This window comes from Chryseobacterium sp. JK1, assembly GCF_050632815.1.
GTDB lineage: Bacteria > Bacteroidota > Bacteroidia > Flavobacteriales > Weeksellaceae > Chryseobacterium.
Map to the genome: position 1 here is coordinate 1,849,676 of NZ_JBODRU010000001.1, position 195,809 is coordinate 2,045,484.

A 195,809-nucleotide genomic window follows, 5' to 3' on the forward strand; every position below is an offset into this window, starting at 1 on the left:
AACCGGACTCGAACCGATGACCTTCGGGTTATGAGCCCGACGAGCTACCTACTGCTCCATCCCGCGATATTGGATTGCAAAGGTACGAATATTTTTTACAAATCCTAATTTTTCTTTTAAATAAAGGGCTTTTATGAAAACTATTTTATTATTTGTATCTTTGTTTTATGGCAAAAATATTGAAAATTTACCCGGACAATCCACAGGAAAATCTTGTGAATGAAGTCATTAAAACATTAAATAACGGCGGATTGATTATCTATCCTTCAGATACAATTTATGCCCTAGGCTGTAATATTTTTGATATAAAAGCCATGGAAAAACTTGCTCAACTTAAAAAAATGAAGCTAGAAAAGTCGAAATTCTCAATAATCTGTAATGATCTGAGCCATCTTTCCGACTTTACAAGACCTATTGATACTTCTGTTTTCAGATTTCTGAAAAGCCACCTTCCCGGTCCCTTCACCTTTATTCTTGAAGCCAACAAAAGTTTACCATTAGCTTATAAAGGGCACAAAACAATCGGTATCCGTGTTCCTGATCACCCGATTCCACAGCTTATTGTTGAAAAACTGGGCCATCCTATCGCCTCCACCTCCATCAGAGATGATGATGAGATCATCGAATATTCTACTGATCCTGAACTTATCGCTGAAAAATATGATCATTTAGTAGATATCGTCATTGATTCCGGGTATGGAGACAATGTTGCTTCTACGATTGTAGACCTTACTTCCGGAGAGCCTGAAGTTATCCGTCAGGGAAAAGGAATTATTTAGTTTTAAGTCTATAATGAAAAGGTAGAAGTTGACAATTTAGGGATGATAGATTATGATTATGGACATTAAGGGGAAATATTCTATAGGAATTTTACTCACGTTTGTGCTTTTGGCAGCAGCAATGCTTTACATTTTTCCGGTGATAGGCATGATTACCGGCATAAAAGAAATCTCTGCCATCAGTTTCTTCTGGAGCAGGATTGGAATATGGTGTATTTTACTTATTACCTTTCTATATAATTACTCTATAGAGAAAAACTCTTTCCTATTGAAAGAGGAGAAAAAATATTCCGCTACATTCTATATTAAAGCTATTGTTTCCTTATATCTGATCTGTAGTGTCGGAGGAGCATTTTTGAATCTGATCATCCAATTCTTTACTCATGAAAAAATAAGCAGCAAGCTTTTTCAGCTTTCTTTAATTTTTAAGAACAATTATTTTTTAATTATTTTTACAAGTTTTACGGCAGGTGCTGTGGAAGAATTTCTGATGCGTGGATATATACAGCCCAGGATTGAGAAGATATACAACAGTCCTGTATTTGGAATCCTTATTTCTTCCCTCTTATTCGGAATTCTTCACAGTACGTATGGAACCATAGGTCAGGTCGTTGTCCCTTTCTTCATTGGTCTCGTTTTTGCCGTTTTTTATAAAAAATATTCAAATATCAAAATTCTGATCATCTGTCATTTTCTGATTGATTTTATATCTCTTATGATCATGAATTCTATTGATAGTAAACATTTATCTGTATTTTTAACATTATGAAAATTATAACATCACCTGCCAAATTAATGAATGTAGAAAACACAACGGAACTGTTGAAATCTACGACTCCGAAATTCATTGAAGAGGCAGCATTTATACAAACTTATTTAAAAGAAAAATCGCCCAAATACCTTTCAGAATTAATGGAAATATCGGCTAAACTGGCTGATGAGAACTGGGAGAGAAACCAAAAATGGAAATCAAAACCTACGGCTAAAGAATCTGCACCTGCAATGTTTGCATTTACGGGTGAAGTATACAGAGGTTTGGATGCCAAAACACTGGACAAAGATGCCGTAGATTATCTGCAGAAAAATTACAGAATGCTTTCTGGATTATATGGACTTTTGAAACCTTCCGATAAAGTGATGCTTTACCGATTGGAAATGGGACGTCCTTTCGAATTCGATCAGTATAAAAATCTTTACGAGTTCTGGAGAGAAAAAATCACAGATCAGCTGAACACCGAAATGAAAAAAGGGGAAATCCTTCTTCATCTTGCCAGCAATGAATATGGAAAAGTAATCGACAGAAAAAAGCTGAACCATACTGTTGTTGATTTCGATTTCTACGAATTAAAAGACGGAAAACTGAAAACCATTGTAGTGTATACCAAACATGCCAGAGGACTTGTTGTAAGATTCTGCGCTGAAACCAATGCCAAAACATTGGAAGATGTAAAAGCTTTCAACTACGAAGGATACAGAATTGATGAAGAAAAATCTACCGATACAAAACTTGTTTTTACCCGATAAATGAATATTCCAGAAATCCAAAATATTGTATTTCCAAAGATTTTGAAACTTGTCTTTTCGATGGGTTTTGTAATCTCCTGTGCTCAGGAAAAAGAAGCATCAATTAATGGATTTCTGGACAATCATACTTTTAACAGTTCTTATAGCGATACACTGTACTTTAGGACCAACAACATTTTCGCAGTCACAAAATTAAAGAATCCCGAAAGAAAAACCGGCAATCTGGTCAATCGTGATGGGCTTTCTTATATTCAGGAGTCGTACACAGAATATCTTCCGGACGGCAGAAAACTGTATCAAAGACGTTATTACGACACCAATTCAATTGAAGAAAAGTTTCATTATAAAAATAATCTTCTTATTCTTAAAGAATCTGTAGAGAATAAAAAACTCTATCATTATAACTGGCTTTTCTACAACAAAGAAAATTATCTTCAGGAAGAAATCAATTATAAAATAGACGAAGGAAAACCTTTTATTTATGACGGCTATATACAGTATAATTACTCTTCAGAACCTAAAAAAACAACTGTTAAAATCATTGATTACGGTTATGATTCCTTAGCAAATCCTGAAGAAGAATATACTTTTGAATTTCCCTATCTTACTAAAAAAACTCCTTTATATCAGTCTAAAATCCATCGTTATCAATGGATAAGCAGAACCTATAAACCTATTGATATTAAAGATTACATTATTAAAGACCGGGATGTAACCTTCAGTTATGATAAAAATGGCTATCTGCTTTCAGAAATCTGGCTGGCCAATCATCAGTCCCTGGAAAATAAAACGGAATATTATTATTCAAACGACTATCATGAGCGTACTGAACAGGAATATCATATGCTTGGGAAAGAAAAATCTACAAAGACTCTCAGAAAATATGATGATCACAACAATCTTGTTTTTGAACAAAGCATAGAATATACAGGACATCCTCTATCCGCAGAGTTTTTTGAGTATATTTATGATAAACAGGGAAACTGGATTTCAAAAAAACAATATCGACAAAATACTGACAAAGGACCCAACAGCAAAAAGGAACTCGTTGATTACGAATATCGTGAAATTCAATATTACAACCCGAATTCTCAACCCAGAAGTTTCACTTTACCCGATTTCCCAAAAGATGCAGACAATATAAGAACCCAAATTCCTAAAGTATGTGCTGAAAAACAGAATACAATTGATGCCTTTCAGAATGCTGTAAAAACAGGAAACTTCGACACTGAGATTACGCTGAGAAAAGCGAAGACTCTTGAAGAGTTTACTCCCAAATTCTGGACTTTAAAAGATCAGGCAACAGGAAATCTGGATGACAGTCCTGAAGATGAAGCTGTTTGCGTTTACGAAACACCAATAGAAGATGATTTTGGTTTCACCCAGGTTCTGGCTATCTACAAAAAAGAAGGCGAAAATTGGGTATTATGGAACCAGTTCAGCAACACAATCCTTCCTAGCGAACATGGAGGAATGATGGGCAATCCTTATGAAGGAATCAGCATCAAAAACAAAACAATTGTTATTGATCATTTTGGAGGAAGCCGTCAAAAATGGCATTATACCCATCGATACAGATTTCAGAACAACAACTGGTACTTAATCGGTGCCTCTGTAGATTTTGGGTCACCATGTGATTATTTTCAGTCGCTGGACTATAATTTATCCACAGGAGATGCCATATTTGGCTATTCATCCGAAAATTGCAATAAAAGCCATCCGGTACAAACAAAAAACTGGAAAGAAAAAATCAACAAAAAAATTCCTTTGCCCAGAATGGATGAAGTCCAGGTTGGCGAAAGTAAAATTGAACTAAAAAGTAAAAAAACAGAAATGTTTTACTAAATACAATGACAATATCAGCACTTAGAAAAGAATTTTCCGCACAACTTTCAGACATCTACACAGAATCAGAAAGTACATTTATCTTTCAGATTTTTGTAGAGAACATTCTGGAATTAAATACTATTCAACAACGTCAGCTGGCTGATCAGGAAGTCTCTTCAGAGAATGAAAGCAAATTTCAGCAGATTATTTCAGCATTAAAAACAGGAAAACCTTATTTACAGATCTTGGGAGAAACAGAATTCTACGGAATGAAGTTCTTTGTGGACGAAAACGTACTGATTCCCCGTCCGGAAACAGAAGAACTGCTGGAAATGGCTATTCAAAAAATCCAACTTTTACCGCTTGGCAATTCAGTCCTAAAAATTTTAGATATTGGAACCGGAAGCGGAGTAATTCCTTTAGTCCTAAAAAAACACTTCCCCAATGCTGAAATTTCATCGATCGATTTTTCTGAAAAAGCATTAGAAACGGCTCGCAAAAATGCAGATTTTCATTCGCTTGATGTTAAATTCCTTCATGCAGACTATCTTCAGTTTGCCCTGGAAGAAAAATATGATGTTATTATTTCCAATCCACCTTACATAGGAATTGAAGAAGAAACGGAAATCGCTGATTCTGTTAAAGAATTTGAGCCTAAAATGGCCCTTTTCTCCCCTACTTCGGATGCTTTGATCTTTTACAGAAAAATTGCAGAAGATGCAAAAAAACATTTAAAAAATGATGGACTTTTGTTTCTGGAAATCAATCAAAAACTGGGGCCGGAAACCCTGGAACTGTACAATTATTTTTCTAACGCTCAATTATTAAAGGATTTATCTGAGAATGACAGGTTTATTTATGGGAAGAAATAAGTAATTTAGATTTCATAAACTTAACCCATGAGATCTTTTCTATTAAACATTGCTATTGGTATTTCAGTTATTTTACAGCTTATTTCCTGTGCAAAGGATCCCAAGGATATTATTAATCAATACCAACAGAAAAAGCCGGATGATTATTCGATTTTAACGATCGGTGATGGCGGCATCTACTCTACTCCCGAGGATCTTTTTAAGTTTGATCAGGCATTACGGAACTATACTCTCATCAATAGAAATAATACAGCTCTTATGTACACTACTGCGAAGTTATTGAACGGACGGCCCTCTAATTATGGATTCGCATGGTTCATTGAAAACAATGCTGAAGAAAAGTCTGTCATGCATACAGGAGGCCTTAACGGTTTCAAAGCACTGTTCTGGAGAGATCTGCAGCACAACAGCTGTATCATTGTACTAGCTGACAAATCAGGAGGATGCTTTTCCCTTGGAGAACTTTTTACATGATATCAAAAAATCAATTCAATAAAAAATGGTAATCAATTCACACGAACTCAACAATACAAAAATTGCAGAGATAATCTCAGAAGAAATGCTTATTCAATCGGTTCAGGATGGGTTGGATCTTATGGGAAATATATATTATCAGGGGTTTGACAAAGTAATTCTGTATGAAAAGAACATCGTACCGGAATTCTTTGATTTAAAAACAAAAATAGCGGGAGAAATTCTGCAAAAGTTTTCCAATTACCGCATTAGCCTGGCTATTGTAGGTGACTTTAGCAAATATGAAAGCAAAAGCTTGAAAGATTTTATTTTTGAAAGTAACAAAACGAAACACGTCAATTTTGTAGAAACGTTGGAACATGCATTACATAATTTTTCCTGATAGCGCTTTTCCAGGCTATTTTGAATAAAAGAAGAAAATTCGCAACACTTTTTGATTCCAGCATATCAACACGGCTCATTATGATTTTCGCTAAATCACCATAAAATATGAGTTAAAAATAACCTAAACAAGTTATAATTCGCATAAAATTTTAAACCAAAATATAGTAATTAAATTAATAACCGCCGATAATTTAAAATTAATCCTCTGAAAATGAGAAGGTAAATATTTTATTCGTATATTTGCAAAAAACACGAGAAAATATGAACTTAACTTATTTAATGGCTTTCACAGCCACTTAACTCAATTTACTTTTTCGACGATCCAGATGAAATAAGATGTACTCTATTAGGAGTATTCTTATGATATTCGTTGTTGGCTTTTGAAACAAAAAGTCTCATTACATCATTTTTTGAATAGAGCAATTCACTGTTTTCAGTGAACTGTTAAATATACTTGTTTCCTGTACGGAACTAAGACTACCGGAGATGCACTTCTTCTAAAAACAACATAACCATCAAAAAACATAAATACACAGATAAAAATTATAAGAACATTATGATTAAAAAATTATTTCTACCAATCGTTTTAGTAAGTTCGTTTTCATTTGCTCAGATAGGGATTAACACACCCACTCCTGATGCCAGCGCAGCTCTTGATATTTACAGTCAAAATAAAGGAATGCTGATCCCAAGACTTACCACCGCAAAAAGAGATGCTATTTCCAACCCGGCCAACTCTCTTCTGATCTATGATACTGATAAAAAGTGCTTAAGTCAGAATATTGGAACTCCAACTTCTCCGGATTGGTTATGCATTAGCAATAATGCGGTAAAAATGTTTTACATGCCGAGTGTATCTTTTGATACTTCTACCAGCGCAACGGGGAGAACTAAAGATTTATATACCTTGTATAAAACTCAATTCGGTTCTCCTAGAGCAAAAAGTACAAGTGCCCCGGCATCTATTCCTTTTTTCCCATCCAGCAGAGACCTTTACTATTATGTAACCGATGCTGATCCTAATGTATTCAGCAATATTACCATTTCTGATGACGGTGTAATGAGGTATGATGTAAAAGCAGCAGCTACAGACTGCTCTTTTATCAATATTGTTTTTGTTGTGAAATAATTGAGCTATGCTAAAAAACACTCAAATGATACGACATAAAAAGCTGTTGTTGATCAGTTCATTGCTCATTTTCTCACAAAATATCAAAGCACAGAACGAGCAGGGAACAGGATATCCGTACTTTGTTAATTTCACCCAGGGATTACAACCTCAGGAAGCTTATAAAGTAGCTACCAGCGGGGTTCAGAATGACGCAACCTTTACCACAGACGGACTGCGGCTGACCCGAAGTGTAAATAATATTTCAGGGGGAGTCATTCTGGCTGATAAAATATTCAAAAGTGATCAGGGGATCAAATTTGAATTTGAATTTGCTATTTATGGAGGAAATACCAACGGTGGAGATGGAATCTCTATATTCCTGGTAGACGGATCGATCCCTAAAGACCAGCTTAATCTTGGATACTTTGGTGGCGGATTAGGATACAGCTTTGTACGTGGAAGAGAGTCTACAGAAGGGCTTAGAGGAGCTTATCTGGGGATAGGTCTTGATGAGTTCGGAAATTTTAAAACAAGCTTTAACCAGGGTGAAAGGGTAAGAAACGGAATATTTGGAGTAGGGCTTGCCGATGGACGAAGCAATGTTTCGCTAAGAGGTAAACGAGGAAACCAATCTCTGTCTTCAGCTGAGCCTGCAGGATATAACGGTTATCCGTTACTTTATAGTATTGCGACCAATGCCTCTCCTTCCAGCAGCAACAGATCTGCTTATCTGAATCCTGCTACGGGAAAATATGTCGGTATTCAAAACACAACGCTGCAGCAATTCAGTATTGAAAGTGGCGGAACAACGATTCCTCTGAATGAAAATGACGCAAGATACCGTAAAGCCTATATTGTCTTGGTTCCCAATCCTGCCGGAGGGTATAATATAACTCTGGAAATACAACACGGAACGGTAAAAGAAAAAGTAATCGATAATTATTATTATCCAACTTCTCTGAAATATACGGAAACAACCATATCCAACAGTACCGTAAGAACATTGGATACTTCAGCACCTTCCACTTTCAGAATTGGCTTTGCAGCATCTACAGGAGCTGCTAAAAATATACATTTATTGAAAAACCTGGGGGTAACAAGGCCTTATGCTGCGGAAGTAACAGATGACCTGTTTGCAGGTTGTCCGGGGATAAAATCAACATTCTATCCTTTGCTTAACGATGCGGCTTATTCTTCAGCAATTGGTCAGAATCCGCCAACACTGTCCTATAACAACCTTGATTTTAATTCATTCCGTTTTTTGGATAATAATGGTGCTGTGATTCCAAATATCACAGGCGGTGTTTATACTAATAGCCAAGGGACATGGACCTATTCACTTGCTACCGGAGCTCTTTCTTTCAAGCCTGCAGGTGGATTCACCGGAGTGGCCCAAATACAGTATGATATTAAAGGTGGTGGGCGCAATGGTACAGAAGCTCCTTACAACAAGGAAGAATACAGATCTTTGCCAGCACTCGTACAGGTTAATATTTCAAGTGCAAATAACTGTAGCAAAGCCTGCGTTATTTCCAACAGAAATGTGACACAGAATATAACGAGATAATTACATAAAAAAACCAGCTTTTAAGAGCTGGTTTTTTTATGATCAATGGATCATCTTATTTTTAATAAAATACTGAACAGCATCTTCTATTGCTTTATCAACAGATTGATATTGAATACCTAACTCCTTTACTGATTTCTGATGAGAATAATAATTACAGATCTGCAATGCTTTCATATTGGAAGTACTCAGATTAGTCTTTATTTTTAATTTTCTCAAACCATCACCCATTAATCCTATAAAACTTAAAACCGTATTGGGAATAGCTATCATAATGGGATTTTGACAGGTAATCTGGTTTACTTTCTCAAAAAATTCTTTATAACTTAAGTTCTCATTGGCTAAAAGATATTTCTCACCGGTTTTACCTTGTTCAACAGCATTGAGAATCCCGTTCGCAGCATCTTCAACATGTACAAAGTTCTTCCCTCCTTTCGGATAGAAAACGATGTTTTTCTTCCATGCCCAAAAGATAATTTTTCCGGAACTTGGCTTGCTGTCATAGGCTCCGATCATAAAAGTTGGATTTACGATCACCACCTCTGTGCTTTTACGGTTCTTTAAAAGATAATCTTCTGCTGCAATTTTACTTTGAGCATAGAATGAATGGGTAAAAGGATAAAGTTGCGGAGCTTTTTCAGTTCCCCAGAATCCTGTATTTCCAAACCCCAGCGTATTGGCTGTACTTACAAACAAAAATCTTTTTACTTCCATCCGTTCTGCATGGGTGAACAGATTCACTACGATTTCATAGTTTACTTTTCTATATTCACTGTAACTGATTAGGTTTTGACGTGTTTCTGCTGCAATATGAATGATACAGTCTATATCGGTAAGAAATACTGACAGATCGGACGAAAGATCCGTTTCCAACAGTTTCAGATTTTCGTTTTCTTCGCCCAGCCAGCTGCTTTTCTTGCGCACCAGAGCAATAACAGAATAACCATTTTGTAATAATTTAAGGATAACATTAGTTCCCAGGAGACCCGTTGCTCCGGTTACGCAAACTTTTTTCATGATTCTATTTCTCTTTTTATCGCCTGGGTCATCAGTGGAAGCTTTATCCATACCGGTAGCAACTTCATGATCAGCCAGCTGATGGGATTCACCATAATTACGGAATCTTTTTTAAACAACTGATGAATGCTGTAAGATGCCACTTTATCCGGATTTAAAAGAGTCAGTTTTCCCCAAAAACCCTGTTTTTCAATTCTTTTGCAGACATCCGTATTGGTTTTCATAGCTCCGGGATTTACTACGCTTACAAAAACACTCGTTCCTTTCAGTTCTTCATGAAGCCCTCTGGAAAATGAGTAAATAAAACTTTTGGAAGCCGGATAAACCGTTTTGAATCCTATCGGAGAAAAAGCTGCCATACTGGAAACATTTAAAATATACGCTTCAGGTTGCTTTAATAGATTAGGAAGCAGCTGATGGGTAATAAGGGATGTTGCAGCCACATTTACCTGAAGAATAGTATTGATATAGTCTGCCGTAGCTTCTGTAAACTTTTTTGTACCGCCCAGTCCTGCATTATTGATCAGAATATGAATATCAAAAGAACGGTTAAGCCATTCTGTAAGCTTCATTACGTTTTCATTAACAGAAAGATCTGTTTCATAATAATGAACTTTTACCTCATAAAGCTCTTTCAAGTCTTGGGAAAATTCTTTGAGATTCTGATTTGGCAGACTTATCAGAATCACATTGATGTTCTTTTTTGCCAGATTTTCGGCAAACGCTTTCCCCAAACCCTGGCTTGCTCCTGTGACTACTGCATAAGATTTTTTGGTCTCCATAAGATTAAATTTATGGGTACAAATCTATAGGGAAAGGGATCGGAAAATGTTCCAGATTATCTGAGTGAACCAATTTTAAAGGGATCAAACAAAGTTTCACAAACAACTTAAAATCAATTACTTAAAACATAAAAAAGTAAAACTTTATAAACCGGAACTTATTTCCTGAACTCAGAAGGTGTTTTACCGGTTACTTTTTTAAAAGTAGTATTAAAAGAGGTTTTAGAATTGAATCCTGACTCGTAAGCAATTCCCAAAACAGATAGTTTACTGTGAGTTTCTTTCAGAAGTTTTTGGGCATACTCCACTCTGAATTCATTAACGTACTGGAAAAAGTTTTTTCCAAAACCTGTATTGATCACATAGGATAAATGATGGGTAGAAACAGCGAGCATTTCTGCAAGTTTGATAAGGTTCAATTCACTGTCTAGGTAAGGCTTTTGAGTATTCATAAGGTTTTCCAGTGATGTTTTAATCTTATAAAGTTCTTCATCGGAAATCAGTTTTTTCTTAATTTCTTCAGAATCGTTGTTATCATTAATGGAAATCAGTTCTTCCCTCTGTTTTTCTTCCAAAGGATAGATTTCTTTCTGTTTTAATGAATAATATCCTACGAAATAGATTACCAATAAAAAGACAGTATTGATGAAGAAATTCAAGGATTTAGGGTCATAAAACAGATTGTAAATCACATAAATGACATTCACAATTAAAAGTACAAGGATAATGTATTCCAGCCAGTTTAAATTAATTCCTTCTGTATTGGAGGAAAATTGCTGAATCTTCTTTTGATGTTTTCTAATCGTAATATACGACAAGCCTGTATAAAAAAGAGCCTGAATAAGTATCAGCATAATACTCAGATACTCAAAAGGATTTGAATATCCTAATGCGATGCCGCCCAAACACATCAGAAAAACTGCCGGAAAGAGCAGAAATTTAAAGTCTTTAATTCCAAACTTAAAAGAAGGATTGGTATAAAATAATACACTGAAGTAAAAGAAAACCGGTGTCAAATACTGAATAAACCGAACCAAAAACAGAGAATGGAATTCTATTGCAGAACCGGTAATAAAAAAGAAAATCTCATCCAGCCAGAAGGTTGACCAAAGAAATAAGAAAAGCCCAAACCAGAAGTTGGCTTTTCTGTTGACCTTTAGCGGATTGGTTAATTTAAGCAGAGAAAGCAAAACCAATGAACCATAGATAAGTATCACGATGAAACTGTTGAATGCTGATGTGTTCATTGGTTTTGTTATTTTAATTGATCTCTATTTCCTGATAATTTTGTTTACCTGTTTCGTATTATCATTAAATACTATCTCTACAAAGTACATTCCAGACTGATATTCGGCAATGCTGATTTGAGAGGTATCTTTTACTGATTTTAACATTTTCCCGGAAATATCAATCAGCCTGATCTCCTTTACTTTTACCTTAGAATCTACATGAACATAGTCTGATGTAGGATTAGGATAAATTTGAACATTGGCCTTTTTATTAACAATGGCTTCGCTTGCAGAAAGAAACTCTAAAGAATATTTATAAACTCTTCCGCCATTCCCTGTTAAATATAAATAATCACCACCCACTTCCATATTGAAGATCTTAAATCTGGAATCATTATCGTAAATCATATTCCAGTTAACACCTCCATCGGTTGTTTTAAAAACCCAGGTATCGGTGGCCATATATCCTATATTCTGATCAATAAATTTAATCTTCCCAAAGTGAAGGTTGGGTACCTGAGATTGGTTCCAGGTAGCTCCTCCGTCTAATGATCTGTAAAAATTTGTATTGTTTACCAGTGCAAAGATTTGATTTTCATTGATAATGTCGTAAATCATACTGGTAACAGGTACGTTAAGGCATACATTCCACGTCGCTCCTCCATCTAAAGTTTTATAAAGCTGACCCTGGTATTCGTATTTTAAACCATATCCCAAATTAGCATTGAAAAAATTCAGCTTACCGAATACCATGTCTGAAACTTTCTGCCAGGTCGTGGAACCATTTGTGGTTTTAAATAATCCTCCGTTAGAATTACTATATCCACCACTTACATATCCAACATTCTCAGAAGCGAAACTCACCGAGTGTAACGGATTATTCTGAATCACACTACTGGAAGACCAGGTTTGAGCTCCATCTTCTGTTTTCAATACCGATCCTTGCACAGTCCCGATAGAATATCCAACATTATCATTTATAAATGTAAACCCATTACTGAGGGAACCCTGATGAGGAGGAAACTGAACTTTCTGCCATGAGTTTCCGGCATCCGAGGTCTTAAAGAAACCTGCTTTGCTGGTTCTGAAATAGGCAGTATTAGGTGTTGTAAAATGAATTTCATTAATAAGATCGTAGGTAGGAGCATAATCCATCCAGGTTGCTCCTCCATTTTGAGTCTTTATCGTTCTTCCGTTATTACCCGTGCAAATCGCTGTTTGGGAGTCAAAGAAGTATAACCCGTTAAGGTCATAATCGCTATCACTGCCAAACATTAAAATAGCATTAATCTGCTGCCAGGAATCTCCACCATTGGTTGTTTTTGAGATGATTCCATTTTGCCCAACAGCAAATCCGTTATTTTCGTCTAAAAACTGCATACCATATGCTGCATAATGAAAACTGTTAAAAGATAAAGGTGTCCATGTCTGCCCACCATCCGTAGTTTTGAGCATATCTCCGGAACCTTTGCTTACAAATCCTACATTCTGCGACGGGAATACAAGAGAAGAATACTGAACATTGAAACTTGTAGCGGAAGCCGTAGTTACCCATGTATTTCCTCCGTCTACCGTTTTCTGAATTCTCCCATCAGAAGTGGTTGCAATTGCCGTATCTGCATTGGTAAAAACCGTGATAGCTGCTGACATTCCGTTCATTGTTGTGTTAACAGGAAATGTAAGCCCTTTGTCTGAAGATTTGAAAATTTTTGTCTGTCCCGAAATATAAACTACATCATCATTAATAAAATTGATAGAGTTCAAAGATGCTCCTCCAACGATGTTAACAGGAGTCCAGGTTGCTCCATAATCTTCGGAACGGAGGACTGCATTATCCCCTACAATAAACCCAACATTGTTTCTGAATTTAATGTCAACAGGAGCAAAATTAAGAGTTTGTTTGAGATTCCAGGTAACTCCTTTATCATTAGTAGATAGGAGTTCCTTGTTGTTGTTGATGATAAAACCTGAATTACTGTTAGAAAATGTAATTTTAATGGCTTTAGCATCTGCGGGTTTTGGTGTTAACCTTGTAAAATTATTTTGTGATAAAAAAAAATTACTGGCTAACACCAAAAGAAGGTTAATAGTTTTTTTCATGTATAGTTAATTGATTCTCTTTTTTATAAAGATCTGGTAGGCCAGATACAGTAATGGAAGAGACATAATTCCGAGGTAGGTCATATGAGTTACTGCCTGCTGTGGATGTATGGCAATGGAATACACCAATCCAAAGAAAGCACCTCCAAGATGGGCTGCATGCCCCAGGTTATCCCATTGTTTTGGATTCAGCATCATGTAAACGGAATATCCGAAATAAAGAGTACCAAACAACCAGCCGGGTAAGAAATTGACACTGATCTCATTAGGAGCCATTGCTATGGAGGCAAAAATGATTCCTGATACGGCACCTGATGCTCCAATGGCAGAATACCAAGGCTGTCTCTGATAAATTTTCAAACTGAATAGGTTACCCAGAAGCATCGCTCCAAAATAAATAATCAGGAAACCTATCTCACCAAAAAAGCTGACCACTACTCCCTGAAAAAAATACAGGGAAAGCATATTGAAAAACAAATGCATAAGATCTGCATGCAAAAAGGCAGAGCTGACAAGTCTTACATATTCTTTACGATTGGTAATGGCTCCTACATTGAATTTATATTTTTCAAATAATGCCGTATTATTAAAGCCCATGTAACTGAAAATACATGTAGCGGCTATAATAATCAAAACAATTGTATTCATCTTAATGTTTTTTTATGATTAAAAGAAACCGTTATTTATTCAGTTTCATGAGTACCACCTTCTTCAAATAAATCTCCGATAATTCCACCCTCTTCATCTGTATCTCCTGTAGATTCCGGTTCTTCATATACTTCTGGTTCTTCTTCTATCGGTTCCGGAATGGTAATATTAATAGCTTTTACTTTAAATTTTGTGAACTGGTTTCCGATGGCTTTTATTCCTTTTACCGCAATAAACTCATCGATATTTACAATTTCAGAATCACGTTCTTTGCCTTTATCTTTTGCAAAAATGATTTCCGCTGTAGCCTCATTTGCTACAATGACATTCTCTATGAATGATTTCGGATGTTCAGATGGCATGAAGGTCTGTACATTAACAGTATTTTCCAGCAGGAATCTCTTGATGAAGTAAATATCTTTCTCTCCATCATAATAAATACAGGTAATAGGCTGCTCAGGTCTCCATTTTTCCAACACCAGATATTCGTCATCAAAACGGTTTCCAAGATCAAAAGACACTAGCTTTACTTCCCCGTTTGTATTGATTGTCAGAATTCTGTCATCTCCTTTGAAACTTCCCAATAAGGTTCCTCTCACATCTGCATTCAGTCTTCTTACAGTATCATCAAACCAGATTTTTCTTGGAGCAAGCGTAGATACTCCTTCTTCTTTCATATCTACCTTTTTTACCGCATATTTGGTCACCAGATTTCCTTTCGAGTCACGTCCTTTGATCGCAAGATCAGAGAAATTGATCTCCATTTTGTTTTTTCTGATTCTTGGATTTGGTTTTAAAAGTACAGATACTGTTTCTGCCTCTCCATTAGGATTTGCCGAAAAGTAAAGGGTCTCTGAACCTTTTTTATCGGAAGCCAGCGGATAATCTGTATTTCTTGTTACCCCTGTTACGGAGAAACGCTTCATATAATAAGGTCCTTCTCTACCCTCACGGTAGATCATATTGTAGACGGTTCTTTTATCATTTTTCTTCCAGATGGCAACGTGAAGAATATCTTTACCAATAAAGGTTTTGGCTTCCACTTTTACCACTTTCATACTTCCGTCTTTTCTGAAAGTAATGATATCATCAATATCCGAACAATCGAACAGATATTGGTCTTTTTTAAGTGAAGTTCCGATGAAACCTTCTTCGAAATTGGCATAGAATTTTTCATTGGCAACGGCTACTTTTGTGGCATCAATGGTATCAAAAATCCTAAGTTCCGTTTTTCTCTGTCTGTCTTTACCATATTTTTTCTGGATATTCAGGTAATAATCAATAGCATACGCCACAAGATTGGCAAGGTTGTATTTTACCTGATCTATTTTACCTTCCAGAGAAGCAATGTTTTCTTTGAATTTATCTAAATCGAATCTTGAAATTCTCTTGATTCTGATCTCTGTTAATTTCAGAATATCTTCCTCCGTTACCGCTCTTAATAGATGTCCTGTATGAGGTTTCAATCCTGCATCAATGGTTTTCAGTACATCTTCCCAGGTTTTTACCTCTTCGATATCGTGGTAAATTCTGTTTTCAATAAAAATTCTTTCCAAAGAGGAGAAGTGCCAGCTTTCCTGCAACTCATGAAGTTCAATTTCAAGCTCTTTTTTAAGTAAAGAAACGGTATGATCTGTATTCATTTTCAGAATATCAGATACATTCATGAACATTGGTTTATCTCCCACAATAACGCATGCGTTCGGAGAAATCGTTACCTGACAGTCTGTGAAAGCATACAATGCATCAATCGTCTTATCAGGAGAAACATCGTTGTGAATATGAATCAGGATCTCTACCTTATCTGAGGTATTATCTTCTATCTTCTTGATTTTGATTTTCCCTTTCTCATTGGCTTTTAAGATCGAATCAATAAGATCTGTAGTCGTTTTGGAATAGGGAAGCTCAGAAATAACAAGAGTATGTTTATCGGTCTGGGTAATTCTGGCCCGAGCTCTTACTTTCCCTCCTCTATGACCGTCATTATATTCAGAAACATCGAGGTAGCCGGCTGTTAAGAAGTCCGGATACAATTCAAATTTCTTTCCTTTTAAATAAGATACAGAAGCGGTGATAAGCTCATTGAAGTTGTGAGGCATTATTTTTGTTGACAATCCTACACCAATTCCTTCTACTCCCTGAGCAAGAAGCAAAGGAAACTTTACGGGTAAATCAATAGGTTCATTGTTTCTTCCGTCATAAGATTTTGTCCATTCCGTAGTTTTTGGGTTGAAGACTACTTCCAGGGCAAAAGGCGTTAATCTGGCTTCAATATATCTTGCTGCAGCAGCAGAATCTCCTGTATAGATATTTCCCCAGTTTCCCTGAGTATCTATCAGCAATTCTTTTTGCCCGATCTGCACCATGGCATCTGTGATGGAAGCATCACCATGAGGGTGGTATTTCATCGTATTCCCTACGATATTGGCCACCTTATTGTAACGGCCATCTTCCAGTTCCCGCATGGAATGCATAATTCTTCGCTGAACGGGCTTCAGGCCATCAAACACTGAAGGAATAGCCCTATCTAAAATTACATAAGAAGCATAATCCAGAAACCAGTCTTTGTAAAGACCGGAAACTTTCTTCAAGCTTTCCCCCTCATGCGAATATTCGTCTGTCGTCATCTGTTTTTAATCTTTTTTCTCTTTATTAGCTTTTACTACTTTATTCAGAGAGAGTTTTAAATCGTTTATTTCTTTTCTGGTCAAATAAGAGATTTCATATTTCAGCATCGTAGAACCACTGTTCTTACTGGTTACTGTAATGTATAATCTTTTGATCAATACAATGTTGATAATATCATACTTGATCAGTTTATATTTGGGGAATTCGTCATGCAGTGGCTTGTCCAAAAAAGGAATAATATTCCTGTTTTTAAAATTCAGAGCTTCACCATCGCTGTCGTATTCAAAAATTTGCCGGCCCATAAAATAATAAATAGCCAGCATAAAAACGGGGACAGCAATCAGTAAATAACTTTCATCTCCCAATATTTTGAATCTATATTTATTAGCCATAAATATAATTATTCCAAACACTGTCAGCATAATAAGGAGGGTACTTATAGAGTTGTAAACTGATGCCTTGTTGCGGTTACTTAATCTCATTTTGTATTTGATTGTAATTTTTTAAATTTCTATTTCATCTAAAAAGTGTTTTATTTGTGTTGTTGTTTTTTGTGTTTACGATCTAATTTTTAATGCATCATTTGAGGTTTATCTAGCTTTCCCTTTCATCCAGAATTTTCTTCTTATCAATATCTGTATCATCTTCTACTACTAGATTTTCAAGGATAAAGACCTGTCTGTCCGGAGTATTTTTCCCCATATAGAACTCCAGAAGCTGTTCGATCGTCTGATCTTTTCCTACAACTACAGGTTCAAGGCGGATATCTTTTCCTATAAAGTGTTTAAATTCATCCGGAGAAATCTCTCCCAGTCCTTTGAATCGGGTAATTTCCGGGTTTTTACCAAGTTCATTCAGTGCTTTTACTCTTTCTGCTTCCGAATAACAATATCTGGTTTCCTTTTTATTTCTCACCCTAAATAATGGAGTCTGCAGGATATACAGGTGACCATTCTTAATCAAGTCCGGGAAGAACTGCAGGAAGAAGGTAATCATCAGCAATCGAATGTGCATTCCGTCCACATCGGCATCGGTAGCAATAATGACCTGATTGTATCTCAAATCTTCAAGGCTTTCTTCAATGTTTAGAGCGGCCTGAAGAAGGTTGAACTCTTCATTCTCGTAAACCACTTTTTTGGTAAGGCCATAGCAGTTCAAAGGTTTTCCTTTCAGAGAAAATACAGCCTGTGTTTCTACATCTCTTGACTTTGTGATAGATCCTGATGCAGAATCACCCTCGGTAATGAAAATCTGTGTATCACCTTTTCTTTCCGCTTTCTGATCGTTGTAATGCTGTCTGCAGTCACGAAGTTTTTTATTGTGGAGAGAAACTTTCTTAGCTCTTTCTCTTGCCAGTTTCTGGATTCCTGAAAGTTCTTTTCTCTCTCTTTCTGAGATCAATATTTTCCGCTGGATAGCCTCTGCAATTTCCGGATTCTTGTGAAAGAAGTTATCCAGTTTGCTTTTAAGAAAATCGATAATGAATGTTCTTACGGTAGGTCCATTGGGGCCTATATCATTAGATCCCAGCTTGGTTTTAGTTTGCGATTCAAAAATAGGTTCTTCAACGTTGATGGATATTGCGGCAATAATAGATTTCCTGATATCGGAAGCATCAAAGCTTTTATTAAAAAATTCGCGAACTGTTTTTACATAAGCTTCACGGAATGCATTAAGGTGAGTCCCCCCCTGCGTTGTATTCTGTCCATTAACGAATGAAAAATAAGTTTCCGTCTGCGATTTATCCGAGTGGGTAATAGCCACTTCAATATCGTTGTCTTTTAAATGAACAATCGGATAAAGAATATCGCTTTGTAGCTCTTCTTCAAGGAGATCTTTAAGACCATTTTCAGAAAAATAAGTTTCTCCATTGAAAAGAATTTTCAGTCCTGGGTTCAAATATGCATAATTGCGGAGCATTCTCTCGATATACTCTTTTCTGTATTTGAAGTGCAGGAATATTTCGCCATCGGGAATAAAGGAAATCTCTGTACCGTTTCTGTCGGAGGTCTCTTTTTCCTCAAAATTTTCGTTGATAAGTCCACGGGAAAATTCTGCAGCTTTCATTTTTCCATCACGGAAAGAACGCACTCTGAAATACTCAGAAAGGGCGTTTACCGCCTTGGTACCGACACCGTTCAAACCTACCGATTTTTTGAAGGCTTTACTGTCGTACTTACCTCCGGTATTCATTTTGGAAACGGCATCTACTACCTTCCCCAAAGGGATTCCACGGCCAAAGTCACGAATCGTAACCTTACCGTCGTCCAGTTTTATTTCAATTCTTTTCCCTGATCTCATCCTGAACTCGTCGATAGAGTTATCAAGGATTTCTTTAAGCAAAATATAAATACCGTCATCAGCAGACGACCCGTCACCAAGCTTCCCGATATACATACCGGGGCGCAGACGGATGTGTTCCTGCCAATCGAGGGTTCTGATATTATCTTCTGAGTAGGTTGGATTTATTTCTTGTGACATATATTTCAGCAAACATACAAAAGTACAAAAATGTATAAAATTATCCGAATTTTTTCCATCTGTTTTTTTATAAGAATTCTCTATAAATATTGCTATGGTTTTCTTCTGAATCATGCTAAACCATCGAAAATAATTCATTACATTCGATATTTACAAAATTGCTTTTATGATACAACTTCCTTTGTCTAAACTTTCTAATGTAGGAACCACTATTTTCAGTCAGATGACGCAGCTTGCCAACGAAAATGAAGCCATCAATCTTTCTCAGGGTTTTCCGGATTTTATGCCGGATCAGGAATTACTCAACCATGTAGATCATTTTATTAAAAAGGGATTCAACCAATATGCCCCATTAGGAGGAATGATTGGTCTCAAAGAGGAAATCGCCAGAAAAATTGAAAACAGTCATCAGGCAGTCTATCATCCGGACTCTGAAATTACAGTGACTGCAGGAGGAACTCAGGCTATTTTCACCGCTATTGCTTCGTTTATCAAGAAAGATGATGAGGTGGTTATTTTCGAACCGGCATATGATTGCTACGAACCTACTGTAGAGCTCTTTGGAGGGATTGTAAAACGGTTTGAAATGAAAGCTCCTGATTATACAATCGACTGGCATTCTGTAAAAGAACTGATCAGCGAAAAGACCCGAATGATTATTCTCAACAACCCCAACAATCCTTCAGGAAGAATTTTAAAAGATGAAGATCTTCAGGAGCTGATTAAATTGGTTAAAGGAACTTCTATCCTTATTTTAAGTGATGAAGTATATGAAAATATAGTTTTTGACGGCAAACAGCATATAAGCATCTGCAAATATCCTGAGCTAAAAGAAAGAAGTCTGCTGGTTGCTTCTTTTGGAAAACTATTTCATGTAACAGGCTGGAAGGTTGGTTACTGTGCTGCTCCCAGGAATTTAACGGATGAATTCAGAAAAGTTCACCAGTTCAATGTGTTCTGTGTCAATACTCCTATTCAGCTTGCTTTGGCAGAATATATGAAAAATGATGAGCATTATACTCACCTTAACGAATTCTTCCAGGAAAAAAGAGATTTTCTCAGAAACGGTCTTTCGGGGACTTCTTTCGAATTATTAGATTGTGAAGGAACGTATTTCCAGGCAGTAAAATATGATAAGATCTCAGACAAAAGTGACTTTGACTTCGCTACAGAATTAACGATAAATCATAAGGTGGCAAGTGTCCCTTTCTCGTCATTTTATAAAAATAAACTTAATGAAAATGTAATCAGGCTTTGTTTTGCTAAGAAACGGGAAACTCTGGAAAGAGCCATTGAAAACCTCTCTAAAATTTAAAAGTCTTTTTTTAAAAACAGTATTCTTCTTTTATTTTTTTCTCGATATAGTGATTTACACGAAATATTTTCTTATATTCGTAACGATAACTCACTAAAAACCAAAATAATGAATAAAGAAATTATATACAAAGGAAGAAAACTGAATAAAAAAGAACTCAATACCATCCAGGGAGGGCGCAGAATATGTATTCCACCAGGCACTACAGAATGTGCTTATTACGGTAAATTCTGCGGAGAACCGGAATGCCAGGTTCCACCTATCCTTAATTAATATTAGCTAAAACATACGGGCTGTATAAAACCTGATTATCAGCCTTCTATATTCATTTTCATAACTAATAAACGATAAAAACCAGCCTTTACAGACTGGTTTTTATTTTGGGGGACTAGGTTTTTAAACCCTTATTTATAAAAACATTCCACCGGATGCTTCAATTCTCTGTCCGTTGATCCATCTTGCATCTTCTGTACACAGGAATGCTACAACACCTCCGATATCGTCAGGAAGTCCTACTCTTCCTAATGCTGTAGAACCTGCAACCATCGCATTGATTTCTTCATTATCTCTTACTCTTCCCCCTCCAAAATCAGTTTCTATTGCTCCCGGCGCGACTACATTGGCTTTAATCTTTCTTGCTCCCAATTCTTTGGCCATATATTTGGTAAGCATTTCCACTCCGGCTTTAATAGATCCATAAATAGATGATCCCGGCGTTGCAAATCTTGCCAATCCTGAAGATATATTCACGATTCCTCCTCCGTCATTGATAAAAGGTAAAAACTTCTGAGTCAGGAAAAATACCCCTTTGAAGTGAATATCCACTACATCATCCAACTGCTCTTCTGTTACTTCTGTAATTGGCGAATATAAAGCGGTTCCAGCGTTATTGATCAGATAATCAATATTTGTGCTACCGGTATTTTCCTGCAGATGATGGGTTACTTCTTTTACAAAAGCATCAAAGCTTTTAAGATCTTTGGTATCCAGCTGATAAGCGACAGCTTTTTGTCCCAGGGCTTTTATTTCCTCAACCACAGCTTCCGCTTCCTGCTGGTTGCTTCTATAAGTAATAATAACGTCTAGTCCTTTCTTGGCAATTTTAAGTGCAGAGTTTTTACCTAATCCACGGCTACCTCCTGTCACTAATGCAATTTTCGTTTTTGTTTCCATTTGTTTGAATATTTTGATGATACAAAGTTGAGATATTATAAGAAGGAAGAATTTGCTCAGATCAATCCAAAATTTGCAAAATTCAAATCATGAGCGAAATTCTAAGGGAGTCAAAGAAGTTTTCTTTTTAAAGAAATTGGAAAAATGGGCAATTTCTTCAAATCCTAAAGCATAGGAAATCTCGGAGACATTCCATTGGGTCTGTTTCAGAAGAATTTTTGCTTCCTGGGTAATACGGTCTGTAATAATTTCTGTGGTTGTTTTACCTGTACTTTCTTTAAGCTTTTTATTTAAATAATTAACATGCACAGCCAGTCTGTCGGCATAATCTTTAGCAGTTTTCAGCTGCAGTCTCTGTTCTGAAGATTCTACGGGAAATTGTCTTTCCAACAGCTCTACAAATAGAGAAACAACCCTCATGGAGGCATCATTTGAGGTTGATATTTTAGATGCAGGCTGCAATTTTTGTCCGTAATGGATCAGCTCTAAAACATAATTTCTGATCAAATCATATTTGAAAATATAGTCTGAGGTGATTTCTTTTTTGATCTTTTTAAACAGATGCTCGATCTCATCAGCCAGATCATCATCAATTTCAAAGACAGGTACTGTTCCTGGCTGAAAAATAGGCAGACTTTCCAGGCTATTCTTGGATCTGTCTTTCATAAAAAAATCTTCCGTGAAAACACAGAAGCTCCCCGACTGGTTCGGATCTTCGGGAACCCAGTGATAAGGAACCTTTGGCGTGGCAAATAATAAAGCGTTCTGCTTTATCGAGATCACTTTATCCGCATACTCTGCTCTGTTTTTACCTTTAATAAAGCTTATTTTATAATATTTCCTCCTGTTATAAGGCATTTCGGAGGTAGATCTTACTCTTTCCAAAGTCTGTGCAATATCAAAAACATTGAAGTGCCCAATATCTTTATGAAGACCTTTCGGGAAAATACTTTCCAGGTCCTTGCCTAATTTGGCAGCCATTTCTCTGTAGAAATCTTCCAGTGAAGTTTGAGCTATCTTTTCCATAACAGATTATTTGTAAAATTCAAATATGCAAAGTTATAACTTTTGGAATAACGAAGATCTTTTTTCCCATTACGGAATTAGTTTTAATGGATCGTCATTCTTCAATTTCTTCTAAAGTGATTGAAAAGCTACAGATTTCTTGCCAATATTCCAAACTCTTTTTTAAAAGCAAAAGAAAAGTGAGACAGGTCTTCAAATCCTAAATCGATATAAATATCTGTTGGTTTTTGCTTTTTTTCTTCGATCAGAAAACGGGCTTCCTGCAGTCTCCTTTTTACCAGCCAGCGATTAGGCGTTTCATTAAAAATTTTCTTAAAATCTCTTTTGAAAGCGGATAAACTACGTCCGGTAAGAAAAGCAAAACGCTCCAGGCTGACATTGAATTTATAGTTTCTCTGCATAAATTCTTCCAGATCAAGACGCCCCGGGATTCCAAAATCAAACAGGATATCAGACAATTCGGGCTGCAGCTGTAAAAGAATAAGCAGAAGTTCTTCTCTTTTCACGTCGGAAAATGCATTGTTTACCATCCCAGTATCGGTGTAATAGGGCTCCAGCGAAAGGAGAAAGCTATTGATCAAAGGATCTTTTTTAAGCTGAAGGAACGCATCATTGGACTGATAGTTCTGAAAAGACACCTTATGTTTTTTATGAAATTCCTGTAAAAAGGGTTCGTCAAAAATGAAGATTACCTTTTCAAATTCATTATTATCCCTCTGTTTATTATACCGCGCCAGCCTGTTCTTTCGTACGATACAGCTGTCACCCGGTTTCAGGGTATAATGCTTATTTCCGTCATAGCCGTTCATCATGCCTTTTGCAAGAAACAAAAAGAAATGTTCAGTAATAAACTGCTCCGGCGAGATCGCAGGACCTACAAAACATGATTTTATTTCAGTTATTTTCATAAGACATTATTTTACATTTTTCCACCATCGCTTAAATATCTGTGCAGGATCATCCAAACGTACCATTTCTCCAATCATAGGAGTGGCAAGGCGATAAGGCTTCCCTTGTGAAAGTTGTGAAATCTTCTCCAGCGGTTCGTTCCACGGATGTCTTGCTAAGGTAAACTTAGAATGATGAACAGGAAGCATATTCTTCGCTTTTAATTCGGTAGTGGCCTGAGCCACTTCTTCAGGAAGTTCATGTACAGACTGCCAGGCTTTATTGTACTGTCCGCATTCCATAATAGCCCAGTCAATAGGGGAATATTTCTCAGCTATCTTTTTAAAACGGTCGCTATACCCTCCATCACCGCTGTAATATACATTCATAGAAGGCGACTGAATAAAGAAAGACAGCCATAGGGCCTGCGAACTTTTAAATCCTCTTCCGCCATCGTGATGGGTACTTTCTGTAAAGATGGAGAAACCAGGCTTCACTTCCTGTCGGTCTCCCCAGTCCTTTTCGAGAATCTGTTGTTTTGTATAGCCCCATTTTTCGTAATGTGCTCCTGCTCCAAGTCCACAGATCACATATTTTACTTTAGATTGCAGCGCTTTTACTGTTTCATAGTCCAGATGATCGTAATGATCATGAGAAAGCAGCATATAATCGATCTGAGGCATGTCTTCGGCAGTATAAATATCACTTCCTTTGTACGACTTTACACCCCATGGCAAAGGTGAAGCTTTGCTACTGAAGACCGGATCTACCAAGATTTTCACCCCATCCAGCTGCAGAAAGAACGAAGAATGCCCAAACCATACCATGACATTCTTGTCGGCAGGAATATTTTTAAGATTTGTTTTTACCGAAGGCAGACTGTCTAAAGGTTCAGTATGCGGATATTCTTCAGCCAAGGATCTGCATATTTCACCTATCATACTGTAACCTGGTGTAATGGTGGGTTTCTCTATCAGATTTCTGAATTTTCCATCTTTATAATGAGGTGACTTTTTAATCATTTCCAGTCGGTCTCCTTCCGGTAATGCTCCGAATTGAGGTTTTTTCATATAGAAATAAACAACGGAAAACCCAAACAGGATCAGGCACAGTAAGACGACCGCTGTCTTTTTTATGATCTTTAAGAACTTCTTCATAGGGCAGCCACTGTTTTTATGTCTTTGACTTCTAATATCGACTTATTGTATCCTTTAGCAACACAATTGATCATAGCCGAGCCAACTTCCTGCATTGTACAGATCCAGCCGGGAAATACGATATACCATAAAGGAGCTAAAGCATCAAATACTCTGTAAATAAAACGGACATTCTGTTGACCTTTTACGGGTCTCATAAAACCCGGACGAAAATTGTATACCGCTTTAAAAGGCAGCTTTATTAATGCATTTTCTGTTCTTCCTTTTACCCTTGCCCACATTACCTTTCCCTGTTCTGTACTGTCGGTTCTGTTTCCTGAAACATAAATAAATGTCATTGAGGAATTGATCCGAGACAATGCTTCGGCAAAAGGAACCACAAATTGATAAGTTTTCTTGGTAAAACTTTCTTCGGTTTCGCGGACGGAACTTACTCCTGCGCAAAAGAAGCAGGCATCATATCCTCTAAGTTCGTCCAAATAGTTCTTGATTTCTGAAAAATCTTTTACGATGAGTTCTTTCAGTTTATGATGTTTCCGGTTGAGCAGTTTTCTCCCGATCACCAGTATTTCTTTTACATCCGGATTTTGAAGACTGACGAGTAAAACGCCCTCTCCTACTAATCCGGTTGCTCCTGTGATGATTATTTTCACTTTAAATTTGGTTAAATTTGATTAAACTTTCCGCAGCCGCTACGATGGCCTCTTCTACACTTCGGGGCTGCCATCCTAAGAGACTTTTTGCCTTTTCACTGCTGGCTCTTTTGACAAGTCCTAAATGGGGAACAATCATATTGAGTTTCGGATTGAAAATCGCAAATAATCTTATCATCCAATTAGGAAGTTCTTTCGTAGGTGCTTTATGGGCTATACTTCCAAGCTTTTTTCTAAGAACCGCTGACACTTCCAGCATAGAAAGTGCTTCTCCCGCCACTGCAAGGAAACGCTGACCATTAGCTTCAGGCATCGTCATCGCCTTAAAGTGAAGATCGGCAACATCCCGTACATCTATAAATCCGGTAATCAGTTTGGGACATCCTTTCATCTCCCCATTCAGCATCTGCTTTACCACTTGTAAAGAGTGTGCATAATCTGCAGACAGAACGGGTCCCAATACGGCAGTTGGATTTACAACCGATAGCTCCATCCCGTTTCCTTCATTTTTTATAAAATCCCATGCTGCTTTTTCTGAGATCGTTTTGGAGCGCTGATAAGGAGCTACGGTATCATTAATGACCGTCCAGTCTTCTTCTGTATAAGGCGTATTTTTGAATGTTCCATAGCTTACGGCACCAAACGCAGAAGTCAGTACAACTCTTTTCACTCCTGCTTTTTGGGCTGCGCGCAACACAAAAAGTACTCCATTCTTAGCCGGAATCACAAAGTCATCCTCCGTTTTCGCATCGGTATGAGGCGTAGGGGAAGCCGTGTGTATAACATATTGACAGCCTTCAGCTGCTTTTTCCCAACTCGTTTCATTTTCCAGATCTGCTTCTGCGAAAGAAAGGTTTTCAAAAGACTGTATTCCGCCTTCTTTCAGCATTTGCTTTACCAGATCGGCCTTTTTAAGGGAACGGATTGCTGCTTTTACTTTAAATCCGTTATTAAGAAGGGTGATAATGCAATAGGATGCAATAAACCCTGAACCTCCTGTCACTAAAACTGTTTCTTTATTTTCCATTTGTTCCATATTTATAGAGCAAATTTCAGGAATATGCAGCAAATAAATTTTGTTGAAAAGTCCATTTTTATTGTGTTGAAAAGTCCAATACATTTATCGTATTCAAGTTAGTTTAATTCTCAATAACATTCATGTTTTCTTTAAAAAATTAATCATTTTTCTTTATTAAGTGATATATATTAATTTATTTTATTTATATTAGTAACGCTAATCAACTAAAAATCAATTACTATGAAAAATTCAAACCTAGCCCAGGGAAAAAAGCTCAACAAAAAACAGTTGAGAGTGATTACAGGAGGAAAAGAGATGTGTCTGCTTCCTGATCTTACGTGCAAGAAGTTTTCGATTGGCTGTGCCGAACCACAATGTCAGCCTATTATCGAGATTTACTAATATCTAATAAAAGATTATTCTCCCATCCACAGGAGTATTTTTATTTTTAAAAGACCGACAGCACTATCTATTGTAAAACTAACTCATTTAAGAACTTAAAATATGAAAAGACAAATTTCATAAATTGGTAAAAAGCTTAATAAAAAGGAGCTAAGAACAATTCAAGGAGGAATGTTAGACTGCATGCAACCCATACTTTGTACAGAGTTTCCATGTGAGACCTATCCTCCGGACGATGTCAGAAACTGTACTAAAATATCAATGGGCTGTGCGCAAAAAATCTGCAGACCACAACCATAATACTTTTACACAATAATCACCAATGCAAAAATTACATCATATGAAAAATCAGGACTTAAACCACGGAAAAAAATTGAATAAAAAACAATTAAGAGTCATTACAGGAGGAAAAGAAATGTGTTTACTACCAGACCTTACCTGTAAGAGATTTTCAATTGGCTGTGCTGAACCACAATGTCAGCCTACTATTGAACTTGAATAATATCACTACAAACCTTTTCCTGCCCTAGGAAAACATCTTTCTTATTTAAAACTTAAACTAATAACAAACTCATTTAAACAATTACCATGAAAAAACAAATGTCAGAGAACGCAAAAAAATTAAGTAAAAAAGAGCTGAGAACAATTGCCGGAGGTGTAAAACTTTGCAAGAGTGGCGGTGTATGCATACAACATGGCCCTGCATGCTATGAACCAGATTGTAAAGATGGCGAGGGAGGATCTGTAAGATGCACAGACATCGTTAATAACTGTGTGATGTACTCTATAGAATGTATAGAGCCAAAATGCAGATTCGATATAGGCATTCCTCCTTTTTAAGTATAAAAACAAAAAAGTTGCTCTCTGATTGTAGGGAGCAGTTTTTTATTACTGTAGATACAACTTAAACAACGGTTCCTCCAATATTTTCCAAGATCCATTTCCCTTTTATATACTTTGCTTTATAATCATTGGTAAAGCTGCTTCCAGATTCATAGATATAGACTGTATCCGGATCTTTATCGTCTTTCTGGATTTTCGAAAGACTTCCTATTGTGACATCTGTCATTCTCACATAATAGGGTTGCTTCTTTGTACTTTCAGGAATAAAAAGAACTCTATATTCGGGATTGACCTGATGGAAATAATCACAGTCGCTTTTATAGACAGAAAATGTATACCGTAATTTTTTCATCCTCTCTGCATTAAAATCCGGCAAAAGAAGTTCATACAGTTGTGTGAATTTATTTTTTTCAGATCTGAACATCGGATTCAAATCATCAAAATCATTAATTCCGTCTCCATCCGTATCTTTACTGTCAGGATTCAGACCAAAGCTTTTCTCAAAAATATCATTATATCCGTCCTGATCAGAATCTTTCATCAGGCTTTTTAAGTTTATTTTGAACAGTTTGCCATCTTCCATCGCAGAATAATCATCATATCCTGGAAGACCAGGCATCTTTACAATTTTGACCAGACTTCCTTCAAGCTGGAGAAAACCATCTTTTATCATCGGTAGCTCCTGCGTTCTATTAAAATAATAGTGACTGAAACTCAAACCAAGAAAGTAAGCGGAATGTTTATTATTTTCAATGGTAAGTAACCAAAATCCCAATTGATTCTGTCCCAGAGCATATAAAACGTTTCCTGTCTGTTGCTGAAAGTGAAAGAAAAACTGATCTGAAAACTTTTCCTGGAACAGTTTAAAGTCGGTTTCCCGCTTTTTATATTCTTTATCTAATTCTTCATAATTTCTGGTAGGATGAGAAGCAATGCTGTCCTGTCGAAAACTTCTGTATTTTTTCAAATCTGTGATATCCAGATAATCAGGTTTTTCGTTTAAAATTTGTTGTACTGTGTAAGGTTTAGATTCTTTATATCCTTCGAACTTTTGATCATTGCTATTGATAAAGCATCTTTGTTCAATGGTTTGAGAGCAGGAAAGAAACAGAACCGGAAGGATAAGATATAGCGTTTTCATGGTTAAATTTTGTGGGGATGAATGCAAAAAGCGCTCCCAAATTCATGGAAGCGCCTTTCTATTACAAACTAACTTTAATATTTCTTTTACACGTTGAATCTAAAGTGCATGATGTCACCATCCTGTACAATATATTCTTTACCTTCTACAGAAAGTTTTCCGGCTTCTTTAATTTTTACTTCAGAACCGTACGTAATGTAATCGTTGTATTTGATTACTTCTGCACGGATGAAACCTTTCTCAAAATCGGTGTGGATTACTCCAGCAGCTTGTGGTGCCGTCCATCCCTGTCCGATCGTCCATGCTCTTACTTCTTTTACTCCGGCAGTAAAGTACGTCTGAAGTTTTAAAAGGTCATATGCTTTTCTGATCAAACGGTTTACTCCAGGTTCTGTAAGACCTAGCTCATCCAGGAAGATTTCTCTTTCTTCGAAAGTCTCCAGTTCGTTGATATCTGCTTCAATCTGAGCGGCTAACACAACTACTTCTGCTCCTTCGTTCTGAGCCATTTCTTCAATTTTACCAATCCATTCGTTTCCGTTTTTGATAGAGTTTTCGTCTACATTACAAACGTAAAGTACCGGTTTGTTTGTCAAAAGCTGAACTTCTCCAATGATTGATTTTGCAAAATCATCTGTTGCAAATTCTCTCGCATTTTTACCATCCTCAAGGAATTTCTGTAAATTCTGAAGAGTTTCGTAAGTAAGGATATCTTCTTTCTTACCGGATTTGATGAATTTTTTAGCTTTTTCAACTGCTTTTCCTACGGTTTCAAGGTCTTTCAGCTGTAGCTCGATATCAATGATTTCTTTATCTCTTAACGGATCTACTGAACCTTCAACGTGAACAATATTTCCATTATCAAAACATCTTAAAACGTGGATGATAGCTTCACACTCACGAATGTTAGCTAAGAACTGATTCCCCAATCCTTCTCCTTTACTTGCCCCTTTTACAAGACCTGCAATATCAACGATTTCTACCACTGCCGGTAAAACTCTCTCCGGTTTTACGATTTTCTCCAGTTCAAAAAGTCTCTGATCTGGTACAGAAACCGTTCCAAGGTTAGGTTCAATAGTACAGAAAGGGTAGTTTGCTGACTGAGCTTTTGCGTTACTCAAGCAGTTAAAAAGAGTTGATTTACCTACATTCGGCAGGCCTACGATTCCACATTTCATATTGTAAAATTCAAAGTTTAAGGTTTAAAGGCAATTCAAGGTTTTTCTCATGATAAGCATTATATTCAGAACCTTGAATTACGAGTGTGCAAAGATAGTGTTTTTTAAGGGAGTTTCATAATAAAAAATCTGCCAGTACTCTGACAGATTTTTCAAACGGGTTGTGTTTTCCTGTTTTTATTTTAAGGATTGGTACCTGTGGCATTCTGAGCCAGAGGAACGTCGTTGGGTGCATCCTGTAATGTTTTATCAAGGGTGAATAAAGATTCATCTGTAGCTCTGTCCCCCCCTGCAATTTTCAGTTTATCGATCAGATTTTGTGCTAAAGTTTCTTCTTCGATCTGTTCCTGTACAAACCACTGCATGAAATTCCAGGTTGCCCAGTCTTTTTCTTCCATAGAAAGGTCTACGATCTTGTAGATGGCGGTGGTATTGTCCACTTCGTGTTTAAAAACGCCATCGAAACAGGCTGTAAGTGTTTTAGGATCAGCCGGAGGGGCCGGTATTGCATTTACTTTAGGCTTTCCACCTCTGTTAAGAATATATTCCATGAATTTAATCGAATGGTTTCTTTCTTCCTGAGAATGACGGTACAGAAAGTTGGCAATTCCCTGGTAGCCTTTATCATCAGCCCAAATTCCATAAGATAAAAAAACGTGTGATGCGTGAATTTCTTTGTTCATCTGATCGCTAAGTGCTTTTTCCATTTGCGCGGAAAGTCTTTTAGTATTCATAATGTTATATTTTGGTGATTATAATACTGTTCATGCAAAAATGGTTCCTATAGATTTATTTTTTGAAACAAAAATCATCAACCAATACTACAAAACACTGAAATACAATATTTTAAATTGATAATTTATAGTTATTCTAAAATAAAAAACCCGATTCACTTAAGAACCGGGTCGTTATTATTGATCAGCTAAAGACTATTTTATTTTCTTCGCGAAGTAATCACTTTCATTGCCTAGTCTGTCAATCGCTTTAATGGCTATGGCATTCAACTTTTTCCCGTCTTTGAACTTAGGAATATCTTTTGAAATGGTATCCAACGTTAAGATATCCGTCTGCCACACTCCGTCATACTGACTAAAAAGCACCCATTGGAAAACATTTGAAGCATTTTTGATGCTCCAGCTGGTTTGTGCAAAGCTTCCATTATCGGTCACAAATAAAGTGGGGGTTTGCATTGGCACTGTTTTGATCCATGGTGATTTTGGAATCAGGGCTTTTTCGCTGTAAGGGCCATTCTTCAACACAGGCAGCATATTAGGATTTTTGGTAAGCCCTGCAATGCTCCAGTGAATTTCCCCGGCATCGTTTTTAAGAATCTTTCTGGAGATCTCAATCTGATTTTTAATTTCTGTCGGACGGTCTGAAACTCTTATTTCTACCGTATTCAGTCCCGGCCACAGGTGACGGTTCATTGTATTTTCAGACTGCCACCAGCTTAGCAGACCTTCAAAACTCTGCCCTTTGGATTCGATAGGCCAGTACAGCTGTGGAGAAAAATAATCTACCCAACCTTTATTCAGCCATAGTTTGGCATCGGCATATAGCTCATCGTACTGTGATGATCCTACTACTCCTGCGGGATATCCCGGTTTCCAGATTCCAAACGGACTGATCCCGAATTTTACATTATTTTTTTCTGCATGAATTTCTTTATAAATACGTTCTACAAATTTATTCACGTTATCTCTTCTCCAATCGGCTCTTGATAATGTTCCGCCACTGCTTACATAAGCATTCCAGGTTGCATTATCCGGAAAATCTGCTCCTTTATTATAAACCGCATAGGGATAAAAGTAGTCGTCAAAGTGAACCGCATCTATATCATATCTTTTCACGATATCTCTTACGACGTTGGAAACATGCCCCTGTGTTTTTGGGTTGGCAGGATCAAACCAGTACATTCCGTTCTTTAATCTTACTACAATATCGGAAAGCTTACTGGCCATTGAAAGTTTGTTCACAGAACCTCCGTTGCTGTGGTGGGCACGATAAGGGTTTAGCCATACGTGTAATTCCAATCCTCTTTTGTGGGCTTCTTCAATCCAGAACTGAAGCGGGTCGTAATTGGGAGAAGGAGCTGTTCCTGTTTCCCCTGTTAAAAAGTAAGACCAAGGCTCAATATTACTGGTATATAAAGCATCGGCAGAAGGTCTGATCTGAAAAATAGCCGCGTTGAAGTTGTTATTCTTCAGCATATCAAGCATGCTGATGGCTTCTGCCTTCTGCTGCTCTACGGTAAGATCATTTCTTGAAGGCCAGTTGATATTGGCCACACTCGCGATCCAGGCACCACGAAATTCTCTTTTAATTTCCGGAAGACTGGTTCTGAAATTGTCGTCTGCAGAAGCTGCAGCTCCTGTTGTGGTGGCTACCGGTACTTTGGGTGGGTTTGTATTGTTGGTAGGTTTGGTCGGATTTTTTGTGGATGGTGTTTTTACAACATTGTTCTGAACGGAACATGAGGTAGTGTAAGAAGCAAAAACACTCAGTAAAACGATAAGTTTTAATTTATTTATTCTCATAGTCTTGAAACTATATTTTTTTATTTCTTAGAGATTATTATGCCAAAATAAGCATTTTACCGGGTTTATATAGAAAAAAAGCCTCGATTTTCGAGGCTTTTTTTCTATATAAGATTTTTTATTATGCTTTTGCAGATCTTTCTACTCTTTTTCTTTCTTCTTCAGAAAGGATTTTCTTTCTCATTCTGATGAAGTTTGGAGTTACCTCAATCGCTTCATCACCCTGGATGTATTCCATACATTCTTCAAGAGAGAATAAGATTTTCGGAGCAACACCAGTATCTTTATCTTTTCCGGAAGCTCTCATGTTGTTCAGCTGTTTTGCTTCTACGATGTTTACAACAAGATCTCCAGGTTTGTTTTGCTCACCAATGATCATCCCCGCGTAGATTTCCTCACCCGGATCCACGAAGAACTTACCTCTATCCTGTAGTTTAGCAATAGAATATTCTGTAGCAGGTCCTTGAGTTTTGCTGATCAGTACTCCATTATTTCTTCCAGGAATAGCCCCTTTGAAAGGCTTATATTCTGTGAAACGGTGTGCCATGATAGCTTCACCAGCAGTAGCAGTCAACATCTGAGAACGTAATCCGATCAAACCTCTTGAAGGAATTTCGAATTCCATGTGCTGCATTTCACCTTTAGTTTCCATGATGTGAAGGTCCCCTTTTCTCTGAGTAGCCAAATCGATTACTCTTGAAGCGAATTCTTCAGGAACGTCTACTACCAAAGATTCATAAGGCTCCAGTTTCTGTCCGTTCTCATCTTCTCTTAAAATAACCTGTGGCTGACCAATAGTCATTTCATATCCTTCTCTTCTCATTGTTTCAATCAAAACAGATAAGTGAAGAATACCTCTACCGAATACAAGGAACGTGTTGGCATCATCGGTCTGTTGAACTCTTAATGCTAAGTTTTTCTCTAATTCTTTTGTTAATCTTTCTTTAAGGTGGTTAGAAGTAACATATTTACCGTCTTTACCGAAGAAAGGTGAATTGTTGATAGAGAACGTCATGTTCAGTGTAGGCTCATCGATAGCCGTTCTTTCCAATGGTTCAGGGTTTTCAAGATCTACGAATGAATCACCAATCTGGAATGCATCAAAACCTACTACAGCACAGATATCTCCTGCCTGTACTTCGGTTACTTTTTTCTTGCCTAATCCTTCGAAAACGTAAAGTTCTTTTACTTTTCCTTTTACAACTTTACCATCTGCCTGAGCAAGACCGATCCACTGAGATTCTTTAATCTCTCCTCTTGTTACTTTCCCGATCGCAATTCTTCCTAAGAAAGAAGAGAAATCCAGAGAAGTAATCTGCATCTGAAGGTTACCTTCAGTTACTTTCGGAGCCGGTACATATTGTAAGATACCATCCAATAATGGTAAAATATCTTCTGTTTGTTCTAATGAAGTGTTGAACCAACCTTGTTTAGAAGACCCGTAGAATGTAGGGAAATCCAACTGCTCTTCAGTTGCTTCAAGGTTGAAGAACAAATCAAATACCTGATCGTGAACTTCGTCCGGACGGCAGTTTGGTTTGTCTACTTTGTTGATTACCACTAGTGGTCTCAATCCTAGTTCCAAAGCTTTCTGAAGTACGAATCTTGTTTGTGGCATTGGTCCTTCGAACGCATCCACCAACAGGATCACCCCGTCAGCCATTTTTAATACTCTTTCTACCTCACCTCCGAAATCGGCGTGACCAGGGGTATCAATTACGTTAATTTTTGTGTCTTTATAAGTAACAGAAATATTCTTGGATAAGATGGTGATCCCTCTTTCTCTTTCAAGATCATTGTTATCCATAATCAACTCTCCACTCTCCTGATTTTCTCTGAAAATATTGGTAGCGTGTATAATTTTGTCAACCAGGGTCGTCTTCCCGTGGTCAACGTGTGCGATAATCGCAATATTTCTAATGTTTTGCATAAAAGATTTTTACGGGTGCAAAAGTAGTGAATTTTAATGAAAAAATATTTGCTTATCTAAATAATTAATATTTTGTTTAAAATACTAATTTACAATACCATAAAAAAGACCGGTTAAAAAACATTCTTTTTTTATGGTTCGTGCACAGACCTTGGCCGTACATAGATTCTCTTCAAAAAGACCTTTGTTACCACTCTACCTAAACGTTTAATGAATGTAAAATCCGGCGTTTTGTTGTATTGCAGTAGAGATCTTACTATTGTATTTATCTTTTTAACGGTTTTATTTCTGTTCTCAATATTCTTTAGATTCCGTCATAAAGTTAGGAAAAAACGGACAATCAATTTACTCTGATCTGCTTACTATTGTATCATTCGTAAAAATATTTTGAATATCATCTGTTAATGCCTTATCAAACGGTAAAGTACTACAACATCTATTAAAACCACGATGAAAAACTTCACCAGAAAAGATTTCTTGGAAACCTTATGGTGAAACAGGATCATTCCTGAAGCGGCGCCCACTACTCCACCTAATAAAGAAAGTACTAAAAGGGTGTTCTCAGAAATCCTCCATTGGTGTTTCCGGGCTTGCCATTTATCAAATCCAAAAACGCCAAAAGTGATCAGATTAGCAATCAGCAGAAAAATAATCATCTTTACGTTAATTTTCCAGCAAAAATAAGACTTAATTTATAGAGTAAAATACTTTTAGTGATGGGCTATGTTTCCAGAACAGGATTTTTTACATTTGCCATTCGTAAAAAACAAATCAATGACAGTACAGGATCTTGCAGGAACTTATTCTATTAAAGGAAGCAATCAGGAAGAATCTTCCGATATTTCTTACTATGGCACTTTAACGTTAGCTATCGATTCCTTTAACCGAATAGTTGCGCAATGGCTCATTGGCGATCATGTACAGCATGGCACGGGGTTTTACAAAGACCAGATCCTGGTTCTCAATTTCAATTATGAAGGTGATGATCAGAAAATCTACAAAGGAGTGGCCGTATACCGTTGTTTAAGTAAAGATGTTCTGGATGGTTTTTGGTCTGAGAAGCATGGCAATCCACTGTATTTGGGGAGTGAGTATTGTGTGAGGGTGAAGGGTTCGGAGTTTTTGAATTGAGGATTGGGGTTTGATGATTATTAACGAAACTGCATATAATAAAAAACTCCTGAGAGATTTCTCAGGAGTTTTCATTAATTATATCTCTATATTTTACCTTATTCCGGTATAGCATTTTCGAAGGCGAGTCCGTTAATTTGTGATGACATACGCTTTTAATTTTATGTTTACTCTGTATGTAAGAGGCTGCAAATCTCCAAGGTCAGCAATATTTTTTATACAAAAGATTTTAGACTCTTTATTTACTAACCAAACTTCATATTGGTCAATATTATTTTCAGCAAAGTCTTTTTCTTCTCCAGATAAATAGAAAGATGTTCCATTAAAATATTTACATTCTACAAATTTCATTTTTTCACTATGCAAATCATAATACTTTAAATCATAATGCTCACCTTCACTTGTTTTTGAAATGTGTTCAACTTTCGCATATGCAGATGGTTGGCTATCTAAATATTTTTTTACAATTTCTTCAGCATTCAGCCCTAACTTCTTCTTGCCACTTATGGATAGTTCATTATTTCCGCCTAGCCAAGGGCTATCTGAGCTTCCGGAGAAATTAGAAGAATTAATTTCTATTTCAAAATCTTCTATTAATTCAGCAGGAATGTTTAAGTCAAGTTTATATTCATTATTGTTAGCTACATTATTATTGTATTTTTCGACAAGTTTGCTTTTAATTAATTCTACATTATTTTCAAAGTATATTAAACTATTAAGCTCCAAATCTTTTCTTATCAGAAATAGCTCATCATCAGAAAAAAATTCTTTAGTGTTCTTTTCAATGAAATCATAGTCTTGAAACTTACCATCATCAAGTAATTCAAAGCTAACCAATGGTAAATGCTGTTTTAATTGTGATGAAATTATCTCATTAAAATTATAAGATAAGGAAACAGCATTTAAGTCCACATTATCTAGCAAATGTTCTATTATAAACAAAAAATTCAGAAACTCTCTTTGCCGATCAGGATGTTCAATACTTAAGTTTACCCATAATTGGTTTTTCAGTGACTTTTTTAAATTATTATAATGATCTTGAATTTCTTTTTTAAACAACTTATCAAAATTCAGTTTGTAATCTGCAACCTGATTATATTCCTCCAATGTTATTGATAAATCAATTAATATATTTCGGATCATTCTCATTTCTTCCAGTGTAGTATCAGAATAGAATAATTGACATTCTTTAAACTGTGGGAAATTATTCGTTATATGTTCTTCAATAGTATTTTCAGTAAGTTCACTCTTGGCCTCAATATTTTTAATTCTAAAAATTGATTTCCAAATGGACAATCTAATACTAACAACCCCTAACAAAATTTTTGCTTCTTCTAACATTCCTTCGGCCAAGTCGTTATTAATATCATAAATATTATCATCCATACTTTGCCTCAAAATTGTTTCAAAAGTCTTTTTCTCATCCAACGTATCAAATACCTTAAGAAAGATATCGGAAAGAGTGTCGGTGAACTGTTTATTTTTCTTCAATTGTACGACAGAAGTATTATTTGGAATTTTTAAATAATAATGATCATTTTGATAAATATAACTATACATTTCAATATCAAATGATTCCCCATCTACACTAGCAATGAGCTTATTACAGCACTTTATTTTCAATTTGTTTAGTAACTGAACCTGCGCTCTTTTAACGTCTTCTTTTGTTATTTTATCTAATCTATAGGCTAAAATAAAAGGAATTCTGCTTATAATATATCGCTCAAAATCTTTTTTTATTAAATCGTCATATTGCACTTCTACGATGTCCAAATCCAGATCATTTAGGTTTTTAAGTCCAAAAAGTTCTATAGCTGTTGCTCCTCCAGAACGTGATGGATAATACAGAATTGGAAATTTATTCGTTAAGACTTCGGGCAATTGAATTCGATCACTGAAATAGATTTCAGTACTTTTTCTAACTTCTATAAAACTTCCTACTCTTGCATATAAATCAACATCGAGGATTTTTCCTTCATTAGCTCTATAATGTCCAACTAAATTTTTGTAAAAAACTTGTGCACTTTTAGAATTGTTTCTGTTTGCTAATTCTTGAGTTTTTGACCTTAGGTAGGATAAATCCAAATCATTAAAGTCTTTTTTAGCTCCTAAAAAAGATAAAATTCTATCAACTTCATTCTTATCTAATGTAGTATTAATATCAGCCAAATAATCATAATCAATTTTAAAAGGGTTAAACCATTCTTCTTTTTTATTGGTAATCAGGTAATTATTCACATTAAAATGTTGTACTATCGTATAATGTATGTAATTTTTAAAACTATTAATGTTTTTCTGACCATAATAACTATATTCTATTTTTTCTTTGTAAGATTTAGTACTTGAAAAATCATTAAAGATTTCGAGTATTTTCTTATCACATGCTAACCACGCAATAACATTATTTATATTAGACTGATTCACAATATTATTCAATGATTTCACATCAAATAGCTCATACTTATTTACGCCTATATTTTCTTTTTGGTTTATCATGTTAATATATCTTTTGTCAATATTGTTGGTTTTCATCTCAACAATTGAGATATGATTAACTCCTAACCATCTTAGAAAATTTTCTATTTCATTAATATCCTCATTTTCTAATCCTAAAGTTTCAATTCCACTCAGAATAGAACTTTTATCATATAATTCATCAAAAATTTTTTCTGAGATTTTACCCGCTATAAAATCTTTAGATAAAGTCAATGACTTAATATCAACAATCTCATCCAACAAATTTAAACAAGGAATTTGTGCTTCGTAATCCAAAACAGGATTATCTTCTCTCATCTTATAATTATGGAATACAGTCTGATAGAACTCTCTTAAAACAATTTTGAAATTATGATTAGACTTTAAAACATCATTAGTTTCACTAATAATTTTTTTAATTACAGTTTGAGGCTCAAAAGAGTGAACATCAGAAATAACCGCCAATCGATCTTTTAGTATTCTTGATTTATTCGTTTCAAACTGTAAATCAAGTTCATTAACAAGCTTTTGAAATAAGTCAGAATGTAAAAATCTGATTTTTGAATATGAAGGAACTTTTAAGGATGTATTATCCCCTGTTTTATCTGTAAAAACATAGTTATTTTTATCTATTAAAGTTCCCTCTTCATCTATTAAGACACTAAATTTTTTATTAGGATAATACTGTAACAATAAATTTATGAACTCAGCTCTTTGCTGTATTGTTAAATTTGTTGCTATTAATTCTATAATTTCTGTATAGTTATCTGGTCCTTTAATATATTGATGAGGGTTTGTTTCTAAATCGCAAAACATAATTTGCTCTTCGAAAGAATTTTCTAATTGATACGTATCTAAAAATTTAGCGATACCATTACCTATATTTTTTGCTTCATCTAAATTCAGATAGGTTCCTATTAAGGTCGGATACACTACAAAATCTCTCTTATATTCATCAATAATATGTGAATACGGTTCATACAAGTTAATATTATCATTACTGATAGACTGATATGGCAACCAAGATTTTTTATTTTTATTTTTTAATATTTCAATTAATTTTAAATGAAGCTGAAACAATTTATCTAAAACAAAAGGATTTATAGTGGATTCAGTACTATGATTTCTATTCTGATCAAGTTCTAAACTTGCGTGTGCAACAAATGGCAACTCAAAAGGAATTTGAGTCTTAAAGTAATTGTATAATACTTTATCCTTTAGAGAAAGATCATCGGAAAAAGCAATCTTAACAGAATATCGTTTAGCATCTATAGACTCATTTTCTTGTAGTAAATCCTCGTCAACCAATCCATCATTCTCTATGACAAAGTACTCATTATCAGAATGTATAATTTTGGTAAAGGAATTATTTTGTTCTCTTTTGACATTTATATTTTTAACAGCTCCATCAATAGAGGTTTCAACTTCAGTAATGTTATTAAGAAACAATAACGTCATCATACTGATATTCTCAAGTTGAGTAGTGATGTCATTTTCATATTCTTTTTTATATCGAACAATTACACTCGTTGTATACAAATGGGGTTCATCTAAATCCAATATCTTTCCACAATTAAGCAAAGGAATCGGGTATACGTCAGGTTTTAATCTCCTTTTTTCTCTTATTTTTCCCAGTTCATCCTCCGTATAATTTAATTTATTTAATAAAATATCTTTTTTATTTTCATCTTTAAAAGAAATAATAAAATCATTACTAATAATTTTAATTTCGTCAGCCCAATTGATAATTGACCTAAATCCCAACCCTTTATTTCCAATATAACCTGACGAAACTTTTGATGATAACCCTGGATAGAGAAGAGAATCATACCCTTCAAGAGAAAATGCTTTTTCACCATCATTACTTATTTGGAGGATACAATTTGTAGTATCCAAAAAAATGGAAACTTTAGCAGCCCCCTCATCTTCGCAATTTTGGAACATTTCTAAAATTTGCCTTCCATTATAGCCTTTATTAGTATCAGATTCTGTTTTATTCAGGCTTAGTAAAGATTTAAAATTTCTTAAATCATTTAGCCTCTCATCTATTGCTTTTTGAACAATATCTCTCATTTATAATTATCTAGTTATTAGTTTTTATTTTATTTTCTGTATCAATAACGTTTTATACTCTCTCAGCCTCTCTATTTCATGATCTTAAAAAATCACTTTAGATATTTTTTCTAAATGGCGACCCATTTTAAACTGATCTTCAAATGCAAGTAAGATTGCACTCATCGATTTCAAAAGTTCTTGATTTAATGAATCTATAGTAACAATATTCATTTCAATTGTTTTATCATTATTAGATTCAATATCAGTAAGCTTGTATATCTTTTATAGCTTTCTTTAAAATCATATTTTTTTATCAGTAGCAAGTTGACTATTGACAGTAATAAAAATTTGTTATTGAGATTCTGGCTTCCAATCATTGAAAATCCTTTTGTCCATCATCGCATGGAAACCATCTTTATCACAACCCTATTGCAGAGCAATATTCATACTCCAAAACAGGTAAAAGATTCACTTGTTATGACGGTCCGACCGCAAAATAACGATTATTTATAATATCTGAAAACTATTATCAGCACCTTTGCCTAGGAGTTTGAATATCCTAAAATGTGAACCCCCTTTTGAATATGTGCAGATTACATTCAAAAAACAAAAAAGCTGCCTCTCAAAAGAAGCAGCCCATAGATTATTGATCAATCTAACAATTATTTTTTAGCTTTTACATCGATTGCGATCTCGATATCTTTGCTGATCATCCATTCTGCAGGATCTGCTTCTGAAGTACCGAACTGGATTCCCCAGTCTGCTCTGTTCACTGTAAATTTAGCCTGAATTGCTGCTGAGTTTTCTGCAACTTCTACTTTAGCAGGGAAAGTAACGTTCATCGTTTTTCCTGATAATGTAAGGTTTCCGCTTACTGTTTTATTAGCTCCTGCTACTGCATCTTTCGGAGCCTCCTTTAAATCTGTAACGCTTGTGATTTTAAAATCTGAAGTTGGGTTTTTCGCTACATCAAAGAAGTCAGGATTTTTTAGGTGAGCTTCAAGATCTGCCGATTTTTTATCTTTTTCTGTTACGGAAGCCGGATCTACTTTGATAGAGTTCATATCAATAATAAAATTACCCGCAGCAATCTGACCTGCGTCTACGCTAAGGTCTCCTGATTTCACGGTAAGAGTTCCCCAACGAGGAGCCATTCCTCCTTTATGAAATGCTTTCCAGTTGACTACAGAACCTACTGTGTCTACTGCCAATACTTCTCCTTTGCTTTCTGCTACTTTCTGTTCCTGAGCTGTAGCTGCAGTATCTGCAGATTTGTCTTTATTACATGATGCTAAAAGCAATCCTACTCCTACTAATGCAATTACGCTAATTTTTTTCATATTGTTGAAATGTTTAAAAAGTTGATTGAAATTTTGTTGTTTTCGGGTACAAAAATAGAAAAAGCTTGTTCTCGGAACCTTAACATACATCAAGAAATAAAAATAATGTAAATAATAGGGAAATCACATTATTCATCTTTTTATTTTTTAAAGGCCCTATAACCTTGATTTTAGGGTAGTTTTCTATGGTTTGTCTTGTTTCGGAATACAATAAAATGTAATTTTGGTTCTTCAAAAAACGCAGATTTTAACTGAAATATGTCAAAAAAACTAATCTACCTGTTTGCTTTAGGCGCAATACAATGTCTTCATGCACAAACAAAAGCTGAAGAAGCTTTAAAAACATTCGAACAAAAATATCCTCAGGAAAAAATACATCTCTTATTAGATAAAAGCAGTTTTGTAGCGGGTGAAAACCTATGGTTCAAATCGTTTGTATTTGACGGTTACAATACCTCGTCCATTTCTACCTCATTATTTGTTGAGCTTTACGACAGTAATAAAAAACAAATCGGTAAAAATCTCATTCCGCTCCTTAATGGTGAAGGAAGCGGAAGCATCCTGCTGCCAGCGACTTTAAAAGAAGATGTTTACTACATCAGGGCATATACTTCCTGGATGGCGAATTTCAGTGAAGATTTTCAGCTTATCAAACCGATTACGGTGTATAATCCCACATCTTCTGAAAAACTCAGTGCCGCAACCACGACTCATTGGACAGCCTCTGTATATCCTGAGAGCGGAAATTTTATAGACGGTATTTCTACAAAACTCGCGGTAAGACTTCAGTCTAACGGTGCTGAACCTACTGATTGGGAAGGTTATGTAATAGACTCTGAAAATCCTGGTGAAAAGATTGCTGCCTTTAAAGGGTTGGATCAAAATATAGGGTTATTGACCATGACTCCCAAAAGCGGAAAGAAGTACCAGCTGGTCATTCAGGATAAGCAGGGCGAAAAGCAGAATATCCCTTTACCGGATGTTTCCCCATCGGGAATAAGCTTACAGGTCATCTCCGGTGCTGATGCTGTGAAATATACTCTGAAGTCGAAAAACCTGCCGCAGCATTCTCAACATTATAAAGTACTGGGAACCATCAATAATCAGTTGGTTTATAAGGCTCAGGTGAATAAGATTGCAGATGAAACTCAATATTCTATTCCTAACAATCAGCTTGTGAATGGAATTTTACAGCTTACGGTTTTTGATGATAACGAAAATATAGTAGCCAATAGATTGTCTTTTGTACAGCCACAGCTGTTGCAAGTGAAAAAACCGACATTGCAGTCTCTTTCGCTGGAAAATATACCCCGCGTAAGAAATTCATTTATCATTTCCAAAAATCCGGATTATTCCGGGTATACGGTGTTGGTTCTTGATGCGAATACAAAGAGTACCGAAGATAATCAAAGTCTGCTGAGTTCTTTATGGCTTACCGGTGACATCACTTCAAAGATCATTAATCCGGCTCAATATTTTACCAATAACCGCAATACGGAAGCTCTGGATGCGCTTTTAATTTCGGAGAGATGGAAACGTTTTGACTGGAAATCCATCATTTCAGGAAATTATCCAAAGATCAAATACCAGCCTGAAAGTTACCTTTCCTACAAAGGTAAAGTGAGTGTTCAGGGAAAACCTGCTCCCAATACAGATGTTAATTTAATTTTTGATTCCAGTTCGGGATCTAAAATTTTTCAGATTAAGTCTGATGCCAGTGGTTTTTTCGTCATGAATAATTTAATTTTTGAAGACTCTATGAAGTTTTCTTATCGATTAAACAGTGATACGAAAGACTCTAATACTAATTATTCTGTTTATTTCCAGCCTAATTTCGGTTTTATACCCTATACGAAGAGTCTACCTTTATCTTCATACAAGCTTACCCCGAGATCTCAGGATGATAAACCGTCTGAGGAGACTACCCGTTCTCTAACCAATTTGAATACGCAGAAAATCATCAATGAGAAAGTAATCAATATTGAAGAAGTAAAAATAAGAGGTGAAATAAAAAGTAAAACCAAAAAATTAAACAGCGAACTAAGCAGTGCTTTATTCAAAAGTGCGCGTGAAGATGTTTTTGATTTTGTAAATGATCCTAATGCGATCATTTCCACCAATATTCTGCAATGGTTGCAGGGAAGAGTGGCAGGGCTAAGGATAGAAACGCAGGGCGGTACTGCTACCCCTTATCTGCAAGGACAAAAAACAGAAGTTTATCTTGATGAGATGCCAGTATCTACCAGTCAGATTGCCAATATGTCGACCTCTGACATTGCGATGGTAAAAGTGATAAAAGGCTTCTTTGCAGGAGGTTTCGGAGGAGGTAACGGAGCCATCGCCGTTTATACCCGCCGAGGAGGAGGTTCTACAGGAAAAGTGATTGACAGAAGTCTGCCATCCCAATTAAGACAGATCACATTATCCGGCTACGACAAAGAAGTTCCTTTTGAAGGCCCAATCTATGGAAATGACAGTTTCAAAAAGATTCCACACGATACCAGAAGCGTTTTATTCTGGAATCCTAATCTTGAGGTGCAGCCCCAGGAACCTACATCGGTAGAGTTTTACAATAATGACGATGCAAAAAAATACCGCGTTATCATTATGGGACACGATAAAAATAATGAGGTCCCACTTTATTATAACGAAGTGCTTCCTTAATTTGGATATAAAAAAGACTGGTTACCATAGCAGTAACCAGTCTTTTTATGTATTGTAATTTATTATCTTCGTGATTAGTCACAGCCTTCATCGAAATCATAACCGTTTTTCTGGTGTTGTGAATTGCTTTCAAAAATTATTATCTTCGTGATTAGTCACAGCCTCAAAAAATAATCTACTGAAATTCAGTAGATTATTTTTATTTTTAGGATTTAAAATTTAGAATAATTCCAGCTGTTGAAAGGTTGGAGGAGGTTCTTCTCTATTCCTGGCAAAGAATATCTCAATATCTCCAAATTGTTTGTCGGTGATGCACATAATGGCCACCTTCCCGGCCTTTGGAAGCATGAATTTCACTCTTTTAATATGAACTTCAGCATTTTCACGACTGGGACAGTGACGTACATACATAGAAAACTGGAACAGATTAAAGCCATCATCAATAAGCCCCTTCCGAAAGCGGTTGGCATCTTTCATATTGGCTTTAGTCTCTGTCGGCAAATCATATAATACTAAAACCCACATAATTCTATATGCATTAAACCTTTCGGCATTCATATCAGTTCAGGATAAGAGATCAGGCGTTTTTCTCCTGTATAACATTTATACAGTGATGTAATAGTTGTTTTTACGGCAACCAGTAATGGTCTTGTTTTGTCGTCTATTTTTACATCTTTGGTGGCAATCTGTAAAATAAAAGCTTTAAATTCTTTAGTTAATTCTTCCGTTGCAGGATTAAGGGACAGCCATTGCATGACTAATAAGTCAACGAAAGGTCGATAAGGCTCCATCAGGTCATCAGCCAGGCAATAAGGGTTGTATTTATTCTTGTGGAAAATACCCAATACAGGGAGCAATCCGGTCTCAACAATTGCTCTTGCCACAATACTTCTGAGAACCGAATACCCAAAATTAAAAAACTGATTGGGAGAATCTCCAAAACGTTGCCTCAAAAAATCAAGACTAATGAGATATTTCCAGTAGTGTTGTGCCGCAATCCCTTCCATATTAGTAATATCTCCACTTTTTACGTTATTTTGATAATCCATCATCGGTTCGTAATAATTCCCCAACCTTTTTAAAACTTCTTTTTGATTTTCGATTTTACATTCCACAGTCTGTTTCCAAAGTTGCTTTTTCAGCGGTTCGCTTGCCTCTAGCTGATCTTTTACCCGATCAGAGTGTTCGGTATGACCATAAAGAGGAAGCATAATTCCATGGGGTAAATGTTGAGCATCACAGCTAATAACCACTACATTATTTCCCATCATTTTTTGAATAAGATTATGGGAAATGGTAATCTGATAATGGTCTAACATCAATAAGCCTAAGTCTTCCACCGGAATACTCCCCTTTTCCATTTTGGTTTCCGGACAAAGGATTTTCATTTGCTCGTCTTTAAGTTTAAGATAAGCAGAGTTACCGATATAGATGGAGCGGGTGATCATATTAGAAATTCCAATTTATTGTACCATCGATATGCATTTCAAAATCTTTGCCTTCTACCGCAAAATTCCACTGCCCTTGCGTAAGTCTTAAAAAAACCTGTTGTTTATCTATTGTAAAAGAATTTTCTTCTGAATAAAGTTTTCTCAATTCAGTGTCTATTCCTGCTGCCAAATGGTGTTTAAATTTTATCCTTCCATCTTTTTCAAACTGATACATTTTAAACATTCTGTTAGATAATTCTGCTTTTTCTAAATCTTTGAGTTCATGAATACTTTCTTTATAAAACAAGACTTTATCACCGCTTTTTAAAATAGAATGAAGAGGCAATTGTATTTTATTTTTTCCTTTGCCAGATTCAAAACTTGAAAACTCCGGCTCATTAAATAGATTTTGAATACTTTTCAATTTAAGTTCAGCTACATCTATAATAGAAAGAATCCTCATTGCTTTACCAGAATCATTTTTATAAAATAAACAATACGTATTTTCACCGTTAGTTGCTAATGTAGACTTTTTATATTCCTTATCTGAAACAAAACTGTGATTATGGACTTTAATTGCTGTTGCATATTTTAAGCCGTTTTCAAAACAGCGTATTGTTCTTATTTTATTGACTTTATTTCCTTTCTTATCAAACATGAAAATACCTTCTGTTAAAGCTGTTTTAAAGTCTGATTTTTCAACTTGTCTTTTAATTATTTTAAACAAATCCTTATCAACAATTACTCTTTCAATTTCTTCAAGATTTTTAAATCCTGGAGAATTAGCATCCTTTTTGTAAACCAATGGTTTTCTAACAGCTAAATAAATTTCATCTTTAAGAATCATTTTTTTATTCTCATCAAACAGAATCTTATTATCTCCATCTCTTACTGGCTGTTTGATGGCTCCATAAAAAGTTTCTCCGTGTAACTGTCCACGAATCGTATCACCTTTGGCAATTCGTTTTTTTCTATTTCCTGATTTATCTATATCATAAATTATTTTCCCTCTTTTTCTTATTGTTTTAGCTGTTTGAGTAATGGTTCGATTATCCGTAAGATTATTAATCAAAACCACATCTTTTAGTCCCAAAATATATTTTTCAGAAAAATTATTCCAGTCCATAGGAAGTTCGTGATACGTTTTACCGGTTCTGTTATCAATTTCATTCTGATAAGCCTTAATAATTCTTTCCCTATGAAAAGCATTTGGAATCAACGTCAGAATAGCAGCATCCTGAGCGTGATGGCTATGTACACTTCTGTCTTTTTTAGAATTCTTTGATTGTACTTTATAAACTTTCTTAAAAATATCCGTAACGCCACCTTTTTCAACAGAAACTCTTTTAAACAACGTTTTAAAATATGGCAAAGCGTACTTTGTAATAATCTGAGTATCTCTCAACTGATTATTTCTCCATCCTGCTTTATATTCTGTAATGGTAAAGGTTGCTAATTTAGATTTCAGATAATCCAAATCCATTTTCATAGTGTGATACTTTACAATACAAAAATCTTTATATTCTTTTGTACTTGCATAGGATGCCTTCTTTTTCCATTCATCAAATAGCTTTTCAAGCTCCTCAATCTTCTTCCAAGTAATTATTTTCTCAGTCTTACCTTTTAGTTCTTTATATTCTACTTTTCTTTCTCCAAAAAGAAATTCAATATTTCTGACTATCGGATTATAGCTTTCACCATTTATAACCTGTTCAATATCATAATTAACTAATTGTGTCGGGAACTTTCTCCCTTTTTGTAAGCGATTATAAGCAGAATCAGCAATAGTTAGATTTTTTAATTCGTTATCAAAACTGATACTTGCAGGAATTGTATGCTCAAAATCATACTTATTACCAATAATTAAATCAGAAAAAGAAATTGGCTTCCCTGTATAAAGGCAAATTTGATTTTGTTCGTACCATAACCTGATTTTACGGACTAATGTATCTTCATCGATAAGATTAACATTAGAAAATTGTTCACGATAAACTGCTAATTCTTTTCTATAAACAGCATTTTCTTTCTCCCTTTCCTTCTGCCAAATTTCAATTGCCTTTCTTTTATTTTTATCATTAAGCTCTCTGGCAATCTCAATCACTACTCTTGTCTCTTCATCTATCTTTCCTGTCTGTAGGAGGTAATTTACTAAATTTCTAAGTTTATGTAGAGACTTCAATGCCATCGGATTTTTAAACCCTTTGCTGAGTGGCTCTGGATTTCCTAATAATTTTATTTCCCGGCCTTCAAACTCTGCGTTAGGATTTCTTGTTAAGAAAACGCTTCTATTTTTTTCTTTTACATAATACTTTTTCTTTCCTAAAGAATATTCTAAATAGTTTTCCGCTTCTGCATAATTCTCCTGTTCAGACGGGTGCCAAAGATACTTCTTCATATCTTCTGAAACATGATAAGTATCTTTTATAAAATTGAATATCTTTTCATGAGTTCTTTCAGGCTGCACAAAAAGGTTCTTTTTATCCAAAAGTGATTTCTTTAGAAATTCAAGATATTTTGCTGAAACATAATCAATGATATTAACTTTAGTTTGTTCATCAAGTTTATCCCAACTTTCTTGTCCGTAATTGTTAATTGTACTTGTCAAAACAAGTTTTCTTTCAGTACTATCCAAATCTCGGTCATCAGTAATATAATAACGGTTTTCATCGTTAACCATTTCTGATATCAAACTATTGACAATTGCTGTATTTTTTCTGTTTACTAAATCCTGATTTAAAATCTTATAAATTTCTTCAGAAAAATGATTAATCAGTGTCTCCGAAATTTCATTCTCTCCAAGCATTTTGTACAGATTAGCCATGTACACAGCGTGGCTGTACAAGAAACCCTTTTGTAAATGAGGAAGAATTTTTTTAATTGCAGAAAGGCTTAAGGTTGCAAAGCCTTGTTGTAATTTGATTTTAGAAAACTTACTTGCTTTTTCTTCATCCAAATTCAATTTCTCTAAAGCAAATTTCTTAAGATTTTCTTGTCCGTCAAAAGTCATTAGGACATGCCAAACATCTTCAAAAGTATATTCAGTACTGATTTTTTTAACAGGTTGTGAACTTCTATCTCCATTAATATCCCATTTTAATATGTTTTTCCAGTTCTCGCCAAAAATATCCTGAAATTGTTTAAGTAATTTCACAGACAGAACCTTAGTTTTTTCGTGATGTCTTGATGTCCTTTTGGCGCCATCTTTCTTAAGCTGTTTATCAATATCAATTAGTTCAAAATCTGGTTTTGACTTGTAAAATAATGGATAAATTTTGGACTGAATATATTCCTGTTTATCTTCATTTAAAGGAGGAATAATATTTAAGTTATTAATAAAAACCCAGGTTCTATATTCCTCATAAAAAGGATGACTTACCGCTACCCTTTTTTTTCCTTTTTCATAAATACAGTTTCCAATTAAGCCTTTCTGTGTTCTTAAAGGGCGTTGCCAGATTATGGCCTTCCAGAGTTTAGAATAGTCATCTTTAGACATTCCGTGTAGATCACAAATCCATTTTAATTCTGCTTCACTATCTTTTCTAAGATTATACCTTTGTCTTATTCTTCCTCCGAAATCTTTTTGAAAATGATATAATGCAGCTCCTAAAGTTTTATACTTATCTAGATATCCCTCAATATCATTTCTTCCTTTTGTTCCGTTTTTATCACTTCCGGTTAACATCGTCTTAGCTTCTTCCTCATCTCTTCCTTTAAAACCTCTTCTTTGAACAAGCTGATAAAAAACTCTTCCTAAAATTTGAGGATTATTTGTAAATACATTTTTATATTGTGGATTGCCTGCTAAGGCTCTGAAAATATAATAACTCTCACTTTTGTCTTTTCCAAACAAGTGAAAATCCGGCAGACCATCACCATCAAAATCAAACCTTATCCAATTCAGGAATTCTTCGGATTGCGGGTATTCTCTTTTCTTATCTTTTCTGTATGTTTTCCAGTTATTAAAATCTTCGATAGATAAAGGGCACATATTTCTTTCAATGAGAAATTGCAAAATTCCAAACTTTCTGTATTTTTCAGCCTGATAATTTCTTCTTTTGCCTCTGCTTTCAGTTCTTTTCTGAACTTTAGGAAATTCATTTCCTTTTTCTGAAGCAACGCCTTTCTCAAAAGTAATCACTCCAAAATCTTCTATCTGATTTCCTTCTAAACCTGTATTTCTAATTGCCCATCCAGAACTGTTACTGCCAAGATCAACTCCTAATATTTTACTCATGATGATTAGTTTTGATATTTTATAAAAATAAATAGAAAAATAATAAAATTTATACGGTTTCCCATAAAACCAGTTTTAAAAAAAATTCTATATTTGTATTAATAATTTTGAAAAGCAATTCACAATAAGGCTAAAAGCCGAAGAAAATCTTTAATCCTGCGTACTCCGTGGGATTTTTATTTTACTAGATAATTAAAAAGCAATTCACAATAAGGATTATTCCGTTGTGAAAACATTCAAGGCGGGGCAACTCGCCTTTTTTCGTTTTAAAATCCTATTTTAGCGAGCCGAAAAACAGAACAATGACGACCGTAGCATTTATACAGAAGCAACTTAATATCTCTGAGAAGAGCATCAACAATACTTTACAATTATTAGCAGAAGACTGCACCATCCCATTCATTGCCCGTTACCGAAAAGACAAAACAGGAAATCTGGATGAAATACAGATTGAGCAGATCGCTAAAATCAGTAAGCAGTTTGAAGAGATTGTTAAAAGAAAAGAATCAATTCTAAAATCTATAGAAGAACAGAACTCCTTAACTCCTGAACTTCAACAAAGAATTGAAGAAAGTTTTGATCTTCAGGAACTGGAAGATTTATACCTGCCTTTCAAAAAACGTAAAAAAACCAAAGCGGATACAGCAAAAGAAAAGGGTCTTGAACCATTGGCAAAGATCATTATGAGCCAGAAGAGTAACGACCTTCAGTTTTTGGCATCCAAATATCTGAACAGCGAAGTTGCGACTGAAGAAGAAGCTTTGCAGGGCGCCAGAGATATTATGGCAGAATGGATCAACGAGAACATGTACGTCCGTAAAAATCTCCGAAGAATATTTCAGCGTAAAGCCCTAGTAACCTCTAAGGTTGTAAAAGCTAAAAAAGAGGAAGAAGAGGCACAAAAGTTCTCTCAGTATTTTGAATGGGAAGAAAACCTCAGCAGAACTCCATCTCACAGACTGCTCGCTATGTTGAGAGCAGAAGCGGAGGGTTTTGTAAAAACAAATGTTGGAATAGATAAGGAGGAAGCTATTGACTTCATAGAGAAAGCCATTATAAAATCCAATAACGAAAGTTCTGACCAAATTGCACTGGCCATCAAAGACAGTTATAAAAGACTTCTAGAACCGGCTATTTCTAATGAAGCGCTACAGGAAGCCAAAGAAAAAGCAGATCAGAAAGCGATTGAGATTTTTTCTGAGAACTTAGGCCAATTACTGTTAGCACCACCTTTGGGAGAGAAAAGAATTTTAGCCATTGATCCCGGTTACCGAAGCGGCTGTAAAGTAGTCTGCCTCGACGAAAAAGGAGATCTTCTGCATAATGAAACCCTCTACCCTCACGCTCCACAGAATGAAAGCGGAATGGCGATGAAGAAAATCCGTTCTATGGTAAATGCTTATAATATTGAAGCCATTTCAATCGGAAACGGAACGGCAAGCCGCGAAACTGAGTTCTTCATTAAAAAAATCGCGTTTGACAAACCGCTGCAGGTTTTTGTGGTTTCCGAAGCCGGAGCATCCGTATATTCTGCCAGCAAAATTGCAAGAGAAGAGTTTCCAACGTATGATGTAACGGTGCGTGGCGCTGTTTCCATTGGAAGAAGACTTTCTGATCCGTTGGCTGAACTGGTGAAAATTGATCCAAAATCCATAGGAGTAGGACAATATCAGCATGATGTAGACCAAACGCAATTAAAAAACGAACTGGATTCTACGGTAATGAGATGTGTAAACTCCGTGGGAATCAATTTAAATACGGCCAGCAAATCTCTGTTGAGCTATGTTTCCGGAATCGGGGAGAAAATGGCAGAAAATATTGTTAATTACCGTGCAGAAAATGGAGCTTTTGAAGACCGAAAACAATTGAAAAAGGTTCCAAGACTTGGTGAAAAAGCTTTTCAGCAGGCAGCGGCTTTTGTGAGAATCTCCAATGCCAAAAACCCGTTGGACAATTCTGCAGTACATCCGGAAGCCTACGGAATTGTAGAAAAAATGGCTAAGGACCTGGGAATTAAACCCAACGAACTTATTGCCAATAAAGAGAAAATCGCTTTAGTAAAACCGGAAAGCTACATCACTGGAGAAATAGGAATTCTGGGAGTCAAAGATATTTTAAAAGAGCTCGAAAAACCGGGACTTGACCCTAGAAAAGCAGCCAAAGTTTTTGAGTTTGATCCGAATGTAAAAAGCATTAAAGATCTAAAAGCAGGTATGATTCTCCCAGGGATTGTCAATAATATTACAGCTTTCGGATGTTTTGTTGATCTGGGCATCAAAGAAAGCGGGCTGGTTCATATTTCTCAGCTTAAAGATGGATTTGTGTCTGATGTAAATGAAGTGGTAAAACTTCATCAGCACGTTCGCGTGAAAGTAACAGAAGTAGATGAAGCCAGAAAAAGAGTTCAGCTGAGTATGATCCTGTAAATTTGCTTTTACTTTCTTAAAAACAATTAAAACATCACATTTTGAAATATAAAAATCTAATTTTCGACCTGGACGGAACTTTATGGGACTCCCGCGCGACCATCATCGGTATATGGAACGAAGTGCTTCAAAAGCATCAGTTGATTGAAAGAAAGCTAAAACCAGAAGATATGGATTCGTACATGGGACTTTTAGCCAAAGACATTATAAAAGATATCGTACCCGGTATTTCTGATCTGCAGGCCGAAGAAGTTCTTGCTGAAATTGTAAGCCATGAAAACAAAGTTCTCGGTATACTTGGCGGAATTCTATATGAAGGCGTGGAAGACACGTTAAAATACCTGGCGCAAGATTACAGACTTTTCATTGTAAGCAACTGCCAGGATGGCTATATTGAATCATTTTTAGCCTACTATCAATTCGGCCGCCTTTTTGCTGACATTGAATCTCATGGCCGGACTCAAAAAACCAAGGCAGAAAATATAAAACTGATTATGGAAAGAAACCATATGTCCATTGAAGACAGTATCTATATTGGGGATACGCAGACAGATTACAGTGCTGCATCAGCCAATGGGTTACCATTTATCTTCTGTGAATATGGTTTTGGAAATCTGGAAAATCCTTTATATGAACCTTCGATTTTAAAGTTTGAGGACCTGCAGAAATATCTCACGACTATTGCAAAATAATGAAAATATCCGGGCTTACAGAAAAAAGACTCATTCACCGACCTACCCGATTCTTCGATGAATCCGGTACGAGGATTTATAATCAATTTGAATATGATTTCTCGTATAATCCGGTTCACAAAGACAGTGAAAGGGAAAGAGTTTTTGCCAAAATAATCGATATGCTTCCGTTTTTACTGGTCTTTTATTTTATTTTCCACCTGCCTTTCTTTGGAAGTTTTCTTATTTCTATTCCCTGTGTTATTATTTCAGGTCTATTTTGTGAATGGTATTTTGGAACAACTTTAGGAAAAAAGGTTTTTAGACTTGCCGTACTCGACGACAGCGGAAATTATCCGGGATTTATAAAATCTCTGCAAAGAAATGTGTTGTGCCTAATTAATTTCTTGCTATTTCTTATAGATTATCACCCTCCTATCAGTGATGCCTGGAAAGAAGAATCTTCTCAAACAAATTTCAGTATGAATTTCAACAATAAGTTCTGTAAAACTTATGTTATCAAGGAAGACAAAATAAAGGATGTAAAAGAACGCCTTCATCAAGGCAGCCATACACGATCATTTATCATAAAAAATGCGACTTAGTAGATAAGTCGCATTTTCTTTATTTATAATCTTTAGAGCTTCTTCTCGGTTCTTTAGCTTCCGGCCATTTCACCGTTTCGCCTTTTTCATCTTTTGGCATCACTCTTTTCTCTCTGTCTGCAAATTCAGGATCTTCAGAAGCCATATAAGCCAATGCTGCAGTTAACACAACGTTGTTTTTTACTTCATCAAAAACGATTTTATCATACGTATCTTTTGTAGTATGCCATGTGTATCCAAAATATCCCCAGTTCAGAGAACCTAAAGAAATTCCCGGTACTCCTGCCGCCACAAATGAAGCATGATCAGAACCTCCACCTCCCGGCATTCCAGGGAAATCTGTTTTAATATGTGTTCTTACTGATTTCGGAACTCCGTCAAGCCATTTACCAACATAGTCATAAGCTTTCACAAACCCCTGACCACTGATATTCACCACTCGACCAGTACCGTTATCCTGGTTGAATGCAGCCTGCACTCCTTTTATGATCTGAGGATTATCTGCTACAAAACCTCTGGAACCATTCAACCCTTGTTCTTCGCTTCCCCACAATCCTATAACAATGGTTCTTTTATTATTGGGATAATATTTTTTCAGAAGCCTCATTGCTTCAAGCATCGTAAGTGTTCCTGTTCCATTGTCTGTAGCTCCCTGAGCCCCATCCCATGAATCAAGGTGAGCAGAAAGAATAACATATTCATCAGGTTTTTCCTTTCCTTTGATCATCCCGATCGTGTTGAAGCTTTTGGCTTCAGGAAGGATTTTAGACTGTGCATCTACTTTGATTTTCGGCTGAGCTCCTTTTTCCGCCATTCTGTAAAGCATTCCATAGTCTTCTACATCAATATCAATCATGGGGATTTTAGATGTCTTAGCTCCAAAGACTCTGTTGGCTCCCATGATTCCTGTCCAGTTCGAAATAGCAATTCCCGCTGCACCTGCTTTTTCTAAAGCTTCCGGAAGGGTATTGTTATCATAACCGATATTTTTTACATATGCTGTAAAGTCTTTAGTTGCCTGTTCTTTTTCTGCTTTCAGTTTTTCATAAAGCTCTGGAGTTGCAAATTCTTTAATCTGCTCATCGGAACGGCCTATTTTCTGATATTGTGCCATCAGCACTATTTTCCCTTTTACGGAAGGAAGCCAGCTGTCAAATTCTGATTTGGAAGATACTTTTGGAAGAACAATAACTTCTGCCTCAATTGCTTTTTTAGTAGAAGGGCTCCATGCCAATTGGGTTGCCGATAGAGATTTTACCCGCGGAGAGATCATATCTACATGAGTAGTTCCTCTCTGCCATCCTTTCCATGTTCCAAACTGCTGAAGATTGGCGTCTACTCCCCAGGAACGAAGTTTTCCGGCACTCCATTCGTTGGCAGCCAACATTTCCGGTGTCCCAACAAGACGTGGACCTATGCCGTCCAACAATTCATACGCCATATTCTCCAGCTGAGAATTACTGTTTACCTCATCTACAAAACTTTTTACGATAGGGTCAAGTTTTTCTTTTGGGTCTACTTTGATCTGAGCCCATGAAAACTGAGCAGCCAGCATTATTGCGGGCATTGCAAAAAATCTATTTATCCTCATAGTATATATTGATTGCTTTAAAGATAAAGGAATTTAAGGAAATGATGAAGAAATGAATACAAAAAAGTTCCTGTAGAAGGATATTGTGGATATTTTTCTTTTTTATTGCCAGAAAATGCAAATTATTAATCTGCTTTAAAAAGTATAACGGAGTTTCATGAAGTGAAGAATCTTCTGAATGATTGATTTTATCGGCAAAAAGATATAAAAAAGCCGACTCAGAAGAGCCGGCGAGGGAACGAATTATTTTTTAGCTTCTTCTACAGAAACTTTTCTAAATTCTTTGAACAATTTGCTAAGTTCTAAAGCTGATTTACGAGCTCTTGTACCTGCTGCTTTGTTTCCTTTTTCTGCCTGCTGGTTTGCTTCAGTTGTGAACGCTTCAAATTCTGCGTTGATTTTTTCAATTAGTTCTTTCATTTATTTAAAAATTTAGGCTGCAAATATAGGTTTTATGGCGATTCCAGCCTAACCGCAGTGAAAAAAGTTTGACTAAAATGGCTAAAATTTTCACTTTTACACACATAAAAGTATATTTTGAGCATATTTACTCTGTAAACCCCTTTAAATAAAACGATCTCGTAATTATAAGCCAGAAGTTAAACTTATTAAATCCATATGATAAAAATGACGAAAAAAAATTTAAAAACCTCGATTATAAAAGGAGAAAAGACTTCTTTTATTGGAATTTTATTTTAAATTTGAAAAAAACGCTAAATCCATGTTCAGAAAATTATTCATCCTTATTTTTCTATTACCCTTATTTGCTTATTCTCAGGACAAGATCAGTTATAAAGTTTATTACAATAAAAATCTGGAGCAAAACGGTTTAAAAGTACAGGTTGATTATACCCTAAAAAAGGTTTCAGATACCATTTCTTTTTATTATGCCAATGCAAATTGGGGAGAAAACAACCTATTCAACAACCTTACGATATCCAAAGAAGACAACCCGGATCTCGACATAGAGACTCTGCCGGCCAACAACAAGATCAAAATAACCATGAAAAAGGGAGAAAAACTCTCTCTTATTTATCATATCAAACAGGATTTTAAGGATCCTGATTACAAAATATTCCATCGACCAAGAATCAATACTACTTTTTTTCATGTGCTGGGTAAAAACCTTTTTATTGTTCCAAGGTCATTCACTCAAATACCGGAAGACCGGGAGTTTGAATTTTTTATTGAATGGGTAGATTTCCCTCCACAGTTCAAGCTTCACAATAATTTTGTAACACAACTTCGAAAGATGAAAATCAAAACATCACTTTGGGACGGACTTTACAGCTCACTATTTATTGGTGGAGATTATAGGTTTCATTCTTTTAAAGTTCAGAACAAACCCGTTTATTTTGTATTGAGAGATCAATGGCAAAACGGGTTTACAGATGAGTTTTTATTTTCGAATCTTAAAAAAGCGGTACAGTCTCAAAGAGATTTCTGGAAAGATTATGATCAGGATTACTTTTCGGTTACGATGACGCCGACAGTTTCCCAGAAAGACACGTTATTCAAAGGATACAGTACAACAGGATCTGCCATTAAAAACGCCTTTATGATTCAGGGCACCAATAATCCTTTTAACAGTAAAAATTCATTTCTTTACCTGATGCATCACGAACTGATGCATGAATGGATAGGCAATAAGATTCAAAATAAAAATGAAGAACTTAATTATTGGTTCAGTGAAGGTTTTACGGATTATTATACATACAAAAACAGACTTAGGATAAAGGATATTTCTATCGAGGAATGGCAAAAACTGTTCAATAATGAGGTGATTCAGAATTACTGGACCAATCCTCAGCGAAATATTCCGAATTATAAAATAAAAGACGACTTCTGGAAAAGCCGGGATGTAGAAAAAATCCCTTATAAACGTGGGGCTATTTTCGCTTTCTGGCTGGATAATCAGATTATGCTGAGAACCCGTAATAAAAAATCGCTGGATGATCTGATGCGTGAACTGCTGCAGATCTGTACCGAAAGAAAAGTGAAATTTACCGATGAACTGTTTCTGGATCTGGCTCAAAAATACCTGGATAAGGATATTAATTATTTCTTTCAGAAACACATCATCAACGGAGAAGATCTTGATCTTGTTACTCAAAAATGGATTGACGGTTTTGAAATTATGACCATAAACGGCATTCCCCACCTGGGAGTTGATACTTGTAAAGATATAAAATACTGTGTTGAATAGTTTCAATGGAAAATAATATTAAACCATTAAGATCCACAGATCACACTTGTTTCTTAATGGTTTAATACATCATGTTTCACAGATAAAAGTCTTTAACTTTTTCACCTGTTCGTTTCAATATTGCGATATTGTCAGGGGTGATTCTCTCCGCAAAAACAATTCTGAAATGATGGCTGTATTTGTTAGAAAAAGAAAAGGTATCTCCGGGAGTAAACTGGATTTTATGCTCCTCGCAGTACCTATAAAACTTTTCTACATCTACCTTTTCCGGTAATTGTCCCCAAATACTGTACCCTCCCTGCGGTCTGTGAAAATACGCTTCCTTGGGAAAAGATGCTCTCAACGCTTCTAAAACCAACACAGCCTGTTCGTTTAATTTCTTTCTGAATGAACGCAAGTGCCTTTCATAGCTGCTGCTTTGCAGAAGTTTAAGAATCAGTTCCTGGTAAATGGGAGAAACAGAACGCCCCAAAGCAAATTTTGATCTTTCTGCTTTTGCATAATATTGACCCGCATACAGCCATCCCAAACGAATCCCAGGCGCCAATGTTTTTGAAAATGAAGAATACGTCATGACCAATCCTTTTGTATCAAAGCTTTTTATAGAGGATGGTCTTCTTTCAGAAAAATAAAGATCAGAATACATCTCGTTTTCTATGATACAGATCTGATGTTTTTCTGCGATGGCCAACACTTCTTTTTTAACGTCATCATTCATCATAATACCTGTTGGATTATGAAAATTCGGAGTTACAACCAGTGCCCGGATGGCATTTACTGAACATACATCTCTGAAATATTCTATATCAAATCCATTTCTGTAATGTATAGGGATCTCCACCACCTTAAGCCCTAAGTTCGCAATAGCCTCCAGCACTGAAAAGACGCAGGGGCTGTCTACAGCTACGATATCTCCAGGTTGGGACACCGATTGTAAGGCTATAGTAAGAGCCTGTAAAGCGCCATCCGTAATAATGAGTTCCTCCGGGTTCATCGCCGCTCCATATCCCTTCATTTGCCTGGCAATCTGCTCTCTTAATGGCTGCAATCCATTGGATGGATAATATCGGAGAAGTGCAGCCCCTTTTTCACGAATGACTTCCTGCATGGTTCTAAGGATCAATTTTTGAGGAATCAGTAAATCTCCAGGTACAGCATTGTTGAAAGCGATAAAATCTGATGTTCTCTTGGAAGTCAGCATTATATTATTCATAAAAATTTCATCTCTTACCACAGGAAGAAGCTGTATTCTGATTTCAGGAATATATTCTTCCTGGATATTGGCAACAAAATATCCTGAACGGGGACTGCTTTCAACCAGGCCTTTAATCATAAGGTACTCAAATCCACTTTGTACGGAACTTGTGCTCAGGTTATAGCTTTTCCGGATTTCCCGGATCGAGGGAAGGCGGTCGTTCTGCTGCAAAACCCCACTGCGAATCTGTTCTTCAATAACTGAGGTAAAAACTTCATATTTATAAGTCTTCATAATAATCTGACATCTGTACTGAACAAATTTATAAAAATAAACACCTGTACCGATAATATTTTAATCAACTGTACCCTTTTTGAACGGATTAATCTTATAATTTTGAATAAAAAAATCATGGATATCATTTCAAAATTTACAATTGGTTCTGAAGAGGGAATTTCTGATCTTATAACCATCATGGATTTGTCGGTATATCATCTTCATAAAGATTTTATAGCGGAAGATGACATTAAAAAATACATTCATACAGAGATTGATCCGAGAAAAATGATCAATGAGCTGAATGACCTTTCTAATCAGCTGATCATGACGTATGCAGATCAGAAGCCTGTGGGATACAGTATTGTTAAAAGCGGGTCCGTATATCCAAGTCTTCCTGAAGGAAAACGAGCTACAGAAATCAGCTTTGTCATTCTGCCTGAATTTGATTCTCCGGAAACAAGACAATCGCTCTGGAAAAAATGCAGATCAGCCGTAAGCTTTACAGACAGAATCTGGGTCAATATGCTTTCTCATGATCCTCTGGTTTCCTTTTTAGAGGAAACAGGTTTCAAAGTAATTACTGAAGGTAAATCCGGTCCTTTTCAGCTTCCGTCCCGTCTCATGGAAATGGATATCAGCAAAAACTAATCTGCTGTGCAGCGATTCATTTCATCAATGATTATAAAAAACGATCAGGTAAATCTGAATACAAAAGATTTACCTATCTTTGATTTTTATAATTTATTTCTCATGAGTGATCAGCTGGAAACCATAGAAGATTATTACAACCGCATCCGTAAAAACCAGATCAAGGTATTTGATTCTGATGATTTTGAGACAGGGAAATCCCACTTCAACATTTCGATGCGTAAATACTGCAGCTTCAAAAGCCCATACAATCGCAGGGATTATTATAAAGTAAGTTTTATTATAGGAAAGGGTACTTTTCAATACGGTCCGCATCAGCTTTATATTGACCGTCCGGTTCTGTTTTTTCCCTCCCCTAATATTCCTTATTCATGGGAATGTGAGGGCGAGCAGGAAGGTTATTTTTGTTTGTTCAATCAGGAGTTTTTCCACGGGAATTCCGAATTCAACTTATTTAAGAAGACTTCCTTATTTAAAGAATGGAGCAAGCCTATTGTTTTCCTTACCGAGGAACAGACGTTACTGGCCACCCTATATTTTGAACAGATGCATAAACTGAATAATTCGACATATCCTTTCCGTTGCAACAGCATTAAAAACCATCTGGCTTCCGTACTTCATCTGGCTCTGGAAAATCGCGTAGACGATATTAATCCGAATGAACTTCCTGCCAGTGTAAGGCTGTACAGGCTGTTTGATGAACTACTGAACAAACAGTTTCCGCTGGACTCCCCTGCTTATCCAATGGCTTTGAGAACGCCTTCTGATTTTGCCAGTCACCTGAATGTACATGTGAATCATTTAAATTCATCGGTAAAGTCTGTTACCAACCTTACGACCACTCAAATCATCAAAGAAAGAATGTTTGAAGAGTCTAAAAATCTATTGAAATATACGAACTGGGACATTTCTGAAATAGGATATACTTTGGGATTTGATCAGCCTTCCCATTTCAACAATTTTTTTAAAAAATATGCGCAAACCTCACCTTTAAAATTTAAAAATTCATTTTAAGGATTAAATATTTGATTTTTGTAATTTTTACTTTGTCTTTTAAAATTCATTTCGGCATATCTTGTCTTATTTTTGCATGGTAAAAAAGAATGAATATGTTGAGAGAAGCATCTGAACAGCGTATCAGATTAATAACCATTATGGCCTTTGTGTCTATTCCTTTATCAGGATTTGTCACAGATATTTACCTGCCATCGTTCCCGTCTATGGCCCGAGAGCTTTCGGTGTCGGAAAAAGACATCCAAATTACGCTCACTTCTTACCTCCTGAGTTATGGAATTTCCCAGCTTTTTGTGGGAGGTATTCTGGATAGTATAGGACGCTACAGACCCAAGCTAGTGGCACTCCTCCTCCTTGTTATCAGTAGTATTTTGATTACGATGACAAACAGCATCCTCCTGATCTGTCTGCTTCGTATTCTTCAGGGAGCTGCAGTTTCAGTACTGGTAGTGGCTACACGTGCAATTTTTGTTGATATCTATGATTCGGAACGGGTAAAGCATTATTTGAGTTACTTTACCATTGTATGGTCGTGTGGACCTATTTTGGCTCCTTTTCTAGGGGGATATCTTGAAAAACTTTTCAATTGGCACGCTAATTTTTATTTCCTGGCCTTTTATGCAGGGTTTCTTTTCCTGTTCGAATGGTTTTTCAGTGGTGAAAGTTTACCTGAAAAGAAGAAACTTAATCTTTCTGAAAACATCAGTTTGTATAAAATGATGCTTAAAAACAAAATTTTCATGCTGGGGATTTTCATCTTAGGATTAAGCTATTCTATTGTTATGTTATTCAATATTACAGGACCATTTATTATTGAAAATACATTCCATTTCACACCTGTTGTGATTGGATATTGTACTCTGATCTTAGGATTTTCATGGATGATTGGCGGATTTATAGGAAAAAAAAGACTTACGCTGGATTTTAAACCCAGAATTCTACAGCCTATTTTATTACAGCTGCTTCTAATTGCGGGCTTAATCAGCATTAGTTATTTTGCGGAAAGTCTTTTCATCATGATTCCTTTTGCCTTTTTTATTCATATCTGTTCCGGGATTCTGTTTACTTCGTTTTTCACAACAAGTATGCTTTATTTCCCTAAAAATGCAGGAACAGCAGGCGGACTGATGGGTGGACTGGTCTATGTAATAACTTCAGTAACCAGTTTCATTATTTCTGTAACAGGAACTGTAACGGAGCAGAAAGGGTTATCCTGGCGCTATCTGATAATAGCCGGAGCACTTCTGGGAATTATCCTGATCATGAATCAGGCAGTAAAAAAAGAAAAAGCAGAGAATTGATCTCTGCTTTTTTTATGTCATTACTTCAAAATCCACACGGTATGATGTAAATCTTGTGTATTGTTATATACTATTTTACATCCAAATAGTTTTAATTAAAACTATTTTTCCTTATATTTGTTATGCAAGGTTATGGCTAAAAAACCTGCTTCTTTATTCTTTTATGATTAATAAAAATATGTCTGTAAAGCAACATGATATTTCAGAGCTTGCCCTTGAATTGGGATTGGCGATGAATGAAATGAAAAGCCGTTTGAGGCAAAGGATTCAGACTACGGTTAATGAGTATGATCCTGACCTTTCTTTTGAGCTGATTGAAATTCTAGGATTGCTTTCAAGGAACAATGGTATTAATCAGCAGGAAATAGGAAACAAGGTAAGTAAGGATAAATCTAGCATCTCTTACCTTATCAACAGTTTGGTAAAAAGAGACCTTGTTAAAAGGATTGCTTATAAAAATGACAGAAGGAATAAGCAGATATTCCTTACTCCGAAAGGTGAAAATGTTGTAGAAACCGTTTATCCATGGGCTCTGGATCTGTATAAAAAAGCCGCAGACGGAATTGATGGAGAAGAGATTACCCGAGCCTTACTTTTAGTAAAAAAAATGACCGCTAATCTGGAAAACCAGGATCAAAAATTACTATAATATGAGAACAATACTTGTACCCGTAGATTTTACACCCACAACAGAAAATGCAGTGAAAATTGCAGCAGATTGGGCCAAACAATATGATTATCAAAATATTATTCTTTTAAAAACAGCAGGTGAATCGGAGTTTGATTATCTCCACCTGGCAGAAGGTCATGCTTTTGTAAATGAAGAAAGTGTGAATAGTCTCCTGGAAAGAAACGAGTTGTTATTTGATCAGTTAACGGCAATTGTTAAAGAAAAATCTCCTGAGATAAAGGTTTCGAGAGTACTAAGTGATTGGGCACTCACCAGAAGCATCAATGAACTGCTCAAAAATCAGCCTACTGTGGAATTGATCATTTTAGGAAGTGATGATCATACCTCGTCTACCGAAAGTTTTGTTTCAGATAATATTATAAGTATTGCAAGAACCAGCCCTGTTAAGACATTAATTGTTCCGAACAGTTACCAGTACAGTGCAGCAAAAAATATATTCATTCCGTGTGACCTAAAAGGAGTCAAAAGACTGGAAAGACTTTTTCATCACAAGCCAGTCATTCATCAGGAAGATGTACGTCTTCTGTTTTTGAATATCAATCCCCGTGAAAATTCTGATATCAATGAGTATGGAAAAAGAGAATTAGAGAATTATATTCAGGAGCATCTTACTGAAATTCCAAGTACAGTATATTATTCTCACGACAAAGATATCATCAAAGGAATTCTGAATTTTGCCTCTTCCCATGATACTGATCTTATCATTGCTTTACCGGGCAGGCACAGTTTTCTGTATTATCTTGCCAGCAGAAGTATCTCCGAGGGAATTTACCAAAATACCAGCCAGCCGGTTTTGATCTTAAAATAAAGAAGAATTTGGTTTTATCAAGCCGGAGAATTAATAATAAATCTTTGTACTCTCAAGTCTGACAAGTTTCTGCTCATGCATTTTCTTGATATACCTGATCACCGTCTCCACTCTGAGTCCGGTTAAAGTAGCTATCTGCTGTCTTGTATAAGGAACCAGGAAAGAATATGCTTCTTCGAATCCGAAATAATCTTTAATATGATCAAATAATTTTTCAAGTTTAACAATGGGATCGGAAATGACCAAAAAGCTGGAAATAAGATACCTGAAGTGAAGCCTTTCTGCGGTGTATTTATTAATTTCCAGCATAAGTTCCGGCTGTCTGAGCAGAATTTGCAGAAACTTAGTTTTTGAGATCATAATGATTTCACAGGAAGTAATAGCAATGGCATTCACCGCATAATGATGACCGGTAAATAAATAACTTTCTCCGATACAGTGACCATCAAAAGGAAGCCCGTGGACAAACTCTTTACCGTCTTCTAAAAAAGTATTGAGCTTCACAGTTCCCGATTTTATCTGAAAATAGTATTTGGCTGCCGTTCCTTCTTCAAAAATATAATCCGCAGCATTATATTTTCCAATTTTGGCTCCGTGGGCAAATAACAGGTCTTCATGTATGATCATTTTGCAATTATTAGATGAAGTAAAAATACTGAAAGTATGATGAATATTACTATTCAACCGATACCACATTTATATTTTCCTGTGTTTTATGCAGGATATCCCCCTTCTGATTGCATCAGGCGGTAATTTTCTTTTTATGTTTTGCGCCCCATTCTGCCAGTGCAGAGATCACATCTTTTAAAGATTCGCTGTATTCTGTTGAGATGTATTCTACCAAAACAGGCTTCTGGTCGGTAAGTACTGTTCTTTCCACAAGATGATTAACTTCTAATTTTTTTAATTCGCTGGATAATACCCGGGCAGAGATTCCCTTAATGGTTCGCTGCAATTCATTGAAGCGTGTATGCCCGCCAAGAATTGCAATCATCACTCGGATTGTCCATCTTCCTCCCAACACATATAATGCATCTTCTGTAGCGGCTAAATGAGTGCTGCACTGTGGTCGTGAATAGACTATTTTTTCTTCTTCCATACTCGTTTTTCTTATGATACTAACCTAAAAGTTATTACTAACCTTTTGGTAACTACTATCTTTTTATTAGTAAATATAAATAATTTTGAAACATCAATTTTAAAAAATAAAAAATGAAACAAGTACTTCATATCATTTCAAGCCCAAGAAGTGAATCATCCATCAGTAAAAAACTAGGAAATGCTGTTGTAGAAAAAATTACAGCAAAATATCCTGAAAGTGTCATTAAGAAAAGAGATCTTACTAATCCGCTGTTTCCTCACCTGGAAGAAAATCAGATTAATGCTTTTTTTACCCCTGCTGAGCACCGCAGCCCTGAACAGTTGGAGTTTGTAAAACTTTCAGACACGGTAATTGCAGAACTTCAGGAAGCGGATATCATCATCATTGAAGCACCATTGTACAACTTCAGCATTACTTCTACCTTAAAATCGTGGCTTGATCATATTGCAAGAGCAGGGGTTACATTCCGGTATGACGAAAATGGTCCGGAAGGTTTGATCAAAAACAAAAAAGTATACATTGCGTTTTCAAGTGGCGGTATCTATTCTGAAGGAGAAAGACAGGCTTACGACTTTGTAGTTCCTTATCTTCAAAAAACACTTGCATTCATGGGAATGACGGACATTTCTGTTATCCGCGCAGAAGGACTGTCTGTTCCTGTCATTCAGGAGACGGCACTCCAGAAGGGTATTGAAAGTATTTTAGTAGAATAAAACAAAAAAGGCCACCTTTTACGGTGGTCTTTTTGTATTGAAAAATGTATATGAATATTATATCCTATAATTTATTATATTTATTTTCCTTCAACATATGTAAACATTTTTTCTGTTTTTAAGCCTCAATTTTACTTTACAATAAAAACATTATGGAAAATAATAAAAAACATCAGACCGTTAATCCTAAAGAACTGTTTAATCCCACTCCTTATGGTTTTGCGCACAGTATTTCTGTTGATTCACCCTTTCAGATGTGCTTTATTTCAGGACAGAGCGGCGGTGTAGGAGAAAATCATAATCTGGCTGATGACTTTACCACTCAGGTTCAAAATGCTTTAGAAAACATGAGGATTGTTTTGCAAAGCCATTCTATGACATTTGATGATATTGTTAAAATCACGCTTTTAATCGTAGACCACACTCCTGAAAAACTTGAAATATGGGCCAACGAAGCCAAAAAAGTATGGAATAACAAGTCTCTGCCTACCAGCACTCTAATTCCGGTTACTCAATTGGCTTTACCCGGAATGTTATTTGAAATAGATGCAATTGCGGTAAAATATTAGTTTTTAAGTCGTTCTATAAGTAAGGATGAAAAAGATTTCACTCCTGTTCTGATGCTTTCTTCATCTACCTGAAAATTCGGTGAATGATTCATCGCTATGACCCCTTTTTCAAAATTGGATCCTCCCAGGAAGAAATAAACGCCCGGTATTTTTTGTTGAAAATATGAAAAGTCGTCGTTAAAGAACGGTACCTGTCCATAATCTGACACAATTTTGTCTTTACCATATATATTTTGAAGAATATCTGTGGCAGCCACAGCCAGCTTTTCATTATTCATCACCGTAGGATTTTCCTGTATAAATGAAATGGAAACCAACTGATCTTTATAACCGCTGTCTTCCATTACTTTCTTAATATCGGGAATTATTTGATCCAATTGGGAAGCATTGGTCTCATACAGATCAGTTTCAAGGAAGTAGACTCCGTTTTTAGAATAAGAGCTAAATTTTCCACCAGGAAATCTATAATCTTTAAAAACAGTACCGGGATTTGATAATCCAATTTTAGGATCAACGATATTCTGAATCTCCCAAGGCTTACTTCCCTCGCTGAAACGGGAAAGGGAATTGCTTATTTTCTTGGTTAATGCATTGGTATCTTCCGTATTCAGGTCATTTTTCATTTGAACTCTTACTCTTTTTTGGTACGCAAACATCTCATTGGGTTTAACAAGAATTTGTCCCACTGGTAAAGCGGTAACATGCAGCCCATAGATTTCCTGAGGATCTATTTGGGAAAGCAACCCTTTATTCAGCATTTCTTTTGCTCCTTTGAATGTTTCTTCTTCAGGTTGAAATATAAAATAGACCGTCCCTTTCAAAGATTTTTTATTTCTGGCAAGAACTTCCGCTATTCCTAATCCTATAGCCATATGTACATCATGACCGCAACCATGCTGAACTCCTTTTACCTTTGACTTAAACGCCTCAGGATCTGGAAAATCATTGGGTAATGCATCCATATCAGATCTCCATGCTATTTTTTTCCCTGCTTTATCACCTTTAAGAATTCCTACAACGGCATGGCCATATATGTCTGTTTTCACTTCCAACCCTAAGTCACGAAGATAATTTTTGATCAATTCCTGAGTTTGTCCTTCCTGTCCGGCCAGTTCCGGATTTTCGTGGAAGCGTCTTCTGATCTCTACCAGTTTATTAAAGATTTGATCTGTCTCATTTTGAACTGCCTGATGAACTGCTTTATCAGGAAAATTAAGCGTGACTTCTTGCTTATTCGCTAAATTTTGAGCGGGCAAAATAGAAGAAAGAATACATAGTACAGCTAAGGTGAGTTTTTTCATGGCGTAAAACAATGGGTTTAATGTTGAAAATATTTCAGCTAATCATTCATTTATATTACTAAGAACAAGTATAGTATATATTTCGTTACATTCGGATTTTAATTTTCTATTTATCTAAAATTATTTCAACAATAAAAAAGCAAAGAACCTTTTCAGATCCTCTGCTTTCTAGTAAAAGGTATAAATAATAAAAGAAATACTAATTTTTGATAACTTTTTTACTCATGGTTTGTCCGTTTTTCAATTTAATTTCCACAAAATAAATCCCGGCAGGAAATTCTCTTAAACTGATTTGACTGTTATTGAATGGAATTACCAACTTTTGTCCCAAACCAGTAAAGACATTGATGGCTTCTACAGCCACATCGGATTTGACATTCACGATATCTTTTGTAGGATTCGGGTATATTCCCAGGTTTATTTTCGGAGCAACTTCAGATGTTGACAAACCGCCTGTTCCTTTGATGCATCTCACAGACTGCCCACCATCTCTTCCCATACTGTTCATGAGTGCCGAGAACTGGCTGATGTATAAATGCTGTCCGGAACCTGTATATTCTGACGGTGTTGAAGTCCATAAATACAGACGTGTTCCCGGTGAAAAAATACCGTTATAATCTTTCATTCCGGCCGGGATAAGTTTTAAGTTACTATTGAGTGCAGAGTCATACTCTGTAATATTTTCCGCAGTAAGCATCTCTTCCACCTCTTCTTTTGAAGGAAGTCTCCAATTATTTCCAATGGCCTGGCAAGGATCTACTCCCACTGATTCTGAAACGGAAGAAATATCGGAAGCATCCCACTGGTCGGAAGGCTCTCCATTGGACCACCAGTTAGCTCCGGAGTTATATCCGGCCGAGTAAAAAGAAACACTTCCTCCTGATAATCCCTGAGGATTGTTGGGAGATGGAGAGGTTCCATTGATTGCAGAGCTTCTTACCTGATGTCCGTCTGCCCATCTTCCCCACTGGAAAAAATCTCCATAGGCATCTTCATCTGTAAGGCCAGAAGCTACTTTAGTACTTCCTAAATTTTGCTGAAGCCATATTTTACCATCCGCCCCTCTTACTGTATGGTAGGAAACAGCTTGTCCTCCATATTGGAAATTCACACATCCAACATCACCGGAATTGTTTCCCGGATCGCCACCGCTACAAGCTTGTGAAGGCTGAGGTTCTCTCACGGTAAAACCAAATACATTAATCACGGTATCTGAAGAGGACGTTTTTTTAACATTGAAACTGATGATCTTTTTATTCTGATTTTCAGCATTGATATTAAGGGCTGTCTGATAAATCCTTGGATTATTCCCTCCCGCATTATCAAGAGCGTTGGAAACTCTGTGAATACGCCCAATTCCCTGGATAGCCACATCATTCCCATTATACCAATCCTGAAAGCTGACTCCACTGAAAACCTGAGAAGTCCCATCATTAAAGTTAACCGTTACCTCACCCGTTGAAGGGCCGCTTCCACTTACAGATAGCATATAAAGAACCGATGCTGCCGCAGGATTAGTAACGGTAAGAGTTCCTGTAGTACCTGTATCCGCAAGCCTTAAAGAGTTATTAGATGAATAAGAAGCCAGTTGAAAGCTAAGGTTGGGAGCTGCGGAATCGATTGCACCATTAACCGGAAGACCATATGCGAGTGCCGGAGAAGACATATCCAGTTGAAAATCTCTTGAAATAAAAGCAAAATTATCGGTTGCTTTATCCAGACTGGCATTGGTAGAACCGGAAACAGGGCCTACTCCATTCGCTATAACATCAGCATTAAAACCTGAAAGATTGAGAACCTGATACGTTTGTGAAAGAACTTTCCCGTTGAGAACGAGTGCAAAAACAAGAAAAGATATTTTCTTCATAAGGATTATTTGTTTTTAATTATTCTAAGTAAATACAAAATTACCTGATAAAATCATTATCTAGTAATCATTTTCACACATATTATTATCATATAGAATACGATTGCATGTTTTTTTTTAATAATACATCCGTAAAAAGTTATTATGAGATGATTTAAAATCTGTAAGCATTAAAAAAGCTCTTCTCCATTTATTATTTACTGGAATTAAATATTCAGAAAAGAGACATGTAAACCTGCTACCACATTATTTAAAATAATTCTAAATTAGGTAAAAATAGAACCTGTTCAATGATCCTGCTATAAAGGGTTTTCTATTAATAAATCTAAAAACATCAATAAAAATTACGTATAAATACTGAATCCCGTTTTGTGGGATGTGATTATTTTCGGAGTAACAAAAATTGATAACAATGGATCTTTTGAAAAGTAAAAAACCATTTCTGAAAAAAGAGATGGGTTCTCGAAAAGTATCCTGAAAGTTAAGATGCTTTAACCCTCAAATTTTAACGAAATGATTGTGATTAACAAAATCCTCAACGTCGACGATTATTATTTCGACGTCTTCATGTCGATCTCGGAAGCTCTTACGGGTTTCTCGGTGAACGAATTACAGGCTACAGGCTTGGCAGAAACCTACTACACACACATCCTGAAGAATTTACAGGCTGCCACTTTTGTAGAATTCCTTACGGTCTCCAAAAATGTGTTTGAGAACTCTTTTACCACAAATCAATTAAAAGAGACTATTGTATCAGAGATTATGGCAGACCCCGGTCTTCGTGATATTGCCAACAAACTGATTACGGTCTGGTATCTTGGAACATGGGAAGGAGCCTATGTTAATGAACTTTCTTATAAAGAAGGTCTGGTGTGGAACGTAATGCATGCCCATCCACCGGGAGCGAAACAACCTGGTTATAAATCCTGGGGTATTAAACCTGTAAATAGCAACTCATGAGCGAAACAAACAAAAAAGATGTGATCATCGTAGGAACGGGGATCGCAGGATCACTGATCGCAAAACTTCTGAGCGATCATGTATACGATACTAAGAAAAAGAAAATGGTTCACCGTGCAGACGTCAAAAAAACGGACAGCTTCCGTGAACTTTCTATATTAATGTATGAAGCAGGCCTGGAAGCCGGTATAGAGCTGGATTCTGTTTCCTCCATGACAACTTATAATGAGTATATGCGTACTTTTTATATGGAGTCGGCGAAGGTTCCGAACTCTCCTTATCCAAACCTAAAGCAAGCCCCGTCTCCCAATGTTCTGGACATGGAAAAAATAACACCTCCATTTCCTGATAAGAAAGGATATCTGGTACAATTTGGGCCCATGCCTTTTGCCAGTGATGCTATCCGCGTGGGTGGAGGAACCACTCTTCACTGGTTGGGAACCACACCAAGAATGCTTCCTAATGATTTTAAACTTACTGAAAAGTATGGTATTCAGATAGATCATCCGGAATCAAAACATAAGACACCGGTTAACTGGCCCATAGATTATGAAACATTAAGGCCTTATTATGAAATGGCTGAGTTTGAAATCGGGGTTTCGGGTGATGTTTCCAAACAACAATATCCGATCGATGAAAGTACTGCAGATTACTATGGTGATTATGTTTTTCCAATGGAAGAAATTCCTCAGAGCTATATGGATCAAAAGATCATGGAAGGGCTTGAAGGAACCTCTGTTCAGTTAAATTTCAAAGAGATTCCTCTGCACCTGATTTCATCTCCACAGGGAAGAAATTCAATCCCAAATCCAAAATATGGAACAACAAAAATAATCAGGGCCGAGAAAACGGAAAAAACGGGCTACAAACTGCTTTTAGACAAATCAGAAAAAGAGGAATATAAAGCTTTAGGTTCAATTTGGAATCCTTATATGGGCGAGCGTTGTGAAGGAAATGCTTCCTGTGTTCCTATCTGCCCTGTTCAGGCAAAATATAATGCTTTAAAAACGTTAAAGAAAGCGCTTTATAAAGTGAACGAAAATAATAACCTAAGCCTCAATCCTCATATGGAAATCAGAGCTCAGAGTGTGGTATATAAATTGAGCGTGGATCAGAGCAATGATCAGCATTTCATTTCAAAAGTTCACTTAAGAAGATACACTTCTAAAGAAAAAACAGATTTTGTGGAAGAAGCCGTAGATACGTCCAATTCCATCGTTATTCTGGCAGCCAATGCTTTTGAAAATCCTAAAATATTACTGAATTCAAAATATACTGTTACTGAAAACGGTAAAAAGATCGAAAAAACGGTAGCCAACAGAAGTGACCAGGTAGGCAGAAATCTGATGGATCATATGGTGATGTTAACCTGGGGATTATTCCCGGAACCGGTTTACCCCTACAGAGGTCCTGGTTCTACCACCAATATCTCGTCTTTCCGTGACGGAAGTTTCAGAGGTGATTTTTCTGCATGGATCTCTCCGCTTGATAACTGGGGATGGGGATGGCCAGCATTTTCTCCGGGATCTGATGTTGCAGAATTTTTAGCCGATGGCTTATTTGGAGAAGAACTGAAGGAGGCTTTAACGGACAGGCTTTCCAGACAGGTCTTATTTCATTTTGAGATTGAGCAGCTTCCTCATCCTGACAACAGAGTGACCATCAATGATCAGTATACAGATGCTTTGGGTATTCCCCGTCCTGTTGTTCATTATTCTTTAACAGATTATGAGAAAAAAGGAATGGAACAGGCCAAACTGGCTTCGGATCAGATGTTTAAAAAGTTGGGAATTCAGGACTTTACCACGTATAACGCTAGCGATAACAATACTATTGTTTACAACAATGTAAGATACTCTTACAACGGAGCAGGCCATATTGTAGGAACCCACAGAATGGGAAATACTCCTGATGACTCTGTAACCAACAGCTACTGTAAATCCTGGGATCACCCGAATTTATATATTGTAGGAGCTGGAAATATGACCACTTTAGGGACTTCAAACCCAACCCTTACCCTTTCAGCATTCACGATCCGCTCGGTAGAATCTATTCTAACCGATTTGGAAAACCAATTTAAACAATGAAACCATGAGACAAAGACTTATCAATAAAACGCAACCGCAAGAATCATTAGAATCAACAGAGACGTTAGAATCCTTATCCTTTGATTCGGAATTAACAGCGTCAAGAATGGCTATGAGCGACGAACTTATTCCAAATGTTCTTCCTGTAAAGCCCATGTCTTTACATTCGCTTTTATTTGACAGCAACATCAGTAAAGAAGCTTGGGCTGAAGGGCTGAAATATCATATCAAAAAGCTGACAAACCTTTTACTGAATGATCAGACTCAATCTTTTGATCAATATTTAAGTTCCGAATTTGGAGCAGATATTCCTGAAATCTCTGAGGAAAGAAAAAAAAGATTTGCAGAGATCGATTATCGCCCGGTCTTACAGGACCTTCTTCAGACGGCTATTCTTATTGAGCATTCTACCATTCCGCCTTATCTTACGGCTCTATATTCTATTAAAGATGGAACCAACGCACTGGCTTCCCAAATCATACGAAGTGTTGCTGTGGAAGAAATGCTTCACCTGATCATGGTTTGTAATGTACTGAATGCAATCAACATACAGCCTTCGGTAAACAAACCGCAGAACTATCCTACTTACCCTATGAAACTACCAATGAATGTTGATTTTTTTGTAGGTCTGGAAACCTTCTCACCCAACAGTATTGCAACATTTATAGCTATTGAAAGCCCAAGCAGTCCTCTGGTAAAAGCTCCCAAATACATCCCTGCGGCACTTCCCAAAACTTCACTCACTCAAAGAGGAGCTTTTGTACAGGAAAATAATTTCTGGACGCTTGAAAATATGAAAGGTTTTATTATGGAAAACGTACATACTATTGGTGAATATTATGATGTACTGTTTTTCTACATTACTTTTTTCCAAATCATTGCTTATTACCAAAAAAATGGAAGTCTTCCCCACAGCTTCAAAGATTTGGATCAGGGAGGAATTTTCACTGGATCAGCGTCAAAACAAATCCGCCCGGAACAATATTATGGAAGCGGCGGAAAACTACATGCAGTAGAAGGCCTCGCCGGAGTGATTGCTGTTTTTCAGGAGATTAAAGGACAGGGAGAAGGAGCCGATGATTCTATCTTTGATGTTGATCCCTCTCAATTTGAAGAAGGCGTTGAACTTGCTCATTATTTCAGATTTAAAGAAGTTTTCCATGAACATTTCTACGTAGGTGGAGATTACAGACCTTTCACCGATGAAAATGGAATGATGCCTGTAAGCACACCTCCTAACGGAAAAGCACTGCCAGTAGATTGGAGCGCAGCGTACCCAATGAAAGCCAATCCTAAAGTAAGCGACTACACCCATAAAGAATTATATGAACAGGGCATTGAATTCAATAAAACCTACAGACGTCTGTTAGATGCTATTCAGGATGCGGTGGAAGGAAAGCAAAGTGAACTGGAAAAATCCATCATGTATATGTACGCCTTAAAAGAACAGGCTGTTGCCTTAATGAAACAACCTTTGGATGCTCAAAACAATGCAGGTCCAACCTTCGAATACATCAGTTTATAACCATAAAAACAATATATCATGCTTAAACGTAAAAAAGAAGGTCTTGGAGCGGAAAGACAGTTATTTAACAAAGGTCTGAGCCAAGGCCAGGTTAATTTGGCTGAAATCATGAATGGATATTCAAAACTTCTTATTGATGATCCTGTAAGACCGTTCAGGGAAGAAAATCTGTCTGAGATTGAAAGCAGTGTAGATTATGGTATCTTAGAAGCTTTAAAAGGGACTTGGGTAAGTTATAATGTCAATTATAATAAAAATGTTACCAGTCCTTCATTAGCCAGTGGAATACATACGACCATTATGCCTTCACCAGGTACCAATTCCGGTACTATTCCGGGTAAATTCAGTTTTGACTGTGAGGAATATATCGAGAAATTAACGTTTACCATCGTTCCTGGCGGAGTTCGTAACCGTGGCGGAGCAAGTGAGCTTTTCTGCGGAGCTGTTAAATATGAGCAAAGCATCCAGAGTGTGAATACAGTAAAGGGACAGGAAGCCTTAAAGTATACCCCTATTCATGAGGAAAACGGGATGTATCTATGGCTGAGTGACGTATATAACCATGCTGCTACCAAAGAGTCAATTGAAAGAGACCGGGGAATTCATGCTTTTTCAAAGGATGATTTTGAAAAATATGGTTATAAAGGAGAATACAGAGATGAACCCCTTGTAAAAGTATCAAAGGAGGGAGAGGAAAATAAATACATTCTTCTAAGCCAGCTTGAACCTGGGCAGCCTTATTATGAAATTATTCCGGCTCAGGAACTAAAACCTGGAGCAGGTGTTGACGGGCCTTATTTCATTCCCGACTACTCTATTTCGAGAAGCGGGGTTATTCCTCATGGAAGTACTATTACTTTATTGGGTGATATTGCTCCTCAGGGTCAAAGTTATCTCGTTAATGGATCTCCTTATTTTCCGGATGGGAAGGAAGCATGGGAGCCTGACCACCTTTCTATTTCCCGTACTATGGGAAGCGCAGGGGTAACTCCTGATAACATTATCGATCTAGATCGTCCGGCTCCAGCCTGGGTACATGAAACACTGGATGACGAGAACGATCCGGGTTCCAATAAAATCTATACTCAAAGAATACTGGCGGATGATCTGTATCCTTATTCTGTGAGACCTGACCTACGCCTTAGAGATACTTTAAGAGGACAAGAGGTAAGCAACTTTGTTCATATTAAAATGTCATCCAAAATGAAGACAGGTGCACAGGGAGGTATTCTGAATGTACCCTTTGTCAACCGCTTTGTTCCTACCGTTGAAGTGGATATGAATATGTGGATTGAGACAATAATTGAAGATGGAAAAGAAGTTCTTCAGTTACAATATGAGCAGATTGTATTCTTCGAATTCGATTTTGGAAATGACGGAGGAACAACAAGCTGGCCTCACATTCAAACCAATACTCTTCGTAAATTAAAAGATATTCCCGAAGATCAGAGAAAAGTGATAGAACAACAGTTTCCCGGTACTCAGCCAGAAATAGGCGGAGAAGGAAGTAAAGGATGTCCTTATCATAAAGAATAACCAATCATAATACCATAAATAGAAAAGAGGCAACGCGTTGCCTCTTTTCTATTTATATTAAAATATCATCTGTTAAAAAACAGATAAGGTTACTTTTCTGCACTTTCTTCAGGAACCAGATTTTTGTACGTCTGATCCACTAAAATAGTGATTGCTCTTTTAACAGCTGCGCGTCCATCCGGGCTATTCATATCAATACCGCAGAAAACGCTCCCATTCATTGCGGCATACATATTCAGGTAATACAATCCAGCAACGATAATAGCCATAATAGAGCGGTAAGTATCCATTTTCTCTTTGAAATGAGCATTCATCATCAATTCAAAAATATATTCACCATTCTGTTCCTGGGTATCTATTAATTTTTTTAAAGATTTTCTTGGCTCGGAGATGCTCCACAACAGAAGTTTTTGGGCTTCTTTATTGTTATATACATAATCAAACTGAGAGATTAACATTGCTTCAATAAATGCTTTTCCACCATCATCTATTTTCGGCTTCATTTTTTCTACCTCTTCTTTGGTTACTTTACCCCAATAGTCTTGTGAACGCAGATATTCGTCCATAAGACCGTCCATACCGCCAAAATAAGTGTAGATCATTTTCTTGTCTACACCAGCTGTGGCTGCAATATCGTTTATTTTTAATCCCGCATGACCTTTTGTTTTCAGAATCTTCCCAACCGCATCCAAAAACTTCTTTTTGCTGCGCTCTTTGTTTCTGATAGTCCCTGCTGCTGATTTTCTATCCATGACTAAACATTCAATGATACAAGTTTAAGGATTTTTTTATAATTATTAATCACCATTCAGTGTTTTATTTTACAAAATTTTCTTTTACCTGTATATTAATCCCTTAAAAGTTTTAATAATCATCTACAAATCATTTCAATTGGTTGTTTTCAAACCATTCTAAAAATAATAAAGTTGATGAGCTTATAAAGTCCAAATTCTATATACTTTACCCTTTACTCTCTAATACTTTTCTATAATTGATTTTTAAAATCCAAATAATCTACTTATAATCAATAGTTTATGCAATTAAAAAAAATATTTTTAATTTTTGGACACTTTATAGTGTCTTATTTTGTATATTTGCATCAAACTAATAACCATTTTTATATTTTGAACACAATCACTGTTGAAAAATAAAAAGAATTTCGAATACAAAAAATTAGGGTAAAAGCACCTAATGTAAGCAGCATTGCTAGATTCTAATAATGCTGTTTTTTTATTTTCTCCAAAATTAAATCATTTTTTTGACAACTCAGGTTTCTTTTGTGAAGATAAACGAACTGAATATCCGGTATTGGAAATTGAAGAGAAGTTTATCATCTTTCCTATTTAAATCATTTTTGCAGGTGTACATTTGTTTCTAACCGGAAAATAGAGGTACAGGGCATCATTTAGCTTGCCACTTTCTTTCAAGCTACAGCTTTGTATAAGATTGTTCAACTAAAAAAGATATGGCCTCTTTGATCTTATCACGACCTTCAGGAGTGTCTACATCTATTCCACAGAAAAGACTGCCATTTACCGAGGAAAACATATTAAGGTAATAAAGTCCGGAAACCATAATGGCCATTATAGAACGGAATTCTTTTTCATACTCGGTATATTTATAATCGATAAGTTTAAAAAGGTGCTCTCCGTTTTCTTCTTGTGTTGCTGTAAGCTTTGCTAATGATGCACGGGGTTCAGATAAGCGCCATAAAAGCAATTTTTGAGCTTCTTCATTACCATATACATAGTCAAACTGTGACATCAGTATTTGTTTGGTAAATAACATCCATTCCTTATCATCTTCCACTGTGGGCATTACTTTGGCTACTTCTTCAGCAGTTACCCTGCTCCAGTAGTCCTGCATTCGAATATATTCATCAATAAGTCCATCAAGCCCACCAAAATAGGTATAGATCATTTTCTTATCTACACCGGCTTCTTCCGCAATATTATTTATCTTTAATCCTGCATAACCTTTTGTTTTCAGAATTGTCCCAACGGCTTCCAAAAACTTCATTTTACTGCGTTCTTTATTCCTAATATTTCCAGCTGCTGCTTTTCTTTCCATGACTAAATATTCAACGATACAAGTTTAAGAATTTTTTTTGTCATTTTAGACACTTTGAAGTGTCTTATTTCATATATTTGCAAAAACTAAAACCGTTCAAACGATAAAAAACATGATGCAGTTGAAAATATAGACTATTCTGATTGTACCAATGTGTTTCTTTAGTTGAAAATTAATTGACGAATATTAGTGGCAGCTGAAGAGGAAAACACGAAACACAGACAGCATCATTACTCCGATAATGATGCTGTTTATTTTTTTTAAAGCAAAAAAGCCCTTTAATAAAGGATTTTCTACTCATTCTAAGATACTAAAATTATAAAATTGATATTTTTTTTGCATTTAGACACTTATGAGTGTCTTATTTTTGTATATTTGCATTAAACTAATAACCATTTTATTATAGTAAACACTATCGAAGTTGAAAAATTTAAAACAATTCTGATTGTAATTACAATGTTCCCTTACTTTAAGACAGTTTAGAACATTAAACAACTAAGGTAAAAACACACACAATCTGCATCATTAGATTTCTAGTGATGCTGTTTTTTTTTGAAAGCTTTTCAAAAGATGTAAATAGAATTTGAAATACACTGTTAATAATACGTTGTGCTCTACTCAGAATAAGAAAGTTTCTGATAAGACTTCTCTAATAAGAAAGAAATCGCTTTCTTTATTTTCTCTCGATCTGCAGGACAATTAAGATCTATACCACAAAAAATACTTCCATTCACAGAAGCATACATATTAAGGTAATAAAGCCCGGAAAGCATTACTGCTATAATCGAACGAAACTTCTGAGCATATTCCCGAAAATGAGAATCTACCATCAACTTAAAAAAATATTCTCTATTCTCTTCTTGTGTAGAGGTAAGTTGTATCAAGGATTTTCTGGGTTCGGACAACCGCCATAGTATCATTTTCTGCATTTCTCTATTATCATGCATATTTTCAAACTGGGATATCAGTAATTCTTCTATAAAAGCTATTCCCCCCTTATCTATTTTGGGGTTTATTTCACTCATTTTAGTGGCTGTAATCTCTTCCCAGGCGTTTTGTGACTGAATATATTCGTCCATAAGTCCATCCATGCCGTCAAAATAAGTATAGATCATTTTTTTATCTACTCCGGCTGTAGCAGCGATGTCATTTATTTTTAATGCTGTGTGCCCCTTGGTTTTAAGGATTTTTCCCACTGCTTCCAAAAACCTTTTTTTGCTCCGTTCCTTGTTCCGGATACGGCCTCCCGCTGACTTGTTTTCCATGGCTAACATTCAATTCTACAAGTTTAAGAAAAATTTTCAACTTTTAGACACTTACTAGTGTCTAATTTTATATATTTGCAAAAACTAAAACCATTTTATATAAACAAACACTAACGAGGTTGAAAAATTAAGATAGTTCAGACCGTAATTATGTTCCCTCAATTTTAAAGACAATTCTGAACATTCAACAACTAAGGTAAAAGTACGAGACACCAGCAGTATCATAATGTTATGATGCTGCTTTTCTTTTAAAACAAAAATTATTGAATGTAAAAAACATAATTTTTCAAATTTTGTCAGATCCTACACAATACTTTCTTCTTTATTCCGATTATTGTGTTGTCGAAAATGGTCTCAGAAACAATATTTTTTAAATTATTAAAAAAAAATTAAAAAATTTTCTTAGCCAAAAACACCATAAATAAAGGATTTCTTCCAATATTAAGCCCTGAATTCTATAATGTTAAGAAAAATTTTCATTGCTTAGACACTTTCAAGTGTCTTATTTTGTATATTTGCGCCAAACTAACAAACCATTCTGCATATAAAACACAGAAAGGATGAAAAATTAGTATTTCGAACACAATCAACAAGGGTAAAAACACTAACTGTAAATGGCATCATAGGTTTCTAATGATGCTGTTTTGTTTTTTAAAGAGTAAAATAAAGTTGATTATGCCTGTATATTTTGGCCTACCTCATTACATTCCTTCATAATTTTTTTTCAACTCTTAAAAAAAATATCTGCCCTTAATAATCTCCTCATCAATTTCTAAAATAATCATAATTATTGAAAAAAAACCCACGTATTTAATTGATTTTCTATACATTTCTATGCATTACACCTATAAAATAGACAATTCAACATTTCCTCTATAGAAAGCAAATGATGGTGCATAATTAAATTATGGGAATAATCTATTAAAAAGGGGTGGTGATTTGGTATAATTAAACTTATATTTACCAAAAATTTTAAATTAATGAATTATAAGCTTGAGCTCAACACTCAGGAGCCTAACTCTAAAATTGTTTTTAATACAATCATTTTCGATGCGTTCAAGGTAAATATAGTTGAAAGATATATTGGTTCAATGAAGGCTCGTCCAACATTATGTGAAGCTTTGTTTAAACTCAGAACATTAGACGATACTCTTATTGAAAGAAGAGATGGCAATACAAGAGTAAAGATAAAAGGTAATGATTTTGAAACGTATCAAAAGCTAACCAGAGATCTGAACTCTTATGAGTATAAGAACAAATTGATAAATAGAAAAGAAGTTGAACAGAACTATGTTCATTTCATTTTAAGTTTAGTGATTGCGAATTATCAGCTCAACTAAACTACTCTTGATATTTACTTCCAGCTAACAGGTCTATCATTCCATTCTTGCCCATTTTTTGTAGTAGTTAAATACTTCAAAATTGTTGTGGACATCAATGAAATTCTTTTTCCGTTCGAAAGATTCAAAAACAGAGTTTGTATTTTACAACTAAAATCCTGACAAATGTTGGGATTTTGTTTTTATACTAACAATAAAATGTATTTTTGAGGCAAACAGTAACCTAAAACAATCGCTTTGTCATGAAAACCGGTATTCCTATAGTTCTTTTCTTTGCCGCTTTATTATCATTCTCGAAAAAGGAAATATCCCCTGATATTACAGGAATCTGGAAAATGGATCTTTACCTGATGGATTCTGACACCATTTACTATAAAGACTCTGAAAAATATACCCAGAATTATTATGAAAAAAAATTAGGGAATATAAGTCCAAAAAGTAAAATCGAAATTGTTACAAAAAAGCTGTTTGATCAGTTTACATCGACAAAGTTTCTGGTTAATAAAAATACAATCAAAGCCTATACATTTGAAGGAGGCTCAACGGAGATCAATCTTAAATATAAACAGGCTGACGACAAGATTATCCTTGATGAGAAAGACAATAAAAAGCACAATTATATTGTTGATTATGACGAAAAATCTGATCTTTTAACCATCAAATATGAAGATTCTCAAACAAAGATCCTGAACAGATACTACAGAGTGAAAGAGTAAAAAATACTTATCTAATTAAAGCAAGTTGTTGGTAATGACATAGGAAATCGCTTCGATGATGTTCTTCACTCCTAATCTTTCGAACAGTTTGCTTCTGTGAAATTTGATGGTACTTGGAGCAACGCACAACTGTTCTGCAATTTCCTCTATTTTCAGTCCCTGAAGATACAGCCTGATAATTTCAATTTCTCTTAGTTTTAAATTAATTTTGGTCTCTTCTGACCATTTTCCGGTACAATGATTATACTTCCAGTAAGCATCTGATGTATTGGAAATCACGCGAATGTTTCCGGCATTCCGGTTAAGGGAATTAGAAACAACACAAACGGCTTTAGAAATATCTCCATGCTCATCGATTTCGATAGGCGTCACTTTGTGATTAACGAGTACATCTACGCTATTAGTATATTTCACATGAAAGTCATAGGTAATCGTGTGGGCTTTCTTTTCTTTAGGGGTAAGGCATTCAAAAAACTTAAATCCGTAAACGTTTACTTTTTTTAGGATTTCAAGATCTTCTTTTCTGGTATATTTTCGAAAAAAATTATAGCCCAATTTCTCAACCTCTTTCGCACTCAATCCTGAGAAAAGCAGAGGACTGTCAGAAATAAACTCCAGTTTTCCTGTCTTTAGGTTGGCTATATAGATACAGCCAACACTATTTCCTGCAACGGCTTTAAGCACGTTAAGGTATTTATCCGACGTATTCGTCTCTTCGGCAGGAGGTAAAACCAGCGCATTATCGCACCCCAATGAATTTATTCTATCTCTCATATTATGAACATGATAATAGTAAATACAAAAACTTTGTTATTAGATTTCTTTTTTGCAAACATATTCATAATTACCCTAAATAAAAAATCTATTAAAACTTAATTACATTTCAATATCAAACTACAAAACAATTATTTTGATATTAAAAAAATCTAAAAAACATCATTTTATTACATTTTAGATATTAAATATTTTCTTTTTTCAGAAATTTCCGGCAGAAAAATCGAAAAGAAATGAAGGGATCATTCATTTCTCATCCTAACGAAAACCTTTATTCTAGACGTAGAACAGAAGGTTTTTCTTTATCCAAAGACCTTTACAGTTATCAAAGTAAAATTTAATTCATCACATGAGGATTTAAAACTATACGAAAGTATAGTCATATTAAATTATTATTAAATTATTTTTACCCAGATCATAATAATAAAATAAAAAAGTAAAGAAACAATCTTATAAAATGAAAGAACCTCAACAAAAACTGCAGACCAACCGATTATAAAGCTATTACAAAAGACGAGCTGTTATAATTTAAAAGCTTGAAGCCACATTGAGTTATAAATGAATATTTTTCAGTACCGTTAATATTCCGTTCTATTTACAAATATTAACCTAAGCTAATAAGCAGGTTATTGACTTCAGAGCTTACCATCAACAATAAAAAAGCCTTTCTGCAACCCATTATCCACTTCAGAATAGATATTCTGACACCGTTGGATGGATGAAGGTAACAGAATACATACTTCCCCACTTTTCGATTACGATTTGAAACAGATCATCCCCTCCTGACTTTTACAAAAGTTATCAGGAGAAGGTTGCTATATATGATTAGAATAAGATAACATAATCATTTCACCAAAAAACTCTAATTAAAAATTGAATTATATGAGAAAAATTTTATCTATTATCTTTTTTTTCCTGGCTTTTGCATCGTACGTCCGGGGACAGACGTGTACTCCTGTTCCGGTGCCTTTTTTACAGTCATTCAGTACGGGTGCGCTACCTAATTGCTGGACAAGCCAAAATCCAACTTCTACGTCAACCAACGTGAATGTGAAGTGGAAATTCTCAGGAGCGGCAGGATACGGAGCCACCGGAAACGGAGGAAAACCTGCGGGAACTTTTGCCTGGGTAGATGCATCAACCCCTAATCTTGGGGAGCATACTGTGGAACTCATCACTCCTGAAATCAACTTAACCGGATTAACGAATCCTTATGTCAAATTTGAATGGTTTAAAGATCATCTGACCGCACTTAATGGAACTGTACCTCCTGCGGACAATAATCAACTTAAGCTTGAAGTAAATAATGGTTCCGGATGGGTACAGATTTGGGTCAGCAACACCAACAATCCTGAATGGAGAACGGTAGGAGTACCTTTGGCATCCAGCTATGCAGGGAGTACAATTCAGTTAAAATTCACCGTAGATAAAGATGTTGCCGGAAATGGCGATTTCTATGATGATATATTATTAGATGAGGTTCAGGTAATAGAAGCTCCAACTTGTTTTGAGCCTGCTAATCTGGCAGTATCGAACATTGCTCCTACATCAGCAACTCTTAACTGGTCTGCTCCTTTGGCCCCTGCCCCAGCTCCGGCAAACGGATACGAATATTATTACAGTACAAGCAATATTCCACCTGCAGTAGCGACTCCGGGAACAGCGAGCGCAGGAACAAGTGCCAATATCTCTTCACTTACTCCAGGAGCCACTTATTACTGGTGGGTAAGATCTGTATGTTCGGCTACGGACAAGTCACTTTGGGTAGGAGGAGCTTCCTTCATCCCTGGACAAATAGGTGGAGGAACCGCAACCAATGCATTTTTACCGGTTTATTCCTGCTCGGGATTCAATTATTCCCAACAGATTTATATGGCTCCAGAAATTGGGGCTGCAGTTGGAACTAATAATTATATAACGGCAATTAGATTTTTTGTTTCCACAACAGCTGCTGCTCAGGCTAATTACAACCAATGGGTAGTGTATATGGGAAATACTTCTCAAACGGATTTTGCCACAACATCCAGCTGGATTCCTTCTACTTCTTTAACGCAGGTATATTCTGGGACTTTGCCGGCAATGACTGTGGGTACATGGGTTGAAATTCCACTGGCAACTCCTTTTTTATGGGATGGAGTGAGTAATGTTGTGATTGGAGTGGACGAAAACGCAACAGGGACCTCGTGTACGGCAAACTGGGGAAGTTACTCTGCAGGAAACAATCGAGGAATGATTTATTACAGCACCACTGTAAACCCAGATCCCATGAATCTTCCTGCTGCCATCAGCCGTTATGCTGTACTGCCAAGGCTTCAGTTAACAGGAACAACCCTGCCCAACTGTACCACTACGCCACCAGCTAATATTACCGTAACCAATATTACCGCCACCTCAGCAAATGTTTCGTGGACCGCGGCAGCAAATGCTACTTATATTGTACGATATAGAATACCGCCTTCTTTAACATGGCAAACCGTTTATGTAACGACTCCTTTTACGAATAACATTACGATTACCGGTCTTACAGAAACCACTCAATATGAAGTGGAAATTGCCACTATTTGCGGGACGCAGGGAGCGTTTTCTGCTCCGGTAGCCTTTAGTACTCCTGCTTTGACATATTGTAATTCAGGAACAGCGACTGTTACGAATGGTTATATCAACAATATTACTATGATTGGATCGAATGTTCCTTTAACCAGTAATAATTCAGGAGCAACCACGTACACGGATTATTCTTTAGATCCAACAAAAACGATTACTCTTCTGCGAAATTCAACCAATAATGTAGTATCAGTCGGAAGATCTATTGTATCCGGAACTTATTCTACGAATGCCTGGATAGACTTTAACGGAGATGGAATATTTGACAACAATCCTTCCACGACCCCGGGAGGTGAAAGAATTATGAATCTGGGATATTCCAGTACAACTCCTGTCACTGCTAATTTTGATGTTCCTGCGAATGCTTATATCGGAAACAGTAAAGTAAAGATGCGTGTCATTGTATATTCTTTAACCCCAGTCAATGCCTGTGCTCCCCTTACGAGTAATGGTGAAGTAGAAGATTACTATGTGAAATTTATTGATCTACAACCATGTACCACTGCTCCTCCAACCAATATTGCAGTAAGCAATCTGACTCATAATTCTGCTTACGTATCATGGATGCCGACTGCAAATGCTACTTACGTCATCAGATGGAGACAGGGAACAACCGGAGCATGGCTTCCTAGTGCGGCAGGGCTTACCCTTCCAGCTGGGCAGAGTTTTCACACCATAACCGGGCTTACTGAACAAACGGCTTATCAAGTACAAATTGCAACGATTTGTGGAGGAACGCAAGGTGCATTTTCTGCGAGTCTAGGTTTTACAACCACTCCACTGACTTACTGTAATATGACAGGAACGGGAACTAATGATTTTATTTCCAATGTGAAGGTAACTCCTGTTAATTTTCCTGTAATGGATAATACTTCTGTTCAGACGAATTATATCAGCTATACGTCTCCTGCTACGCTTATTAATTTAGAAATAGGTTCTCAGGGAAATCAATTATCTGTTTCGAAAGCGTGGGATGGTACTCAGTATGCAGATGCTGTAAATGCCTGGATTGACTGGGACAGAGACGGAATTTTTACGGATGCTGAAAAAATAATGACGTCTGCTGCCAGCACATCAACTCCGGTAACGGCTACTTTTGATGTTCCTGCAACAGGAGTTTATACAGGTCCACTCACTACCACTATGAGAGTTGTCCTGAAAAGAACCAGTGCACCCATCATGTGTGCAGATGCTGCCAATGGTGAAGTTGAGGATTATGCAATCAAATTAAGACCTTGTAACAATGCAACACCAGGAACTCCTACTTTTACCAATATTACCCATAATTCGATTGTGATCAACTGGACTTCGGCTATCAATAGCAATGCTTTTGTACTGGAATACAGACCTGTTACAATTCCTGCTTCTGCCTGGACGACTTTAAATCTATCAATTTTAGGGGGAAATCCACCAATAACGATTAATGCACTGACTCCAGCTACAGCTTATGAAGTAAGACTTGCTGCAGTATGTGGTTCTACAGGAATCGGGGTTTATACACCTATTAAAAACTTTACAACAAGGTGTGATCCTACTCCACCTCATGTAACAATAAGTAATATAACGGCCAATTCTGCGGTTGTAACGTGGAACCCTGTTGTAGCTAGCGCGAATTATATTTTAAGATGGCGCGAAGTGGGAACGCTTCCTTGGAATACTCCAAATGTACCTCAACCTCCTGCCAATTCTTATACGATTCAAAACCTTGATTCTTTCAAAACCTATGAGGTACAGGTTGCCAATATATGTGTAGGTGAAACTGTAGAGAATGCATGGTCCAATCCTCAAGCCTTTACAACGACCAGAGTTTGCGAAATACCTCCACCAGGGCTTACCATTAGTCAGCTTACTCCAACCAGTGCAGAAATTACCTGGGATGCATTTCCTGGGGCAACTTATCATTTAAAATACAGAAAAGTAGGAATTCCGAGCTGGACTGATGTTATGGTTACGACCAATACTTATACTATTCTTGGCTTACTGGAACTTACCAAATATGAAATGCAGGTAGCCAATATCTGTAATGGAACAACGGGGCAATTTACCAAGTTTTACTATTTCACGACACCTACTGTGGTGTATTGTCCGATGTCGTCTGCTAACTCGGCAACAGAGTTTATTTCAAAGGTGACTGTTATTCCTAATGGTAACAAACAGATGATCAATCAATCACAGGCTTCTAATTATTCAAATTTTACAGGAAATCCTTTACAATTTATTGATTTGATACAAGGGGCTACAGACAACCAGATTATTGTTGATAAAACTTTAGGTAATGGTACTATTGCAGGAGTATCAGTATGGATCGATTTCAACAGAAACGGAGAGTTTGACATTAATGAAAGAATTCTTGCCGACGGACCTAATGGTAATGCTACTGCCAGTGCCACATTTACCGTTCCCAATAATGCTTTTATAAGTATGACGGATCATAAATATGTTGTGATGAGAGTTGCTCTTCAGAAAGATGGAATTCCTGTAAACTGTACCAATTTCCAGAATGGTGAAGTGGAAGATTATACGGTAAGAATATCTAAACCGGAAGTTCCAAACTCAATCAACCAAACAGAAATACATATTTATCCTAACCCTGTAAGCTCAGTACTGTATGTGAAAAATATTAGTCCAAAAGCGAAATATAAAATCTATAGTGCTGTGGGAAGGCTTATCTCCAATGGTATCATCCTGAATAATACAATTAATGTGAGCAATCTTATTAGTGGAATGTACATGATAGAGATTGAAGATACCCGTGGAATGGTGCAGAAAAAATTCATCAAAGAACCCTAAGCACGTACCCTATTGATAACCCAACCTTATTTTTTAGAAATTATAATCTATAGCTCATGAAAAACTTTATATTTAGTCTATTAAGCCTTTTTCTGACATTCGGTTCTTTATTCGGACAAAGAGATACTGAACATTGGATTGCTCCTTATTATGCTTCAACTACCTACACACAGGCGTTATATTTGTCTACCGACTCTCTAACACCTTTTGATGTAACGATATACAGCAATAATGTTGCATTGGGAACTGTTACGATCAGCAAAAACAGTCCACAAACTTATACGGTACCAGCGGCCAATATTGCAGCGACAACTCCTGTGGAAGCTTTCCAGGTCATCAATAAAGGTTTATACCTTAATGCAGCCAAACCTTTTTACTGTACATTGAGAATGGTAAGCGGCACTACCCATGCAGAAATCGTTACCAGCAAAGGAAAGGCAGGAATTGGAAAAGAATTTTATGTAGCAGCCACACCATCACCTTTTGTAAGTACAGGAAATAATTTTACAGCAGGTATTTTAGCGACAGAAAATGCGACATCGGTAACAGTAACATGGAATGCGGGAGTTACCTTTCTGGGAAGTGCTACTACAGCAACAACGCATACTTTTGTCCTGAATAAGGGAGAATCTTTTATTTTCGCAGGCAATGGAGTCAATCCTTCTAATATGAGTGCTTTTATCGGGGCTAAAATTGTTTCTGATAAACCCGTTACCCTTACCAACGGAAATGTTAACGGAAACTTCGGAACAGTAAGTAACTTAGGATCGGATGCTATTCTGGATCAGTCTGTTCCGGTAGAAAGACTTGGAAATACTTTTGCAATGGTACAAACAAGATCTACCGCAGCAGATCTGGAAGGAGGTATTGTAATTGCCACTGAAAATAATACAGAAGTCTTTTTAAATGGATCTGCTACACCAGCAGCTACGCTAAACCAGGGAGAATGGTACCGCATTTCTGGAGATGCTTATGTTCTACAGGGAACTTTAGGACATGCCAATATGTACATCACTACTTCAAAAAATGTTTATTTATATCAGTTTGTTGCCGTAAAAAACAGTAGCGCAACGTGCGGTTTTAATTACATCCCACCTCTGAACTGTTTTTTACCCAGAAAAATAGACGAAATCGGAAAGATCAACGAAATGCCGCTTGCAAATCCTACTCCCAGTGATATGGTTATTAAACTCAATATCTTAACGGAAGCAGGTGCTACGGTAATGGTCAACAGTTTTCCTCCCACTGCAGATCAGGGACCTTATCCTTTAACAGGAAATTCCGCATGGGTAACCTATGCGATAGAAGGAATTACAGGGAATGTAACCATTGTGTCTGATAAAGCAGTAACTGCAGGAATTAACGGCGGATACAACACTTCCGGCTATGGAGGATATTTTGCAGGATTTTCTTCTATTCCCGTGATCTCCAAAAAATCCGGAGAATGTGTACCGGGCATCATTTTGGAACTGAATGACGGTTACGATACTTATCAGTGGTTTTTAAACGGAGTTGCCATTCCGGGAGCTACTACTTATACGTACACGCCTACACAGGCAGGAAACTATACCGTAAAGGTAACTATGGGAAGCTGTCCTCCAGTTACAACACCTATTTATAAAGTATTTCCTTGTCTGCATGAATCTACCTCAACGGTTAATGCATGTGCTTCAAAGGTTATTACTCCTGTATTTTCAAACTCATCTCAAACTCCTGACGGAAACACGGTAACGATCATCACTCCTCCGGCACACGGAACGGTTACAGCACCCAATCCAACAACGGGAGCTTTTACTTATACTCCTAATCCCGGATATCTCGGTCCTGATCTTATTGTGTATCAATTCTGCAGCACTACACCGGAATTTAAAGATTGTGAGAAAGTGACCTTACAATTAAATGTTGTTCCCTTCATACTTACAGATACTACGGTGAAAGCCTGTCAATATTACGGAAAAGGAATCTTTGATTTAACAAAAGCTGCTGTAACCACTTACACTCCTGTCGTTAAAAAGTTTTATCTTACAATGGCGGATCTTAATTCTGACAGCAATCCGATTGCGGATCCTGTGAACTACAATTCTGCTGCCGGCATCGTATATGTAAAAGTAATTACCAGTGAAGGCTGTACGGGAACGGCAAAAATTACCTTGGCATTCCTGCCTTCTCCTGTTGTACAAGATGCATCATTAAGTGAATGTTTCCTTTCCGATAATGAAAGTAAGTCAAAATTTGATCTTACTACAGCCAATGTTACCAGTGAAACTCCTGTAACGAAAAAGTACTATCCTACATTTGCTGACGCTGATAATGGAACCAATGAAATTCAGAATGCTACAGGATATACTTCTTCCAATACAATTGTATATGCAAGGGTTTATAATGCAGACGGATGTTACTCTATCGCAAAAATTACGCTTCATGTTATTCCTCCTAAGAGATCTCCTATACTGGTAGATAAAATTATCTGTATAGATGAAAAAACCTCTTTAGATGCAGGGCCAGGATACGCTTCTTACCAATGGAGTACGGGTGCTGCCACTCAATCTATAGATAATATACCGGTAGGAAGCTATTGGGTCATTCTTGAAGACAACGGATGTTTTGTTAAGCAGCCCGTAAACGTTAAAAAATCTCAGGATCCAGTCATTCAGGAGATTGAAATTTCCAATAATACAGCTACCGTCATGGTTACTGGAGGTAAGACTCCTTATCTATATGCTGTAGATGCCCCAACAAACTGGCAGAATTCCAATGTGTTTACAGGTCTTACAAGAGGACAGCATACTTTCTATGTAAAAGATACTTACAACTGTACACCTGTTTCTGTAGAGCTTACTGTTCCTAATCTGATCAATGCTATTACTCCGAACGGAGATCATAAAAATGATTTCATTGATTACAGCGAACTGGCATACAAAGAGAATTTATCCTTCGTAGTATATGACCGATACGGAAACAAAATTTTCACAGGAAATAAGTTTAATGATTACAAATGGGACGGTAAACATTATGATAAAAAAATAGCAACCGGAACCTATTGGTATCATATCAATTGGAACGAATCCAACAAAGAAAAGACTCCTATACAATATACGGGTTGGATTTTAGTGAAAAATATTGAATAATTCTCAAAAAAACATACAAAAGGACCACGATAATTCATCGTGGTTCCTTAAATTTAAAGAATTTTAAACTTAAATATAATTTGCCTGCTATAGATTACACGTATAAACCCTATATATATGAAAAACATTCTACTCGTTTTATTATTAATCATTTTTAACATCAATGTTTCGGCGCAGAGAGATACGGATCATTGGTTTGCCCCCTACTATGCCTCAACCAGTTATACACAGGCATTGTATCTCTCTACAGATTCAACAACTCCTTTTGTGGTTACTGTTAACAGTAATAATATCCCTATTGGTACTGTAACCATTAGTAAAGGAGCGCCTCAGACTTTTGTTGTACCTATAGCCAACATCGCTGCTACCGTTACCTCAGAAGCTTTTAGTGTCATCAATAAAGGACTGTATGTACAGGCAAGTAAGCCTTTCTATTGTTCACTAAGAATGGTCAGCAGTACAACCCACGCTGAAATTGTAACAAGTAAGGGTAAAGCCGGGATTGGTAAAGAATTCTATGTAGCCGGAACCCCTACTACCACATCCAACTCCGGGTATAATTTCACGGCAGGAGTAATGGCAACAGAGAACAACACGGTTGTAACAGCTACCTGGAGCGGAAATATAGCCTTCTTTGGCGCTGCTCCTGCAACCAATACCCATACGGTAACGCTTAATAAAGGTCAGTCTTTTGTTTTTGCAGGAGGCACTGGGACCAATGGTCTCAACCAGTCGGCTTTTATCGGAGCTAAAATTGTTTCCGATAAACCTATCACCCTTACCAATGGAAATGTCAACGGAAACTTTGGAAATAATACCGGTTCAGGATCAGATGCCATTCTCGATCAGGCAGTACCTACAGAAAGATTGGGAAGTACTTTTGCCATGGTAAGAACCCGATCTTCCACAGATGATCTGGAAGGTGGTATTGTGGTAGGAACAGAGGATAATACACAAATATTCATTAACGGAGCGAATACTCCTATTGCAACCATCAACAGTGGAGAATTCTATAGAATCAAAGGAAACAATTATGTTCAGCAGGGTACTTCCGGACATTATAACATGTTCATTACCACTTCTAAAAACGTATATCTTTATCAATTGGTTTCCGTAGATAACAGTAGTGCGACCTGTGGGTTCAACTATATTCCGCCTTTAAACTGTTTTTTACCCAGAAAAATTGATGAAATCGGAAAAATCAACGAAATGCCAACCGGAACAGGAACCAGCAGTGTTGTTCCATTCGGTACAATAGTCAAATTAAACATCTTAACAGAAGCAGGAGCCAACGTAACGGTAAACGGAGTGACTCCTACAGCTGCACAGGGACCTTTCCCTTTAACAGGAAATTCAAACTGGGTGACTTACTCTTTATCTCCAACTGTTGGAAATATAACGGTAATTTCAGACAAGGCAGTAACCGCAGGGCTTAACGGAGGATACAGTACTTCAGGATATGGAGGATATTTTGCAGGTTTCTCTTCTATTCCCCTTATTGCCAAGCAGACGGGAGACTGTATTCCAGGTATTGTGCTGGAAGTTGATGACAGCTATGATACTTACCAGTGGTTCTTAGACGGAAATCCAATTCCTGGTGCTACAGGGAACACGTATACTCCTCTATCTTCAGGAAATTATACGGTGAAGATCTCTGTAGGTTCATGTGTTCCGGCAATTACTCCTGTGTATAAGGTGTACACATGTCTTAATGAAACCACCAAAGCCATGACGGTTTGCGAAGGATATGAATCTATTGTTCCTCAGTTTACCAATTCTACACAAACTTATGTTCCTAGTACGGTAACGATTATTACACCTCCAGCCAATGGAACGGCAACAGTAGATCCGGCAGGAGTTATTAATTATGTTCCTAACTTCGGATATATGGGACCAGATACTATCGTGTACAAATTCTGTGGAAACAATCCGGATTTTACAGACTGTGAGCAGGTAACTTTAACGTTAACCGTCTCTGAAAGTCCAAAAGTTCAGAATGTAACGATGAAGGCGTGTTTTATTCCTCAAACTCCTGTACTTGGATTATTTGATTTAACTTCTGCAGGTGTAAGTGTACAACCGGGAGTTACGAAACAATATTATCCTTCTCCAACAGATGCACAAAACGGCACTAACGAGATTCTTACTCCAGCCAATTATATTGCTCCAAATGGTGTAGCTTATGTGAAAGTAACGAATGCTAATGGATGTTTTAAAATTGCAGAGGTTACTTTAGTTGTAATCCCTCCTTCGTATTCTACCGTATTAAAAGATAAAATTATCTGTATGGAAAATACAACAACCTTGGATGCAGGACCAGGATTTGTAAGTTATAAATGGAGCACCGGAGCCACTACTCAAACGATCACTAATGCAGGAGTGGGAACCTATTGGGTAGATCTTAAAACCAGAGAATGTACTACCCGACAAAATGTAACGATTTATCCTTCCGAGCAACCTGTTATTTCTAGTATTAATGTTGAAAACAATACCGTTACAGTAAATGTTATTGGAGGAACCCCTCTTTATAAGTATTCGATGGATAATATCAACTGGCAGGATGATATTGTATTTAACAATGTACCTCGTGGGATCAATACATTCTATGTAAAAGACTCTTACAACTGTGTTCCTATTCAGGTAGAAGTTACTGTACCGAACCTGATTAATGTAATTACGCCAAATGGTGATGGTGTAAATGATGTATTGGACTACTCTGCTCTGGCTAAAAAATCTAACCTTGTCTTCAATATCTTTGACCGATACGGAAGTAAAATTTATGAAGGAAACAAACTGAATGGATACAAATGGGATGGAAGCATCGCTGGTAAGAAAGTCCCTACAGGAACATATTGGTTTGATCTGGGCTGGAATGAATCCAACAGCAAACAAACTCCTGTAAAATACACGGGTTGGATTATGGTAAAAAACAGAGAATAAACCACCAGACATTCATCTTTCTGTCTATATAAAAAGACAGATAAAAACATTATTAAAAAATAACTTACTTGACATCTAATAATTATTTACTATGAAAAAACTTTTATACACATTCCTAATTTTCGCATCAGGAATGCTATTAGCACAAAAAAGTAATACAGTAAAATTTGCCGTTTACAATGATGCAATCGGGACCGTGAAAATGTTTGACAACCACAAAGGCGACATTGAAAAGTTCAATGTTTATAAAACAAAAGCAAACCTGCCTTCCCATTTGAAAAAGTTTGAATATCTTGCCGATAACGGTTTAGTAGAAGTGAAACTAAAGAAAAATGCAGGCAATCCGGATACAATATCTCTTGAACTTCTGAACAGCCAGGGCAACGTACCCAAAAACAGCCCTGTGTTTGTTGAAGGCTACAAAATTGAAGGTCCGGAAACCAGAATTTACAGCGAAATAATCGACAATGTTGAAGTGATAGATTTCAACGGGCAGAAATGTTTAAGCATATCTACCATCCAAAAATAACACTCTGTTTTTGATGGAGTTCATTTAATTTAACCCGGCGGTTCTTCAAGAAGAACCGCCGGGTTTGTATTTAGTCTTATAGATTAGAAATTTAGCTGTCATTGAAAAGAAGTTCTGAATTCCAACGGCGACAGATTCGTTTTGTTTTTAAAAAGCTTTGTAAAAGACTGTGGATGTTCAAAACCCAATTCATAAGCAATCTCACTGATGGACAAATCGGTTGTAGAAAGTTTTTCTTTAGCCTTTTCTATCAATTTGTCATGAATCAGCTGCTGTGTACTTTGTCCTACAAGGGTTTTAAGCAATCTACTGAGGTAATTAGGGGAAAGATTTAGCGCTTCGGCAATCATCTGAACATTGGGCAGCCCTTTTGAGATCAGATCCTGATCATTAAAATACCTGTTCAATATATCTTCTATACGGGTAAGAACAGCGTGATGACTTATTTTTCTTGTAATAAACTGCCGTTCGTAAAACCTTTCAGAATAATTGAGTAACGTTTCAATATGCGAAATAATAATATTCTGACTGAACTGATCAATATCCGAATGATATTCCTGCTCAATATTTTCTATAATGGCATGGATGGTTTTCTCTTCTTTTTGAGAAAGAAACAACGCTTCATTCACTGCATAATCAAAAAAATCATACTTTTTTATTTTTTGGGCAAGGGAAGTATTCCACAGAAAATCAGGGTGAATCAGCAACATCCAGCCCGATTGTTCTTCCGTTGGATTAGGCGTCGTTTCAATTCTGAAAACCTGATTGGGAGCAATGAAAAACATGGTTCCTTCATCAAAATCATACTCCTGCTGTCCATATTTCAGCTTCCCGGAAATTCCTATTTTCAGAGATATCTGGTAAAAATTCAACATCCAGTTGACCTCACCAATATCTTCCGGCCGTTTAACGGTGCTGTAATCAACAACACTGATCATCGGATGCTCAGGAGGCGGCAAACCTCTTGAACGATGAAATTCAGTGATGGTTTTTATACTTTTGGTGATCCGTTGTTCCATAGAGTAAAGGTATCTTTTTTATTTCATTGTACTCCCTATGTTTTATTGTAAATCATTTTGATAAGCCGTTGCAAAATCTGTAGCAAAGTCGGCCAGTTTTACTTTTCCTAAAACAGGTCTGTACAGGTTATAATCTTCATATAAAACACCCGTTCTCTGGCTTGCCTGAGTTTCAACAAATCCTTTAGCTATCTGTTCGTTGAAACCAATTTCCAGCCAATTCTTTAAAAGTTCTTCATCCGAAATAACATTCCATTGCAGATCGGGTTTGCCAATTGCGGCTCCCAGAGCTTTTGCGATTTCGTTAGGTGAAACTTCATCACTCGCCACATAACGGTAGGTTCGTCCTTCAAATGGCAGTTCTACTTCCTCTGCAATCACATCCGCAATATCCAATGGAGAAACCCAGGGTTCTTTTTGATCACCGCCCCAATTTGAAACAATAGAACCCTTATTTTTGATGGTGTTGATGAATGAAAACAGATTGAAATAGATACCAACCGGACGGATAAATTTAATGGAAGTATCATCGGCCAACTCATTCAATATTCTTTCTACATAATGATGAAAGACAATGATTCCCGTTCCTTTATCAGTATGCGCCCCGATGCTGCTGAGGTGAACAACCTTTTTTACTCCAGACCTTTCCACTGCAGTTTTATAATGATGGCCTATCTTTTTGATCGTCTCAATAAAATTGATGTTTTTATCAAATAAATCTCCCGCCGCTTCCATGGTTTCCATCAAATAAACAATATCTGCTCCTTTAAAAGTTTGGATTAAGAATTCTGTATCAAACATGCTCCCTATCGCTGCTTTTGCTCCCAGTGCTTCAATAGCAGGTATTCTTTCTGAAGCGCTGCTGATCACCGTTACCGAATGTCCTTTTTGTACAAGCTGTTCTGTAAGTGTTCTTCCGATGTTCCCAATGGAACCTGTTAAAACAATATTCATTTTTTATCTGTTTTTGTTGAGGTAAAATTCTGAATATTGCATCAGATACACTTAGCCGATTCTATCTTCTTCTTAGCCAAAAATAATCGGGAACTCATTGCAAAAATGATAATGAAGTAATTATAAAACCACCTGCTATTGTATAACAGATGGTTCATTAAAATTGTAATCAGGTCATTCTGATTATACTATTTCGGTAACTTTGGAGGGGTTATCCTTTGGTTCTTTGTATTTAAAGTTCCAAGAAAAGCTTCCAACTGAAGAACCTCTTCATTGGTTAAGTTTAAAGGGGTCAGCATTTTCGATTTTTGAGACTCCAGGCTCACTCCTTCATGAATGGTAGACCGTTTTTTAGGAGGTTCCGGATTTCCTTTGTTATAAAAATGAATAACATCCGCCATGGTCATAAAAGCTCCGTTATGCATCCATGGGCCTGTTCTGGTAATTTCTCTCAACGACTGTACTCTAAATTTCCCAGCGTCTTCCCCATTTTTTGTGACCAGATATCTTCCCAGATCTTCCTGTTTTGAGCCCAGCAGTGAAGTCCCGATATTTTCAAATCTGTTGTTGGAAAAGTACCCTGAATTATGACAATTCATACACTGTGCTCTCGTTCTGAAAAGATGCAGACCCATTACTTCATTGTCTGTAAAAACATCAGATTTCCCCTCTATAAACTGATCAAATTTACTGGATGGGCTTTTCACTGTTCGTTCAAAGGTGGCAATCGCTTGGGCAATTCTATCCTTTGTCACTGTTTTTTCTCCAAATGCTTTTTCAAAAAGGACTTCATACCCTCGAATATTGGCAATTTTTTCCGTAGCCAGATCAATATGTTCGTTCATTTCCTTTGTGTCCTGAATCGGCATATGAGACTGTTCTTCCAAAGAAGCTGCACGCCCATCCCAGAATAAGGTTTTGGCATAAGCAACATTGAGAATACTCATCGCATTTCTTGATCCCAGCTGCCGGTCATGCCCAAAAGAAAAAGTACGGTTATCGCACCATCCCAGTTCGGGATCATGGCAGGATGCACAGGCAATCTGGTTGGAACCTGAAAGTCGCGGATCATAAAACAAAGTTTTTCCTAATATTGCTTTTTCAGCGGAGTAAGGGTTATCTTCAGGAAACTGAATTTCAGGCAAATGTCCTATTTCCGTAAAATAAGGGACAGCTTCGGAGTTCAGAGTAGGTTTAGGCCATTTTGAAACGTCTCTGGAGGAATATAATTTTCTCAGTTCCGCTACAAACGAGGTTTTATCATTAATTTCTTTATTGATTTTTGTACTCAAACAGTTATTTAAAAGAGAAACCGTGAGAAACAAAACAACAATCCAGCTTATTGCATTCTTCATTGATCCTTAGCTTTATGATAAAATAATTAATAGTAAAATTATAAATAGTTTAGTATCCCGGATTTTGCAGCATATTGCTATTGATGTTGATCGATTCCTGCGGAATAGGCACAACAAATTTATCATTGGGATATGTCGGACTACAGTTATTGCCAATGCAGCCGTTATTACGCACAATATTCCTGTGATTCCTCATAAGATCAAAGAAATACTGGTTTTCAAAAACAAATTCTTTCCTTTTTTCTTCCAATAAAACATCCATCGAAATACTTGTAAGCAACGATAATCCAGCTCTGTTTCTAATGGCGTTCATATCCTGTAAAGCCACATCCGTTTTACCTAAATGAATGGCAGCCTCAGCTCTGATAAAATAAACCAAGCTTAAGCGATACATCAGGCTTATGTTCTGAATTTTATATTTCTTTGTGAAATAATAAGGCAAATTGCTTGTTGTACTTCCATTACCCGCTGTTTTTAAATTTTGTGTTTCAAACAGTTGTTTCCGGATGTCATTGGAAGTATACAGATTATAGATATCTTCAGAAGCAACATACGTTGATCGGTTTGTTGTTGTTTTAAAATTATATAAGTTCGCCAAAGAAGTTTCGTTTTCGGCAGTATTAGCCAGATACCATATAGATTCCGGGACGGCCCATTGAGTGAGTAATTCATTTTTAGAACTCAGGGTCAAACCAGAACCTGTGATAATCTCCTCTGCATATTGATATGCTTTTTGCCAATCGTTTTTCCAAAGGGCAACTTCAGCAGCCAATGTTTTTACAGCAGTAGGGTTCATGAAATTTCTGCTTTCTCCTGCCGGAATTGCCTGCTGATTCTGAATCAAGGACAAAGATTGAGTGATATCATTTTCAAGTAAGGTAAAAGTTTCTGCAGCCGTCTTCCTCGCGGGGAAATCTATACCAACTTTTAAAGGAGCTGTATTATAAACAATTCCCAGGTGAGAGGCATCCGAGGTATAAGTATAATTCTGTCCGTAATATTTAAACAATTGGAAATGTACAAAAGCCCTCAATGCCAACGCTTCCGCTTTTATTTCACTGATTTCCGATGTTGAAGCATCCTGAACATTATCCGCATATTGCAGAATAAGATTGACATTATTAATGATCTTATAGTTATCAGAATAGTATAATTTCAATTCACTTTCAGACTTCTGATCATCAAACTGATAGAGCTGATCTACCCTTGCAGGAAGTGAAATGATATTGGTAGAACTGCTGGGTGGATTTTTGAAATTCCCGGACAATAAATCACCATATACGTACGCTGCTTCTGTGAAATACGTACTGCGAAGTTGGTAATAGGCGCCATTTAAAGCTTCCAGAATTCCTTTTTTCGTAGAAAGCTGTGTATTGATAGAAATGGCTTCTTCCGGCTCATGTTCAAGAAAATCTCTGCATGAAACCATGGAAACCAACGCCATTGATATGAAGATTATTTTTTTCATTTTTTACTTTTTTAAAAATTCGCTTTAAAACCAAAACTGAAGGTTCTCATTTCCGGATACAGATACCTGAATTCTCTGATCCCGTTTTTCCCCGCAGGAGACTTTTCTTTATACCAATACAAGACATTGGTACAGTCTAAAAATATACTGGCACTTTTTATAAAACTATTCTTGATGGTATGAAGCGGAAGTTTATAATTAAGGTTGATATTCTGCAGTTTGATATAGCTGTTATCATAAATGTACTTGCTGTTGTTGGCTATAGTAGGTTTGGTGGTAGGTTTTCTGTTGGACGCGATATCTCCCGGGGCCTGCCAATAATCTAAAGCGTTGACACTTACGTTACGGTTGATCAGAATCGTATATTTATCTATAAGGTCGCTTGCGACCAGTACATTTCCGCCCCATTCGAAATTGACAAGGAACGAAAGACTGAAATCTTTATATCGTATCGTATTATTCAATCCACCGGTAAAATCCGGCTGAGAATTTCCGATAATGGTATAATTGGTTTCATCAAGTGCCGTAAATTGCCCTGATTCTGTTGGAACACCTTTTACCATAAATAGATCCATTCCATTAGCAGGATTTACTCCCAGCCATTCATATCCCCAGATTGCAGAGGTGGAAACTCCTATTTTCTGAGCGCGGGCTATGGCTGCTGTAGAAAATTTTTCTTCAAGTCCAAAAAGTGCTGTTACCCTGTTTTTAACTGTAGCAATATTAAATGAGGTAGTCCATGTGAAATTCTTCTTATTGAACCAGTTTCCTTTCATAGAAACTTCTACACCCTGATTATACATGGATGCTCCATTAATTTCCGCAGTGCTGTATCCTGTTTCCATGGGAACATCTCTGTTCACAATCATATTTGAAATGTTATTTCGGTACAGTTCCACAGTGAAATCTATTTTTTTGAACAAACTGAAATCTACTCCCAGATTGAGTTTTTCGTTTTTTTCCCAGGTAAGATTACGGTTTTGAGGAGATGATGAATCTGGATAAGCATAGTCATAATCATAGTTGAAGCCATTCCCTGCTACCATATACAGGCCTGAAGAACGATAGCTCCCTATTCTTGAATTCCCCGTCATTCCCCACGAAGTACGAAGTCTCAAAAAGCTTATCACCGGATTCTCTTTTAAAAAATTTTCCCTGGAAATAAGCCATGATGCTCCAATTCCTCCATTTACTGAAGCATTCACATCTTTTCCGAATGCTGAGCTCTCATCTCTTCTTATAGTGGCGGAAAGGAAATATTTTTTATGAAAATCATAATTCAGCTGAGAAAAGAAACTTCTTCCGCTGTCTTCCTGAGTAAGTGCTCTGAAAATACTCGGACTTATAGCGTCCCAGGGATACTGATAGGTAGAATATTCTTTAAAATTGGTTCCCAAAATAGCTTCTTTATAATCTTTGGTATGACGGAGCTCCATCCCAAGTAATAGGTCTGCATGATGGTTTTTCCAAAACGTTTTTTCATAATATAAATGGGTACTCCAGTTCCATTTTTTACTGTCTGAAGTATTGATTCTGCTTCTTCCCCGAATGGTTTTCGTCATTCCACTGTCGTTAAGACCAGACTTCCAATCAATATTCTTTTTATCTGAGAGGTCAATTCCAAAAACAGTACTTAGTTTTAGTCCTTTGGTAATTTCATAACTCATATTCAGACTGGAAAGCAGTGAATTATTTTTGACATTTATAATATTCTGATTAGCTGCTGCAAGAGGATTGGCAATACCCGCTGTTCCTGTAGAAGCATACGTTCCGTCTTCATTATAGATGGCTTTATCAGGGCCCAGAATAAAATTAAAATATGTATTGGGCTGTTCTTTATAGAAGTTATTATAAGCTGCGTAAAGACTGATATTCAATTTTTTATAATTGAAACCTATGGTGGCATCTATTCCTTTTTTTTCCAGGAAGTTCATCACTTTAGATTCATTATTTTTAGAATAATCCAAACCGATACGATAGGTAAGATATTTTCCACCGCCGCTTGTGGTAAAATTGGTTCTGTAGAAGTCTCCGTTCCTGTTCATCACATCAAACCAATTTACATCTACTCCATTCCATGCATAACTTTGAGGTTTTACCCCATTCATCAGATAGTCGTTGTAAAGTCCTGCATATTGCTGCCCGTTGAGATATTTGATTCTGTTAATACTCTGAGAAACTCCGTATTGTGTGGTAAACGAATAGGAAGGTTTTCCTTTTCGACCTTTTTTCGTGGTGATCAGAATAACGCCATTGGCAGATTCAGCTCCATAAAGAGCCACAGCCGCCGCATCTTTAAGAATATTAATACTTTCAATATTATCTGTATTGAGTCTGGCCAATGGGTTAATATTCATTTCAGAATTGGAATCTGCACCATTGAAGTAGGTTTGAGCAAAAGGATTATCTTCTCTCATAATGATCCCGTCTATGACAATCAGTGGTTGTGTGGAAGTCCCGGGAGTTCCGGAAAAGGAAACTAATGACCCCAACCCCCGGATATTAATATTCACCGGTTTTCCCAATTCGGGACTGCTTACAATTTGTACTCCGGGCGCCATTCCGGCGATCATTTTGTCGATGCTTTCGTAAGGTTGGGTAATGTTAATGTCTTTTTGAGTCAGTGTAACAATGGAACCTACAACTTCTTCTTTAAGCTTTTTTGTTCCGTAAGATGAGGTCACAACAATTTGTTCAATCGATTGCACATTTAGTGAATCTTTTATTTCGACTGATGAGTTTTGGGCATTGATAGATATGACACCACAAATCATCAGAATGCTTGCGACAGATTTATTCATTACTGTTGGATAGGATTAATTTACAATAGAAAAATGATGACTGGTGGTTTAAAAACTGTATTGCTCGTTTAGAGTAAACAGAATTTTTGTGATTGGAATTGAAAAGAAACGGGTACAATGTTTAACAGCCATCTTCATGAAAACTTTAATTAGAATCAATAAAAATAATTGCAAATTTAGGTAAATTAATTAAAAACGGAAGAATCTTCACTCTTATTTTAGGAGGAAAACTAAACTGTAAAATGAAGATCATTACCGATAATTTCAACGAATTCCTTTGGTTACAGGCTCATTCAGTCATATTTTCAAAAGGTTAATCCATATAATATCAGCCATTTAAGCAACACTGATGTCATTCCTGTATTGAATACCGCATATTATCTCACAAAATAGAAGAGTTTTCCTTTAAAATAGCTATAATTTGATTAAATTTACGTCAATAACAAAAGCATAAAAACACCTAGAAATAAATCTGTATGAATAAGAAAAGTGCCACGATATATGACATTTCAAAGAAGCTCAACGTAAGTGTGGCAACTGTTTCGAGAGCATTGAACGACCATCCGAGAATAAGCCAGGCCACGAAGGAACTGGTACGCAAAACGGCTAAGGAAATGAACTATAAGCAAAATAACCTTGCCAAAGCATTAAAAAGCGGTGAAACCAAAAACGTCGGCATCATTGTTCCTTACATCAACACCAATTTCTTTTCCTCCGTAATCAGAGGGATTGAAGAGGAACTTTCTCCTCTTGGCTATCATGTTATCATCTGCCAAAGCCACGAAGATGTCAATATTGAAAAAAGACAGCTCAACACGTTGCTGAATGCCCAGGTGGATGGTATTTTTATGTCTGTTTCCAAAACAACTACAGATACGGAGCATATCACCAGTATTTTAGAAACGTCTAATACCCCGATTATATTTTTTGACCGTAAAAAAGACATACCGGGAATCAGCACGGTAACAATTGATGACTACCGAGCAGGATATATGGCTACAGAGCACCTTATTCAGGAAGGATATAAGAATATCTGTCATTTTGCCGGAGATCTTAACCTCGAAATTTATCAGCATCGTCTAAATGGTTACAAACAGGCATTACTTGATCATAATTTGCCTATAAAAGAAGACCATATTATTTCTACAGAAAGTTCAGTAGACGGTGGCACTGAAGCCATTAAGAAGCTTTGGAGTAAGAAATCTGTTCCGGATGCTATATTTTCTTCAAGTGATTTTGCAGCTTTAGGCGCCTGTCAGGAATTGAAAAGACTTTCCATAAAAATTCCTCAGGAAGTAGCCGTAATTGGATTTTCCAATGAACCTTTCACCCAGTTTATGGAGCTTCCGATCAGCTCGGTCGACCAGACACCGGGAATGATGGGGAAAATGGCCGGACAGGTATTTTTAGAAACGGTAAAGGAAAACAATTCGGGCGTTTCTATTGAGAAAAAAGTAGTATTGAAACCACAGCTTCATATCAGAAAGTCTTCGAAAAGAAAATAATATTCATACAGAATAAATAGATCTACTGTACATTTTGATCTGTCCCTCATGTTTTTACGAACAGATTAAAACTTATGAATTTTTTGAAATTCATAGGAAAAGATGTGATAATCAATGTTGGTATGTTTTTTATATTCTTCGGGAAACTTTTCAATAACGTCAAAATACATCCCCAATCCGGTCTCTATATTCTGAAAGCGACTGAGGTAAATTACTTTCCATAAACCACCGCCTATTGACAGTACGTCTTTTTTATGATCTCCATGATACCATTTTATAATGGGAGTATCACCTACATTACAGCATACAGTACGCTGATCCAGGATATCTATCCACTGATATTCTACAGGAATCAGGATCTGGTTTTCTGTGTTGATAAGCCCCCACTTTCCCTGTCCTAGCCTTCCTTTATATTCGTCACCATTCCACGACTTGCTATCCCATAAAAATTCATAAAAAAGCTCATTAGACTCATCATCATATTTCCAATGATAGTCGCCTGTAAAAATCTTAAAATATTTTTGATCGATCAAAGGAGATATATAATCATACACAGGCGGTATAATCTGGAAGCCATTAATGAGCATAACGCCCCATTTTTTCTGTCCTTCAATCATATTGTAAAATCGAACCATTCCATTTGAATAATCAACGATTTTTGACACCTTAAGTTCCTCTATATTATTATACTCATCAGCGGTATACACTTTTCCGTCTTTATACTGAAAGATTGATATTTTAAGTCTTTTAGATAAGAAAATCGTCTCATAAAGTTCTAAAGGATTATCCATATTATTTTGTATATCTTAAATATAATACATCCATTCTATGACTTCTTCGGTGGTCTCTGTACATGACAGGGTTCCATTTTTAATACTTTATCATTGCAGTCCTGAATGCCATTCAAATATACATCGTTTTTACCTTTAAAAGAAAATGCCCTCTACATAACGTAGAAAGCATTTTCAACCCTAATATTTATATAATCAAAAAACAGTTCTTATAAACTAACCCCTCTTCTCCAGGGGATAAAATCATTTTGGTTTAAAATAGCGGCTTTGGTTTTCACTTCTCCGCTGGCTACTTTGATGATAAATTCCAGCAGTTCTTCTGCTTTTTCATCAATAGTTTTTTCTCCGGTAATAACATCTCCAGTGTTAAAATCAATAATATCCGGCATTCTCTCAGAAAGAGAAGTATTGGAAGAAATTTTCACCACAGGAACGACTGGATTTCCGGTAGGAGTTCCAAGACCTGTTGTAAACAATACGATATTTGAACCTGAGCCTACCAAAGCTGTAGTACATTCAACGTCGTTTCCGGGAGTACACAGTAAGTTCAGTCCTGGTTCCTTAATATATTCTGTAAAATCAAGAACGTCATTGATGGGCGACGAGCCTCCTTTTTTGGCAGCACCCGCAGATTTCATGGCATCGGTGATAAGGCCGTCTTTGATATTCCCCGGTGAAGGATTCATATCAAAACCTGATCCTGCGGCCACGACTGATTCTTCAAAGTCTTTCATCAACTGTAAAAATCTTTCTGCATCTTCTTCTTTTACGCAACGGTTTACGAGTTCCTGCTCTACCCCACATAATTCCGGGAATTCTGAAAGAATGGTCGCTCCTCCAATTCCTGCAATAAGATCTGAAAGCTGTCCTAAAACCGGGTTGGCCGAAATTCCTGAAAAGCCATCGGAACCACCACATTCCAATCCTAAAACCAATTTTGAAACGGGTGCAGGTTTTCTTTCGATTTCATTAGCCTTTTTTATCGCTTCATAAGAGTCTTTGATAATCCCACCAAGCATTTCATCCACCGTCCCGGACTTTTGCTGTTCGTAAACGATGATGGGCTTCTTATTGTTGGGACTGATTTTTTCCAAAGCATCTTTAAAAATCTGAACCTGTAAGTTCTGACATCCTAAACTTAAAACGGTTGCTCCGGCTACATTCGGGTTATTGACGTATCCTGCTAATAAACGGCCCAACGCTTCAGCATCCTGACGAATTCCGCCACAACCGCCCTGATGCGTTATGAATTTAACTTCAATATTTTTAAAAACTCTTGAATCTTTCTCTTCATCATCCACCGTTTCTGTTTCTGAATTATGGATCAAAGATCTCAGCAACAGCTGGTGTTTTGTTGTCTTTTCGAATAAAAGTTCTTTTTCAAAAACATCTTTTAAAATTTCCACATTCCTGTTCTCACAGAAAACCAACGGGAAAAACAACCATACATTTTCTGTACCTACCTGCCCGTCTTCTCTGTGGTAACCCATGAAAGTTCTGTCTTTCCATTGATCAACATTGGGAGCAGTCCATGCAGTGGTTTCTGTCTTGCCTTCTACTTTTGCACTTTGGTGCTTTACATTTTCAGTGGTAATTACTTCCCCCTTTTGAATGGGCTGGCTCGCTTTTCCCACCAAAACGCCGTACATCATGATGGAATCTCCTGTTGAAAGATCTTCCGTCACAAATTTATGTTTTGCTTTTGTATCTTTTATAATTTGGTAAGTAAAGCCATCCAGATCCACAGTTTCTCCCTGCTTCAAATCGATAAGTGCTACAGCTACATTATCGTTGGAATTTACTTTCAATACTTTCTTTTGCATAATTTCTAAGAATAAAACTGGATAAAATTGTGATATGCAGTTTCCATATCGTGATGATCAATCTCCCACAATGCTTTTGTTACAGCATCTTTAAGCCCGTTAATATGAGTAAGGTCTGTATCCCAGAAAGAGATTTCGCTTAATGAAAGTTCTGCTACTTTTTCATAATCATTGTGACTCCAGATCTCTTTGAATTTCTCAACAACAGCACTTTCATCATTCAATGGAAGGAATCTTTCGCCATAACTTCCCTGATAAAAGCGTATTAAACTTGCCAAAGAGAAAGTTAAATTAAGAGGTAACTTTTGGTTGATTTCAATATAACCTAAAAGACTCGGAAGGATCCTCACTTTAAATTTGGAAACGAAATACAGAGCAATACTCGACAGATAGTGTTTGATAAATGGATTTTTGAACCTGTCAAAAACATCTTCTGCAAAGTCTCTCAATTCATTTTCATCCAACCCCAGCGTAGGATTCACTTCGTTGAAAATAGTTTGTTTAAGAAATTTTCCGATAAATAGATTGTCAATAGATTCTTTAACGGTTTCTTTTCCGGATAAAATAGCGGGAGCCAACATCAGGGTATGACCGCCGTTCAGAATTCTTACTTTTCTGAGACGGTAAGGCTGAATATCATCTACTACCAGAATCTGTTCATTAATCTGATCAAAAGGAATTCTTTCTTTCAGGTTTTGAACATCCTGAATCACAAAAAGTAAAAATGCTTCGGAAACCACCATCATCTGATCTTCATACTCTAGCTGGTCTTCATACGTTTCCACATCATCTTTTGGATATCCGGGAACAATTCTATCTACCAGCGTATTATGGAAATAATTATAATGTTCAATCCATTGCACAAATTCTTCTTTTAAATCCCAGAGCCTTGCATAGGTAAGAATAATATCTTTTAAAGCATAGGCATTGTCTTCGATCAACTCGCAAGGGATGATTCTTAATCCTTTATCCGGAGCTCCGTTGAAATGTTTAAATCTTTCATAGAGTAATACAGTTACTTTTGCTGGAAAATTATTATGTGGGCCCTGATAGTTGTTTTCCAAGTCATCGTAAGCAATACCGGTTTCGGTGGTGTTGGAAAAAATAAATTCCAGTTCTTCTTCTTTCGCTAAAGCCAGGAAGTCATCATAATGGGTATAAGGGTTGATCGATTTCTGAATGGCAGAAATTACCTGTTTTTCATCCACAAGTTCTCCTTTTCGGATTCCTCTGGTAAAAAGAGTGTACAGATTGTCCTGCTCTTCAAGTTTATAAACAGATCCTCCCTGAGTGGGCTGAACATTAGCAATTCCAGCATTGAATCCTGTCTTTTTATTGAGCTGATCAATCACATAATCTGTGAATCCTCTCATGAAATTTCCTCCTCCAAACTGTACAATTTTAATAGGAAGCGGTTGCTGAGAACCATTAAGTTCTCTATTTAATTTTTGTTTTATCTGATTTTCCATTTCTTCTGATTTGAATGAAACCATCTTTCAACAGATGATTTTTATTGCTATTGAATTGCTTTGTATTTGGGAACAAGTGCTTTCATAACGCTCCATGCAATGAGGTAAGCCACTGCGCAGACTGAGAAAATGATCATATACCCTTTATCTATTCCATCCGAAATAAGAGCTCCTGATTTTTCCAGATCATGCAAAAAGTTCTCTGGTAAGCGTTCATTGATATATTGCGGATATTTTTCAAGCAATGGTGTTCCGTCAATGGTCGTCCATGCTTTATGAGCATGATCAAATAAAACGCCCGAAGATTTATTGATTAAAAAAGATCCTATTCCTCCGGCCATTCCACCAATTCCTGTAATGGTTGCAATGGCTTTTTTAGGAAACATATCGCCAACGGTAGAGAAGATATTGGCCGACCATGCCTGATGTGCTGCTCCTGCCACTCCTATTATCAATACAGGAATCCAGTACGTTACAGAACCTAAGGGTTGCGCCAATAAAGCCAGCAGCGGAAAAAATGCAAAAATCAGCATTGCTTTCATCCTTCCGGTGTAGGCATTCATCCCTTTCTTTTCCACGAAATATTTAGGAAGCCATCCTCCGATGATCGATAATAAAGTGATCATATAAAGGACGAATAAAGGAAAGGCACTTTGTGTAGAATCCATTTTGTAAACAGAGCTCAGGTAAGCCGGTGTCCAGAAAAGAAAGAACCACCAGATTCCGTCGGTCATAAATTTTCCAAAGGCAAAAGCCCATGTCTGTCTGTAGCTGAAACATTCTTTGAAAGAAAACTTTCTTTCTGCTGATGATGAATTTCCAGACGAAAAATCATCCTGATCCTGCTGGATATAAGTGAGTTCATGTTCATTCACCTTATGATGTTCGTGAGGTTTTTTATAATAAAATACCCAAAGTCCCATCCACACAAAGCCTAGCGCTCCAATGATGATAAATGCCCATTCCCAGCCCATTGATTTTGCAATAAAGGGAATGCTAACCGGTGCAGCCAAAGCTCCCACAGTTGCTCCTGCATTGAAAATACTGGTTGCCAATGCCCGGTCTTTTTTAGGGAAGTATTCCGCAGTTGTTTTTATCGCGGCAGGAAAGTTTCCTGCTTCACCTACTGCAAGTACGAAACGGGCAAATATAAATAACGTAACACTGGTACTGATAATAGCTCCCACGTTATCTACCCTGCCAATTATTTCTTTTGATTGTTCAAAACCTACCAGCCAGTTTCCGGTAAGAACCCCAGAAGTGGCAATTCCGCAGAAAGCATGAACAACAGCTCCTACAGACCATATTCCGATCGCCCAGAGAAACCCTTTTTTAGTATCCATCCAATCCACAAATTTCCCGGCAAAAAGCATGCTTCCTGCGTAAAAAATGGAAAATAAAGCCGTGATATTCCCATAGTCATTATTGTTCCAGTGAAATTCCGGAGCGATAAAGTCTTTCCAGGTAAGAGACAGTACCTGCCGATCCATATAATTGATGGTCGTTGCAATGAAAAGAAGCACACAGATAGTCCATCTGAAGTTACTCGGTTTCGAGGATATTTCTTTTTTCATATCAATCGTTAATAGTATTGATTTTTATTGATTTTGACAACAAAATGGAGCAAAAACTCCCTATCTGCGCTTATTTAGCACAGAAATGATTAATTTTATAAATCATTAAAATTCAATTAAGGAATTGAGAACAACTCAATTGAACTTTGCCTTACACTCAGATTTTCATCCATTTGAAATTCTTAATGGCTGACATCAATGGGTAAGGACGATTATCTTAATTCTTTAATAATCTGAATAGAATTGGCCACGGTCTCTGTAATTCTTTCATAATCATATGCTCCGTCATCATTTTTCACAAATAACTGTGATCCCAGGCCAACACAGTAAGCTCCTGCAGAGATCCATTCTGTAATATTTTCTTTTGTTGGAAGTACCCCGCCTGTAGGCATAATATTCGTCCAAGGCATTGGCCCTTTTACTGCTTTGATAAATTCTGGTCCTCCAACCTGTGTGGCAGGGAATATTTTTACAATTTCCGCTCCGAGTTCTTCGGCATAGGAAATTTCAGAAACGGAACCACAACCTGGCATCCATGCAATTTTTCTTCGGTTACAAACCTTTGCCACTTCAGGGTTTAAAGATGGAGCGACAATAAAATTGGCCCCACTCTGAATATATAATGAAGCGGTAGCCGGATCAATGACTGAACCAATTCCCAATATCATTTCAGGGATTTCTCGGGCTGTATATTTTACCAGTTCCGCAAACACTTCATGAGCGAAATCGCCCCTGTTGGTAAATTCGAAGACACGGGCACCCCCGTCAAAACAAGCTTTTACAATTTTCTTGCATACTTCAACGTCTGCATGATAAAATACAGGAACAATACCTGTCTGTTTTGCTTGTAACGCAACTTCTATACGACTGAATCTTGCCATAATTATCTTTTTATTCTTCCTCCTGAATTTCCGTTCATTACTTCCAGAATATCTTCTGCACTCGCATAATTGATATCTCCCGGAATGGTATGCTTGATGGCACAGGCTGCATTGGCAAAACGCAACGCTTTTTCGTCATCAAAATTCGTTAAACCATAGATCAAACCAGCGGCAAAAGCATCTCCGGTACCAATTCTGTCTACTACTGGGTTTACTTCCAGAAGCTCCGTTTCAAAGTAAAGTCCTTCAACCAGAGCTCTTCCCTGCGTTTGCTGAGCACTTGCAGTGACACCAATTCGTATTTTGTCGAAAATTTTATGAATGGAAGGTATTTGTTGTTTTAATTCTTTACAGGCTTCCATGAAACCTTCTTTATCTGAGGAAAACTGAGTTCCCAAAATTTCATTAATCTCATTCACGCCACCAATGAAAATGGTTGAATAGGAAACCAATTCTTTTAATATTTCGTTTCCATTTCTGCCATATTTCCATAAGTTGGAACGATAAGCAGGATCTGTGGTGATTTCAATTCCTTTTTTCTGAGCAGTGATCAAACCTTCTTTTAATGTTGTATAGGCTGTTTCTGAAATGCCGGGGCTGATGCCTGTCCAGTGGAAATATTCACAATTTTCAAGGGCTTTTTCCCAGTCTATATTTTCTGCCTGAATATTGGCAAAAGAACCGTTGAGTCTGTTATAGGCAATTCTGCTGGCACGGACTGAGGATCCTACTTCAAGAAAATACAGTCCTAAAGGGTGTTCATTTTTATGGATAAAGGTGGTATCAATTCCAAAGCTTTTGATAAAAGAAATAGCGGATTCTCCTACAAAATCATCAGAAACACTGCTGATATGTTTTACTTCACAACCCATTGTTGCTAATGAAGAGGCTACATTAAGCTCTGTTCCGCCGAAAAAGAATTCCATTTCGTGGCTTTGCTTCATCGTCCGGTTTCCTGGTGAGGATAGACGCATGATCACTTCACCGAATGTGACTATTTTACTACTCATAGTTTTAATTTCTTTATTTAACCCCAAATTGAAGATTCAACGGAGTTAAAAGGCACTTACCCTCCCTTGAGGGTTTCATTTTAAATTTAAAAATCAAAATAATTTTTCGCGTTGTGGTAGCAGATGTCTGAGATTGTTTTTCCGATCAGTTCAATATCATCCGGAAGTTCTCCGTTTTTCATTTCTTCTCCGAAAAGATTACACAATACTCTTCTGAAATACTCGTGTCTCGGATAAGACAGAAAACTTCTGGAATCGGTTAGCATTCCTACAAAACAGCTTATTAATCCCATATTAGAAAGAGCATTCATCTGTTTGATCATTCCATCTTTTTGGTCAAGGAACCACCATCCTGAACCAAACTGTACTTTTCCTTTGATACTACCGTCGTTGAAATTTCCAATCATAGTGGCAAAAATTTCGTTGTCGGCAGGATTTAAGTTATATAAAATCGTTTTGGTTAACTTATCTTTTCCATCCAGTGTATTTAAAAACCTGGAAAGTGTCTCAGCCTGAACAAAATCTCCGATAGAATCCCAGCCTGTATCTGGTCCAAGGATTCTGTGCATTCTTTCATTATTATTTCTTAATGCTCCCAAATGGAACTGCTGAACCCATCCGTATTGATGATAAGCTTCGCCAAGAAATAACAACATAGCCGTTTTGAACTGGTTAACCTGTTTTTCAGCAATTACTTTTCCGGCTAATTTATCGTTGAAAATAGCATTCACTTCTGCTTCTGTGGCTTCCTCAAAAGAGATATTATTTAAACCGTGATCACACAATCTGCAGCCATTTTCATGGAAATACTCGATTCTTTTAAGTAAAGCGTCACATAAAGTCTGGTAAGAATTGATTTCAATTCCTGCGGATTCACCTAGTTTTACAACATAATCCGGAAAATTGTGGTTTTCAATCAGAATCGCTTTATCCGGACGGAATGCCGTACTTACTCTAATACTAAAGTCGCTTTTGGCAAGGCTCTGATGGTAATTCAGAATATCCGTAGGATCTTCAGTTGTACACAGAGATTCTACATTCATCATTTTCAGAAGACCTCTGGTTGATTTTTCCGGGGTCTGCAGCTGAGCGGTAATATTCTCGTAAATCTCGGAAGCATTATCACCACTTAAAAGTTCATCAATTCCGAAATATCTTTTTAATTCTAAATGAGTCCAGTGATACAAAGGATTTCTCAACGTATAAGGAACTGTTTTTGCCCAGGCTTCAAATTTTTCTTTGTCGGTAGCGTCCCCTGTAATGAATTTTTCATTCACTCCCATCGTACGCATAGCTCTCCATTTATAATGGTCACCGGCGATCCATACTTTGGAAATGTTTTCAAAAACAGTGTCTTCCGCAATGTCTTTTGGAATCAAATGATTGTGATAATCAATGATAGGTTGTTTTTCTGCAAATCTGAAGTAAAGTTCCTCAGCGTATTTATTCTGTAATAAAAATTGGTCTGTTATAAAAGGTTTCATTCTAGTCTAATTCTGTTGTTATTCATTCGCAGGTTTTCCGATAGTGGCAAGAATTCCTCCATCAACGTAAATAATCTGTCCGTTGATAAACTTACTTGCGTCAGAAGCCAGGAAAATAGCTGTTCCTGCAAGATCTTCCGGGTTTCCCCATCTTCCTTCCGGTGTTCTGCTGATGATAAAATCATTGAAAGGATGTCCGTCTACACGGATGGGCTCTGTCTGGGATGTAGCAAAATATCCAGGACCGATTCCATTCACCTGAATATTATGTTTTGCCCATTCTGTTGCCAGGTTTTTAGTAAGCATTTTAAGACCGCCTTTTGCAGAGGCATAGGCTACTACATTATCGCGTCCCAGCTCACTCATCATTGAGCAGATATTAATGATCTTTCCCGATTTTCTTTTGATCATATACTTGCCGACTAATTTCGACATGATAAAAGGTCCGGTAAGATCTACATCAATTACTTTTCTAAAGTCCTCCACTTCCATATCAATAGCGGGAATTCTTTTGATGATTCCTGCGTTATTGACAAGGATGTCTATTTTTCCGTGGGCAGCTTCCATTAATGCTACTTTCTGAGCAGCTTCCAGTTCGTCTGTCACATCAAAAAGATAACCGGTTGCTTTATACCCTTTTTCATGGTAATAGTTCAAAGCTTCCTCTAATTTGGAAGGAGTTGTACTTGTGATGGCCAGTTCAGCACCGGCAGCAGCAAGGCCTTCTGCCATTGCCATTCCTAATCCGTGGGTACCGCCTGTAATGACTGCTACTTTGCCGGATAAATCAAATAAGTTCATTGAAAAATTACTTTAATTCGTTTGTTTTGATACCGTCCATATCACCGTAATCCATATTTTCCCCAGCCATACCCCAGATAAAAGTATAATTGGAAGTTCCGACACCGGAGTGAACAGACCATTCCGGAGAAAGTACCGCCTGTCTGTTGTTCATAAACAGATGTCGGGTCTCATGGGGCTGTCCCATAAAGTGACTAACTGTTTGCCCTTCTTCCAGATCAAAATAGAAATAGGCTTCCATTCTTCTGGTATGAGTATGGGCAGGCATTGTGTTCCAGACACTTCCGGGGTGAAGTTCCGTCATTCCCATCTGAAGCTGACAGGTTTCTAAAACAGAATTCACAATCAGTTTGTTGATCGTACGTTTATTTGCATATTTTTCCTCACCCAGTTCTACAATTTCAGCTTCTCTTTTTGTAATCTTTTTGGTAGGATACGTATGATGCGCCGGCGCAGAATTGATATAGAAATAAGGCTGTTCATCCCCTGCTTTTTCGAAAACAATATCTTTTGCTCCTTTTCCAATGTATAAAGCTTCTTTGTTTTCCAGATGATAAACGTTTCCGTCTACAGTCACTTTTCCGGTTCCTCCTACATTGATGATTCCCAGTTCTCTTCGGTTCAGAAAGTATTCTGCTTTCAAATCATCAGTAGGTTCTAGCTTAAGTGCTTCCGAGAAAGGCATTATTCCTCCTACGATCAATCGGTCATACATGGAGTACACCAGTTTTACATGATCTTTCTGGAATAAATCATGGATCAGAAACTCCCTCCTAAGATCTTGCGTGGTATATTTTTTTACATCTTCAGGATGATGGGCGTAACGAAATTCTGATTGTGTCATACTACTTTTTTTACTTTTAAATTTTACGGTTTTTTCAAAACCACTATCTACAGTGTAATCGATTGCATAAACTACACTAAAATTCGCAGAAATACTTGTGGGGATAAATATATAATTATTCTTTAATTACTTAACAAAAAATTAATTTTAATTTTTAAACAACTTATTATCAATAAAATAAAATCAAACAACCTCCATTATTTTGAAGGAAAACAGGGAAAATAAAGAGCGAAAATTAACCAAAATCATGAATCAGCATATCTAAAAATATAAAATCATGCCAAAAAAATATCGGAAAATTCAAATGTCAAATAACCATCAAAACTTCATTTTTAATGAATACACCATATATACTAAGGAATATTGTTGAATAGTATAAAATTCACGATCAAAAAAAACCTGAAAAAGATGACAAAAATCAGAAAACCAATAAATTTTCTCTTCTCGAATCAAAATTCAGGGATTTTCATGGAGGGAAATCAGACTTAATTTTAAGGATTTTTTAATTTTTTTGATCATTAAACATACATCAATATCATTTTTTTTCAAAGAATTAAAAGATGATCAAACAAAAATACAAAATACTAATTATCAATTATTTAAAACACAAAAACTAACATTAGTTTTATTAAATTCATAAACTTAAACAAGTAAATTAATGAAAAAATAACATTTTTTTCTTTGCGTATTGAAAAATAATATTAGTTTAGGAGCCAGAATAATGTTTTACAAAAAACTACGCAATCGATTGCACTAAAGCGTAAAAAAGTAAAGAAAACATTGCAACCACTAAAATCAGCAGAATACTTAAAGTCCTCAACAAAAACGATTGAAAAAACTTTCAACCAAGAATTAAAACTATAAGGATACAAAATGGATAAAAGAGTACAATCAATAAAGTGGTTATATTTAACTGTTTTTCTGCTTCCTGTCCTTGCAATGGCTCAAGAAAAAGAAACAAAAAAAGATAAAGAAACCAAATTGGATGACGTGGTTTTGGTAGGCTATACAAAAGTTTCCAAAAAAGATGTTACCAATGCTGTTTCTTCTGTGAAGGGCGAAGCTCTTAGAGATATGCCTTCTACCAACGCTGCTGAAGCCATCCAGGGCAGACTTGCCGGAGTTCAGGTTTCTCTGAGCGAAGGATCTCCCGGTGCAGATGTAGATATTGTAATACGAGGAGGAAACTCCATTACCCAAAGCAATGCCCCACTCTATATTGTAGACGGTGTACAGATGGATAATGCGCTAAGCATTTTATCTCCAAAAGAAATAGAGTCTATCGAAGTATTAAAAGATGCTTCTTCCACTTCTATTTTCGGTTCCAGAGGGGCCAACGGGGTGGTTCTGATTACGACAAAAGGAGGCCGTAAAAAAGGAAAAACAACAATTAACTATAATGGCTTTGTAGGAGTAAGAAGTCTTCAGAATAAAATAAGTGTTCTGGATCCTTACCAATATGTACTTTATCAGTATGAACAATATTATAAGAACGGAGATGTAAAAGATATTGAAACGTTTAACACCCGTTACGGTACTTTTGATCAGCTGGACAAATATAAATCAGTAAAAAAAGTAAACTGGCAGGATAAAGTTTTTGGAAGAGAAGCCTTTAACTACACTCACAATGTGGCGATCTCCGGTGGATCAGAAAACTCTGCCTTCTCTTTAACGCTGAATAATGTTCAGGAAGACGGAATTATGATCGGATCCGGATTCAAAAGAAACATGGCCAACTTCAGGTATGATTATGATATCTCGAAAAAACTGAGCTTAGGTCTTAATGCCCGTTACAGCCGCCAAACGATTTACGGAGCAGGAACATCGGCCAGTGGATCTCAAGCAACCAACCGTCTGAGAAACGCCATCAGATATCAGCCTTTCGAAGGAGGATCTTCAGTGGATGTAGATGATTTTGATCCTTTATTTGCAGATCAGACCAATCTTGTCAATCCTGTTTTACTGGCTAACGATGAAGTAAAGGAAAGTGGGAGAAACGACTTACTATTAAATGCTACTATTGATTACAAAATCAGTAAGGATTTTACGTTTCGAAGTGTGATCGGTTACGTACAGAGAGATCAGCTTGTTAATCAGTTTTCCGGTCCTGTTACGACGTTGGCAAGACAGAATAATGACCAGCCGGTTGTATTTTTAAGCAATTCTCAGTCCAGAAGAATTACGAATACCAATACCTTAAACTATAGACGGACTTTTGGAAATCATAAACTGGATCTGTTAGCAGGCCAGGAAACAGTAAGAACAGACGGAGAATCGATGTCGATCAATATCAAATGGTTCCCGAAATCAGCTTCGGCCCAGGAAGCATTTGCCAATACTCAACTGGCTTCTCCTCCATCAGGAATGGTTCAGGATGCTCCTAAAACAATGGGAGAAATAGATCGTCTAGCTTCATTTTTTGGAAGAGCAAACTATATTTACAAAAACAGATATATTGCAACGGTATCTATGAGAGCTGACGGTTCGAGTGTTTTTAAACCGGGAACCAATCAGTGGGGATATTTTCCGGCAGCTTCATTTGCATGGAAAATCAAGGAAGAAAATTTCCTGAAAGACAATAACAGCATTAATGAGCTGAAACTTCGTTTAGGATATGGAAAATCTGGAAACAACAGAATTGGAGCTTTTTTATATGATACCTTCTTTACTTCTTCTTCAGATTATGGATATGCTTTCGGAACGAGTGTAACTCCTGGTGCAACTACAGGAAATATTATGGCCAATCCCAATGTAACCTGGGAAACTGCCAATTCTTATAATGCAGGGTTAGATTTCGGATTCTTTAAAGGAAGACTTTACGGTACGCTTGATGTTTACAAAACCGATACTAAAGATCTTTTATTATTGGCTAAGATTCCTCAGACTTCAGGATATGAATATCAATATCAAAACTCAGGAAGTAGCGAAAATAAAGGGATAGAGCTTTCCCTGGGAAGTACGATCATCAATAAAGAAAATTTTTCATGGAAAATTGATGCCAATATCTCATCGAACAGAAATACCATTAAAAGCTTAGGAAGTAATGCTTCCGCAAGTTCCAATTACTACTACTACCCTTCCGGATGGCAGAACAACCTTTTCGATTTCCTCGTGCAGGTAGGTAAACCGGTAGGAACATATTGGGGATATGTAACGGCAGGAAGATATGAAGTGAGTGATTTCAACTATGACGCAACCACTCAAGCCTATACACTGAAAGCTGGAATTGCAAGTTCTGCAGCAGTTGCTAATGGCGCAAAAGCAGTACAGCCCGGAGATCTTAAACTGAAAGATCTTAACGGTGATGGGGTAATAGACAGCAAAGATATGACAGATCTTGGAAGTGCTCAGCCTAAGTTTTACGGAGGATTTACCCAGACATTCCGATATAAAAACTGGGATATGAGCCTTGTTTTTAACTTTTCTATAGGCAATAAGGTTTATAACGCCAACAAAGTAGAATATACCACTCAGTATTTGTATAAAGACAATAATATGCTGGCTGAAGTGGCAGACCGCTGGAGATGGTTTGATGATGCCGGAAATAAAGTAACAGATCCTGCCGCCCTTGCTGCTTTGAATGCCAACACTACGATGTGGACTCCTCCTGCAGGAGCCTATTTCCTACATTCTTATGCTATTGAAGACGGTTCTTTTTTAAGACTGAACAACCTTACCGTAGGATTCAGCCTGCCTAAAGGTTCTCTGGAAGCTATTGGTATCAGAAATCTTAGACTGTACGCTACCGTTAATAATTTATTTACCATTACAGGATATTCAGGGTTTGATCCGGAAGCCAATACGAGAAGAAATCCTCTGACACCAGGCGTTGATTATTCCGCTTACCCTAGAAGCAGATTTATATTATCAGGAATAGACATTACTTTCTAAAACAAATCTTATGAACAAAAATAAATTTTCAAGCCTTTTCTTATCTCTTGCGTGCGCAGTTACTCTGAACTCGTGCAGCGATTATCTGGAGGTAGAAAACCTTTCCAATACAGCAGAAAAACAACAGTTTGACTCTGCTCCCGATACTTTTGCCGCTCTTGTTGGGGTCTACAACAGCGCAATGGGCGACAATACCTACGGACAAAGAATGAACCTTATTCTTTCCCAATCAGGGGACGATTACAGAACTTCCGGAGATTACAATGCTAACGACAGAAGAGGAATAAGTTGTTTTGGAGCTGTTCCGACCAATACAGAGCTATTAAGACCTTTCCTCGATACATATACCGGCATTGAAAGAGCCAATCTCGTTATTAAAAATATTCCAATTTCACCTGTTTACCAAGTGGGATCTGCCGCTGATAAAAAACTAATGGATCGTTATCTTGGAGAAGCGTTGGCATTAAGAGCCCTATTTTACTATGATCTTATTAAAAACTGGGGTGATGTTCCTTTTCAGGATGTTCCTTCCGCAGATCTGCCTACCGTATATATTCCAAAAACAGATCGTGATGTCATCTATGATAAAATTTTGGATGATCTGGCAAAAGCGGCTACGTTAGTTCCATGGAAATCAGAAGGCGGGACCACTGCTCAAAGACTTTCAAAAGCAGCGGTAAAAGGTTTAAGAGCAAGAATTGCATTGGCCAGAGCAGGTTATTCTCTTCGCAGAAACCCACAATTGATGGTACAGGGCTCAAATCCTCAGAAATATTATCAGATCGCTTATGATGAATGTAAAGACATCATTACTTCCGGGCAGCATAAATTAAATCCTAGCTATGAAGGACTTTTCAGATCACTTCATACCAACAGTCAGGATACGACCAATGAAGTTATTTTTGCCATCGGAGCATTCGGAGGAAACTCAAGAACCGATTCTAAAATTGGGTATTACAACGGATTAAGACATGACGATTCCGATTGGAAGTCATCAGGAGGAATCAGTGCTATTCCTACCTACTTTTATGAATTCAGCAAATATGATTTGAGAAGAGATGTTAATATTGCTATTTTCAGAGTAAGTACTACGAAACAGGAAGATCTTCAGACCTCTATCAACTGGAATGATGGGAAATTCAGAAAATCATGGACCAGCATTACCGGAACTTCTCAGAATTTAGGAATCGATTGGCCTATGCTAAGATATGCCGACGTTTTATTAATGTTTGCTGAAGCAGATAATGAATTGCATGGTTCTCCTTCTCAGGATGCCGTGGATGCAGTAATGGCTGTAAGACAAAGAGCTTATGCAGGAAATCTGGGGCAGGTAGGAACCATTCCAACTTCCAAAAATGCATTCTTCAATTATGTTGTACAGGAAAGATTACTCGAATTCGGAGGCGAAGGATTAAGAAAATATGACCTGATCCGCTGGAATCTTTTGGAAACAAAAATCAACGAAACAAAACAGAAATTAACAGATTTCATGAACGGTACCGGAGCTTATGCCAACGTTCCTGAATATATTTTCTACAAAAAGCCAGCTTCAACTGTAATCAATTATGTTCCTACAAAAACAGCCCAGCAAAACGTACTGGATATGGATTTGTATACCAACGGAATTGCTAAAGCGGATGTTTTCTATAGTCCTAATCAAAGTGTTGCTACACCTTCAGGATATACAAAGATCAGCTGGAGATTGGCTATGACACAGCCTTACATCAGTGGAGATCCTGTGAAAAGTTATGCGCATTACTTCCAGCCCAACAAAAAGGAGCTTCTCCCTATAGCGCTGGATGTGATCAATTCAAATTATAATCTTACCCAGGATTACGGATATTAGACAGCTTAACATTCATATGAAACTACAGACTGTCTCCCAGCGAGATCGGTCTGTAGTTTATCAAAAAAACTTTCTATGAAACGCTTCTTATTTTTTAAAAATTTCAATCTGTTTTCTATTGTACTAATCGCTATATTGAGCCTTCTTTCTTTCAAAACTAATGATACAATCCTCATTGTTTCGAAAGACGGAAAAGGTAATTTTACAACAATACAACAAGCTATTGACGCTATTGAAAACCATTCTTCTACAAGAACCAAAATTTTCATTAAAGCCGGAGTGTATAAAGAAAAGATTATTGTTCCTGAAAATAAAGGTAGAATCTTATTAGAAGGTGAAAATCCTGAAAAAACGATCATCACTTTTGATGATTTTGCGTCCAAAAAAAATGCAGAGGGAAAAGAAATCGGAACTACGGGTTCATCTACCATTTTTATCTATTCCAATGATTTTACAGCAAAAAATATCTCCTTTGAAAACAGTTCCGGAAAAGTAGGTCAGGCGGTTGCTGTACTTACTTCAGGAGACAGAATTGTTTTTGAAAACTGCCGCTTTTTAGGCTATCAGGATACTTTATATTTAAAAGGAGTTCAGGATATGCAGGACAAAACAAAACCGTCCAGGAATTATTTTAAAAACTGTTATATAGAAGGAACAACAGATTATATCTTCGGAGCAGGAACCGCTGTTTTTGAAGACTGTATCATTTATTCCAAAGAAACAGCAAGTTACGTAACGGCTGCTTCTACTCCACAGGATAATGAATTTGGCTTTGTTTTTATCCGTTCAAAAATTACAGGAAATGCCAAGGAGCAGTCTGTATATCTCGGAAGACCGTGGAGACCTTTTGCGAAAACCGTTTATATAGATTGTGAGATCAATTCAACCATAAAACCGGAAGGATGGCACAACTGGAATAAACCTGATGCAGAAAAGACTACATTTTATGCTGAAAGCAATTCAAAAGGGCCGGGTGCAGCTATTAAACAGAGAGTTTCATGGTCACACCAACTCAGCAAAGAAGAAAGAAAAAAATATACAGCAGATTATATTCTTAAAGGTAATGACAACTGGAACATAAAGAAAAGCTTACCATAAATCATCTTTCAATTATGAAAAAGAACATCATCAAACCGCTCGCAATAGGAGTTTTAAACAGTATTTCTATGCTCATTAATGCGCAGGAAGTATTGAGCTTTCCTGGTGCTGAAGGTTTTGGAAGATTGACAACGGGCGGGCGTGGAGGAAAAGTGTATGAAGTAACCAACCTTAAAGATGATGGCTCCAGAGGTACTTTACGGTATGCTTTGGATCAGAAAGGTTCGCGATATATTATTTTTAAAACCGGAGGAACCATTGAACTTCAGTCTCCCTTAAAAATCAAAGAAGGAAATGTAACTATCGCAGGACAAACTGCTCCCGGAGGCGGTATTACGATTGCCAATTACGAAACTTTTGTAGGTGCAGATAATGTTATTATACGGTATGTGAGATTCAGAATGGGTGATCAGAAAAAATTTGAAGGTGATGCATTAGGAGCAAGATTTGTCAAAAACCTAATGGTAGATCATTGTTCAATGAGCTGGTCTACTGATGAAACCGTCTCTATTTATGCCAACGAAAACACAACCCTGCAATGGTGCATTATTGCAGAAAGTCTCAGAAATTCTTTTCATCAGAAAGGCGCCCATGGTTACGGAGGAATTGCAGGTGGTAAATCGGCCTCTTTTCACCACAATATCTATGCACATCACGACAGCAGAAATCCAAGATTGGGAGAATATGCAGGAAGTAAGTTTGCACTAACTGATCTTACTGATTTCAGGAACAATGTAATCTATAACTGGGGACACAACAGTATGTACGGAGGAGAAGGGATGAATGTAAACATTGTCAATAACTACTACAAACCCGGCCCGGCCACCTTAACCAGACAGAGAATTGTTGCTATTGATAAAAATGAAAATCCTGCAACAGAAGTTTACAACATCTGGGGGAAATATTATATTGATGGAAACGTTATGGAAGGGAATCCTGAAATAACAGAAAACAACTGGCCTGAAGGTGTTTTCAGCCAGATAAAATCTTCCTATAACCTCACTGAAAAAGACATAAATGGCATAAAGATCAGTAAACCTCATGATATTCAGAACAATACCAAAACACATTCTGCACAGGAAGCTTACGAAAAAACACTGATCTTCTCAGGAGCCAGCTTGATACGGGATGCTGTTGATCTTCATGTTTTAAAAGATATTAAAACCGGAAGTTTCACCTACACAGGATCCAAAGGAAGCAGAAACGGAATCATTGATTCCCAGAATGATGTTGGCGGATTTCCCCATTTACAACCTGGAAAACCTCTCCCCGATTCGGATCATGATGGAATGCCAGACGAATGGGAAATTAAAAATAATTTAAATCCTAAAATGGCCAACGCCACAGCACGGGATCTGGATAAAAAATACGACAATATCGAAATGTATCTGAATGATATTGTGAAAAATATAACCGATGAACAACGCTAATAACCATGAAAACTTGTATTACAATCGGTAGACCCCATAATAAAAATAGTATGAAATTCAGTTTGTTTAAAATATGTATTGCAGGAGCCTTTATCAGTTCAACACTTTCGGCGCAGACTTCTGTAATAGAAACGATAAAGAAAAATCCTAAAGCTCCGTTCTCTTATGCAGAACTTTCCGTTAAACAAGGAGGAAAATGGGAAGGCAATCATTATATGGGCGGAGCTTTTCAAAACGTTCAGGAACTCACCCTTCCGGAATCTCACACCGATCATTCTTCTTATATCCGATACGAAGGTATTGGACTGGAAAACAACCAGATTGGCTACAGACTTTATCTGGACTGGAGAAATGCTACAGATATTTTTGGTAAAAAAGTAACAACACTTGTTTTGCCGGAAGTAGGACAAGACGGTTTTGAATCTTATCATCATGATGCTCCCTGGGGACAGGATATCTTAAAATCCGGCCGCAGCATAGGAATTGGCTCTTATGGCAGATATGATGAGCAGAACGATTATGTTGAAACCTTTAAGATCGTAAAAAGTACCACCGCAAAAGTAGTCAATGAAAAAGACCGTTCTTATGCCACCATCAATTATAAAGGATGGAAAACATGGGGAGAAGCTGTAGATCTACAGTCAAAACTAACCATTTTCCCAAAAGACCGCTTTGTAAAAGTAGATCTGAATCTGAGCAACACCCTTTCAGGTTTATGTACCGGAATTGTTGCCATTAAAAATATTCCGTTAAAACAGGGAATCAGCAAAAATAAAAAATGGGCTTATATTGCGACTTATGGGCAGCAGACCTTGGCCAAAAAAGAAGACAATCTGGGAATGGCTGTTTTCTACCCTATTGAAAATTTCGACAAGTATGTAAAAACAAAATCTACTCATACCGTTGTTTTCAAAAAGACAAAGAACGTATCCTATTACTTTTTGGGAGCCTGGTCTCAGGAACCCAACGGCCTGACCACTGAAGAATCTTTCTATCAGGATCTTGACCAAAAACTGGATATTCTCGATAAAAACAATCAACTTTAAAGTTTAAAATCATGAACTTTATCAACAACTCTATTAAAGTATATGCATTGGCTGCAGTGTGTTCGGGATTCTTTCTTTCCTGCGCTCAAAAACCTTTGCAATCCTCCGCATCAGAAATACAGTCAGAAGTAAAAGGAAAGATTTCAGCCCGACTTCCATGGTCACAAAGGATGCTTCTTTCCGAAATGAAACGTTTCCCACAGGCCTGGATGCTGGATTACAATAAAACCCCAAAATGGAGCTATCCAACTGCCATTGTACTGGAAGGTGCCGAAAAGCTATACGAAAAAACAGGTAATAAAGACTATTACAACTATATCACAACCTTTGGCGATACGATGGTAAAGGAAGACGGAACTATTGCTTCCTACGATCTTTCCAAGTACAATATCGATATGTTGAACTGTGGAAATGTTCTTCTTTATCTTTATCAGAAGGAGAAAAAAGAAAAGTACCTGAAAGCTTTACAAACCCTTCGTTCTCAGATAGACGGTCAGCCAAGAACCTCAGAAGGCGGATTCTGGCACAAGAAAATCTATCCCAACCAAATGTGGCTGGATGGCTTGTATATGGGAGAACCATTTTACGCACATTACACTCAGTATTTTACCAAAGGAGAAGCTGCCGATAAGGCGTTTAATGATATCATCAATCAGTTTGAGCTGATTCAAAAACACCTGTTAGACCCAAAAACAGGATTATTGTATCACGCCTGGGATGAAAGCAGAGAACAGCAATGGGCCAACAAAGAAACAGGACTTTCTCCCAATTTCTGGTCAAGAGCCATGGGCTGGTACGGAATGGCGATGGTAGATGTCTTGGATTATTTACCCAAAAATCATCCAGGAAGGGCTAAGTTACTTTCTTATTTAAAATCTTACTGCGATGCAATCATCAAAGTTCAGGATAACAAAACAGGGCTTTGGTATCAGGTTCTGGACAAAGGAGCAGAAAAAGGGAACTATCTGGAAGCTACAGGTTCATCAATGTTTGTGTACACAATGATCAAGTCTGTCAATAAAGGATATTTACCTAAATCATACAAAGCTTATGCAAAGAAAGGCTACGATGGAATCATCAAAAACTTAATTACAGTAGATGAGAACGGAGTCGTAAGCTTAAACAAATGTTGTGCTGTGGCAGGTTTAGGCGGAAATCCTTACAGAAGCGGATCTTATGAATATTACGTTAATGAGGAAGTGCGCTCCAACGACCCGAAAGGAACAGGACCTTTTATTCTGGCAAGTTTAGAATTTGAGAAATAATCCATGTCAAGGTTTTAAACCTTGACATGGATTGGGTAAAAAGGCCAAAACGACTTTAAAATAGCATTAGTTATATGAAGACAAAACATATTTTAAATATCCTTTCCATTACGGTATTTTCTATAGCTTCCACCTATCTTCAGGCACAGGAAAAAAACTATGTTTCGGAAGTATGGACTGCCGATCTGGGAGAAAACTACAGAAATCCCATTCTCTATGCAGACTATTCCGACCCTGATGTGATAAGAGTAGGCAATGATTACTATATGACTGCTTCCAGTTTCAATGAAGCTCCGGGACTGCCCATTCTTCATTCCAAAGATATGGTCAACTGGAAATTGATAAATTACGCCATCAGAGACGTTATTCCAACCGAACATTTCTCTGTTCCCAGAAGAGGAGACGGCGTGTGGGCTCCAAGCATCAGATTTCATAAAGGTGAATTTTACATTTACTGGGGAGATCCGGATTTCGGAATTTATATGGTAAAAACAAAAGACCCGTTGTCAAACTGGGAAAAACCCATACTGGTAATGGAAGGAAAAGGCTTAATCGATTCCTGTCCGTTTTGGGATGATGACGGAAATGCCTATCTGATTCATGGTTGGGCAGGGAGCCGGGCAGGAGTAAAAAGCATCCTTACCCTTAACCGAATGAATCCTGAAGGAACAAAAGTACTGGATAAAGGAATTCATGTCTTTGACGGCCATGATTCTCACCCCACGGTAGAAGGCCCTAAAATGTATAAAAGAAATGGCTATTACTACATTTTTGCCCCGGCAGGAGGTGTCGCAACAGGATGGCAGCTGGTTTTAAGATCAAAAAATATTGAAGGACCTTATGAAGAAAAAATTGTTCTGGAACAAGGCTCAACCTCCATCAATGGGCCTCATCAGGGAGCTTGGGTAGATACACCTTCCGGAGAAGATTGGTTCTATCATTTTCAGGATGTAGATGCAGGAGGAAGAATCGTTCATTTGCAGCCTGTGAAATGGGAAAAAGACTGGCCGGTAATAGGAATAGATAATAACAAGAATGGAATTGGAGAAACCGTTTCAACCTATAAAAAACCCAACGTTGGACAGTCCTACCCTATCATTACTCCTTCCGAAAGCGATGAGTTTGATGATAAAAAGATAGGATTGCAGTGGCAATGGAGTGCCAATGAAAATATAGTATGGTCTTCTAAACTTCCAGGGCAACAATTTTTAAGATTGTTTTCTATAAAAGTTCCTGAAGGAGAAAAAAACCTCTGGAATATCCCAAATTTGTTAACCCAAAAATTTCCAGCTCCGAATTTTGCAGCCTCTACAAAAGTAAAACTGACTCCCGAAGATGCCAAAGAAGGAAAAACCGCAGGATTATTAATTATGGGATTGGATCATCAATCGATCGTCATCACCAATAAACCGGACGGGTATTATCTGCAATTGAGAAAAGCCGAAAAAGGCGATAAGGGAGGAGAGGAAAAAATTGTATTTGAAACCAAATTAAAAAGCAACGAAGTCTATCTGAAAGTCAATGTAAATGAACCCAACGGACTATGTCAGTTCAGCTATAGTGAAAACGGAAAAAGTTTTATCAAAGCTGGTGATATTTTTCAGGCAAAACCGGGAAAATGGATTGGAGCAAAAGTTGGTCTTTACAGCATTAGTACATCAAAAGCTCCACGAGGTGGATACGCAGATTTTGACTGGTTCAGGATTACAAAGAAATAAATGATGTTGAAAAACACCAACACACTAAAACACTAGAATACAAATAATTAAAAGACAAAAAAAATCCATCTGTAATAAAATTGACCCCACTCAAATAGCTGGAAATCTTTGATTTTCTTGCGCCATAAAACAGTCTAAAAATTAAAAACCCTTTGCGCCTTTGCGATAACCAACAAAACAATCATGAAGCAAAGAATATATAAAATTACGTCATTATTATTCGGTATCATGCTGCTTACCGGATGTCACTCACAAGATAAAGCCCAAAAGGCAACTGTAAAACCAGACAAAAAAGTAACGCACATCTACCTCATTGGAGATTCCACAATGGCCGATTATACGGGGAATTATGATCCCGGAAAAGATTATATGAAAGTAAGATTCCCCATTACAGGTTGGGGACAGGTTTTTCAGCCTTTCTTTATGAAAGACAGTCTTTCCTCTCTGAAACCTGCTATTACAAGTGATTCTGTAGCAGTTATTGACAGGGCTCATGGTGGAAGAAGTACCCGTACATTTTTCCAGGAAGGAAGGTGGCGCTATGTATATGAAAACCTTCAGCCTAAAGACTATGTGATCATGCAGTTTGGGCATAATGACGGCTCAGAAAAACATCCTGAACGCTATGTCAATATTCAGGGATACAAAGAATTTGTAAGACTTTTTGTGACTCAGACAAGAGAAAAAGGAGGAAATCCCGTTATTGTAACACCCGTAGCAAGAAATTATCCCTGGAAGAACGGAAAACTTGAAAATGCACATGGTGAATACTGGCAGGCTCCCATTGATGTTGCCAAAGAAATGAATGTTCCTTATATCGATTTGAACAAGCTATCCATGGAATATTTTACCGCAAAAGGACAGGATTTCACGACTCAACATTATTTCATGAATCTGCCTGAGAATGTATATGAAGCCTATCCAAAAGGACAGAAAGATAATACCCATTTTCAGCCGGAAGGAGCAAAAGTGGTTGCATCGCTCGTTTATAAAGAATTTAAAAACTTAATTAAAACTCAAAAAAAATAACATGAAGAAGTCTCTTATGATTATCGGTTTTGCCGCAGTAATGATGTTTTCCGGGCATACATTTGCCCAGAATCTGGATATTTATAAAAACATTGAGTTTAGCATGCCTCAGGTAGCAGAAACTTCTTTTCCTGCCAATACTGTAAGCATCACACAATTTGGTGGAGTTTCCGGTGGAAATGTAAAAAATACACAAGCTTTCAAAAAAGCAATTGACGAACTCAGCAAAAAAGGAGGCGGAAAGCTGGTAGTCCCCAGAGGAATGTGGTTAACCGGGCCTATTGAACTGAAAAGCAATATCAATCTTCACACAGAAGAAGGGGCATTTATTATTTTCAGCAAAGATAAAAGTGATTATCCTTTGGTAGACGTCAGTTTCGAAGGATTGAATACGGTCCGCTGCCAGTCTCCTATTTCCGCAAAAAATGCTACCAATATTGCCATTACAGGAAAAGGTGTCATTGACGGAAGCGGAGACGCTTGGAGAGCCATCAAAAAAAGTAAAGTTGCAGAATCTGAATGGAAAGAAATCATCAAATCCGGAGGAATACTATCTTCTGACGGCAAAAACTGGTATCCGTCAGAAAGCTATAAAAAAGGATTGGAAAGCAGCTCAAGCTTTAATGTTCCTGATAAAATATCCAAAGATGAACTGGCCAGTGTGAAAGACTTTCTGCGTCCGGTGATGGTAAGTCTGGTAGGTTGTGACAAAGTGTTGTTAGATGGTCCTACTTTCCAGAATTCCCCGGCGTGGAATCTACATCCGCTCATGTGTTCCAATGTGATTTTAAGAAATCTGACCGTAAGAAACCCGTGGTTCTCGCAAAATGGAGACGGTGTCGATCTGGAATCCTGCAAAAATGTGCTGATTCATGATAATACTTTCGATGTTGGAGATGATGCTATCTGTATCAAATCAGGGAAAAATGAAGACGGAAGAAAAAGAGGAATGCCTACAGAAAATGTCATCATTAAAAATAATATCGTATATCATGGTCACGGAGGATTTGTCGTAGGAAGTGAAATGTCTGGTGGAGCGAGAAACATCCATGTCTCCGACTGTACTTTTATCGGAACAGATATCGGCCTTCGTTTTAAAACCACTCGTGGAAGAGGAGGTATTGTTGAAAATATCTATATCAAAAATATTGATATGATTAATATTCCCACACAAACCATCGGGTTCAATATGTTTTATGAAGGTGCTTCCCCGGTTTTAGAGGACGGACAGAAACAGGAAGGAAACAAAACTCCTGAAAAAGTATATCCAGTTACAGAAGAAACCCCGATTTTCAGAAATATTTACTTTAAAAACATCAACGCAGTCAACTCTTACGAAGCGATTACCTTATTCGGTTTAGCAGAAATGAACCTGAAGAATATCGTTATTGAAGATTCAAAGTTTGATACCAAAAAAGCATTGACCATTGTAGATGCAGACGGCATTCAATTAAAAAATGTAACCCTGAAATATTCTGAAGGTATAGGAGCAACGGTTTATAACAGTAAAAACATCAATCTTTCTACTGTAAAATTTGAAACATCCAATAAACCTTATATCAAGGTTTTAGGAAACAAAACAGGCGCTGTGCTATTGCCAAAAGAAGTAACGGTAGATAAAACGGCCTTTTCTATCGGTAATGAAGTTGCTAAAAATACAGTAAAATAAAAACAATTCCTCAAGCGAATGATTTTTAATAAAAGACATACTTATATTTCTATTTTCTTCGTAGGGACGATGGCATTCGGGCAAACTAGCAGACCGAATGCTTCTCCTTACACCAACGAAGGTACTTTTGAAAAACTAAAGAAAAAGCATCCATTCATTACCCCTATTGATCGTCCGGTTCCACAAAATATAGGAATAGACAAGGATGTAGAATATGTTGATATCAATGGTATCGCATTAAAAGCAGATGTCTACTCCCCTCTTGATCCTTCAAAAAAATATCCAGGAATTGCAATGGTTCACGGTGGAGGATGGATCTCCGGAAGCAAAGAAAATGAGAAATACATGGCGATGGAACTCGCTTCCAAAGGTTTTGTAGTGATCGCTATTGGTTATCGTTTAGCGGATGCAGCAAAATACCCCGCTGGGGTTGAAGACATTGAAACCGGTATTGAATGGCTGAGAAAAAACCATCATAAATACTCTTTAGACAAAAAGAAAATAGCTGTATTAGGAGAGTCTGCCGGAGCACAGATCGCAACATTGGTAGGCGTTAAAGCCAAAAACAAAATAAAAGCCATCATTAATGTAGATGGAATTGTTTCTTTTATACATCCGGAAGCCGAAGAAAGCACTTACGCGTCCTATTGGCTGGGTGGTGACAGAGATACAAATTTAAAAAACTGGACAGAAGCTTCCCCTTTGGAATATATTGATAAAAATACACCTCCTACCCTTTTCATCAACAGTTCTCAACCGAGGTTTCATGCAGGAAGAGACGATATGATGAAAAAACTGAAAGCTTATCATATTCCAACAGAGTTTCATGAAATTAAAGACTCTCCGCATTCCTTCTGGTCGGCCGAGCCATGGTTTACAGAAACATTGAATTATACTGTTAAATTTTTAAACAAAATTTTAAGATAAAGCTTACCTAATTTCATGAAAAAAACACTCTTACTTCTCTTTATTTCAATAACCCAATTTTTATGGGCGACAAATGAGCCTTATATTAAAATAAAGGTTGCTCAGGATGGCAGCGGTGATTTCACCACTATTCAGAAAGCCATCAATTCTGTAAGAGATCTGGGGCCTTCAGAAGCGTTAATTCTGATTAAATCCGGAACTTATCATGAAAAAATAGTCATTCCTTCTTCCAAACACAAAATTACACTGGAAGGCGAAAATAAAGACAACACCATCATTACCAACAATGATTTCTCTGGAAAATCTGATTCTTTCAATGAAAAAATGACTACGTTCAACTCCTATACGGTTTTGGTGATGGGCGATGATATTACCATCCGCAATCTGACCGTTCAGAACAGCTCATGCAATGAAGGTCAGGCCGTTTCACTTCATGTAGAAGGAGATCGCTTTGTGATGAAAAATTCTGCCATCTTAGGTTGCCAGGACACGCTTTACTCTGCAACCAATCACAGCAGACAATATTTTGAAAACTGCTTTATAGAAGGAACTACCGACTTTATTTTCGGGCAGGCAACTGCTGTTTTTAAAAACTGCATCATTAAAAGTTTAGCAGATTCCTACATCACGGCTTCAGCCACTGAAGCTGACAAAAAATATGGGCTTGTATTTTTGGACTGTCAACTGATCGCTAAAGAAGGGATTACCAAAGTTTATCTCGGAAGACCCTGGAGGCCTTATGCGAAGACCGTTTTCATCAATACAGACATGGGAAAACATATTATTGCAGAAGGTTGGAATCCCTGGAAGGGAGATCAGATGTTTCCTGATAAAGAAAAAACCGCTTATTATGCCGAATATGGAAGTAAAGGTGAAGGAGGAAATACCTCAAAAAGAGCTGAATGGTCTCATCAGCTGACAAAAAACGATCTCAAAAACTACACCCTAGAGAAAATATTTAACTGGATTCCAGACTATTAAACCATAGAGCAAACACGTAAAGTTTTGGTTCTGCAAATAATCAACAACGACCTACATCCGATCGAAATAGGAATATGGAGCGTTAAAAAAATTAATGCTGTGAACGTTAAAAAAATTCTACTGTCTGAGTGCGACAACAATAATGAACCGAAGAACAAGCACTCAATCCGCACGAGTTTTAGAATTTTTAGAGAACAGAATTAATTTTTAGCCGAAGATTCCAGGTCTTGAACTTTTGGTTCTTTAGTTTTAAGACAAAAGAACTTAATAAATAAATTAAAATGAATAAAAGCAATACAACCCGATCAGTTGGCAAATATCGAATAACGACCTACATCCGATCGACATAGGAATATGGAGCGTTAAAAAAATGAATTCTGTGAACGGTAAAAAATTCTACTGTCTGAGTGCGACAACAATAATGAACCGAAGAACAAGCACTCAATCCGCACGAGTTTTAGAATTTTTAGAGAACAGAATTAATTTTTAGCGGAAGAGTCCAGGTCTTGAACTTTTGATTCTTTTGTTTTAAGACAAAAGAACTTAATAAATAAATTAAAATGAATAAGAAACTTACCCTACTTTTTTTCTTTCTGTCCATCATGGCATTAGCACAAAAGCCAACCTTATTCCTGATCGGAGATTCAACCATGGCTAATAAAGAAAATCCCGACAAAAACCCCGAACATGGCTGGGGGCAGCTACTTCCCTCCCTTTTAACAACAGGAATAAATATTCAAAACCATGCAACCAATGGACGAAGTTCCAAAAGCTTCAGAACGGAAGGAAGATGGGGCAAAGTGATGAGCCAGCTTAGAAAAGGAGATTTTGTGATCATTCAGTTTGGGCATAATGATCAGAAAGTTAACGATTCAGCCCGCTTTACCAATCCTTTTACTCAATACAGAGCCAATCTTGAAAGATACGTTAATGAAGCAAGGTCTAAAGGAGCAATTCCTATTCTGATGACTCCTATTGTCAGAAGAAATTTTAATGAGAACGGTGTTTTGGTGGATACTCATAAAGACTATCCTCTGGTAGTAAGAATGGTTGCTAACGATCTTAAGGTTCCTTTCGTTGATTTACAGCTACAGACAGAACAGCTGGAGATTTCCTACGGTCCGGAAAATTCAAAAAAACTTCATCTTCACTATAAAAAAGGAGATGATCCTTATTATCCGGATGGAAAAGATGACGACACTCATTTGTCAAAGCTGGGAGCGGAATCTATTGCAAAATTGGTGGTAACTTCTTTGAAAACCATGAAAACCGGGCTGGAAAAATACATGAAGTAAAACAATTATTCACGATATAGAACTTCAATAAAAAATACAATGAATTTTAAAAAGGAACTTTTCTTCGATGGGAATTCTGATTGGGAAGATTTAGGAAATGGAGTTTCCAGGCAGTTTGTGGGGTACAACTCTCAGGTTATGATGGTGATTGTGCGTTTTGAAAAAGATGCAGTCGGGGCTTTGCATCAGCATTTTCATTCCCAGATCACTTATGTTGCTTCAGGGAAATTTGAAGTAACGGTAGATGAGGAAACAAAAATTTTGCAGGAAGGCGACGGATTTTTTGCCCAACCCAATATTTTTCACGGAGTAAAGTGTCTTGAGGAAGGAAAGTTGATTGATTCTTTTACCCCATTCAGAGAGGATTTTATTTCATAGAAATAAAAGATTTTAGAGTTTAAAATCAAAGCTCGTAATACTATCAAACCCGAGATTTTCAAACCTTGGTTATAGTATTGAAAATTTGTTTTTCTATTCATTTTCCCCGTCAAATCTCTTTTGTTTTTACTATCGTTTTGACATTATAGAAACCAACTATATTAATTTTTAAATAAATAATAAAATGCAACCGATTGATCATTTTAAATATTCAATATTATAATTATATAAATATTAATATGTTAAAATATAAAATATTTTACTATTAACTTTATAATTTTACACATGAACAAATCACAAAATATAAACTATGAAAACAACGTTCAAGGCTACCTTCCTTACAGTAGCTCTAAGTTCAGCCTTTGCTTTAACAGGATGTGGCCACGAAGAACTTAGCAATGATCTTGCAGAGCAGGAAACAAGTATTAAAAATTCTCTGGCACAAAAAATTATTCCTTTAGCGGATTGTGTTGCACCGGGATGGGCTTCTCAAAATGGCGGAACTACCGGTGGTGGAACGGCTGCAGAAACAACAGTTTCCACCTATGCACAGTTAAAGGCAGCTATTGAAAACACTTCGGTAAAAGTGATCAAAGTGACCGGAACCATTACGATTACTACTCGTCTCTCTTTCCAGGATCAAACCGGAAAAACCCTATATGGAGCTCCAGGGGCAAAGCTTGTTTCCACAGACCAAACAAAAGACGGATCAGGAATTATCAATATCAAAAGATGTAACAATATCATCATCCGAAACCTTATTTTTGAAGGACCGGGAGCTTATGATACAGATGGCTGGGACAACGCTATTCTTGACGATTGCCGAAATGTATGGATTGACCATTGTGAATTTAGAGATGGAGTTGACGGAAATTTTGATTTCAAAAACAAATCCGACTACATTACCGTATCCTACACAAAATTCCATTATCTGAAAGCTCCCAAACCAGGAGGTTCAGGAGGAACAGATGATCACAGATTCTCAAATCTTATCGGATCAAGTGATACTGCTACAGCAGATGCAGGAAAACTCAACATCACTTTTGTACGTTGCTGGTGGGCACCGGGATGTAGAGAGCGTATGCCTAGAGTAAGATTTGGGAAAATTCATATCCTGAACAGTTATTTCAACAGTTCTGTAAGTAATAAATGTATTGCTGCAGGGGTTCAGGCTAATATTTTGGTAGAGAGAAATGTTTTTGAAAACGTGAAAGAACCTATCAACCTGATGAGCGGGTTCACCGCCGTTACCCAAACAGGAAGCAGCTTTATCAATGTTACCGGAAACACTGCAGGAAGCGGAACAGCCTTCACTCCACCGTATAGCATTGCTAAGTTAAACGTGGGCGATGTAAAAGCGGATGTAACGGCCAACGCAGGAGCAACATTGGGCGGAAATGTCTGCGATGCTTTTTAACAGAAAACTTTAATAATAATAGTAGGAATAGAAGGAGGGTATCTCAGCAATGAGGTGCTCTCTTTTCTATTTTTAAAAACTTACAATATAGAATGATCATATTTTGAGTAATAGATTTTGGCTAAAGCCAATGGAAAAGGACAAAAATGAAAGAATGGGCTAAAGCCCATTTCTATTGAATATTTATAGGAATATTTAATTTTTAGTGATTAATACCCTCTAAGATCAGACCTTTTATACAAGCTCTAACATAAAAACTCCTGTATCCAAGGCTAAAAAATAGCCGAAATCTTTGATTCTGTTGCGCCTTACATTATACATAAAGAATAAAAAACTTTGCGCCTTTGCGATTCTCCAACAAAAAAACAAGTTGGAAAATCGCAAAGACGCAATATTTTATATTAAAAACAGCTCAAAGATGCAAAGATTTTATCTCCAATAAAATTGAACACTGTATAAAATAAGTTACCACAAATAATAAGAAATTATTCTATGATTCTATTCTTTTCCAACCACTTCGGATACTCTTTCGCAATAAGTTTTTCAGCAAAATCCCCAAACCAGTTGTAGCCGTTTCTTCTTTCTTCTGAAACTTCGTTATAATTATACTTTATACTTCCATCACGATCTCCGAACAGCGGTCTGTTGGTATGAATATCATAAAATCTCGCCCAGATTACCGAATTTTTATCCTCTGCAAGAACCCGTACTGACTTTCCGTTCTGTTTGACTACATTGTAACTGTAGCCTTCAATTTTGTTATGTTTGAACCATTGTACCGCAGATTTTACAGATTTTTCAATTTCCGGAGTTAAAGGCTGAAGCATTAAAAACCTTATCACACCTACAGATTCTGCGGTTGCCAATGAGATCGGTTCAAAAGCTCTTGCCTTGTCAGGCTGTAGAGTAATTTCATGATACTGATCTGCCCAGATAGAAGGATCTCCTTTCTGAAGCACCTGCGTTTTTAAAATGCATTTGATCCCTTTCTGAACCGCTATTTTTGATTTTTCCTTTAATAAAGGGGAAACCACATCAAAGTTATTCTTTCCTTCCGCAGTGTTATAAAGAACAGTCAAAGCATTGATCATTGCATTATCATTGTATGTCACCTGCTTTCTGTACAGTCCTGTGTTTGGATAATATTGAGGGAAACCACCATTCTCATACTGCATCAGAAGCAGATAACTGATACCTCTTTCTGCAGCTTTTAAGTATTCCGGATTTTTTGTGGTGGAATAGGCTTTAATCAATCCATTGATTTCTCTGGAAGTGGCATTATTATCAATGGTTGCATGATCATCTCCCGTAGATTTTATCTTTCTTAGAAGACTTTTGTCGATCGGAAGATTATAATTGACGGTTGACTTATCTTCAAGCTGTTTTCCCCAGCCTCCATTGGGAAGTTGATACATCAGCATTTTCTCCGCTAATGTATCCTTTACCTGCGCTGAAAAACTAACTGCGATCAACCCTAATGTGAATGTGTATATTTTTAGATTCATGTTTATTATTTAGAAATTAAATTTTAAAAGAACGTTTTATCTGCCACAACTAATCCTCTCCGACAAGATAACGCTCCTACTCTCCTACCTTTACCTGTAACGGCTTGTCAATACGCCTCGCCTGCTTCTGAAGGATCTTTTCCCAATCTTTCTGGGTTTGAACCTGACCACTTTTCTGCCACGCAAATCCCGCATAATAAGTGAGTGTTTTACGAGGTCGGGTTATGACGTATAAATTGCTTTCATCAGGAACATGAGAAGTAAAAGCGATTGATTTTTCAACTATTTTCGGGTCTACAACAATTCCTTCACCAACAAAGGCATCATCTATTTTTTCCCAGTGAAGGTAATAGCCTTGTTGATCATTCAGCTGTGTTTGTCCTTCGTTTTTATGCAGTGTAATTCCAATTGTATAGTTGGGAACCGGTTTTTCTGATTCAAAAGTGGATTCAAATTTTGAAAAATTAGACCCAAGATCTAAGGAAATTCTTTTGGTTTCTTTCACTCCATACTCACTCCACGGATGATAAGTAAGTTCAAAAACAGTTCTCAAAGGGCCTTCAGCAATGGTTCTGGAGTGTACAAAGTTTTGTGAGACCTGCAATTTATTATCTGCCCAGATTCCTATTCCTCCTGTTCCGCGGCTGTTTCCTACATGATAGGGATCGTAACCTTCTCCTCTTGTATCTTTGTGGTAGTACATTGGATCTGTGAGATATCCTTTATACCATTTATTGATAACAGGCTGATCGGTTCTTTTCAGCCAGATATCGACTCCGCTTGAAAGGGTGCTGCTTTTTATTCCCTGCAATGCTTCCTGCTGTCCTTTCGGACCATATACCCTGAAGGCAATTTTATCATTTTCCCAGGCATAATCGTCTACTCTTTCCGGGACAAGCCTTGAATAGGTTGAAACATTACTTTCCGGAATTTTAGAATTTCCATCTGTTATAATGACGTATGTATTTGTTTTTTTAGCATCGATATGTACCTGAAAGAGTAATTCTTCACTTATCCCGTCCCCGTCATAGTCTATCCATTGAATCGGAAGTAATTTTCCACTTGAATCCTTAATTCTAAGTTCCTTTTCACTGTGTTTAGATAAAAAGGACTGTAATTGAGTAGCCTGAATAGTCACCACTTCAGTTCTTGAAAAATCTAAAGGATTGGTCACCTTAGCGTATTGCTGAGCTGATAAAAAGCCCGAACTAATGCAACCGATTGCACAAATTAATCCAATAAAGCTTGTTTTTGTTATCAACATAATTTTATTCAATGAGTTAATGTTCCAAAAATATAAATAATTTGGCAATAAATCGTCGATGATGAATGAAGTTATTCAAACTTTTCATTTTTCTGTTGACAAGTCTCAAATACATTTGGTTTTCATCAATTATTCCGCGTTTTATACGTTGACGTTTGACTGATTATATTGATTTTGAAATGAGATCCGCCATGATTTTTGGATGATGGTTAATAAAAAAGTGATTCCCTTCTAAATGATAGTATTCCAATTTTCCTTCGGTATAGTTTTTCCAGTTGCCAATCTGAGAGGCTGCAGGTTCTTCGGTTCCCATAACAGCGATAAGAGGGGACTTGATTTTATCTTTCATATCATGATTAATCAAAGAATCAAGCACTTTAAAATCAGCTCTGAGGATAGGTTCATTGTATCGGAAAAGCTCTTCGTTTTCTATAAAACCTTCCGGTATTCCTCCTATATTAAGGAGTCTTTGGATAAAATCTTTCTCAGACAGCTCATGAGCCGATTGAAAAACCTCAGATCGCCTGACATGAGGCTCGGGAACTCCACTTACAATGAGACGGGCCGGACTTTTCTTCGCTTTTTCCAGACGGTAGGTAATCCAATATCCTAAAATAGCTCCAAGGCTGTGGCCGTAGATAACATCCTGATCAGGCTCTATTTCTGAACTGATCTGACGGTAAAAATCTCCCATGGCATCAAAGAAAGATCCTAAAAGTGGTTCTTTAATACGCTTTCCCCTTCCGGGAAGCTCCAGAGGCCTTACTTCAAAGTCTTTGAGATAAGGCATCATCAATTGATAAGAATAACGGTTTCCTCCTACAAAAGGCAGCATAAATAAACGTTTTTTCCGTTCCGATTGTAAAGATGACGGTTGTTTTGATTCCCGTTTTTTCTGGTGTACATTATGATCTGCCTGAATATCTGCTGCCATTTTTGTCAAAAAGTGCCCTCCTATTTCATCAAAACGGTCTACTCCTTTATTAATGAGCCATGAAACAGAATCTGTCCATAGAACAGGATTACAGATCTGGCTGCTGAGAATTTCAGCAATGTGTCCTTGTACATAGGGTTCTGCGCTCGTATTGGCAATCACTGGAATCTGCATAGAAGAAAAACTAAATTGTTCCAAAAAAGAAGCAAATTTCTCTGAAGCTCCAATCATATATCTTGAATGAAAGGCTGCACTTACATTCAGCTGAATTGTTTTTATTCCGGCTTTCTCAAAGGACTGAACAGCCTTTATTATCGTATCCACCGGACCTGCAATAACGGTCTGCATGGGAGTATTAAAATTGGCAATATCAATATCAGTATATCCCTCTTGTTTCAGGATGTGTTGTATGTTCTGAATATCTGTTCCCAAGATGACAGCCATTCCGCCTCCTTCGGCTTCTGCCATCAGCTCTCCTCTTTTTTTAACCAGTCTTACACCGGTTTCAAAATCGAAAACTCCGGAAGACAGCAGTGCATTATATTCCCCTAAGCTATGGCCGATCAGGTAATCTGGAGATCCGTATTCTTTTATTTTCTCTTTATATTTCAATGCATTGACGATAAAAAGAGCAGGCTGTGTAAACTGAGTCAGGTTCAATTTTTTATCAACATCTTCTAAGCACAGTTTACGGAGGTCATATTCTAAAATTTCAGATGCAGCCGATGTTTCTGCCGGATACAGATCAAAAACATCTTTCCCCATTCCTTTGAACTGAGATCCCTGTCCGGGGAACATGATAGTCTTCATAATAATATTAATTAAAAACTTTATTCTATTATATTGAGTTCTGACCAGTAAAATTAGAACTCATGTTCTATTCATAGCCATTCTATTGAGAAACTCCCACTGTTATTTCCTCTTCAATAAATCCTGCCAGTGCTTCAATCGTGGTATACTCATACAGAATATTGAAATCAATCTTTATTTCCAGTGCTGTATTGATGTTTCTGATCAGTTCAAATCCGGAGACGGAATCCAGCCCGAATTCAAAAAAATCAGTTTCAGGATCCAATTCCTCTATAGACTTGTTGATGGTCTTTGATATAATTGCCACGAGTTTAGTTTTTGTTTCTTCTTTTGAATTTCCATTGATGCTAGAAAAATCATCTTTTTTCTGTTCAGAAGGCCAATATCTTTTTCTTTCAAACGGATAGGTAGGCAGTTTGATTTTTTGGGGAAGACTGTCTTTGTATAACTTCCTCCAGTCAAACCTCATCCCAAGACTCCACAAACTGGCAAGTTGTCGGTAGGCGGAGCTTTTTAATAATCCGAGTTTGGTATTTTCATCAAAGGTTTCATTCAGCATTTTTAAGGAAGCTTTTCCCTGAACTGTATTTCCATTGAATTCACTGGTTCCGTTTTCCAGATAATCAGCTATTTGTATTGTAAGATGGCCCAGATTTTCTGCAATCCAGGAAACACGCTCTTCCAGATGTTCCCGTCCTATCTGGAGGGTATAGGCAATGGAATGCAGCTTTTCTGAAGGGTTGCGCTGAATGTGTTCGTAAAGTTTTCGGGCATATTCTTTCAGTCTTTCTTTATTTTTTGCAGATAAAAGAATCACGGCAGGGTGTGTAGTATCGTATTGAGCTCCCAGCTGAGGATATTCTTCAATAATAACATGGGCATTGGAACCTCCGAATCCAAAACTGCTGACTCCTGCTATTCTGGAAAGTTCAGAATCATGTTTCCAGGGCTTGGTATCCTGCAGAAGGTAAAATGGACTTTCTTTAATGTGAAGGTAAGGATTAGGGCGGACCAGATGAGGATTTCCGGGAAGTATTTTATGGTGCATGGCCATCAGTACTTTAATCACTCCGGCAACTCCTGATGCTGATTCGGCATGTCCTATATTGGCTTTAATGCTACCGATGCCACAAAAAGCCGGTTCCGGTTGATTGATATTTTTTTCTTCGAATAAGTGCTTAAAAGCATTTTTCAGGGCTTCTATTTCTATCGGATCACCTAATGGTGTTCCGGTACCATGGGCTTCAATGAGACTTACTCGTGATGGATCAATTCCTGCATTGCGGTAAGCCTGAACCAATAAATCTTTCTGAGCTTTTGGATTAGGAGCGGTTAAAGAACTGGCTCTTCCGCCATGGTTTTCTTCACTTCCCCTGATGAGCCCGTAAATCCGGTCTCCGTCTTTTTGAGCCTGATGCAGAGATTTTAGAATAATCACTCCAACGCCTTCGGAACGTACATAGCCATCTGCCCTTTCATCAAAAGACCAGCATCGGCCTGTCTCGCTCAGCATTCCGCCGTTGCTTATCATCAGTGTAGTTTCCGGGATGAGAGTCGCATTCACTCCTCCTGCAATCGCCATTATACATTCTTTGGACCTGATTGCCTCAGCCGCTCTGTGGATGGCAATAAGTGCGCTTGAACAAGCCGTTTTCACAGGTTCACTGGGGCCACGCAGATCCAGCAGATAAGAAATTCTATTGGCAAGAATAGTGTCTGAATTTACAACCGTATAAGCATGCTTTGACAGTTCAGGGTATCTGCGGAGCATCAGGGCATAGTCGTTGTTCATTACTCCGATATATACTCCTGTTTCACTGCCTTTTAACTGAGATGGGGTTATTCCTGCGTCTTCTAATGCGGTATAAACCGTTTCAAGGGTTATACGCTGCTGGGGATCCATGATTTCTGCTTCTTTGGGATTGATATTAAAATAATCGGCATCAAATTGGTCTATATTATTAATAAACCCACCCCATTTGGCTTTGGTCTTATCCAGAGCTTCGCCTGTTTTTCCATAGTATTTTTTCCAGTCCCATCTTTCTTCCGGTATTTCTGATATGGCATCCCGGTTATTTTTTATGATCTCCCAAAGTTCATCTACATTATCTGCCCCGGGAAAACGCCCTGCCATGCCTATTATAGCGACTACATAGTCGTCTTTTGGATCATCTTCCGGGATTTTACTTTCAGAAATTCCGGGATCAACTGCTTGGATGTATAATGAATCGTGTGTAGACTGAGATAAGTTCTGAACAGGTGTTTTTCCATGTTTATCGATTATTTTTTGGTGATGAACGTCGCATAAGAAATCTGCCATATCACTTATGGTAAGAAAATTATAAAAAATACTGGAAGGTTCATCAATGTTATAATATTCATTCAGATCATTGGTGAATTTTACCAGAAGATAGGAGGAGAATCCATAGTTTCTTAATTCCGATTCAGGGCTTAATTCTTCTTTATCATAGTTCAAAATACTACAAACCAAAGAAATAAGATAGTCTTCTGTTTTCTTTTTTATCCAAACCATATCCACCGCAGGTGCTTTTTCCTGGAATGAGGCATCTGCTGTTTTCTCTTCTTTCCATTCAAATTCTTTATTTCCATACACAGCCACTCCCTGATCTATATTGTAAAATAATAAAGTCTCTACTGCGGAAATTCCTTCTGAAGAAGGCATAGGCAGCATTCCCCATTTTTTTTCCAATATCTGGGCAGCAGCGTCATCAATATGCATTCCTCCATCTTTCCATAGCGGCCAGTTGACACTGATGGATCTTCCGGATCTGTTTCCTGTTCTAACCTTTTCATTTCTATCGGCAGCAAAGGCGTCCATCCATGAGTTTGCGGAAGCATAATCTGCCTGGCCGATATTTCCGGCAATCGCTGCTAAAGAGGAAAATAGAATAAAGAAGTCGAGTTTTTCATTCTGTGTTGCCTGATCCAGATTCTGCGTCCCTTGAATTTTAGGAGCAAAGACTTTATTGATTTCTTCCCATGTTTTATTGACAATATAACTGTCCTGGATAACTCCTGCTCCATGAATAACCCCGGTTATTTTTCCGAACCGGTCTTTTATTCTCCGGATAAGGCTTTCTGTTTCAGTTCCGCTTGAAACATCACAGGTGAAATAATGTATATTCGGTCTGGAAGTAGTTATTTTTTCTTCCGGTGTTCTTCCAGTAATAATGATCTGAACATCCTCGGTATGAGCGAGGTATTCTGAGAATATTTTTCCAATTCCCCCTGCACCGCCGGTAATCAGATAGACTCCTCCGGGCCGGGCAATGGAAGTTGAGTGATCATGATGATTTATAGGAATCAGTTTTTTAATCCATCTTTCATTTTTGATAATTTTCACTTCCACCTCATCGCATCCTGTTTCACGTTCAATATTTTGTATAAGATGATAGCCGTTTTCTCCTGCCGTCCATTGATCTGCTCCTATTATAACACCTGAGAAATAGGGATTTTCTAAATGCATTGTTTTCAAGAGTCCTGACAAATAAGAGTAGGTCTGAGATTCTTCATTATGGTAAATGATGAGTACTTTTCCTTTTTTTATCTTTTTAATTTCATTTAAAATAAATATGAAAAAGGCTTCTGTATCGGCTTCAGGGATTAAGATAACCTCGGCGGATACGTTCTGTTTAAGAATGGTTGCCCACCCTTCAGTTTTTGAACCGCATAAAAAGATATGACTGAATTTCTTATTTTTATTTTCATTAAATTCTACAGGGGAAAGCTCCCATTTATAATTGTATAACCGGGTTCTGATATTGTTTTGCTGTTCCGTGCTGGCCATTGTTTTTTCTTTAAAAGATTCTTCGTTTCCCGTTAATTGGGATGGATAACTGATGGTTTGATCTATTGAAATGTCTTCCTTCAACATTAAAGTATCCGGATTTTGATTCTGATCCTGTTTTTTTACTCCCTGAAACCAATGCCGTTTTCTGTAAAAAGGATAAGAAGGAAGACTTATCTTAACCGGAAATCCCTGAGGATAGACTCTTTTCCAGTCTATATGAAATTTATTAACCCATGCCTGAGCCAATACTTCCAGATCATGATGATGCAAAGCTGCTGAAACCTGAGCTTCATTATAATGTTCTGTTGTTTTAAATATACCCTGCTTTTTCCCTTCTAAATAGTTTTCAAGCATCACCCGTAATGAATTCTGATCTTCAGCAATGAAGGCGATTCTTTCTTCCATAGACTCTCTCCCGGTCTGTAAGGTGAAAGCGATATTATAAAAATGGTCTTCCGGATTTTGCTGTATGTGAAAGAGTAAGTCTTCTGCCCGTTTATACAGGCGGTCTTTATCTTTCGCGGAAAGAGGAATAATCATTTTTCCAAGTTCCGGCTGTTTGTTGGCTTTGTTTTGAGGATATTCTTCCAGGATAATATGTGCGTTGACGCCTCCAAAACCAAAACTGCTTACTCCTGCTATTCTTGGAAGATTGTTTTTCGTAATCCAGGGTTGGGTTTGTTTTAAAAGATAAAAAGGACTTCCATCCAGTCTAAGATTTGGATTGGCCGTTTTCAGCATCGGGTTTCCTGGCAGTATTTTATACTTCATGGCTAATAAAACTTTAATAATCCCTGCCATCCCTGCCGCAGATTCTAAATGACCAATATTTGACTTTACTGAACCTATGGCACAGTTTGGAGCAGATGGATTTTCCTTTTCCCAATCTTTATAAAGGGTATCAAATGCCATTTTAAGTCCTTCAATTTCTATGGGATCCCCTAAAGGAGTTCCTGTTCCGTGTGCTTCTATATAAGTAACGGAATCCGGATCTATCTCTGCCGCTCTGTAAGCTTTTAGCAGAAGATCACGTTGTGCTAAAGGATTGGGAGAAGTCAGTGTATTGGCTCTTCCACCGTGATTTTCTGCGGTACCCCGGATCAGGGCATAGATATGATCATTATCTTTCCGGGCCTGGCCTAATGTTTTTAAAATGACCACTCCCACGCCTTCCGATCTTATATAACCATCCGCTGAGGCATCAAATGATCTGCAGTTCCCTCCTTCGCTCAACATTCCGGCATTGCTTGCAGAGAGCGTTGTATCTGAGGAAAGCAATGCATTTACTCCACCTGCTATGGCCATTTTGCAACGGCCTTTACGAATGCTTTCTACGGCCCTGCGAATCGCAATAAGAGAACTGGAGCAGGCGGTGTCAATAGGTTCGCTGGGACCATGTATATCCAGTAAGTAAGAAATTCTGTTTGCCAGAATAGAATGGATGGTTCCGCTGGCAACCTGCCCCTGGATGCACACGTCTTCATAATCATGAAACAGCTTTGCATAATCGTTACTGAAAGCGCCTACAAATACTCCTGTATCTGATCCTTTGAGTGCTGACGGAACAATACCGCCATCTTCCAGTGCTGCATAGACTGCTTCTATAAAAATTCTCTGCTGAGGATCCATTAATGCTGCTTCTGCAGGAGAAATTCCAAAAAATAAAGCATCAAATTTATCTATATCGGAAATAAAACCACCCCATTTGGTTTTTGTCTTATTAGGCTCAATGGAAGGATCTCCATATATTTCCTTCCAATCCCAGCGGTCCGGAGGTACTTCTGTGATCATATTTTTTTCGTCCTTTATTTTCTCCCAGAAATCATTTACATTTTCACATCCGGGGAAACGGCCTGAAATTCCAACAATAGCAATAAGATCATCTGAATAGTCTTTACCTTTTTCAGAATGATGTTCTCCAGGAGCCTGATCTGCTTCGAAAAGACTTTCTGTAATGTCCTGATCGCCTTTCTGAAATTCATTGGGATGGTTTTCTTCCAGAAAGTCTGTCAGTTCATCTATGGTCGAATAACTGTAAAACAGAGCTGGAGTAAGGGTTACTTTATAAAAGGTATTAATCTTGTCTGCCAGAAGGATCAGCATTCCGGAATCAAAACCATAATTCATCAGATCTTCACCTGCCTTAATGTTTTCTTTTTCAAATTTCACAATATCTGCCACAAATTCACGGATGGTATCTACAGTAAGATCTCTTGTCGGTTTTTGTTGGGAAGGCAATATTTTTTTTTCTATGAAAGTATTTTCATGTTTTGGGACAGGAATATGATTGATTTTTTGCTGGATAGCTGACAGAACAAATTCCTTAATAGAACATAGTACAGTACCTGATGCTGAAATAACATCAATATCAAAGGTTGAAATTTTTTCACCGACATTCTGATTGTTTTTTCTGACATGGGTATACACCGTTTCTTCCAGATCTTCATAAAAAGTAATTTCTCCCAGTTGAAAAGGGACCATAAGCATAGATTCTCCATTGGCAATTCTTCCTCCTGTACAGCATTGTAATACTGAATCCAGCAGGCCTATCTTCCATTTCATTTCTGAAGTATCAGACAAAGAAATTTTCCCCAACATTTCAGATTCATTATAAAATAATTTTTCAATCCCTCTAAAATCATGACCATAGTCAAAGCCTACCTTTGAAAAGGATTCATAACAGGTCTCTTTGCTCCAGAAATGAACGAATCTGTTGATTAGATCCTGCAAATTGATCTTTCCGGCAGGTTTTTGTTGTCCCAGGCTTACGATTCCTTTTGATTTCAGAGTATTTCCATTATTTCCGGATACGATTTCATAATCAATACGGTTTTCATAAGGTTTCAGCTTAATTGTAACTTCTTCTCCGGGATGTATAGGAGCTATCCAGTTACTATTTTTTATTTCATATACTTTTTTATCCTGGCTCAATTCTGTTGCCGCTCTTATCATTTCAAGATAGGCTACACCGGGAAGAATTAGGATTCCATTCACCTTGTGTCCGGAAAAGAAAAATTCGCTGCCCGTAAAGCTACTGGTAAACTGCTGGCCAGAAAAGCCGGAGGTATTATGATGCACCAGCGGGTGCAGCTGAGTTATTTCATTTTTCTCAGCTTCTTTAGCCCAATAGGTATCTTTTGCAAAAGGATATCCGGGAAGACTTATTTTTGATGGGGTATTTCCTGTGTACAGAAGGTTCCAGTCTATTGGTACATCGTTCATCCACAATTTTGCCAGCTGAAGCCAATTTCTTTCCGATATTGCCTGAGATCGTATTTCATCATTAATCTCAATATCCAGACTGACTTCCTGCGGATTGTGATCCTCTGCCAGTTTTCTGCTCAATTCTGTAATACTGCCGGCAATAATATACCTTTTTTCGTTCATATGATTCCTCCCGGTCTGGAGGGTAAAAGCGATATCATGAAGATTGATATCAGGGGAAGAATCTATATGTTTTTTAAGATTTCCAGCAGTTTCTTTAAGTCTTTCTTTATTTTGTGCGGATAAGAGAATGAGAGCGGGACCTTCTGATTGATAAGGTTCTTTGGGTACCGTATATTCTTCCAAAATAGCAAAAACATTAGTTCCGCTGAATCCGAAGCTGCTCACTGTTCCTCTTCTCGGTGTCTGTCCGTTCTCTATCCATGGTTCAAGGACTGTTTGTACTTTAAAAGGACTTTCTGTAAGATTAATGAGAGAATTCGGGGAATGAAAATTAAGACTGGGTACCAATGCTTTATGCTTTAGAGACAAAATCATCTTGACAACTCCGGATACTCCTGCTGCCATGATAGAATGACCTAAATTGGTTTTAACGCTTCCCAAGCTGCAAAAGTTTTTTTTCGGGGTACAAGCTTTGAATACCTTATCCAGGGCTTCAAACTCTACAGGATCACCAAGCCGGGTTCCCGTACCATGGGCTTCTACATTTCCTATGGTTTCGGGATTAATCTGATATTTTTCAAATGCTTCCCTCATTAATTTTTGTTGGGCAAGACCACTGGGTGCTGTAATTCCATTTGTAGAACCGTCCTGATTGGTATAGGTTCCTTTGATAACGGCATGAATCCGGTCTCCGTCTCTTTCTGCATCTTTGAGCCGTTTCAGAATGAGTACTCCCGCAGCTTCGCCCGGCACGAAACCGTTAGCCCTTTCATCAAATGTATAGCATTGCCCGTCAGGAGACAGCATTTTGGCTCTGGAAGCTCTGTTATAAAAAAAATGTCTTGATGAAATCCAGATTCCTCCCGCAATCGCCATGTCACTTTCTCCTGATTTTAAGCTGCTGCAGGCAAGATGAATAGTCGTCAAAGAACTTGAACACGCTGTATCTACTGCTACTGCCGGGCCTTTTGTATCAAGAAAATAAGAGATTCTTGCAGGAAGAATAGCGGGATCATTTCCCCACCAGGAAGAAGCTACTTCCGACTCCTGACCTATATAATCACTCTGTGCTGACGTTGCGAATACGCCACATCTTAAGGATTTAAGAGATTCCGGCTGTACACCTGCATCTTCTAAAGCCCGCCAGCTTTCTTCTAAAAAAATTCTGTGCTGGGGATCCATGACCTCTGCATCTCTGCCTGAAATTCTGAAAAAAGAAGGATCAAACTGATCAATATTCCGCAGAAATGATCCCCATTTAGAATACGTTTTCCATGCATCTTTTTTATCTGCCGAAAAGAATTTATCGGTACTCCATCTTGCAGGTGGAACTTCTTCTATCAGACTTTTACCTTCTTTTAAAACAGTCCAGAATTCATCTATATTCTCTGCGGATCCGAATCTGCCGCTCATTCCTATAACGGCTATAGGTTCTTCATACACATCTTTGTTTTCATTACTTTTATTTTCCCTTGAGAAATCGCGTTGAGGGCTAAGGCTTCCTGTTTCTGAAATCCTCTTTGCTACTTCCGCCGCTAAAGCAGAAACTGTCGGGAAGCTAAAGAAATCCGGAATTGTTATGGTAACAGAATAGATTTCATTGATCTGTTCTATATATTGATTGATCAGCAATCCCCGTAATCCATATTCTGAAAAAGGAGAATCTTCGTGAATTTCTGACAATGATTTATTAACGATTTCAGCTGCTGTTTTTTTCAAAACTGCTTTTATTTCATGATAAGCTGAGCGATTATTATCCATTTTGTTTTCATTTAAGAGGTTAGAATATATTTTGCCTATGAAGACAGGAAACCACACCTCTACACATTGTAAAAGTGAACCAATAAGCGTAAATGATTATTTAAGTGATATCCTTTAAAAATTGAATAATAGGTTCAGGAGCTGAACAATAGTTTATAGATCCGGCTATGGAGCTGAGAAAAATATCAGTTAAGTATAAAGTGGGAGTTTTCATATTTCTACATTTGGTGATGTAAATATAGGTAAAATATTAAAAACCAGATCATAACTATTTATCCTTGACAATTATTTAATAAAGATATTTAAACAATTTTGCTTATACTTTTAAAGAAGGAAAGGTAAAATATGTTGGATGGCTAAAAAACAAATGAGACTAAAATTTCCGTAATGGGAATATAATATAGGTACAGAGCAGCCTTTATACTATCAATTTAAGCACTAATATGCATATAAACAATACATAATATTCCGTTTACCAGAACCAGTTGATGACTATATTCATCTAATTTCTGAATCCTTTTGTAAACAAATTATTCCTTAACCCAGATGCGAATTAAGGAATAAAAATTGAAAACCGGGTTATTTATTTCCCCAGTGAATATTCTTCCTGTACTATTGAGATAAGGTTGTCTGAATGTATATTTCTTGAGAAAATAGGGTAATGAAACCTGTCTAATTTATTAAGAATATTGATAAGACTCATTTTTTCGTTATAGGAAAGGTTTCCTGCTACAATATTAGTCGCCTGGCGAATCTTTTTCATCTGGTGCTCCAATGCCAGCAATCCTGCTTCTGAGATGCAAATCAGCTTGCTTCGTTTATCAATGTCTGATTCGCTTTGTTCAATCCAGCCTTGGCGCAATAATCGGGCAATAATGAGCATTCCTACAGGTTTATCATGAATATTTTTTTTGATCAGTTCCATTTTAGTCATTTGGCCAAACGCTTTAAGGTTGATCAGATAAATAAAGTCTTCCTGAGTAGAAAATTCGGAATTGGAAATGGCTGATTTCGAATAGGTTTTTGCATATCGGTTGAGATGCACCAATAGTGTATTGATGGCGCTTTCAGCAGTTCTGCCGTTTTCTTTGCCTTCCCAGTAGGGCTCCTCCAGGCTATCATCTTCTGTAACGTCCTCCTGATCAACGATCCATGTTTTAAAACCCTGAATGTCTATAGTATAAGAATCCGGGTGGGTATGTGCCTCTGTTTCAAACTGTTCCAACAGGGTCATAAAGTCTTTGACAAGAGTGTAATTCATTGCAATAAAATAGTTTACAAATGTACTTTTTTTTAAAAATGATCGTTGATTCATCAGATACTTACGATCAAAAGTTCCGAATATTCTATCGTAGTGAAAAAGTATTATACAAGATAGAACTGATTCAGTTTTTCTTCACACAATGTTCTGATCACATGAATCCAGCGGTCTTCATCATTTAAGCATGGGATATAGTTAAAACTTTCACCACCAGCTTCTAAAAACTGTTCTTTTCCTTCCACAGAAATCTCTTCCAGGGTTTCAAGACAGTCGGAAACAAAGGCCGGACAAACAACAGCCAGGTTTTTAACGCCTTTGCCTGGAACTGTTTCCAGGGTATGATCTGTATAAGGTTCAATCCATTTGTCTTTTCCTAATCTCGATTGAAAAGAAACAATTACTTTTTCTTTGGGTAATCCAAGCTTCTTGATCACATTTTCTGTGGTGTTAAAGCATTGATGACGGTAGCAAAACGCATGACTCGGATTGGTTTCTCTGGAGCAGCAATCGTTCATATTACAGGTTTTAGTAGGATCTGTCTTATAAATATGGCGCTCAGGAACTCCGTGATAAGAAAACATCAAAGCATCAAAACTTTCAGGAAGCTTTTCACGGATGCTTTCCGCTAAACAATTGATATAAATATCACGATGATAGAAAGGTTGAATATAATTGATACTGATCTCCGGAAATTTTTTCTTTCGGACTTCTTCTGCTTTTTCAATAACGGTTTCAGTGGTGCTCATTGCATACTGTGGGTAAAGCGGAAAAAGAACGATTTCGGAAACACCTTTCTCCACCAGATTTCTGATTCCTGTTTCGATGCTGGGCTCAGCGTATCTCATTCCTATTTCTACGGGAATGTCAACGGTCTTTTGAAGTTTTTGCTGTATCTTTTTGGTGATAACGATTAAGGGAGAACCTTCATCTGTCCATACTGTTTTGTAAGCTTCTGCAGATTTCTTCGGTCTTGTTTTCAGAATAATCCCCTGAACCAATAGTGCCCGGAAAAACCATCGATAATCGATTACTTTTTCATCCATAAGGAACTCATCCAGATATTCCTTTACATCATTCACCGCCGTAGATCTTGGTGATCCAAGATTGATTAATAAAATTCCTTTTTTAGCCAATGTTCCTTTATTTTATATTAGTAATATGGTTTTATTTTACGAGGCATTTATTCCGCCAATGCTTCTTTATAAGCTTTCAAAGCTCGTTCTCTGGCTTTTGCATGTTCTACAATCGGTTCTTCTTTATAGTTTTCCGGAAGCCATTTTTTGATATATTTCAAATCTTTATCAAACTTTTTTGTCTGTTCATAAGGATTGAATATTCTGAAATATGGAGCAGCATCACAGCCACTTCCTGCAGCCCACTGCCAGTTGCCGTTATTGGCGGCAAGGTCATAATCGAGCAATTTTTCTGCAAAATACGCTTCCCCCCAACGCCAGTCGATCAGGAGATGTTTGGTGAGAAAACTCGCGGTAATCATTCTTACTCTGTTGTGCATAAAGCCTGTTTGATTCAGTTCTCTCATTCCAGCATCTACAATGGGATAACCTGTTCTTCCTTCGCACCAGGCGTTAAATTCATCTTCATTGTTTCTCCATTTAATATGTTCATATTTCTTTTTAAAACAATGGGTTACCACCGCTGGAAAGTGAAACAGGATCTGCATAAAAAATTCTCTCCATATCAGTTCATTAAGCCATGTTTCGTTATGATCGGCAGCATATTTTACACATTTTCTGACGGAAACGGTTCCAAAACGGAGTGCAATTCCCAAGTGGGTTGTATGGTTCATTGCCGGGAAATCCCTGTATTTATCGTAGTCTGCAATAATTTTAGCATTCAGTTCCGGTTTTTTAAACTCAATATCTGTTTTTTCAAATCCAATTTCAGCCAGTGATAGAATGTCTGCAGGCTGGTGAGGAAAAAAATGAGTCATATCCACTTCAACACTTTTAAGATCCTTCTTATTTTCCTTCCACTTTTTGGAATAAGGTGTAAATACAGTGTACGGAGATTGATCGCTTTTCAGCACCTCATCTTTACTCCATATAACCTGATCTTTAAACTGTTTAAAATGAATGTGGTGTTTTGAAAGAAACTTTTCCACTGCATGATCTCTTTTTATGGCCTGAGGTTCGTAATCTTCGTTAGAAAAAACAGTGTTAACTGTAAAATCCTTTATAAGATTTTCAAAAATCTCTTCCGGTTCCCCGTGAAATACATGAAGATGGCTGCCATGTTTCTGCAATTCACTGTTCATTTCCTGTAATGCCTGATGAATATAATCTACCCTCCTATCATACTTATTGTGAAGCTGGTTGAGAATCCCCGTATCAAAAATAAATAGGGGAATTACCTTTAATCCCGCATTCAGGGCATGATAAAGGCCGATATTATCCTCCAGTCGTAAATCTCTTCTAAACCAAAATATGTTGATGTCATTCATTTTTTACCAGTTGTGCTATTAGTTTGAAGGATGACGACAGCCTTCCTATTAAAACAAACTAAAATTTAGAATACAAATATACTATTAATAACAAAATAAAGGCTACAAATAAACTTTATTTTATCATTGCTACGGTATAGAATTTGTAAAAAATTATAATAAGGAATTTAAAAACACGGCTATGGATGATAAAGAACCCGATATTTTACACCTGGCACGAGATAAACAGATGATTGATGACTATTTCCGCCTTATTGTAAAGAATGAGCTTGATCTCAATATGAATTTCAGCAATGAATATATTATTACCAAAAATATTGTTTCGAAAAAGCTCATTCTGGTAAAAACATTTTCGGAGAGTATACAGATTAACTCCCCTTTGTATTTTTTGTTGAATGCTCTGATTCATAAGATCAACATGGGTATTTTAAGGAGAAGCGAGATGATGGAAGCCCTGAAAGCTTTCAAAGAACACTAAATCAAAAGATGTAGTATGCAAAAGGCTGCCTCAAAAATAAATGAGACAGCCTTTTGTATGTTTAGCTATTAGCTTAAAATCTGCAGGTTTCTTACACCTGCTCTTTCATATGCTTGGCTACCATGTCCTCCAGATCTTCCAGATTAAAAGGTTTTGAAACATAATCATCTGCCTGGGCTTCGGCTGCCAATGCAACAATATCATTGTTGGCTGTTACATAGATCACCGGGATATGCTTAAATTCTTCGCTGCTTTTCAAAAGTTTTGTCGCTTCCACTCCGCCGATTTTTGGAATCCAATTGTCCATCAAAATAACATCCGGCTGATAGTCTGCCACTTTTTCAAGAATGTCATGGGATGTTTCTGAGATTTTAACGTCATAGCCGTTTTCTTCAAAAATTATCGTGACTACTTCAAGAATAGCAGTATCATCATCAAAGATTAAAATTTTCTTCTTACTCATATTATTTAGATTATTTTATTTAGATATATTATAATTGATTTATAAGATTTGCTAAATTACTAGGTTTAATGATTAAATCATAATTAATTTCTTCCACAGCATGTCTAGGCATATAATCGACTTCTGCAGTTTCGGGATCCTGAATCCAGACCAGACCGTTGTTTTTCTTAATATATGCCAGTCCTTCCACTCCATCTGCATTGGCTCCCGACAGCAATATGCCTATCATTTTTTCGCCATAGATTTCGGCCGCAGATTTAAAGGTGACATCAATGGAAGGCCTTGAATAATTCATCTTTTCGGAACTGTCGAGTGACAGATTTTTTTTATTTTCAAACAACAGATGATAGTCGGCCGGAACGATATATATCTTTCCGTTCTGAAGTTCTGTTTTATCTTCAATCTCAATGACGGGCAAGTGGGTAAACTGCTGTAATAACGTCTGCAGAATATTAGTAGCCTGCGCCTTTCTATGAATGACCAGCAACACCGGAATACTGATGTCATCATCCAGATTTTTTACCATCTCAATGATTACCTGCAAGCTTCCTGCTGATCCGCCAATGATTATAATTTCTGTTTCTTTTTGTGTTTTCATGGGGGAGCAGTTTAATGATGATCCAGCTTCTTCCAGATTTTCTGATCTTCAATCTGATGATAATTTCTGTCGATGGTAGAGAATTTCAAAGTTTCCTTGGCACCTAAAGCAAGAAAGCCCAAATTTTCAAGGCTGTTATCAAAAAGTTTGAAAACCTTTTCCTGCAATTCACGGTCAAAATAGATCAAAACATTTCGACAGATAATGAGCTGAAAACTGTTAAAAGAACTGTCTGAAACCAGATTATGCGTTGATAAGATGAGTTTTTCCTGTAAGCTTTTATCAAATTTCACACTATCATAATTGGCGGTGTAATAATCTGAGAAGTCCTTTGTTCCTCCGGATTGAATATAGTTTTCGGAATAGAGCTTCATCTGCTGCAAAGGAAAAACCCCTGCTCTGGCGGTTTCGAGAACTGAGGGATTCAGATCTGTACCATAGATCAGAGATTTATGATAGAGACCTGCTTCTTTCAGCAAGATGGCTACAGAATAGATTTCTTCTCCTGTAGAACAGCCGGCAATCCAGATCCTGATCAACGGATAAGTACCCAATTGAGGCAGTATCTTTTCTCTTAAGGTTTTAAAAAAGACAGGGTCTCTAAACATTTCTGTGACGTTTACGGTCACTTCTTCTACAAAACGCTTTAAATATTCATGATCATTGATAATGGTATATCTTAGTTCTGCAAAGCTTGTAAATCTGTCTAAGAGGCAGATACGGTTTACCCGCCTCTTAAAAGAAGCCCGGCTGTATCCTGAAAAATCATAGCCATACATTTCATGGACATCGTTGATCAGATACTCTATTTCTTCGTCTTTAACAATACTCGGTTCCAGCATTTACGTGAGTTTTTCAATAGCCTTTATTAACAGATCTACATCAATCGGTTTTGAAACATAGTCTCTTGCTCCTGCCTGTATACATTTCTGTCGATCTTCCGGCATCGCCTGTGCTGTTACGGCAATAACAGGAACTTCTTTGATTTCCGGAGTGTTCGTTATAATTCTTACTGCTTCATAACCATCCATTCCTGGCATCATCATATCCATCAAAACGACAGAAAACTGTTGTCCAGATTTCAACATTTCAATCGCTTCCTGAGCCATTGTACAGCTTTCTATAAGATATCCGCGGGATTTTAAAGTCAGCTTCAGTGCAAATATATTACGTGGATCATCATCCACAATTAAGATTTTCTTATTCATCAGAATTTTATCTGTTTAACTTTCATATAACCAAACTCGGAGCAGTGATAACAACTGATCGATATCAACAGGTTTTGAGATATAGTCAGAAGCTCCTGCCGTAATGCATTTCTCCCTTTCTCCTATCATTGATTTTGCAGTAATCGCAATAATAGGCAATTTTGTAAATGCAGGCATTTTTCTGATCTCTTTTATAGTTTCATAGCCATCCATCTCCGGCATCATCATATCCATCAAAACAACATCTATATCCGGGTTTTGTTTGATCTGCTGAAGAGAATGCTTCCCATCCATTGCCACAATAACCTCTACTTTATATTTTTCCAAAGCTTTGGTTAGGGAAAAGATGTTGCGTACATCATCATCGGTGATCAGTACCTTTTTCCCGCTTAGAACTTCGGTGAGGGAGCCCAGTACTCTGTTGGTGTTATTTTCAAGGAAATTGTTTTTTTCTTCTACTAGATGCAGGAACAATCCAACCTCATCCAAAATTCTCTGGTAGGAATGCGCTGTTTTTACCACAATAGAATCTGCATACTGCTTTATTTTCAATTCTTCTTCTTTGGACAGGTTCTGTTCGGTAAAGATGATAATCGGAAGGTTTTCCAGTCCTTCATGGCTCTTTATAGATTCAATGACGTGGTATTCGTCACCTTTCAGGTTTCCGATATCGAGAATTACACATTCTACACCTTCAGAAGTAAGTGCTTTAACACTGTCTTCAACGTTGTGTTCTACGGAAAGAGAAATGTTGAAATTACTGAGGAAATAGGATAACGCACTGGCGTGCTTGGCATTTTCTTCAACAATCAACACTTTTTGAGGTCCTTTTTTCAGGGCTTCTTCAATTTTACCGAAAACATCGGTCATTTTATCCAATGCTACCGGTTTATTGATAAAATCTACAGCTCCTCTCATCAGACTTTCTTTCTTAAGATGAAGCACAGACATCATATGAACAGGAATGTTTTTGGTTCCTGGATTAGATTTAAGATCATCCATTACTTCCCAGCCATCTTTCACAGGAAGCTGAACATCAAGCAATATAGCATGTGGATGATATTTCTGTGCTGCTGAGAGACCATGATCTCCCCTCACAACTACAATTCCTTTATAATTCTGCTTATGGGCGTATTTCAGAAGGGCTTTTGCAAAGTTGGTATCATCTTCTATAATCAGAATGACTTTATCTCCGTCTTTGATATTCTCTCTGTCATCTGCTACTTCTTCTGGAATTTCCAAATGGTTCAGCAAAACAGGTTCAGTTTCTCCTTCATCCAGAATGCTTTTAATTTCTTCAACATCTTCACGGATAATTTCCACCAGATCCTGATCGGTTTCATTGTGAGGAATTTCAGCAACGGCGTAAACCGGTATAATAAAGCTGAATTCACTTCCTTTACTAATTTCACTCTTCAGGATTAATTCTCCACCCAGAAGTTTGGCAATTTCGCGGCTTATAGAAAGTCCCAGCCCCGTTCCGCCAAATTTTCTTTTGGTAGATCCGTCTGCCTGCTGAAACGCCTCAAAGATAATTTTCTGTTTATCTTCTGCAATTCCCACTCCGGTATCTTTTACAGAAAAGACTATGAAATCCGGTTTATCGGAATGTTTTCTGATATGAAGGGCAATGCTTCCTTCTTTGGTAAATTTTAAGGCATTAGACAATAAGTTTCTTAGCACCTGATCGATTCTAAGACGATCACTTTCAATAACATGCTGTACCTCTGTATCTATTTGAATATTGAATTGAAGGGCTTTTTCCTGAAATACCGGATTGAACAGGCTTTTTAAATCTTTTACCACCTCTTCAATGACAACCTCCTGGTATTCAAGAGTCATTTTCCCGGATTCTATTTTGGCAAGATCAAGGATTTCGTCAATAAGGGTAAGCAAGCTTGTACCCGAACTTTGAATTACCTTGGCAGATTCCACCTGATCTTCGTTAAGATTTTCATCCGGATTTTCGGCCATCAATCTTGAAAGAAGAAGAATAGAGTTTAGTGGCGTTCGCAATTCATGGGACATATTAGCAAGGAACTCAGATTTGTATTTTGTACTTAAAGCAAGTTCTTCTACTTTTTTCTGAATTTCGTTGTTTCTTTCAGCGATCAGGTGATTTTTTTCTTCTAATAGTCTTGATCGTTCTTCCAATTCGGCGTTGGCCTGCATCAGTTCTTCCTGCTGTACTTTCAATTCTTCTTCTGAGGCCTGAAGTTTCTGCGTTTGTGCTTCCAGCTCTGTGTTCAGATTTTCAAGTTCTGAATGCTGAACCTGCAGTTCTTCAGATTGTGCCTGTGTTTCTTCCAGTAGCTGCTGTTCTTTTTCCCGTCCTTTAGCAGCACTCAGAGCAATGCCTATATTGATGCAGCATTCTGAGAAATAGCTGACTCTGTCTTCATCAAAATTAGATGTGGAGCCTAGCTCCAGCACTCCAATTGGGTGACCGTCTGCAAAAATAGGAATTAAAAGGATTCCATAAATTTTAATGGTGCTGCTGGCAAAAGTAACTACAAAATCATCCTCATGGAGGTTATTATAAACCTGGGTCTTAGCATTAAGAAAGGCCTGACCTACCATGCCTTCTCCCGGTTCGAAAGTTTTTTTCATATTTCCTTCCAAACCAAAAGCTCTGTTGAGTTTCAAAATTCCTTCGTCATACAGATAAAGGGAACCGTTGATGCATTTTCCGTAATCAGTCAGCTGATGAAGTGCTTTTTTAGAAACTTCCTCCACAGATTTATTGCCTACCAGGGATTCATTCAGTAACGCAAGCCCCTTTTGGCGCCAATCGCTTTTATTTATTTTATCGAAAGAGATTTTAAGGGATTCCGTCATATGGTTGAGAGAGTCTACCAAATCTCCAAGATCATCTTCTGAATTGTCTACAGCTTTTTCACTGTAATCACCATTAGCTACTCTATTGGCAATTTTCTGAATAGCGCTTACTCTTCTGGACGTTTCCTGATCTTTCTGTTTCAGCATTTTCTCAAGCTTATCTCTTCTGATAAGATCGGCCCTCATTTTAATATAGAAAAAGATAGTCACTACCACTGCCGCTATGGCTGAAAAGAGAATAAATAAAACAGTTGTACCAGAAGAACGGTTAAGGTCTCTATTTTTAATCTCCAGCTGGCTTTCTTCGTAACGTACAAAATCTGTTACAATCTTTCGGCATTCGTCCATATAGCTTTTACCGGTGACAATCTGCTGCTGAGTCATGATAATTCCCTTTCTCCTGTCCTCAACAAGGTGCTGCAGATTGTTCATCACCTGATTGACACTTTTTTTCAGCTCTGTCAGTCTTTCGAGCTGGTTTTTATCCTGTAAGTCTAAAGACTCTGCCTGTATGAGCGCTTTTGGATATTCTCTCAATCCTCTTTTGTAAGGTTCAAGAAAATCTTCTCTTCCAGTCAGCTGATATCCTCTGTTTCCTGTTTCTGCATCTAATAAAGCTACCAGAACATCTTTTACAGCGGTCACAGAACGTCTGCTTTTTGAAAGGCTTTCCCTATGATTCATCTGATTCTGAATACTCCAATAAGAAGCTATTGAACTGGCAATTAAAATCAAAAGTGAAAGGCCTACTCCAATCTGGAGGTTTTGTATAATTTTTTTAGGCATAAAAAATTAATTTAAAGGTAAAGTGAAATAAAAGGTAGATCCTTCATCTACAATACTGGAAACCCCTACAGTCCCGTGATGCTGCTTGATGATTTCTGAGCAGATAAACAGACCTATACCCATTCCCTGAAACTGCAGTGAGGATTCTTCTACCCTATAAAATTTCTTGAATACTGCATCCTGTTTAAAGTCAGGAATACCAATTCCAAAATCGGTAACGTTCACTCTGACTTCCTGAGCTTCTTCGTCCACAAATGTGGTAACAATCACCTGGTTATTATGAGGAGAATATTTGATCGCATTCGTCAGGAAGTTGATCAACACCTGTTCTATACGAATTTCATCCAACGGAATCAATATATCAGGTTTATTACCATGTCGATCAATTCTTACTTTATTTTCGTGAGTCTGTAAAATAGTTTCTACTGCGTTACTGATGACTTTTTCAAGATTAACGGGTTTTTTACTGATCTTCAATTTACCATTCTCGATTTTAGAAACATCCAACAAATCGGTAATCAGGGTATTCAATTTCTCGATCTGATCCTGCACTTTCGTTACAAAGCCCGCTTCTGCACTCTCTTTATCGAGTTTCAATTTCCTGTCTAACAACTGAATATAAGCTTTAATACTCGTTAAAGGGGTTTTCAATTCATGGCTGGCGATGCTTAAAAACTCGTCTTTTTCTTTTTCAGCTTTCTTTTGTCCATCAATATCTGTAAAGGTTCCTACCCAGTTTTTAACGATTCCCTCATCAAATACAGGAGTTACCCGAAGTAAATGATAGCAGTAATCTTCTGAATCAATACTTTTTATTCTGATCTCCAATTCTAAAGCTTTTCTTCTTTTTCTGGCTCTTTCAAATTCTTCTTCAATATCAGGATCATCGGGATGCGTTTCCGGGAAGTTTTGCTCAGATTCAGAATATTGATACCATTTGCCGTTCACAAAATCTACAATTCCATGTTCATTGGCGGTGAACGCAATCTGAGGTAAAGATTCAAGCATCAGATGGAAATGGTCAATCTGAGATTTCATAGTAACCTGTGATTCGCGTCTTCCTTTCACCTCCAGTTCCAGATTTTGCTGCGTTTTCTTCATGGCTACATTTTGCTCCTGAAGATTGTAAAAGGTTTTCACCTTAAGCAAAAGGATCTCGGGATCTACCGGCTTAGTCACGTAATCTTTAGCCCCTGAAGCATAGCCTCTTGTAATAAATTTTTTATCGGTATTAACAGCGGATAAAAATATAATGGGAACTTCTTTTGTTTTACTGTAATCTGCAAGGGTTTCCGCCACTTCAAAACCATCCATATCAGGCATTTGAACATCCAAAATAATTAAGGCATAATCATTTTTCAGTGCTTTACCAAGAGCCTCTTCACCAGACCCTGCTGTATCCACATTGAAATCCTTAGATTGAAGTAACTTTTGCAGTGAATAAAGGTTACTTTGGTTGTCATCAACAATTAAAATCATAGAAGTTAAAATCAATAATTAATTATACTTACTTTAGGCTCAAAAATACTCACAATATTTCAAAAAACGGCACTTTTTAAAGATTATGACCAGATAATTCGTACCACATTTTTAAACACAAAAATCTGATGAGAGATTGAGCTTTACAGGAAACTAAAAATGAGCTTTATAAGAAAATTATTTTCTTATTTCTTTCCTATTTTTGTATTCAACAATTGGCAGTAGAAACAGAAAGGATTCACAATCCAAACTTATCCTCATCATTTAATTGACTTATTAAAACAATCAGGAATGAAACAGCAAGAAGATTTATATGGTCTACAACGCACCTGTTATTCAAAAAGTACAAAGGCTGGTGAACAATTTATTAAGGAACATGGTATTTCGTTCATTGTTTCAGGTGAAATGGAAGCGTATGACGGAAATACCAAATATTTATACCGAAAAGGTGATGTCGTATTGTATCGAAAAAATGCATTGATACGGTTTGTAAAATACCCGCATCAGGAAGAAGGATTTGAAGCGATTTCCGTTATTCTGGATGAAAATCTTTTGAAAACGTTTGCAGAACACAACGAAATAATCTCTGAAACTCATCCAAAAGAAAGCCTCTTTAAACTGGAACATGATGAATTGATCCAGGCTTATTTCAAAGGTATTCAGACCTGGTTTGGTCATTCAATTCAAACTGAACTCGCGGATATTAAAAAAACAGAAATGATTCATCTGTTATTACGAAATAACAGCCTTTACAAGGAAGTGTTATTTAACTTTGAGACACCGGGAAAGATTAATCTTGAAGCTTTTATGAATACCAATTTCCGTTTCAATGTTCCTTTGTCACAGTTCGCTTTTCTGACAGGAAGAAGTTTGGCTACTTTCAAACGTGATTTTGAAAAGCTATTTCAAACAACTCCTAATAAATGGCTTCAGCAAAAACGCCTGGAGGAAGCTCATTATTTACTTAAAAATAAAAAAATGAAAAAAGTAAAGGACGTCTATCTGGAAGTAGGTTTCGAGACATTATCTCACTTTTCATATGCCTTCAAAAACCATTTTGGTGTGAGTCCTTCGCAACTATAATTTAAAATTTCACATATGAACAAGACCGTTTTAATTACGGGTTCTTCCACAGGAATAGGGAGAGCCGCAGCCCTTCTGTTTTCTAAAAACGGATGGAATGTAGTCGCAACAATGCGTACTCCTGAAGCTGAAAAAGAACTTAATCAACTGGAAAATGTCCTGGTAACCCGACTGGATCTGGAAGATGTTCCGTCCATTGAAAACAGTATGAAAGAAGCGATAGAGCGCTTTGGAAAAATCGATTTATTAGTCAACAATGCAGCTTTTGGACAATATGGAATCTTTGAAGCATTGCAACCGGAACAAATTGAAAAACAGTTCAGGGTTAATGTCTTCGGAACCATGAATGTGATTCGTGCTGTATTGCCTCATTTCCGAGCGCAACGCCAGGGAAACATCATCAATGTGAGTTCTGCCGGTGGAAGAATCGGTATTCCATTGATTTCAATGTATGTTTCTTCAAAATTTGCACTGGAAGGTTTTTCTGAAGCATTATCATATGAACTCGCTTCACAGAATATCAGTCTGAAACTGGTTGAACCAGGGGGTGTAGCAACTCCTTTTCATGAAACTTCAGCTGAGTTTTTCGCAAATAATCCTGAACTGGTCAGTTATCAGGAATTCAGTGAGGCTGCATTAAACAAATTGGGACAGATGGGTGAAAAGATGTCGACTGCTGAGCAGGTTGCCGAAGAAATTCTTACGGCAGCCACCGATAATTCTGATCAATTCCGTTATATCGTAGGTGAAGATGCCAAAAGCTGGATCAAAGACCGTACATCGATGGATGATCTGACTTTTGCCAGACACATGCGTCAGTTATTTAATTCATGATTAAATCAATTTAATCAAAACCGATACAACTTAATTGTATGAATAAAACCATTTTTATCACCGGAGCATCATCCGGCATAGGACAGGCAACCGCCCAATATTTTGAGACACAGGGATGGAACGTTGTAGCCACCATGAGAAGTCCTGAAAAACAAAATGTTTTGAAAAACAGCGAGCGAATGCTGCTTCTGAAACTTGATATAGAACACCCTGAAACATTTAATAATGTCATAGAAACCGCTATCGAACGTTTCGGAAGAATTGATGTATTGCTGAACAATGCAGGATATGGGCAACATGGCCTTTTTGAAGCGACTACTTCAGAACAAATCCAGCGTCAGTTTTCAGTAAACCTTTTCGGAACCATGGAAATCACGCGGGCGTTATTACCTTATTTCCGTGCTCAAAAAAGTGGAAATATTATCACGATTACTTCAGGAGTTGGCCGTGTGACCGTTCCTCTGGTCTCCATTTATGCAGCATCAAAATTCGCACTGGAAGGTTTCTTTGAATCTCTTTCGTTTGAACTGGCTTCTCAGAATATTAAAGTTAAGATCATTGAGCCCGGAAATATTGCCACCAACTTTGAGCAAACCACAAAATCTAATTTTGCAACCGACGAGAACCTAACCGACTACTCAGATTATCTGAAGAAAATGGATGAAGTATTTAAAGGAATATACAGTGGTGGAGGTTCTACTGCTAATGATGTTGCAGCAACTATTTTCAACGCGGCTAACGATGAAAGCCATGTACTTCGATATGTAATCGGTTCCGATTTGCAACCCCTTATTGACATCAGAAATGGAGGAACGGATGAGAGTTACATGAATGTTCTGAGAAATACATTTACACCTAATGATTTAGCACCTTAAAAAAGTATAAAAGCACTGTTGAATTATTTGTATTATTCTTAACCATATATTGACTTCTTTACTTTATTCATGGATCTTATATTATACTAAATTATCACAATGAGACAATAGAAAAAAGTAATTAAAGCAATATCCCTATTTTCAAATACAAAATATAATTTTGCGGCGCAAATACATGCTTGACATTATGAAAAAAAACCTTTTTATTCTCGCTACAGCGTTAGCCTCAAACGTTGTTTTCTCCCAAGTAGGGATCAACACCCCATCACCTACTCAGACTCTGGATGTTAACGGAAGTGCCAGGATCAGGCAGACTCCCGTGGCAACAACCCTTGGAAGCTCTAAGCTTATAATCACCCAAGCGAATGGAGACATCTATGAAATTGATCCAAATGTTCTGACTACTGAACTCAAAATTCCAACCACCGTTCTAAGTGTAAGACTTAACACGCCTGGTACTACCCTATTGTCGGGAGGCAATGTCGTAAATGGGGTAAATTTTGATACAGTTGACATCACACCAGTTGTTGGTATAGGTTCCTGGAATGCGGCAACCAATACTTTCACGGTAAATAAAGTAGGTGTCTTTCAGATTTCTGCGAGTATACAATTGTCTGACTTCAGCAATCCAAGTGCTAATTTCGTGATTGTAACCACTCCTTTTTCTCAAAGTTCAGGAGGACTTTTATTGGCGAATGACAGATATACGGTAAATCAGGTATTATCTTTAAAGCTCAACCCGGGTGATACCGTAAAAGGGAATATCATTGCCGGTGGTACCGATTCTTTTTATGAAGAGAAAGCCATAATGTCTATCATCTATACTCCTTTATAAAATTTAGATGACGATATACTTAAATGTACCAGTAGAATTCAGCATTTGCCATCAATTTTACTGGATACATTTAGGTATATTTATTTTAAGTATTTATTAGAGAAATACTAGTAGGAATTATTTCTATTATGCTGGATAGCATCCACAGCATTCATTGAATCCATAGTCTGGCTCACAAACACCAATATTATAGCATCTGTAAACACGGCCTGGACTACAAAGCGAAACTGCTTCCCCTTGTACTGATTTTAAATTTTCTCTTGAGATCTTTTTTAAATTTTTCATAGTATTCATTTTTAATTTACAGGTAAATATAACAACAAATCCACATATAGTGATTTAACATAAAAAAAATAATTATTTTTAAAATCTATAAGAAATAATTACTGTGTATAATAAGGAAACTTTTTATTACTAATTTCCAAAGTTTACAAAATGAGGAATATCGGTTCCAAAGCTATCCATTGGTAAAAGATTATTCCTATTACTGTTAAAGTCAAAAACCGAATTGTTATCGAAAGGAACACGAGGATAGTAGGTGAAAGAAATCTGAATTCTGTTGAAAACCAAATACGGGTTATTAATCAAAACGCCAATTCCTATTTTTGTATTTACTTTTGTTTTCAGTAATGTATCATTTGGCATTCCCAACCAACCTGCAGCAGCCGTTAAATAAGGGCTGAAATGAAAATTCTTCCAGGTTTTATTGATAAACAACTGAAGTTGGTATCTCAAAACCAGTTTTTTGGTTCCTATATAATCTGAATTATAAACAGGAAATTCATCTGGAGAAACGAGGTTTATCCTGTCTTTATATGAATAGTTATGCTGTGGATTTCCTAACGCTAATGTGGGGGAAAAGAAATGTCTTACTTTGGCAAACTTCCAGTCCATAAGATTGGTAAAATAAGTACCATCCAGACGGAAAGATTCTCTATTTTGATCATCCTCATTAAAAAATCGCCCAAATTGAGCTTTTATATTGAAATACCCTATTTTAATAAATGTACCGTAAGAAGCAGAAACGCCTACATAAGGCTTCACATCCTTACTTCTGGATAAACCTCCAGCTGTAAAATTTAATGAACTTCCATAAGCAATATCTTCCGGTAAATCGTATTGGAAAATATTTTTCTGAACGGAAAAGTTTCTTCGTATAAATCCAACAGACATCAGAAAACTGCTGTACGAGCTGAAATAATTGTATTTATCGATCCCAGGACTGTCTTTGTACTGATAGTTCTGAAATCTTCCGATCACTGCGATATTACTGGAAACTTTCTCAGTGGCATCCGCTGAAACAGGAATCTGGTACCCACCCCACAAATCCTGACTGTACACTTTAATCTGTACTTCAGGATATTTTGTATCTGTTTCTATGGGCAGCAAAACATTCCGTTTAAAGTATTCAAAAGCAAAACCTCCTGCCCATTTGGTAAGAGGAGAGAAGAAATCTCTTCTGACATTGAAATTAATCCTTTCATTTCTTAAGAAATCCCTTTCCCCAAGCAATTGGGCATTCACGTAAGATCCCCAAAGGTTATATGCGGTATAGCTTCCTATAATATAATCCTGCTTTTCTTTAGAATCGTTTCTGTACAGGAAATCCAAAGTATGTCCCAATCCCAATACATTTTCTTCTGTAGCTCCCAAACCGATTTTACTTCCTGAATAGCTGATTCTCGGCTTCAAACTCCAGGAATCGAGAACTTTTACGACAACATCAATAGAGTCTTTACTGGAAGCACTGTCGGAAACGCTGATATTAACCCTGTTGATAAACGGCATTGTTCTCAATAAACGTTCAGATTCATAGAGTTTCTGGGCATTATATTCTTCTCCTTCTTTAAAAAGTAGATAATTATCAACTGTAGAGTGTTTTGTTGTGGCATGAAGATGATCCGTAACCCAATCATACCATTTTAATTTTTCCTTATTGTCTTTCGAGCCATATCCGAAGGGGTCGATGGTCTCTATCCTGATATTTCTGATATACTTTTTGTTGTAGGTTTCCTGCAACATTTTTTCAGTTCTGGATTTAACAGAAGTAGAATCTGCTTCTCTACGAAAAATCAAACGATGAATAAATTTGGTAACCTTTCTTTGATCTGAAAATTCTTCTATTTTGTAATAAAGAGAATCTTTTTTTTCCTGTGCATGCAAAAAGAGAAAACCATTTAAAAAGAAAATTACTATTACAAAAGATTTAGTCATTAGTCATCAATATTTCAATAGATTTTACCATATCAATTTATGAGCCAATAAGCGTAAAAAGTATACTTTTCTGTTTCTGGACTGAACTTTATTTGTCTTTTTCCATCAACGATTCATCAATGAGAAAAAATATTAGTTAAAAATTGGAATACATTAAAACATCCATCATATAATCAAAATCATCCATTTTCATCAACTCATCAAAGAGCCAACTTTGCAGCATACAAAATTGATTAATAAAAACCTAAAATCTAAACAAAATGTCTGTTTCCGATTTATTTAAACCTTTACCATTCCTTCACGGTTCACCGATGAGAAACCGTTTTATGCTGGCTCCCCTCACCAGTCAACAAAGTGATTTTGATGGCACCGCTTCCTCATACGACCAAGTGTGGATGGAACAATTGGCGCAAGGTGGATATGGATTAATCCAAACAAGTGCTTCTACTGTAGAAGCCGGAGCCATCGCCTTTGAACGCCAGCTAGGAATTCATAGTGACAAGCATTTGCCGGGACTTACCCAAATGGCAACCGCAATTCGTGAAGGAGGTGCTTTGTCTGCCGTACAACTTCATCATGCAGGCCATAGAGCAGTCCCTTCTATAGGTGGAATTCCGGCTCCTGCATCCGATAGAACAGTAAAAAATATCAAAGCCATTACCACTGAAGAAGTGGAAAGAATCCGTGACAGTTTTATTACGGCTGCTAAAAGAGCGCAACTCGCAGGATTTGATGGTGTCTCTGTTCATGGAGCTTTCGGATGGATATTATCTGAATTTCTCTCTCCTAACCTCAACGACAGAAAAGATAAATACGGCGGAAGTGTAGAAAACCGTGCTCGTTTTACAATTGAAGTGATTGAAGGAATTCGAAAAGCCTGTGGCCCTGATTTTCAGATTGGCTGGCGATTGTCGATTGAACGTTACGGATTGCTTTTGGAAGAATTACGCGAAATAACGGCTGAAATTTTTGACAAGGAATTAATTGATTATCTGGATTTAGCACTTTGGGACTCTGCACAACTTGTAAGAGAAGGAGCTTTTCAGGGAAAAACAATGTTAAGCGTTTTTACTGAACTTCCAAGAAAAGGAGTTAGACTTGGAGCCGCAGGAAAAATAATGAGTGCACAACGGGCCGGAGAGTTACTGGATGAAGGTTGTGATTTCGTCCTGATTGCAAGAGCCGGAATTCTTCAAAGAGATTTTCCGTTACAGGTAAAGGCTAACCCAATGTATGACAGTCCACAACTGCCTGTAACAGCAGATTTTCTTCGTAAGGGCGGTCTCAGTGAACGCTTTATTGATACCATGAGAGGTTGGCAAACTTTTGTAAAACCAGGCTCATAGTACATTTGAAACTCCAAATAGCAGCTACAAAGCGATCTTATATAAGTTCGCTTTATTTTTTGTCACGAAGTTCACACACTCTGAAAACTATATTGCAAAGAGCAGAATAAAAAGATTTTGAAAAGTAAAAAAATCTCCATCACAAAGTAAAAATCCTCCATTCTTTAGCGGTCTTTATTGCCGCATCTTTGCCATGTAATTTAAATTTTTATACAATGAAAAAAACAGCAATTATTATTCTTTCAGATCCTAAATCAGGTTCAGAAGAAGCATTGGGAAGGGTATTTAACGCGTTGGCATCAGCTTATGAATTCAAGCATGCAGGTGAAGATGTGAAGATTATTTTTCAGGGAACAGGAATCAGATGGCCAGAGCAGCTTGAAAAAGCAGATCACCCAGTACATGGACTTTACAGTGAAGTAAAAGAATATGTTCACGGGCTATCAAAAGGTTGTGTTGCCGTATTTGGAACTGAAGTTTCAGGATACGAATTGTTAAATGAGAATGAGGTTCCGGGAACTCCGGGCTTGCCAAGCTTCTTAAACCTACGAAATGAAGGATACGATATTTTGATTTTCTAATTTTAATGAAACTGTCCTTTGAAATGATCAGAGGACAGTTTTGATTTAAAAATAATAATTAAATTGCAGGTATAATGTTATCACAATCTGTCTACACGCTTGTAAATGAGCAAAACGGAAATCTGGCTTTCAAACTTTTTGAGTTTGATAACAACAGCTATTTTGACCATATTCAGCGGAATAATTATTTTACCCTGATTCTGATTACATCCGGAGAAGGCGTTGCAACAGTTGACCTTTGCGATTACTCTTTCAAGGAAAATACTTTATTTGCATTTTATCCGTATCAGCCTTTTATGCTGCAGTCTGCAAAACCGATTATGGGAATATCCATACAGTTTCACCATGATTTTTTCTGCATTTACAGGCATCATAAAGAAATTGCTGCTAATGGAATTTTGTTCAACAATGTATATCAACAGCCTTTTATTGTTCTTAATGAATTGAGCAGACATTCTATTTTAAATTTGATCAATGGTATTGCTCATGAGCTTAAAGCCGACGCATTCCGAAAAGATGAAGTTTTGATTTCTTACTTAAAAATTCTGCTGGTCACGGCCACAAGAATCAAACTTGAGCAGCAAACTATTCAGAATTCTGAAACCATCAACATTAAGCAACAGTTTGTGATTCAGAATCTCAAAAATGCTATTGAAGACAACTTCCGTACAAAGCATTCTGCCAGTGATTATGCAGATTTATTGAATCAAACTCCGGCTTCACTTGCCAGGATTACAAAGAATCATTTTAATAAAACGCTTTCGGACCTTATTACAGAACGTATCATCATTGAAGCGAAAAGAGAACTTTATCTCACCGATAAAACCATTAAAGAAATAGCCTACGAATTAGGATATGATGATGAATATTATTTCAGCCGGCTTTTTAAAAACAAAACAGATATTTCACCTCAGATTTATAGAAACACTATTGGTTTTAACAGAGGAGCGGAATCTTAATACAGTATGAAAAAGGAAACCTACAATACCTATATGCTTGAATGCATCGAACTTGCAAAAGCAGCACTTTCAAAGGGGAATCCGCCAGTTGGAGCTTTATTGGTTTTTGAAGATCAAATCATTGGAAAAGGTATAGAATCAGGAAAATCAAGTGGAGACATTACGCAACATGCTGAGATTTTAGCAGTAAAAGATGCCTTAGCCAATGGCTATCGTGATGTTTTGGATCAATCTGTGATGTTTACCACACACGAACCTTGCATTATGTGTTCCTACCTCATCAGACATCATAAAATCCCGAAATTAGTCTTTGGTGTTTCGGTTCCTTTTGTTGGCGGACAATCTTCGGAGTTTAAAATACTTGAAACAGAAAATGTTCCGAAATGGGGGAAAAAACCAGAAATAGAAACCGGAATTTTGCAGCATGAATGTGAGATTCTGAATGAGCAATTTGCAGAATATCTTTCTCAGCAAAAATAATATTAATCAAAATAACAAAAGCCTTTCAGATGTGAAGGACTTTCGTATTTACTTACAATGTATAGCTTAAATCTATTATTCCGGCTTATTTAACTTACATTAACTGTTGTATTTTTTTGGGCGTATTTCTGTATTTCAGTTTGAAAGAAGCTATGAAATGTGCCGGTGTTTCGAAACCAACTTCATACGCTATTTCTGTAACGTTCTTTTCTGAGTTTTTCAAGAGTTCATAAGATTCTTCCAATCTGCGCTGCATAATCCACTTTCCGGGATTAGTTTTAAAGGTCTGCATGAATTTCCGTTTAAAAGTCGACAGACTGCAGTTGGCAAGAAAAGCATATTGTTCGAGAGAAATATTTTCTTTGTAATTATTCTGCATTAAGGCAACTAAATCAGGATTTTGATGGGTATCTAAACTGCGTAATCTCTTTTCAAAATGATATCCGTTGGGCGCTGAAATAAGGATTTGAAATAATTCTCTCATTTTAAACGGCAGTAGGTTTTGTAATCGTTCTTTATCCTGATTGCCCTCAAAATAAAGTTTAATCTGAGTCATAAAAGAGTTCATTACTTCATCTTCTTCCAGCAAAGCAATATCTCCGTTTAAAACCTCTTCACTTTGTGTATGCAAAGTATTTTTACCATTGATTATCTTATCTATTTGGGACTGAAGCCAATTGTCTGAAAAGAACATGATAATAGACTCGTAGCCTTTTTCCAGATCTTCAATTTTGTCTGAAACGAGATAAGAACCCTTTTTCATAAAAACCCCGGAACCTGAAGAAACCGTTCGCTTTGTACCACAACCCAAAATTTCTTTTTGCCCTTGCAGAACAATACTAATCATATTCATATGCACACACATGTTAGCTCTGGTAATTTCCTGATGAGTCTGATAATGCATAATACGGATATCTTCATTCCACGATAAAACGTTTTTATCTTGTTCGATAATTTTACGACAATTGAGCTGGTCCATTGTTTCAGGTTTTTATATTTTGACGGGTAAAATTGAGATATTAAACATTTACAGGAAATGGAGAAATTGTACAATTTGATGGATAAAACTGTACATTAAAAAAGAGATGCGTGTGACATCTCTTTTATTCAGTTATGGAATTTAATCTTTTATATTGGTTTAAGCCACGTCTATCTCTTCATTTTCAGGATTAAAACGATCCAGGAATTCGAGATATAACGGTACGCTTCTTTCTACCCACTCTTCCGATGGTTCGAATGTCATTCCGTAGTATGCAAAATAGGGCTGATAATCGGCTTTTATCCAGTCGAACATTGCTTCATAAGGATGGGTAAGATCGTCAAGATTAAATTTCAGAGGCGTTCCGCGTTGCAAAAGTTCTTCTTTTAATCCTAATGAAATGGCCAAAGCCACTTTCTTTCCGCCAAACTTAAAACCACTTGAGCTTCCGTAGGCCCATCCGTGTGTAAGAACTTCATCAAACCACTTTTTTAATAATGCAGGCCCATAATACCAATAATAGGGAAACTGAAAAATGATATGATCGTGTTCTTCAATCAGTTTCTGTTCTGCTACAATATCAAACTTCTGGTCAGGATAAACCTCGTGTAATTGATGGATATGAAACTTCTCTGGAAATTTCTCCAATTCTCTGAGCCATTTCTTGTTGATCACTGAGTTATTCATATCAGGATGCGTAATGATAATTAATGTCTTTTTCATTTTAAGTTAATTATGTAATAAAAAAACTACTTGATTTTGATAAAGACAAAGTTAGATTGGTATCTCAGGAGACTATTTCATCAGAAGTTCAAAAAATATCTGCTAAAGTTCAAAACGAGGGATAAATCTTCTTAAAAAAAAGTTCTGGTATCGCCTTACCACATTTTAAATTCCGAACTCATCCTTTTTCCAAATCGATAAATTAAGCCATGGCAATCCACTATAAATACCTATTTCCGGACGGTCCAATTGCGATTCTAAATTTAATTCATCACAATTATTTACTGCTATATTAACTTCCTTTAAATTCGGTAAGGTGTTCAATACTTGTACATCTGTCACTTTTGTACTTAATAAATCTAAACGTTCCAGCTTTTTTAAAGGCTCTAGCCCGGAAATATCATCTACCTCATAACTTTCTAATAATGTAAGCCATTTCAGATTGGAAAATTTTGACATTCCTTCTAAATTGATTTTTCCCTGCAAACTTGACAAATCTAATTTTTCAAGAGAAGGTAACGCTCCGAATGAAGAAAAATCTTCAATTTCACTATTCTGAAGATCCAGAACTTTCAGTTTTTTTAAGCCTTTTATCTCCAGTTTCATCGCTCCCTGAAGTTTCAGAAATACCAAATTAGGAAATCGTTCCAGCCCTTTAATGTTATAATCATAGGCCCAGAAACTCAATCTTTTTAAGGATTTCATTGTGGGAAGTGTTTTAACGTTGAATTTTTTGTCATTGACTATCTTCAGCGACTGTAAGCGTTTCAGATGCTGAAAACCGGTGAAACGCACCCTTGAATTAAAAACTAAATATTCCAGCTTTTTTAAGTTTTCTAAATTGAAAGTTTGTTTTGTTTTTTCAACACTGATCTTTAATTTTTTCAGCTTTTTTAATTTCAGGATAGATTCAGCAGTCTGTTCCGAAACTTCATAACCCATTTGCAAACTTTCAAGGGCTGTAAACTTTTCAAGGGGATAGGATTTGAGTTTTTTCTTTAGGTCATCAGTTTCATAAAAATCCAGCTCTTTCAGTTGTTTTTTCAGAGGCAATAGTTTTGAAAAACTACGGACATCTGCATCCCTTTTTTCAAAATAGGCAAATTCAAAGCTCTTTATATTGGGGAAATGTTTGAAATACGTATGTTTTTTGATAACAGAGTCTCTGAGTTCTACTTTCCCGATTTGTTTTGCGATCGGTAAAAAAGTGTCCACATACCATATGGACTGATCAAATGACAGGATGGTTATCTTTTCAAATTTTCCGAGATCATCAATTGTTTTTTCTTTAAAATCGGTTAATTCTAATTGATTAACATAGTTTTTGAGGGACAGTACATTTTTTAAGCTGAATGATTTTTCCGCTTTCACAAAACTGCATATTATTTCTTTATTAAAAGGATTTTTCAATTCTTTCCATTCTTCAATGGTAGTATCCGTATCAATTTTAATTTTTTCAAGCTTCTTAAACGCTGAAATTCCATCAAAGCTTCTTATCTGGCAGTTTTTAAACTCAACGATCCTTACCGATTTTTTAAAGGGGATAAAAGAAATATCATCAAACTGTGAGTTGGAAACGTCGATCATAGTGATTGATTTCTGCTCTATCTTTTTTGCCTTATAAGTAAAGGTTATTTTATCAAGGTCTAATGAATATAAACCTTCGATATTACTTAACTCCTGAATATTATCGATATGACAGTTTTTAATGAAAAAATGTTTGAATCCTTTTGTTGACCCTGGTAGATGAAGACCGTTCATACAACGGGCATCAAAGCTCATATTGGAAAAGCGGACATCGTGGGGAAAGTCTCTTATTATATTACAATCACTGTTGATGAATGTTACATTATCAAGATAAAAATCACCGCAATATTCCAATCTCAATAATTCAGAAAAATTGGGTACAGTACAGTTCGTGAGTTTTACTTTTACCACTTTGCTGAGATAGGGTAAAAATTTAGAAAAATCCTCTATTGTTATATCTTTGAGGTATAATGTTGTTAAGGAATTAAATTTTTTGTCATCCTCTTCAGTATTGACACCTAAAATCTCTTCTATTTTTTTAATTTCTTCGTCGTTTTCCTGTTGTGTATTGGTCTGATGATCTTCTTTCATTTCAATCTTTTTTCAAATCTGTAATCGTTATTCTGTCTCCCATTTCTGCAGACAGTTTTTATACTATTTTTTATTGTTAAAGTACTCGTTTTCCTTTTTTATCGATGTAAAACCACATTCCGTTCTGCTTTACAAGGGCTACCCCATCACTGAAACCATATACGTCCTCATATACCTCAGGAAACAGCTCTTTTCCCGTTGAATCGAGAAATTTTCCTTTTCCTTCACCCACAACGCCAATTATTCCTTCTCCAGTATGGATCTGATCGTAGACAGGAGGAATAATCATCTCCCCTTTTTTATTGATGAAGCCTATTTTCTGATCAATATAAACTCCTGCCAAGCCATTCTCAAAATCGTATACCCTCTCATATTTCATAGGAATAACCAACTTCCCAGTCTTGTCAATAAAACCATATTTTTCATTCTGATTGACGGCTGCAAGGCCATCTTTAAACTGAGGATAGCCATCATATATCAATGGAACAACCACCTCGCCTTTTGTATTGATAAAACCACTTTTATCATTGAGCGTAACCGATGCCAAGCCCTCCTGAAAGTTAAATACCAGATCATATTTGGGTTGAATGACAACACGGCCCTCTTTATTCATAAAGCCACTTTTACCATCTATTTTAATGGGAGCAAGACCTTCGTCAAAAGAAGAAATGACATCGCAGTTACAGGAAACCTTCTTTTTGTTGTTCATTTTGTCAATGATGTACCATTGACCGTTTAGCTTTACAGTCCCCAGTTCTCCACTAAAACTATTAGCCTTTTCGTATATGACGGGGATAATCTCCTTCCCTTTTTCATCAATAAATCCCCATTTTTTATTCGATACGACCAGCGCTTTTCCATTTTCAAAATCCATGGCAAAATCGTACTTTAAAGGAGTAATTTCCTTACCTTTAGTATCTATAAACCCATATTTTTTAGCGTTCTCTACGACGGCGAATCCATCTTTGAAATCATGCGGATATTCGTATTGGTAAGGAACAATATTCTCTCCTTTTTTGTTGATAAATCCAATCTTTCCATTGAGTTGTACTTGTGCAAACCCATTTTTAAAAGGGTTCATACGCTCATAAGTCGCTAAAGAAACATTGCTCTTAGAGCTCTGAGCCATGGCATTCTCTAGAGTTATTTGATCCTTATTTTTAGAATTACAACCGAGAAATAGGGTTGAAGAAAGGAATAAAACGGCTGTTCTTATGGTTATATGCATGATATTTGGATATTATTTTTATAAATTAATAGGTGTGTAAAAAATGTTTATTCCTACATTCTGACAGATTGAAGGATTATTGTAATTTCATGAACTCAACTAGTTTTGTGTAATGAATTTGGCAGTTTTGCATTCCAAACAATCGAACAGATAGCTTGATCCTTCACCAAAAGTCATGGATGTTTCTCTATTAGAACTCCCGTCAAACCTGGCAGCCAGATGCATTTTGTTATCACAGCCATCACACTTCGGATAATTATCACCGGGTACATTTAAAGAATCCGTGCTGATTTGTCCCAAAACATTGTGACGGTAAGTTGGATAATATCCTTTTGCCAGCTTAGAACCTTTAGTCTTTACATTGGTGATGCTGGCTGCATAATTTTCTCTTAATGCAACTTCCTTTTCTTCGGGATAGGCAAACTCCAAATTGTCGGCATCAATTATAACCACTTTGTTGCTGTTATTGTGACCGCAGTTCGGCATAAAAACCATTTCAAGACCAAGGCTTGTTCTAATTTTAAACTGATACTGTAATTCTGTTCCACAATCGCACTTTGGCCATTCAAAAGGTGTATTGCGGTCTTTTACCGGCAAGCCTCCGAAACTTGTTCTGCCCATATAGCTTTCCGTATCAATTTTAAGCAATAATTGAACGTATTCGCTATCGTCTGTTGTCTCTGTATATATTTCATCCACTGATTCGGTGGTGAGAATCAGATTTTTGTCCCAAAATTCATCCCAGCTAAATGTAATAAAACCCTGTCTTGTAATATTTTCGATAGCGGAATTCATATCATATCCAGGAGCAAAACCATAAATAGACCCTGCAGAGTTGCTGTTGGTTTCGGGATCTTTTATGATCTTAAAAATGTATTTAAAACCTGGCGTTTTTGCTCTTATTATATATTCTTCCCAAATGGTTCTAATGATGGAAAAACCGGCATCACAATCCTCTTCACTGATTTCCTCTTCATCTTCAAATTCAGGGCCTACATCATCGAGGGAGGTATCATAGATATAGAAGGGGGAATCATAAACATTTTGGGGCAAATCCGGAACAGATATTCCAAAGCTCTGAAAGAATTCTGATAGAGAAAAAACCAGCACAGCTGGTTTATTTACGTCCTGTATTTTTTTTATGTTCATATTTTATGAAGGCTCAAACCTTATGGTATTAGTATTTTAATGTATATTGAGTTCACTGGACCTTAGAGCCAATTAAAGATATCCTATTATGGTTTAAAAAAGAAAAAAGCAACTGCAGCCCATTCTTTCTTAATTCCGCTGGCATAACCAATCGTACCATGGCTACTGTTTTCTACGGTTCCATTGTCTTTGATATACCCAATGGTGCCATGGCTGCTGTTCTCTACTGTTCCGTCTTTTTTTACATACCCAACGGTGGAACCGCTTCTGTTTTCTATCGTTCCATCACTTTTGATTCTGCCAATGGTACCATGGCTTTTGTTTTCTATGGTGCCGTCACTTTTGATATAGCCAATCGTACCATGGCTGCTGTTTTCTATGGTGCCGTCACTTTTGATATAGCCTGTTGTGCTATGACTTCCTGATTCAATAGTTTGAGCGTTTGCGAATGATATCCCTGCTACAACGACAGCAAAAGTTAATAGTTTTTTCATGAGTTTTTATATTGGATTATTATTAAAGTTATTTTGAGTAATGCAATCAACACCTGTTGTTACCAGTTCTTCCATTGGATTCGTAACCAACCCTTAAATGAAAGTCAACATATTCAAAAATGGTTGAAAATGCTACAAAATGATAATGGATGAAATCTTCTGATTCGGGTTTTGTGAGAATTACAGAAATAGAATCTTTTTTGTCTTTTTGAATAAGTTTCTCTGAGGGATCGTTTGTCAATAATGCTTCTGATAAGCTATAGAAAACGCCATACGAGCCCACTTTTTTAGAGTCAGCCATTCTTATGGTTTTCATGATGTTTTCAGAGTTATTCAAAGGTATAATGATCCTTTAGTGTTATTAGCCTGTTACCTCTATTAAGTTTCACTGAAATCTTACTATTGGTACTGCAATATAGCTAGTTTCACTGAAATATCATGATATTTTCTCTTTATAATATTGTCATCAATAAATTTACCAATAGCATCAACTTAAAATTTATTAAATAACAAGGTATACTCCTCCAGACTTTTATCCTGGATGGTTTCATTAATAAGATGTAAGATATTTTTGACTAATTGATATTCATTGTATTCTTCTGCGTAACGATGTACTAAATTTAAATTCAAATCTTTTGCATCTTCCTTTAACGTCATTGTAACCAACCTTCCGTCATTTATGGTGAAAGCAGTCGGAATGGAGGGGTTTTCATAACATTCTTTGATCAGATTTACAATTTCACTGATTTTTTCTTTATTGTCAATTTTTCCGCCCCACCCTCTTCCTTTTTCTTTATAGGTTTCTGATTTTGAAATCATGACAATCAGAGAATAATGCTCATTATTCTTCTTTATTTCAATGTCCAGGCAGGCATCCAGAATATGAATTCCTATTTTAATCATCTGTAAATGTTTGTTTTATTGAAGATTTATGATGGTTATTCAATTATTAGAAGGTCATTATTTTTCATTAAGAATGTGTTGTAATATCAATGCTGTTGCTCTGGCATCATCTAACGCTCTGTGAAATTTAAATTCTTCTTTTATATTCATTTTTTCTAAAACTCTTTCTAATGAAATTCCAGAGGTAGAAATGTTCTTTTTGGCCAGCCAATACACCCCTAGTGCTCTGATATCAAAACCTCCGCCAACAAAATACTGATGATAATCAAGTCCAAATTCTGTAAATTCCTTCCTCAAAAGCGGTAAGTCGTAGTACAATCCCCAACCCGCCAGCGTTGATTTGTTTTTTTCTCCGTACCAATCTAAAAACAAGGGAATTGCTTCATCAAAATATTTTTCATTTTCTACCATTTCATTGGTAATGTTTGTAATATCCGTAATTTCAGGTAGAATTGGAAAATGTTTCGGTTTTATTAAAATTGAGAATTCGCTTTTTATTTCAAAGGTTTTCTTATCTAATTTTACAGCCCCTATTTCTATTATATTCGTTTCATTTATTTCATTTCTTCCAAAAGTTTTACAACTTCCTTCTAAATCATAAATCACTAAATCACTTGAAAATTTCATATTATAGTTTTAAATTCTCTTGCTACTCAATTCTCATATTAACATATTGCATCACTCTATATAACTTTTGCAAAGCCATTTCTGTAGCTAATTAAAATGTATTTTTATAACAATTCCTCAAAGGTATATTTTTACTACGTAATCTATTGGCATATATAATAATTTTCGGATAATTGTAATTTAAATCTTTTAGGTTCTGTATTATGTGTATTTTGAGGATTGGCTTTACCACAAGTCTGCATATTTACTTCAAGTTATTTCCGTATTTTTTCAAATATTACTTAGGTTTAATTATTATGTTTAAAGGCAGCTTAGTTAGTATTAAATAAAAACAAGTAATATTGTAAATCATCATACTCATATAGAGCATTACCTGAAGAATTAATTTTAAGAAAACAAAAGCTAAACTAAACTTATACACTCAGCGACTTCTTGGGTGGCTTAAAAAGTAGAACTATGTTAACAGGAAAAGCAAAAATAGACTTCGAAAAATGGATACAAGACGAAATAGTACTTCATCCTGATATTAACTTTAGATGAATATGCAGATCAATTTGAATACACTTTAGAGAGCGGTATTTCTCATCGAGATTTCATTTGTCTTTCGTCTAAAGGCTGGTTAGTTAAATTAGGAGACTATGATGATGAATTAGAAGTAAAGTATGTTCATGAATTCCAAAACCTTTTCTTCGCACTTAAAGGAAAAGAGCTAACTTTGAACTAAAACTAATTAATGCATCACTTAACAAAATGTTCTTTATTCATCGAATGCTTTTTAAACGAAAGTTCCACTGAACCGTTAGCAATTGGAACTGCGTTTACTTTAAAAGTGAAAACAGGAGAAAATTTTCTTATTACAAATTGGCACTGTGTAACCGGTATAAACTCTGAAACAAATACACCGCTCTCTAGCAATGGGCATACAAATCCAGAAATTTTAAATGTCCATTTTCTAAAAAAAGGATCTACTAATCAATGGATTGAAAAGAGAATACCTCTTATAGACGAAAATTTTCAAATCACTTACATTGAGCATCCTCGAGGAAGGGCTATTGATGTGGTTGCAATCAAGCTGCCAACCTATGACGACGTGGACATTCACAATGCTTTTGATGCGTTAATTCCCGAGGAATTTGAAAAACAAGTAACAGACATGTGTAGTATAGTAGGTTTTCCAAAAGGCATCAGTACAGCCGGGAAATTGCCAATATGGAAAAGCGGTACTATTGCAAGCGAATTAGAAATTGACCACGACGACAGACCGATTTTTCTTATAGATGCATCCACAAGAGAGGGCATGAGTGGATCACCTGTCTATTGTATAAGTAAAGGACAAACAGTAATCGGTAATAATATAGCAATAGGCCTTAGTGAAGCACCAATCAACTTTTTAGGAATCTATTCTGGAAGAATAGGCAATGATATAGAGATAGGAAGAGTTTTTAAGCCATCGTGTCTTCATGAAATATTTAAACAATATTATCAAAAGCTATGAACGCCAAAGCCTATTAATTCTTTTACTTATGTACAACAAAAAGGCCCCAATTAAGGGGCTGTTTTATTTAATTTGTAAAGTGGCCAGTATTGCTATTTATGAGTAATACTTGTAGGATATTTAGTGAAATTTTTCTAACTATCATATCTTCACTGTCTAAAGGCTTAAATTCTCCACTCTCAATTGATCCTAATTGCCCCTCTTTTCCTTTATATCCTACAACATAAATTTTTGGCGTTTCAGTTTCAAAATATGTTGCTCCTAATTCTGGAACTGTTAATACTAAAGTTTTAAAAACTGTTCCTGAATATTCTTTACTTCCTAAATTTTTAATTTCATCTATCTCATTATCAGATAAGGTTGTAATAATTCCTTTCACAGGTGTGCCTTCCAATTCTAATTCAAATGTCTTGTTGATTGTCTCCATAATTTTTAATTTCCACAAATATAACAAAAAGCCCTCTCAAAGAGAAGGCCGTTATCAGCATTAAAGTAAGTGGATATTTAATTACTTAGTTTCACTCTCATTGATATCCCTTTTGCTGCAGGAGTACATAGATAGCTTTCAGTATAAATGTGTACTGCTACTACATGCTTACCTTGAGCTGTCCACTGGTCAATATAATTTTTAAAATAATGATAAACTGTATTAGCTGCATCGTTCGTCATTGGTCCACTATCCGGGAATATATCTCCAAAGTAAGAGGCATTATTAGCGTCTTGCCCATACGAATACTCGGGATTATAATTATAAGGTGCAGGATCGCTCAGGAAATCACCGTATGCATTATATCCATAGTAAATTGTTGGACCACCCAGAAAAGGGTTCGTTACAGACGGAAATAAAGCCTGTGCAACAAATTTATCAAGGTATATCTGGTTTCTACCCCACATTGGAGTTCCTTCCTTGTATAGCACCTCGTAATTATTGATGTACGGATAACTTGGATTTACATTGATAGGATTAATGTAGCTTGTTGAACCACACTTAAAAGTAACAGGATCACCGGAAGAACCTTGTTCTGAACCTCTTTTAAAAGCTTGGATTTGTGCTTCAGATAGTGTAGATTTTCCCTCACTTTCTATTTCTTCATTTGCTGTACAAGAAAATAGCAACATACTGCCTGCTAGCAGAAGTAATTTTTTCATAGTTATTAGTTTAGTTAAGTCCCAAAGATAGAAAATTTATTGAATCTACAAAACATAATGTATTTTACAATTGTTTATTCAAATAAAAACAATTTATTTTATTAAGTCTACACTTTATTTTTTCTCAAATTCAAAATTGATCTCCGCATCTACGTCCTTGATCCTGGCTTTCTTTATTGTCGCCTTCTGGCTGAATATTGGCTGGTTTCGATTGACTGGCATCATTATTTCGTAGAAAGAGGGCTTTAGGAAATAGAGTATCTAATTTCTCTTTAGAGATTCTCTTTAAGTTCTTCATGGTTTGATTTTTTAATTCGGAGCTCAATATATAAGATATTCTCCAATAAGGGATTTAATATAAAATAATAATAAAAATTAAAAATCCCCGGATCTCTCCGAGGATAAAGCTAATTATAAACTCTATATAGAGAATAAGATAATCCCTTCCGAAGAAGGAAACTGTAGATTTCAGTAATCTGAATTTTCAAGTAAACAAATTTATCTTTTATGTATTTTTCAGAATATGATTGTAGTCATAACTCTACGGAAAACCGTAAGCCTAGAGTTTGTATTATCTGTACATTGTAATCCCAACACTAGTTAACAATAAATTAAAAATTTCAGAAATGTAGAAGATGATTTAAAAAGAAAAAGAAACTTAACCTTGGATAAAATTAAAAATCGTACAGATATAAAGAAGTAGAGACAAATCATGAAAATAACAGTTGTGGAAAGTAGTTCCTAACCTGTAAAATCAAAAGCACCTGCTTGATACAGGTGCTTTTTTTATAATTAGCAATTTAGCTAAAATTAATTCGTCGGCTTATCTTCCCATTCAAAGGTTTTCTCTACGTCAAATCTTACACTTACTACTTTACCTGTACTTCCAGCCACCTGAGCATTATTCATGAATGATTTAGCTTTCTCGTCTCTTAATTTTATAAAATCTTTCACTTGTATTTTAGTGAAGTTTTCAAATTGTGGATTGTAGTCAATTTTTGTTTTGTCGTCAATGTCTATTTTGACAGCTTTCCAAATATCATAATTTTTACCATCAGCTCTTACATAAAGGATTGCTCCTGGAAGTCCAAAAAACTTAAAGGGCCCAACTGAATAAGGAATTTCTTTTGTAAAATATGCTGTAATAAGCGATCCTCTGAAAATAGTAGTTGCCTTAATACATTCATAACCAAGAATCTTTTTAGTACTCTTATCATCTATAGACCAAACTGCTGCTGGTACATTATCATGAATAAAATAATCCCCATTGTTTTCCAAATATTGAGTATAGAAAAAGTCTCTATTTTTTCCATTAGCATTTATTTTAGAAATAAAATAAAAGTCTTTATGAAATTTACTTTTTCCACCATCAGTAAACATAATATTACCATCTTGCTTTGACAAAACATTAGCCCCATCAGTGTAAAGGTCTTCATAAATGTTTGCAATCGGTGAACGTACGTTCAAATATTGTATATGGATTTTATTTACTTGGGAACATAGCGTTCCATAAATAGAAATAAGAAATATAAAAAGAGTCTTAATCATAATTTTAATTTAGGTCTTCATTCATCTGTTGCACTCGATAACCTTGAGCTCTTAAATTAGCAATTACACCCGCTTGATAAGCCATGCAAGAGTTTAAATTTGGTTGATCTGAAGTGTACATTTGTTGTCCTGTTATCTGGCCAGCGCTATTGTAGAAAGTAACAGTAACACCACATAGCTGAAAAGTTACTGTAGCTTTTTTACTTTTTGAAGATTTTGCCTCAACAGAACCTTTTGCACTTACTAAACCTGCAACTGCAATAGTTGCCATTACTAAAAGTTCTTTCGTAGTTATTTTTTTGTTTAACAAAAATAAAAATTTGAGCTACTCATATTTTATACAAATACGAATGATTATTACATAATTTGCTTTTAACAAAGCCCCTAACCATGTATAATATATTAGACAAAAAATGCGAACTTTATCCTAATTATTTTTCTCAATCAATTCAATAATTTTTAGAGCAACACCATTGGACGATTGAAAATTTTGTCCAGTAATAATTCGGCCGTCTTGTTCAACGTGAGATACATTTCCCTTTGAAAATTTAAAAGTTCCACCTCTTCCTTCTATGGTCTTCTGGATTAAGAATGGAAAGTGTTTAAAATATTCCCCGTCCTGTTTTTCAAAAGAGTCGGGATATCCACTTATCGTCTTTCCCTGAACTAAGAATTTACCATTTTTAGTTCTTAAGTTAACAATACCCGCTGTTCCGTGACACACCGAAGAAATAATGCCGTTGTTATCTTCATATACCTGCATCGCAATGCGTTGAATATCTGAATTATCAGGAACCTCATACATAGCACTTCCACCGCCAATATAATGAACTGCTTTGTAATTTTTATAATCAATTTGTTTTGGGTTCAAAGTATGTCCTATGGCGTACATAAAGTCCGGACTATATAAATATTGCTTTTGCAGGCTGTCAGAGGTATTGATATAGGCTAAAGGAATATCGCCGCCTTTCGGGCTTACAAAATCAACTGTATACCCTGAATTGACAAAAGTATCATAAGCGTTTACGATTTCGGCAAAGCTATTTCCCGTTGAAATAGTAGATTTTCCGTAATAATGAGCATTGGAAACAATGAATAATACTTTTTTCCCTGTTTTATTACTGGATTTACTGCTCGCTGATTTGCTGATTATTTTCCATTGACCCTGAATTCTTTTCAACAAAAACATATCCATAAATTCTTGTTTTCTTTCTGGAATAAGAATTTCGGCTTTTGCAATAGCAATATCATTAAAATATTCTATAGAGATGATTCTGCCTATACGACCGTTAAATTCTCCTTTATTTCCTTTTTGAAACCAGCTTACATATTCAGAAACCGGAACAATCCACAAAGGTTTTTCTTTGTGGCTTAGAAAAAGATTAGCTTCAGGATAAAAAGCCTCACTAATATTCTCTGGCTTATTATACGATGTCCCATTAATATAGTTTTGAATACAATTCTCAATGTGAGACTGTTCAGATTGTGCAAAACAATTATTTGACAGGAGTACAAATAAAATTGCGAAAAAGATTTCTCTCATAAACGTTGGATTTTAATGATTTAAAAATGTTCCGCAAAAGTATATTGCTTAGTTTTTAAATCATTCCAGCTTTATCATAACGAAGTCCGAATGTATATTTTAGGAGTGAAAAATCATGCTTTTTGGTAATTTGAAGGCGTAGTTCCTGTGATTTTTTTAAATGAACTATAAAATGTACTGCTCGAATTAAACCCGGATTCAAAACCCACCGCATCTATTTTCAACTGAGTATTTTCTTTTAATAGTCGCTTTGCTTCATCTATTCTATATTCATTGATGAATTGTGTAAAGCTTCTATTCAAATTATCATTAATAAATTGAGATAGTAATTGAGGGCGAACATTTAATTCCTTTGCTAAAATGGATAAAGTGAGATCAGGATTAGTATAGATTTTCCTTGTTTCAAAAAGTATATTAATTTTTTCCTGAATTTCCTTTACCAGCTTTTCATCTATTTTGTTAACGTATTTTTCTTTACTAACCACAGAAATTAACGTTTTGTTTTTTGCATAATAAATCACAAGGAAAGAAATATAAAAGCTGAAAGAAAAAGTCAAAGCCCCGGAAATATATGAAGTATACCTCGATAAAGAATAGGAAAGCCAGATTGCAAAAACACCACAGATAACTGACAATATCCAGGTTTCCTGATAGCTAATCTGCTTGCGATTCCTGACCAACTTCCTAAAAATAGGTCTTGCCTCATAAATGGATAATACTATAAAAACAAACCATTGAATATTGATAGAATAATAAATGATTCCCCTCCAAATCTCAGGATTTTCTTGGTATGGAAAAAGAAAACCAAAAATACTTATAGCCATCAATATAAAAATGAGGCTATATTTTGCAAAAGAATCATTAAGATTCTGCAGTATTGATTTAACAAAAAAAAACAATAGAGGACCAATAAAAAAACAAGCCGACAAACCTATTTGTAAATACGTTTTAGACAACTGCGGATTAAAATTATAAAATACAGATTTTCCGATCCTTGTACTTAAAGATAATAATAAAAGCCCCAGAAATACATCGGATATACCTTTATTTCTCTTGAAAAATAAAAAATAGAATCCCAAAACAATACTATTAAAGACGCCTATAGCACTTAAAAAAAACAATATTTGATTGTCGATTTCCATTATTTTAAAATCTGTTTCATTTTGGAGTTATTAGCTGTTATCGTTTCTGGATTCATGATATGGTTAGATTCTTACCACAAAATTTCTTTACAAAGCCGATATGCCAAATTTAGTGAAAACTTTTTTAGAAAGCACTTTACTAATGTTGGTATAAAACCTTTGTTCTTACAACAAAATAGTTTCTATTAACTCAAAGCCTGGAGACTCTGCGGAGCGGGGATTTCTTTTGAAATAAAACATATACATCAACTACAGAACTTTTTCTTTATGCTTAAAGAAAAGAGTTAACACTACATTACGGAAATCCATAATAAAACGTTTAATAAAAATATTTAACTTTAAAATAAAAATGTCAAGATTAATAATCGCTGATCAAACTTTGTTTAATGAATGCATAGAAGCATTTAGAAGCTCGAAAAAAGAACCTTTTATATTTGATCCAATTGATAATTGTTATTGTGTTATACTTTCTCCTTTTGTAATTACACAAACTTGGGAAATAGGAATTTTTACAGTAGAGCCCAGTCGAGAGGTTAAGTTGTCAATGTATCACAATGCGTTTATTAGTTACGTGAAAATTAATAAAGAAGTTAATAGACTATCGGCTCCCTTGTACAGTCAAGCATTAAGTTCAATATTATCATTCATTTCTTTACGTCATTTCAAAGCTATAAAAAATCATTATTTTCATAATCAACTTCCCAATATAACTTGTCAGGAAATATTAAATACGTTTGCAGTAAATCATCCCATTATAACATGTGGTCCAAGTGCTGAAAGTTGGCAATTAGATCTCGATGAAGAAAGAATTGTATTCGACCAAACCAAATTGTTAATTGAACATTTATACAAAATTGAATACAAAAATTATTCATCAATTATGCAAAGTATAAGGATGGTTCAAATGTCACTAGCTAACAAACGTGAAGACTTTGGGCTCGCATATCAATTAATTGTTGCCAGTATTGAATCTGTAGCCCAATTAGCTATAAGTAGAGATAAAGTTAAAGAAAAGCATTTTAAAGAAAGTACTTGGAAGAATAAAAGCAAAACAGATACTGACTTTTTAGAACTATATAAAGAATATAAAAGGTCTCGAGGTGGCAACCAATATCTAAGCGAGAGATATGTACAATTTATAATGACTTATTTTCCATATAAAAAGTGGAATGCAGTTCTAAAAAGTCCATTACAAGAATTTATCAATAAAATAGATTATACTTCTTTAGATAATTTTGGTATAAAAACTTCAAAACAAGAAATTGAAAGATCTTTTACTGGAATACAAATAGAAGATCTAAATGAAAATGAAATAAAAGAAATTATAAAAAAAACGTACAAGTATCGTTCAGAATTCGTTCATCAAGGTAAACAGCCTCCACATAGAGACCCACATAGTAGAAACACATTTTTTGAAGGTACTAATATATTTAATGAAAATACTATATCTGAGCAGTTACTTCCCAAATACGATTTAATATGCAATATTGCTAAAAATAGTATTTTAAATTTTATGTATGATATAAAAATGTAATGGCTAATTTGATTGCAATATGACTTAGGAGAATCATTATACATTAAATTACAATCTACCCTTACAGAAATTGCTTATGATTTTAAAGACTATGAAAAGGTTTCGAAATTATACTTAAATAAGTAGAAAGCCCCCATTAAGGGGCTGTTTTTATTATTCGCTTTTACTATGCCCAAAGAAGTATCCTAGAATTAGAAGAAATGCACTCTCAACAATTTTTAACGGTTCATGTCCAATAAACATCATAGCTAACAAGCAAATACCTATTATCAATAATAAGAAAGCTCCAAATATTGATGCAATTGATTCTCTTTTGATAAACTTAAGAATGATTTCCGATTTCATTTCTAGAAGCTTCATATTACGTTCCTTGAGTATGATTTCATCCAACAAATTTGGGGGATTACCTTCTTTCTCATTAATATTTACTTGTAATTTTTCCCTTAATTCTTCAAGCTGTCCTAATAATTTTTCTCTATTCTCATTCTCAGGAAGAGTAAGTGCTGTATTTTTTACCGATTCAATTTTGTCAATTTCTTCTAGTTGATTTAATCGGTTTTTAGCATATTCTAACAATGAATAAAGGTGATGTTTGATATTAAATCTAAATCCAGAATAACTATCAGGAAATTCAGTAACTGTGAAATGGATCTTATTGTTATAATTTAACGTTTCCTTTGCAATAAATTGTTCATCATTAATAAGATTATTTATTTCATCTATTTTTATTCTTAATTCTCCAATAGATAATTTGGATAATGTTTCAGTATCAATATTTTTGCTTTCAAGTACTCTTTTATAATGTTCAGCCGCTTCTTTTATAAAATACTTTCTCGCTGTTAATATTGTATCAAAGTTTATAATGGATTCCATGTTTTAGTTTTTCACAAATATAACAAAAAGCCCTCTTAAAAAGAAAGCTTGTATATTATTGGAGAACCCCTGTATTTGGTGGTGTTAGTATTTCTTTCTTAATCTCATCTTGCATTTTATCCAGTCATTTATTCCGACTTTCTCCATGGTAGCTTTCTGGCTGAATAATGGCTTCTTTCCTTCTATTTCTGTAAAAACACGATAGAATGCATCATCGTTGTTTATGATAATCCATAAAAAAAGCTCCCTAAAAAAGGAGCTTTTGTGACCGCGGAGGGGTTCGAACCCCCAACCCTCAGAGCCGAAATCTGATATTCTATCCAGTTGAACTACGCAGCCGATTTTATTAGTAATAAGTAATTAATAATAAGTAATGCAAATATTGCCTATTACTAATTACTCATTGCTTATATTTTAGAAAGTAATTTTCACACCTCCCAGAATCTGTGCACCCAGGACTTTATATCCTTTGTACGTCTGGTATTTTGAGCTTAGAAGATTATTTCCGAGTGCGAAAATACTGAAATTTTTGTGAATTTTATACTCTGCGGAAAGATTTAAATCAGCATATCCTCCAACTTTATCATTCGTGTTCTCTGTTGACTGGAAAATCATGTTCGGAGCACCTACTCCTTCAATCCCATAAGAGTTTGTTGTTCTGTCACTTGCAAAGATTCCTTTGAACCCTAACAGTAACTTTTTATCCAGCATGGTATATTTTGCGCCGATGCTTGCATTCAGTAAAGGAACGTTGTAAATATTGTCATAATTCTTCAAACTGTACTTTGTAAACCTTACTTCTCCGTCAATAACTAGGTTTTCCAATGGGAAATACTGCACGCTCCCTTTAATATCGCTTACATTTCCATCATCATATACTGCGGAGAATGTATTGGCAAAATTGTAGGCAGAACGGTTAAGCGTATATACATTATCAAAAAGGCCATTTGCTTTAAAGAACATAATATCTCTCATCTTTCCAAAACCTGCAGAGAAGTCATATTTCAACGTTTCATCAATATCTCCTCTCAATCCTACATAGAAATGATATTTCGTCTCTGTTGGCTTTAAATACTGGTCAGAAATGATAAATGGATTTACCTGTAACATATCGCCATACGTATTCAGCTTAAGACCTCCGTCTACCCCACCATAAAATTTAAATTCTTTAGCAGCAGCCACCTGAAACTCAGCCTGTGGAAACCAATATGTTTTATTGTTTTTTAAACGTTCAGCCATCAGATCATTCGAATTTTTAGCATTCAGGAATGAGAAAGAAGAACCTAACATCAAATAAGACTCCCCTTTTCTGAAAGTTACTTTCGGAGTAAGGCTTGTATTGAAGAAATTCGCAGAATTCTTATCTCTGATCGCGAAGTCCGTTTTCACAGCTTCCAATCCAACGCCTAAGTCAGCATTCAGGTTAATTCCTGATTTTCCTAATTCTACAGCATGCTTAGAGAAATTAGCCAAAATGGAAACCTGGTTTTCCTGAGCATCAAAATGATCTTTCAGGAAAGACGACTTCACTCTTACATCATTAAGAATCTCATTGGAGTAAAAGTCATAATACCCGTTTACTTTAAATTGATTGACTCTCTGCTTCAGATCAACATCCGCCGAAGGTTCCAAAGCATAAATTCCATAATAATTATAGTTATTCATGCCATATTCAGCATTGATGTTGAACTTTCCTTTTTCTCCATAAGAATTTAGAAAAGCAGCAAATGCAGCCGAGGTTTGTTTTGAATTCCAGTCGTACTCTTTTTTTAGACCATTGGTAGAAAGTACATGAACATCCCCTCCTACTTCAAGCTTATTTTCAAGGGTTTTGGAAACATTTCCATCCAATAGAATTTTTCCATAATTCCCCATTCCAAACTGAACATAGTTATTTTGGGCTGTTCCGTCAAACTTTGGAGTTACATCCTGTCCCTGAATGGTTGATGTTTTAAAATCTGAAACCGCAGGAACGTCTGTGATGGTATATTTCACAGGATTCTGGGATTTCTCCTCAGGTGGGTAATTCTTAATGGTTTCTATGGAAGTCTTCTTCTTCTCGATCTTCTTCACTTCCGGTTCTCTTTTCTTGTTAAGAACCAGTTTCTCTTCCTTGATTTGAGAAAACGCCACCGACGAAATCCCTAAAAATATTATAGATAATAATTGAATTTTCTTGTTCATATTTTCTTTATTTGAAAAATATAACTGCTTTTATTTATTGGAAGCCATATAGTTTCCCAATAGCGCTTTTCCTGACTGTTTTGAAAAAGTTTTCCCCAGTCTGAATATATTAAACAGCCAAAGGCTTTGATAAACTTGTAATTTGTATTGATAATTTTTCGTTGTGCTGTTATCTGCTACATCATAGCTATAAGCAATATCGTAAGGAAATCCCGAAGGCAGTAACCCAACGGTGAGCATACTTCCAATCATTGGGTTTCCACAAGAAGGAGTACGGGTCATCATGGGATGCAGAGTTATTTTCGCTGCATGAGTACTGTCTTCTACAATTTCATAAATTTCCGAATGTTTTAAAATATCAAACTCTTTCTTAAGTTCTTTGTTCACCACAAAAGCTTTCTGCTTTGGAAAATCAGCCTTTGCATGGCGATATTCCTTGGGATAGGCATTATATGATGGTATACAGCTCCAAAGGGAAGCTGAGACTAAAAAAGAATATGCAGAAATTTTAAACACTTTCATTCTCTATTTCTTGATCTGCTTTTTAACTTCTTTCGCTTCTGCAACGATTTCCGGGAAGTCTTTATAGTTGGCAATAATCTGATCACATGTATAACTTGCCTGATAATTATCTTTCAGACCGATATAGTTTTTCGCCATCAGTACCAACGCTTTCGCACCCCAATATTCTTCTGATGAATAATTATTAGCCAGCTTAAAGATGGTTTCGTTAGAAGATTTAAATGCCTTTCCTTTATTCTGATAATATGCTTTGGCATACAATGCTTCTGCTGCAACCGAAGTATTTGAAGATTTTTCGAGAGAAGAATAAGCGGCCTGTGCATCTTTATCTTTTCCTGCATTCATCAAACTTCTTGCCTTAATTACTTTTGCTGTTTCAATAACTGCTGTTGAGTTTTTAGAATTGGCAATCACTGCATTGGCTAATTTTTCAGCTTCTGAGAAGTTTTTCTCATCAGCGTAAAGTTTCATCAGCTCAACGTTTGCATAATTTTTAATCCCAATATTTGAAGAGTTTCTGATGCCTTCAAGGTACTTTTTCGCTTCCGAAGTATTCCCTTGTGCAATAAAGATTTGAGCTAAACGAGTTTGTGCATCATCCTGGTAATCATTCTGAATTCCAGCCACTTCCTGCAATACAAGTAAAGCTTTTGTTGAATTATTAGTTTGATAATAACTTTCTCCCAATTCATACTTAGCCTGGTAAAGACCTTCTCCCGTAGGATTCTGCGTCAGATACTTTTCATAATAAGAAATAGCATTTTTATAATCTTTCTTAGCGAAGTATTGTTTTCCGGTAGACAGGTTGATCTCATCAATTTCTGAAGCATCAACATTTACTCCGATATTTCTTGCAAAGGTTTCGTATCCTGAAACATCTCCGTTTTTCGTGAACAGAGGTTTCGCAGCCTGAACAATTTTCTGAGCATACGCTGTATTTTTGTACTGTTCACCAAGAGATTTCAGTTCTGAAAGCGCTTTGTCATTCTGATTCTGATCGATATAATTCTGAGCCCTGTAAATAGAAGCATTAGCAATTAAATCTTTGTCTGAAGAAGTTTTAATGACTTTTCCAAAATAATCATTAGAGTTGGCAAAATCATCCTGATCCGCATAAGCCGTTCCTATCTCATATTGAGCATCATCATAATATTCGGAATCCGGATATTTTGATAAAAGGTTTTTAAGGTTTGTAATTTTTGCCTGAGTATCCCCTTTAAAGCCTAGAGCCATTGCTTTTTGGTAAAGAGTATAATCTGTTGCGTCCACATTTTTGTCGTAGATCGCAATCGCTTCATTCAGATCGTTATTGGCGTAATGAATATCCGCCAGACGAAGTTCTGCATCATTTTTAAACTCAGGTTTCGGATTGGCAAGATACTGTTTGAAATATGTTTCTGCCTGATCAAATTTCTTAGATTTGAAATAGGCATATCCTAAATCATAAGGCAATTGCTGCTTCTCAGGGAAATTCTCGTTAAGAAGTTTCTCGTAACGTACAATTGCTGAAGGATAATTCCCTTTCTGATAATATACCTGTGCCAGCCAGTACAAGGCTCTGCTATTGAATTCTTTATTGATATTGAAACCAAGACTTCTTAAGAAATATTTCTCAGCTTCATCGTAATTTCCTTTGTTAAATTCTTCCGTTCCTAATAAATAAGAAACTTCCTGATCTACTTTATTGATTTCAGGGGTAGAACTCTGCAGTCTGTCGATTGCATTTAATGTTTCTTTATAGTTTCCTGAATACAGATAGGACTTCACCAATAAAGACCTCATTTCTGAAGCATTTCCAGCATTCTGGTTATCGTTGATATAACTTTGAATTACTGCAGACGGACTTTCGAACGGGTTTCCGATGTCATAACCCAATTTGGCGTATTGTTCGTGAGCCAGTTTTTTTACTTTCGCATCATAATCCATCTGGTAAGAAGAACGGAATGCTGAAAGTGCTTCCTGCTTTTTGTCTACCGCCAGATAAGCATTTCCTAACTGATAGTAAGCATTCTGTGCCAATGCCGAATTGCTGTTCAGAAGCTGGTTATAATAAGAAACCGCTTCATCATATTTTTTCAGCTGAGCAGCCACGAATCCCATCTCATATAAATCATTTTCAGATGGATTTTGCTGTACACTCAGGTAATCTTTTAAGTGAGGATAGGCAGAAGTATAATCATTCTTCATGAAGTAACTTTCTCCGATGATCTTATGAACCTCTGCTTTATAAGATTCAGAAATACTCTCATTCAGCAGGGCATTTCCTTCTGAGATCGCCTTGTCGTAGTTCTTATCATTATAATACATCTGTACATAATAAGGACGAACCAATTTTGAGAATTTATCCTGATTTTTTATCGAGTCAAAATATTGGAAAGCTTTATCATTCTGCCTGTTGCTGTAATACAAATGTCCCAGCATATAGGCGATATCGCCTTTCTGAGACTGATCTGCAGATTTATAAGCCTCTTCAAGTGCATCCGTTGCTCCTTTTGAATCTCCGGTCATGAATTTTGCATAGCCCAATTTCAGAATATACTGTGTATTTTCATCCTTTGAAAGCTGATACTGGTTTACTTTTTTCAAAGTCTCCAATGCTTTGTCAAAATCTTTTTTAGCCAGATAATAATCTGCCAACGGTAAGTTTGCCTGAGCAAAATAAGCAGAGTTTGGATATTCTTTCATGAAAGCTGTTAAACCTTCCTCAGCATGGTTTTTCTGAAGAATTACCCCAATCACATTATCAAAAAACTGCGCCGCCTCCTTTTTCGAACGCGACAGATTCTGATTGTAGAAATATTGTCTTGCATATTCGTATTGGGAGGCGTTATATATCTTGGTTTGGTAAAGATTTTCAGCGAGATTGAATCTGTAATTTTCTTTCTGGGTAAAATATTGGGACTGCTGAGCCTCGGAGATTCCGAAATACATCACAGCAGCCGCTAAAAGTATTTTTTTTGATTTCATTCTTCTTTATATAAGAAAATTAGTCTAAATAAGTTAACGAAAATATTAAAAACTTATTGTTTAGGCAAGTTTTAGCACATTTAAAGCCATAAAATAACGATTTAATAACAATGAAACCATTTCACTGTTTAATGATAAAAATCCTTAATTTAGTCGCTTAAAATATAAACAAATTGGTAATCAATCATCAAAAACATATTTGATCTGATACTTTTTCAACAGCAGCTAAAAACATACCATTAACATATTATATATGAAATTTAAGATACTTTTAGCATTAATTTTTGTCAACCTGATTCAGGCTCAGAAATTCAACTTTCCAGAAACAGCTGTAACAGACTCCGTTATATTGGAAAAACAGATGCCTATTCTCGCTTCACAGCTTATTCCCCATATACAATCGAAGAAGTATAAACCTAAGAATGAATTAGACTTTTCAGATGCTTTATTCCGTTTGCAGATCGTAGCTCAGGATTATAAGCAATCGCTCTCCACCCTTGCGGAAAATCGTAATCAATTTGCTGATCACAACATGGCAGGGTACAGATTTCTCGGCTACGAATTGTACAGTATGGCTAAAATGCTTGAAAGAGAAGGTAAAGTTCCATTTTCCAACGCTCTTCAAACAGCATTCAACCAAAAATATGAAAGTCTCCCTGTTTCATTAACTCCAAAAGTCGGATTAGCTGTTAACGGAAATGTTGGTGATTCCAGAATGTATTTGAGAAAAGCACTGGACAAGCAAAAAGGGAAAAAAACGATGGATTTTGCTACAGCATTTGCTTTGTGTAAAAGTTATTTAAACTATAAAACCTATTCCAGCATCAAGCCACAGGTAACACAGCTGCTGGATTTAAAAGAAAAAGAAAGATTCGTTATGGAGACTCAGGATCTTCATCTAAAAAACGGAAATACACTTACGATTACCATTGCCAGAAAAAAAGAAAATACCTCTCCATTGCCTGTTATTCTTACCAATAATATTTACGCAGGTTCATCTGATGACTTTTTTGCAAAGAGAGCCGCTGTCTATAATTATGTGGGAGCAGTAGTGAATACCCGCGGTAAAAGAAACAGCAATGATGTGAACAATCCTTTTGAGCACGAATCAGAAGATATTTATGAAGTGATCGACTGGATAAGTAAACAACCATGGTGCAACGGAAAAGTGGGAATGATTGGAGGAAGTTACCTGGGATTCAGCCAATGGGCAGCCGTAAAAAGGCTACATCCTGCATTAAAAACAATTGTTCCGCAGGTTGCTGTAGGAATAGGAATCGACTATCCTGCTCAGAATAATATATTTATGAACTATATGCTGCAATGGATTCAGTATGTAACCAACAACAAACTTACAGATGAAAAAGACTTTGCGAATTCCACAAAATGGGACTCTATCAATACAAAATGGTATAAAAGCGGTCAATCTTTCAGATCTCTGGATACCATAAGCGGTAAACCCAGCAAAATATTCCAAAGATGGCTGGATCATCCGGGATATGATCAATATTGGCAAAAGATGGTTCCTTATAAAGAAGATTTTTCTAACATCAACATTCCTATATTAACGACCACGGGATACTATGATGATGATCAGATTGGAGCACTGTATTATTTTAAGCAACACCATCAGTACAATAAAAACGCAAATCATTATCTGGTTATAGGGCCTTACAATCATGGAGGAGCGCAAAGCTTTGGCTTCACCTATCAAAATGGGCAGCAGCCAATCGATCCAGTGGCTCGGATAAGCATTGATGATCTTGCTTTTTCCTGGTTCGATTATATTCTTAAAGATGGTAAAAAGCCCGAGATTTTAAAAGACAGGATCAATTTTCAGGTAATGAGCACCAATACCTGGAAACATGTCGCCAATCTTGATAAAATGCATACCTCTACTTTGAAATTCTACCTTCAGGATCATAAGAATGTATCTTCTGTCTTTAACAAACCCGATACTCAAAGTTTCACAAAACAAACTGTTGACCTTAAGAACAGAGATCAAAAAGAATCTTACTATAAAATTGATAAACAAAACAGTGTAAAATCAACCCATTCAATTGCTTTTGAAAGCGAAGTTCTGGATAAGGACATAATCATCAGTGGAAATCTATCGGGATTCTTCAATGTTTCAATCAACAAAAAGGATTTTGATACAGATATGTATTTATATCAGATTCCACCAAATGGAAAACCATTTTTATTATCAACCCATATTGTAAGAGCAAGCTATGCGAAGAATAATGAGGTACGCCAACTTCTTGAGCCTAATACAATAGAACAGATCCCCATTAACAATTCCTATTTTATGAGTAAAAAGATGGAAAAAGGAAGTAAGCTGCTTTTATTGGTCGGTGTTAATAAAAATCCCAACTGGCAGATCAATTATGGTACAGGAAAAGATGTAAGTGATGAAACGATAAAGGATTCCGGGGAACCTTTGGAGATAAAATGGTACAACGACAGCTATGTTGAAATCCCTGTATACAACGAGTAAAGCCTTATGTTCAGGGAATTTTACCCAAATGTTGTTAACGACTGTTAACATCAAAATAAAAAATCATTACATTTGCTTTTTTTCAAATCAAATATAGTTATTGAATGAGTCAACTTTTTAGAAGAAAAATCTATTCAGATACAGATACTTCAACGGGACTTTTAAGAGTCTTAGGCGTGTGGGACATCGTGTTTTTTGGTATTGCGGCCATTATCGGAGCTGGAAGTTTCAGCAGTTTGGGAGAAGCCGTTTTCAGAGGAGGTCCCGGTGTTATCCTTCTATATTTGATCTGTGGTTTTGCCTGCGGCTTTACTGCTTTATGCTATGCTGAGTTTGCCAGCAGAATTCCCACTGCGGGATCTGCCTATACTTATGCTTATGCAAGTTTTGGAGAACTTATTGCCTGGGTGATCGGCTGGGCTTTGATTATGGAATATTCATTCGGAAATATCTATGTTGCCTTTTCCTGGTCGGATTATTTCACCAGCTTTCTGAGCCGTCTCGGAATGCACATCCCCGATTATCTGACCTGTAGTTACACCGAAGCGCGAAAAGCATTTCAATATGGTTCAGAAAACAAAGAATTATTAAATGCATGGAAAACTGCGCCACTCATAGGAAGCCTTAAATTCATTGTAGACGTTCCGGCATTGGTCATCAACGGATTGATTACCTGGCTTTGCTACGTAGGTGTGAAAGAAAGTAAAAACTTCAACAACTCATTGGTCATCTTAAAACTGGGAGTCATTGTGTTAGTCATTCTCGTGGGAGTTGCTTATGTAAACACTGAAAACTGGACACCAATAAGCCCCACTACGGGAACTCCATCTTTTATGCCTAATGGCTTTGCTGGAGTAATGAGTGCTGTTTCCGGAGTATTTTTTGCCTATATAGGATTTGACGCTTTAAGTGTGCTTTCTGAAGAAACAAAAGATCCTCAAAAGACCCTGCCAAAAGGAATGATCATCTCTCTTGTTCTGTGTACTGTGATCTATATCGCATTAACTCTTGTGTTAACAGGAATGGTAGATTATAAGAAATTTGACGGTGTCGGAGATCCTCTTTCATTTATATTTGAAAAAACAAATGCTAATGTAGCCTGGATGGAGCTTATCGTTTCCTTCGTGGCTATTGTGGCCATTACAACAGTACTATTGGTTTTCCAGATGGGACAGCCGAGAATCTGGTATGCGATGAGCCGTGACGGATTGATGCCTGCAAGATTTCAAAAGGTACATTCTAAATACAAAACACCATCATACGCCACTGTTGTTACCGGAATTGTAGTGGGTATTCCAATTTTGTTTACAGATAAAACATTCATCCTTGACTTTACCAGTATCGGAACAATCTTCGCTTTTGTACTTGTTTGTGCGGGAGTTCTTCTTCTTCCTGCTAAAGAAAAGATCAAGGGAAGATTTCACCTTCCGTATGTGAATGGTAAGATCATTTTCCCGGTTATTTTTATTGGAGGACTATTTGCTTTCTATAAATGGCAGCCGGAATTTTTCACCACTTTAATGGATTGGGCAGATCCTAAAGAAGGAGAATTCAGAGCCTCTATCTTCTTCTTTATTATCATTAATTTGATTTTATGTGTTGTCACCTTCATCAAAAATCTTTCTCTGATTCCATTAATCGGTTTAAGCTCGTGTCTGTATCTTCTTACCGGAATGAGCCACGAAAACTGGTTCTGGTTCGGAATGTGGTTCCTGATCGGAATGGTGATTTACTTCTGTTATGGATACAAAAACAGTAAGCTTGGAAAGGAATTAAAGAATAGCTAGAAATAATAAAAAAAGCTCTAAAAGGCAAAATTGCAAAAAGGAAAACCATTGGCAGACCGATTTGCAATTTTGCCTTTTTCTTTTTACTCTATGACAAAAATCGGCAGCATTATTGCTATATCCTTCAAAGAATCAATAAACTACACTACCATGTCTGAAAGAATAAAAACCTACAGAGAATTCTATCAGTTCTACCTTACAGAACACAGTAAAACAGGAACCCGCATTTTTCACTTTATCGGAACCCTGCTTGTATTTTTCGTTATAGGATACGTTATCAGCTCCGGAAAGGAAAGATTTCTTTGGTATATTCCGATTTTCGGATATGGATTTGCATGGTTCAGTCACGCCGTTATTGAAAGGAACAAACCGGCAACGTTTAAATACCCTATATGGTCTTTAATTTCGGATTTCAGATTGTTTTTTGAACTCCTGATCGGAAAACAGAAATTCTTAATCCCAAACAAACAGCCACAGAATCAGGAATAAAGAATATAATATACAGGTTAATATTAAGTTAACTAATATTGCTTTTCAAGAATATCATAGTGAATGGTATTCATCACTTTTTCTGTTAATGCATCTCCATCCATTTTAATATGCTCAGGTTTATAATCCGAAAATGTGATGGTTTTATCTTGGTTAAAAGTCACAATAACTTCTTCTAAAATAGTTTTATCATCTACATAAAACTGAATTCTGTTATCAACAATCCTCCAAAATGAGAGTCTCGGCTCAGAAGGGCTGCAATCTCCCACATTCCCTTCAGTATAGTTATAAACCGCAAAACTATCTTCTCTTATAGAATAATTTCGCATCAGACGACAATTATCAAAATCTTTAATGACCTTCTTTTTATTTTCATAAAATCCTGATTCTTTCAGTTTCCAGAAACCTATCACATTGTCTTTTGATAGTTTTTGAGCATTCATAAAAGGAAATACTGAGGTAAGTAAAGCAAGAGAAAAGACCTTATGCATGATGGATTGTGTTGTGTTTTTTTATCTGATTTCATACGAATATACAATAATTAGAACAAACAGTTTCGGGGGGGGGGGGGGGG

General features: G+C 36.5%; 152 protein-coding genes and 1 tRNA gene. 66 read left to right on the top strand and 87 right to left on the bottom strand.

The features are described 5' to 3' along the window. Positions 1 to 167 precede the first annotated feature (167 nt). The 9 genes from ACQ76T_RS08415 (at position 168) to ACQ76T_RS08455 (ending at position 8,538) form a co-directional block, all read left to right on the top strand. Positions 168 to 779: an L-threonylcarbamoyladenylate synthase gene (locus ACQ76T_RS08415; RefSeq protein ID WP_422692663.1), complete on the top strand. Its 612-nt coding sequence runs from the start codon at positions 168 to 170 to the stop codon at positions 777 to 779. A 58-nt stretch (positions 780 to 837) separates the two neighbouring features. Further along, entirely contained in the window at positions 838 to 1,548 is a 711-nt protein-coding gene (locus ACQ76T_RS08420; protein ID WP_431342859.1) for a CPBP family intramembrane glutamic endopeptidase, read from the top strand. Further along, positions 1,545 to 2,303 carry a peroxide stress protein YaaA gene (gene yaaA / locus ACQ76T_RS08425; RefSeq protein WP_431342860.1) on the top strand — a complete coding sequence of 253 codons (759 nt, stop codon included), beginning with the start codon at positions 1,545 to 1,547 and terminating at the stop codon, positions 2,301 to 2,303. Before ACQ76T_RS08420 ends, yaaA begins: the two co-directional genes overlap by 4 nt. Further along, a complete protein-coding gene (locus tag ACQ76T_RS08430; RefSeq protein WP_431342861.1) occupies positions 2,304 to 4,148 on the top strand; it encodes a hypothetical protein in 1,845 nt (614 codons plus the stop codon). A 5-nt stretch (positions 4,149 to 4,153) separates the two neighbouring features. After that, positions 4,154 to 5,002 carry a peptide chain release factor N(5)-glutamine methyltransferase gene (prmC, locus tag ACQ76T_RS08435; RefSeq protein WP_431342862.1) on the top strand — a complete coding sequence of 283 codons (849 nt, stop codon included), beginning with the start codon at positions 4,154 to 4,156 and terminating at the stop codon, positions 5,000 to 5,002. Between the two features lie 27 nt (positions 5,003 to 5,029). Next, positions 5,030 to 5,476, top strand: a complete 447-nt coding sequence (locus tag ACQ76T_RS08440; protein ID WP_431342863.1) for a serine hydrolase — start codon at positions 5,030 to 5,032, stop codon at positions 5,474 to 5,476. 25 nt (positions 5,477 to 5,501) lie between these two features. Then, positions 5,502 to 5,858 (top strand): DUF4180 domain-containing protein, encoded by a 357-nt coding sequence (locus tag ACQ76T_RS08445; protein ID WP_431342864.1) that lies wholly within the window; start codon positions 5,502 to 5,504, stop codon positions 5,856 to 5,858. A gap of 558 nt (positions 5,859 to 6,416) precedes the next feature. Beyond that, positions 6,417 to 6,989: a hypothetical protein gene (locus ACQ76T_RS08450; protein ID WP_431342865.1), complete on the top strand. Its 573-nt coding sequence runs from the start codon at positions 6,417 to 6,419 to the stop codon at positions 6,987 to 6,989. 25 nt (positions 6,990 to 7,014) lie between these two features. Beyond that, the gene (locus tag ACQ76T_RS08455; RefSeq protein ID WP_431342866.1) at positions 7,015 to 8,538 is read left to right on the top strand and encodes a lectin-like domain-containing protein; all 1,524 of its coding nucleotides are present in this window, start codon (positions 7,015 to 7,017) and stop codon (positions 8,536 to 8,538) included. A 42-nt stretch (positions 8,539 to 8,580) separates the two neighbouring features. Here the strand turns inward: ACQ76T_RS08455 and ACQ76T_RS08460 are convergent, their stop codons facing one another. From ACQ76T_RS08460 to ACQ76T_RS08495, 8 genes are all read right to left on the bottom strand, one after another. After that, complete coding sequence (locus ACQ76T_RS08460; protein WP_431342867.1) at positions 8,581 to 9,555, bottom strand: NAD-dependent epimerase/dehydratase family protein; 975 nt, start codon at positions 9,553 to 9,555, stop codon at positions 8,581 to 8,583. Then, complete coding sequence (locus ACQ76T_RS08465) at positions 9,552 to 10,337, bottom strand: SDR family NAD(P)-dependent oxidoreductase (protein ID WP_431342868.1); 786 nt, start codon at positions 10,335 to 10,337, stop codon at positions 9,552 to 9,554. Before ACQ76T_RS08465 ends, ACQ76T_RS08460 begins: the two co-directional genes overlap by 4 nt. A 158-nt stretch (positions 10,338 to 10,495) precedes the next feature. After that, complete coding sequence (locus ACQ76T_RS08470; protein WP_431342869.1) at positions 10,496 to 11,584, bottom strand: helix-turn-helix domain-containing protein; 1,089 nt, start codon at positions 11,582 to 11,584, stop codon at positions 10,496 to 10,498. Positions 11,585 to 11,608: 24 nt separating this feature from the next. Further along, positions 11,609 to 13,666 carry a YCF48-related protein gene (locus tag ACQ76T_RS08475; protein ID WP_431342870.1) on the bottom strand — a complete coding sequence of 686 codons (2,058 nt, stop codon included), beginning with the start codon at positions 13,664 to 13,666 and terminating at the stop codon, positions 11,609 to 11,611. A gap of 6 nt (positions 13,667 to 13,672) precedes the next feature. Beyond that, positions 13,673 to 14,314 carry a rhomboid family intramembrane serine protease gene (locus ACQ76T_RS08480; RefSeq protein WP_431342871.1) on the bottom strand — a complete coding sequence of 214 codons (642 nt, stop codon included), beginning with the start codon at positions 14,312 to 14,314 and terminating at the stop codon, positions 13,673 to 13,675. Positions 14,315 to 14,349: 35 nt separating this feature from the next. Further along, positions 14,350 to 16,941 carry a DNA gyrase/topoisomerase IV subunit A gene (locus ACQ76T_RS08485; protein WP_431342872.1) on the bottom strand — a complete coding sequence of 864 codons (2,592 nt, stop codon included), beginning with the start codon at positions 16,939 to 16,941 and terminating at the stop codon, positions 14,350 to 14,352. Positions 16,942 to 16,947: 6 nt separating this feature from the next. Further along, the gene (locus ACQ76T_RS08490) at positions 16,948 to 17,334 is read right to left on the bottom strand and encodes a hypothetical protein (protein WP_431342873.1); all 387 of its coding nucleotides are present in this window, start codon (positions 17,332 to 17,334) and stop codon (positions 16,948 to 16,950) included. A gap of 202 nt (positions 17,335 to 17,536) precedes the next feature. Then, positions 17,537 to 19,423: a DNA topoisomerase IV subunit B gene (locus ACQ76T_RS08495; RefSeq protein WP_431342874.1), complete on the bottom strand. Its 1,887-nt coding sequence runs from the start codon at positions 19,421 to 19,423 to the stop codon at positions 17,537 to 17,539. 166 nt (positions 19,424 to 19,589) lie between these two features. Between ACQ76T_RS08495 and ACQ76T_RS08500 the strand changes: the two genes are divergently transcribed. Both ACQ76T_RS08500 and ACQ76T_RS08505 read left to right on the top strand, forming a co-directional pair. Then, positions 19,590 to 20,738: a methionine aminotransferase gene (locus ACQ76T_RS08500; RefSeq protein WP_431342875.1), complete on the top strand. Its 1,149-nt coding sequence runs from the start codon at positions 19,590 to 19,592 to the stop codon at positions 20,736 to 20,738. A gap of 108 nt (positions 20,739 to 20,846) precedes the next feature. Next, positions 20,847 to 21,011 (top strand): bacteriocin, encoded by a 165-nt coding sequence (locus ACQ76T_RS08505; RefSeq protein WP_431342876.1) that lies wholly within the window; start codon positions 20,847 to 20,849, stop codon positions 21,009 to 21,011. A gap of 135 nt (positions 21,012 to 21,146) precedes the next feature. Here the strand turns inward: ACQ76T_RS08505 and ACQ76T_RS08510 are convergent, their stop codons facing one another. The 6 genes from ACQ76T_RS08510 to ACQ76T_RS08535 all read right to left on the bottom strand — a co-directional run bounded on the left by ACQ76T_RS08510 (position 21,147) and on the right by ACQ76T_RS08535 (position 26,662). Beyond that, positions 21,147 to 21,911: an SDR family NAD(P)-dependent oxidoreductase gene (locus ACQ76T_RS08510; RefSeq protein ID WP_431342877.1), complete on the bottom strand. Its 765-nt coding sequence runs from the start codon at positions 21,909 to 21,911 to the stop codon at positions 21,147 to 21,149. A gap of 87 nt (positions 21,912 to 21,998) precedes the next feature. Then, positions 21,999 to 22,937, bottom strand: a complete 939-nt coding sequence (locus tag ACQ76T_RS08515; protein ID WP_431342878.1) for a helix-turn-helix domain-containing protein — start codon at positions 22,935 to 22,937, stop codon at positions 21,999 to 22,001. 128 nt (positions 22,938 to 23,065) lie between these two features. Further along, on the bottom strand, positions 23,066 to 23,845 hold the full coding sequence (locus ACQ76T_RS08520) for a helix-turn-helix domain-containing protein (RefSeq protein ID WP_431342879.1): 780 nt from the start codon (positions 23,843 to 23,845) through the stop codon (positions 23,066 to 23,068). A gap of 6 nt (positions 23,846 to 23,851) precedes the next feature. Beyond that, on the bottom strand, positions 23,852 to 24,982 hold the full coding sequence (locus ACQ76T_RS08525; RefSeq protein WP_431342880.1) for an MBL fold metallo-hydrolase: 1,131 nt from the start codon (positions 24,980 to 24,982) through the stop codon (positions 23,852 to 23,854). Then, positions 24,979 to 25,635, bottom strand: a complete 657-nt coding sequence (locus ACQ76T_RS08530) for an NAD-dependent epimerase/dehydratase family protein (protein WP_431342881.1) — start codon at positions 25,633 to 25,635, stop codon at positions 24,979 to 24,981. The genes ACQ76T_RS08525 and ACQ76T_RS08530 overlap by 4 nt, the downstream gene beginning before the upstream one ends. Position 25,636: 1 nt before the next feature. Further along, positions 25,637 to 26,662, bottom strand: a complete 1,026-nt coding sequence (locus ACQ76T_RS08535) for an SDR family oxidoreductase (RefSeq protein WP_431342882.1) — start codon at positions 26,660 to 26,662, stop codon at positions 25,637 to 25,639. A gap of 231 nt (positions 26,663 to 26,893) precedes the next feature. Between ACQ76T_RS08535 and ACQ76T_RS08540 the strand changes: the two genes are divergently transcribed. The 3 genes from ACQ76T_RS08540 to ACQ76T_RS08550 all read left to right on the top strand — a co-directional run bounded on the left by ACQ76T_RS08540 (position 26,894) and on the right by ACQ76T_RS08550 (position 27,895). Next, positions 26,894 to 27,055, top strand: coding sequence for a hypothetical protein (locus ACQ76T_RS08540; protein ID WP_431342883.1), 162 nt, complete (start codon positions 26,894 to 26,896; stop codon positions 27,053 to 27,055). Between the two features lie 340 nt (positions 27,056 to 27,395). After that, positions 27,396 to 27,557 (top strand): hypothetical protein, encoded by a 162-nt coding sequence (locus tag ACQ76T_RS08545; RefSeq protein WP_431342884.1) that lies wholly within the window; start codon positions 27,396 to 27,398, stop codon positions 27,555 to 27,557. Between the two features lie 98 nt (positions 27,558 to 27,655). Beyond that, positions 27,656 to 27,895, top strand: coding sequence for a hypothetical protein (locus tag ACQ76T_RS08550; protein ID WP_431342885.1), 240 nt, complete (start codon positions 27,656 to 27,658; stop codon positions 27,893 to 27,895). A gap of 64 nt (positions 27,896 to 27,959) precedes the next feature. Here the strand turns inward: ACQ76T_RS08550 and ACQ76T_RS08555 are convergent, their stop codons facing one another. From ACQ76T_RS08555 to ACQ76T_RS08580, 6 genes are all read right to left on the bottom strand, one after another. Continuing rightward, positions 27,960 to 29,039, bottom strand: a complete 1,080-nt coding sequence (locus tag ACQ76T_RS08555; protein WP_431342886.1) for a hypothetical protein — start codon at positions 29,037 to 29,039, stop codon at positions 27,960 to 27,962. Between the two features lie 86 nt (positions 29,040 to 29,125). Then, the gene (gene ychF, locus ACQ76T_RS08560; RefSeq protein ID WP_431342887.1) at positions 29,126 to 30,217 is read right to left on the bottom strand and encodes a redox-regulated ATPase YchF; all 1,092 of its coding nucleotides are present in this window, start codon (positions 30,215 to 30,217) and stop codon (positions 29,126 to 29,128) included. 182 nt (positions 30,218 to 30,399) lie between these two features. Further along, positions 30,400 to 30,951 (bottom strand): ferritin, encoded by a 552-nt coding sequence (locus ACQ76T_RS08565; RefSeq protein ID WP_431342888.1) that lies wholly within the window; start codon positions 30,949 to 30,951, stop codon positions 30,400 to 30,402. Positions 30,952 to 31,146: 195 nt separating this feature from the next. Continuing rightward, the gene (locus ACQ76T_RS08570; RefSeq protein WP_431342889.1) at positions 31,147 to 32,754 is read right to left on the bottom strand and encodes a glycoside hydrolase family 10 protein; all 1,608 of its coding nucleotides are present in this window, start codon (positions 32,752 to 32,754) and stop codon (positions 31,147 to 31,149) included. A 121-nt stretch (positions 32,755 to 32,875) separates the two neighbouring features. Then, positions 32,876 to 34,684, bottom strand: a complete 1,809-nt coding sequence (gene typA, locus ACQ76T_RS08575) for a translational GTPase TypA (protein WP_431342890.1) — start codon at positions 34,682 to 34,684, stop codon at positions 32,876 to 32,878. Between the two features lie 401 nt (positions 34,685 to 35,085). Then, the gene (locus ACQ76T_RS08580) at positions 35,086 to 35,340 is read right to left on the bottom strand and encodes a DUF1294 domain-containing protein (protein ID WP_431342891.1); all 255 of its coding nucleotides are present in this window, start codon (positions 35,338 to 35,340) and stop codon (positions 35,086 to 35,088) included. A 118-nt stretch (positions 35,341 to 35,458) separates the two neighbouring features. Here ACQ76T_RS08580 and ACQ76T_RS08585 point away from each other — a divergent pair, with 118 nt between their 5' ends. Then, positions 35,459 to 35,815, top strand: a complete 357-nt coding sequence (locus tag ACQ76T_RS08585) for a hypothetical protein (protein ID WP_422692700.1) — start codon at positions 35,459 to 35,461, stop codon at positions 35,813 to 35,815. Between the two features lie 132 nt (positions 35,816 to 35,947). On the opposite strand, the gene ACQ76T_RS08590 is transcribed toward ACQ76T_RS08585, so the two are convergent. Together ACQ76T_RS08590 and ACQ76T_RS08595 are read right to left on the bottom strand one after the other, a co-directional pair. Further along, positions 35,948 to 40,363, bottom strand: coding sequence for a sacsin N-terminal ATP-binding-like domain-containing protein (locus ACQ76T_RS08590; protein WP_431342892.1), 4,416 nt, complete (start codon positions 40,361 to 40,363; stop codon positions 35,948 to 35,950). A 644-nt stretch (positions 40,364 to 41,007) separates the two neighbouring features. Continuing rightward, positions 41,008 to 41,685 (bottom strand): YceI family protein, encoded by a 678-nt coding sequence (locus ACQ76T_RS08595; RefSeq protein ID WP_431342893.1) that lies wholly within the window; start codon positions 41,683 to 41,685, stop codon positions 41,008 to 41,010. 258 nt (positions 41,686 to 41,943) lie between these two features. Here ACQ76T_RS08595 and ACQ76T_RS08600 point away from each other — a divergent pair, with 258 nt between their 5' ends. Continuing rightward, a complete protein-coding gene (locus ACQ76T_RS08600) occupies positions 41,944 to 44,349 on the top strand; it encodes a hypothetical protein (protein ID WP_431342894.1) in 2,406 nt (801 codons plus the stop codon). Between the two features lie 219 nt (positions 44,350 to 44,568). On the opposite strand, the gene cas2 is transcribed toward ACQ76T_RS08600, so the two are convergent. Genes cas2 through cas9 form a run of 3 tightly spaced genes read right to left on the bottom strand, consistent with a single transcriptional unit; the run spans position 44,569 to position 50,013 of the window. After that, a complete protein-coding gene (gene cas2 / locus ACQ76T_RS08605; RefSeq protein WP_422692735.1) occupies positions 44,569 to 44,907 on the bottom strand; it encodes a CRISPR-associated endonuclease Cas2 in 339 nt (112 codons plus the stop codon). Further along, a complete protein-coding gene (gene cas1, locus ACQ76T_RS08610) occupies positions 44,904 to 45,797 on the bottom strand; it encodes a type II CRISPR-associated endonuclease Cas1 (protein WP_431342895.1) in 894 nt (297 codons plus the stop codon). Before cas1 ends, cas2 begins: the two co-directional genes overlap by 4 nt. 1 nt (position 45,798) lies before the next feature. Next, complete coding sequence (gene cas9 / locus ACQ76T_RS08615) at positions 45,799 to 50,013, bottom strand: type II CRISPR RNA-guided endonuclease Cas9 (protein WP_431342896.1); 4,215 nt, start codon at positions 50,011 to 50,013, stop codon at positions 45,799 to 45,801. Between the two features lie 302 nt (positions 50,014 to 50,315). On the opposite strand from cas9, the gene ACQ76T_RS08620 reads away from it, so the two are divergent. The 3 genes from ACQ76T_RS08620 to ACQ76T_RS08630 are packed head-to-tail and all read left to right on the top strand — an operon-like array spanning position 50,316 to position 53,715. After that, positions 50,316 to 52,439 carry a Tex family protein gene (locus ACQ76T_RS08620; protein ID WP_431342897.1) on the top strand — a complete coding sequence of 708 codons (2,124 nt, stop codon included), beginning with the start codon at positions 50,316 to 50,318 and terminating at the stop codon, positions 52,437 to 52,439. Positions 52,440 to 52,480: 41 nt separating this feature from the next. Next, a complete protein-coding gene (locus ACQ76T_RS08625; protein ID WP_431342898.1) occupies positions 52,481 to 53,131 on the top strand; it encodes an HAD family hydrolase in 651 nt (216 codons plus the stop codon). After that, on the top strand, positions 53,131 to 53,715 hold the full coding sequence (locus ACQ76T_RS08630) for an RDD family protein (RefSeq protein WP_431342899.1): 585 nt from the start codon (positions 53,131 to 53,133) through the stop codon (positions 53,713 to 53,715). The genes ACQ76T_RS08625 and ACQ76T_RS08630 overlap by 1 nt, the downstream gene beginning before the upstream one ends. A 19-nt stretch (positions 53,716 to 53,734) precedes the next feature. On the opposite strand, the gene ACQ76T_RS08635 is transcribed toward ACQ76T_RS08630, so the two are convergent. Together ACQ76T_RS08635 and ACQ76T_RS08640 are read right to left on the bottom strand one after the other, a co-directional pair. Further along, positions 53,735 to 55,306: a M20/M25/M40 family metallo-hydrolase gene (locus ACQ76T_RS08635; RefSeq protein WP_431342900.1), complete on the bottom strand. Its 1,572-nt coding sequence runs from the start codon at positions 55,304 to 55,306 to the stop codon at positions 53,735 to 53,737. A gap of 243 nt (positions 55,307 to 55,549) precedes the next feature. After that, a complete protein-coding gene (locus tag ACQ76T_RS08640) occupies positions 55,550 to 55,726 on the bottom strand; it encodes a histone H1 (protein WP_027373301.1) in 177 nt (58 codons plus the stop codon). Between the two features lie 301 nt (positions 55,727 to 56,027). Here ACQ76T_RS08640 and ACQ76T_RS08645 point away from each other — a divergent pair, with 301 nt between their 5' ends. Beyond that, positions 56,028 to 57,512 carry a M1 family aminopeptidase gene (locus tag ACQ76T_RS08645; RefSeq protein WP_431342901.1) on the top strand — a complete coding sequence of 495 codons (1,485 nt, stop codon included), beginning with the start codon at positions 56,028 to 56,030 and terminating at the stop codon, positions 57,510 to 57,512. Positions 57,513 to 57,588: 76 nt separating this feature from the next. Here ACQ76T_RS08645 and ACQ76T_RS08650 read toward each other — a convergent pair whose 3' ends face one another. Continuing rightward, on the bottom strand, positions 57,589 to 59,001 hold the full coding sequence (locus ACQ76T_RS08650; RefSeq protein ID WP_431342902.1) for a PLP-dependent aminotransferase family protein: 1,413 nt from the start codon (positions 58,999 to 59,001) through the stop codon (positions 57,589 to 57,591). A 117-nt stretch (positions 59,002 to 59,118) separates the two neighbouring features. Between ACQ76T_RS08650 and ACQ76T_RS08655 the strand changes: the two genes are divergently transcribed. From ACQ76T_RS08655 to ACQ76T_RS08675, 5 genes are all read left to right on the top strand, one after another. Then, entirely contained in the window at positions 59,119 to 59,634 is a 516-nt protein-coding gene (locus tag ACQ76T_RS08655) for a hypothetical protein (RefSeq protein ID WP_431342903.1), read from the top strand. A gap of 102 nt (positions 59,635 to 59,736) precedes the next feature. Then, positions 59,737 to 60,648, top strand: coding sequence for a helix-turn-helix domain-containing protein (locus tag ACQ76T_RS08660; RefSeq protein ID WP_431343728.1), 912 nt, complete (start codon positions 59,737 to 59,739; stop codon positions 60,646 to 60,648). 95 nt (positions 60,649 to 60,743) lie between these two features. After that, positions 60,744 to 61,949, top strand: a complete 1,206-nt coding sequence (locus ACQ76T_RS08665) for an MFS transporter (RefSeq protein ID WP_431342904.1) — start codon at positions 60,744 to 60,746, stop codon at positions 61,947 to 61,949. Positions 61,950 to 62,127: 178 nt separating this feature from the next. Continuing rightward, positions 62,128 to 62,598, top strand: a complete 471-nt coding sequence (locus tag ACQ76T_RS08670; protein WP_431342905.1) for a MarR family winged helix-turn-helix transcriptional regulator — start codon at positions 62,128 to 62,130, stop codon at positions 62,596 to 62,598. Position 62,599: 1 nt separating this feature from the next. Beyond that, positions 62,600 to 63,448, top strand: a complete 849-nt coding sequence (locus ACQ76T_RS08675; protein ID WP_431342906.1) for a universal stress protein — start codon at positions 62,600 to 62,602, stop codon at positions 63,446 to 63,448. Between the two features lie 30 nt (positions 63,449 to 63,478). On the opposite strand, the gene ACQ76T_RS08680 is transcribed toward ACQ76T_RS08675, so the two are convergent. Together ACQ76T_RS08680 and ACQ76T_RS08685 are read right to left on the bottom strand one after the other, a co-directional pair. After that, a complete protein-coding gene (locus ACQ76T_RS08680; RefSeq protein ID WP_431342907.1) occupies positions 63,479 to 64,075 on the bottom strand; it encodes a Crp/Fnr family transcriptional regulator in 597 nt (198 codons plus the stop codon). A 115-nt stretch (positions 64,076 to 64,190) separates the two neighbouring features. Next, positions 64,191 to 64,547, bottom strand: a complete 357-nt coding sequence (locus ACQ76T_RS08685) for a winged helix-turn-helix transcriptional regulator (protein WP_431342908.1) — start codon at positions 64,545 to 64,547, stop codon at positions 64,191 to 64,193. 113 nt (positions 64,548 to 64,660) lie between these two features. Here ACQ76T_RS08685 and ACQ76T_RS08690 point away from each other — a divergent pair, with 113 nt between their 5' ends. Both ACQ76T_RS08690 and ACQ76T_RS08695 read left to right on the top strand, forming a co-directional pair. Continuing rightward, a complete protein-coding gene (locus tag ACQ76T_RS08690) occupies positions 64,661 to 65,263 on the top strand; it encodes an FMN-dependent NADH-azoreductase (RefSeq protein ID WP_431342909.1) in 603 nt (200 codons plus the stop codon). Positions 65,264 to 65,415: 152 nt separating this feature from the next. Further along, positions 65,416 to 65,832, top strand: a complete 417-nt coding sequence (locus tag ACQ76T_RS08695; protein WP_431342910.1) for a RidA family protein — start codon at positions 65,416 to 65,418, stop codon at positions 65,830 to 65,832. Here the strand turns inward: ACQ76T_RS08695 and ACQ76T_RS08700 are convergent. After that, positions 65,829 to 67,133: a M20 metallopeptidase family protein gene (locus tag ACQ76T_RS08700; RefSeq protein WP_431342911.1), complete on the bottom strand. Its 1,305-nt coding sequence runs from the start codon at positions 67,131 to 67,133 to the stop codon at positions 65,829 to 65,831. The two genes, ACQ76T_RS08695 and ACQ76T_RS08700, sit on opposite strands and share 4 nt — an antisense overlap. Before the next feature lie 199 nt (positions 67,134 to 67,332). Next, the gene (locus ACQ76T_RS08705) at positions 67,333 to 69,000 is read right to left on the bottom strand and encodes a T9SS type A sorting domain-containing protein (RefSeq protein ID WP_431342912.1); all 1,668 of its coding nucleotides are present in this window, start codon (positions 68,998 to 69,000) and stop codon (positions 67,333 to 67,335) included. A gap of 513 nt (positions 69,001 to 69,513) precedes the next feature. Here ACQ76T_RS08705 and ACQ76T_RS08710 point away from each other — a divergent pair. Genes ACQ76T_RS08710 through ACQ76T_RS08725 form a run of 4 tightly spaced genes read left to right on the top strand, consistent with a single transcriptional unit; the run spans position 69,514 to position 75,108 of the window. Continuing rightward, positions 69,514 to 69,960, top strand: coding sequence for a sugar dehydrogenase complex small subunit (locus ACQ76T_RS08710; RefSeq protein WP_431342913.1), 447 nt, complete (start codon positions 69,514 to 69,516; stop codon positions 69,958 to 69,960). After that, complete coding sequence (locus ACQ76T_RS08715) at positions 69,957 to 72,047, top strand: GMC oxidoreductase (RefSeq protein WP_431342914.1); 2,091 nt, start codon at positions 69,957 to 69,959, stop codon at positions 72,045 to 72,047. Before ACQ76T_RS08710 ends, ACQ76T_RS08715 begins: the two co-directional genes overlap by 4 nt. A gap of 4 nt (positions 72,048 to 72,051) precedes the next feature. After that, positions 72,052 to 73,572 (top strand): ferritin-like domain-containing protein, encoded by a 1,521-nt coding sequence (locus ACQ76T_RS08720; RefSeq protein ID WP_431342915.1) that lies wholly within the window; start codon positions 72,052 to 72,054, stop codon positions 73,570 to 73,572. Positions 73,573 to 73,590: 18 nt separating this feature from the next. Then, positions 73,591 to 75,108, top strand: a complete 1,518-nt coding sequence (locus tag ACQ76T_RS08725; RefSeq protein WP_431342916.1) for a peroxidase, FMP-type — start codon at positions 73,591 to 73,593, stop codon at positions 75,106 to 75,108. Positions 75,109 to 75,197: 89 nt separating this feature from the next. Here ACQ76T_RS08725 and ACQ76T_RS08730 read toward each other — a convergent pair whose 3' ends face one another. From ACQ76T_RS08730 to ACQ76T_RS08740, 3 genes are all read right to left on the bottom strand, one after another. Beyond that, positions 75,198 to 75,860, bottom strand: coding sequence for a TetR/AcrR family transcriptional regulator (locus tag ACQ76T_RS08730; protein ID WP_431342917.1), 663 nt, complete (start codon positions 75,858 to 75,860; stop codon positions 75,198 to 75,200). A 676-nt stretch (positions 75,861 to 76,536) separates the two neighbouring features. After that, entirely contained in the window at positions 76,537 to 77,178 is a 642-nt protein-coding gene (locus ACQ76T_RS08735) for a TetR/AcrR family transcriptional regulator (protein WP_431342918.1), read from the bottom strand. A gap of 614 nt (positions 77,179 to 77,792) precedes the next feature. Beyond that, entirely contained in the window at positions 77,793 to 78,443 is a 651-nt protein-coding gene (locus ACQ76T_RS08740) for a TetR/AcrR family transcriptional regulator (protein WP_431342919.1), read from the bottom strand. A gap of 980 nt (positions 78,444 to 79,423) precedes the next feature. On the opposite strand from ACQ76T_RS08740, the gene ACQ76T_RS08745 reads away from it, so the two are divergent. Next, on the top strand, positions 79,424 to 79,783 hold the full coding sequence (locus ACQ76T_RS08745; RefSeq protein WP_422692762.1) for a prevent-host-death protein: 360 nt from the start codon (positions 79,424 to 79,426) through the stop codon (positions 79,781 to 79,783). 242 nt (positions 79,784 to 80,025) lie between these two features. Next, on the top strand, positions 80,026 to 80,499 hold the full coding sequence (locus tag ACQ76T_RS08750) for a hypothetical protein (protein ID WP_431342920.1): 474 nt from the start codon (positions 80,026 to 80,028) through the stop codon (positions 80,497 to 80,499). Between the two features lie 15 nt (positions 80,500 to 80,514). On the opposite strand, the gene ACQ76T_RS08755 is transcribed toward ACQ76T_RS08750, so the two are convergent. After that, positions 80,515 to 81,273 (bottom strand): response regulator transcription factor, encoded by a 759-nt coding sequence (locus ACQ76T_RS08755; protein ID WP_431342921.1) that lies wholly within the window; start codon positions 81,271 to 81,273, stop codon positions 80,515 to 80,517. An 882-nt stretch (positions 81,274 to 82,155) separates the two neighbouring features. Here ACQ76T_RS08755 and ACQ76T_RS08760 point away from each other — a divergent pair. The 4 genes from ACQ76T_RS08760 to ACQ76T_RS08775 all read left to right on the top strand — a co-directional run bounded on the left by ACQ76T_RS08760 (position 82,156) and on the right by ACQ76T_RS08775 (position 93,264). Continuing rightward, positions 82,156 to 86,667, top strand: a complete 4,512-nt coding sequence (locus ACQ76T_RS08760; RefSeq protein WP_431342922.1) for a fibronectin type III domain-containing protein — start codon at positions 82,156 to 82,158, stop codon at positions 86,665 to 86,667. 56 nt (positions 86,668 to 86,723) lie between these two features. Beyond that, positions 86,724 to 89,795 carry a T9SS type B sorting domain-containing protein gene (locus ACQ76T_RS08765; RefSeq protein WP_431342923.1) on the top strand — a complete coding sequence of 1,024 codons (3,072 nt, stop codon included), beginning with the start codon at positions 86,724 to 86,726 and terminating at the stop codon, positions 89,793 to 89,795. A gap of 117 nt (positions 89,796 to 89,912) precedes the next feature. Next, complete coding sequence (locus ACQ76T_RS08770; RefSeq protein ID WP_431342924.1) at positions 89,913 to 92,735, top strand: T9SS type B sorting domain-containing protein; 2,823 nt, start codon at positions 89,913 to 89,915, stop codon at positions 92,733 to 92,735. A gap of 91 nt (positions 92,736 to 92,826) precedes the next feature. Further along, positions 92,827 to 93,264, top strand: coding sequence for a hypothetical protein (locus ACQ76T_RS08775; RefSeq protein ID WP_431342925.1), 438 nt, complete (start codon positions 92,827 to 92,829; stop codon positions 93,262 to 93,264). Between the two features lie 98 nt (positions 93,265 to 93,362). Here the strand turns inward: ACQ76T_RS08775 and ACQ76T_RS08780 are convergent, their stop codons facing one another. The 5 genes from ACQ76T_RS08780 to ACQ76T_RS08800 all read right to left on the bottom strand — a co-directional run bounded on the left by ACQ76T_RS08780 (position 93,363) and on the right by ACQ76T_RS08800 (position 100,861). Further along, a complete protein-coding gene (locus ACQ76T_RS08780; RefSeq protein ID WP_431342926.1) occupies positions 93,363 to 94,283 on the bottom strand; it encodes a helix-turn-helix domain-containing protein in 921 nt (306 codons plus the stop codon). A gap of 42 nt (positions 94,284 to 94,325) precedes the next feature. Continuing rightward, on the bottom strand, positions 94,326 to 95,237 hold the full coding sequence (locus ACQ76T_RS08785) for an NAD(P)H-binding protein (protein ID WP_431342927.1): 912 nt from the start codon (positions 95,235 to 95,237) through the stop codon (positions 94,326 to 94,328). Between the two features lie 188 nt (positions 95,238 to 95,425). Continuing rightward, a complete protein-coding gene (locus ACQ76T_RS08790) occupies positions 95,426 to 96,592 on the bottom strand; it encodes a cytochrome-c peroxidase (protein ID WP_431342928.1) in 1,167 nt (388 codons plus the stop codon). Between the two features lie 49 nt (positions 96,593 to 96,641). After that, on the bottom strand, positions 96,642 to 98,060 hold the full coding sequence (locus ACQ76T_RS08795) for a RagB/SusD family nutrient uptake outer membrane protein (RefSeq protein ID WP_431342929.1): 1,419 nt from the start codon (positions 98,058 to 98,060) through the stop codon (positions 96,642 to 96,644). Positions 98,061 to 98,071: 11 nt separating this feature from the next. Then, positions 98,072 to 100,861 (bottom strand): SusC/RagA family TonB-linked outer membrane protein, encoded by a 2,790-nt coding sequence (locus tag ACQ76T_RS08800; protein WP_431342930.1) that lies wholly within the window; start codon positions 100,859 to 100,861, stop codon positions 98,072 to 98,074. 476 nt (positions 100,862 to 101,337) lie between these two features. Between ACQ76T_RS08800 and ACQ76T_RS08805 the strand changes: the two genes are divergently transcribed. Next, the gene (locus ACQ76T_RS08805) at positions 101,338 to 102,366 is read left to right on the top strand and encodes a LacI family DNA-binding transcriptional regulator (RefSeq protein ID WP_431342931.1); all 1,029 of its coding nucleotides are present in this window, start codon (positions 101,338 to 101,340) and stop codon (positions 102,364 to 102,366) included. 65 nt (positions 102,367 to 102,431) lie between these two features. Here ACQ76T_RS08805 and ACQ76T_RS08810 read toward each other — a convergent pair whose 3' ends face one another. The 9 genes from ACQ76T_RS08810 to kduI all read right to left on the bottom strand — a co-directional run bounded on the left by ACQ76T_RS08810 (position 102,432) and on the right by kduI (position 113,043). Then, the gene (locus ACQ76T_RS08810; RefSeq protein ID WP_431342932.1) at positions 102,432 to 103,157 is read right to left on the bottom strand and encodes a WG repeat-containing protein; all 726 of its coding nucleotides are present in this window, start codon (positions 103,155 to 103,157) and stop codon (positions 102,432 to 102,434) included. 209 nt (positions 103,158 to 103,366) lie between these two features. Then, positions 103,367 to 104,980 (bottom strand): UxaA family hydrolase, encoded by a 1,614-nt coding sequence (locus ACQ76T_RS08815; protein ID WP_431342933.1) that lies wholly within the window; start codon positions 104,978 to 104,980, stop codon positions 103,367 to 103,369. Between the two features lie 5 nt (positions 104,981 to 104,985). Beyond that, entirely contained in the window at positions 104,986 to 106,449 is a 1,464-nt protein-coding gene (locus ACQ76T_RS08820) for a tagaturonate reductase (RefSeq protein ID WP_431342934.1), read from the bottom strand. Positions 106,450 to 106,496: 47 nt separating this feature from the next. Further along, a complete protein-coding gene (locus ACQ76T_RS08825) occupies positions 106,497 to 108,023 on the bottom strand; it encodes an MFS transporter (RefSeq protein ID WP_431342935.1) in 1,527 nt (508 codons plus the stop codon). 212 nt (positions 108,024 to 108,235) lie between these two features. Further along, positions 108,236 to 108,904, bottom strand: coding sequence for a bifunctional 4-hydroxy-2-oxoglutarate aldolase/2-dehydro-3-deoxy-phosphogluconate aldolase (locus tag ACQ76T_RS08830; protein WP_431342936.1), 669 nt, complete (start codon positions 108,902 to 108,904; stop codon positions 108,236 to 108,238). A 2-nt stretch (positions 108,905 to 108,906) separates the two neighbouring features. Then, positions 108,907 to 109,914 carry a sugar kinase gene (locus ACQ76T_RS08835; protein WP_431342937.1) on the bottom strand — a complete coding sequence of 336 codons (1,008 nt, stop codon included), beginning with the start codon at positions 109,912 to 109,914 and terminating at the stop codon, positions 108,907 to 108,909. A gap of 86 nt (positions 109,915 to 110,000) precedes the next feature. Beyond that, positions 110,001 to 111,398 (bottom strand): glucuronate isomerase, encoded by a 1,398-nt coding sequence (gene uxaC / locus ACQ76T_RS08840; RefSeq protein WP_431342938.1) that lies wholly within the window; start codon positions 111,396 to 111,398, stop codon positions 110,001 to 110,003. Positions 111,399 to 111,416: 18 nt separating this feature from the next. Beyond that, positions 111,417 to 112,199, bottom strand: a complete 783-nt coding sequence (locus tag ACQ76T_RS08845; protein WP_431342939.1) for a gluconate 5-dehydrogenase — start codon at positions 112,197 to 112,199, stop codon at positions 111,417 to 111,419. Between the two features lie 7 nt (positions 112,200 to 112,206). After that, on the bottom strand, positions 112,207 to 113,043 hold the full coding sequence (gene kduI / locus ACQ76T_RS08850) for a 5-dehydro-4-deoxy-D-glucuronate isomerase (RefSeq protein ID WP_431342940.1): 837 nt from the start codon (positions 113,041 to 113,043) through the stop codon (positions 112,207 to 112,209). Between the two features lie 873 nt (positions 113,044 to 113,916). Here kduI and ACQ76T_RS08855 point away from each other — a divergent pair. The 14 genes from ACQ76T_RS08855 (at position 113,917) to ACQ76T_RS08920 (ending at position 133,033) form a co-directional block, all read left to right on the top strand. Next, positions 113,917 to 116,934 (top strand): SusC/RagA family TonB-linked outer membrane protein, encoded by a 3,018-nt coding sequence (locus ACQ76T_RS08855; protein ID WP_431342941.1) that lies wholly within the window; start codon positions 113,917 to 113,919, stop codon positions 116,932 to 116,934. A 10-nt stretch (positions 116,935 to 116,944) separates the two neighbouring features. After that, on the top strand, positions 116,945 to 118,780 hold the full coding sequence (locus tag ACQ76T_RS08860; RefSeq protein WP_431342942.1) for a RagB/SusD family nutrient uptake outer membrane protein: 1,836 nt from the start codon (positions 116,945 to 116,947) through the stop codon (positions 118,778 to 118,780). 75 nt (positions 118,781 to 118,855) lie between these two features. Then, positions 118,856 to 119,878 (top strand): pectinesterase family protein, encoded by a 1,023-nt coding sequence (locus ACQ76T_RS08865; RefSeq protein WP_431342943.1) that lies wholly within the window; start codon positions 118,856 to 118,858, stop codon positions 119,876 to 119,878. A gap of 14 nt (positions 119,879 to 119,892) precedes the next feature. Continuing rightward, a complete protein-coding gene (locus ACQ76T_RS08870; RefSeq protein ID WP_431342944.1) occupies positions 119,893 to 121,308 on the top strand; it encodes a pectate lyase family protein in 1,416 nt (471 codons plus the stop codon). A 50-nt stretch (positions 121,309 to 121,358) separates the two neighbouring features. Next, positions 121,359 to 122,354: a DUF4861 family protein gene (locus ACQ76T_RS08875; RefSeq protein ID WP_431342945.1), complete on the top strand. Its 996-nt coding sequence runs from the start codon at positions 121,359 to 121,361 to the stop codon at positions 122,352 to 122,354. An 11-nt stretch (positions 122,355 to 122,365) separates the two neighbouring features. Then, positions 122,366 to 123,619, top strand: coding sequence for a glycoside hydrolase family 88/105 protein (locus ACQ76T_RS08880; RefSeq protein ID WP_431342946.1), 1,254 nt, complete (start codon positions 122,366 to 122,368; stop codon positions 123,617 to 123,619). Positions 123,620 to 123,693: 74 nt separating this feature from the next. Further along, positions 123,694 to 125,337, top strand: coding sequence for a glycoside hydrolase family 43 protein (locus ACQ76T_RS08885; RefSeq protein ID WP_431342947.1), 1,644 nt, complete (start codon positions 123,694 to 123,696; stop codon positions 125,335 to 125,337). Between the two features lie 183 nt (positions 125,338 to 125,520). Continuing rightward, positions 125,521 to 126,366 carry a rhamnogalacturonan acetylesterase gene (locus ACQ76T_RS08890; RefSeq protein WP_431342948.1) on the top strand — a complete coding sequence of 282 codons (846 nt, stop codon included), beginning with the start codon at positions 125,521 to 125,523 and terminating at the stop codon, positions 126,364 to 126,366. Between the two features lies 1 nt (position 126,367). After that, positions 126,368 to 128,035 carry a glycoside hydrolase family 28 protein gene (locus ACQ76T_RS08895; protein ID WP_431342949.1) on the top strand — a complete coding sequence of 556 codons (1,668 nt, stop codon included), beginning with the start codon at positions 126,368 to 126,370 and terminating at the stop codon, positions 128,033 to 128,035. Positions 128,036 to 128,053: 18 nt separating this feature from the next. Further along, positions 128,054 to 128,962, top strand: a complete 909-nt coding sequence (locus ACQ76T_RS08900) for an alpha/beta hydrolase (protein WP_431342950.1) — start codon at positions 128,054 to 128,056, stop codon at positions 128,960 to 128,962. Positions 128,963 to 128,977: 15 nt separating this feature from the next. After that, the gene (locus ACQ76T_RS08905) at positions 128,978 to 129,943 is read left to right on the top strand and encodes a pectinesterase family protein (protein ID WP_431342951.1); all 966 of its coding nucleotides are present in this window, start codon (positions 128,978 to 128,980) and stop codon (positions 129,941 to 129,943) included. Positions 129,944 to 130,503: 560 nt separating this feature from the next. Continuing rightward, positions 130,504 to 131,238, top strand: a complete 735-nt coding sequence (locus tag ACQ76T_RS08910) for a rhamnogalacturonan acetylesterase (RefSeq protein WP_431342952.1) — start codon at positions 130,504 to 130,506, stop codon at positions 131,236 to 131,238. Positions 131,239 to 131,277: 39 nt separating this feature from the next. After that, on the top strand, positions 131,278 to 131,616 hold the full coding sequence (locus tag ACQ76T_RS08915) for a cupin domain-containing protein (RefSeq protein WP_431342953.1): 339 nt from the start codon (positions 131,278 to 131,280) through the stop codon (positions 131,614 to 131,616). Positions 131,617 to 131,926: 310 nt separating this feature from the next. Further along, positions 131,927 to 133,033: a pectate lyase family protein gene (locus tag ACQ76T_RS08920; protein WP_431342954.1), complete on the top strand. Its 1,107-nt coding sequence runs from the start codon at positions 131,927 to 131,929 to the stop codon at positions 133,031 to 133,033. 485 nt (positions 133,034 to 133,518) lie between these two features. On the opposite strand, the gene pelA is transcribed toward ACQ76T_RS08920, so the two are convergent. The 7 genes from pelA to ACQ76T_RS08955 all read right to left on the bottom strand — a co-directional run bounded on the left by pelA (position 133,519) and on the right by ACQ76T_RS08955 (position 150,227). Further along, on the bottom strand, positions 133,519 to 134,538 hold the full coding sequence (gene pelA, locus ACQ76T_RS08925; protein ID WP_431342955.1) for a pectate lyase: 1,020 nt from the start codon (positions 134,536 to 134,538) through the stop codon (positions 133,519 to 133,521). A gap of 76 nt (positions 134,539 to 134,614) precedes the next feature. Then, a complete protein-coding gene (locus ACQ76T_RS08930) occupies positions 134,615 to 135,802 on the bottom strand; it encodes a DUF4861 domain-containing protein (protein WP_431342956.1) in 1,188 nt (395 codons plus the stop codon). Between the two features lie 163 nt (positions 135,803 to 135,965). After that, a complete protein-coding gene (fabD, locus tag ACQ76T_RS08935; RefSeq protein WP_431342957.1) occupies positions 135,966 to 137,546 on the bottom strand; it encodes an ACP S-malonyltransferase in 1,581 nt (526 codons plus the stop codon). 82 nt (positions 137,547 to 137,628) lie between these two features. Beyond that, complete coding sequence (locus ACQ76T_RS08940) at positions 137,629 to 146,505, bottom strand: SDR family NAD(P)-dependent oxidoreductase (protein WP_431342958.1); 8,877 nt, start codon at positions 146,503 to 146,505, stop codon at positions 137,629 to 137,631. 583 nt (positions 146,506 to 147,088) lie between these two features. Then, complete coding sequence (locus ACQ76T_RS08945) at positions 147,089 to 147,766, bottom strand: MarR family winged helix-turn-helix transcriptional regulator (protein ID WP_431342959.1); 678 nt, start codon at positions 147,764 to 147,766, stop codon at positions 147,089 to 147,091. A gap of 104 nt (positions 147,767 to 147,870) precedes the next feature. Continuing rightward, the gene (gene hemH, locus ACQ76T_RS08950; RefSeq protein WP_431342960.1) at positions 147,871 to 148,899 is read right to left on the bottom strand and encodes a ferrochelatase; all 1,029 of its coding nucleotides are present in this window, start codon (positions 148,897 to 148,899) and stop codon (positions 147,871 to 147,873) included. A 47-nt stretch (positions 148,900 to 148,946) separates the two neighbouring features. Then, entirely contained in the window at positions 148,947 to 150,227 is a 1,281-nt protein-coding gene (locus ACQ76T_RS08955; protein ID WP_431342961.1) for a cryptochrome/photolyase family protein, read from the bottom strand. Positions 150,228 to 150,408: 181 nt separating this feature from the next. Here ACQ76T_RS08955 and ACQ76T_RS08960 point away from each other — a divergent pair, with 181 nt between their 5' ends. Next, the gene (locus ACQ76T_RS08960) at positions 150,409 to 150,705 is read left to right on the top strand and encodes a hypothetical protein (RefSeq protein WP_431342962.1); all 297 of its coding nucleotides are present in this window, start codon (positions 150,409 to 150,411) and stop codon (positions 150,703 to 150,705) included. Between the two features lie 91 nt (positions 150,706 to 150,796). Here the strand turns inward: ACQ76T_RS08960 and ACQ76T_RS08965 are convergent, their stop codons facing one another. From ACQ76T_RS08965 to ACQ76T_RS08990, 6 genes are read right to left on the bottom strand one after another with little or no spacing between them, the layout of a single operon-like run. Beyond that, complete coding sequence (locus tag ACQ76T_RS08965) at positions 150,797 to 151,168, bottom strand: response regulator (protein ID WP_431342963.1); 372 nt, start codon at positions 151,166 to 151,168, stop codon at positions 150,797 to 150,799. A gap of 28 nt (positions 151,169 to 151,196) precedes the next feature. Next, on the bottom strand, positions 151,197 to 151,766 hold the full coding sequence (locus ACQ76T_RS08970) for a chemotaxis protein CheB (RefSeq protein WP_431342964.1): 570 nt from the start codon (positions 151,764 to 151,766) through the stop codon (positions 151,197 to 151,199). Positions 151,767 to 151,777: 11 nt separating this feature from the next. Further along, positions 151,778 to 152,608 (bottom strand): CheR family methyltransferase, encoded by an 831-nt coding sequence (locus ACQ76T_RS08975; RefSeq protein WP_431342965.1) that lies wholly within the window; start codon positions 152,606 to 152,608, stop codon positions 151,778 to 151,780. After that, positions 152,609 to 152,974 (bottom strand): response regulator, encoded by a 366-nt coding sequence (locus ACQ76T_RS08980; protein WP_431342966.1) that lies wholly within the window; start codon positions 152,972 to 152,974, stop codon positions 152,609 to 152,611. It abuts the gene before it with no gap. A gap of 15 nt (positions 152,975 to 152,989) precedes the next feature. Beyond that, positions 152,990 to 156,598: a response regulator gene (locus ACQ76T_RS08985; RefSeq protein ID WP_431342967.1), complete on the bottom strand. Its 3,609-nt coding sequence runs from the start codon at positions 156,596 to 156,598 to the stop codon at positions 152,990 to 152,992. A 6-nt stretch (positions 156,599 to 156,604) separates the two neighbouring features. Beyond that, entirely contained in the window at positions 156,605 to 158,077 is a 1,473-nt protein-coding gene (locus tag ACQ76T_RS08990) for a response regulator (protein ID WP_431342968.1), read from the bottom strand. Positions 158,078 to 158,368: 291 nt separating this feature from the next. On the opposite strand from ACQ76T_RS08990, the gene ACQ76T_RS08995 reads away from it, so the two are divergent. The 4 genes from ACQ76T_RS08995 to ACQ76T_RS09010 all read left to right on the top strand — a co-directional run bounded on the left by ACQ76T_RS08995 (position 158,369) and on the right by ACQ76T_RS09010 (position 161,704). Next, positions 158,369 to 159,160 (top strand): helix-turn-helix domain-containing protein, encoded by a 792-nt coding sequence (locus ACQ76T_RS08995; RefSeq protein ID WP_431342969.1) that lies wholly within the window; start codon positions 158,369 to 158,371, stop codon positions 159,158 to 159,160. A gap of 15 nt (positions 159,161 to 159,175) precedes the next feature. After that, on the top strand, positions 159,176 to 159,994 hold the full coding sequence (locus tag ACQ76T_RS09000) for an SDR family oxidoreductase (RefSeq protein WP_431342970.1): 819 nt from the start codon (positions 159,176 to 159,178) through the stop codon (positions 159,992 to 159,994). A 38-nt stretch (positions 159,995 to 160,032) separates the two neighbouring features. Continuing rightward, positions 160,033 to 160,869, top strand: a complete 837-nt coding sequence (locus ACQ76T_RS09005; RefSeq protein ID WP_431342971.1) for an SDR family oxidoreductase — start codon at positions 160,033 to 160,035, stop codon at positions 160,867 to 160,869. 187 nt (positions 160,870 to 161,056) lie between these two features. Then, on the top strand, positions 161,057 to 161,704 hold the full coding sequence (locus ACQ76T_RS09010; RefSeq protein WP_431342972.1) for a hypothetical protein: 648 nt from the start codon (positions 161,057 to 161,059) through the stop codon (positions 161,702 to 161,704). A gap of 126 nt (positions 161,705 to 161,830) precedes the next feature. On the opposite strand, the gene ACQ76T_RS09015 is transcribed toward ACQ76T_RS09010, so the two are convergent. Continuing rightward, on the bottom strand, positions 161,831 to 161,989 hold the full coding sequence (locus ACQ76T_RS09015; RefSeq protein WP_431342973.1) for a bacteriocin-like protein: 159 nt from the start codon (positions 161,987 to 161,989) through the stop codon (positions 161,831 to 161,833). A 129-nt stretch (positions 161,990 to 162,118) separates the two neighbouring features. Next, complete coding sequence (locus tag ACQ76T_RS09020) at positions 162,119 to 163,918, bottom strand: hypothetical protein (protein ID WP_431342974.1); 1,800 nt, start codon at positions 163,916 to 163,918, stop codon at positions 162,119 to 162,121. A 260-nt stretch (positions 163,919 to 164,178) separates the two neighbouring features. Here ACQ76T_RS09020 and ACQ76T_RS09025 point away from each other — a divergent pair, with 260 nt between their 5' ends. The 4 genes from ACQ76T_RS09025 to ACQ76T_RS09040 all read left to right on the top strand — a co-directional run bounded on the left by ACQ76T_RS09025 (position 164,179) and on the right by ACQ76T_RS09040 (position 167,284). Next, entirely contained in the window at positions 164,179 to 165,264 is a 1,086-nt protein-coding gene (locus ACQ76T_RS09025) for an NADH:flavin oxidoreductase (protein WP_431342975.1), read from the top strand. A gap of 215 nt (positions 165,265 to 165,479) precedes the next feature. Continuing rightward, positions 165,480 to 165,845, top strand: a complete 366-nt coding sequence (locus tag ACQ76T_RS09030) for a DsrE family protein (RefSeq protein WP_431342976.1) — start codon at positions 165,480 to 165,482, stop codon at positions 165,843 to 165,845. Positions 165,846 to 165,919: 74 nt separating this feature from the next. Continuing rightward, on the top strand, positions 165,920 to 166,804 hold the full coding sequence (locus ACQ76T_RS09035; RefSeq protein ID WP_431342977.1) for a helix-turn-helix domain-containing protein: 885 nt from the start codon (positions 165,920 to 165,922) through the stop codon (positions 166,802 to 166,804). 6 nt (positions 166,805 to 166,810) lie between these two features. After that, positions 166,811 to 167,284 (top strand): nucleoside deaminase, encoded by a 474-nt coding sequence (locus ACQ76T_RS09040; RefSeq protein WP_431342978.1) that lies wholly within the window; start codon positions 166,811 to 166,813, stop codon positions 167,282 to 167,284. A 94-nt stretch (positions 167,285 to 167,378) separates the two neighbouring features. On the opposite strand, the gene ACQ76T_RS09045 is transcribed toward ACQ76T_RS09040, so the two are convergent. The 9 genes from ACQ76T_RS09045 to ACQ76T_RS09085 form a co-directional block, all read right to left on the bottom strand. Further along, entirely contained in the window at positions 167,379 to 168,263 is an 885-nt protein-coding gene (locus ACQ76T_RS09045) for a helix-turn-helix domain-containing protein (RefSeq protein ID WP_431342979.1), read from the bottom strand. Positions 168,264 to 168,422: 159 nt separating this feature from the next. Continuing rightward, positions 168,423 to 168,986, bottom strand: a complete 564-nt coding sequence (locus tag ACQ76T_RS09050) for an NAD(P)H-dependent oxidoreductase (RefSeq protein WP_431342980.1) — start codon at positions 168,984 to 168,986, stop codon at positions 168,423 to 168,425. Positions 168,987 to 169,151: 165 nt separating this feature from the next. Then, positions 169,152 to 171,104, bottom strand: coding sequence for a hypothetical protein (locus tag ACQ76T_RS09055; RefSeq protein ID WP_431342981.1), 1,953 nt, complete (start codon positions 171,102 to 171,104; stop codon positions 169,152 to 169,154). A gap of 76 nt (positions 171,105 to 171,180) precedes the next feature. Continuing rightward, the gene (locus ACQ76T_RS09060; protein ID WP_431342982.1) at positions 171,181 to 172,332 is read right to left on the bottom strand and encodes a WG repeat-containing protein; all 1,152 of its coding nucleotides are present in this window, start codon (positions 172,330 to 172,332) and stop codon (positions 171,181 to 171,183) included. A gap of 99 nt (positions 172,333 to 172,431) precedes the next feature. After that, entirely contained in the window at positions 172,432 to 173,481 is a 1,050-nt protein-coding gene (locus ACQ76T_RS09065) for a hypothetical protein (protein ID WP_431342983.1), read from the bottom strand. Positions 173,482 to 173,567: 86 nt separating this feature from the next. After that, positions 173,568 to 173,975 (bottom strand): 5-fold beta-flower protein, encoded by a 408-nt coding sequence (locus tag ACQ76T_RS09070; protein ID WP_431342984.1) that lies wholly within the window; start codon positions 173,973 to 173,975, stop codon positions 173,568 to 173,570. A gap of 46 nt (positions 173,976 to 174,021) precedes the next feature. Continuing rightward, a complete protein-coding gene (locus tag ACQ76T_RS09075; RefSeq protein WP_431342985.1) occupies positions 174,022 to 174,291 on the bottom strand; it encodes a hypothetical protein in 270 nt (89 codons plus the stop codon). 176 nt (positions 174,292 to 174,467) lie between these two features. Further along, positions 174,468 to 174,878 carry a hypothetical protein gene (locus tag ACQ76T_RS09080; protein WP_431342986.1) on the bottom strand — a complete coding sequence of 137 codons (411 nt, stop codon included), beginning with the start codon at positions 174,876 to 174,878 and terminating at the stop codon, positions 174,468 to 174,470. Positions 174,879 to 174,935: 57 nt separating this feature from the next. Further along, positions 174,936 to 175,505 (bottom strand): 3'-5' exonuclease, encoded by a 570-nt coding sequence (locus ACQ76T_RS09085; RefSeq protein ID WP_431342987.1) that lies wholly within the window; start codon positions 175,503 to 175,505, stop codon positions 174,936 to 174,938. A gap of 733 nt (positions 175,506 to 176,238) precedes the next feature. On the opposite strand from ACQ76T_RS09085, the gene ACQ76T_RS09090 reads away from it, so the two are divergent. After that, complete coding sequence (locus ACQ76T_RS09090) at positions 176,239 to 177,000, top strand: trypsin-like peptidase domain-containing protein (RefSeq protein ID WP_431342988.1); 762 nt, start codon at positions 176,239 to 176,241, stop codon at positions 176,998 to 177,000. A 67-nt stretch (positions 177,001 to 177,067) separates the two neighbouring features. Here ACQ76T_RS09090 and ACQ76T_RS09095 read toward each other — a convergent pair whose 3' ends face one another. The 7 genes from ACQ76T_RS09095 to ACQ76T_RS09125 all read right to left on the bottom strand — a co-directional run bounded on the left by ACQ76T_RS09095 (position 177,068) and on the right by ACQ76T_RS09125 (position 182,382). Then, the gene (locus tag ACQ76T_RS09095; RefSeq protein ID WP_431342989.1) at positions 177,068 to 177,427 is read right to left on the bottom strand and encodes a hypothetical protein; all 360 of its coding nucleotides are present in this window, start codon (positions 177,425 to 177,427) and stop codon (positions 177,068 to 177,070) included. A 77-nt stretch (positions 177,428 to 177,504) separates the two neighbouring features. Continuing rightward, the gene (locus ACQ76T_RS09100; RefSeq protein ID WP_431342990.1) at positions 177,505 to 178,149 is read right to left on the bottom strand and encodes a hypothetical protein; all 645 of its coding nucleotides are present in this window, start codon (positions 178,147 to 178,149) and stop codon (positions 177,505 to 177,507) included. 130 nt (positions 178,150 to 178,279) lie between these two features. Next, on the bottom strand, positions 178,280 to 178,447 hold the full coding sequence (locus ACQ76T_RS09105) for a hypothetical protein (protein WP_431342991.1): 168 nt from the start codon (positions 178,445 to 178,447) through the stop codon (positions 178,280 to 178,282). Between the two features lie 512 nt (positions 178,448 to 178,959). Continuing rightward, positions 178,960 to 179,697 carry a GLPGLI family protein gene (locus ACQ76T_RS09110; RefSeq protein WP_431342992.1) on the bottom strand — a complete coding sequence of 246 codons (738 nt, stop codon included), beginning with the start codon at positions 179,695 to 179,697 and terminating at the stop codon, positions 178,960 to 178,962. A gap of 4 nt (positions 179,698 to 179,701) precedes the next feature. After that, on the bottom strand, positions 179,702 to 179,968 hold the full coding sequence (locus tag ACQ76T_RS09115; RefSeq protein ID WP_431342993.1) for a hypothetical protein: 267 nt from the start codon (positions 179,966 to 179,968) through the stop codon (positions 179,702 to 179,704). 156 nt (positions 179,969 to 180,124) lie between these two features. After that, positions 180,125 to 181,240 (bottom strand): nuclear transport factor 2 family protein, encoded by a 1,116-nt coding sequence (locus tag ACQ76T_RS09120; protein WP_431342994.1) that lies wholly within the window; start codon positions 181,238 to 181,240, stop codon positions 180,125 to 180,127. A gap of 113 nt (positions 181,241 to 181,353) precedes the next feature. Next, entirely contained in the window at positions 181,354 to 182,382 is a 1,029-nt protein-coding gene (locus ACQ76T_RS09125; RefSeq protein ID WP_431342995.1) for a helix-turn-helix domain-containing protein, read from the bottom strand. A gap of 349 nt (positions 182,383 to 182,731) precedes the next feature. Here ACQ76T_RS09125 and ACQ76T_RS09130 point away from each other — a divergent pair, with 349 nt between their 5' ends. Further along, positions 182,732 to 183,916: a hypothetical protein gene (locus ACQ76T_RS09130; protein ID WP_431342996.1), complete on the top strand. Its 1,185-nt coding sequence runs from the start codon at positions 182,732 to 182,734 to the stop codon at positions 183,914 to 183,916. 153 nt (positions 183,917 to 184,069) lie between these two features. Here ACQ76T_RS09130 and ACQ76T_RS09135 read toward each other — a convergent pair whose 3' ends face one another. From ACQ76T_RS09135 to ACQ76T_RS09155, 5 genes are all read right to left on the bottom strand, one after another. After that, the gene (locus ACQ76T_RS09135; RefSeq protein WP_431342997.1) at positions 184,070 to 184,789 is read right to left on the bottom strand and encodes a hypothetical protein; all 720 of its coding nucleotides are present in this window, start codon (positions 184,787 to 184,789) and stop codon (positions 184,070 to 184,072) included. A 265-nt stretch (positions 184,790 to 185,054) separates the two neighbouring features. Continuing rightward, positions 185,055 to 185,128: transfer RNA gene (locus tag ACQ76T_RS09140), tRNA-Arg, on the bottom strand. A 75-nt stretch (positions 185,129 to 185,203) separates the two neighbouring features. Further along, positions 185,204 to 186,973, bottom strand: coding sequence for a TonB-dependent receptor (locus ACQ76T_RS09145; RefSeq protein ID WP_431342998.1), 1,770 nt, complete (start codon positions 186,971 to 186,973; stop codon positions 185,204 to 185,206). Positions 186,974 to 187,003: 30 nt separating this feature from the next. Then, positions 187,004 to 187,495, bottom strand: coding sequence for a hypothetical protein (locus tag ACQ76T_RS09150; RefSeq protein ID WP_431342999.1), 492 nt, complete (start codon positions 187,493 to 187,495; stop codon positions 187,004 to 187,006). A gap of 3 nt (positions 187,496 to 187,498) precedes the next feature. After that, on the bottom strand, positions 187,499 to 190,462 hold the full coding sequence (locus tag ACQ76T_RS09155; protein ID WP_431343000.1) for a tetratricopeptide repeat protein: 2,964 nt from the start codon (positions 190,460 to 190,462) through the stop codon (positions 187,499 to 187,501). 253 nt (positions 190,463 to 190,715) lie between these two features. On the opposite strand from ACQ76T_RS09155, the gene ACQ76T_RS09160 reads away from it, so the two are divergent. The 3 genes from ACQ76T_RS09160 (at position 190,716) to ACQ76T_RS09170 (ending at position 195,235) form a co-directional block, all read left to right on the top strand. Next, a complete protein-coding gene (locus tag ACQ76T_RS09160; RefSeq protein ID WP_431343001.1) occupies positions 190,716 to 192,959 on the top strand; it encodes a CocE/NonD family hydrolase in 2,244 nt (747 codons plus the stop codon). 104 nt (positions 192,960 to 193,063) lie between these two features. Further along, a complete protein-coding gene (locus ACQ76T_RS09165) occupies positions 193,064 to 194,746 on the top strand; it encodes an APC family permease (RefSeq protein WP_431343002.1) in 1,683 nt (560 codons plus the stop codon). Positions 194,747 to 194,896: 150 nt separating this feature from the next. Further along, on the top strand, positions 194,897 to 195,235 hold the full coding sequence (locus tag ACQ76T_RS09170) for an Mpo1-like protein (RefSeq protein WP_431343003.1): 339 nt from the start codon (positions 194,897 to 194,899) through the stop codon (positions 195,233 to 195,235). 32 nt (positions 195,236 to 195,267) lie between these two features. Here ACQ76T_RS09170 and ACQ76T_RS09175 read toward each other — a convergent pair whose 3' ends face one another. Then, a complete protein-coding gene (locus ACQ76T_RS09175; RefSeq protein ID WP_431343004.1) occupies positions 195,268 to 195,726 on the bottom strand; it encodes a lipocalin family protein in 459 nt (152 codons plus the stop codon). Between the last annotated feature and the right edge of the window lie 83 nt (positions 195,727 to 195,809).

Bases quoted from the DNA above. Each gene is read 5' to 3' on its own strand.
- ACQ76T_RS09010 (WP_431342972.1), top strand. From the start codon at position 161,057: ATGAAAAAAAACCTTTTTATTCTCGCTACAGCGTTAGCCTCAAACGTT.
- ACQ76T_RS08485 (WP_431342872.1), bottom strand. From the start codon at position 16,941: ATGACGACAGACGAATATTCGCATGAGGGGGAAAGCTTGAAGAAAGTT.
- ACQ76T_RS08825 (WP_431342935.1), bottom strand. From the start codon at position 108,023: ATGAAAAAAGAAATATCCTCGAAACCGAGTAACTTCAGATGGACTATC.
- ACQ76T_RS08895 (WP_431342949.1), top strand. From the start codon at position 126,368: ATGAAGAAGTCTCTTATGATTATCGGTTTTGCCGCAGTAATGATGTTT.
- ACQ76T_RS08710 (WP_431342913.1), top strand. From the start codon at position 69,514: ATGATTGTGATTAACAAAATCCTCAACGTCGACGATTATTATTTCGAC.
- ACQ76T_RS09055 (WP_431342981.1), bottom strand. From the start codon at position 171,104: ATGAAAGAAGATCATCAGACCAATACACAACAGGAAAACGACGAAGAA.
- ACQ76T_RS08660 (WP_431343728.1), top strand. From the start codon at position 59,737: ATGAGTGATCAGCTGGAAACCATAGAAGATTATTACAACCGCATCCGT.
- ACQ76T_RS08855 (WP_431342941.1), top strand. From the start codon at position 113,917: ATGGATAAAAGAGTACAATCAATAAAGTGGTTATATTTAACTGTTTTT.
- ACQ76T_RS08465 (WP_431342868.1), bottom strand. From the start codon at position 10,337: ATGGAGACCAAAAAATCTTATGCAGTAGTCACAGGAGCAAGCCAGGGT.
- ACQ76T_RS08930 (WP_431342956.1), bottom strand. From the start codon at position 135,802: ATGTTGATAACAAAAACAAGCTTTATTGGATTAATTTGTGCAATCGGT.
- ACQ76T_RS08940 (WP_431342958.1), bottom strand. From the start codon at position 146,505: ATGGATAATAATCGCTCAGCTTATCATGAAATAAAAGCAGTTTTGAAA.
- yaaA (WP_431342860.1), top strand. From the start codon at position 1,545: ATGAAAATTATAACATCACCTGCCAAATTAATGAATGTAGAAAACACA.
- ACQ76T_RS08450 (WP_431342865.1), top strand. From the start codon at position 6,417: ATGATTAAAAAATTATTTCTACCAATCGTTTTAGTAAGTTCGTTTTCA.
- kduI (WP_431342940.1), bottom strand. From the start codon at position 113,043: ATGACACAATCAGAATTTCGTTACGCCCATCATCCTGAAGATGTAAAA.
- ACQ76T_RS08750 (WP_431342920.1), top strand. From the start codon at position 80,026: ATGAAAACCGGTATTCCTATAGTTCTTTTCTTTGCCGCTTTATTATCA.
- ACQ76T_RS08500 (WP_431342875.1), top strand. From the start codon at position 19,590: ATGATACAACTTCCTTTGTCTAAACTTTCTAATGTAGGAACCACTATT.
- ACQ76T_RS08985 (WP_431342967.1), bottom strand. From the start codon at position 156,598: ATGCCTAAAAAAATTATACAAAACCTCCAGATTGGAGTAGGCCTTTCA.
- ACQ76T_RS08780 (WP_431342926.1), bottom strand. From the start codon at position 94,283: ATGGAACAACGGATCACCAAAAGTATAAAAACCATCACTGAATTTCAT.
- ACQ76T_RS08765 (WP_431342923.1), top strand. From the start codon at position 86,724: ATGAAAAACTTTATATTTAGTCTATTAAGCCTTTTTCTGACATTCGGT.
- ACQ76T_RS08555 (WP_431342886.1), bottom strand. From the start codon at position 29,039: ATGAAAACGCTATATCTTATCCTTCCGGTTCTGTTTCTTTCCTGCTCT.
- ACQ76T_RS08715 (WP_431342914.1), top strand. From the start codon at position 69,957: ATGAGCGAAACAAACAAAAAAGATGTGATCATCGTAGGAACGGGGATC.
- ACQ76T_RS08470 (WP_431342869.1), bottom strand. From the start codon at position 11,584: ATGAACACATCAGCATTCAACAGTTTCATCGTGATACTTATCTATGGT.
- ACQ76T_RS08630 (WP_431342899.1), top strand. From the start codon at position 53,131: ATGAAAATATCCGGGCTTACAGAAAAAAGACTCATTCACCGACCTACC.
- ychF (WP_431342887.1), bottom strand. From the start codon at position 30,217: ATGAAATGTGGAATCGTAGGCCTGCCGAATGTAGGTAAATCAACTCTT.
- ACQ76T_RS08720 (WP_431342915.1), top strand. From the start codon at position 72,052: ATGAGACAAAGACTTATCAATAAAACGCAACCGCAAGAATCATTAGAA.
- ACQ76T_RS08545 (WP_431342884.1), top strand. From the start codon at position 27,396: ATGAAAAATCAGGACTTAAACCACGGAAAAAAATTGAATAAAAAACAA.
- ACQ76T_RS09120 (WP_431342994.1), bottom strand. From the start codon at position 181,240: ATGAGAGAAATCTTTTTCGCAATTTTATTTGTACTCCTGTCAAATAAT.
- ACQ76T_RS08565 (WP_431342888.1), bottom strand. From the start codon at position 30,951: ATGAATACTAAAAGACTTTCCGCGCAAATGGAAAAAGCACTTAGCGAT.
- ACQ76T_RS09045 (WP_431342979.1), bottom strand. From the start codon at position 168,263: ATGGACCAGCTCAATTGTCGTAAAATTATCGAACAAGATAAAAACGTT.
- ACQ76T_RS09035 (WP_431342977.1), top strand. From the start codon at position 165,920: ATGTTATCACAATCTGTCTACACGCTTGTAAATGAGCAAAACGGAAAT.
- ACQ76T_RS08510 (WP_431342877.1), bottom strand. From the start codon at position 21,911: ATGGAAACAAAAACGAAAATTGCATTAGTGACAGGAGGTAGCCGTGGA.
- ACQ76T_RS09090 (WP_431342988.1), top strand. From the start codon at position 176,239: ATGCATCACTTAACAAAATGTTCTTTATTCATCGAATGCTTTTTAAAC.
- ACQ76T_RS08885 (WP_431342947.1), top strand. From the start codon at position 123,694: ATGAAGACAAAACATATTTTAAATATCCTTTCCATTACGGTATTTTCT.
- ACQ76T_RS08595 (WP_431342893.1), bottom strand. From the start codon at position 41,685: ATGAAAAAAATTAGCGTAATTGCATTAGTAGGAGTAGGATTGCTTTTA.
- ACQ76T_RS08805 (WP_431342931.1), top strand. From the start codon at position 101,338: ATGAATAAGAAAAGTGCCACGATATATGACATTTCAAAGAAGCTCAAC.
- ACQ76T_RS09105 (WP_431342991.1), bottom strand. From the start codon at position 178,447: ATGAAGAACTTAAAGAGAATCTCTAAAGAGAAATTAGATACTCTATTT.
- ACQ76T_RS08990 (WP_431342968.1), bottom strand. From the start codon at position 158,077: ATGATTTTAATTGTTGATGACAACCAAAGTAACCTTTATTCACTGCAA.
- ACQ76T_RS08745 (WP_422692762.1), top strand. From the start codon at position 79,424: ATGAATTATAAGCTTGAGCTCAACACTCAGGAGCCTAACTCTAAAATT.
- ACQ76T_RS08535 (WP_431342882.1), bottom strand. From the start codon at position 26,662: ATGGAAAATAAAGAAACAGTTTTAGTGACAGGAGGTTCAGGGTTTATT.
- ACQ76T_RS08665 (WP_431342904.1), top strand. From the start codon at position 60,744: ATGTTGAGAGAAGCATCTGAACAGCGTATCAGATTAATAACCATTATG.
- ACQ76T_RS08845 (WP_431342939.1), bottom strand. From the start codon at position 112,199: ATGAACTTATTTGATTTATCCGGCAAAGTAGCAGTCATTACAGGCGGT.
- ACQ76T_RS08430 (WP_431342861.1), top strand. From the start codon at position 2,304: ATGAATATTCCAGAAATCCAAAATATTGTATTTCCAAAGATTTTGAAA.
- ACQ76T_RS08800 (WP_431342930.1), bottom strand. From the start codon at position 100,861: ATGAATAAATCTGTCGCAAGCATTCTGATGATTTGTGGTGTCATATCT.
- ACQ76T_RS08980 (WP_431342966.1), bottom strand. From the start codon at position 152,974: ATGAATAAGAAAATCTTAATTGTGGATGATGATCCACGTAATATATTT.
- ACQ76T_RS08490 (WP_431342873.1), bottom strand. From the start codon at position 17,334: ATGGCTAATAAATATAGATTCAAAATATTGGGAGATGAAAGTTATTTA.
- ACQ76T_RS09155 (WP_431343000.1), bottom strand. From the start codon at position 190,462: ATGAAATCAAAAAAAATACTTTTAGCGGCTGCTGTGATGTATTTCGGA.
- ACQ76T_RS09060 (WP_431342982.1), bottom strand. From the start codon at position 172,332: ATGCATATAACCATAAGAACAGCCGTTTTATTCCTTTCTTCAACCCTA.
- ACQ76T_RS09125 (WP_431342995.1), bottom strand. From the start codon at position 182,382: ATGGAAATCGACAATCAAATATTGTTTTTTTTAAGTGCTATAGGCGTC.
- ACQ76T_RS09150 (WP_431342999.1), bottom strand. From the start codon at position 187,495: ATGAAAGTGTTTAAAATTTCTGCATATTCTTTTTTAGTCTCAGCTTCC.
- ACQ76T_RS08495 (WP_431342874.1), bottom strand. From the start codon at position 19,423: ATGTCACAAGAAATAAATCCAACCTACTCAGAAGATAATATCAGAACC.
- ACQ76T_RS08795 (WP_431342929.1), bottom strand. From the start codon at position 98,060: ATGAAAAAAATAATCTTCATATCAATGGCGTTGGTTTCCATGGTTTCA.
- ACQ76T_RS08995 (WP_431342969.1), top strand. From the start codon at position 158,369: ATGAAACAGCAAGAAGATTTATATGGTCTACAACGCACCTGTTATTCA.
- ACQ76T_RS08540 (WP_431342883.1), top strand. From the start codon at position 26,894: ATGAAAAATTCAAACCTAGCCCAGGGAAAAAAGCTCAACAAAAAACAG.
- ACQ76T_RS08590 (WP_431342892.1), bottom strand. From the start codon at position 40,363: ATGAGAGATATTGTTCAAAAAGCAATAGATGAGAGGCTAAATGATTTA.
- ACQ76T_RS08700 (WP_431342911.1), bottom strand. From the start codon at position 67,133: ATGAAAAAACTCACCTTAGCTGTACTATGTATTCTTTCTTCTATTTTG.
- ACQ76T_RS08755 (WP_431342921.1), bottom strand. From the start codon at position 81,273: ATGAGAGATAGAATAAATTCATTGGGGTGCGATAATGCGCTGGTTTTA.
- ACQ76T_RS08420 (WP_431342859.1), top strand. From the start codon at position 838: ATGGACATTAAGGGGAAATATTCTATAGGAATTTTACTCACGTTTGTG.
- ACQ76T_RS09100 (WP_431342990.1), bottom strand. From the start codon at position 178,149: ATGAAAAAATTACTTCTGCTAGCAGGCAGTATGTTGCTATTTTCTTGT.
- cas1 (WP_431342895.1), bottom strand. From the start codon at position 45,797: ATGATCACCCGCTCCATCTATATCGGTAACTCTGCTTATCTTAAACTT.
- cas9 (WP_431342896.1), bottom strand. From the start codon at position 50,013: ATGAGTAAAATATTAGGAGTTGATCTTGGCAGTAACAGTTCTGGATGG.
- ACQ76T_RS09015 (WP_431342973.1), bottom strand. From the start codon at position 161,989: ATGAAAAATTTAAAAAAGATCTCAAGAGAAAATTTAAAATCAGTACAA.
- ACQ76T_RS08680 (WP_431342907.1), bottom strand. From the start codon at position 64,075: ATGATCATACATGAAGACCTGTTATTTGCCCACGGAGCCAAAATTGGA.
- ACQ76T_RS08685 (WP_431342908.1), bottom strand. From the start codon at position 64,547: ATGGAAGAAGAAAAAATAGTCTATTCACGACCACAGTGCAGCACTCAT.
- cas2 (WP_422692735.1), bottom strand. From the start codon at position 44,907: ATGAATGCCGAAAGGTTTAATGCATATAGAATTATGTGGGTTTTAGTA.
- ACQ76T_RS08815 (WP_431342933.1), bottom strand. From the start codon at position 104,980: ATGCAAAAGAAAGTATTGAAAGTAAATTCCAACGATAATGTAGCTGTA.
- uxaC (WP_431342938.1), bottom strand. From the start codon at position 111,398: ATGAAACCTTTTATAACAGACCAATTTTTATTACAGAATAAATACGCT.
- ACQ76T_RS08585 (WP_422692700.1), top strand. From the start codon at position 35,459: ATGACAGTACAGGATCTTGCAGGAACTTATTCTATTAAAGGAAGCAAT.
- ACQ76T_RS08785 (WP_431342927.1), bottom strand. From the start codon at position 95,237: ATGAATATTGTTTTAACAGGTTCCATTGGGAACATCGGAAGAACACTT.
- ACQ76T_RS09025 (WP_431342975.1), top strand. From the start codon at position 164,179: ATGTCTGTTTCCGATTTATTTAAACCTTTACCATTCCTTCACGGTTCA.
- ACQ76T_RS09170 (WP_431343003.1), top strand. From the start codon at position 194,897: ATGTCTGAAAGAATAAAAACCTACAGAGAATTCTATCAGTTCTACCTT.
- ACQ76T_RS08975 (WP_431342965.1), bottom strand. From the start codon at position 152,608: ATGCTGGAACCGAGTATTGTTAAAGACGAAGAAATAGAGTATCTGATC.
- ACQ76T_RS09110 (WP_431342992.1), bottom strand. From the start codon at position 179,697: ATGATTAAGACTCTTTTTATATTTCTTATTTCTATTTATGGAACGCTA.
- ACQ76T_RS09130 (WP_431342996.1), top strand. From the start codon at position 182,732: ATGTCAAGATTAATAATCGCTGATCAAACTTTGTTTAATGAATGCATA.
- pelA (WP_431342955.1), bottom strand. From the start codon at position 134,538: ATGAATCTAAAAATATACACATTCACATTAGGGTTGATCGCAGTTAGT.
- ACQ76T_RS08600 (WP_431342894.1), top strand. From the start codon at position 41,944: ATGTCAAAAAAACTAATCTACCTGTTTGCTTTAGGCGCAATACAATGT.
- ACQ76T_RS08640 (WP_027373301.1), bottom strand. From the start codon at position 55,726: ATGAAAGAACTAATTGAAAAAATCAACGCAGAATTTGAAGCGTTCACA.
- ACQ76T_RS08705 (WP_431342912.1), bottom strand. From the start codon at position 69,000: ATGAAGAAAATATCTTTTCTTGTTTTTGCACTCGTTCTCAACGGGAAA.
- ACQ76T_RS09000 (WP_431342970.1), top strand. From the start codon at position 159,176: ATGAACAAGACCGTTTTAATTACGGGTTCTTCCACAGGAATAGGGAGA.
- ACQ76T_RS08690 (WP_431342909.1), top strand. From the start codon at position 64,661: ATGAAACAAGTACTTCATATCATTTCAAGCCCAAGAAGTGAATCATCC.
- ACQ76T_RS09165 (WP_431343002.1), top strand. From the start codon at position 193,064: ATGAGTCAACTTTTTAGAAGAAAAATCTATTCAGATACAGATACTTCA.
- ACQ76T_RS08835 (WP_431342937.1), bottom strand. From the start codon at position 109,914: ATGAGTAGTAAAATAGTCACATTCGGTGAAGTGATCATGCGTCTATCC.
- ACQ76T_RS08505 (WP_431342876.1), top strand. From the start codon at position 20,847: ATGAATAAAGAAATTATATACAAAGGAAGAAAACTGAATAAAAAAGAA.
- ACQ76T_RS09020 (WP_431342974.1), bottom strand. From the start codon at position 163,918: ATGACTAAATCTTTTGTAATAGTAATTTTCTTTTTAAATGGTTTTCTC.
- ACQ76T_RS08515 (WP_431342878.1), bottom strand. From the start codon at position 22,937: ATGGAAAAGATAGCTCAAACTTCACTGGAAGATTTCTACAGAGAAATG.
- ACQ76T_RS08670 (WP_431342905.1), top strand. From the start codon at position 62,128: ATGTCTGTAAAGCAACATGATATTTCAGAGCTTGCCCTTGAATTGGGA.
- ACQ76T_RS09175 (WP_431343004.1), bottom strand. From the start codon at position 195,726: ATGCATAAGGTCTTTTCTCTTGCTTTACTTACCTCAGTATTTCCTTTT.
- prmC (WP_431342862.1), top strand. From the start codon at position 4,154: ATGACAATATCAGCACTTAGAAAAGAATTTTCCGCACAACTTTCAGAC.
- ACQ76T_RS08865 (WP_431342943.1), top strand. From the start codon at position 118,856: ATGAAACGCTTCTTATTTTTTAAAAATTTCAATCTGTTTTCTATTGTA.
- ACQ76T_RS08520 (WP_431342879.1), bottom strand. From the start codon at position 23,845: ATGAAAATAACTGAAATAAAATCATGTTTTGTAGGTCCTGCGATCTCG.
- ACQ76T_RS08635 (WP_431342900.1), bottom strand. From the start codon at position 55,306: ATGAGGATAAATAGATTTTTTGCAATGCCCGCAATAATGCTGGCTGCT.
- ACQ76T_RS08445 (WP_431342864.1), top strand. From the start codon at position 5,502: ATGGTAATCAATTCACACGAACTCAACAATACAAAAATTGCAGAGATA.
- ACQ76T_RS08475 (WP_431342870.1), bottom strand. From the start codon at position 13,666: ATGAAAAAAACTATTAACCTTCTTTTGGTGTTAGCCAGTAATTTTTTT.
- ACQ76T_RS08890 (WP_431342948.1), top strand. From the start codon at position 125,521: ATGAAGCAAAGAATATATAAAATTACGTCATTATTATTCGGTATCATG.
- ACQ76T_RS08965 (WP_431342963.1), bottom strand. From the start codon at position 151,168: ATGAGTAAGAAGAAAATTTTAATCTTTGATGATGATACTGCTATTCTT.
- ACQ76T_RS08830 (WP_431342936.1), bottom strand. From the start codon at position 108,904: ATGGCAAGATTCAGTCGTATAGAAGTTGCGTTACAAGCAAAACAGACA.
- ACQ76T_RS08870 (WP_431342944.1), top strand. From the start codon at position 119,893: ATGAAAAAGAACATCATCAAACCGCTCGCAATAGGAGTTTTAAACAGT.
- ACQ76T_RS08550 (WP_431342885.1), top strand. From the start codon at position 27,656: ATGTCAGAGAACGCAAAAAAATTAAGTAAAAAAGAGCTGAGAACAATT.
- ACQ76T_RS09145 (WP_431342998.1), bottom strand. From the start codon at position 186,973: ATGAACAAGAAAATTCAATTATTATCTATAATATTTTTAGGGATTTCG.
- ACQ76T_RS08725 (WP_431342916.1), top strand. From the start codon at position 73,591: ATGCTTAAACGTAAAAAAGAAGGTCTTGGAGCGGAAAGACAGTTATTT.
- ACQ76T_RS09160 (WP_431343001.1), top strand. From the start codon at position 190,716: ATGAAATTTAAGATACTTTTAGCATTAATTTTTGTCAACCTGATTCAG.
- ACQ76T_RS09095 (WP_431342989.1), bottom strand. From the start codon at position 177,427: ATGGAGACAATCAACAAGACATTTGAATTAGAATTGGAAGGCACACCT.
- ACQ76T_RS08675 (WP_431342906.1), top strand. From the start codon at position 62,600: ATGAGAACAATACTTGTACCCGTAGATTTTACACCCACAACAGAAAAT.
- ACQ76T_RS08480 (WP_431342871.1), bottom strand. From the start codon at position 14,314: ATGAATACAATTGTTTTGATTATTATAGCCGCTACATGTATTTTCAGT.
- ACQ76T_RS08415 (WP_422692663.1), top strand. From the start codon at position 168: ATGGCAAAAATATTGAAAATTTACCCGGACAATCCACAGGAAAATCTT.
- ACQ76T_RS08920 (WP_431342954.1), top strand. From the start codon at position 131,927: ATGAAAACAACGTTCAAGGCTACCTTCCTTACAGTAGCTCTAAGTTCA.
- ACQ76T_RS09030 (WP_431342976.1), top strand. From the start codon at position 165,480: ATGAAAAAAACAGCAATTATTATTCTTTCAGATCCTAAATCAGGTTCA.
- ACQ76T_RS08910 (WP_431342952.1), top strand. From the start codon at position 130,504: ATGAATAAGAAACTTACCCTACTTTTTTTCTTTCTGTCCATCATGGCA.
- ACQ76T_RS08440 (WP_431342863.1), top strand. From the start codon at position 5,030: ATGAGATCTTTTCTATTAAACATTGCTATTGGTATTTCAGTTATTTTA.
- ACQ76T_RS08820 (WP_431342934.1), bottom strand. From the start codon at position 106,449: ATGGAAAATCAGATAAAACAAAAATTAAATAGAGAACTTAATGGTTCT.
- ACQ76T_RS08970 (WP_431342964.1), bottom strand. From the start codon at position 151,766: ATGAAAACACAAAAAGAAACAGAAATTATAATCATTGGCGGATCAGCA.
- ACQ76T_RS08760 (WP_431342922.1), top strand. From the start codon at position 82,156: ATGAGAAAAATTTTATCTATTATCTTTTTTTTCCTGGCTTTTGCATCG.
- ACQ76T_RS08650 (WP_431342902.1), bottom strand. From the start codon at position 59,001: ATGAAGACTTATAAATATGAAGTTTTTACCTCAGTTATTGAAGAACAG.
- ACQ76T_RS09115 (WP_431342993.1), bottom strand. From the start codon at position 179,968: ATGGCAACTATTGCAGTTGCAGGTTTAGTAAGTGCAAAAGGTTCTGTT.
- ACQ76T_RS08775 (WP_431342925.1), top strand. From the start codon at position 92,827: ATGAAAAAACTTTTATACACATTCCTAATTTTCGCATCAGGAATGCTA.
- ACQ76T_RS08730 (WP_431342917.1), bottom strand. From the start codon at position 75,860: ATGGATAGAAAATCAGCAGCAGGGACTATCAGAAACAAAGAGCGCAGC.
- ACQ76T_RS08770 (WP_431342924.1), top strand. From the start codon at position 89,913: ATGAAAAACATTCTACTCGTTTTATTATTAATCATTTTTAACATCAAT.
- fabD (WP_431342957.1), bottom strand. From the start codon at position 137,546: ATGAAGACTATCATGTTCCCCGGACAGGGATCTCAGTTCAAAGGAATG.
- ACQ76T_RS09135 (WP_431342997.1), bottom strand. From the start codon at position 184,789: ATGGAATCCATTATAAACTTTGATACAATATTAACAGCGAGAAAGTAT.
- ACQ76T_RS08460 (WP_431342867.1), bottom strand. From the start codon at position 9,555: ATGAAAAAAGTTTGCGTAACCGGAGCAACGGGTCTCCTGGGAACTAAT.
- ACQ76T_RS09085 (WP_431342987.1), bottom strand. From the start codon at position 175,505: ATGAAATTTTCAAGTGATTTAGTGATTTATGATTTAGAAGGAAGTTGT.
- ACQ76T_RS08860 (WP_431342942.1), top strand. From the start codon at position 116,945: ATGAACAAAAATAAATTTTCAAGCCTTTTCTTATCTCTTGCGTGCGCA.
- ACQ76T_RS08880 (WP_431342946.1), top strand. From the start codon at position 122,366: ATGAACTTTATCAACAACTCTATTAAAGTATATGCATTGGCTGCAGTG.
- ACQ76T_RS09070 (WP_431342984.1), bottom strand. From the start codon at position 173,975: ATGAAAAAACTATTAACTTTTGCTGTCGTTGTAGCAGGGATATCATTC.
- typA (WP_431342890.1), bottom strand. From the start codon at position 34,684: ATGCAAAACATTAGAAATATTGCGATTATCGCACACGTTGACCACGGG.
- ACQ76T_RS08620 (WP_431342897.1), top strand. From the start codon at position 50,316: ATGACGACCGTAGCATTTATACAGAAGCAACTTAATATCTCTGAGAAG.
- ACQ76T_RS08740 (WP_431342919.1), bottom strand. From the start codon at position 78,443: ATGGAAAACAAGTCAGCGGGAGGCCGTATCCGGAACAAGGAACGGAGC.
- ACQ76T_RS09040 (WP_431342978.1), top strand. From the start codon at position 166,811: ATGAAAAAGGAAACCTACAATACCTATATGCTTGAATGCATCGAACTT.
- ACQ76T_RS08900 (WP_431342950.1), top strand. From the start codon at position 128,054: ATGATTTTTAATAAAAGACATACTTATATTTCTATTTTCTTCGTAGGG.
- ACQ76T_RS09080 (WP_431342986.1), bottom strand. From the start codon at position 174,878: ATGATTAAAATAGGAATTCATATTCTGGATGCCTGCCTGGACATTGAA.
- ACQ76T_RS08695 (WP_431342910.1), top strand. From the start codon at position 65,416: ATGGAAAATAATAAAAAACATCAGACCGTTAATCCTAAAGAACTGTTT.
- ACQ76T_RS08455 (WP_431342866.1), top strand. From the start codon at position 7,015: ATGATACGACATAAAAAGCTGTTGTTGATCAGTTCATTGCTCATTTTC.
- ACQ76T_RS08955 (WP_431342961.1), bottom strand. From the start codon at position 150,227: ATGAATGACATCAACATATTTTGGTTTAGAAGAGATTTACGACTGGAG.
- ACQ76T_RS08875 (WP_431342945.1), top strand. From the start codon at position 121,359: ATGAAATTCAGTTTGTTTAAAATATGTATTGCAGGAGCCTTTATCAGT.
- ACQ76T_RS08645 (WP_431342901.1), top strand. From the start codon at position 56,028: ATGTTCAGAAAATTATTCATCCTTATTTTTCTATTACCCTTATTTGCT.
- ACQ76T_RS08735 (WP_431342918.1), bottom strand. From the start codon at position 77,178: ATGGAAAGAAAAGCAGCAGCTGGAAATATTAGGAATAAAGAACGCAGT.
- ACQ76T_RS08525 (WP_431342880.1), bottom strand. From the start codon at position 24,982: ATGAAGAAGTTCTTAAAGATCATAAAAAAGACAGCGGTCGTCTTACTG.
- ACQ76T_RS09050 (WP_431342980.1), bottom strand. From the start codon at position 168,986: ATGAAAAAGACATTAATTATCATTACGCATCCTGATATGAATAACTCA.
- ACQ76T_RS09065 (WP_431342983.1), bottom strand. From the start codon at position 173,481: ATGAACATAAAAAAAATACAGGACGTAAATAAACCAGCTGTGCTGGTT.
- ACQ76T_RS08790 (WP_431342928.1), bottom strand. From the start codon at position 96,592: ATGAAGAATGCAATAAGCTGGATTGTTGTTTTGTTTCTCACGGTTTCT.
- ACQ76T_RS08915 (WP_431342953.1), top strand. From the start codon at position 131,278: ATGAATTTTAAAAAGGAACTTTTCTTCGATGGGAATTCTGATTGGGAA.
- ACQ76T_RS09005 (WP_431342971.1), top strand. From the start codon at position 160,033: ATGAATAAAACCATTTTTATCACCGGAGCATCATCCGGCATAGGACAG.
- ACQ76T_RS08810 (WP_431342932.1), bottom strand. From the start codon at position 103,157: ATGGATAATCCTTTAGAACTTTATGAGACGATTTTCTTATCTAAAAGA.
- ACQ76T_RS08655 (WP_431342903.1), top strand. From the start codon at position 59,119: ATGGATATCATTTCAAAATTTACAATTGGTTCTGAAGAGGGAATTTCT.
- ACQ76T_RS08945 (WP_431342959.1), bottom strand. From the start codon at position 147,766: ATGAATTACACTCTTGTCAAAGACTTTATGACCCTGTTGGAACAGTTT.
- ACQ76T_RS09075 (WP_431342985.1), bottom strand. From the start codon at position 174,291: ATGAAAACCATAAGAATGGCTGACTCTAAAAAAGTGGGCTCGTATGGC.
- ACQ76T_RS08905 (WP_431342951.1), top strand. From the start codon at position 128,978: ATGAAAAAAACACTCTTACTTCTCTTTATTTCAATAACCCAATTTTTA.
- ACQ76T_RS08580 (WP_431342891.1), bottom strand. From the start codon at position 35,340: ATGATTATTTTTCTGCTGATTGCTAATCTGATCACTTTTGGCGTTTTT.
- ACQ76T_RS08570 (WP_431342889.1), bottom strand. From the start codon at position 32,754: ATGAGAATAAATAAATTAAAACTTATCGTTTTACTGAGTGTTTTTGCT.
- ACQ76T_RS08960 (WP_431342962.1), top strand. From the start codon at position 150,409: ATGGATGATAAAGAACCCGATATTTTACACCTGGCACGAGATAAACAG.